The 226,857-nt window shown below is 61.0% G+C and carries 206 protein-coding genes, 2 tRNA genes and 3 pseudogenes (2 of these 211 running past the window's edge); 106 read left to right on the plus strand and 105 right to left on the minus strand.

What is annotated here, in order from left to right:
* The 11 genes from ACUXUR_RS00300 to ehuR form a co-directional block, all read right to left on the minus strand.
* Positions 1–871, minus strand: partial view of an aspartate aminotransferase family protein gene (locus ACUXUR_RS00300; protein WP_445500286.1) — the 5' portion only. It extends 521 nt beyond the left edge of the window; the window shows 871 of its 1,392 coding nt (coding positions 1–871); the start codon lies at positions 869–871; its stop codon lies beyond the left edge, outside the window.
* Positions 872–884: 13 nt separating this feature from the next.
* The gene (locus ACUXUR_RS00305; protein ID WP_445500287.1) at positions 885–2,396 is read right to left on the minus strand and encodes an NAD-dependent succinate-semialdehyde dehydrogenase; all 1,512 of its coding nucleotides are present in this window, start codon (positions 2,394–2,396) and stop codon (positions 885–887) included.
* Positions 2,397–2,494: 98 nt separating this feature from the next.
* Entirely contained in the window at positions 2,495–3,301 is an 807-nt protein-coding gene (ehuA, locus tag ACUXUR_RS00310) for an ectoine/hydroxyectoine ABC transporter ATP-binding protein EhuA (RefSeq protein WP_445500288.1), read from the minus strand.
* Entirely contained in the window at positions 3,298–3,990 is a 693-nt protein-coding gene (ehuD, locus tag ACUXUR_RS00315) for an ectoine/hydroxyectoine ABC transporter permease subunit EhuD (RefSeq protein ID WP_445500289.1), read from the minus strand. Before ehuD ends, ehuA begins: the two co-directional genes overlap by 4 nt.
* Positions 3,987–4,652: an ectoine/hydroxyectoine ABC transporter permease subunit EhuC gene (ehuC, locus tag ACUXUR_RS00320; protein WP_445500290.1), complete on the minus strand. Its 666-nt coding sequence runs from the start codon at positions 4,650–4,652 to the stop codon at positions 3,987–3,989. The genes ehuD and ehuC overlap by 4 nt, the downstream gene beginning before the upstream one ends.
* Positions 4,653–4,726: 74 nt before the next feature.
* Positions 4,727–5,569, minus strand: a complete 843-nt coding sequence (gene ehuB / locus ACUXUR_RS00325) for an ectoine/hydroxyectoine ABC transporter substrate-binding protein EhuB (protein ID WP_445500850.1) — start codon at positions 5,567–5,569, stop codon at positions 4,727–4,729.
* 161 nt (positions 5,570–5,730) lie between these two features.
* Positions 5,731–6,741 (minus strand): N(2)-acetyl-L-2,4-diaminobutanoate deacetylase DoeB, encoded by a 1,011-nt coding sequence (gene doeB, locus ACUXUR_RS00330; RefSeq protein ID WP_445500291.1) that lies wholly within the window; start codon positions 6,739–6,741, stop codon positions 5,731–5,733.
* A gap of 5 nt (positions 6,742–6,746) precedes the next feature.
* Positions 6,747–7,928 carry an ectoine hydrolase DoeA gene (doeA, locus tag ACUXUR_RS00335; RefSeq protein WP_445500292.1) on the minus strand — a complete coding sequence of 394 codons (1,182 nt, stop codon included), beginning with the start codon at positions 7,926–7,928 and terminating at the stop codon, positions 6,747–6,749.
* Positions 7,925–8,953 (minus strand): ectoine utilization protein EutC, encoded by a 1,029-nt coding sequence (gene eutC, locus ACUXUR_RS00340; RefSeq protein WP_445500294.1) that lies wholly within the window; start codon positions 8,951–8,953, stop codon positions 7,925–7,927. Before eutC ends, doeA begins: the two co-directional genes overlap by 4 nt.
* The gene (eutB, locus tag ACUXUR_RS00345; protein ID WP_445500295.1) at positions 8,950–9,951 is read right to left on the minus strand and encodes a hydroxyectoine utilization dehydratase EutB; all 1,002 of its coding nucleotides are present in this window, start codon (positions 9,949–9,951) and stop codon (positions 8,950–8,952) included. Before eutB ends, eutC begins: the two co-directional genes overlap by 4 nt.
* A 242-nt stretch (positions 9,952–10,193) precedes the next feature.
* Complete coding sequence (ehuR, locus tag ACUXUR_RS00350; RefSeq protein WP_445500297.1) at positions 10,194–11,654, minus strand: MocR-like ectoine utilization transcription factor EhuR; 1,461 nt, start codon at positions 11,652–11,654, stop codon at positions 10,194–10,196.
* A gap of 63 nt (positions 11,655–11,717) precedes the next feature.
* Here ehuR and ACUXUR_RS00355 point away from each other — a divergent pair, with 63 nt between their 5' ends.
* The 6 genes from ACUXUR_RS00355 (at position 11,718) to ACUXUR_RS00380 (ending at position 17,886) form a co-directional block, all read left to right on the plus strand.
* Positions 11,718–12,212: an Lrp/AsnC family transcriptional regulator gene (locus tag ACUXUR_RS00355; RefSeq protein ID WP_445500298.1), complete on the plus strand. Its 495-nt coding sequence runs from the start codon at positions 11,718–11,720 to the stop codon at positions 12,210–12,212.
* Between the two features lie 273 nt (positions 12,213–12,485).
* A complete protein-coding gene (locus ACUXUR_RS00360) occupies positions 12,486–13,754 on the plus strand; it encodes an ABC transporter substrate-binding protein (protein WP_445500299.1) in 1,269 nt (422 codons plus the stop codon).
* 60 nt (positions 13,755–13,814) lie between these two features.
* The gene (locus ACUXUR_RS00365) at positions 13,815–14,666 is read left to right on the plus strand and encodes a carbohydrate ABC transporter permease (protein WP_445500300.1); all 852 of its coding nucleotides are present in this window, start codon (positions 13,815–13,817) and stop codon (positions 14,664–14,666) included.
* Entirely contained in the window at positions 14,663–15,520 is an 858-nt protein-coding gene (locus ACUXUR_RS00370) for a carbohydrate ABC transporter permease (RefSeq protein WP_445500301.1), read from the plus strand. The genes ACUXUR_RS00365 and ACUXUR_RS00370 overlap by 4 nt, the downstream gene beginning before the upstream one ends.
* 11 nt (positions 15,521–15,531) lie before the next feature.
* The gene (locus ACUXUR_RS00375; RefSeq protein WP_445500302.1) at positions 15,532–16,581 is read left to right on the plus strand and encodes an ABC transporter ATP-binding protein; all 1,050 of its coding nucleotides are present in this window, start codon (positions 15,532–15,534) and stop codon (positions 16,579–16,581) included.
* 6 nt (positions 16,582–16,587) lie between these two features.
* Positions 16,588–17,886: an MGH1-like glycoside hydrolase domain-containing protein gene (locus ACUXUR_RS00380; protein WP_445500303.1), complete on the plus strand. Its 1,299-nt coding sequence runs from the start codon at positions 16,588–16,590 to the stop codon at positions 17,884–17,886.
* A 114-nt stretch (positions 17,887–18,000) separates the two neighbouring features.
* On the opposite strand, the gene ACUXUR_RS00385 is transcribed toward ACUXUR_RS00380, so the two are convergent.
* From ACUXUR_RS00385 to ACUXUR_RS00395, 3 genes and pseudogenes are all read right to left on the minus strand, one after another.
* A complete protein-coding gene (locus tag ACUXUR_RS00385) occupies positions 18,001–18,843 on the minus strand; it encodes a slipin family protein (RefSeq protein ID WP_445500304.1) in 843 nt (280 codons plus the stop codon).
* Positions 18,840–20,216, minus strand: coding sequence for an NfeD family protein (locus ACUXUR_RS00390; RefSeq protein WP_445500306.1), 1,377 nt, complete (start codon positions 20,214–20,216; stop codon positions 18,840–18,842). The genes ACUXUR_RS00385 and ACUXUR_RS00390 overlap by 4 nt, the downstream gene beginning before the upstream one ends.
* Positions 20,217–20,545: 329 nt before the next feature.
* Positions 20,546–20,977: pseudogene (locus ACUXUR_RS00395) on the minus strand (LysR substrate-binding domain-containing protein); the annotation flags it as partial.
* Between ACUXUR_RS00395 and ACUXUR_RS00400 the strand changes: the two are divergent.
* The 3 genes from ACUXUR_RS00400 to ACUXUR_RS00410 all read left to right on the plus strand — a co-directional run bounded on the left by ACUXUR_RS00400 (position 20,961) and on the right by ACUXUR_RS00410 (position 22,722).
* The gene (locus ACUXUR_RS00400) at positions 20,961–21,173 is read left to right on the plus strand and encodes a short-chain dehydrogenase/reductase family oxidoreductase (protein ID WP_445500307.1); all 213 of its coding nucleotides are present in this window, start codon (positions 20,961–20,963) and stop codon (positions 21,171–21,173) included. The pseudogene ACUXUR_RS00395 and the gene ACUXUR_RS00400 sit on opposite strands and share 17 nt — an antisense overlap.
* A gap of 80 nt (positions 21,174–21,253) precedes the next feature.
* Complete coding sequence (locus ACUXUR_RS00405) at positions 21,254–21,649, plus strand: (R)-mandelonitrile lyase (RefSeq protein ID WP_445500308.1); 396 nt, start codon at positions 21,254–21,256, stop codon at positions 21,647–21,649.
* Between the two features lie 413 nt (positions 21,650–22,062).
* On the plus strand, positions 22,063–22,722 hold the full coding sequence (locus ACUXUR_RS00410) for a hypothetical protein (protein ID WP_445500309.1): 660 nt from the start codon (positions 22,063–22,065) through the stop codon (positions 22,720–22,722).
* Between the two features lie 171 nt (positions 22,723–22,893).
* Here ACUXUR_RS00410 and ACUXUR_RS00415 read toward each other — a convergent pair whose 3' ends face one another.
* Positions 22,894–23,847 carry an aldo/keto reductase gene (locus tag ACUXUR_RS00415; RefSeq protein ID WP_445500310.1) on the minus strand — a complete coding sequence of 318 codons (954 nt, stop codon included), beginning with the start codon at positions 23,845–23,847 and terminating at the stop codon, positions 22,894–22,896.
* Between the two features lie 957 nt (positions 23,848–24,804).
* Entirely contained in the window at positions 24,805–24,993 is a 189-nt protein-coding gene (locus ACUXUR_RS00420; RefSeq protein ID WP_445500311.1) for an alpha/beta hydrolase family protein, read from the minus strand.
* Between the two features lie 514 nt (positions 24,994–25,507).
* Here ACUXUR_RS00420 and sfnG point away from each other — a divergent pair.
* The 3 genes from sfnG to ACUXUR_RS00435 are packed head-to-tail and all read left to right on the plus strand — an operon-like array spanning position 25,508 to position 27,734.
* A complete protein-coding gene (sfnG, locus tag ACUXUR_RS00425; RefSeq protein WP_445500312.1) occupies positions 25,508–26,617 on the plus strand; it encodes a dimethylsulfone monooxygenase SfnG in 1,110 nt (369 codons plus the stop codon).
* Positions 26,617–27,204, plus strand: a complete 588-nt coding sequence (locus ACUXUR_RS00430; protein ID WP_445500313.1) for an NAD(P)H-dependent oxidoreductase — start codon at positions 26,617–26,619, stop codon at positions 27,202–27,204. Before sfnG ends, ACUXUR_RS00430 begins: the two co-directional genes overlap by 1 nt.
* Positions 27,205–27,227: 23 nt before the next feature.
* Complete coding sequence (locus tag ACUXUR_RS00435; RefSeq protein ID WP_445500314.1) at positions 27,228–27,734, plus strand: flavin reductase; 507 nt, start codon at positions 27,228–27,230, stop codon at positions 27,732–27,734.
* Positions 27,735–27,962: 228 nt separating this feature from the next.
* Here ACUXUR_RS00435 and ACUXUR_RS00440 read toward each other — a convergent pair whose 3' ends face one another.
* Entirely contained in the window at positions 27,963–28,610 is a 648-nt protein-coding gene (locus ACUXUR_RS00440) for a GntR family transcriptional regulator (RefSeq protein ID WP_445500315.1), read from the minus strand.
* A 205-nt stretch (positions 28,611–28,815) separates the two neighbouring features.
* Here ACUXUR_RS00440 and ACUXUR_RS00445 point away from each other — a divergent pair, with 205 nt between their 5' ends.
* From ACUXUR_RS00445 to ACUXUR_RS00460, 4 genes are all read left to right on the plus strand, one after another.
* The gene (locus ACUXUR_RS00445; protein WP_445500317.1) at positions 28,816–30,279 is read left to right on the plus strand and encodes an SLC13 family permease; all 1,464 of its coding nucleotides are present in this window, start codon (positions 28,816–28,818) and stop codon (positions 30,277–30,279) included.
* A 52-nt stretch (positions 30,280–30,331) separates the two neighbouring features.
* Complete coding sequence (locus tag ACUXUR_RS00450; RefSeq protein WP_445500851.1) at positions 30,332–31,708, plus strand: malonyl-CoA decarboxylase; 1,377 nt, start codon at positions 30,332–30,334, stop codon at positions 31,706–31,708.
* A gap of 62 nt (positions 31,709–31,770) precedes the next feature.
* The gene (locus ACUXUR_RS00455; protein ID WP_445500852.1) at positions 31,771–33,300 is read left to right on the plus strand and encodes a malonate--CoA ligase; all 1,530 of its coding nucleotides are present in this window, start codon (positions 31,771–31,773) and stop codon (positions 33,298–33,300) included.
* Positions 33,301–33,566: 266 nt separating this feature from the next.
* Positions 33,567–33,803 (plus strand): hypothetical protein, encoded by a 237-nt coding sequence (locus ACUXUR_RS00460; protein WP_445500319.1) that lies wholly within the window; start codon positions 33,567–33,569, stop codon positions 33,801–33,803.
* Positions 33,804–33,978: 175 nt separating this feature from the next.
* On the opposite strand, the gene ACUXUR_RS00465 is transcribed toward ACUXUR_RS00460, so the two are convergent.
* Complete coding sequence (locus ACUXUR_RS00465) at positions 33,979–34,230, minus strand: dodecin family protein (RefSeq protein ID WP_445500320.1); 252 nt, start codon at positions 34,228–34,230, stop codon at positions 33,979–33,981.
* A gap of 257 nt (positions 34,231–34,487) precedes the next feature.
* Between ACUXUR_RS00465 and ACUXUR_RS00470 the strand changes: the two genes are divergently transcribed.
* The 10 genes from ACUXUR_RS00470 to ACUXUR_RS00515 all read left to right on the plus strand — a co-directional run bounded on the left by ACUXUR_RS00470 (position 34,488) and on the right by ACUXUR_RS00515 (position 42,986).
* Complete coding sequence (locus ACUXUR_RS00470; protein WP_445500321.1) at positions 34,488–34,706, plus strand: hypothetical protein; 219 nt, start codon at positions 34,488–34,490, stop codon at positions 34,704–34,706.
* 405 nt (positions 34,707–35,111) lie between these two features.
* The gene (gene gnd / locus ACUXUR_RS00475) at positions 35,112–36,101 is read left to right on the plus strand and encodes a phosphogluconate dehydrogenase (NAD(+)-dependent, decarboxylating) (RefSeq protein ID WP_445500322.1); all 990 of its coding nucleotides are present in this window, start codon (positions 35,112–35,114) and stop codon (positions 36,099–36,101) included.
* 115 nt (positions 36,102–36,216) lie between these two features.
* On the plus strand, positions 36,217–36,816 hold the full coding sequence (locus ACUXUR_RS00480) for a gluconokinase (protein ID WP_445500323.1): 600 nt from the start codon (positions 36,217–36,219) through the stop codon (positions 36,814–36,816).
* Positions 36,817–37,008: 192 nt separating this feature from the next.
* Complete coding sequence (locus ACUXUR_RS00485; protein ID WP_445500324.1) at positions 37,009–38,049, plus strand: LacI family DNA-binding transcriptional regulator; 1,041 nt, start codon at positions 37,009–37,011, stop codon at positions 38,047–38,049.
* Between the two features lie 41 nt (positions 38,050–38,090).
* Positions 38,091–38,852, plus strand: coding sequence for a 2-keto-4-pentenoate hydratase (locus ACUXUR_RS00490; protein WP_445500325.1), 762 nt, complete (start codon positions 38,091–38,093; stop codon positions 38,850–38,852).
* Positions 38,853–38,989: 137 nt separating this feature from the next.
* The gene (locus tag ACUXUR_RS00495) at positions 38,990–39,661 is read left to right on the plus strand and encodes an amino acid ABC transporter permease (protein WP_445500326.1); all 672 of its coding nucleotides are present in this window, start codon (positions 38,990–38,992) and stop codon (positions 39,659–39,661) included.
* Positions 39,662–39,671: 10 nt separating this feature from the next.
* Entirely contained in the window at positions 39,672–40,328 is a 657-nt protein-coding gene (locus tag ACUXUR_RS00500) for an amino acid ABC transporter permease (RefSeq protein WP_445500327.1), read from the plus strand.
* A 63-nt stretch (positions 40,329–40,391) separates the two neighbouring features.
* Complete coding sequence (locus tag ACUXUR_RS00505) at positions 40,392–41,201, plus strand: transporter substrate-binding domain-containing protein (protein WP_445500328.1); 810 nt, start codon at positions 40,392–40,394, stop codon at positions 41,199–41,201.
* Between the two features lie 14 nt (positions 41,202–41,215).
* Positions 41,216–41,986, plus strand: coding sequence for an amino acid ABC transporter ATP-binding protein (locus tag ACUXUR_RS00510; protein ID WP_445500853.1), 771 nt, complete (start codon positions 41,216–41,218; stop codon positions 41,984–41,986).
* A gap of 58 nt (positions 41,987–42,044) precedes the next feature.
* Positions 42,045–42,986 (plus strand): 2-hydroxyacid dehydrogenase, encoded by a 942-nt coding sequence (locus ACUXUR_RS00515; protein ID WP_445500329.1) that lies wholly within the window; start codon positions 42,045–42,047, stop codon positions 42,984–42,986.
* 80 nt (positions 42,987–43,066) lie between these two features.
* Here the strand turns inward: ACUXUR_RS00515 and ACUXUR_RS00520 are convergent, their stop codons facing one another.
* Genes ACUXUR_RS00520 through ACUXUR_RS00530 form a run of 3 tightly spaced genes read right to left on the minus strand, consistent with a single transcriptional unit; the run spans position 43,067 to position 46,689 of the window.
* Complete coding sequence (locus ACUXUR_RS00520) at positions 43,067–44,227, minus strand: M20 aminoacylase family protein (protein WP_445500330.1); 1,161 nt, start codon at positions 44,225–44,227, stop codon at positions 43,067–43,069.
* Between the two features lie 9 nt (positions 44,228–44,236).
* Positions 44,237–45,472, minus strand: coding sequence for a Zn-dependent hydrolase (locus tag ACUXUR_RS00525; RefSeq protein WP_445500332.1), 1,236 nt, complete (start codon positions 45,470–45,472; stop codon positions 44,237–44,239).
* The gene (locus ACUXUR_RS00530) at positions 45,469–46,689 is read right to left on the minus strand and encodes a diaminopropionate ammonia-lyase (protein WP_445500334.1); all 1,221 of its coding nucleotides are present in this window, start codon (positions 46,687–46,689) and stop codon (positions 45,469–45,471) included. The genes ACUXUR_RS00525 and ACUXUR_RS00530 overlap by 4 nt, the downstream gene beginning before the upstream one ends.
* Positions 46,690–46,794: 105 nt before the next feature.
* On the opposite strand from ACUXUR_RS00530, the gene ACUXUR_RS00535 reads away from it, so the two are divergent.
* Positions 46,795–47,280, plus strand: a complete 486-nt coding sequence (locus tag ACUXUR_RS00535) for an Lrp/AsnC family transcriptional regulator (protein ID WP_445500335.1) — start codon at positions 46,795–46,797, stop codon at positions 47,278–47,280.
* A 205-nt stretch (positions 47,281–47,485) separates the two neighbouring features.
* Here ACUXUR_RS00535 and ACUXUR_RS00540 read toward each other — a convergent pair whose 3' ends face one another.
* From ACUXUR_RS00540 to ACUXUR_RS00595, 12 genes and pseudogenes are all read right to left on the minus strand, one after another.
* On the minus strand, positions 47,486–48,040 hold the full coding sequence (locus ACUXUR_RS00540) for an SH3 domain-containing protein (protein WP_445500336.1): 555 nt from the start codon (positions 48,038–48,040) through the stop codon (positions 47,486–47,488).
* A gap of 4 nt (positions 48,041–48,044) precedes the next feature.
* Positions 48,045–48,488 carry an invasion associated locus B family protein gene (locus tag ACUXUR_RS00545; RefSeq protein ID WP_445500337.1) on the minus strand — a complete coding sequence of 148 codons (444 nt, stop codon included), beginning with the start codon at positions 48,486–48,488 and terminating at the stop codon, positions 48,045–48,047.
* Positions 48,489–48,807: 319 nt separating this feature from the next.
* Positions 48,808–50,718, minus strand: a complete 1,911-nt coding sequence (locus tag ACUXUR_RS00550) for a potassium transporter Kup (RefSeq protein WP_445500338.1) — start codon at positions 50,716–50,718, stop codon at positions 48,808–48,810.
* Between the two features lie 157 nt (positions 50,719–50,875).
* Positions 50,876–51,682 carry an alpha/beta hydrolase family protein gene (locus ACUXUR_RS00555; protein WP_445500340.1) on the minus strand — a complete coding sequence of 269 codons (807 nt, stop codon included), beginning with the start codon at positions 51,680–51,682 and terminating at the stop codon, positions 50,876–50,878.
* Positions 51,666–52,775, minus strand: a complete 1,110-nt coding sequence (locus ACUXUR_RS00560; RefSeq protein ID WP_445500341.1) for a DUF3182 family protein — start codon at positions 52,773–52,775, stop codon at positions 51,666–51,668. Before ACUXUR_RS00560 ends, ACUXUR_RS00555 begins: the two co-directional genes overlap by 17 nt.
* Positions 52,776–53,126: 351 nt before the next feature.
* Positions 53,127–54,115, minus strand: a pseudogene (locus tag ACUXUR_RS00565) (bile acid:sodium symporter family protein).
* 98 nt (positions 54,116–54,213) lie between these two features.
* Positions 54,214–55,611, minus strand: coding sequence for a M20 family metallopeptidase (locus ACUXUR_RS00570; RefSeq protein WP_445500343.1), 1,398 nt, complete (start codon positions 55,609–55,611; stop codon positions 54,214–54,216).
* Positions 55,612–56,643 carry an ABC transporter ATP-binding protein gene (locus tag ACUXUR_RS00575; RefSeq protein WP_445500344.1) on the minus strand — a complete coding sequence of 344 codons (1,032 nt, stop codon included), beginning with the start codon at positions 56,641–56,643 and terminating at the stop codon, positions 55,612–55,614.
* The gene (locus tag ACUXUR_RS00580) at positions 56,640–57,614 is read right to left on the minus strand and encodes an ABC transporter ATP-binding protein (RefSeq protein WP_445500345.1); all 975 of its coding nucleotides are present in this window, start codon (positions 57,612–57,614) and stop codon (positions 56,640–56,642) included. Before ACUXUR_RS00580 ends, ACUXUR_RS00575 begins: the two co-directional genes overlap by 4 nt.
* Before the next feature lie 3 nt (positions 57,615–57,617).
* Positions 57,618–58,514 (minus strand): ABC transporter permease, encoded by an 897-nt coding sequence (locus ACUXUR_RS00585; RefSeq protein WP_445500346.1) that lies wholly within the window; start codon positions 58,512–58,514, stop codon positions 57,618–57,620.
* Between the two features lies 1 nt (position 58,515).
* Positions 58,516–59,433: an ABC transporter permease gene (locus ACUXUR_RS00590; protein WP_445500348.1), complete on the minus strand. Its 918-nt coding sequence runs from the start codon at positions 59,431–59,433 to the stop codon at positions 58,516–58,518.
* Positions 59,434–59,625: 192 nt separating this feature from the next.
* A complete protein-coding gene (locus ACUXUR_RS00595; protein ID WP_445500349.1) occupies positions 59,626–61,158 on the minus strand; it encodes an ABC transporter substrate-binding protein in 1,533 nt (510 codons plus the stop codon).
* Positions 61,159–61,330: 172 nt separating this feature from the next.
* On the opposite strand from ACUXUR_RS00595, the gene ACUXUR_RS00600 reads away from it, so the two are divergent.
* Positions 61,331–62,293: a LysR family transcriptional regulator gene (locus tag ACUXUR_RS00600; RefSeq protein WP_445500350.1), complete on the plus strand. Its 963-nt coding sequence runs from the start codon at positions 61,331–61,333 to the stop codon at positions 62,291–62,293.
* 55 nt (positions 62,294–62,348) lie between these two features.
* Here the strand turns inward: ACUXUR_RS00600 and ACUXUR_RS00605 are convergent, their stop codons facing one another.
* The 3 genes from ACUXUR_RS00605 to ACUXUR_RS00615 all read right to left on the minus strand — a co-directional run bounded on the left by ACUXUR_RS00605 (position 62,349) and on the right by ACUXUR_RS00615 (position 67,562).
* Positions 62,349–62,705 carry a hypothetical protein gene (locus ACUXUR_RS00605; RefSeq protein ID WP_445500351.1) on the minus strand — a complete coding sequence of 119 codons (357 nt, stop codon included), beginning with the start codon at positions 62,703–62,705 and terminating at the stop codon, positions 62,349–62,351.
* 178 nt (positions 62,706–62,883) lie between these two features.
* A complete protein-coding gene (locus ACUXUR_RS00610; protein WP_445500352.1) occupies positions 62,884–65,394 on the minus strand; it encodes a hybrid sensor histidine kinase/response regulator in 2,511 nt (836 codons plus the stop codon).
* Positions 65,391–67,562, minus strand: coding sequence for a putative bifunctional diguanylate cyclase/phosphodiesterase (locus ACUXUR_RS00615; RefSeq protein ID WP_445500353.1), 2,172 nt, complete (start codon positions 67,560–67,562; stop codon positions 65,391–65,393). Before ACUXUR_RS00615 ends, ACUXUR_RS00610 begins: the two co-directional genes overlap by 4 nt.
* A 516-nt stretch (positions 67,563–68,078) precedes the next feature.
* On the opposite strand from ACUXUR_RS00615, the gene ACUXUR_RS00620 reads away from it, so the two are divergent.
* Entirely contained in the window at positions 68,079–69,050 is a 972-nt protein-coding gene (locus ACUXUR_RS00620) for a crotonase/enoyl-CoA hydratase family protein (RefSeq protein WP_445500354.1), read from the plus strand.
* Positions 69,051–69,203: 153 nt separating this feature from the next.
* On the opposite strand, the gene ACUXUR_RS00625 is transcribed toward ACUXUR_RS00620, so the two are convergent.
* The 6 genes from ACUXUR_RS00625 to ACUXUR_RS00650 all read right to left on the minus strand — a co-directional run bounded on the left by ACUXUR_RS00625 (position 69,204) and on the right by ACUXUR_RS00650 (position 75,257).
* Positions 69,204–70,196: a bile acid:sodium symporter family protein gene (locus ACUXUR_RS00625; protein WP_445500355.1), complete on the minus strand. Its 993-nt coding sequence runs from the start codon at positions 70,194–70,196 to the stop codon at positions 69,204–69,206.
* Between the two features lie 31 nt (positions 70,197–70,227).
* A complete protein-coding gene (locus ACUXUR_RS00630) occupies positions 70,228–71,616 on the minus strand; it encodes an NAD(P)H-dependent oxidoreductase (protein WP_445500356.1) in 1,389 nt (462 codons plus the stop codon).
* 88 nt (positions 71,617–71,704) lie between these two features.
* Positions 71,705–72,970, minus strand: coding sequence for a 3-oxo-tetronate kinase (otnK, locus tag ACUXUR_RS00635; RefSeq protein ID WP_445500357.1), 1,266 nt, complete (start codon positions 72,968–72,970; stop codon positions 71,705–71,707).
* Entirely contained in the window at positions 72,967–73,779 is an 813-nt protein-coding gene (locus tag ACUXUR_RS00640; RefSeq protein WP_445500359.1) for a hydroxypyruvate isomerase family protein, read from the minus strand. The genes otnK and ACUXUR_RS00640 overlap by 4 nt, the downstream gene beginning before the upstream one ends.
* A 3-nt stretch (positions 73,780–73,782) precedes the next feature.
* Entirely contained in the window at positions 73,783–74,496 is a 714-nt protein-coding gene (gene otnC / locus ACUXUR_RS00645) for a 3-oxo-tetronate 4-phosphate decarboxylase (RefSeq protein WP_445500360.1), read from the minus strand.
* A gap of 59 nt (positions 74,497–74,555) precedes the next feature.
* On the minus strand, positions 74,556–75,257 hold the full coding sequence (locus ACUXUR_RS00650) for a GntR family transcriptional regulator (RefSeq protein WP_445500361.1): 702 nt from the start codon (positions 75,255–75,257) through the stop codon (positions 74,556–74,558).
* 207 nt (positions 75,258–75,464) lie between these two features.
* On the opposite strand from ACUXUR_RS00650, the gene ACUXUR_RS00655 reads away from it, so the two are divergent.
* From ACUXUR_RS00655 to ACUXUR_RS00675, 5 genes are all read left to right on the plus strand, one after another.
* Positions 75,465–76,487: a 4-hydroxythreonine-4-phosphate dehydrogenase PdxA gene (locus tag ACUXUR_RS00655; protein WP_445500854.1), complete on the plus strand. Its 1,023-nt coding sequence runs from the start codon at positions 75,465–75,467 to the stop codon at positions 76,485–76,487.
* A 58-nt stretch (positions 76,488–76,545) separates the two neighbouring features.
* A complete protein-coding gene (locus ACUXUR_RS00660) occupies positions 76,546–77,541 on the plus strand; it encodes a Bug family tripartite tricarboxylate transporter substrate binding protein (protein ID WP_445500855.1) in 996 nt (331 codons plus the stop codon).
* Between the two features lie 76 nt (positions 77,542–77,617).
* The gene (locus ACUXUR_RS00665; protein ID WP_445500362.1) at positions 77,618–78,097 is read left to right on the plus strand and encodes a tripartite tricarboxylate transporter TctB family protein; all 480 of its coding nucleotides are present in this window, start codon (positions 77,618–77,620) and stop codon (positions 78,095–78,097) included.
* 25 nt (positions 78,098–78,122) lie between these two features.
* Positions 78,123–79,637: a tripartite tricarboxylate transporter permease gene (locus ACUXUR_RS00670; RefSeq protein WP_445500363.1), complete on the plus strand. Its 1,515-nt coding sequence runs from the start codon at positions 78,123–78,125 to the stop codon at positions 79,635–79,637.
* 21 nt (positions 79,638–79,658) lie between these two features.
* Positions 79,659–80,585 carry an NAD(P)-dependent oxidoreductase gene (locus ACUXUR_RS00675; RefSeq protein ID WP_445500364.1) on the plus strand — a complete coding sequence of 309 codons (927 nt, stop codon included), beginning with the start codon at positions 79,659–79,661 and terminating at the stop codon, positions 80,583–80,585.
* A gap of 70 nt (positions 80,586–80,655) precedes the next feature.
* On the opposite strand, the gene ACUXUR_RS00680 is transcribed toward ACUXUR_RS00675, so the two are convergent.
* The 3 genes from ACUXUR_RS00680 to ACUXUR_RS00690 all read right to left on the minus strand — a co-directional run bounded on the left by ACUXUR_RS00680 (position 80,656) and on the right by ACUXUR_RS00690 (position 84,238).
* Positions 80,656–80,889: a hypothetical protein gene (locus ACUXUR_RS00680; RefSeq protein ID WP_445500365.1), complete on the minus strand. Its 234-nt coding sequence runs from the start codon at positions 80,887–80,889 to the stop codon at positions 80,656–80,658.
* Positions 80,890–80,948: 59 nt separating this feature from the next.
* Complete coding sequence (locus ACUXUR_RS00685) at positions 80,949–83,033, minus strand: methyl-accepting chemotaxis protein (RefSeq protein ID WP_445500366.1); 2,085 nt, start codon at positions 83,031–83,033, stop codon at positions 80,949–80,951.
* Positions 83,034–83,344: 311 nt separating this feature from the next.
* Positions 83,345–84,238 carry a LysR family transcriptional regulator gene (locus ACUXUR_RS00690; RefSeq protein ID WP_445500367.1) on the minus strand — a complete coding sequence of 298 codons (894 nt, stop codon included), beginning with the start codon at positions 84,236–84,238 and terminating at the stop codon, positions 83,345–83,347.
* Between the two features lie 150 nt (positions 84,239–84,388).
* On the opposite strand from ACUXUR_RS00690, the gene ACUXUR_RS00695 reads away from it, so the two are divergent.
* Positions 84,389–85,858, plus strand: a complete 1,470-nt coding sequence (locus ACUXUR_RS00695; protein WP_445500856.1) for an MFS transporter — start codon at positions 84,389–84,391, stop codon at positions 85,856–85,858.
* A gap of 573 nt (positions 85,859–86,431) precedes the next feature.
* Positions 86,432–86,803 (plus strand): hypothetical protein, encoded by a 372-nt coding sequence (locus tag ACUXUR_RS00700; protein WP_445500369.1) that lies wholly within the window; start codon positions 86,432–86,434, stop codon positions 86,801–86,803.
* Between the two features lie 230 nt (positions 86,804–87,033).
* Here ACUXUR_RS00700 and ACUXUR_RS00705 read toward each other — a convergent pair whose 3' ends face one another.
* The 5 genes from ACUXUR_RS00705 to ACUXUR_RS00725 form a co-directional block, all read right to left on the minus strand.
* Positions 87,034–89,034: a CocE/NonD family hydrolase gene (locus ACUXUR_RS00705; RefSeq protein ID WP_445500371.1), complete on the minus strand. Its 2,001-nt coding sequence runs from the start codon at positions 89,032–89,034 to the stop codon at positions 87,034–87,036.
* 109 nt (positions 89,035–89,143) lie between these two features.
* Positions 89,144–90,772 carry an ABC transporter ATP-binding protein gene (locus tag ACUXUR_RS00710; protein WP_445500373.1) on the minus strand — a complete coding sequence of 543 codons (1,629 nt, stop codon included), beginning with the start codon at positions 90,770–90,772 and terminating at the stop codon, positions 89,144–89,146.
* A complete protein-coding gene (locus ACUXUR_RS00715) occupies positions 90,765–91,592 on the minus strand; it encodes an ABC transporter permease (protein WP_445500375.1) in 828 nt (275 codons plus the stop codon). Before ACUXUR_RS00715 ends, ACUXUR_RS00710 begins: the two co-directional genes overlap by 8 nt.
* The gene (locus ACUXUR_RS00720; RefSeq protein WP_445500857.1) at positions 91,589–92,593 is read right to left on the minus strand and encodes an ABC transporter permease; all 1,005 of its coding nucleotides are present in this window, start codon (positions 92,591–92,593) and stop codon (positions 91,589–91,591) included. The genes ACUXUR_RS00715 and ACUXUR_RS00720 overlap by 4 nt, the downstream gene beginning before the upstream one ends.
* Before the next feature lie 82 nt (positions 92,594–92,675).
* A complete protein-coding gene (locus ACUXUR_RS00725) occupies positions 92,676–94,268 on the minus strand; it encodes an ABC transporter substrate-binding protein (RefSeq protein WP_445500377.1) in 1,593 nt (530 codons plus the stop codon).
* 216 nt (positions 94,269–94,484) lie between these two features.
* On the opposite strand from ACUXUR_RS00725, the gene ACUXUR_RS00730 reads away from it, so the two are divergent.
* On the plus strand, positions 94,485–94,736 hold the full coding sequence (locus ACUXUR_RS00730) for a CBU_0592 family membrane protein (RefSeq protein ID WP_445500379.1): 252 nt from the start codon (positions 94,485–94,487) through the stop codon (positions 94,734–94,736).
* Between the two features lie 6 nt (positions 94,737–94,742).
* Here the strand turns inward: ACUXUR_RS00730 and ACUXUR_RS00735 are convergent, their stop codons facing one another.
* The gene (locus ACUXUR_RS00735) at positions 94,743–95,606 is read right to left on the minus strand and encodes a LysR substrate-binding domain-containing protein (RefSeq protein ID WP_445500381.1); all 864 of its coding nucleotides are present in this window, start codon (positions 95,604–95,606) and stop codon (positions 94,743–94,745) included.
* A 615-nt stretch (positions 95,607–96,221) separates the two neighbouring features.
* Between ACUXUR_RS00735 and ACUXUR_RS00740 the strand changes: the two genes are divergently transcribed.
* Positions 96,222–96,629 carry a DUF1236 domain-containing protein gene (locus ACUXUR_RS00740; protein ID WP_445500382.1) on the plus strand — a complete coding sequence of 136 codons (408 nt, stop codon included), beginning with the start codon at positions 96,222–96,224 and terminating at the stop codon, positions 96,627–96,629.
* A 403-nt stretch (positions 96,630–97,032) separates the two neighbouring features.
* Here ACUXUR_RS00740 and ACUXUR_RS00745 read toward each other — a convergent pair whose 3' ends face one another.
* The 4 genes from ACUXUR_RS00745 to ACUXUR_RS00760 all read right to left on the minus strand — a co-directional run bounded on the left by ACUXUR_RS00745 (position 97,033) and on the right by ACUXUR_RS00760 (position 99,576).
* Positions 97,033–97,764, minus strand: coding sequence for a LuxR C-terminal-related transcriptional regulator (locus tag ACUXUR_RS00745; protein ID WP_445500383.1), 732 nt, complete (start codon positions 97,762–97,764; stop codon positions 97,033–97,035).
* 55 nt (positions 97,765–97,819) lie between these two features.
* Positions 97,820–98,191, minus strand: coding sequence for a DUF1236 domain-containing protein (locus tag ACUXUR_RS00750; RefSeq protein WP_445500385.1), 372 nt, complete (start codon positions 98,189–98,191; stop codon positions 97,820–97,822).
* A gap of 100 nt (positions 98,192–98,291) precedes the next feature.
* Positions 98,292–99,059 carry an anti-sigma factor family protein gene (locus tag ACUXUR_RS00755; protein WP_445500386.1) on the minus strand — a complete coding sequence of 256 codons (768 nt, stop codon included), beginning with the start codon at positions 99,057–99,059 and terminating at the stop codon, positions 98,292–98,294.
* Between the two features lie 25 nt (positions 99,060–99,084).
* Positions 99,085–99,576: an RNA polymerase sigma factor gene (locus tag ACUXUR_RS00760; RefSeq protein WP_445500387.1), complete on the minus strand. Its 492-nt coding sequence runs from the start codon at positions 99,574–99,576 to the stop codon at positions 99,085–99,087.
* 1,081 nt (positions 99,577–100,657) lie between these two features.
* On the opposite strand from ACUXUR_RS00760, the gene ACUXUR_RS00765 reads away from it, so the two are divergent.
* Positions 100,658–101,782 (plus strand): S8 family serine peptidase, encoded by a 1,125-nt coding sequence (locus tag ACUXUR_RS00765; RefSeq protein ID WP_445500388.1) that lies wholly within the window; start codon positions 100,658–100,660, stop codon positions 101,780–101,782.
* 100 nt (positions 101,783–101,882) lie between these two features.
* Here the strand turns inward: ACUXUR_RS00765 and ACUXUR_RS00770 are convergent, their stop codons facing one another.
* Positions 101,883–104,327: an AI-2E family transporter gene (locus tag ACUXUR_RS00770; RefSeq protein ID WP_445500389.1), complete on the minus strand. Its 2,445-nt coding sequence runs from the start codon at positions 104,325–104,327 to the stop codon at positions 101,883–101,885.
* A gap of 426 nt (positions 104,328–104,753) precedes the next feature.
* Here ACUXUR_RS00770 and ACUXUR_RS00775 point away from each other — a divergent pair, with 426 nt between their 5' ends.
* From ACUXUR_RS00775 to ACUXUR_RS00785, 3 genes are all read left to right on the plus strand, one after another.
* Positions 104,754–105,905: an efflux RND transporter periplasmic adaptor subunit gene (locus ACUXUR_RS00775; protein ID WP_445500391.1), complete on the plus strand. Its 1,152-nt coding sequence runs from the start codon at positions 104,754–104,756 to the stop codon at positions 105,903–105,905.
* A gap of 21 nt (positions 105,906–105,926) precedes the next feature.
* The gene (locus tag ACUXUR_RS00780; protein ID WP_445500392.1) at positions 105,927–109,112 is read left to right on the plus strand and encodes an efflux RND transporter permease subunit; all 3,186 of its coding nucleotides are present in this window, start codon (positions 105,927–105,929) and stop codon (positions 109,110–109,112) included.
* Between the two features lie 93 nt (positions 109,113–109,205).
* Positions 109,206–110,435 (plus strand): adenylate/guanylate cyclase domain-containing protein, encoded by a 1,230-nt coding sequence (locus tag ACUXUR_RS00785; RefSeq protein ID WP_445500393.1) that lies wholly within the window; start codon positions 109,206–109,208, stop codon positions 110,433–110,435.
* Positions 110,436–110,512: 77 nt separating this feature from the next.
* On the opposite strand, the gene ACUXUR_RS00790 is transcribed toward ACUXUR_RS00785, so the two are convergent.
* The 9 genes from ACUXUR_RS00790 to ACUXUR_RS00830 all read right to left on the minus strand — a co-directional run bounded on the left by ACUXUR_RS00790 (position 110,513) and on the right by ACUXUR_RS00830 (position 119,195).
* On the minus strand, positions 110,513–111,532 hold the full coding sequence (locus ACUXUR_RS00790) for a S1C family serine protease (RefSeq protein WP_445500394.1): 1,020 nt from the start codon (positions 111,530–111,532) through the stop codon (positions 110,513–110,515).
* Between the two features lie 83 nt (positions 111,533–111,615).
* Positions 111,616–111,969 (minus strand): helix-turn-helix domain-containing protein, encoded by a 354-nt coding sequence (locus ACUXUR_RS00795; RefSeq protein WP_445500858.1) that lies wholly within the window; start codon positions 111,967–111,969, stop codon positions 111,616–111,618.
* Between the two features lie 214 nt (positions 111,970–112,183).
* Positions 112,184–113,107 carry a S1C family serine protease gene (locus ACUXUR_RS00800; protein ID WP_445500395.1) on the minus strand — a complete coding sequence of 308 codons (924 nt, stop codon included), beginning with the start codon at positions 113,105–113,107 and terminating at the stop codon, positions 112,184–112,186.
* Positions 113,108–113,274: 167 nt separating this feature from the next.
* Positions 113,275–114,876 carry an N-acyl-D-amino-acid deacylase family protein gene (locus tag ACUXUR_RS00805; RefSeq protein ID WP_445500397.1) on the minus strand — a complete coding sequence of 534 codons (1,602 nt, stop codon included), beginning with the start codon at positions 114,874–114,876 and terminating at the stop codon, positions 113,275–113,277.
* Between the two features lie 40 nt (positions 114,877–114,916).
* Complete coding sequence (locus tag ACUXUR_RS00810) at positions 114,917–115,348, minus strand: hypothetical protein (protein WP_445500859.1); 432 nt, start codon at positions 115,346–115,348, stop codon at positions 114,917–114,919.
* 104 nt (positions 115,349–115,452) lie between these two features.
* Positions 115,453–116,514, minus strand: coding sequence for a D-TA family PLP-dependent enzyme (locus ACUXUR_RS00815; protein ID WP_445500399.1), 1,062 nt, complete (start codon positions 116,512–116,514; stop codon positions 115,453–115,455).
* Positions 116,515–116,532: 18 nt separating this feature from the next.
* Entirely contained in the window at positions 116,533–117,414 is an 882-nt protein-coding gene (locus ACUXUR_RS00820; protein ID WP_445500401.1) for a MurR/RpiR family transcriptional regulator, read from the minus strand.
* Positions 117,411–118,490: an ABC transporter ATP-binding protein gene (locus tag ACUXUR_RS00825; protein WP_445500403.1), complete on the minus strand. Its 1,080-nt coding sequence runs from the start codon at positions 118,488–118,490 to the stop codon at positions 117,411–117,413. Before ACUXUR_RS00825 ends, ACUXUR_RS00820 begins: the two co-directional genes overlap by 4 nt.
* 12 nt (positions 118,491–118,502) lie before the next feature.
* Positions 118,503–119,195 (minus strand): SDR family oxidoreductase, encoded by a 693-nt coding sequence (locus ACUXUR_RS00830; protein ID WP_445500860.1) that lies wholly within the window; start codon positions 119,193–119,195, stop codon positions 118,503–118,505.
* A 244-nt stretch (positions 119,196–119,439) separates the two neighbouring features.
* Here ACUXUR_RS00830 and ACUXUR_RS00835 point away from each other — a divergent pair, with 244 nt between their 5' ends.
* The 3 genes from ACUXUR_RS00835 to ACUXUR_RS00845 all read left to right on the plus strand — a co-directional run bounded on the left by ACUXUR_RS00835 (position 119,440) and on the right by ACUXUR_RS00845 (position 122,468).
* Positions 119,440–120,696, plus strand: coding sequence for an ABC transporter substrate-binding protein (locus ACUXUR_RS00835; RefSeq protein WP_445500405.1), 1,257 nt, complete (start codon positions 119,440–119,442; stop codon positions 120,694–120,696).
* Positions 120,697–120,765: 69 nt separating this feature from the next.
* Complete coding sequence (locus tag ACUXUR_RS00840) at positions 120,766–121,644, plus strand: carbohydrate ABC transporter permease (RefSeq protein ID WP_445500407.1); 879 nt, start codon at positions 120,766–120,768, stop codon at positions 121,642–121,644.
* Entirely contained in the window at positions 121,641–122,468 is an 828-nt protein-coding gene (locus ACUXUR_RS00845) for a carbohydrate ABC transporter permease (protein ID WP_445500409.1), read from the plus strand. The genes ACUXUR_RS00840 and ACUXUR_RS00845 overlap by 4 nt, the downstream gene beginning before the upstream one ends.
* 194 nt (positions 122,469–122,662) lie before the next feature.
* On the opposite strand, the gene ACUXUR_RS00850 is transcribed toward ACUXUR_RS00845, so the two are convergent.
* From ACUXUR_RS00850 to ACUXUR_RS00890, 9 genes are all read right to left on the minus strand, one after another.
* Entirely contained in the window at positions 122,663–123,484 is an 822-nt protein-coding gene (locus ACUXUR_RS00850; RefSeq protein WP_445500410.1) for a lytic murein transglycosylase, read from the minus strand.
* 84 nt (positions 123,485–123,568) lie between these two features.
* On the minus strand, positions 123,569–124,432 hold the full coding sequence (locus tag ACUXUR_RS00855) for a hypothetical protein (protein ID WP_445500412.1): 864 nt from the start codon (positions 124,430–124,432) through the stop codon (positions 123,569–123,571).
* Positions 124,433–124,563: 131 nt separating this feature from the next.
* Positions 124,564–124,770 carry a hypothetical protein gene (locus ACUXUR_RS00860; RefSeq protein WP_445500414.1) on the minus strand — a complete coding sequence of 69 codons (207 nt, stop codon included), beginning with the start codon at positions 124,768–124,770 and terminating at the stop codon, positions 124,564–124,566.
* A 195-nt stretch (positions 124,771–124,965) separates the two neighbouring features.
* The gene (locus ACUXUR_RS00865; RefSeq protein ID WP_445500416.1) at positions 124,966–126,138 is read right to left on the minus strand and encodes an alpha/beta fold hydrolase; all 1,173 of its coding nucleotides are present in this window, start codon (positions 126,136–126,138) and stop codon (positions 124,966–124,968) included.
* A gap of 119 nt (positions 126,139–126,257) precedes the next feature.
* On the minus strand, positions 126,258–127,136 hold the full coding sequence (locus tag ACUXUR_RS00870) for a shikimate dehydrogenase (RefSeq protein WP_445500417.1): 879 nt from the start codon (positions 127,134–127,136) through the stop codon (positions 126,258–126,260).
* Positions 127,137–127,153: 17 nt separating this feature from the next.
* Positions 127,154–127,606, minus strand: coding sequence for a type II 3-dehydroquinate dehydratase (aroQ, locus tag ACUXUR_RS00875; RefSeq protein ID WP_445500419.1), 453 nt, complete (start codon positions 127,604–127,606; stop codon positions 127,154–127,156).
* A gap of 27 nt (positions 127,607–127,633) precedes the next feature.
* Positions 127,634–128,935 carry a TRAP transporter large permease gene (locus tag ACUXUR_RS00880; protein ID WP_445500421.1) on the minus strand — a complete coding sequence of 434 codons (1,302 nt, stop codon included), beginning with the start codon at positions 128,933–128,935 and terminating at the stop codon, positions 127,634–127,636.
* The gene (locus ACUXUR_RS00885) at positions 128,932–129,450 is read right to left on the minus strand and encodes a TRAP transporter small permease (RefSeq protein ID WP_445500423.1); all 519 of its coding nucleotides are present in this window, start codon (positions 129,448–129,450) and stop codon (positions 128,932–128,934) included. The genes ACUXUR_RS00880 and ACUXUR_RS00885 overlap by 4 nt, the downstream gene beginning before the upstream one ends.
* Before the next feature lie 124 nt (positions 129,451–129,574).
* Positions 129,575–130,567 carry a sialic acid TRAP transporter substrate-binding protein SiaP gene (locus ACUXUR_RS00890; RefSeq protein ID WP_445500425.1) on the minus strand — a complete coding sequence of 331 codons (993 nt, stop codon included), beginning with the start codon at positions 130,565–130,567 and terminating at the stop codon, positions 129,575–129,577.
* Between the two features lie 157 nt (positions 130,568–130,724).
* On the opposite strand from ACUXUR_RS00890, the gene ACUXUR_RS00895 reads away from it, so the two are divergent.
* From ACUXUR_RS00895 to ACUXUR_RS00905, 3 genes are all read left to right on the plus strand, one after another.
* Positions 130,725–131,393, plus strand: coding sequence for a GntR family transcriptional regulator (locus ACUXUR_RS00895; RefSeq protein WP_445500427.1), 669 nt, complete (start codon positions 130,725–130,727; stop codon positions 131,391–131,393).
* 5 nt (positions 131,394–131,398) lie between these two features.
* Positions 131,399–132,067: a GntR family transcriptional regulator gene (locus tag ACUXUR_RS00900; RefSeq protein ID WP_445500861.1), complete on the plus strand. Its 669-nt coding sequence runs from the start codon at positions 131,399–131,401 to the stop codon at positions 132,065–132,067.
* Between the two features lie 65 nt (positions 132,068–132,132).
* Positions 132,133–134,019 carry a bifunctional sugar phosphate isomerase/epimerase/4-hydroxyphenylpyruvate dioxygenase family protein gene (locus ACUXUR_RS00905; protein WP_445500429.1) on the plus strand — a complete coding sequence of 629 codons (1,887 nt, stop codon included), beginning with the start codon at positions 132,133–132,135 and terminating at the stop codon, positions 134,017–134,019.
* Positions 134,020–134,056: 37 nt separating this feature from the next.
* Here the strand turns inward: ACUXUR_RS00905 and pepT are convergent, their stop codons facing one another.
* From pepT to ACUXUR_RS00920, 3 genes are all read right to left on the minus strand, one after another.
* Positions 134,057–135,292 carry a peptidase T gene (gene pepT / locus ACUXUR_RS00910; protein WP_445500431.1) on the minus strand — a complete coding sequence of 412 codons (1,236 nt, stop codon included), beginning with the start codon at positions 135,290–135,292 and terminating at the stop codon, positions 134,057–134,059.
* Positions 135,293–135,531: 239 nt separating this feature from the next.
* Positions 135,532–136,002: an opioid growth factor receptor-related protein gene (locus ACUXUR_RS00915; RefSeq protein WP_445500433.1), complete on the minus strand. Its 471-nt coding sequence runs from the start codon at positions 136,000–136,002 to the stop codon at positions 135,532–135,534.
* Between the two features lie 2,106 nt (positions 136,003–138,108).
* Entirely contained in the window at positions 138,109–139,983 is a 1,875-nt protein-coding gene (locus ACUXUR_RS00920; protein ID WP_445500435.1) for a glycoside hydrolase family 2 protein, read from the minus strand.
* A 440-nt stretch (positions 139,984–140,423) separates the two neighbouring features.
* Here ACUXUR_RS00920 and ACUXUR_RS00925 point away from each other — a divergent pair, with 440 nt between their 5' ends.
* Together ACUXUR_RS00925 and ACUXUR_RS00930 are read left to right on the plus strand one after the other, a co-directional pair.
* Positions 140,424–141,737, plus strand: coding sequence for a family 1 glycosylhydrolase (locus ACUXUR_RS00925; RefSeq protein WP_445500437.1), 1,314 nt, complete (start codon positions 140,424–140,426; stop codon positions 141,735–141,737).
* 18 nt (positions 141,738–141,755) lie between these two features.
* The gene (locus ACUXUR_RS00930) at positions 141,756–142,958 is read left to right on the plus strand and encodes a glycoside hydrolase family 1 protein (protein ID WP_445500439.1); all 1,203 of its coding nucleotides are present in this window, start codon (positions 141,756–141,758) and stop codon (positions 142,956–142,958) included.
* Positions 142,959–143,215: 257 nt separating this feature from the next.
* Here ACUXUR_RS00930 and ACUXUR_RS00935 read toward each other — a convergent pair whose 3' ends face one another.
* Positions 143,216–145,492 carry a CDC48 family AAA ATPase gene (locus ACUXUR_RS00935; protein ID WP_445500440.1) on the minus strand — a complete coding sequence of 759 codons (2,277 nt, stop codon included), beginning with the start codon at positions 145,490–145,492 and terminating at the stop codon, positions 143,216–143,218.
* A 300-nt stretch (positions 145,493–145,792) separates the two neighbouring features.
* Between ACUXUR_RS00935 and ACUXUR_RS00940 the strand changes: the two genes are divergently transcribed.
* Both ACUXUR_RS00940 and ACUXUR_RS00945 read left to right on the plus strand, forming a co-directional pair.
* Positions 145,793–146,191: a response regulator gene (locus tag ACUXUR_RS00940; RefSeq protein WP_445500862.1), complete on the plus strand. Its 399-nt coding sequence runs from the start codon at positions 145,793–145,795 to the stop codon at positions 146,189–146,191.
* A gap of 65 nt (positions 146,192–146,256) precedes the next feature.
* Entirely contained in the window at positions 146,257–146,505 is a 249-nt protein-coding gene (locus ACUXUR_RS00945; RefSeq protein ID WP_445500442.1) for a hypothetical protein, read from the plus strand.
* On the opposite strand, the gene ACUXUR_RS00950 is transcribed toward ACUXUR_RS00945, so the two are convergent.
* Positions 146,502–146,975, minus strand: coding sequence for a YidB family protein (locus tag ACUXUR_RS00950; protein WP_445500444.1), 474 nt, complete (start codon positions 146,973–146,975; stop codon positions 146,502–146,504). The two genes, ACUXUR_RS00945 and ACUXUR_RS00950, sit on opposite strands and share 4 nt — an antisense overlap.
* Positions 146,976–147,145: 170 nt before the next feature.
* Here ACUXUR_RS00950 and ACUXUR_RS00955 point away from each other — a divergent pair, with 170 nt between their 5' ends.
* Positions 147,146–147,859: a sigma-70 family RNA polymerase sigma factor gene (locus ACUXUR_RS00955; protein WP_445500446.1), complete on the plus strand. Its 714-nt coding sequence runs from the start codon at positions 147,146–147,148 to the stop codon at positions 147,857–147,859.
* 190 nt (positions 147,860–148,049) lie between these two features.
* Entirely contained in the window at positions 148,050–148,472 is a 423-nt protein-coding gene (locus tag ACUXUR_RS00960) for a hypothetical protein (protein WP_445500448.1), read from the plus strand.
* A 21-nt stretch (positions 148,473–148,493) separates the two neighbouring features.
* Here the strand turns inward: ACUXUR_RS00960 and ACUXUR_RS00965 are convergent, their stop codons facing one another.
* Positions 148,494–149,657: an RtcB family protein gene (locus ACUXUR_RS00965; protein ID WP_445500450.1), complete on the minus strand. Its 1,164-nt coding sequence runs from the start codon at positions 149,655–149,657 to the stop codon at positions 148,494–148,496.
* 284 nt (positions 149,658–149,941) lie between these two features.
* Between ACUXUR_RS00965 and ACUXUR_RS00970 the strand changes: the two genes are divergently transcribed.
* From ACUXUR_RS00970 to ACUXUR_RS00985, 4 genes are all read left to right on the plus strand, one after another.
* Positions 149,942–151,321, plus strand: a complete 1,380-nt coding sequence (locus tag ACUXUR_RS00970) for a M10 family metallopeptidase (protein WP_445500452.1) — start codon at positions 149,942–149,944, stop codon at positions 151,319–151,321.
* Positions 151,322–151,739: 418 nt separating this feature from the next.
* Positions 151,740–153,458 carry an ArnT family glycosyltransferase gene (locus ACUXUR_RS00975; RefSeq protein WP_445500454.1) on the plus strand — a complete coding sequence of 573 codons (1,719 nt, stop codon included), beginning with the start codon at positions 151,740–151,742 and terminating at the stop codon, positions 153,456–153,458.
* Between the two features lie 40 nt (positions 153,459–153,498).
* Entirely contained in the window at positions 153,499–154,230 is a 732-nt protein-coding gene (locus ACUXUR_RS00980; protein WP_445500456.1) for a glycosyltransferase family 2 protein, read from the plus strand.
* The gene (locus ACUXUR_RS00985) at positions 154,230–154,574 is read left to right on the plus strand and encodes a lipid-A-disaccharide synthase N-terminal domain-containing protein (protein WP_445500458.1); all 345 of its coding nucleotides are present in this window, start codon (positions 154,230–154,232) and stop codon (positions 154,572–154,574) included. Before ACUXUR_RS00980 ends, ACUXUR_RS00985 begins: the two co-directional genes overlap by 1 nt.
* Here the strand turns inward: ACUXUR_RS00985 and metC are convergent.
* Positions 154,571–155,755 (minus strand): cystathionine beta-lyase, encoded by a 1,185-nt coding sequence (gene metC, locus ACUXUR_RS00990; protein ID WP_445500460.1) that lies wholly within the window; start codon positions 155,753–155,755, stop codon positions 154,571–154,573. The two genes, ACUXUR_RS00985 and metC, sit on opposite strands and share 4 nt — an antisense overlap.
* Before the next feature lie 227 nt (positions 155,756–155,982).
* Here metC and ACUXUR_RS00995 point away from each other — a divergent pair, with 227 nt between their 5' ends.
* The 4 genes from ACUXUR_RS00995 (at position 155,983) to ACUXUR_RS01010 (ending at position 160,469) form a co-directional block, all read left to right on the plus strand.
* The gene (locus tag ACUXUR_RS00995) at positions 155,983–157,002 is read left to right on the plus strand and encodes an amino acid ABC transporter substrate-binding protein (RefSeq protein ID WP_445500462.1); all 1,020 of its coding nucleotides are present in this window, start codon (positions 155,983–155,985) and stop codon (positions 157,000–157,002) included.
* A gap of 141 nt (positions 157,003–157,143) precedes the next feature.
* A complete protein-coding gene (locus tag ACUXUR_RS01000; protein ID WP_445500464.1) occupies positions 157,144–158,346 on the plus strand; it encodes an amino acid ABC transporter permease in 1,203 nt (400 codons plus the stop codon).
* Between the two features lie 9 nt (positions 158,347–158,355).
* On the plus strand, positions 158,356–159,675 hold the full coding sequence (locus tag ACUXUR_RS01005; RefSeq protein WP_445500466.1) for an amino acid ABC transporter permease: 1,320 nt from the start codon (positions 158,356–158,358) through the stop codon (positions 159,673–159,675).
* Positions 159,676–159,752: 77 nt separating this feature from the next.
* Complete coding sequence (locus ACUXUR_RS01010; protein WP_445500863.1) at positions 159,753–160,469, plus strand: amino acid ABC transporter ATP-binding protein; 717 nt, start codon at positions 159,753–159,755, stop codon at positions 160,467–160,469.
* Between the two features lie 201 nt (positions 160,470–160,670).
* Here the strand turns inward: ACUXUR_RS01010 and sseA are convergent, their stop codons facing one another.
* The 3 genes and pseudogenes from sseA to ACUXUR_RS01025 form a co-directional block, all read right to left on the minus strand.
* The gene (sseA, locus tag ACUXUR_RS01015) at positions 160,671–161,525 is read right to left on the minus strand and encodes a 3-mercaptopyruvate sulfurtransferase (RefSeq protein ID WP_445500468.1); all 855 of its coding nucleotides are present in this window, start codon (positions 161,523–161,525) and stop codon (positions 160,671–160,673) included.
* 42 nt (positions 161,526–161,567) lie between these two features.
* Positions 161,568–162,289: pseudogene (locus ACUXUR_RS01020) on the minus strand (alanyl-tRNA editing protein).
* A gap of 650 nt (positions 162,290–162,939) precedes the next feature.
* A tRNA-Asn gene (locus ACUXUR_RS01025) sits at positions 162,940–163,014 on the minus strand.
* A 200-nt stretch (positions 163,015–163,214) separates the two neighbouring features.
* On the opposite strand from ACUXUR_RS01025, the gene ACUXUR_RS01030 reads away from it, so the two are divergent.
* The 5 genes from ACUXUR_RS01030 to ACUXUR_RS01050 all read left to right on the plus strand — a co-directional run bounded on the left by ACUXUR_RS01030 (position 163,215) and on the right by ACUXUR_RS01050 (position 169,084).
* Positions 163,215–163,288, plus strand: a tRNA-Cys gene (locus ACUXUR_RS01030).
* A 24-nt stretch (positions 163,289–163,312) separates the two neighbouring features.
* Positions 163,313–163,975: a protein-L-isoaspartate O-methyltransferase family protein gene (locus tag ACUXUR_RS01035; protein WP_445500470.1), complete on the plus strand. Its 663-nt coding sequence runs from the start codon at positions 163,313–163,315 to the stop codon at positions 163,973–163,975.
* A 243-nt stretch (positions 163,976–164,218) separates the two neighbouring features.
* Complete coding sequence (locus ACUXUR_RS01040) at positions 164,219–165,583, plus strand: TolC family outer membrane protein (protein WP_445500472.1); 1,365 nt, start codon at positions 164,219–164,221, stop codon at positions 165,581–165,583.
* A gap of 156 nt (positions 165,584–165,739) precedes the next feature.
* Entirely contained in the window at positions 165,740–166,276 is a 537-nt protein-coding gene (locus ACUXUR_RS01045; RefSeq protein WP_445500474.1) for a PopZ family protein, read from the plus strand.
* Positions 166,277–166,375: 99 nt separating this feature from the next.
* A complete protein-coding gene (locus ACUXUR_RS01050) occupies positions 166,376–169,084 on the plus strand; it encodes a valine--tRNA ligase (protein WP_445500475.1) in 2,709 nt (902 codons plus the stop codon).
* A gap of 212 nt (positions 169,085–169,296) precedes the next feature.
* On the opposite strand, the gene ACUXUR_RS01055 is transcribed toward ACUXUR_RS01050, so the two are convergent.
* Positions 169,297–170,643 (minus strand): Nramp family divalent metal transporter, encoded by a 1,347-nt coding sequence (locus ACUXUR_RS01055; RefSeq protein WP_445500476.1) that lies wholly within the window; start codon positions 170,641–170,643, stop codon positions 169,297–169,299.
* Positions 170,644–170,922: 279 nt separating this feature from the next.
* Here ACUXUR_RS01055 and ACUXUR_RS01060 point away from each other — a divergent pair, with 279 nt between their 5' ends.
* From ACUXUR_RS01060 to ACUXUR_RS01080, 5 genes are all read left to right on the plus strand, one after another.
* Entirely contained in the window at positions 170,923–172,902 is a 1,980-nt protein-coding gene (locus ACUXUR_RS01060; RefSeq protein ID WP_445500477.1) for an acetyl/propionyl/methylcrotonyl-CoA carboxylase subunit alpha, read from the plus strand.
* A gap of 55 nt (positions 172,903–172,957) precedes the next feature.
* Positions 172,958–173,395 (plus strand): DUF1489 family protein, encoded by a 438-nt coding sequence (locus ACUXUR_RS01065; protein ID WP_445500478.1) that lies wholly within the window; start codon positions 172,958–172,960, stop codon positions 173,393–173,395.
* 23 nt (positions 173,396–173,418) lie between these two features.
* The gene (locus ACUXUR_RS01070; protein ID WP_445500479.1) at positions 173,419–173,670 is read left to right on the plus strand and encodes a hypothetical protein; all 252 of its coding nucleotides are present in this window, start codon (positions 173,419–173,421) and stop codon (positions 173,668–173,670) included.
* A gap of 80 nt (positions 173,671–173,750) precedes the next feature.
* Positions 173,751–174,107, plus strand: a complete 357-nt coding sequence (locus ACUXUR_RS01075) for a hypothetical protein (RefSeq protein WP_445500480.1) — start codon at positions 173,751–173,753, stop codon at positions 174,105–174,107.
* Between the two features lie 129 nt (positions 174,108–174,236).
* Positions 174,237–174,947, plus strand: a complete 711-nt coding sequence (locus ACUXUR_RS01080; RefSeq protein ID WP_445500481.1) for a DnaJ domain-containing protein — start codon at positions 174,237–174,239, stop codon at positions 174,945–174,947.
* Positions 174,948–175,036: 89 nt separating this feature from the next.
* On the opposite strand, the gene ACUXUR_RS01085 is transcribed toward ACUXUR_RS01080, so the two are convergent.
* On the minus strand, positions 175,037–176,635 hold the full coding sequence (locus ACUXUR_RS01085) for an SPOR domain-containing protein (RefSeq protein ID WP_445500482.1): 1,599 nt from the start codon (positions 176,633–176,635) through the stop codon (positions 175,037–175,039).
* 255 nt (positions 176,636–176,890) lie between these two features.
* On the opposite strand from ACUXUR_RS01085, the gene ACUXUR_RS01090 reads away from it, so the two are divergent.
* The 5 genes from ACUXUR_RS01090 to ACUXUR_RS01110 all read left to right on the plus strand — a co-directional run bounded on the left by ACUXUR_RS01090 (position 176,891) and on the right by ACUXUR_RS01110 (position 181,381).
* Positions 176,891–177,226, plus strand: coding sequence for a phasin family protein (locus ACUXUR_RS01090; protein WP_445500483.1), 336 nt, complete (start codon positions 176,891–176,893; stop codon positions 177,224–177,226).
* Positions 177,227–177,509: 283 nt separating this feature from the next.
* Complete coding sequence (gene clpS, locus ACUXUR_RS01095) at positions 177,510–177,902, plus strand: ATP-dependent Clp protease adapter ClpS (RefSeq protein WP_445500484.1); 393 nt, start codon at positions 177,510–177,512, stop codon at positions 177,900–177,902.
* Positions 177,903–177,933: 31 nt separating this feature from the next.
* Positions 177,934–180,396, plus strand: coding sequence for an ATP-dependent Clp protease ATP-binding subunit ClpA (clpA, locus tag ACUXUR_RS01100; RefSeq protein WP_445500485.1), 2,463 nt, complete (start codon positions 177,934–177,936; stop codon positions 180,394–180,396).
* The gene (locus tag ACUXUR_RS01105; protein WP_445500486.1) at positions 180,393–180,644 is read left to right on the plus strand and encodes a hypothetical protein; all 252 of its coding nucleotides are present in this window, start codon (positions 180,393–180,395) and stop codon (positions 180,642–180,644) included. The genes clpA and ACUXUR_RS01105 overlap by 4 nt, the downstream gene beginning before the upstream one ends.
* Before the next feature lie 161 nt (positions 180,645–180,805).
* Positions 180,806–181,381: an NADPH-dependent FMN reductase gene (locus ACUXUR_RS01110; RefSeq protein ID WP_445500487.1), complete on the plus strand. Its 576-nt coding sequence runs from the start codon at positions 180,806–180,808 to the stop codon at positions 181,379–181,381.
* On the opposite strand, the gene ACUXUR_RS01115 is transcribed toward ACUXUR_RS01110, so the two are convergent.
* From ACUXUR_RS01115 to ACUXUR_RS01125, 3 genes are all read right to left on the minus strand, one after another.
* Entirely contained in the window at positions 181,378–182,595 is a 1,218-nt protein-coding gene (locus ACUXUR_RS01115; protein ID WP_445500864.1) for a GNAT family N-acetyltransferase, read from the minus strand. The two genes, ACUXUR_RS01110 and ACUXUR_RS01115, sit on opposite strands and share 4 nt — an antisense overlap.
* A gap of 138 nt (positions 182,596–182,733) precedes the next feature.
* Positions 182,734–183,486, minus strand: coding sequence for a glycerophosphodiester phosphodiesterase family protein (locus ACUXUR_RS01120; protein WP_445500488.1), 753 nt, complete (start codon positions 183,484–183,486; stop codon positions 182,734–182,736).
* Positions 183,483–183,953: a RidA family protein gene (locus tag ACUXUR_RS01125; protein ID WP_445500489.1), complete on the minus strand. Its 471-nt coding sequence runs from the start codon at positions 183,951–183,953 to the stop codon at positions 183,483–183,485. Before ACUXUR_RS01125 ends, ACUXUR_RS01120 begins: the two co-directional genes overlap by 4 nt.
* 175 nt (positions 183,954–184,128) lie before the next feature.
* On the opposite strand from ACUXUR_RS01125, the gene ACUXUR_RS01130 reads away from it, so the two are divergent.
* Positions 184,129–184,965 (plus strand): cell envelope integrity EipB family protein, encoded by an 837-nt coding sequence (locus ACUXUR_RS01130; RefSeq protein WP_445500490.1) that lies wholly within the window; start codon positions 184,129–184,131, stop codon positions 184,963–184,965.
* Here ACUXUR_RS01130 and ACUXUR_RS01135 read toward each other — a convergent pair.
* Both ACUXUR_RS01135 and ACUXUR_RS01140 read right to left on the minus strand, forming a co-directional pair.
* Entirely contained in the window at positions 184,956–186,233 is a 1,278-nt protein-coding gene (locus ACUXUR_RS01135; protein WP_445500491.1) for a DNA polymerase IV, read from the minus strand. The two genes, ACUXUR_RS01130 and ACUXUR_RS01135, sit on opposite strands and share 10 nt — an antisense overlap.
* Before the next feature lie 13 nt (positions 186,234–186,246).
* On the minus strand, positions 186,247–186,516 hold the full coding sequence (locus ACUXUR_RS01140) for a DUF3572 domain-containing protein (protein WP_445500492.1): 270 nt from the start codon (positions 186,514–186,516) through the stop codon (positions 186,247–186,249).
* A gap of 121 nt (positions 186,517–186,637) precedes the next feature.
* On the opposite strand from ACUXUR_RS01140, the gene ACUXUR_RS01145 reads away from it, so the two are divergent.
* Entirely contained in the window at positions 186,638–187,015 is a 378-nt protein-coding gene (locus ACUXUR_RS01145; protein ID WP_445500493.1) for a response regulator, read from the plus strand.
* A 514-nt stretch (positions 187,016–187,529) separates the two neighbouring features.
* A complete protein-coding gene (locus ACUXUR_RS01150) occupies positions 187,530–189,371 on the plus strand; it encodes an adenine deaminase (RefSeq protein ID WP_445500494.1) in 1,842 nt (613 codons plus the stop codon).
* Between the two features lie 3 nt (positions 189,372–189,374).
* Here the strand turns inward: ACUXUR_RS01150 and ACUXUR_RS01155 are convergent, their stop codons facing one another.
* The 3 genes from ACUXUR_RS01155 to ACUXUR_RS01165 form a co-directional block, all read right to left on the minus strand.
* Positions 189,375–190,184: an alpha/beta hydrolase gene (locus ACUXUR_RS01155; protein WP_445500495.1), complete on the minus strand. Its 810-nt coding sequence runs from the start codon at positions 190,182–190,184 to the stop codon at positions 189,375–189,377.
* Positions 190,185–190,218: 34 nt separating this feature from the next.
* The gene (locus tag ACUXUR_RS01160; RefSeq protein ID WP_445500496.1) at positions 190,219–191,340 is read right to left on the minus strand and encodes an FUSC family protein; all 1,122 of its coding nucleotides are present in this window, start codon (positions 191,338–191,340) and stop codon (positions 190,219–190,221) included.
* A gap of 61 nt (positions 191,341–191,401) precedes the next feature.
* On the minus strand, positions 191,402–191,596 hold the full coding sequence (locus ACUXUR_RS01165; protein ID WP_445500497.1) for a hypothetical protein: 195 nt from the start codon (positions 191,594–191,596) through the stop codon (positions 191,402–191,404).
* A gap of 190 nt (positions 191,597–191,786) precedes the next feature.
* Between ACUXUR_RS01165 and ACUXUR_RS01170 the strand changes: the two genes are divergently transcribed.
* Positions 191,787–192,038: a hypothetical protein gene (locus ACUXUR_RS01170; protein WP_445500498.1), complete on the plus strand. Its 252-nt coding sequence runs from the start codon at positions 191,787–191,789 to the stop codon at positions 192,036–192,038.
* Positions 192,039–192,076: 38 nt separating this feature from the next.
* Here the strand turns inward: ACUXUR_RS01170 and ACUXUR_RS01175 are convergent, their stop codons facing one another.
* Positions 192,077–192,334 (minus strand): hypothetical protein, encoded by a 258-nt coding sequence (locus tag ACUXUR_RS01175; protein ID WP_445500499.1) that lies wholly within the window; start codon positions 192,332–192,334, stop codon positions 192,077–192,079.
* A gap of 327 nt (positions 192,335–192,661) precedes the next feature.
* Here ACUXUR_RS01175 and ACUXUR_RS01180 point away from each other — a divergent pair, with 327 nt between their 5' ends.
* From ACUXUR_RS01180 to ACUXUR_RS01285, 22 genes are all read left to right on the plus strand, one after another.
* Complete coding sequence (locus ACUXUR_RS01180) at positions 192,662–193,297, plus strand: SGNH/GDSL hydrolase family protein (RefSeq protein ID WP_445500500.1); 636 nt, start codon at positions 192,662–192,664, stop codon at positions 193,295–193,297.
* Positions 193,298–193,550: 253 nt separating this feature from the next.
* A complete protein-coding gene (locus ACUXUR_RS01185; RefSeq protein ID WP_445500501.1) occupies positions 193,551–194,177 on the plus strand; it encodes a hypothetical protein in 627 nt (208 codons plus the stop codon).
* A gap of 253 nt (positions 194,178–194,430) precedes the next feature.
* Complete coding sequence (locus ACUXUR_RS01190; RefSeq protein WP_445500502.1) at positions 194,431–195,165, plus strand: phage integrase central domain-containing protein; 735 nt, start codon at positions 194,431–194,433, stop codon at positions 195,163–195,165.
* 136 nt (positions 195,166–195,301) lie between these two features.
* Entirely contained in the window at positions 195,302–196,408 is a 1,107-nt protein-coding gene (locus ACUXUR_RS01195) for an AraC family transcriptional regulator (RefSeq protein WP_445500503.1), read from the plus strand.
* Between the two features lie 155 nt (positions 196,409–196,563).
* The gene (locus tag ACUXUR_RS01200; protein WP_445500504.1) at positions 196,564–197,370 is read left to right on the plus strand and encodes a DUF2092 domain-containing protein; all 807 of its coding nucleotides are present in this window, start codon (positions 196,564–196,566) and stop codon (positions 197,368–197,370) included.
* A complete protein-coding gene (locus tag ACUXUR_RS01205) occupies positions 197,367–197,669 on the plus strand; it encodes a hypothetical protein (protein ID WP_445500505.1) in 303 nt (100 codons plus the stop codon). The genes ACUXUR_RS01200 and ACUXUR_RS01205 overlap by 4 nt, the downstream gene beginning before the upstream one ends.
* A 22-nt stretch (positions 197,670–197,691) precedes the next feature.
* A complete protein-coding gene (locus tag ACUXUR_RS01210) occupies positions 197,692–199,866 on the plus strand; it encodes a mechanosensitive ion channel domain-containing protein (RefSeq protein WP_445500506.1) in 2,175 nt (724 codons plus the stop codon).
* A gap of 149 nt (positions 199,867–200,015) precedes the next feature.
* Positions 200,016–200,468 carry a helix-turn-helix domain-containing protein gene (locus ACUXUR_RS01215; protein ID WP_445500507.1) on the plus strand — a complete coding sequence of 151 codons (453 nt, stop codon included), beginning with the start codon at positions 200,016–200,018 and terminating at the stop codon, positions 200,466–200,468.
* A 267-nt stretch (positions 200,469–200,735) separates the two neighbouring features.
* Positions 200,736–201,716: a phosphate acetyltransferase gene (locus tag ACUXUR_RS01220; protein ID WP_445500508.1), complete on the plus strand. Its 981-nt coding sequence runs from the start codon at positions 200,736–200,738 to the stop codon at positions 201,714–201,716.
* A 3-nt stretch (positions 201,717–201,719) separates the two neighbouring features.
* Positions 201,720–202,928, plus strand: a complete 1,209-nt coding sequence (locus ACUXUR_RS01225; protein ID WP_445500509.1) for an acetate/propionate family kinase — start codon at positions 201,720–201,722, stop codon at positions 202,926–202,928.
* A 17-nt stretch (positions 202,929–202,945) separates the two neighbouring features.
* Positions 202,946–203,455, plus strand: a complete 510-nt coding sequence (locus ACUXUR_RS01230; RefSeq protein ID WP_445500510.1) for a hypothetical protein — start codon at positions 202,946–202,948, stop codon at positions 203,453–203,455.
* 55 nt (positions 203,456–203,510) lie between these two features.
* Positions 203,511–205,901, plus strand: a complete 2,391-nt coding sequence (locus ACUXUR_RS01235) for a DUF3141 domain-containing protein (RefSeq protein ID WP_445500511.1) — start codon at positions 203,511–203,513, stop codon at positions 205,899–205,901.
* A complete protein-coding gene (gene fabI, locus ACUXUR_RS01240; protein WP_445500512.1) occupies positions 205,898–206,704 on the plus strand; it encodes an enoyl-ACP reductase FabI in 807 nt (268 codons plus the stop codon). The genes ACUXUR_RS01235 and fabI overlap by 4 nt, the downstream gene beginning before the upstream one ends.
* 322 nt (positions 206,705–207,026) lie before the next feature.
* On the plus strand, positions 207,027–208,136 hold the full coding sequence (locus ACUXUR_RS01245; RefSeq protein WP_445500513.1) for an AI-2E family transporter: 1,110 nt from the start codon (positions 207,027–207,029) through the stop codon (positions 208,134–208,136).
* Between the two features lie 74 nt (positions 208,137–208,210).
* Positions 208,211–208,993 (plus strand): 3-hydroxybutyrate dehydrogenase, encoded by a 783-nt coding sequence (locus tag ACUXUR_RS01250; RefSeq protein ID WP_445500865.1) that lies wholly within the window; start codon positions 208,211–208,213, stop codon positions 208,991–208,993.
* Between the two features lie 10 nt (positions 208,994–209,003).
* The gene (locus ACUXUR_RS01255) at positions 209,004–209,651 is read left to right on the plus strand and encodes a CoA transferase subunit A (RefSeq protein WP_445500514.1); all 648 of its coding nucleotides are present in this window, start codon (positions 209,004–209,006) and stop codon (positions 209,649–209,651) included.
* A 4-nt stretch (positions 209,652–209,655) separates the two neighbouring features.
* Positions 209,656–210,357 carry a 3-oxoacid CoA-transferase subunit B gene (locus tag ACUXUR_RS01260; RefSeq protein WP_445500515.1) on the plus strand — a complete coding sequence of 234 codons (702 nt, stop codon included), beginning with the start codon at positions 209,656–209,658 and terminating at the stop codon, positions 210,355–210,357.
* Positions 210,354–210,836, plus strand: coding sequence for a hypothetical protein (locus ACUXUR_RS01265; protein ID WP_445500516.1), 483 nt, complete (start codon positions 210,354–210,356; stop codon positions 210,834–210,836). Before ACUXUR_RS01260 ends, ACUXUR_RS01265 begins: the two co-directional genes overlap by 4 nt.
* A complete protein-coding gene (locus ACUXUR_RS01270; RefSeq protein ID WP_445500517.1) occupies positions 210,829–212,064 on the plus strand; it encodes an HlyD family secretion protein in 1,236 nt (411 codons plus the stop codon). The genes ACUXUR_RS01265 and ACUXUR_RS01270 overlap by 8 nt, the downstream gene beginning before the upstream one ends.
* Before the next feature lie 99 nt (positions 212,065–212,163).
* Positions 212,164–212,505: a phasin family protein gene (locus ACUXUR_RS01275; protein WP_445500518.1), complete on the plus strand. Its 342-nt coding sequence runs from the start codon at positions 212,164–212,166 to the stop codon at positions 212,503–212,505.
* A gap of 206 nt (positions 212,506–212,711) precedes the next feature.
* On the plus strand, positions 212,712–213,155 hold the full coding sequence (locus ACUXUR_RS01280) for a lipid-binding SYLF domain-containing protein (protein WP_445500519.1): 444 nt from the start codon (positions 212,712–212,714) through the stop codon (positions 213,153–213,155).
* A gap of 392 nt (positions 213,156–213,547) precedes the next feature.
* Entirely contained in the window at positions 213,548–214,300 is a 753-nt protein-coding gene (locus ACUXUR_RS01285) for a hypothetical protein (protein WP_445500520.1), read from the plus strand.
* A gap of 86 nt (positions 214,301–214,386) precedes the next feature.
* Here the strand turns inward: ACUXUR_RS01285 and ACUXUR_RS01290 are convergent, their stop codons facing one another.
* The 4 genes from ACUXUR_RS01290 to ACUXUR_RS01305 form a co-directional block, all read right to left on the minus strand.
* Positions 214,387–215,694, minus strand: coding sequence for an MFS transporter (locus ACUXUR_RS01290; RefSeq protein ID WP_445500521.1), 1,308 nt, complete (start codon positions 215,692–215,694; stop codon positions 214,387–214,389).
* Between the two features lie 306 nt (positions 215,695–216,000).
* Positions 216,001–216,501, minus strand: coding sequence for a hypothetical protein (locus ACUXUR_RS01295; protein ID WP_445500522.1), 501 nt, complete (start codon positions 216,499–216,501; stop codon positions 216,001–216,003).
* Positions 216,502–216,687: 186 nt separating this feature from the next.
* Entirely contained in the window at positions 216,688–217,080 is a 393-nt protein-coding gene (locus ACUXUR_RS01300; RefSeq protein ID WP_445500523.1) for a hypothetical protein, read from the minus strand.
* Positions 217,081–217,223: 143 nt separating this feature from the next.
* Positions 217,224–217,646: a hypothetical protein gene (locus ACUXUR_RS01305; protein WP_445500524.1), complete on the minus strand. Its 423-nt coding sequence runs from the start codon at positions 217,644–217,646 to the stop codon at positions 217,224–217,226.
* 470 nt (positions 217,647–218,116) lie between these two features.
* Here ACUXUR_RS01305 and ACUXUR_RS01310 point away from each other — a divergent pair, with 470 nt between their 5' ends.
* Genes ACUXUR_RS01310 through ACUXUR_RS01320 form a run of 3 tightly spaced genes read left to right on the plus strand, consistent with a single transcriptional unit; the run spans position 218,117 to position 220,050 of the window.
* The gene (locus ACUXUR_RS01310; protein WP_445500525.1) at positions 218,117–218,407 is read left to right on the plus strand and encodes a hypothetical protein; all 291 of its coding nucleotides are present in this window, start codon (positions 218,117–218,119) and stop codon (positions 218,405–218,407) included.
* A 49-nt stretch (positions 218,408–218,456) separates the two neighbouring features.
* Positions 218,457–219,605: a calcium/proton exchanger gene (gene cax / locus ACUXUR_RS01315; RefSeq protein WP_445500526.1), complete on the plus strand. Its 1,149-nt coding sequence runs from the start codon at positions 218,457–218,459 to the stop codon at positions 219,603–219,605.
* A 10-nt stretch (positions 219,606–219,615) separates the two neighbouring features.
* Positions 219,616–220,050 carry a potassium channel family protein gene (locus ACUXUR_RS01320; RefSeq protein WP_445500527.1) on the plus strand — a complete coding sequence of 145 codons (435 nt, stop codon included), beginning with the start codon at positions 219,616–219,618 and terminating at the stop codon, positions 220,048–220,050.
* 486 nt (positions 220,051–220,536) lie between these two features.
* Here the strand turns inward: ACUXUR_RS01320 and rpmG are convergent, their stop codons facing one another.
* The 6 genes from rpmG to parE form a co-directional block, all read right to left on the minus strand.
* Entirely contained in the window at positions 220,537–220,704 is a 168-nt protein-coding gene (gene rpmG / locus ACUXUR_RS01325) for a 50S ribosomal protein L33 (RefSeq protein WP_114185399.1), read from the minus strand.
* Positions 220,705–221,001: 297 nt separating this feature from the next.
* Positions 221,002–221,727 carry an NUDIX hydrolase gene (locus ACUXUR_RS01330; protein ID WP_445500866.1) on the minus strand — a complete coding sequence of 242 codons (726 nt, stop codon included), beginning with the start codon at positions 221,725–221,727 and terminating at the stop codon, positions 221,002–221,004.
* On the minus strand, positions 221,699–222,190 hold the full coding sequence (locus tag ACUXUR_RS01335; protein ID WP_445500528.1) for a DUF983 domain-containing protein: 492 nt from the start codon (positions 222,188–222,190) through the stop codon (positions 221,699–221,701). The genes ACUXUR_RS01330 and ACUXUR_RS01335 overlap by 29 nt, the downstream gene beginning before the upstream one ends.
* Positions 222,191–222,202: 12 nt before the next feature.
* Positions 222,203–224,527: a ribonuclease R gene (gene rnr, locus ACUXUR_RS01340; protein WP_445500529.1), complete on the minus strand. Its 2,325-nt coding sequence runs from the start codon at positions 224,525–224,527 to the stop codon at positions 222,203–222,205.
* A 458-nt stretch (positions 224,528–224,985) separates the two neighbouring features.
* On the minus strand, positions 224,986–225,390 hold the full coding sequence (locus ACUXUR_RS01345) for a VOC family protein (protein WP_445500530.1): 405 nt from the start codon (positions 225,388–225,390) through the stop codon (positions 224,986–224,988).
* A gap of 110 nt (positions 225,391–225,500) precedes the next feature.
* Positions 225,501–226,857, minus strand: partial view of a DNA topoisomerase IV subunit B gene (gene parE / locus ACUXUR_RS01350; RefSeq protein WP_445500531.1) — the 3' portion only. It continues 707 nt past the right edge of the window; only the last 1,357 of its 2,064 coding nucleotides appear in the window; its start codon lies beyond the right edge, outside the window; the stop codon is at positions 225,501–225,503.

The raw sequence follows: 226,857 nt of genomic DNA on the forward strand, positions 1-226,857 counted from the left end.
TGGTGATGAGATCCGGCTTGATGCCGTAATGGTCGGAGCCGAACATGCTGCCGAGACGTCCGAAGCCCGTGATCACCTCGTCGGCGATGAGCAGGATGTCGTACTTCGCCAGCACCGCCTGGATCTTCTCCCAATAGCCTTTCGGCGGGGGCACAATGCCGCCCGTGCCGAGCACCGGCTCGCCGATGAAGGCCGCGATGGTGTCCGGGCCCTCGGTCAGGATCAGGTCTTCGAGCTTGTCGGCGCAGTATTGCGAGAACTGCTCCTCGCTCATGCTGCGGTCGGGACGGCGGAAGTAATAGGGCGCTTCCGTATGCAGGATCGGCGCGCGCGGCAGATCGAACAGGTTGTGGAAGGCCGCCAACCCGGTGAGGCTGCCGCTCATCAGGCCGGAGCCGTGATATCCGCGCCAGCGCGAGATGATCTTCTTCTTCTCGGGCCGCCCCAGCACGTTGTTCATGTACCAGACGAGCTTGATGTTGGTCTCATTGGCATCCGAGCCCGACAGGCCGAAGAAGACGCGGCTCATGCCCTCCGGGGCGCGGTCGATGATCATCTTCGCGAGGCGGATCGAGGGCTCGGAGCCGTGGCCCACATAGGCGTGGTAATAGGGCAGGGCGGCAGCCTGTTCCGCGATGGCGTCGGTGATCTTGGTGCGGCCGTAGCCCACGTTGACGCAATAGAGACCCGCGAAGGCATCGAGGCTGCGCTTGCCATTCCGGTCGACGATGTAGACGCCCTCGGCTCCGGTGATGATGCGGTTGGGCGTTTCTCCGCGCGCATGCTGGGCCATGTGGGTGGAGGGATGGAAGAAGTGATCCCGGTCCCAGGCGTCGAGTTCGTTGTCGATGATCTTTGTCTGGTTCAGCATGGCTGGCTCCGAATTAATGAATGTCGAGGCAAAGGTATTTGAGGTCGGTGAAGGCCTCTAGGCCGTGGCGCGAGCCTTCGCGGCCGAGGCCCGACTGCTTCACGCCGCCGAAGGGAATGGGGGCGCCGGTGATCTTCACGCGGTTGATGGCCACCATGCCGTATTCGAGGGCCCGGCCGAGCCTTAAGCCCCGCGCGCCGTTCTCGGTCACCACATAGGCGACGAGGCCGTATTCGGTGGCATTGGCCCGCGCCACCACTTCATCTTCCGTATCGAACGGCGTCACGGCGGCGATTGGCGCGAAGGTCTCCTCGTGCATGATCAGCGCATCGTCCGGCACGTCGGCGAGGAGCGTCGGCGTCACGAAAAGCGGACCGGCGGCCTCGCTGTCCTCGGTCACGCGGCGGGCTCCGCGGGCGAGAGCATCCGTGATCTGGGCCGTCGCTTTCGAGACGGCATTGGCGTGCATCAGCGGGCCGATCTCCGTGTCGTGGTCGAGCCCCGGTCCCACCTTCAGCCCGGAGATGCGCTCGCCGAAGGCCTTGCAGAAGGCGGGATAGATCGAGCGCTGGACATAGATGCGGTTGGCCGCGAGGCAGTCCTGGCCCGACGTGGCGAACTTCGCCGCCATGGCGATCTCGACCGCCTTGTCCAGATCGGCATCGTCGAACACGATCAGGGGTGCGTGGCCGCCCAGCTCCATCACGAGACGCTTCATGGTGAGGGCGCAGCGCGTCGCGACCTTGCGCCCGATCTCCGTCGAGCCGGTGAAACTGACGACGCGGACGCGCTTGTCGTCGCAGAAGCGATTGGCAATGGGCTCGGCATCGCCCGTCACGATGTTGAAAACGCCGCGCGACAATCCTGCGCGCTCGGCGAGTTCCGCCAGCGCGAGCGCGGAGAGCGGGGTGTAGGAGGAGGGATGCGCCACCACCGTGCAGCCGGCGGCGAGCGCCGCTGCGGCTTTGCGCGTCAGCATGGCCGAGGGAAAGTTCCAGGGCGTCAGCAGGGCTGCCACACCCAGGGCCTCGCGGCGCACCAGCATTTCCGCGCCGGGCAGATGGCTCGTCACGCTCTCGACGTTGAGACGCTTGGCTTCTTCCGCATACCATTCCACGAACGAGGCCGCATAGGCGATCTCGCCGAGCGACTCGGATAGGGGCTTGCCCTGCTCGAGCGTCATGATGAGTGCGAGATCCTCGCGCGCGTCCAAGATGAGGTCGTACCAGGCGCGCAGGCGCGCGGTCCGCTCCTGCGGCAGCAGGGCCTTCCAGGCGGGGAGCGCACGGGCGGCGGCATCGACGGCCTGGCCCGCCGCCTCCGCGCCGAGGCGCGACACGTGGGCGACATTCAGGCCCGTGGCCGGATCGTTGACCTCGAAGCGGGCATCGGCAGAAGCCGCCGTCCAGCGGCCGTCGATATAGGCCATTTCGCGGAGCAGGCGGGGATCCCGCAAGCGGCTCAGCGCCGGGTGGATATCCCCCTTGACGGGTATGGGAGCGGTGGTCTGTGTGATCGCGTTCATGCATCGCCCTCCTCGGAATACGATGGAAGGAAGGCTACCGCTTCCACGGCCGAGACAATTTCTGTTCTTCGACAGGCGGGCAGAGACTATCTCGGTTTTTACGGAGCGTAGCGGATAGTTTCTCGCGCCTGTTCCTGCTCGCCCAGGATGGAGCTCAGGAACTCCCGGGTTCGCGGCTGTTGCGGATTGGTGAAGAAACGCTCCGGCTCTCCCTGCTCCACGATGCGCCCCTTGTCGAAGAAGCAGACCCGGTCCGAGACCTCGCGGGCGAAGCGCATCTCGTGCGTGACGAGGAGCATGGTCAGGTCGTGCTCGTGCGCGAGATCGCGGATGACGCCGAGCACCTCGCCGACCAGCTGCGGGTCGAGCGCGGAGGTCGGCTCGTCGAACAGGAGGACGCGCGGACGCATGGCGAGCGCGCGGGCGATGGCGACGCGCTGCTGCTGGCCCCCGGAGAGCTGGCTCGGGAAATGATCCTTCTTGTCGTAGAGACCCACCATGCGCAGCAATTCGGTGGCGCGGCTCTCCGCCTCGTCCCGCTTCATCTTGAGAACCGCGACCGGCGCCTCGACGACGTTGCGCAGCACGGTCATGTGCGGAAACAGGTTGAAGCTCTGAAACACCATGCCGACATTGCCGCGGATCTTGTGAAGATGTTTCTCGCTCGCCTTGAACGGGCCGCGCCCGTTGGGCTCGTGATAGCTGATCCCGTCGATTTCCAGGTTGCCTTCCTGAAACGGCTCCAGCGTCATCAGGATGCGCAGCACGGTGGATTTGCCGGAGCCCGAAGGGCCGATCAGCGTCACCTTCTCGCCGCGTTGAACCTCGAAGTTGAAGTTGTCCAGAACGGTCAGCGCACCGAAGCGCTTGGTGACGTTCTCGAAGCGGATAATGGGTGATGTCATCTTAAGGGAATCCCACTTTTGGGCAGGGCTCTTTCGACCGCATAGATCAGAGCCGAGCTGATGAGGGTCATGGGGAGGAAGATCAGACCGACCAGGGAGAGCGGCACGAGATACTCGAAGGTCCGCTCGCCGATCATGTTGGCGAGGCCGAGCATGTCGAGCACCGTCACGACCGAAAGAACCGGCGTCTCCTTGAGCATCGAGACGAGGTAATTCCCGAGCGCCGGCACGATGCGCGGAATCATCTGCGGGATCACGATGTCGCGGTAGGTCTGCAGCCGGCTCAGGTTGAGGGCGGTCGCCGCCTCCCACTGGCCGCGCTGCACCGCGTCGATGCCGCCGCGATAGACTTCGGACGTATAGGCCGAATATTGCAGCCCGAGCGCGAGAGCTCCCGTCATGAAGGCGGGAAGGATGATTCCGAAATCGGGCAGGACATAATAGAGGAAGAAGAGCTGCACCAGGAGCGGCGTATCGCGGACGAACTCGGTGAAGCCCGCCACCGTCCAGGAGATGATCTTGATCTTGCTGCGGCGCAGGAGCGCCAGAACGAGACCGAGGACGAGCGCAATGGCATAGCCCACGGCCGCAGCCTGAAGGGTGACCAGCAATCCGATGCCGAGAATCGGCAGAATCGAAAGTGCGAAGGTCAGCGGCGTCGATGTGTCCCAGGCATAACCGTACATCATGAGTGGGCGCTCCTCGGAAAGGCCGGTCCGCGCCTCAGCTTCATCTCGATGAACCGCACGATCAACATCAGGCAGAGGGCAATGATGAAATAGCCGAGCAGAGTCAGGGTGTAGACCGTGGCGCTGTCCAGAGTGATGTTGCGCATGGATTGCGCCTGGAACGTCAGGTCCGCAATCGAGATCAGCGAGACCAGGGCCGTGTCCTTGAGATTCTGGATGGCGAGATTGCCGAAGGGCGGCATCATTTCGATGATGGCCTGGGGCATCGAGATATGCCAAAGGGTGTAGCTCTTGCTGAAATTCAGCGCCCGTGCGGCTTCAAGCTGCGTGTGAGGCACGGCGAGCAGGGCTCCACGCACCACCTCGGCTCCGAACGCGCCGGTGAGCAGCGACAATGTCATGATCCCGGTCGTGATCGGATCGAACGAGATGCCGATCAGCGGCAGCGCGTAATAGAACCAGAAGAGCTGGACGAGAAGCGGCGTGCCGCGAAACAGCACGATATAGACAAAGGCGATGCCCGACACGATCCGATTGCTCGACGTGCGCGCGATTCCGGCGACGAAAGCCAGGATCGCGCCGAGGGTGATCGATGCGAGCGAGATCATCACCGTCACCTGCGCCCCCTTCAACAGGGGCGCCAGATATTGAGTCCATGTCATCGTCGATTTCTCCTTACGGACGCTCCACCCGGCCTGGGCGGGCCCAGGCCGGGTGGTTCAAACGATGCAGCGGGTTACTTTCCGGCGCAGAGATCGGCGACGTTCTTGGCGGCAGCCGCCTTGATGCTCTCTTCGCTCAGACCGTAGGACGTGAGGATCTTCTTGTAGTCCTCCGTCTTGCGGAACTCGACCAGCGCCGTGTTGAAGGCGTCGCGAAGTTCCTTGTCCTCGAGGCGGAAAGCGAAGCCGCCGTAATTGCGCACCGGCTTGCCCTCGACGACGGGATCCGTGAAGGGCTTCACCTGCTCCACGCCTTGGCCGCCTTCCGCGAGCTTGGATACGGTGAGCTCGGTCGCCGCATAGGCGTCCACGCGGGACTGCACCGTCGAGGGGGCGTCCGCATTGGCCTGAATGATGACGATCTGGCTGTCCTTCACGCCGACGGCGCGCAGGAAGTCGATGTTATTGGCGCCGGAGACGACCGCCACCTTGAGGGACGGATCCTTGGCGATGTCCGCATAGGTGGTCAGCTTCTTCGGGTTGCCCTTCTTCACGAGCAGACCTTCGCCGTAGCTGGAATTCGGCTCGGTGAATGCCACCTGCTTGCAGCGTTCGGGCGAGATGTTCTGCTCCGCAGCCGCGAATGCGAAGCGGCGGGCCTTCAGGCCGGGAATGAGTGTGCCGAACGGCGTCACCGTCCAGTTCACTTCGTTGATCCCCATGCGCTTCAGCACGGCGATCGCGACATCCGGGCCGATGCCGGCGGCCGAGCCGTCTTCCTTCATATAGCCGTAGGGCACTTCGTTGGCCGTTGCGCCCTGGATATAGCCGGCGCTCTTCACCTCTTCGAGCGTGAGAGCCTGCGCGCCTCCGATGCCGGCGGCAAGAGCGAGAACGGCGACGCCGTAATGGATCATTGTTTTCATAGAGTCTTCTCCTCTGGTGTCTAACTTTTTGATTTGAGCATCTTTTCACGCAAAACCGGTTCCCACTTTTGCGTTCGATGCTCTGAGATCCGCGTGCCGGTTGATCCGGCTTGCAGCGTTGTCGCTGGCGGCGTCTGACTCAGTTCTCTGATTCAGTTATTCTCCTCCACAGTTGCGACCACCGCGAGGCAGTCGCCTGTCTTGATGAGCCCGGGGAAATGCCGGGCCGCGAGAACGCCGTCGAGGACCGCCCGATATTCGGTTGGCGCCTGTCCGGTCCGTCCGATGGGATGAATGCGCGCAATCACGTCGCCCGCGCGCACCGGGTCGCCGAGATCGACGCAGGGCTCGACGAGACCGTCATCCTCCGCGAAGCGGAAGCAATCGCTGGAGGGCATGTCCAGCCAGCGGGTCGGCCCGGTCTCCGGCGCGCCGGCAACGATGCCCGCATGCTTGAGAACATTCATGACGCCGCGCTTGGCGATGCCCACGGTTTTCGCCGAGGACGTGCCGCCGCCCGACAGTTCCGTGGTCACGAACACCTTGCCCATCGCTTCGGCGGCGGTGTCGTACATGCCGACGGCGTCGATCTCGATCATCCGCATCGAGTAGGGTGCCGCAAAGGCCGCGACGGCCTCGAAGCAGCGCTTCTCCTGCTCCTTGTCGGGCAGCTCATGAGCGGCCGCATAGGGCAGGAAGTCGAGGGTGCGCCCACCCGAGTGAAAATCGAGGACGATATCGGCGAGCGGCAGCAGCGTGCGCTGGAAGTAATCGGCGATCTTCTCCGTCACCGTGCCGTCCGGGCGTCCGGGGAAGCTGCGGTTGAGATTGCCCCGGTCAATGGGTGAGGTACGGGTTCCTGCACGAAAGGCCGGATAGTTCATGGCGGGCACGATGATGACGCGCCCTTGAACCTCATTGGCATTGAGCGTGCGGGCGAGATCGAAGAGGGCCACTGGGCCTTCGTATTCGTCACCGTGATTGCCGCCGGTGAGAAGCGCCGTCGGCCCGTCGCCGCGCTTGATGACCGTGATCGGGATCATCACCGAGCCCCAGGCCGAGTCGTCCCGGCTGTAGGGCAGGCGCAGGAAACCGTGCTGCACCCCGTCCGCATCGAAGTCGACGCTGGCGACGATGGGGGAGGGGCGCTGAAGAGGCGTCATGATGTTCATGGCTTCACGAAGAGCTGGCGTGGCACGTTGGAGAGGCATTCGACGCCGGTTTCGGTAATGAGAATGCTCTCGGTGATTTCAAGGCCCATATTCTCGAGCCACAGTCCCGTCATGAAATGGAACGTCATGCCGGACTTGAGTTCGGTCCGGTCGCCGGGGCGCAGGCTCATGGTGCGCTCGCCCCAATCCGGCGGATAGCTCAGGCCGATGGGATAGCCGGTGCGGTTGTCCTTCACGATGCCGTAGCGCTTGAGAACGGCGAAGAACGCATTGGCGATGTCCTCGCAGACATTACCGGGCTTGGCCGCCGCAAGGCCTTCCTCCATGCCTTCCAGCACGGCCTTCTCGGCATCGAGGAAGGCTTGCGTCGGCTTGCCGAGGAAGACGGTGCGCGAGAGCGGGCAATGATAGCGCTTGTAGCATCCGGCGATCTCGAAGAAGGTGCCTTCGCCGCTGCGCATCGGCCTGTCGTCCCAGGTCAGGTGCGGGGCGGACGCCTCCTCGCCCGACGGGAGAAGCGGGACGATGGCAGCATAGTCGCCGCCATAGCCGTCGACACCGCGCAGGCCCGCATCGTAGATCTCCGCCACGAGGTCGTTCTTGCGCATGCCGGGCTCGACCGTTTCGACAATGCGCCGGTGCATGGCCTCGACGATGCGGCCCGCCACTTTCATGTATTCGATTTCCGTCGGACTTTTGACGGCACGCTGCCAGTTCACGAGCGACAGGGCATCCTGGAACTTGGCGTTCGGCAGGTGCTTGACCAGTGACAGATAGGCGGCGGCGGAGAAATAGTAATTGTCCATCTCGACCGCGATGGTGCCCTTGTGCCAGCCCCTCTCCGCAATGATTCCGGACAGGAAATCCATGGGATGGCGCTCGGTCGACTGAACGTAGTGGTCGGGATAGCCGATGATGTTGTCGTGAGCGAGATAGGCGGTGCGCTTCGCGCCGTTGGCGTCCTGGCCGCGGCCGAACCAGATTGGCTCACCATCGGGCGGCACCAGCACGCATTGATGCACGTAGAACGACCAGCCGTCATAGCCTGTCAGCCAATGCATGTTGGACGGGTCGGTGACGATCAGGAGATCGATGCCCGCCTTCTCCATTGCCCTGCGGGTCTTTGCGAGACGCTCGGCATATTCTGCTCTGCTGAAATTGAGATTGGGCGCGCTCACGAAAGACCTCCAGTTGCTTCTTTTGCAGTTGCTTCTTTTGTGTTGATGGATCGGCCCGCTCCGGCGTCGCGGGCGCGGGCATGGGCGAGGGTGGCGATGGCAGTGTCCTGCACGCCGGTTCCGGTGAGGTCGCACAGGGTGATGGCGTCGGGGCCTTCACGGCCGGGGGCCTGCCCGGCGATAACCTGCCCGAGTTCGGGGAACGGGCGATCCGCTGCGATCAATCCGGTCCGGATGGCATGATGCAATTCGCCGAGGCGGCGCGTCTGCGCCACGCTGTCGGCAACGTAGCGGACACGGGTCAGGATTGCGGGATCGATCTCGTTCTTGTGCTCGGAATCGGAGCCCATGGCCGTGATATGCTGACCGGGCTGCAGCCATTCCGCTTTCAGGATGGGCTGTTCGGCAGGTGTCGTCGTGACGATGATGTCGGCGCCGTCGCAGGCGGCTTGCGGATTCCGCACGGCTTCGACCGCAATCCGGAGCGATGCTGCGAGATCCTGCGCTGCCGCTTCTGCCTTGGCGAAATCCCGCGCCCAGATCCGGGCACGCTTGATCGGCCGCACGAGTGTGAGCGCTTCGAGCTGAAGGCGGGCCTGAATACCGGCGCCGAAGATGGCGGCGCTTTGCGCATCGGAACGCGACAGGTGCTTCGCGGCAACCGCGCCGGCGGCAGCGGTGCGCACATCGGTGAGATAGCCGTTATCCAGCAGCAGAGCCTCGACGAGGCCGGTCTTCGCGCTGAACAGGATCATGAGGCCATTGAGACTGGGCAGGCCCAGCTTCGGATTGTCGAAGAAGCCCGGGCTCACCTTGATGGCGAAGCCGTCGAGGCCCGGCACGTAGGCGGTCTTCACGTCCACCTCGCCGCGATGCTCGACGATGTCGAGCCGGAGGATCGGCGGCATCACGACAGGCTTTGTGGCCAGGGCCGCGAAGGCATCTTCCACGCAGGCCACCGCGCTGGCGTCGAGCCGCACGACATGACGAAGATCGGGTTCAGTGAGAACGAGCATCTGGCTCATCGGTCTCGCACTCCTGCGGACAGGGCCGCCTTGTTGTCAGTGTTCACGATCCGCCGGTGCAGCGCCTCGTCGATGTTGCGGCCCGAGACCACAACGACGGTCGGGCCTCTGACATCGACCTTCTTCGCCAGAAGCGCCGCGATGCCGACCGCGCCTGCTCCTTCCACAATCTCACCTTCCGCCACGAAGGCATGGCGGATGCCCTCGGCAATCTCCTCTTCCGACAGAAGCACGACATCGTCGAGCAGATCGCGGCACATGGCGAAGGTGTAGCGGTTCTCCAGGCCGATGCCGCCGCCGAGGGAGTCGGCCAGAGTCTCCAGTTCCTCGACCACGACAGGCCTTCCGGCGCGCAGGCTCTCATACATGGCCGCGCCGCGCTCCATCGAGATGCCGATCACGCGCGCCCGCGGAAGCTTTCCTTTGATCGCAGCGGCGATGCCCGCGGCCAGTCCGCCGCCGGAGAGAGGCACGAGCACGAGTTCGGTGTCGGGGCGAGCTTCGGCGATTTCGAGACCGATCGTTCCTTGGCCCGCGATGACGTCGGCGTGATCGAAGGGCGGAATGGCCGTCAGTCCTTCCTCGCGCACCAAACGCTCGACCTCTTCCTGCGCATCGTCCTGCGAGCGGCCGACAATGCGCACCTCTGCTCCGAGAGCGCGTACGGCATCGACCTTGTTGGCGGGCACGAGAGCCGACATGCAGACAACGCTCCGCACGCCCTCGGCTTTCGCCGCATGGGCCAGCGCGCGACCGTGATTGCCTGTCGATGCCGTGACGAGGCCGCGTCGCCGCGCCTCATCGCTCAACGACAGAACGGCATTCGTGGCGCCGCGCAGCTTGAAGCTGCCGGTCGGCTGATGGCTTTCGAGCTTGAGATGGACGGGAACGCCGCAACGGGCGGAAAGACTGGAGGACAGGGTCAGGGGCGTGCGGCGAACGCGACCGGCGATACGATCCTGAGCCTGCACAATCCTGTCGAGCCCCACCGCAATCATGTGCGAGGGCCTGCCGGGACAGCGGCATCGGAGACAAACAGCACGATGCCGGCGTTTCCGCTCCATGCACCGAATTGAACTGCTCCGAAGCCGGAATTTCCTGGAGGCACTGCGTGCATTCCCCATCTCCCATCAGGACAAAGCGATGGTGAGATGCACTGATTTTCATGTCAATAAATATATTGTCATGAAACAATTATGGCAGCCTCTCAAGTGAAAGACCGTTTCAGATAAGTTCCGGTCTACGCGATGGAACTGGTATCGAAGACCGGCGGCAACTGCTCGAATGTTTCGGCAATCGTCCGAAGCGTCCGGCCCAGGGTCGCGTGGGACAGGCGGCCGCCGATGCAGATGCGGATGCCACCTGTAACGTCAGCTCCTGCCATGAAAGGATCGGACGGGGTCACGGCGATGTTCTTCTGAGCCAGCATCCGCACCAGGCCTTCCTCCGTCCACCGGGGCGGCACCTTCAGCCAGGCGCAGAGGGACAGGGGATTGGTCCGGGCGATGTGCTCCCCGAGGATCTCCGCCACCAGCGCCTGGCGCGCCCGGACTTCCCGGCGCTGCAGATCGACCAGGCTCCGGGCCGTGCCGTCTTCGACCCACAGGGTCGCGATCTCGGCAGGCAGGTTCGTGGCGCTCCAGCTCGTGACACGCATGATGCTGGCGACCCGGATCGTGTATTGCGGCGGCACCACGAGGTATCCGACACGCAGGCCGGTCAGGACCGACTTGGTGAAGCTCGTGACGAAGAAGCCGAGATCGGGCAGTAGGTCGGTGAAGGAGGGAAGCGGCGTCTCCAGCAGCGGCTTGTAGACTTCGTCCTCCACGACATAGACGCCGTAGCGGCGCGCGACCTCCGCGATGGCCCGCCGCCGCTCGGCTCCCATCACATGGCTGGTCGGATTCCCCAGAGAGGGGACGAGCACGAGGGCGGTCACCCCGCCGGCGGCGCAGGCCTCCTCGAAAGCCTCGACCAGAATGCCTTCCCGATCGGTCGGGAGGCCGCGCAGGGTAAAGCCCAGGACGTTGGCGAGGCCGATGATGCCGTGGTCCGTCAGGTTCTCGGTGAGAACGATCTCCCCCGGCCGGACGATGGCCGTGACGGCCAGAAACAGGCCATGGGCGGCGCCGTTCGTGATCAGGATGCGGTCCTTCGCCGCGTCGACGCCAAGGCCCCTTAGCCAGACCTGCGCCGCGGTGCGATGGTGCTCCAGTCCTGCAATCGGCCGGCACGGGCGCATGAAGGCGCTGTTGTCGCTCTGGGCGAGTTGCCTCATGACCGCGCGGGATGCGTCCTCGTGGGCCTGCGTGTAGATCGCCCGGATGATGGAGAGATCCACGGTCTCGCCGGGGTCGCGATCGAGCATAAAGCGGTCCGCCTTCTCCGTGACGCGGCTGCGGACGAAGGTGCCGCGGCCGACCTCGCCCCTGAGATAGCCGCGCCGCTCAGCTTCCTTGTAGCTCAGGCTCACGGTCTGCACGGACACCCCGAGCTGCCGTGCAAGGTCGCGGTGGGTGGGCATGCGCGCGTGTGCCGGCAGGATATCCGCATCGATGTCCGCGATGATCCGCTCGGTCAGGAGCTTGTGCTTCGTGACGCCCTTCCGTTTGGTCAGCGTGGGCTGCCAATCCGTGATGAGCACTTCATGGGAGTGGACATGGGCTTCCTGGTCGGCCAGGGGGCGAGGCAGCTCACGCATAGGATTGTCTCAAGCGATTGTGATGGGGTAATCATTACATTGTGCTGAGACTCCGGAATAGTCATGAAACTCGATAAAATCGACCTGAAAATCCTTGCCGCTCTCCAGAGCGACGGCCGAATGACCAAGCTTCGGCTCGCCGAAGCCGTTAATTTGTCTCCAACGGCATGTTGGGAGCGTCTCAGCCGTCTTGAGAAGAGCGGAGTGATCACCGGCTACACCGCCCGTATCAATATCGATAAGCTGGTGCGCCGGACCACGGTTCTCGTGGAAATCATGCTCAAGAGCCACCAGCAATCCGATTTCCAGCGCTTCGAGGACGCGGTCCTCAAGGAGCCGGCGATCATCTCCTGCGATGCAACCGGCGGCGGTGTGGATTACATCCTCAAGATCGTGTCCGAGGACATCGATGCCTATCAGCGACTGATCGACAAGCTTCTGAGGCTCGACCTCGGAATCGAGCGGTATTTCACGTATATCGTGACGAAGAACGTGAAGACCATCGACCCGCTCCAGAGCGTCATTGCCGACGGAGGTGTCGTCGAAGCGTTCGGATAGGGCAGATTGCGGCTTCGCGCGGCTCACTGTTCGGTCGATCATTCCGGCTCAAGCACCTTAAGCATATGGCGCCAGCCCGATGCCCACCAGGTAGATTCCGGTCCCGACTACCCTACCTTGACACTCGACCACCGGAGCTTGGATAAAATACACTGCAATAAAGTACCAAATGCTCCGCGCGGCATGGAGATGGGTTGTGCCGTCTGCTCTGTGGCCCGGGCAGGACGGCCGAGCAATATGGGCCTATGGAGGGAACGGGCTATGCAGAGCGCAATGTTGAGAGCAGTTGCCGTAGCGGCTGCGGTATTGGGGGGCATGACGGTCGCGAAGGCGCAGGACACGATTTTCTACTCGACCCAGCTCCGGCCTATCGAGGAGGCCACCAAAGTCCGAGAGGTTCTGCTGAAAGGTGTTCCCGGCAAAGTGACCTATGTGGTTGACGAGCCGCCCGCCTTCGCCGTGCGCCTGAAGGCAGAAACGCAGGCGGGAAAGCGCACGATCAGCCTTGTCGGCGCCCTCCATGGGGAGCTCCAGCCCCACGTTCCGGACGATCTCCAGCCCATTGACGATGTGGCGGCCAAGGTGAGCAATCTCGGCATCCCGGCCAACCTCATGCAGCTCGGCAAGCTCGGCACGGACAAGCAACAATATATTCCGTGGATGCAGGCAACCTATATCATGGTCGCCAACAAGCAGGCGCTTCAATATCTGCCGGCCGGTGCCGATATCAACGCGCTCACCTATGAGCAATTGCAGCAATGGGCCAAGGCCATTGCGGACCGTACGGGACAGCGCCGTCTCGGTTGGCCTGCCGGCCCAACGGGCCTGATGGCGCGCTTCTTCCAGGGCTACTTCTACCCGTCGTTCACGGGCGGCGTGGTAACGCCGTTCAAGTCCGCCGATGCCGAAGCAGGTTGGAACATGATGAAGCAGTTGTGGGCGGTGTCGAGCCCCAACTCCACCAGCTACAACTTCATGCAGGAGCCGCTTCTCGGGGGCGAGATCTGGATCGCGTGGGATCACGTGGCCCGCGTGAAGGAAGCGCTGGAGGCGCAGCCCGATCAGTTCGTGACCTTCCCGGCGCCCGCGGGCCCGAAGGGGCGCGGCTACATGCCGGTGATTGCAGGCCTTGCGATCCCGAGGGATGCGCCCAGTCGTGACGGCGCGGTGGCCGTGATCCAGCATCTGACCAAGCCCGAGACGCAAATCAAGACCGCGCAGGAGGTAGGCTTCTTCCCGGTCGTCAAGGCTGAGCTGCCTGCGAATCTGAGCCCAGGCGTGAAGCTGCTGTCAAGCGCCGTGAGCGCGACACAGAATGCCAAGGACGCAGTGGTTTCCCTGCTGCCGGTGGGACTCGGCGCTAAGGGCGGCGAATTCAACAAGGTCTATATGGACACGTTCCAACGCATCGTTCAGCGCAACGAGCCGGTGAAGACCGTTCTTGAGGACCAAGCAAAGGTGCTCGATGCCCTGATGAAGCAGACCGGTGCGCCTTGCTGGGCCCCTGACAAGCCAAGCCAGGGCGCCTGCACCGTCGATTGATGTTGCCTCAAGCCCGGCGGGTGACACCCGCCGGGGCCATCCCGCCCAATGGGAGCCGTCATGACCTCGCGCGCCTCCTGGATCCCATACGCACTCATTGCTCCGGCGGTGTTGTTCCTTGCCGCCTTTTTCATTGTGCCGCTGGTGCAGACGATCTGGCTCTCCTTCTCGTCGGAGGAGGGCGTAGGGCTCGCCAACTACGCCCGCATGGCGGGTGATCTCAACTTCTCGCTCGCGATCCGCAACACTTTCCTGCTCACCGCCATCGTCGTGCCGCTGCAGGTGGCGCTCGCACTCGCCATGGCCGTAATGCTCACCAAGATCGAGCGCGGACGCGATCTCGTCCTCTGGGTGCTCACCATTCCGCTCGGCATCTCGGATCTCGCGGCGGGCCTCGCCTGGCTCGCCATCCTGCAGAATACAGGCTATCTCAATTCCGCACTTTATGGGCTCGGCCTCATTCCGGGGCCCACGGGTTGGCTCACCCAGGAAACGCCGGTCGCGCTGTTCATCGGCATCGTGCTTGCCGAACTATGGCGGGCCACAGCCATCGTGCTCGTCATCGTGGTGGCGGGCATCCAGCTCATCCCGAAGGAATTTGCTGAAGCTGCCGAAATCTTCGGTGCGAGGCCCTGGACCCGTTTCAGGAAAATCACGCTTCCGCTGCTGAAGCCGAGCCTGCAGTCGGCTCTGATCCTGCGTACGGTGCTTGCCTTTGAAGTCTTTGCCGTCGTGTATGCCCTCGGCGGAACCAATTTCCCCGTGCTCGCCGGGGAAGCCTACACTTGGCAGAACCTCAACCAGAACTACGGAGTCGCAGCGGCTTACGCCGTTCTCATCATGGCGATCTCGCTCGCCGCCACCGCGCTTTACCTGAGTATCCTGCGCGTACGTCCGGAGCAGCAGCTATGACGGCCACTGGCATCACCACGCCTCGCCCTACCACCACCAGCGTCGCGGTGCCAAGTGCCCGTCGTTTCCTGCTTTGGACGGGGATCGTGGTTCTGCTCATCTGGGTCTTGCTGCCGATCTATTTCGTGGCGCTCGGCGCGTTCGGCGGACGGCTCGGCGTCTTTCGGTGGCCCAAATCCATCTGGCCCACTGACGTATCGGTTGCACCCATGATGCAGTTCCTCGGGATTGAGGGGGTGTTCAGCGCACTCATCAATTCACTGATCGCTGCGGGACTCACCGTGCTGTTCTCCGTCCTTCTCGGTGCGCCCGCAGGATACGCTCTCGCTCGCTATGCCTTTCGCGGACAGACGGCGTTTCGCCTGATGGTGCTGCTCACGCGGGCTTTTCCGCTCGCGATCCTGGCGCTGCCGCTGACCGTATCGTTCATCCGGTTCGGCCTGTACGACACTCCTTTCGGCGTTTCGCTGATCCACACGGTGCTGGCTCTGCCCTTCGCGGTTCTCGTCACGCAGAGCTTGTTCATGGGCATTCCGCGCGAATACGAGGAGGCCGCCTGGGTGTTCGGCTGTACCCGGCTTCAGGCCTTCATGAAGGTCGTGCTGCCGCTCGCTCTGCCGGGGCTGGCGGCGACCGCCATCTTCGCCTTCGTGATTTCGTGGAACGAGGTTTTCGCCGCTTCGATCCTGACTGTGCGTGAGCGGACGCTGACGGCCTATCTCCTGAAGGTTCTCTCCGAGAGCCCGCTGCATTACCGCTTCGCGGGCGGCTTTATCCTCATCATTCCATCCGTGCTCTTCATCTTCGCGGTCAGGCGGTACCTGTTCGCGGTCTGGGGCATCGCGAGCAAGTAGCGGAGATCACGATGGCTGACATTGTCATCGACAGGGTTGCCAAGAGCTTCGGAGACTTTCAAGCTCTCAAGGAAGTTTCGCTGACTGTAGGCGACGGCGAGTTCGTGGCGCTGCTGGGTCCCTCCGGCTGCGGTAAGACTACGCTTTTGCGCATCATTGCCGGGCTCGAAGCCCAGAGTTCCGGGCGCGTTGTGATCGGCGGGCGTGACGTGAGCGGGCTTGCGCCGCGTGAGCGCAGGCTCGCCATGGTGTTCCAGAACTATGCCGTCTTTCCGCATATGACTGTCTTCGAAAACATCGCCTTCGGTCTGCGGATGCAGAAGGTCGGGCAGGTGGAGGTGAAGCGGCAGGTGGGCCGAGCCGCGGCGCTCCTGCACATCGATCAGTATCTTGATCGTTACCCGGCCAAATTGTCAGGCGGCCAGCGCCAGCGCGTGGCGGTGGCCCGCGCCTTGGCGGTGCAGCCCGCCGTGCTTCTGATGGATGAGCCGTTGTCGAACCTCGATGCGCTGCTCCGGCTCGAAATGCGCACTGAACTGAAGGCGGTTCTGCAGGAGGCCGGCACCACCACGATCTATGTCACGCACGATCAGACCGAAGCGATGGGCTTGGCTGATCGCATCGCGGTCATGTATGGCGGGCGCATCGACCAGATCGGCACGCCGCTCGAGGTCTATGCCACGCCCGCGACACGTTTCGTCGGCGGCTTCATCGGCAACCCGCCGATGAATTTCATCAAGGTGAAAGCCTCTGGCGGGCAGATCCGTGTCGGCTCCGCCAGTCTGCCTGCTCCCGTGCGCGATGCGGAGATCGATCTGGGGCTTCGGGGCGAGGATGCCGCCCTGTCGGCCGATGGATCTGGCATTCCCTTCGATGTTCGCGTCGTGGAGCCCATGGGTTCGCACCTTCTGCTGACGGGAGCGATCGATGGGCAGCCTGCCCGGATCGTGACGCCTCCAACCGCCAGAGTTCAGGCCGGCGAGCGCGTCGGCTTGATCGTGGATCCCTCACGCTTGACGTGGATCGATGCCGCTACCGGGCGCGCCATTGCCCCAACCTGAGGACGCATGATGAGTGACGATATCAAACTCGACCGGCATGACGATGCGCGCGCGATCCTGGCCCGCAATGATCGGGGCGGCTACACGGTGCCCACGGATAGACTCTATCCCTTCCAGTGGAACTGGGACTCGGCTTTCGTGGCCATGGGCTTTGCCACTTTCGACATCAACCGTGCTTATCGCGAGTTGGAGCGACTGATCGAAGGTCAGTGGGACGACGGGATGATTCCTCACATCGTCTTCCATGCGCCGAGCGACACTTACTTTCCAGGTCCCGACGTCTGGGGCACTCATCACAGGATCCCGACCTCCGGCATCACCCAGCCGCCGGTCTTCGGCATGGCGCTCCGGTTCGTCCATGAGGCGGCTGTTGCGGCTGGATGGCAGGATGCGCTTGAGAGAACGCGCCCCTTGTTCGCGGCGGCGCTGTGCTCCCATCGCTGGTGGTTGAAGGCGCGCGATCCTGAGAGGATAGGCCTCGTCGCCATTCTTCACCCATGGGAGAGCGGCAGCGACAATTCTCCGGCCTGGGACAACGCGCTCGCCCGCGTGCCCACAACCACAACGACGCAGATCCGCCGCAAGGATACAGGCCATGTCGATGCGTCCATGCGGCCGAAAGACGTGGACTACCAGCGCTTCATTCATCTGGTCGACACATACCGCGACTGCGGCTGGAACCCGGAGAAGCAATGGGCGGCGGCTCCCTTCAAGGTTGCCGACGTGCAGATGACGGGAATCCTGGCGCGGGCGACGGCGGATCTCATCCAGCTTGCGTCCATGCTTGGGGCGCAGGATGAAATCGCCGAATTATCGGAGATGCATCGCCTCCTCACGGAAGGGCTGGTGCGTCGCTGGCGGGATTCTCTCCGGCGCTTTGTGTCGCTCGACCTTGTCTCAGGCGAGGATATCGAAGCGCCCACGCAAGCGGGCTTCATTCCCCTCGTGGCGGTTACCCTTGACGATCAGCAAAGACCCGCTGTGGCGGCGGAGATCGAGCGATGGTGTGACGGCATGGTGATAGGCCTGCCGTCCACGGCGCCCTTCTCCCCGGCTTTCGAGCCGAAGCGCTATTGGCGCGGTCCTGTCTGGGCAGTGATCAACTGGCTCATTGCCGATGGCCTTCGTGCCAACGCCATGAATGAACTCGCCAGTAGCCTTGAACGAGGGACCGTACGGGCTATCGAGCTGGCTGGGTTCTGCGAATATTTCGATCCGACCACGGGCGAGGGATTGGGGGGTGACACATTCTCCTGGACAGCTGCGGCCTACCTTGTCCTCAGCCGTCGTGTCGCGAATGGTTGAGATTTCTTGTAGTGTCTCGAAAAACAGATTTCGTGAATGAATGTCTGTTGATGGCACCTTCCGGAAGGAGACCGATGTCGGCTTAAATTCGACATGGATCAACTGCCAGGAGCATCAGGCGCGTTTTGCGCCAAGATTGGCTATTCCCGGCTCCCGAGTGCTGTCTTGCGAACCGGTTCCGTTCGAAGGACCGGCAATCTGGCTACCGAGGGCGTTCCCGAGCTGGGACAGAAGGTCCATGGGCAGGGGAAAGACAATGGTCGATGAGCGCTCGCTGGCAATGTCGTGCAGAGCCGCGAAATAACGAAGTTGCATGGCGCGCGGTTCGACTGCGAGCAAGCGCCCAGCCTCTACGAGCTTCTCCGCCGCTTGCTGTTCGCCTTCGGCGTTGATCACCTTAGCGCGCCGCAGACGCTCGGCTTCGGCCTGCTTGGCGATGGCTCGCACCATGCTCTCATTGAGGTCCACATGCTTGATCTCGACATTGGCGACCTTGATTCCCCACGCATCGGTCTGCTGGTCAAGGATCTGCTGAATGTCAGCGTTGAGCCGGTCGCGCTCCGCCAGCATCTCGTCGAGTTCGTGCTTGCCCAGCACCGAGCGCAGAGTGGTCTGCGCCAGCTGGCTCGTTGCGGCCATGTAGTTCTCGACCTTGAGGATCGCCCGCTCGGGATCAACGATCCGGAAGTAGATCACGGCATTGACCTTGACCGAGACATTGTCGCGCGAGATGACATCCTGGGGCGGCACGTCTTGTACAATGACCCGCAGATCGACTCTGACCATCTGCTGCACGAAGGGGACAAGGATGATGAGCCCGGGACCCTTCACGCCAGTGAAGCGGCCGAGAGTGAACACGACCCCGCGCTCGTATTCCCGGAGCACCCGGATCGCCGCAGCTAGGAAGCCGATGACGAGCAGGGCCAGGATTAAGTAGGCGACATAGTCGAAGATCATGGCTGTCCCTCCGAGCCCATTGTCACGTCGGGCATGCGGCGCACCTCAAGCATCAGGCCCTCAATTCCGGCGATCTGAACGTGTTCGCCTGGAACGAGAGGCTGGGAGGCCCGGGCCTCCCAGCGCTCTCCAAGGGTCAGAACATGGCCCGCGTTGCCTGACCAATCGAGCACCTCCGCAGATTGTCCAAGCATGGCAGGCGCGCCAGTGCGGACGGGCTGATGACGAGCCCGCCAGACATAGCCCAGCGTCAGAGACAGAAGGCCGATGCTGGCGACCAATGCTCCCCCGATGACCGTCCAGGAGAGCTGGAATTCGGGTGCATCGGTATCGATCAGCATCATGGCTCCGAGGAGGAAAGCGATAAGACCGCCCAGTCCAAGGACCACAGTCGGGTTGAAGGCTTCCGCAACCAAGAACGCAAGGCCAAGAAGCATCAGCGCAAGCCCGGTGTAATCCACGGGCAGCATGTTCAGGGCATAAAGTCCAAGGACGAGGCAGATCGCACCGATCACCCCAGGTGCAACCGTCCCGGGATTGCTGAATTCGAAGATGAGGCCGTACATGCCGACGATCATCAGGATGAAGGCGACATTCGGATCGGTGATCGTCGCGAGCAGGCGAATAAGCCAGCTTGGTTCCTCCGGTCGGATGGGCAGACCAACAGTGGCAAGACGCCGGCGCTCGCCCAGCACCTCTACCTCGCGTCCATTGACGCGTGTAAGGAGTTCCTCGGGCGTCTGGGCCACAAGGTCGATCACGCCCTTCTCCGATGCCGCCTGGGACGAGAGGCTGGCCGCCTCCCGCACAGCTGCTTCCGCCCAGTCTGCATTCCGGTGCCGAAGCTCGGCGAGGCTCCTGATGAAGGCGACCGCATCATTGGTCATCTTCGCGGTCATGGCATCCTTGGTCTCGGAGCCGGAGCGGGCATCAGCGTCCTTGTCCTTCGCCGGTTCCGAGGAGGGGAGTGTGGGTGGGCTGCCAATCTGTACAGGGGTTGCAGCCCCGAGGTTGGTGCCGGGCGCCATGGCGGCCACATGGGTGGCATAAAGAATGTACGTGCCCGCGCTGGCCGCATGGGCACCAGCGGGCGCAACGAAGCCGATGACCGGTACCGGAGAGGCCAGCACGTCCGCGATGATCTCACGCATGCTCGTCGCCAATCCTCCTGGCGTGTCGAGGCGCAGGATAATGGCCTCGACCTTTTGCGGGCTGGCGGCGAGAAGGGTGTCCCTCACGTATTTGGCAGTCGCGGGACCGATCGGTCCAGTGACCGCGATCGAGATCACGTAGCGGTCCGCATCCGTTTTGAGGGCAGGTTCAGAAGCGCTCACTGGGATCCATGCCGTCAGCACGATGACGGCTGCCAGCATTCGGATCAGACGCTCCAGGCACACGCACCGATCTCCCGGGTGGTGAGGCCCTTCCCTCGGGACGAATTGTAGCATCAAACAGTCAGGTGGACCATCAAGCCATGCAGAGTCACGTCTGCCGAGATTGCTTCCCTGTCGGGCTTAACTTGGCCTTGGACAATATTACGGCTGACGCAGACATGAAGGTCCGTTCCTGGCACACCTGAGGCCTAAGCCTGAGGGCAGCAATTCTCACCTAATCAGACATTCCGAAAAGCTGGCGAACGTCACTGCATGACCCGAGGGAGACTCTGCGGCTGTGGCTCAACCGCCAGGCGTGTTTTCTGCCATCAGCCGCGGAAGCGAAGCGCGTTCAGCACGACGGCAAAGGCAGGAGCGTGTTGGCGGCTGCTTGGGTAATAGAGGTGGTAGCCCGGATAGGGTTCGCACCAATCTTCCAGCACCCGCACGAGCTGTTTTTTCCTGATATGCGCTTCGACCAAGTCCTCCGGCAGGTAAGCCAGCCCGAGCCTGTCCAGGGCGGCGCTCCGTGCCAGATCCAGGCTGTTGACGGCGAGTTGGCCCTCGACCCGCACGTTGATTTCGCGGCCGCGCTTCTCGAACTCCCAAGGGAAGTATCCTCCGCGCGTGACACGCCGTAGGTTGATGCAGCGATGGCCGGTGAGGTCTTCGGGGCGCTTCGGCACTGGGTGTGTCTTGAAGTAGTCCGGCGTTCCAACTATCGCCTGCCGCATCTCCGGCCCGATGCGTACCGCGACGATCTACCCCGCTGCAATCAACACTGAGCTGCTGGGCACGATCCGCCATAAGGAATTGGCCGAGCAAATGCAGAACGTCTATGACGGGTATGGGATCTCACCGGATCGGATCGCCAGCGTTGTAGCTTTCGCTATCGACCAGCCCGAGGACACCACCATCAATGAGTTAACCGTCGGTCCGGCCAATCAGCCTTGGTAAGGGGTGGGACAACGGGGCCTCGTAACGGCAGTCAGCGAGTTGTCACGGGCTGCTGAACAGGAACTTCGAAAGGACAAACCATGGAAATCATGAGAGCGGGCTCGGCGGCCTCCGGGAAGGGGCCGGTCGATTGGTTCACCGGCACGGTACGTATCGATCCTCTGTTCAACCCATTTGCCCCGGAGCGCGTTCAAGGGGCCTCAGTCACCTTCGAGCCAGGCGCACGCACCGCCTGGCATACCCATCCTCTTGGTCAGACCCTGATCATCACCGCCGGCACCGGACGCGTGCAGCGTTGGGGCGGCCCGGTCGAGGAGATCCGTCCCGGGGACATCGTCTGGTTTCCGCCGGGCGAGAAACACTGGCATGGCGCGTCCCCCTCTACGGCCATGACGCACATTGCCTTGCAAGAGGTGCAGGACGGCAAGGTCGTCGACTGGATGGAGAAGGTCTCCGACGAGCAGTACGAAGGATAGCCTATCGCCGGGGAGCAATCTGAGCCAGGGCGGACTGCTCCCCGTTGACGCGGCGCCGATTCCAAAACAGCCCTCGGAATTCCACCAGGGGCCGCCAGGTGCTCCGCAATGACGGATCGCGTGAGGCCAGAATGCCTCGTAATGGCACAGAGCGGACCTTGCTCCTTCATCGTCTTACGTACGGTAAGCGTACATTGGTAAGCGTACATTCAAAAAGGCAGGGAGCTCCCTCTTATGCCCTGTTTCGGACCTTCCGCTATCAATTACAAGCCTGCCTAAAAAGTCCGAGAGCAGGATTCCTATTTTTGACTCCTTGTGCGTGCGAACCGAACGGGCACGTCTTCATTGTCCTCGTCGAGGACCACCGCTCCTCAGCATGGCCGATTGCGGCCTCAGCAGAAGAAGGAATGACAATGGCTACGAACAAGAAGGACGGTTCTTCACAACCCAGCAGGAGCCGGAAGCAGCCGCAGAAATCGGCATCGAAGTCCACCTCCCGATCTGCCGCTAAAAGAGGGAATGCCGCTCCTAAGCGTGCGCAGCCCAAGGCGATGACCGGCCCCCGATCCGCGACGAAGTCGCAGACTATTCCCACGAAATCCCGTTCCTCCGCAGGATCACGCACGGCGGCCCGCGCGACCTCCGGTGCGTCGCGGTCGCGGTCCACGGCGCCGGCTCGCTCCGCATCCCGTTCGCGGTCGCAGGCCAGCCTGATGAACCCGATGGCATGGCTCTCGACCCTCGAGACAACGCTCACTTCCCCGCAGGCACGTGCGGTGATGGCGGAGGCCCTCAGGGCGGTCGCGAGCGTGCTTGAGAAGCCTCAGAGAGGCGAGCAGGGGCAGAGCAGCGGATTGCGGCCGGGCAGGGACGCCGTGTCGGCCGCAGGAAGTCTCGGTGCCGAGATCGTCGCCGCTCCACTGGAGGTCGCTGCGGCGGCTATTGGAGCTGCAGGTGATGTCGTGACGAGCGCACTCGGCGGTTCGTCGGGCGAGGATCGCGGCACCAGCGAGGGCAAGAAGGGTAGCAGGCGGTCCTCCTCGCACAGGAGATCATCAGCGGCCGGCGATTAGCAGATCGGATGATCGGTCGGACGGGGAGCTTCTAGGCCTAGCCCCGTCCGGCCGTTGAAAGCGCGATCACAGCACTCATGTCCTATTTTTCGATGACTATGCTGTGCGTTCTGTAACCCTCGAGATACTTGAGGATCTCATCTTGATGGCAGCGTGAAGTCGAGCGAGGCCTTACTTCCAGGCGCTGGCCTGATCGAGTTGCTCGATATCCGCAGCGTCAAGGCGCAGTTGTGTTGACGCCACAAGATCCTTCATCTGCTCAAGGCTTGTGGCGCTGGCGATGGGAGCCGTCAGGCCGGGTCGTGCCATCAGCCAAGCCAGGGCGACCTGGGCCAGACTCGCGTTCTTTCGCGCGGCGACATCATCCAGGGCCGCAAGAATATGCATGCCGCGTTCATTCAAGTACGCACTCATTCTGCCGCCGCGCGGGCTTTTTCCAAAATCTGCTTCCGAGCGGTACTTGCCTGTCAGGAACCCGCTGGCAAGACCGTAGTAGGGAATGACACCGATCTCTTCTTTGCGGCAAAGAGGCTCAAGCTCGTTTTCGTACTCTGCGCGCTTGTAGAGATTGTATTCCGGCTGAAGACTTTCGTAGCGCGGCAATCCGAGTTCCGCACTCACCCTCAGAGCTTCCCTCAGTCGAGCCGCCGTGAAATTCGAGGCGCCGACTGCTCGAACTTTACCCTCTCGGATCAGCTCTTGGTACGCCTCGAGTGTTTCTTGCTGGGGTGTCTCCAGGTCGTCCCGGTGCGATTGGTAGAGGTCGATGTAGTCCGTCTGCAGCCGCTGAAGCGAGGCTTCGACAGCTGAGCGAATATAGGCTCTCGAAAGTCCCTTCTTGCCGGGCGCCATTTCGGAACCGACCTTGGTGGCGATGATCAGTTTGGCGCGATTGCCGCGAGCCTTCATCCAATTGCCGATGATGGTCTCCGACTCGCCGCCTGTATTGCCTGGAACCCAAGTGGAGTACACGTCCGCCGTGTCGATGAAGTTGAGTCCCTCCTCGGCATAGGTGTCGAGGAGCTTGAACGATGTTGTCTCGTCCACAGTCCAACCGAAGACGTTGCCGCCGAGGCAGAGAGGCGAAACCATGAGGTCTGAGCGACCGAGCCGACGCTTGTCCATTAGAAAATCCTGTTTCACTGTCGATGTGGATATGGGGATCGTATCTGGCGTTCAGTAAGAGATGCAACAAGCGGAGCTTCTGAATAGAGAGGCTGCACTAGGCAGGAGATGACCAGGTCGGGGGCCATTCCTCATCTCCGTCATCCGCTTCACGTCATGTTTAGATCCCGGTTTGATCGCTTGGTCACGACTGATCCTGTGTGGACGGAGCAGCAGTGATCTCCGCAGGTCGATGGCGACGGTCGCCCATCTTCCCGACGAGTTTATCTGCCGCCCTACAGGTGGACAGATTGCTGTCTGGCTTCAGATGCATATTGGCTTCGCGACCGAGTGCAGCTTGATCGTGGTCGACAGCCAGTTCAGCCGGGGGGCGGGACGGTTCTCCTGATCAGCCATAGTCAAACTCCGGTAAAACGAGAAAGCACCCAGAGAAAAGACGGGAGATTGGCGGTTCCGCGGCGAAGCTCAATAGCCGGCGTCAAGCGCCATCTTAATGCGCTGCAGCCCCTCTGAGGTCAGCGGGTCAACTCTTAGGATCGCGTGCCCTCCTGAAGAGTAGCGTTGGGAGAATACGAGACGGACATATCCACCATCATGGAGAGGCAGGAAGAAAATGCCGTCGGATTCTCCCTTTAGGAAGCAGCGTAAGCCTATATAGAAGCTCTCCTCATAACCCTCCACGGCTCGACGGATAGCGGGATGAAGGACAAGGGTGATGCTCTTGCTCTCGCAGACTTCTTCGACGGTTTTGAAACTCAACACTGCTGAACCTCTCTGCCAGGGCGCCCTGTCGCCGCTGTCTCGGGTCAACGCGGTTCATAAGACAACGGTTCTGGGGCCATCTCTCATAGGATGAGATTGCTTCAACCGGGATGCCGAGCCGAAGTCATTTTAGCAGTGTGATACACAGTGCACGCGACCGCTTCGTCGGCCAGAGCTCTAAGTCATACACTTCGTCTAGTCACGGTCGCCGAGATGCTCCCGGAAGAAGCCCGTCATCTTCGCGGCAGCCGGGGTGACGTACTCATCCTTGCCGTAAAGATCGACATGGCTGGCGCCCTCGATCCAGTACAGCTCCTTCTTCCGAGCCTTCTCAATCGCGTCGACGCTGAAGCGCGCCGTATCAGCTTCCGTAGCGGCTATCATCAGCAGGGGGCGGCGAGATCATGTGGATCAACGCATAGGGGTCGCACTGCGCGATCTGGTCAACGCTTCGTGCCACCCACTTGTTGGCCGAGCGCGGATGCCCGGCTCGGAGCGTGCGATAACAGCCGTAAGCTTCGCGATACATGCTCTTGAGCGGGAACGCATTGGCTTACCCCTCGGTGGCCGGCACAACTTGCGTCCAGCGGAGCGGCCCCCCACGCGCCTCATTGGTGCGGTGATCGGTTTGTGCGCGCCGATGACCCAGGTGCTCGCGAGCTGGTGTCAACCCTGGTCCGGCTATCACCTGACTATCCCCGCCGACGCCGATCCTCGCTGGCCTTTGCCTTACTGGTCGATGCGATGCGCTACCGAGCCAAGCCACAGGTCCGAAGCCTTCGGCAGCTCCACAGGAAAGAACGATTTGTTCTTTATACCGGAAAAAACTGTTGACCAGAACGACTCTGTCCGCTTTCCTACCGCTCCAACGACAACTCACCTGAACGGAGTGCAGGAAATGGGAGTGAAGTTCGCCTATTGGGTGCCGAACGTCAGTGGCGGGCTTGTGGTCAGCAAGCTGCCTCAACGCACCGACTGGACCTTCGAGTACAATAAGGAACTCGTTCAGACCGCCGAACGGGTCGGGTTCGACTATGCGCTTTCCCAGGCACGCTTCTTCGCCAGCTATGGCGCTGACAGCCAGCTCGAGGCCCTGACGCTGACCTCCGCCCTTGCTGCCGTCACCACGCGGATCAAGCTCATTTCCGCCATCCACCCTGGATTCTGGCATCCCGGCGTGATCGCCAAGGCCGTCGCCACGGTCGATCACATCAGCCAAGGCCGCGCGGCGGTGAACATCGTCAGCGGCTGGTTCAAGGGTGAGTTTGAGGGCTACGGCGAGCCCTGGCTCGAGCATGACGAGCGCTACCACCGCTCCGAGGAGTTCATCCGCGTCCTCAAAGGCATGTGGACCCAGGAGGAGTTCACCTTCAAGGGCAACTACTACACGATCAATCAGGCGCCGCTGAAGCCGAAGCCCGTGCAGAAGCCTCACCCGGAGATCTTCCAGGGAGGCAACTCAAAGGCTGCACGCCGGATGGCCGCCCGTGTGTCCGACTGGTACTTCATGAACGGCGGCAGCATCGAGGATGTGGCGGCGCAGATCCAAGAGATCCGTCAGCTCGCCGTCGAAGAAGGACGGGATCCGAACGAGATCAGATTCGGCCTGAATGGCTTCATCATTCTCCGTGACACGGAGGAGGAAGCGCACGCCACCCTGCGGTCGATTGTCGAGAACGCCGACAAGGAAGCGGTCGAAGGCTTCCGGCAGGCGGTCCAACAGGCCGGAGCCGCCTCACCCGAGAAGCAGGGCATGTGGGCAAATTCCAAGTTCGAGGATCTGATCCAGTACAACGACGGCTTCAAGACCCGTCTCATCGGCACCGAGGATCAGATTGTCGAGCGCATCGCGCAATACGAGGCCGTGGGCGTCGATCTGTTCCTCTGCGGCTTCCTGCACTTCACGGATGAGCTGCCCGTCTTTGGCGAGCGCATCATTCCCCGCGTGAAGGCGCTGCCGAGCCGGCGCAGCCAGACCGACGCGGACAGGGCCGTGAAGGTGGCTTGATGCGGTTGCTGGGCATCAGCGGGAGCCTCAGTCGAGGCTCCCGTACCAGCCGTCTTATCCAGGAGGTTCTGGATGTGGCGGCACAGGAACCCGGGGTTGAAACGGATCTTCTGGAGGTGTCGCACAGGGGGATTGTGTTCTGCGACGGCCGTCCGCCCGAGGTGTACGAGGGTGAAACGCGACGGGTGATCGACACAGTCGTAGCCGCCGATGCCTATGTGGTCGGCTCGCCCATGTACCGCGGCAGCTATACGGGTGCTTTCAAGAACCTGTTCGATCTGCTGCCGAACGACGCCTTGAGCGGCAAGGCCGTCGGGCTTGTCGCCACCGGTGGGAGCGATCACCACTTCCTGGCGCTAGAGCATCAGCTTCGTCCCCTGCTGTCATTCTTCAGGGCCTACACCGTTCCGGGAACTGTGTACGCGCAAAACGCCCATTTCATAGGGAGTGGCTTGGCGGATGACACACGCGTCGCATGCCGTCTTCTGGCCGGGGAGGTGGTCCGCCTCGCGCGGGCCGTGGAGTCAGGGCAGGCGGGACCAGCTTACCCGGTGATTGTTCGTAGGCCCGATCAGCAGAAGCCGTGACGAATGGCTGGCGCGAGGGAGCCATGACAACAGCAGACGATTTCAAGCGGGCCATGCGCCATCTGGCCGGAGGGGTCGCCATCATCGCGACGGAGCACGAGGGAAGCCGGGCGGGTCTTGCGGCGACAGCTGTCTGCTCCGTTTCGGCGGACCCGCCTACGCTTCTGGTGTGTATCAATTCTGGAGCCAGCGCCCACGAGCCCATTCGCGCGAGCGGTCGCTTTTCGGTCAACCTGCTGGCAAGCGGTCAGAACAGCATGGCTCGCTGCTTCTCGGGAGAAACGGGGCTCAAGGGCGAGGAGCGGTTTACGGTCGGCGAATGGTCACCGCTCGTGACCGGCGCTCCTGTCCTTGAAGGGGCTCTCGTGAGCTTCGACTGCCATGTGACTGAAGTGGTGAGGATGGCGACGCACAGCGTCTTCTTTGGAGCGGTGGCAGGCATTGCCTCACGGTCGACCACACGGCCCTTGATCTATGCCCATGGAACCTACGGCACCTTCTCACCGGAAGGGGCTGGTCTATGGTGGTGACACTCACAAGATCATCTGGCACGGAATTGGAAGACGCCGAAAGACTTCTGATGGGAGCGAGAATGTCGTTCAGTGGCACTTCCAGGAAATATGCCGAATATCAGCTTAAACAGGGAAGGCCGGACGTTCCTGAATGGCAGGAGACATCCTCTGCATCCTCGTCTGTTTTCTACGCATGCCCCCTGCAGCTGCTGGCTTCTCCAGAATGCTCCGCAATTGACCCGGCGGCTAAGCCGCCCGATCGAAAGTCGCGATGAAGTCGGCCAAGCGCTCTCCTTGGATCAGAATATGCTCCCGGAGGAGCCGTTCCGCCCGATCGCTGTCCCCGGCACGGATAGCATCCACGATGCCCTGGTGCTCTGCCAGTGAATTGGCTACTCGGCTGCGGGCCCGCAGCTGGAGCCGTCGGTACGGCTTGAGCCGGGCATGAAGGTTTTGGGCCTGCTCCGCCAGAAAAGTGTTCTGACAGGCCTTGTAGATCATGTGATGGAAGCGCTCGTTCGCATAGTAGTAGGCATCTGCATTCTCCTGCGACGCCTCCCGGACACAATCCTCGTGCGCCTCCTCGAGCTCCTTTTGCATGGGTTCCGTGATCCGGCGGGCCGCCAGGGCTCCACACATACCCTCGAGCGCGGCCATGACCTCAAACCGCTCAACGACGTCTTTGAAGCTGAGCGAGGCAACAAAGGCGCCCCGCCGTGCCTGCAACTCCACTAGGCCCGTAGAGGCAAGCTGCATCAGGGCCTCCCGGATCGGGGTCCGCGAAACCTCAAACCGAGCTGCCAGGCTCTGTTCATCCAGCCTGTCGCCGGGGCGGAACTTTCCTGTAATAATATCCTGTTCGAGGGCGTCTCGTAAGGCCTGAGCGCGTCTCATCGTACTCGTCCTGCTCGCCAGCATTCTAAATCAGAAGCATATAATCTCACAAGCAAATTGTTGTATACAAGAACATTGACACCTAATGCAGAACGACGCAATCTTCCATGCAAGGAAAATGAGGGACCCGCCTGCGCAGTCCCCGCGAGTTGGCCTGAGGCCGTTCGTCCGCCGACGCAGAGGAGGAAACAGAGGAGCGGGTGACATGACACCACAGCTGATCTCAATCTATGCCCTGGTCGCCATGTTCGTGGTGGCTACGGTTCTGCCAATCAACATGGGAGTGCTGGCATTCGTCGGTGCGTTCCTAGTCGGAACCTTGGTGGCCGGCCAAACCACCAGCGCCATCATCGCCGGCTTTCCAGGCGGTCTGTTCCTGACGCTGGTCGGGATTACCTTTCTCTTTGCCATTGCCCAGAATAACGGCACTATCGACTGGCTCGTCCGGCTTGCGGTCAGGGCTGTGCGAGGGCGTATCGTCGCGATCCCATGGATCATGTTCGGGATCTCCGCTGTCTTGACAGCCGTCGGGGCCGTCAGCCCTGGCGCGGTCGCGATCATTGCGCCGATCGCACTTGGATTTGCGCTCAAGTACAGCATCAATCCGCTGCTCATGGGTCTGATGGTCATCCATGGCGCTCAGGCCGGCGGCTTCTCGCCGATCAGCATCTATGGCGGCATCACAAACCGGATCGTGGCGAAAGCCGGACTGCCGCTCAACGAGATCGTGACCTTTCTGGCGAGCTTTGGCGTGAACCTTGCCGTCGCCGTTCTGCTCTTCTTCGCTCTCGGCGGGCGCAAACTCCTTCATGCCAGAGCTGATGTGTCGGCGAACCAAGTCAGCCGGAATGCTAAGGCTGCCGCGTTGGCACCGGTGTCCATGGCCCCTGCGGCAGTTCCGGCCGCGGCTGGAAATCTGGCCTTGGCCGTTCCGCACGTCGCCATCACGGTCCCGCAAGCCGGCCCTCAGGTTTACGGCGATGCCGAATCCGAGGCACTGACCGAAGAGAGGATGCTAAGCAACCGGCGCGACGATGCGCTGGCCAGTGGCGACGGCGCTGATAAATTAGCTGAAAGCCCGCACTGGTATCGAGTGCTCACCCTCGGTGGTCTCATCCTGTTGGCGGTCCTTACCCTTGCCTTTAATCTCGACATCGGCTTCGTCGCCATCACCATCGGCCTCGGTCTGTCACTGATTGCGCCGAACCTGCAGAAGCGTGCCATGGGACAGGTCTCGTGGCCGGAGATCATGCTGATTACCGGTGTGAGCACCTACGTGGTCGTGCTCGAGAAGATGGGGACCATTTCCTTTGTCGGTGACAGCGTGGCGGGTCTGGCGTCTCCAATGCTCGCCGCTCTGCTTCTGTGCTTCATCGGCGCCGTCGTCTCCGCTTTCGCGTCCTCGACCGCAGTCCTCGGATCTCTCATTCCGCTCGCCGTGCCATTCCTGCAGTCGGGCACAGGTGTTAGTCCGATTGGCTTCATTGCCGCCATGGCTGTGGCGTCGACTATTGTGGATGTGAGCCCATTCTCCACCAATGGTGCTCTTGTTCTGGCTAACGCCCAAGGCGTCGACCGCGAAGCGTTCTTCCGCAAGCTCATGGCCTACGGCGCCATTGTCACGCTGATTGCACCGATCGTCGTCTGGGCTCTGTTCGTCGTGCTTTGAAGCTTGTCGTCTGTCGTGGATGAAGGAGGTGAACGTGAAGCTCTCTCGATCAATGGCCGGGCTGGAGGCAGCGCCTGCCTTCCTTAGCGACCTGATTGATACACTGACCGAGCGGGGACGCTCCCTGCTCGGTCAGAAAGCGGGTCGGGAGATCGTCGCTAAGGACGCTCTCCCGACCGTGGGCGAGATGCTGCTGTCGCGAAGAGGCGAGGCGTCGGGAGTGGCACTCGCGCAAACTCTATTGGCGAGCTACAGTGCTGCGCAAAGCGCGGACCGTCTCGCGTTCCTCCAGGCGCTAGCGGATCGCTTCGGACCCGACCGCCGTCGGATCGATCTTGCGATCGAGGCCATCCGCCAGGACCAGGGAACGGATGCGCTCGAGAGTTTGCATGCCGCGGCGGAGCCCCGGCGACAGGAGTTGATCCGGCGTCTCAACCTCGCTCCTGGCGGCACTTCGGCACTGGTGCGGATGCGCGAGGAATTGCTCGAATATTTGCCCAAGCACCCGGAACTCAAGTGCGTCGACGCTGACTTCATTCATCTCTTCTCGTCCTGGTTCAATCGGGGGTTTCTGGTGCTGCGACCGATCGACTGGACCACGCCTGCCAACATCCTGGAGAAGATCATCCGCTACGAGGCGGTGCATGCAATCCAGAACTGGGACGATCTACGCAACCGTCTTCAGCCTGAGGACCGCCGCTGCTACGGCTTCTTCCATCCGCAACTCGTCGACGAGCCGCTGATCTTCGTCGAGGTGGCGCTGACCAAGGAGATTCCCGGTGCAATCGGTCCGCTTCTTGATCTGTCCCGCTCGCCGATTGCCGCGACCGAGGCAACGACCGCCGTGTTCTACTCGATCTCGAACACGCAGAAGGGACTCGGGGGTGTTTCCTTCGGCAACTTCCTGATCAAGCAGGTGGTGGAGAACCTCACGCGCGAACTGCCGAACCTGAAGACATTCGTGACGCTGTCACCGGTCCCTGGCTTCGCACGCTGGCTTGAGCGCGAGCGCAAGACAGAGGAGTCGGCCTGTCTCGATGTGGCATCAAAAGAGGTTCTCGGGATCCTCGATGAGCCAGCTTGGAGCAATGATCCGGAGCAGGTGGAGAAAATTCGCGATGTTCTTCTATCGGCTGCAGCCTATTACTTCCTGAGGGCCAAGGATTCCAAGGGCCGTTCCATCGATCCGGTGGCCCGATTCCATCTCGGTAATGGAGCACGGCTCGAACGTCTGAACTTCCTCGGCGACGTCTCCGCCAAAGGCCTGAAGCAGTCGCATGGCTTGATGGTAAACTATCTCTATGCCCTCGATGAGATCGAGAAGAATCACGAGGCCTTTGCTGAGAAGGGCGTGATTGCTGCCTCTCCCACGGTCCGCAAAGCCTTGCGGGCCGATCTGCCCTCCCATGATCTGATGCCAGCCCCATGATGACAACAACCCCCAATGCCTTGACCGAGACCATCGTTGACGCCCGCTTCGGAGCTCATGCCATGAATGCGAACCTGTTCGACCGCTTCGAACGCTCAATTCTCGATCCTGCAAAGGCTGCCATCACAACACCTGCTGGCGAGACGGTTAGCTATGCCGATCTGATCGCACTATCGGGCCGGTTGGCCACCGTACTCGCCGCCCGCGGGGTCAAGCCCGGCGACCGTGTCGCCGTCCAGGTCGAGAAGTCGGTTCCGGCGCTGGTGCTGTATCTTGCGACCGTCCGGGCTGGTGCGGTCTATCTCCCGCTCAACACCGCCTATACCCTGGCGGAGTTGGATTACTTCATCGGCGATGCCGAGCCGTCCCTGGTGGTCTGTGATCCGGCCAAGCGCGAAGGGATCGAGCAACTCGCCGCGAAGGTGGGAGCCGCAGTCGAAACGCTCGACGCGAAAGGGCAGGGCTCTCTCATGAAGGCTGCAGACGATGCCTCTGAGGCTTTCGCGACGGTGCAGCGAGCCGGCGATGACCTGGCGGCGATCCTCTACACCTCGGGCACGACCGGCCGCTCCAAGGGCGCCATGCTGACCCATGACAATCTCGTGTCCAATGCCCTGACCCTGAAGGAGGTATGGCGCTTCACGGCGGACGACGTGCTGATCCACGCCCTGCCGATCTATCACACCCATGGGCTGTTCGTGGCAAGCAACGTGACCCTCTTCTCCGGCGCGTCGATGATCTTTCTGCCGAAGTTCGACGCCGACGAGATCCTCGGGCTGATGTCCCGGGCCACGGCACTGATGGGCGTGCCCACCTTCTACGTCCGCCTGCTGCAGCATACGGGTCTGACGCGGGAGGCGACGTCCGGCATGCGCCTGTTCGTATCGGGCTCCGCGCCTCTGCTTGCTGAGACCCATCGTGAGTGGAGCGCGCGCACGGGCCATGCCATCCTGGAGCGCTATGGCATGACCGAGACTAACATGAACACTTCCAACCCGTATGACGGGGATAGGGTGCCGGGCGCCGTCGGCCTGCCCCTGCCGGGCGTGTCTGTGCGCATCACCAACCCCGAAAATGGAAAGGAGCTGGGGCACAATGAGATCGGCATGATCGAGGTGAAGGGGCCTAACGTGTTCAAGGGGTACTGGCGCATGCCCGAGAAGACGGCTGCCGAGTTCCGCCCAGACGGCTTCTTCATCACCGGGGATCTCGGCAAGATCGACGAGCGCGGCTACGTGCACATTCTCGGGCGCGGCAAGGATCTGGTGATCACCGGGGGCTTTAATGTCTATCCAAAGGAGATCGAGGACGAAATCGACGCCATCCCGGGAGTGTTCGAGAGTGCCGTGATCGGCGTGCCGCACAAGGACTTCGGCGAGGGCGTCACGGCCGTCGTGGTCCGCTCGAAGGAGGTAACGGTGGACGAGCGGACGATCCTGGCCGCACTCGATGGCCGTCTGGCGAAGTTCAAGCTGCCCAAGCGGGTCGTCTTCGTTGATGAGCTGCCGCGCAACACCATGGGCAAGGTGCAGAAGAACGTGCTGCGTGAGCAGTTCGCAGGCCTCTACACGGCACCGGCAAAGGCCTCATAACTCCCGATCCAAGGCATTCGTGAGCTCAGGGGATCGTAGCTCAGGCCTATGGTCCCCGGCTTGTTTGTCTCCGGGGTGAAGAGTGATCTATGGCCGTGCGACACGGCAGACGTGGGAATGGGAAGAGCGGCTAAAAGTTCGTGTCTCCATGTACTGGCTGCATGACGAACATGCAGCTTCAGTTGTTTTGAACTGCCAGGAAAATGGCCATATAAGACAGGGGAAACGCTCAAGGATCTCTAGAATTCCAGTACGGAGTCCGTTCCTTGACGATTATCGCTCTACTTCGCCATTCACTGGCCAATCTTCGACGCAAGTCCGCTAAACTCGAAGGGCAAAAGGCTCTTTCCTTTAGCGAGCGAAGCTGCGGCTTTTTAACAACCTTGATTGCGGCACGTCGGCAGGAAGCCGAACTCCTCGTCAGCGGATATATCCAGCGTGCGGACAATACGGCTGCTGAGGGTCTCGATCGCCAACTCAAAGGCTGGACGTTCCATCGCTGATGGATACGCCATTGCCTGAGCATGGTGACCAATCACTGCTCAACACTTCTCGATGAATTCGCCCGGCCTTTTACTCTCAGTCTCTGGCCCGGGGCCCGGCAGATAAGATAACGCCCGCCGGGCCCAGCCCTCGCAGAATTGCCGGTCTCAAGACCCGAGAGGCAGACCAAGGGCATCATTCCAAGCCCAGGATCTCCTCGCTTCCCATACTCCTCGCGCTCTCGTCTTCCTCGAGCTGGAATGCAATCTTCAGGATGACCCTGAACTGCGTGACCTGCTCGTTCTCCACAACGGCCTCGAACTCCTTAACCCAGACTGAGCGAATATTGCGCAGCGTGCGCGCGGCCCGCTCTACCGCCTGACGCGTGGCCTCCTCCCAACTGTCCGGCGATTGGGATGACAACTCCACCATTTTCACGATCGACATTTGTGCCTCCTTCGCTCCGGCGCCTGAGCAGACGCCTAGAGGAAAGCCCCAGGAGATGGGTGCCGTTCCTCGCCAGCGAAGCTCTTGCGCGGTTCCAGTTCCTTTCGCCGAGCTATCGGCACTATGCTGGTACTCGGTAGGCCATTCTCTGCTTTGGTGCTTGATGTTCTCGCGCAATCCGCGGATGGGATCGATCTTCTGAAGGCAACCGTGATATTCTGGCGCGCCTTAACCTGTGTTCGAAGCGGATTGGTCCCATGACGCACCGTTACGTTCAGCAGCTTCAGAAAGCACGTGAGCGGCTGGTCGCGCACCGACGCGAGATGGCTGAGATCATCATCAACACAGCTGCATTTATTCCCGAGAGAGCTGTCGAGTTCACCGAGATCCAAGATGCTATCAAGTCGATTGACGAAGCGATCGAGGATGAAGCCAAGCTGGCTGGCACGGTCTCTCGTGACGAAGATAGCGTTTAGTTGTCTTAATGACTTAATAATAGAGCCTTAAAGAATTCGGTTTGCCCAATTGTGGGGACGGCATCACGCTCGGGCCCTTTTCCGGTATCGCCAGACGCCGGACAGGGATTGCCTGCCCATTCCGTGCGCAAAATCATGCATTATTATTGCGGTGGCTAAGAGGGTCATCAGAGTGATCATCGGCGGATCGCATTCGTTGGCTCGAACGTTATCAGTCACTTTGCCTGCGGCGCATTTCGGCACTGGAACTCTGGTCGAGGAGCGGCTTGCTCCTCACGCAGATTGGTTTGCTCTTTGGATTGCACTTCCCTAAAGGGTTGGGCGTTTACGCAGCTTTTCAGGCTTGCTGCCGGGCAAGGCAGTCGACATGCGTCAGCCTTGTACCGATAGAGTGGGAGAACATAGATGCAGATCGGAATGGTCGGGCTTGGCCGAATGGGGAGCAATATTGTTCGCCGTTTGATGCGCACAGGACACAGTGCAGTGGCCTATGACCAGAACAGCGCAGCGGTTCAGGTGTTGGTATCCGAAGGAGCCGCTGGTGCATCGAGCCTCGAGGAACTGGTGAAGCAGCTTGAAGCACCTCGTACGGTCTGGGTCATGCTGCCCGCCGGCGAGGTGACCGAGCAAACGATTGAGAAGCTCTCTGGTTTGCTCGATACCGGCGATACCATCATCGACGGAGGCAACACCTTCTGGAAGGATGATATCCGGCGCGCCAAGGTTCTGCGCGAGCATGGTCTGCACTACCTTGATGTCGGCACGAGCGGCGGTGTCTGGGGCTTGGAGCGGGGCTATTGTCTCATGATCGGAGGCGAGGCGGCGGTCGTGGAGCGTCTTGAGCCCGTCTTTGCTGCACTCGCACCGGGAGTCGGCGAGATCCCCCGCACGGCAGGCCGGGAAGGAACTCCATCGCGGGCCGAGACGGGCTACGTCCATGCCGGCCCCCATGGCGCCGGGCATTTCGTCAAGATGATCCACAATGGTATCGAATACGGCATGATGCAGGCCATGGCCGAAGGCTTTGATATCATGCGCCATGCCGCTTCGCCCGCGCTACCGGCCGAGGAGCGCCTGGATCTGGATCTCGCCCAGGTTGCCGAGGTATGGCGGCGCGGTAGCGTCATCACCTCCTGGCTTCTCGATCTCACGGCGGCGGCGCTGGCGGAAGATCCCGCTCTTGAAGCCTATTCGGGCTACGTTGAGGACTCGGGGGAAGGGCGCTGGACGATCCAGGCCGCGATTGCGGAAGCCGTGCCGGCTGAGGTTCTCACTGCTGCTCTCTACGCCCGGTTCCGCTCGCGTCAGGAGCACACCTTTGCCGAAAAGGTGCTCTCGGCGATGCGCAAGGGTTTCGGCGGCCATGTCGAACCCGGAAAGGCAGGCCAGAAATGATCATATCGGCCGGGCATGCCCGGTATCTGCGGCTCTCTGCTTCTTCGTGGTGTTCAGCATCATTGGCGATGCCACCCCATGTGCTGCTGCGTGCGGCCACACCGGGAGCCCTCTCATGAAAGAACAGGGTGAGGTCGCTCAGGAGCCGTCGGCCAATCTGCCGGCCGTGGTCATCGTGATGGGTGTGGCCGGTTCGGGCAAGACGACGATCGGGTCCATGCTCGCGCAGCAACTGCATTGGGAGTTCCAGGATGCAGACTGGTTCCATCCGGCTGCCAACGTCGAGAAGATGCGCGCTGGTGTCCCCCTCACAGACGAGGACCGACGGCCCTGGCTCTCCGCCATTGCGGCTTGGATCGACGAGACACGCGGCGCGGGCCGGCATGGCGTGGTGGCATGCTCGGCGCTGAGACGCGTCTATCGGGACATTCTGATGGCTTGCCGAAGTGACGTGCAGCTCGTCTACCTCAGGGGCGAACGCGATCTGATTGCGCGGCGCATGGCGGCACGCAAAGATCACTTCATGCCGACAGCCTTGCTTGACAGTCAGTTCGCGACCCTCGAAGAGCCTGGGGTCGATGAGCATCCGATCATCGTATCCATCGATGCCACCCCGCAGGTCACCGTCGACATCATTGCGGGCGAACTCGCAACAGCGGTTTCTGGTAGCTCGCATCGCAGAATGCTTCCAAATCCCAGCGACGCTGCTCTCTAAGGCATAGTGGCCTAGCACGAACCAGGCTAATTCCACGCGAGCCGCAGGTTGTTGGAACATTGCGGCTTGCGAGGAGGAAGGGGCGAAAGCGGTCCGTAGACAATCTCCCGTCCCAGCGAGAAGAAGACCTTGAGTTGACATGTCACTCATCCGGACTTTAGATCGATCTAAATTCCTGGGGAGGAACTTGCTATGCGGGAGAAGTCGGCGGACCGGCCTGACCGCTTGACGCTTGCGGACGTGGCGGAGCAGGCGGGCGTTTCTCGCGCGACCGTATCTCTTGTTCTGCGGGGCAGCCCTCTCGTCGCGGAGAGCACGCGTGTCAAGGTACGGGGCGTCCTGGACGAGCTCGGCTATGTCTACAACAGGAGCGCCGCCAGCATGCGCGCGGCTCGGAGCAGGACCGTCGGTCTGCTGATCCCGGGGCTCAGTAATCCTTTCTTTGCCGAGATGGCGGCTGGCGTCGACCAGATCCTGGACGAGGCGGGCCTGGCTTTGTTTCTCGCCGACAGTAACGAATCCGTCGCCAAGCAGGAGCGCGTCATCCTGCGCATGCGGGAGCACGGAGCTGACGGTATCCTCATCTGTCCGGCTGTCGGTACGCCCAAGGACCTCATATCTCGCCTCAACGCCTGGAAATTCCCCGTCGTCCAGACTCTGCGGCATGTATCGCCGCAGGGCGATTACGCGAGCGCGGATTATGAAATCGGAATGGATCGGGCGACCGAGCATCTCATCAGACTCGGGCATCGGCGCATTGCTTTCGTCGGCGGCGAGCACATGCATTCCGCCTACCGCGAGCGGCGGGACGGCTTCGTCGCTTGCATGCGCCGCCATGGCCTCTCGCCCGAGCTCATCATCAAGACACCGCTGACACGCCAGGCCGGCATTGATGTCCTCTCTCTGCTCCTGGAGCAGGACGAACCTGCGACGGCCGCAATCTGCTTCAACGACGTGGTCGCGTTCGGCCTGCTTCTCGGCCTGGCGGATCGTGGCCTGCAGGCCGGTGTCGATCTCGCCGTGGTCGGGTTCGACGATCTCGTGGAGGCGAGCCTCAGCCGCCCTCCGCTCACCACAGTCGCAACAATGCCAAACCAGATTGGGCAGGATGCTGCGCGGCTGCTCCTGCGGCGGATCGCCAATCCCCATGGGCCACCGGAGCGGGTGATCCTGCCAACGCGCCTGGTGGTGCGGGAGTCCTGTGGGATGCTGCGTTGCAGAGGGAGCGCCTGAGCGAACTCATCCTTTTTCGGACCCTGATTTAGTTGGAGAACATGATGTCCCACGCTCACATGAGGTCTGCCCTCGAGAGCCTGATCGCAGCCCGCCAAGGCGGAAAGCGGCCGGCAGGCCTCAAGCCCGAGGTTGCTCCAAAAACCCTCGCTGAGGCCTACGGATGGCAGGATGCGCTGCTGGCTCAACTCGGGCCGGTGGCCGGTTGGAAAGTGGGAGCAGACAGCCCGACATCCGAGCCCTTTCGTGCCGGCTTGACGGCCTCGACGCTCCAACTTTCCCCGGCTCGGCTGGACAGAGGACGCTTCAATGTGATCGGCGTCGAAGCTGAAATCGTCTATACGCTCGCACATTCCCTGCCGGTCCGGGCGGAGCCCTATACCCGCGTCGAAGTGCTTGCGGCCATCGGCTCGGTCCATGCCGGGATCGAGATCGTGGATACGCGTTTTGCTGCCTGGGGGATTGCTGACCGACCCAGCCAGACCGTTGACCAATACAATCATGGAGCGCTGATCGTCGGGGATGGGCGGGCGCACAGGTTCGAGATCGATCCGCAAGGACAAATGGTTCAGCTGGACCTGAACGGAGAGACCGTCGTGCGCAAGGCGGGCGGAAACTCGGCCGGCGATGCCATCAATCTTCTGATCTGGCTCGCCAATGGTGGGGCGGCGAGCCAAGGTGGGTTGGCTGCTGGTACGGCGATCACGACCGGATCCTGGACAGGCACCCTGTTCGTTGGACCTGGTACACATGTACGTGCTTCGTTCGACGGGATCGGCGAGGCTGTCTTGGAAATCGTTTGACCCGTCTGTCATTAGGTCTTGCATCGTTTAGATCGATCTAATAGCGTGTCCGCACGAGCGATAACGAACATCGCCAGCGACGACTCCGGTCACGAAGCAGACCCTCAAGTCTGGTCTTTGCTCTCGGGGAGGAAACCTTGACGTATACTTTCCGGTTCAGCCCGGTGCTGGAGGCCTATCGCGATCTCCTGGCCGGTGCCTGGCTCACGATCCAGCTTTCGGCCGGGGCTATGTTGCTCGGGCTCATCGTTGCAATCATCTGCGCTTGGATCAAAACTTCCGGTCCCAAACCCCTTCGGATGGTCGTCAATGGCTATATCGAAATCATCCGGAACACGCCTTTCCTGGTGCAGATCTTCTTCATATTCTTCGGACTGCCTGCGCTCGGGCTGAGATTGTCTCCGAACGCGGCTGCGCTCCTTGCTCTGGTGGTCAATGTCGGCGCCTACGCGACAGAGATCATCCGCGCGGGCATCGAGTCGATCCACAAGGGGCAGGTGGAGGCAGGTCTCGCGCTCGGGCTCAAGCCCCTGCAGGTGTTTCGCTACATTATCCTGAAGCCGGCGCTCCGGACCGTCTATCCCGCTCTGACAAGCCAATTCATTCTGCTGATGCTGACGTCGAGCGTCGTGTCCGCCATCTCGGCCGACGATCTGACCTCCAAGGCAAACAACATCCAATCGCTGACCTTCACGAGCTTCGAGGTCTACCTCGTCGTGACGGTCATGTATCTCGCCATGTCCTTGGCGTTCTCGGGCCTGTTCTCCACGATCTACCGCATGGCCTTCTCCTATCCTGATCGGCGTTGAGGAGAGACAGATGCTTCGCCAGTTCGGCACAAACGAATTCCTGTTCATCCTGACGGCGGCACGGTGGACCGTGCTGTTGTCCCTGATCGCGTTCGCCGGTGGGGCGATTGGCGGCCTGGCAGTTGCGCTCCTGCGGGTCTCACCTCTGAAAATCCTGTCCGCTACTGCGGGTGGCTTCATCCAGGTGTTCCAGGGTACGCCCCTGCTGATGCAGTTGTTCCTGGTGTTCTTCGGTTTGAATACCCTGGGACTCGACATCAATCCCTGGATCGCTGCCGCTGTTGCCCTGACATTGAACGCCAGCGCGTTCCTGGGCGAGATCTGGCGCGGGTGCATCCAGGCGATTCCCAGAGGCCAGTGGGAAGCTGCCAATGCGCTTGGCCTGCATTATCCGACAATGATGCGCTACATCATCCTGCCCCAGGCCTTCAAAATAGCGCTGCCGCCGACGGTCGGATTCCTCGTGCAACTCATCAAGGCCACGTCGCTCGCCGCCATCATCGGCTTTACAGAGCTTACGCGAGCCGGGCAGATCATCAACAACGCGACTTTCAAGCCGTTTCTCGTCTTCGGCACCGTGGCAGCCATCTACTTTGCCCTGTGCTGGCCGTTGTCGCACATCAGCATGCGACTCGAACGCCGCTTCGCAGCAGCCCATGCAAGGTAACGAAGCGACGAAGGGGCGCAGATGTCCCCGATCCAACAAACACATCAGCACAGGGAGTGTCTCATGAACTGGTCATCCAATCTCAAGAAATTCCGCAGGGTCCTCGCCCTCGGTGCCATCCTCACCGCATCTATGGGAGCGACGCTTCCGGCGAAGGCGCAGACTGTCGAGGACATCAAGAAGAAGGGCCAGCTCACCGTCGGCATGCTGGTGGATTTCCCGCCCTTCGGCATCACGAACCTCGAAGGCCAGCCGGACGGATTCGATGCCGACATCGCCAAGGCGCTTGCCAAGCACTTTGGCGTCAAGGCCAACATCGTGCCGGTCACGGGTCCGAACCGTATTCCCTTCCTTCTCACCGGCAAGGTCGACATGCTCGTCGCCTCTCTGGCCATCACGCCTGAACGGGCCAAGCAGGTTGCGTTCTCCGATCCCTATGCCGGCATCCGCATCGTCGTCTACGGCAAGAAGAATGCGGCTGTTAAGGAGCCGGCCGATCTGAAGAACGTGTCGGTCGGCGTGGCGCGCGCCAGCACGCAGGATGTGTCGCTCACGGCCATTGCACCTGAGGGAACCCAGATCCGCCGCTTCGATGACGACGCTTCCGCCGTTCAGGCCCTGCTGTCCGGTCAGGTCGATGTGATCGGCGCGGCTACTCCCGTTGTCGGTGAGATCGAGAAGGTGGCGCCCGGCCAGTTCGACACCAAGCTGACGCTCCGCGAGCAGGTGCACGGCATTGCCCTGCGCCCCGGCCAAGATGAACTCCTCAAGGCCGTCAACGACTTCGTTGCCGAGCAGCAGAAAAGCGGTGCCTTGGCTGCGACCTACAAGAAGTGGGTCGGGGCAGATCTGCCTGAACTAAAGAAGCCCTGAGCGGGAGACCCATGATGTCGACGGTGAGCGAAGCTTCACGCCTCCAGGATGAAACCATCATCCGAATGGAAGACGTGCAGAAGTGGTATGGTGACTTTCAGGTCCTGAAGAACATCAATCTGACGGTCCGAACCGGAGAACGCATCGTGATCTGCGGCCCGTCGGGTTCGGGCAAGTCGACGTTGATCCGCTGCATCAACCGGCTTGAACATGCCCAGAAGGGACGCATCATCGTCGACAACATCGACGTCGCGGCCAGCAGCCGCGACCTCGACGCCGTCCGCCGCGAGGTCGGCATGGTGTTCCAGCAATTCAATCTCTTCCCGCATATGACCGTGCTGGAGAATTGCATGCTGGCACCCATGAAGGTGCGAGGCACGTCAAAGGCCGAGGCCGAGGCGATGGCGCGGAAATACCTCGAGCGCGTGCGCATTCCGGATCAGGCCGAGAAGTATCCTGCGCAGCTCTCGGGTGGTCAGCAGCAGCGCGTGGCGATTGCCCGCGCGCTCTGCATGAACCCGAAGATCATGCTGTTCGACGAGCCCACATCGGCTCTCGACCCCGAAATGGTCAAGGAGGTGCTCGACACGATGGTGAACCTCGCAGAAGAAGGCATGACCATGCTCTGCGTAACGCACGAGATGGGCTTCGCCCGCCAAGTCGCCGACCGGATCATCTTCATGGATCGGGGTGAGATCGTGGAGGAGGGGACACCGGATACCTTCTTCACCAATCCGCAGCACGAACGCACCCGCAACTTCCTGGGTCAGATTCTTCCTCACTAGAACGTTTTCGGACGAAGTGGCTCAGGTCCGCAGACAATCAAAGCGGCAGGATACCGACATGAAACCAGACATCATCCTGGTCGAGCCCATGATGGCTCCCATTGAAGCGGCTCTCGATGCCAATTGCCAGGTTCATCGCCTGTCTCAGGCAGAGGATCGGGCCGCTTTTCTCGCTGAGGTCGGCCCCAAGGTTCGCGCGGTGGTGACAGGGGGTGGGACGGGCGTAAGTCCGGCTCTGTTCGATGCCCTGCCGCAACTCGGCCTCATCGCCATCAATGGCATCGGTACGGATGCGGTGGATCTCGAACGGGCACGTCGTCAGGGAGTGCGGGTGACGACCACGCCCGGCGTCCTGACAGATGATGTCGCCGACATCGCCATTGCACTCATGCTGGCCAGCTGCCGCCGCATTGCAGAAGGCGATCGCCTCGTCAGAGCGGGTGCCTGGTCGCAGGGCAAGCGGCTGACGCTCGGCCGCAGCATCAGCGGAAAACGCATCGGGATCTTCGGATTAGGGCAAATTGGCCGGGCAATCGCTAAGAGAGCCGAGGCTTTTTCCGCACAGGTCCTTTACTTCAATCGCTCCGACGTACCGGGCGCGCCATGGCCGCGGGCTGAATCGCTGGAGGCTCTGGCCCGTGACAGCGATATCCTCGTCATTAGCGTTGCAGGTGGCGCTCAGACACGAGGATTGGTCAATCGGGCCGTGTTGGACGCACTCGGGCCCGAGGGTATCCTGATCAATGTCGCCCGAGGAAGCGTCGTCGACGAGCCGGAACTCGTGAGCGCCTTGAAAGGCGGACGGATCTGGGGCGCAGGCCTCGATGTCTTTGCCCATGAACCGCACGTGCCCGAGGAGCTTTTCGGACTTGATAATGTCGTGCTGATGCCCCACCAGGGCAGCGCCACGATCGAGACGCGCCTTGCAATGGGCGAACTCGTCCTCAGGAATGTCGCGGCTTATTTCGCAGGCCAGGAGCTGCCCTCTGCCGTTGTCTGAGCGCCGCGTCGCTGGATTCGCGTAGCATTTTCAAGCGAAGCCCGTCATCGTCTACTGCGACCATCTGCTCGGTGTAACAATCAGACCGAGGGCAGCCGCTGTCGGATGATGGCGGCATGAAAGCGTGCGCCGTAGAGCAGCCCCTCATCGTTGAAGTCATAGGCCGGGTTGTGCAGGGGCGCGGAATCCCTGCCATTCCCGACGAACACGAAGCAGCCGGGCACGTGCTCCAGAAAGCGGGCAAAGTCTTCCGAGCCCGTCATCGGCTCGCGGGCGGTCGACACGTGGTCTGGCTCAAACACTGTCCGGGCAGCTGCAAAGGCCTCTTCCACCATGGCAGCATCATTCAGGAGCGGCACGAACTCGCGCGTGTAGGTCACTTCAGTGGCGACGTTGTAGGTCAGAGCCGTGCCCTCAGCGATGATGCGCATCTGCTTCTCGATCGCGGCGCTGATCTCGGGCCGGAAGCTGCGGACATCGCCAAGAATACGCGCATGCCCGGGCAACGCGTTGCGGGTACCGTCGGTGATCAGCTCCGTCACCGATACAACACCGATCTCGGTCGGGCTCAGGCGACGCGAGACGATGGTCTGGAGGTTCATGACAGTGGCACAGGCAGCGACCAGCACCTCGTTGCCCCAATGCGGGCGAGCGGCATGTCCACCAACGCCTTTCAGGACAATCTCGAAATTGTCCTCAGCCGACATGATCGGCCCTACGCGGGTCTGGAAGTGCCCGACTGGACGACCCGGCATGTTGTGCAAGCCGTAGATCTCCTCGAAGGGGAAGCGCTCCATCAGCCCATCGGCCAGCATGGCGAGCGCACCTTTGCCCCATTCCTCGGCAGGCTGGAAGACGAAGCGCACGGTGCCATCGAACCCGCCTTCCTCCGCGAGTAGCTTTGCGGCCCCGAGCAGCATGGCAGTGTGGCCGTCGTGCCCGCAGGCATGCATCGTGCCCGAGTTTTGCGAGCGGTAGTCCTGCGTGCCCTGTTCGGTGATGCGCAGGGCGTCCATGTCGGCACGGAGCGCAATGGCTCGGTTGCTGCTGCCGCGTTTAAGGGACCCAACCACGCCGGTCCCGCCCACACCCTCAACGACCTCGTCGAGACCGAACTCGCGCAACTTGGCGGCGACGAAGGTGCTCGTGCGCTTCTCCTCGAAGCCGAACTCCGGATGAGCGTGCAGGTCACGCCGCCAGGTGGTCATGTCCCGTTCGAGGGCGTCCAGTTCCATGGCCATGGGGGCTCCTTATTGTGCTGTGAGGCAGGTTACGACATCGAGAAGGATGTTGGCGCCCGCGACGAGGTCAGCATCCGGCGTGTGCTCGCGAGGATTGTGGCTGACGCCGCCGAGGCTCGGCACAAAGATCATTGCCGAGGGCGCGATCCGGGCGATCATCTGGGCATCGTGGCCCGCGCCCGAGGTCATGCGCTTTGAGGCCAACCCGCGCTTCCGGGCGGCGGCCTCCACCAGCTCCACAATCTTTCTGTCGAAGGTCACTGGTTCGAACCGTGCTAGCCGCTCGACTGAGATCGTGACCTCTTCGGCAATCGCCAGCTCCTTCAGGTAGGCGGCAAGGGCCGCTTCTGCCGCCTGGAGGCGCTGCTCATCCGGATCGCGAAGGTCGACCGTGAAGGTGGCGCGGGAGGGAATGACGTTGATGGCGTTCGGCTCGAAGCTCATGCAGCCCACCGTCGCAACGGTCGGCGTGTTCGAAGCTCGGGCGCAGTCGCGTAGGAAGGTGACCACGCAGGCTGCGGCATGGCCGGCATCGCGGCGCATCGACATCGGTGTCGTGCCGGCGTGGTTGGCATCGCCGTCGACGGTCACACGTTGCCACGAGATGCCCTGGAGGTTCTCCACCGCACCGATGGATACGCCTTCGCGCTCCAGAACCGGTCCCTGTTCGATGTGCAGCTCAACATAAGCATGCGGCTTGAGGAAGCTCGGCTCCTCGGGGCCGGCATAGCCGATCCGCTCCAGCTCCGCCCCGAGCACGGTGCCGTCGGTACCGACCGTCGCCAGCGCTGCTTCGACCGAGAGCCCGCCGGCAAAGACGAGCGAGCCCATCATGTCGGGCGCGTAGCGCACACCTTCCTCGTTGGTAAAGGCAGCGACCGCGATTGGCCGGGCAGGGGTATAGCCAGCAGCCTTCAGGGTCTCGATCACCTCAAGTCCCGAGAGCACTCCGTAGCAGCCGTCATAGATTCCGGCATTGATGACGGTATCGATGTGTGAGCCAAGCAGGATCGGCGCCCGACCCGCATTCGCGCCATCCTTCCAGATCCCGAAGATGTTGCCGATGCGGTCGACGGCGACCTCCAGGCCCGCGTCGCCGATCCAGGCAACAAAGGCGTCGCGTCCGGCCTTGTCAGCATCGGATGCGGCGAGCCGGACCAGTCTGGCGTCTTCATCGCGGCCAATCTGCCCAAGTTCCCGAATACGACCGAGCAGGCGCTCCGCATTGATCGAGAGCGCGGTCATGCGTGCACTCCTTTAGTCCGATTTGCGGCGTTGGTCAGGACGGTGTCAGGTCGCATTCCGACCAGCTCCGCGTAGCGGTCCGGATCCGTGGCGCCCTCGGTATTGATGACGAACACGCGGGATGCTTCATTGAGCTGAATCGCTGCCCTGATCTCTGGATCCGCCACCGAACGGATGAGGCCGGCGAGGCCTGCGCCGCCACTCTCGCCCGCTACGATGGCCGGGTCGTTGCCGCTAGGGCAGGCGAGGCGGTTCATCACCGCGACCGCATCCTCTTCGTCGATGGTCATGAAGGCATCGGCAACGCGGGCCAGCATCCGCCAGGCGACCAGCGACGGCTCGTAGCATTCGAGCATGGCCATGACCGTCGGCTCGCCGTGCTCGATCTTGACTGGATACCCCGCCCGCGCGGTTTCGAAGAGGCAGGCCGCCCGTGCTGGCTCGACCACGATGAGGACGGGCCGCCTGTCGCCGAGCACGAGTGCGAGATGCCCCGCGACGGCGGCTGCGACGCCACCGACACCGGCCTGCACGAACACGTGGGTCGGCGGTTCGGGAAGCTGGCGCAGGGCTTCGCGCACCATCACGGTGTAGCCCTGCATGACCAGCCCGGGAATGCGCTCGTAGCCTGGCCAGGAAGTATCGGAGACGACGGTCCAGCCTTTCTCGGTTGCGACACGTGCGGCCTCGGCGACCGAGTCGTCATAGGTGCCCTCAACGCGGATCATCTGTGCGCCGAAGCGGGCAATCGCCGCCACGCGCTCGTCACTGACGCCGGAGTGAACGAAGATGGCAGCCTTGGCGCCGACGAGTTGTGCGCCTTGCGCCACCGAGCGGCCGTGATTGCCGTCGGTGGCGCAAGCGACCGTCATGCTGGAGGCGATGGAACGAACGTCAGGGGAATGCAGCTCGGCGACGTCGACCGGCCGTCCGAGCTGGCGACTGGCTTCCTCCAGCACGAGGCGAATGACCGCGTAGGAGCCACCCAAGGCCTTGAAGCTGCCGAGGCCCAGCCGGAAGCCCTCATCCTTGATATGGATCGCGCCCACGCCGAGTTCGGCGGCCAGAGCCGGAAGAGCATGGAGAGGGGTAGGGGTATGGTTGTCGCGATAGGTGAGATACCGCTCGACGTCCGCGGCAGCCTTCATGCCTAGGATCTCGACATCGACCAGATCGAGAGGTTTGCGGTAAGCGGGGTGCCGGTTTGGGAGAAACATCGCCGTCCTTCTTGGCTGAGATGGCGAGAAGATATTGCATCCTACACGAGAATGGCGCTCTATTTAGGCCCTCTAAATGCAAGAATTGTTCATGTAAGAGGGTAATTGGTGTCCAAGTCTTCGTCCTCGATCGCCCTCGACAGCTTTGATCTTGCGATCCTGAACATCCTCCAACGGGACAACTCGACTCCACAGCGGGTGATCGGCGAGACCGTCAATCTGTCGGCCCCGGCCGTGCAGCGCCGCATCCGGCGGATGGAGGATGCCGGCGTCATCCAGGCCAATGTCGCGGTCATCGATCCGGACCAGGTCGGGCACCCGATCACCATCTTCGTCGAGGTCGAGGTGATCAGTGAGACGGCGGAGCTGATCGATGCTGCCAAACGGGAGTTCGCCTCGGTTCCGGAGGTGCAGCAGTGCTACTACGTCACCGGGGAGGCGGACTTCGTTCTGGTGATCGTGGTGCCGACCATGACCGCTTACGAGGCACTTACGCGCCGCCTGTTTTTCGGGAATAACAATGTGAAGAGGTTCCGCACCTTTGTGGCCATGGACCGCGTCAAGGTCGGATTGGCGGTCCCTCTGCCGTAGTTTTCAACCAAGGAAATCCTCCGTCGTGAGCGGGCGACGGCAAGGCTCCGATTATGCAGCACAAACTATCGACTGACGATGAGACGCTGGGCTCAAGACACGAGCACGGCCAAACGCGGGCTTCCGTCAATGATGTAGAAACTCTCGATCACGAGACTGATCAAAGCCTTGGGCAATTTTTCAGAAGGCAGTATTGGCGTGGGCTTTACAGCAGCTTTCTAAGACTGTTCCACATGGAGCGCTCTTCCAGAACCTCGTCAGGATAAACACCCCACAAATCTGCTTGATGCACATAGCCGTGGTAGTCTCGCCCCGAGACACTGACGGAGCACCAAGTCCGGTCACACCACTGAATGCGGACGATAACCCTTGGCTGCAACTTGGCAACCAGTGTAGCACGTCCGCTAGGACGGGATCTGAGGTCGACGTTCTGCTTGCCCCAGGGACGGATCAGGGCGGTTCGATTGGGCGACAGAAGCACAGCATTAATCCAGCCATCAGAGCCATCGCTCCCTCTGATGCGCCGCCAGTTTCCATATTCCGCGATGATCTCCACCGGCAGAGAGCGTTTCTTATAGATCCAACGGATCGGGTATTCGAGGCCCGGTCCGGCCCGGACATTGATTTGCGGGTTTTTCAACGATGCAAACCGTGGAAGAGGCGGCGAAACCCCACGATTGGGGGCCGCCTGAGCATGATGGGCATAGGCTGCGCCCAGCATCAGGGGCAGCAGCATGATTCGAAGACGTTTGATCACCATCTGACTACCGGCAGCCCTGGCGCATTTTGCGCATTGCGGCAGTGAAGCCTTTCAGCGAAAACTCATACTTCGTCTTGTTCCCCCGTCTCGACATCGCCTCAGCCACCATCAACCGGCCTCGCGAGAGAGCACGGACGAACTCCTCCTCGCGCTCTGCCCGGCGTAGCCAAGCACTTTTGCCGCGTGGAATCATGATGAAGCTCTTTCCGTCGGCCGTGACACGGATGGCATTTGGCCCAAACGTGTAGCCTGTTTGCAGGCTGGCTTCTGTTCGAGTCTTGCCGCTTTTGAGCCGTCGAACGAAGAAGCTGACTCTGCCATGATCAAGGTGACTGGGCTGCTTCACTAGGGCATCGGAAAAAATGTAGCAGACCTCTGATTTGTTCTCCGTAAATCTCCAGGCGCTCCAGCCTTCATAACTCCCGAGCAGTCGCGGTGTCTGCGCCATGGCGCTGGTGCTTGAAAGGATAAATGCGAGAGCAATGCTTGTGGATCTCATCAACAAATGACTCATCTTGTGTGCGGAGGCGACAAGCTTTCAAGATGAGATTGCCCAAGCGTTAATGGATCCGCCCACGCATTCCAGCAGAGCAGCTGGATTCCGGATTGTTGAAGAAATACAGAGGCCTCTCCGGCATTCAACAAATCGTGATCCCGATTCAGCCTGCCAGATTCACCTGGTGCATTTGTAGTCTGTGCCCATGATCTGGAGGAGACATTCGAGTATGGTGCATTTCTCTTTACCAGTCGCCAGGTACGCAATGGCCTCAGATTTCCACTGAGCTGCCGATCTCGACGACCTGAGGAGCCGGAATACAAAAGTAGTCGGCGGTCAGTTCCGCATTGCGATTCAGCATGGCAAAGATGATCTCCCGCCATAGAGCCATGCCGGTATGAGTCTTCGTGGCGACCACGGTCTGACGGCCGACATAGTACGTCACACCATCCGGATCGAAGTCCGGGATCTGATGCTGCGCCATGGCAAGATGCAAACCGGCCGGGACATTCGGTTCCTCGGTAAAACCCAGCCGCAGGATCAAGCGCTCGATGCCGGCACCTATCGGCACCAGATGGACACGGTCCTCGTCTGCAACCTTCGGAGCATCGAGAACCACCACGGACACGAGAAACACCTTCTCGTGCAGCACTCGATTGTGTTTGAGATGGTGCAGCACGGTTCCCGGAATGCTGCTCGTTGACGCTGACATGACCACTGCAACGCCTGGGATGCGGATCGGTGGATCGGCCTCCAGCTGTCGTAGAAACTCTTTGGGGGCCATGCGCAGATGCGCTCGTGCCTTCTGTACAAGCTGCTGGCCCTTGCGCCAGGTCAGCATCAGGAACGCTCCCATGACTGCAATGAGCAGGGGGAACCAGCCACCCTCGAACAGCTTCGTCGTGTTGGCGGCCAGGAACACCAGATCGACCAGGAGCAGGGATCCATTCAACAGGTACACAAGCATCGGCCTGTGGCCCCAATGGAGAGCAACAAAGGCCGCCAGAACCGTTGTGATCACCATGTCGATCGACACGGCGAGCCCATAGGCTCCCGCAAGCCGGCTCGATGTTCCAAACCCGATTACTGCGCCGAGCGTCAGCATGGCGAGGGCCCAATTGATAAAGGGAACATAGATCTGGCCGCGCTCGTGACTTGAGGTATGGACAACCCGCAGGCGCGGCAGCAAGCCGAGTTGAATCGCCTGCTGCGTCAAGGAAAACGAGCCGGTGATCACCGCCTGCGAGGCGATCACGGTGGCCAGGGTCGCCAAGGCTACAAGCGGGTAATGCGCCCAATCAGGGGCCAGATGATAGAAGGGGTTCTCTGCAGCTCCCGGATTGACCAGGTGCAGGGCGCCCTGCCCAAAATAGTTCAGCATCAGTCCTGGCATGACGATCAGGAACCATGCGGCCTGGATCGGTGAGCGGCCGAAATGACCCATGTCGGCATACAACGCCTCACCCCCCGTGACGGCCAGGAACACGGCTGCCAGGACGGCCAGCGTCGTGATCACATCCGTGTTCTGGATGTAGCCGATCGCATAAATGGGGCTGGCCGCGGCCAGCACCTCGGGAGCCGCCAGGATGCCGTGGACGCCAAGAAGGCCTAACACGGCAAACCAGACCAGCATGTACGGGCCGAAGATTCCGCCGATCCAGCCGGAACCCATTCGCTGTACGGAAAACAAGATGGCCAGGATCGCAACGGTAATCGGAACCACGTAGGGGCCGAACTGCGGCGCATCGATCGTCAGACCCTCGACGGCGCTCAGAACCGAGATGGCGGGCGTGATGGTGCCGTCGGCGTAGAGGAGTGCCGTGCCAATGAGGCCCAGCACGGTCAGATACATGCGCCAAGACCCAGGCTGGACACGCCGGACCCCTAAGAGGGCCAGCAATGCGATGATCCCACCCTCGCCACGATTGTCGGCGCGTAGGATGAAGATGCAGTACTTGATCGAGATAACGACAATCAAAGACCACAGGATGAGGGACAGCACCCCAAGCACCACGTCAGGGGACGCTCCGCCTCGGCTGGCGGCATGGGAAGCCTCCTTCAGGGCGTAGAGTGGGCTCGTTCCAATATCGCCGAACACAACACCGAGGGCTGAGAGAACCAGCGCCCGAAAGGCAGAACCGGGTCCCGTCTCGCGCACAGGAGCTTCAACCGTCGCGGCCATAGCACCTCGCAGGCTCGGCGTCAGTCCGATCTGCCGAGCCAAAGAACAACCAGCACCGCACGGCCAAGTTCCGGATGTGGTGGCCGTATGCCTGACGTGAGTACGCCTCTGTGGCCTCGATGCCGACCCTATCCGCACTTAAGGAGCGCGTTTGTCATCATGCCGCCGTTGGAGGCTGTCTGCGGGGAGCTGGCTGGAGATGCGTGTGCACTCCAGGGGCACTGCCATCTTCTCTGGCCCCCAGCACCATCTCGGTCGCCCAGTTGACGAGCAGGGATGTGTAGGCCTGCTGCCACTCCCCTTCAGATAGGGCATGATCAGCCCCCTCGATCACACGGTAGGTGAGCGAGTGGGCCCCCTTGAGCGCGGCAAGATAGTTCTCGATCACCGGGTGCGGGATGATGTCGTCATGCTCCGACTCCACGACCAGCACGTCGCCCCTGAACGCCGCGCAGGCGGCCAAGGCCCGGTTTTGGTCGGGGGTGACACGTCCACGTCGGTAGTCGGCAAGGCCGTATTTCTTCAGCTGCTGTTTTGGCAGCGGCCAGTCCTCGTCGCGGTAGAGTGCAGGCACGCGCAGGGCAAGCCAGCGCACAGGACGCAGTGAGCTGAGGATCGCAGCCAGATAGCCGCCATAGCTGCTTCCCACCACCGCGATGGCCTCTTTGTCGACAGCTTGGTGGCTGACCAAAGTGTCGTAGGCTGCAAGCGCGTCACGCAAGTTGTCTTCGCGTGTGACAGTCTCTTTCTGCTCCTCGGTTCCCCCGTGGCCCCGGAGATCAATCGTCAGGCAGACACAGCCCAAGGCCGCGATCTCACGGGCTCGGGTCAAGTACTGCTCCTGACTCCCACCCCAGCCGTGGAGAAACAACACGCCTGGGATGACCGTAGCGGGAGTGACTACAGTGCCGCAAATTCGCTGATTGTCGACGGGGATGTCGATCCGGTCATCTCGTGTCGCCATGAGCTCTCACCAGCGCGTATTTGGTCAAAAATCCGACTTGCTCATCTATCCCATGAAAATACACCGTCGCGTGTGGAGGCGGAGCCTGGCACTCGCCATAAATTTCGAAGGTGGCTGCGTGTACCACCTGTAGGCCGGGATCATTCCGGAAAGCTTCGAGGGCGGCGATCTCAGCACCCGTCGCGCCGCCAATACGCCAGGATTGCTCCAAAACGCCCGAGCGCCACTGGCCGCGAGCGTTCATTCCCTGAGCCACGTCGTAGTTGCGGCGCGAAGCAAACATTCCGGGAAAGACGCTTGTGGCGGCATCGTAGGCACGGGCCTGCTCTACAGCGATTTGAACGCTCTCAGGAAGAGGCAGCTGGACCAGTGTATCAAAATCGCCACGCACCACTACAAGGTCAGATCCGCCATAGACCTCTTTTCCGGTACTGTCGGGGGTCAGCCGCTGGCTGCCGTAGTACGTTGCAGTGAGGTCCGCCACGCGCACCTGACCGATGCTGTAGGTGGTCACAGCTGTGAGGTTCTCCTCCAGAACGAGCCCAGCGCCTGCCAACTCGGTTGGATCGATGGCAGAGAGGGCTTCCGCGAGCTCGGGCAGGCTCTGGACTACTCTCTGCCCGCGGCCGGCAGTGGCGTTGACCGGCTTGAGGCGCACAGGCCCCTTCTCCAAAAGACGCTGTCCGGCTGCCAGGGCCTGTTCTGCTGTAAAGACCGAGTACCCTTCAAGCACAGCACTTTGCACCTTGCGAGGGAATGTGTCGGACCAGCCCTCGGGTGCGAAGGCGTCAGGCTGGATCCGCGGGTGAGTGATGGCTTTGGTGGAAACGAACGGACGTGGCACCACACCGCCGAAGAGATCTCGCTCTCCCGTGATGCCAAGCTCGGCCGCCAGCTCGAGGCCGACCACAGTGGTGCTCGGGACGAAATAGACCCTGCCGGGGTAAAAGACGGAGCGGTCGTATGTGCCCGCATAATCAAATCCCATCAGTGCAGCCAGCCGTTTGGCGACCGCTGCCCGCGTGATCCGCTCATGAGCATCGGCGAACCCGCCGCCTTGAGGCGAGTACTCGACTACCACATCGTGTGCCAAGCTAAGTCCTCGTGTGCAAGCATCTCTGACCTGCCAAAGACAAGCAGCACCATTGCTGCGGAAACCAAGCCTTCGGGAGGTCAGGAGTTCCAGCTTGCGACTAGCTCGTGCCGTCTTAGGTCTCGCTCCGGCACGAAGCTGAATTAGCCCAATGTCAGCCTCTGACGTTCACAAAGGGCAGGGGGAACGTCAGAGCTGGTCCAGAGCAGACACTGTACCGCGATGGAGTGATACGGAGCGGATGATCGTTTCAAAGCCACAGCTCCAGGCCTTGATCCGCTCACAGATGTGCTTGGAAATCAGAAGAAGGCTACAGATTCCGGGTGAGTTAAGCCGATCTCTGAGAAGGCATTATCCAGCTTTCACCAAGTCACTGTCTATCTCTCGATTGCTGCTGGCGAAGCGACGGGCCAGGACTGCGCATGCCATGAGCTGGATCTGGTGGAAGAGCATCAGCGGAAGAACGATCAGGCTGATATTCTGTCCGGCAAAGATCACGCTCGCCATCGGCGCGCCGGAGGCGAGGCTCTTCTTCGAACCGCAGAACGTGATGGCAATCCGGTCCTCGCGGTTGAACTTGAGCCAGCCGCTGGCGAAGTACGTGAAGCTCAACACGGCTGCGAGAAGCACGATATCGATTGCTACAATGGCGGTGATATCGCCAATGGACAGGCGGTGCCACAGGCCGCTGGTCGTGGCTTCGCTGAAGGCTCCATAAACGACCATGAGGATGGAGCCTCGATCTACGATCTGCGTCAGTGCCTTGTGCCGCCCGAGCCATCGGCCAATCAAGGGCTGAACCATCTGCCCCAGGACGAAGGGAGCAAGCAGCTGCAGGACGATGCTCTCAACGGCATCGAGCGAGATGCCGCTGCTTCCCTGTGTATGGAACAACAATCCGACCAGGAGCGGGGTCAGGAACATGCCGAGGATGTTCGAAGCTGAGGCCGAGCAGATCGCCGCCGGGACATTGCCGCCTGCAATGGATGTGAAGGCGATCGAAGACTGAACGGTGGAAGGCAGGACGCACAGGAACAGGATGCCCGTGCCGATGGCTGAGGTCGCGAAGCTCGGCAGGGCGACAACGATCAGGCCGAGGATCGGGAAGACCACGAATGTGGTGGCGAGCACGAAGAGATGCAGCCGCCAATGGATCATGCCGGCCAACACCACGTCACGAGACAAATGGGCGCTGTGCAGAAAAACAGGAGCGCGACGGCAGCTTGGGTGCCCACGGAGAAAGCACGGACAGGCTCGCCGCTGATCGGCAGGAATGATGCCCGCACAACCATTCCGGGGATGGCGATCGTATACCATTCCCGCTTGACGAATGGGGTCATGAATAACCTTCGCGATCGATGCCTCGAGACCCTGATCACGATGTGCCTTCTTGCTGAAACGGCGGATGCCGAGGCTCCGGCATCCGCCTTCGTCATTTTTAAGCCCTGGCGACCGGCGGGATATCTCCGGTGCCGAGATCCCAATAGAGCCCGGCCATCATGGCGAGGGCTTCACGGGCGATGGCAACCGGCAGATGCTCATTGGGAGCATGTTGGGAGCAACCGGGATAGGAGTGAGGCACCCAGATCGTCCGCAACTCCAGGACCTCCGAAAAGATATCGTTGGGCAAGGAGCCGCCGAGATTGGGCAGAATGGCCGGCTTCTTGTCGGTCGTCTTGGCCAGCGAGTTCACGGCCCAGTGCACCCAGGGGTCCTCCGGATCGAGCCGGGTGGCATGGAAGATCTCGTCACGGCTCTTGGCAATCTCGACCATGGTGAAGCCGTGCCGGTCGAGATGGCGGCGCAGGGCCGGAAGAACCTCATTCGGGTCCACGCCCACGACGAAACGCAACTGACAGCGAGCCCAGGCGCTCGGCGGAACGGCGTTCACGGGCGTTTCCGGGTTGCCGGACTTCATGGCCAGCACGTCGAACGAGCACCAGCCGAAAACCTGCTCGGCGGGTGTCAGGCCGGGCTCGCCCCATTCCGGATCGATGGTCGGGCCATTGGGTCCACCATCGACCTCGCAATCGGCCAGCACCCGGCGGACCGATGCAGGAACCTCCTTGGGCACCCACTCATGAATGCGAATCTGGCCGGTCGGGGAGGCAATCGTCGCAATCGCATGAGCGAGCTGAATCGCGGGATCCGACAGCAGACCGCCCCAGTTGCCGGAATGATGGCCGCCGTCACGGGCGTTGATTGACATGTCGAAGGTCACGCCGCCGCGCGAGCCGAGAAAGATCGTCGGACGCTCTGCATTGAGGCGAGGACCATCGGAGCCGATGAGCACATCCGCCTTGAAAAGCTCCTTCTGCTCCTCGCACAGCTCGCGCAGGCCCGGGGAGCCCATCTCCTCGCCCATCTCGATGAGATACTTGGCGTTGAATCCAAGCTTACCACGGGTCTGCAGCACTGCCTTCAGGCCCGCGATGTTGATGACGTGCTGTCCCTTGTTGTCCACGACACCTCGGCCATACCAGCGGTCGCCGACTTCCGTGAGGGTCCAGGGGGAGAGCCCTTCGCTCCAATCCTTATCGAGACCGCGAATGACATCGCCGTGTCCATAGCCGAAAACGGTCGGCAGAGCCGGGTCCTCGATCCGCTCCGCGAAAAGGAACGGCCCCTTGGCCTTGGGGTGGTGCAAGGTCTTGCATGTAAAGCCAAGGCCTTCCAGGAGCGGGCGCATCTCGCTCTCGATATAAGCCGTGAGCACCTCGGCGCGATCCGGGTTCTGACTCTCGGTCGGCATGGCGATCAGGCGCGCAAGATCGGCCTTGAGTGCCCCGGACTCGAAATAGGCTTCAGCCTTTGCAATGGCCGCTTCGCGAGACATTTACGAATTTTCCCTTTGTTGGAGGAGAGCGGAATGGGCCTGGAGCGGCACCACGTTCTGCGGAACGGGGGCGCCCAGTTCAGGATCGTGAAGATGACAGGCCACGGCGTCGCGGCCGTGCTGCGTGAACCGGGGCGCGGTCGTGCTGCACTGAGCCAGCCGCTCGGGACAGCGCGGATGGAACGGACATCCGGGCGGCGGATTGAGAGGATCCGGGAAGGCGAGCCCAAGTCCCGTCTCCGGAATGCCGGCGCCGGGTTCGGGGGTCAGGACCGAAGCCAGCAGAGCCTTGGTGTACGGATGGCGCGGCGCCTTGAAGAGGGCTTCCGTCTCGGCCAGTTCCACCACGCGGCCAAGATACATGACGGCCACGCGCGTTGCGATGTGCTCGACCACAGCAAGGTTGTGGCTGATGAACACATAGGTGAGACCGAGTTCGCGCCGCAGGTCCATCAGCAGATTCAAAATCTGCGACTGAACCGAGACGTCGAGGGCGGATGTCGGCTCGTCGCAGACCACGATTTCCGGATTCATGACAAGCGCGCGGGCAATCGCCACGCGCTGCCGCTGACCGCCCGACAATTCACGGGGGTAACGGTCGGCGAAACGCTGGGGCAGGCCCACCTTGTCGAGAATGTCGAGGGTCCGCTTACGCCGCTCCGCTGCACTGCCGATGCCATGAACCTCGAGCGGCAGGGACACGATGGACGCGATGGTGCGACGGGGATTGAGCGACGAATAGGGATCCTGGAAAACAGGCTGCACGCGCCTCGCCATGCCCTTGCGGCCCAGCGAGACGATGTCCTGGCCATCGAGGGTGATCCTGCCTGCCGTCGGCGGCAGAAGGCCGAGCAGCATGCGGGCGAGGGTGGATTTTCCGCAGCCCGACTCTCCGACGATGCCGAGCACTTCACCCTTGCGGATATCCAGGCTGATGCCATTGACGGCATGCAAGGTGCGCCGTGCCTTGAACATGCCCTGACTGACGCCGAAGGAGCGGGTGAGGTCTTGAGCTTCAAGAAGCGCCGTCATGCCGCGTCCTCCAGAATGCAGCGCCACCGATGGCTGTCCTCGGTTTCATGGACTGGTGGAGCTTGGGTACAGATGGGCTGGCTTCGGCTGCAGCGGTCTCGGAAGCTGCAGCCCTGAATGTCGCCGACAAGCGAAGGCACCACGCCGGGAATGACACCGAGCCGCCCGCCCGGCACCGTGCGTCCCGGCACCGGAATGCAGTCGATCAGTCCCTGCGTGTACGGATGCTGTGGGTTCTGAAACAGCGATGCCGTCGGCCCTTCCTCGACGATCTGACCCGCATACATGACGGCAACGCGGTCCGCGATCCGGGCCACGATGCCGAGATCATGGGTGATCAAGAGCATTGCGATGCCGAGTTCGCGCTGCAGATCCGCCAGAAGGCGCAGGATCTGCGCCTGGATCGTCACGTCGAGGGCGGTCGTGGGCTCGTCGGCGATCAGGAGTTCCGGTCCGCACATCAGTGCCATGGCGATCATGACGCGCTGGCGCAGGCCGCCCGAGAGCTGGTGCGGATATTGACCAAGGCGCTCGGCCGCCGATGCGATGCCGACCTTGCTGAGCAGGAAGATCGCACGCTCGCGGGCCTCCGCCTCGCTCGCATTCTTGTGCTGACGATATGCCTCCACGAGTTGATTGCCGATGGTGTAGGCGGGGTTAAGGGCAGTCATCGGCTCCTGGAAGATCATGGCCATGCGATTGCCACGCAGAGCATTGATCTGCCGCTTGGATGCCTTGGAAAGATCCTCTCCTGCAAAGGCAAGGCGGCGCGCATGACGCTTCGCGGCCTTTGGCAGAAGGTCCATGATCGCTAAGGACGTCATGGACTTCCCGCAGCCGGATTCACCAACGAGACAGAGCGTCTCGCCGCGCTTGACGGAGAAGGAGATATCCCGGACCGCATGCAAGGTGCCGCGCTGCGTGGCGATGTCGACGTTGAGGCCATCGACCTCAAGGATCGTATCGGTCATGGCTCAGGCCCTCCCTTCCGGTGAGATCACATCGCGCAGGCCATCGCCCGCGAGATTGATGGCAAAGATCAGCAGCGCAAGCGCCGATCCGGGAATGGCGATGAGCCAGAACGAGAAGAACATGTAGGCTTTCGCTTCGGAGATCATGAGACCCCACGAGGGCAGGGGAGGCTGGACTCCGAGACCCAGGAAGGAGAGCGCTGCTTCGAGCAGAATGGCGCTTGCGGCTTCCAAGGTTGCGACGACGATCAGGTGCGGGACGATGTTGGGCAGCACCTCCCGCAGGATGATGCGGGTGGTCGAGGCCCCAGCGGCTTCCGCTGCCGCCACATAGTCGAGGGAACGAACCTGTTGCGTCGCGCTTCGCATCACGACGGCGAAGCGGTCCCATTTGAGAAGGCCAAGCACGAGAATGACGACCCACAACGAGCCGCCGACCATGGCCACGACGGCGAGCGCCACCAGAATGACCGGCATGGACAGTCGGGTAGTGACCAGGAAAGTCACCGCTAGATCGACCTTGCCGCCGAAATAGCCCGCGAGAAGGCCCATGGTCGTGCCGATGATGCCGGAGATAAGCACGACGCTCACGCCGATGAGAAGCGAGATGCGGGCGCCGTAGAGAACGCGGGACAGATAATCGCGGCCCAATTGATCGGTGCCGAGCGGATGCAGCCAGGATCCCTTCTGGTACCAGAAGGGCGGCGCATTTCGCAGGGCGAGGTTCTGCGTGTAAGGGTCGTGAGGTGCCAGCAGCGGAGCCAGGAGCGCCAGCGCAACGATCACCACAAGGATGCCCGCGCCAATGACGAAAGCCTTCTGGCCCAGAAAGCGGCGAACGAGCCGCATGGCGGGAGATGGCTCCGGAACGTTGGGAATGGAGAGAGCGATATCGGTCATGTCAGGCCACCCGGATGCGCGGATCGAGCCACGCGTTGGCAATGTCGGAGGCAAGCGTCAGAAGCACGTAGACCACCGACAGGAGCAGAACGATGATCTGCATCACCGGGAAGTCCTTGTAAGTGATGCTCTGGTAGGCGAGATAGCCGAGGCCATCGAGGGCGAAGATGGTCTCGATCACGACGGAACCGCCGAGGAGGAAACCAAGCTGCACGGCGGTCAGCGCCACTACAGGAACCACGGCATTGCGAAGAGCGTGCTTGAAAACGACCTTTCCTGCAGGCAGCCCCTTCGCGCGTGCGGTGCGGATGTAGTCGGCGGACAGCACTTCGATCATGCCGGCCCGGATCAGACGCATGAAGGCGGGAGCCACGTAATATCCAAGGGCAATGGTCGGCATGATGAAATGCAGCCATGTGGCCGAACCGGAAACCGGAAGCCACCGCAGGGTAATCGAGAATATCATCACCAGGATCAGGGCGAAGAAGAAGTTCGGCAGCGCCTGCCCAACTACGGCGATGGCAAGGGCCAGGCGATCGATCCAGGTGTTCGTATAGACCGCCGCCAGCACACCCAGAGGGATTGAGATCAGCAGCGCGAAGCCGAGCGCCAGGAAACCGAGAAGAATCGTTGTCGGCAGCTTGTCGAGGACGAGCTTGCTGACCTCGGTCTTGAAATAAATGGATGTGCCGAAATTGCCCTTGAGCGTCTGCCAGAGCCAGTCCGCATATTGGACCAATAGAGGCCGGTCGAGGCCATAGGTTTTACGGATAATGGCAAGGTCTTCCTCCCGCGCACCCTCGCCGGCGATGGCCATTGCGATATCGCCCGAAAGACGCAGGAGGAAGAAGGCGATCGCCGAAACCGCAAGCGCTACGAGAAGCGCAAGGCCCAAACGTTTGACAATATAGCCGATCACGGCATTGCTCCGTGTTGCTCTCATGATAGGCCGCCCGCTTATCCAAACTGCTCAGCGGCAGTCGGAACTTCGGAGCGGATTCGCGCAGGCGCGCATTGCGCGTTTCGACGCGGCAGGGACACTCGCCTGGAGGCAGAAAAGATGTTCCGTATGAAACGGCCCATGGCGGGCCGTTTCATGAGAGTCGGTCGCTTACTTCCAGGACATTTCCCAGAAACGCGGCATCTCGTCGGGGTAGGCCTTGAACGACAGATCCGAGGAGGCGACGTAATAGACCGGCAGCGAGTACAGAGGCACCGCGTAAGCCTTGTCGGCAATGAGCTTCAGGGCTTCCCGGTAGGAGGTCTTGCGGACCTGCGGGTCGACCGAAGTGTCTCCTTTGGTCAGCAGATCGCGCACCTGCGGATCCTTCGTGATATCCTCTGAGCGGAACCCGAAATAGTTCGATGTTGCGGCAGAGACGTCGTTCACGGAGAATGAGCCCCAGGTCTGGTGCGTCAGCATGGCCTTGCCACCGGCGATGATCTCACGCATCGCTGCATATTGCAGGAACCGGAGATTGGTCTTGATTCCGACAGCCTGGAGATAACCGATCAGCGCTTCCGTCTGGTTGCGCTCGCGATAGGCCACGATGTCGAGTTCAAGTCCGTTGGGATAGCCTGCTTCGGCGAGAAGCTGCTTGGCCTTGGCTGGGTCATAGGCATAGCGCGGGGCCCCCTCATCGGTGCATCCGAACTGTGACGGGAAGCAGATGGTGTTGAGAACACGCGAGCCCGCGCCGACGATGGACTTCACCATGCCTTCACGGTCGATGGCATGGATGATGGCCTTGCGCACCCGCTCGTCCTTGAGAGCCGGAGCCGGCGTCCCTTCGAGGGTGTTCATCTGCATGAACACGATGCGCATGGTCTCGCCGGAGACCACCTGGAGGGTCGGAACAGCCTCAAGCTGCTCGGCCTGGTCCTTCGGCACATGCATAATGAAATCGACGCCACCGGAGATGGCCTCTGCCATCTGCGTCTGGCGATCCGGAATGAAACGGATGTCGATCTTCGCAATCTTCGGCTGCGGCTTCGGCGAATCCTTAAAGTAGTCGTTATTCTTCTCGAGCGTGATCGACTTGCCCGGTACATAGTTCGTCACTTTGTAAGGGCCTGAACCAACCGGCTTATCATTCTGCCCCTTCGGGCCGACCTTCTCGTAGTACTCGTTCGGATGAATCACTACCGGTCCAGCGAGATATTCGATGGCAGCCGGGAAGACCTGCTTGGTCGTGATGCGAACCTTATACTTGTCCAGCTTCTCGGCCTTCTCGATCCAGCTGACGTTAGCCTGAGTGACAACCTTGTTCTCGGGCTTGGAAATGAAGTTCATCGTGTAGACGACATCGTCCGCATCGAACTCCTCGCCATTGTGGAACTTGACGCCCTGGCGCAGATCGAACTCGATCGTGCGATCATCAATCTGGCGCCAAGCCGTCGCGAGTTGGCCCTTGTATTCGTTGGTGTTGGGATCCCGGTACACGAGCGTATCCCAAACGTGCTGACCGATGATGACACCAATGCGCACGTTGTTGAAGAATGGGTCGACGCTCTCCGGGGCCTGATCATAGGCGAACCGGATGGTGTTGTCGGACTTGCCTGCGAAGGCAACGCTCCCGAACACGCTGGTCAACAGCGCCGTAGAGGCAAGGCATAAAGTGGCAGCCTTTCGAAGAAGGATCATTGTCGGTCCTCTGGTGCTACGATTGTTGTTTTGTTTCAAATTCGTCCGAGCAGAATTCCGAATTGAGCGATCTCTGCGCTGGAAGCATTCCAAATCTGCCAACACTTTCCCCTTGCTTCCATAAGAATGATTCGAAAGGATCATTGCCGGTACGGCAATGGAGGGTGTCCGGATGAACCAATCGGCCTTGCGCTACTTTCTGGAAGTGGCGCGAACGGGCTCAGTGAACGCGGCGGCAGATCGGTTGCGGGTCGCGGCTTCAGCCGTCAGCCGGCAAGTCGCGAAGCTTGAGGATGAGCTGGGGACTTCCCTGTTCGAGCGGCATTCGCGTGGAATGCTCCTCACCCAAGCTGGGCGGCTGCTGGCATCCTATGCCCAACGAACTGCTCTTGAGAGCGACCAGATCGTCAATGAAATCCGGGAGCTCAGCAGCGCAGGCCGTGGTTTGATCCGGCTCGGGATTACCGAGGGGCTCGCTGTCAGCTTCATTCCGGAGATGATCCATGCCTTCCGGCTCGACAGGCCGCACCTCCTTTTCAATATCAAGGTTTTCCCGCCCGCTGGCGTGGTCAAGGCCGTTCAGGAGGGAGAGGTGGATGTCGGTGTTACATTTTCCGTGAAACCGGAAGGAGGAGTGAAGATTCAGTGGCAGCAGGCGATGCCGTCCTATGCCATTGCAAGCACGAGCCATCCTCTGATCGGGCGGGGGAGGGTGGAGATATCCGAACTGCTCAAATATCCGGTCGCCATTCTCGATGATGCAGCGACGATCAGACAGGTGCTCGACATGTATTGCGCCAGCAAAGGTGTTTCGCTCGAGCCCATTGCGACCTCAACGAACATCGCAAGTCTTCTGACCCTCTGCCGGCTCGGTGCAGCCGTGACCTTTTCAGCCTACATCTCCGTCCGAATGGCGGTGAGAGACGGACACGTCGCCATTGTTCCCTTCAACGAGGCCAGATTCCTTGAACGAAATCTTCAAATCCAAACCATGCTCGATCGAACCCTGACCCAAACAATCACCGATTTCATCAACTTCCTTGTGACCGAACTCGAGAAGCCTGAGGCGATCTATTCAATCACGCCCGAAGGAGCGGGCGATGCACAAAACTCTAGCGAGCCGTCAGGCGCTTAGAATATTTCAGACAATGTCAGGATACGTGCGGATACCGGCGAAAACCGTCGATGAATCAGGTGCGTCTCAAGAACTCCAGTTCGGGCGGAAGCTCGAATTCCTGTCGAGCGGGTCTCATTGCCTTGATATAGGGTTTCTGCTTCCGTGGTGTCTCATTCGCGATCCAGGCGAGTTCACCAGCAAGTGTTTCAAGCGTGCATCCAGCTTCGATATGAAGCATCGCCTCATCCAGCCATTGGGCATGCTGGGCAGCAGAGAACTGCGATAGGTAGCGCAGATCCCTTTCATGAAAGGCGACCTCCAGGTGCCCGCCGCCCCGGTCGCTGATCTGGATCATAATTCCATCGAGCAGCCGTTCTTCGATGACGTATCCATCCATTTGGGCGGCGGTTACAGCACCGGTTCCTGTCATCAACCTCTTCATGCCACAACCTTTCTGACAAGCAGATGATCAATCGTGCGGGACGTCTAAGGCTCAGATGACTATAGGCGCACCGCTCACGGGCGGCACGGAGGTTTTTAGAACATCGTTAACCGTGAGAACACGAGGCAGATCTTGCGGGAGGTGACATTGGGGAACCGCGCCAAGCTCAGCGCGCCCTCACACCGAACCTGTCATTCGCAGATGTGGCAAAGCCGGCATGCTTTGTTTCTTGTTCCGCAGCCGTGAGCTGCTCTTTCAGCAGCCCCCGGGTGAGTGCGAGTGCTCGCGTCAGACGCTCGAGTTGCTCTACTCCGTTCTTTGCAAGCTCCTCGTTGGTGATCTTTCTCCAGCTGACGCAAATGTCATGCACGATCCTCGCTCCGACATTCGCGGACGCGCTCTGCAGACCGTGAGCCTCAAGGCGGAACCTGTGCGAGTCGCCCGCCGCCGCGGCATTCCGCAACTCGTCAACGAGATGATCCGCGTCTGAAAAGAACTCCTCCACGAGGCTGAGAACGAAATCCCTTCCGCCCAAATGCTCCAGCTCCACGAGCAGGGTTTCATCTATCACGGAGGAGGGGGCGTTCAGTGAGGCGACAGAGGCTGGTCTGGTTTCGGCAGGCGCTTGAGCGGGACGGGAGGCAACGTGCTCCTCGATCGCCTTGAGAAGCGTCGCGGGTTGCACGGGCTTGGTCAGGCAGGCATCCATCCCTGCCGCGAGCGTCTGAGCAACGACGTCCGGCGTCACGTCGGCCGTCAGGGCGATGATGGGAGTGCGGGTGCCCTGCGGTTCCATAAACCTGAACAGCTCCGCAGCCTCTATGCCGGTCATCACGGGCATGTTGATGTCCAGGATCACCAGGTCGAACGACTCCACCTCCAGCGCGTTGAGAGCCTCCTCTCCGTTCGCGACACATCGGGTGGTATGTCCGCCGCGCTCCAGAATCTTCGATATCACTAGCCGGTTCGTCGAATTATCGTCGGCCACAAGGATCGAGAGAGGACGCGATGCGATAGGAAGCTCGATCCTGCTCGGCTCGCTCCACATCGCCTGAGCCCAGGAAGCTTGCGCGGCCGCTGCAACCGAGGCGGTTCTTGCCTCATCCTGCGTGAAATCAATCGGCAGCACGCTGCTCGACACGCGCATCAGCTCCGATGTCGCAAAGCTCCGGGACGTATCCGGTCGAATCAGAACCGGAGCGACAGGAAGGTCGGCTCTCTCGATCTCTGCGACCAGGAGGTCCTCCGGCAGATCGATGTAGTAAAAGGGAATGACCTGTGCATTGCCGGTCTGCCGGCCCCATTCTTTCGCGTCGGACAAGGTTCGCGCGACAGGAAGATCGCCACGATCGCTGAGGCGAGGCGCGATAACCTTCGCGAGGCTTGAATCGGAACAAATCAGAAGCGGCTCGAACAGATGGGGCTGCAGTCGGTCGGTTCCCTCCTGATCCGAGGCTTCCATCGGGAGGGTGAACCAGAAGGAACTGCCGTGACCCTCTCGGCTATCGACCCCGATCCTGCCGCCCATGGCTTCTATCAGCTGTCGGCAGATCGAGAGGCCCAGCCCGGTTCCTCCAAAACGATTGATGATGGTTTCATCGGCCTGAGTGAAGCTCTCGAAGATCTTGCCTATGGCATGAGGGGCAATGCCGATCCCCGTATCGGATACGATGAAGCGAACGATGGTTTGATTGTTCTCGATCACGGGATGGGCTGCGAGCGTGACGTATCCCTTCTCCGTGAACTTGACGGCGTTACCGAGAAGGTTGAGCAGAATCTCCTCGAGGTGGTGCTTCGGCCCATGAATCTGCAGGGGCACCTGCGGAGCGATATGGATCGTCAGCCGAAGCCCTTTTTGTTGAGCCTGCGCCAGGACCAAAGCGCGAGTGGTAGACAGGACTTCCGGCAGGTCGAAATCGATCAGATCGATCGGCATCTTTCCCGATTCGATGCGGGACAAATTCAAGATGCCATTGATCTGCCTGAGCAGAGTTTCTCCGGCAGATCCAATCGTCCGAATGATGCCGCGCTGCTCGGCGTCGAGGTTCGTTTCCGTCATGAGGCCAGAGAGACCGATGATCGCGTTCAGCGGAGTTCTTAACTCGTGACTGACGCTGGCAAGAAACAATGTCTTTGCCCGGTTGGCCGCCTCCGCCTGGGCCTTGGCATTGGAGAGCTTGCGGATCAGCGTGCTGGCATAGAGGGGAAGGACGACAAGGCTCAGAAACAGGCTTGCTGAACGATAGATATCATTGTGCCACGTTGGTGTCGTGTAGATCACCATTGCGAAGCATATGACCGAGACGACCATCGCTACATACAGAAAGCGAACGCCGAAGCGGAATCCGTTTCCGAACGTGATCCATAGATAGAGCAGGAAAAGAACGGACGATGTTTCGCCAACGTAGTGAAGTTGAATGGAGGCGGTGACGAGATCGCTAACGATGGCGATGATTCGTCGAATCGTAGACTGCTGAGGTCTGAGGAAAATGTGGACGACGATTCCAACCGAAATGAATGCGAAGATGGTTGCGCTGATCAGCGCCTCGCGCGGGACGGAAGGGTTGATCCAGAACGTATAGGCCGCGATCAGACTCAAAAAGATGAGCCTGTTGAGGCTCATCTCGTGCTCACGATCAGGACTGTTCTTCAGGCGCGATAGAATATGAGCTATCACGAGCTCTGGACCTTCTTGGGCGCAATGTTCTGCTTCGGCACCAGATATCGAGGACTTTCCTTGAGCAGGATCTCGAAGGAATGGGACGGTAGCGGACGACTGAACAGATAGCCCTGGGCCTCGTCGCAAGAATGATTGAGCAGGCATGCGAGTTGGGAATTGGATTCGACGCCCTCAGCGACGACTTTCAGCTCAAGGCTTTTGGCCAGGGAGATGATCGTCTGAACAATGGCTTCATCGCGGCTTCCAGCCAGGAGGCTCGACACGAATGACCGATCGATCTTCAAGGTGTCGACAGCGAAGTTCTTCAGATAGCTGAGGGAGGAGAAGCCCACTCCGAAATCGTCGATCGCGACTCTCACACCGAGCCTCTTGAGGTTCTGGAGGATCTGCCTGGTTCGTTCGACGTCCTTGAGAAGGCTGCCCTCGGTGAGTTCAAGTTCGAGGTACTCGGGATTCATCCCGGTTGCCTCAAGAGCATCGTCGACAAGCTGGACGATATCCTGGCGCAGAAACTGCACCGGGGACAGGTTGACCGAGATCCGGAGCGGGCCATATCCAAGGTTCTGCCATGCCGCCGCCTGTGCACAGGCCTTCTTGAGAACCCAGGCGCCGATCTCGTTGATCAGTCCCGTTTCTTCCGCAATATCGATGAAGACATTGGGAGAGGTGAGGCCGAATTCAGGCCTGATCCATCGCAGGAGCGCCTCTGCCCCTGCAATCGATCCCGTCTCCAAATCGATCTGGGGCTGGTAATGAAGTTCAAACTGTTCTTGCGTAATCGCCTTGCGGAGGTCGGCTTCCAGGCTGATGTTGTTCCTTGAGATGCTGTCCATATCGGGCGAGTAGAAGCGCAACGTATTCCTTCCCTCGGCCTTTGCCTGATACATTGCCAGATCCGCGTATCGGAGGAGTTTCTCGACGCTCTGGCTGTCGCGCGGCGCCACCGTGATTCCGATTGTGCAACCTATTCTGATCTCGCTCTCTTCGAGGAGGAATGGCGCAGAAAAGGAGTCGATGATCTTCCGTGCCAGATCTTCCGCATCGTCGGGAGATTTGATGGACGCCTGAACGACGACGAACTCGTCGCCCGACATTCTCGCGACGAGGTCGGTGCTTGAAACAGTTCCAAGGAGCCGACTTGTCACTAGCTGAAGCATACGGTCACCCCCAGCGTGGCCGAGGGTATCATTGACTGCCTTGAACCGGTCGAGGTCGATCAGAAGGATCGCAAACCGAGCATGTTCGCTGGAGAGCTTCTGCTGAATCCAATTGTAAAGCATTCTCCTGTTGGGAAGATCGGTCAACGTGTCGTGCAGCGCAATATGCCGCAAGGTGCTTTCGGCCTGCTTTCGCTCGGTTATGTCGATCGATGTCGTCAGGACGCTTGTCTCGGCCCCTGCAAACGCGCGCATTGACGTCTTGGTCGTCAGGAATGCCCGCTCAGTTCCGGATATGTCGGTGATGCTCTCCTCGAAGCTCACGTGCGTACGCTGTCCGTTGACAATGGATTCGTGAACCTGATGGCCGAATTCCGGCTTGTTGGTCTGCAGGATGTCGGTCAGCTGTTTTCCCGTGAGAGCTTCCGGTGTGGAGTTGACGAAGTCGGCAAAGTGGGCGTTCACGAAGACGATGCGACAGTCCTTGTCGGTTGCGCTGACCATCGCCGGCACCGTGTCAATCACTTGGGCTAGCGCCTCCCGGCTGCTGCGGACCAGTTCCTCCTGAGAACGTTCACTGATGCGGAGCTGCTGTTCGAGAGCCTGAGCGCGACCTTTGATCTGCTGCTGCTGGCGCTGGAGCTTGAGGAGATTGCGTGCGCGGGTGACGAACTCATAATGATCAACGGGGGAGCGAAGGAAATCTGTGGCTCCCGCCTCCAAGGCACTAAGCCGGAAGGCTCTGTCGTCATAGGCAGTTATGACGATGATCGGCACATCGATCCCATTGGCGTTGCCCCTGACATGCCTGGTGAATTCCGCCCCGTCCATGCCCGGCATTCGGAAGTCGGTAATGATCAGATCAGGGCATTGGCCTTCGAGCCATCCGAGAGCCTCCACGGGCGAGGCAAAGGCATGCACGACTGCATTGTCTTCGATCGTCTGAGCCAGACGGGAATAGATGTTGCGGTTCGTGCTCTTGTCATCGAGGATCAGAATAACTGCCATTTATTAACCCCCCAGCATCCTCCGCATATCGGCTTGATCGGTCCTTTGGAGACATTGAGCTTGCTCAATGATCAACTTAAGCGTTTGACCGATTGCGTCACTGTCGTTCCGCGAGTCGTACGGTATCTTGTCTGTTCGCTGGCTAGCGCCGCTGATTTGAGTTACTCAATTTCAATAAAGCCATATGACGTTCACATTGAACACCTAATTCATACCGCAATGACGTAGGTGCTGGATGCTGTGTCGTTTCGGATTTTTGCGAAATTGGTTAACTCAATATTTTGTTTAATTACAGTGAAACTTGTATCCAGTAGCTCATTACGGCGCTTATGGTTGTCGACACTGGTAAGATCCGGAAGTCGTTAACCAATTCCTACGACAAATCTCCCGAAGTACTACCCACGACGCCTTTAAAGGATCATTATCCTTAAGGAAGGGTTGCTCCGGTCGGGGCGAGCCGCTTGGCCGCGAGATGAAACTCGTTGTGCTGATGAATTCTCTATGATGGAGAGCAGAATGATATCCCCGTTGGTCAAAGCCATTGACCGTCCCTATTCTGACGTTCAATCCGCCGACAATCGGGAGATATCAACTCCAGCCGCTCCGCCGCCAAAATCAGCCCCCGAGCCGGCACAGCCCGGTTCGACCAACCTTCTGCTGCCGTACATCGACGTCAAGCTCGACTTTGATCAGAAGATCTATTGGGCGGCCATGCGCCCGAGCCAGCATCCCATGATCACAATGGAACTCCTGCGTGACATGATGTGCGTGCAGGAATCCGTGCGTGCGATCATGGAGGAGGGCAACCGCGAGCAACGTCAGCATCTGGAATACTTCGTCGCCGCATCCCAGACCCCAGGCGTCTACAATTTCGGTGGAAACTTAGCTTACTTTGCTGATTGCATCCGGCGCAGGGATCATGAGGGGCTAAGGGAGTACGCCTATGCCTGCATCGACGTGGTTTATGGTAACTCCATGGCGTTTCATACGCCTCTGATCACGATTTCACTGGTGCAAGGTGACGCGCTGGGCGGCGGGTTCGAATGCGCGCTCTCTTTCGACGTTCTGGTCGCAGAGAAGAGTGCGAAGATGGGTCTGCCGGAGGTACTATTCAATCTGTTCCCTGGAATGGGAGCATACAGCTTCCTGTCCCGAAAGATCGGTATGGCGGCTGCCGAGAAGCTCATCATGAGCGGCACGGTCTATACCGCTGAGGAGCTGCATAGCCTCGGCGTTGTCGACGTCCTTGCTGAGGACGGCCAGGGGGAGAATGCGGTCAGGGACTATATTGCCCGCAACAGGCGCAGGCATAACGCGCACAGGGCTATCTACCGCTCGAAGAGGCGAATTGATCCCGTGAAGTATGAAGAGCTGCGGGATATCGTCGATATCTGGCTTGATGCAGCCATGAATTTGGGCGAGCAAGACCTGCGCAAGATGATGCGGCTTGTCGCAGCGCAAGAGCGCCGATTGGATGGCCGGGAATAGTGATAGCTTCGTGGCGCTGTTCAGATGTTCTTAGTCCCGTTCATAGGGGACAGCCAATTCAGCTGATGGCATGTCTCGGAAGCAGCGTGCTGGTCTGCTTGTCGGGCAGAAGCAGATGCTCAGGAAGAGCAGGGGGGACGTCCGAGTCCGACCCTAAGCGGACGTGTTGGGCCAGTGGGAGACAGGATTAACACGTCCTGCATACCAGCGCGCCAGAATGGCACAGACGATCAGTTGTATCTGATGGAATAGCATAACCGGCAGAATGATCGCGCCGACCATTGCGGCCGGAAAGAGAATGCTCGCGATAGGAACACCGCTGCCGAGACTTTTCTTGGATCCGCAGAACACGATGGCGATTTCGTCTCGACGGGAAAAACCTAGCAGTCGGCTTGCACCTGTCATGATTGCAAGAACGAGGGCGAGAAGGACACAGCTGAGAAGCAAAAGAACAATCAGATCTCGCGGGCTCAGCTGGTGCCATAACCCGTTCACGGCGGCCGCGCCAAAGGCATAATACACGACGAGCAAGATGGCTCCGCGATCCACGAGGCCGGTGAGTTTCCATTGCCGTTCGACCCATTCTCCGATCCAGGGGCGCGCAAGGTGCCCTGCAACGAATGGAACGAGGATCTGAACGACGACCGAGACAATGGAACTCAATGGGATGGAGCCCTCCGTATGCATGAAAAGGCTCATGAGCAGAGGCGTCAGGAACACTCCCAGCATGTTCGATGCAGAGGCGCTGCATATGGCAGCCGCGACGTTGCCATTGGCAAGTGACGTGAACGTGATCGAGGATTGGATCGTGGACGGCAGGAGGCACAGATAGAGAACACCCAAAGCGATTCCGGGTGCCAAGGCCAATTCCAGGCCTCGGCTCAATACCAGGCCGAGAATAGGGAACAGAATGAAGGTGGCGGCGAACACTGTCAGATGGAGGCGCCAGTGAACGGCACCTTCAATGATCGTATTCCGCGAAAGGCGGGCTCCCTGCAAGAAAAACAAAATCGCGATCGAGAATGAGATGATGATCTTGAGGAGTGGGATCGCTGCCCCGGCCGCAGGAAGAGCCGTCCCTGCAGCCGCGGTGGCAAGCAGTGCGATGGTGAAATGATCGGGGCGCAGGTTGGAGAGAAATCGCATCAAACTTGTGCTCTGATACTATTGGCCGGAATCAGCTTCCAAAGAAGCGTTCATCCTGGTTGCGGCGCAGCGAGAGGAGGGGCGAGTCACCAAGCCGCTCCAACTGTCCCATGCGGATCTCGTCTCCTTTGCGAATGGAGGTCACAAGTCGACAATCCGCAGCGAGATAGAAGGGGGCGGGTGCTTCGTCGGTCAGCGGCCCGGCGGGCCTGAATTCGGCAGTGACGCCGGGGATCGTGTGGTGGTGTCCCCCCATGGTCAGCAGTGTTCCCGCAGGAAGGTCTTCCGTTGCAACGGCGATCAGGTCGTAGCGCGGCTGGTAGTCGCCGCCGTAACCGGAGACGCGATGAACGGCGGCGTCGAGAATGCTGGTCGCGGCCTCAAGACCCAGGAGATGACGGGGCAGATACGCCATCGCGGTTTCTCCGGTCCGGCTGACGATATGCCCCTTCTGGGCAAGCATGTCCCAGCTCCTGGCATCGTTGCAGCGGATCACCACGAAGACGCCGCCTGCGAAGCTGACCTCATCGGGCTTGCGCAGGCAGTGGAACACATCGAGACGCCGCGCGCCTGCGAGAATTCCGCCTGATTGCCGCTCCGAAAAAATCGTCGGCACTTCGTTGATTCTGGCGAGCGGGGCATGAAGATCCAGGCGGTCAGGCTGCAGGCCGGTGGCGTTCGCGACGACCAGGAGTTCGCACAGGTCCGGAACGGCTCGCTGCGGAAAATCTGCAATGGCAGCATGCCGGGCGCTCAGGATGTCGCTGACGGCGTGCCTCTCCAGATCCCAATACGGGGTGAGATTGATGTCTCCCGCGACACGCCCGTTGCTGCTCACCTGTCGCAGGGAGGGGTCGAACACGAAGTCATACTCGCTCGATTTTCCTGCGGCGACGATATCGAAACCCATCACCTCGGCCCAAGTGGCAAGACCGATGAGCAGGCTCGGCTGGTCGCCGTCTACGGTCGTGACGATTTTGCCCTGGTCCGCCGCAAGCGCCTTGAGCCCCGGTCCAACCACGCTATCGAGCTCCTTCGTCACGAGCGCAAGATGCTTTCCGGTCTCAATGGCGATGAGGGCGTGACGGGCAGCGGCGATGGGCTGTCCGGTTGCCTCGACGACAATATCGACAGGAAGCTCGGCCACCACAGCGAGATCGCTCGCTGCAATGTAGCCTCCCCGGTCCCAGGCGGCCTTTGCCTCGCTTGGCGACGTGCAGACTTGGATGTTGCGTGGCTCGACACCTGCTGCTCTCAGACCCGATGCGGCGCTCTCAGCCGTCAGATCGACAGCGATCCGTGCGTTCATCAGCGGAACGTGCTGGGCCTGAGCAAGGAAACTCTGTCCGAACCCGCCGGTGCCGACGACGCAGGTCTCCACGGGCCGGTCGGCCTTCGAATAGTAGGTATGATAATTCATGGCGTGTCCCCTATGCCCGAGGCGCACAGTGCCATCGGTGTTGTTCTATCGGGTGTGGCAGCTTGAAAAGGCTTCTCGACGGAAGGCTTCAGCGAAGCATCGACCAAGCCTTCAGGAAGAAGTCAGGAGCTCCGAAATTGCCGGACTTGAGCGCCAGCGCGAGGTCGGCGCCCGCAAGAGAGCGCGTCCACGGAACGCCCGGATCGATCTCGGGACCGATCGTGAGCGCGTCGACGGAGAGAGCCTTGACGACGGCCCCCGATGTCTCGCCGCCAGCGACAATCAGGCGTGTGAAACCGAGCCCTGGAAGAGCGGAAGCGATCTGCGCAAGAGTCGTCTCGACGATCTCACCCGCGTTCATGCGACCAAGTTTGCGTTGGACGTCCTGCACATCGTCCGGCGAGGCCGTGGAGTAGATCAGGACGGGTCCGTTGGTAGGCTGGGCGGCCAGCCATGCGAGAGCCGTTTGCGACGTGACCTCGCCCGATGCGAGGGCCATCGGATCGAGACGCAGGGCCGGTATTCCGCGCTCGATGGCAATCTCGACCTGTCGTCTCGTCGCGCTCGAGCACGAACCCGCCAGGATGATTTCACGCCCGGCAGGAGCATCGAAGCCGTCGGAGTGTTGTGAGGAAGCAGGAGCGTTCTTCCCCCGATACGCTGCGGGAAGGCCCATGGCGACGCCCGAACCACCGGTGATAAGAGGCAGGTCTGCTGCTGCGAGGCCGATCGCTCGCAGGTGGCCGTCGGTCAGTGCGTCGACGATGACGATCTGATGTCCCGCGGCTTTCTCCCGCTCGAAGGCCGAGCGGATGGCATCCGGACCAGCCTCGACGTCCTCGAAGGCCACGAGACCGACCGAAAGCTTGGTCTGCCGTTGAAGAACCCGCACGAGATTGGAGTCCCGCATCGGCGTCAGCGGATGGTCCTTCATGCTGCTCTCGTGCAGCGGCACGCCGTTGACGAACAGGTGACCCTTGTAGACCGTGCGGCCGTTGGCCGGGAAAGCAGGGCAGGCGAGGGTGAAGTCGCTCTCTGTAAAGGCGAGAAGAGCCTCGGCCACCGGCCCGATATTACCCTCATCCGTAGAGTCGAAGGTGGAGCAGTATTTGAAGAACAGATTGCGTGCGCCGGCTTTCCCCAGGGCTTCGGCTGCTGCCTGGGACTGCTCGATCGCTTCCTGCGCAGCAATGGTCCTGGACTTGAGGGCCACGACGACGGCATCCGCCTGCGACAGATCGAGGTCGGGGCCGGGAACGCCAATCGTCTGGACCGTCCGGAGACCCTCACGGGCCAGCATGAGGGCAAGATCCGTTGCCCCGGTCAGATCATCCGCAATACATCCGAGCTTCATGGCTTTGTTCCAATCCGATTGAAGGTGGCGTGATCATCCGACCAGGCTGCAAGCCAGCCCAAACCATCCTCTGTTCTCCCTCGCGGCTTGTACTCCGCACCGATCCAACCCGCGTATCCGAGGTTGTCGAGCGTTCGGCATATGTCGGGGTAGTTGATTTCGCCTTCGTCCGGTTCTGCGCGGCTCGGCACCGCTGCGATCTGCACGTGTCCGATGAGTTCGAGATATGTCCTCAGCCGCTGCGTCAGATCGCCCTGCATGATCTGCGTGTGATAGCAGTCGAACATGATTCTGACATTGCCGCGGCCGACCTGCTCGATGATCGATGCGGCCTGCTCGACGTGGTGAAGGAAATAACCCGGCTTATCCCGATGATTGATAGGCTCGATCAGGATGTCCACTCCAGCTTGTGCCGCCTTGTCGGCTGCGGCACGCAGATTGCCGATAAAGGTGCGCTCGGCAGCGGCGAACTCGTCTGCGGGGGCAATTCCGGCCATACAGTGAACGGCGGAGGCGCCGATCGCGGATCCGTAAGAAAGCGCCTGATCTACAGCGTGTTGAAATTCGATTTCTCGACCCGGCAGGGCTCCCAGACCGAAATCGCCTGCGGCGGCATTCCCGACGGGCGTGTTCAATCCCAGCATCGTTACCTGGCCTCGTGCGAGAGCTGCGCGCATTTCCGAGGCCGGCACCTGATAAGGCCAATGCATCTCCACGGCTTTAAAGCCCGCGGCGGCGGCGGCAGCAATTCGCTCTGTCTCAGGGAGGTTGGAAAACAGAAAGCCGAGATTGGCCGAGAAACGAGGCATTGGTCATTCACCCGTGTGAGAGCAGTCATGGGGATCGGAACAGGAGGCGTGATCGTGAGCGTCCTCGGCAATGGCCTCATCCAGCTTGAAATGCGTGACGAGATCCCTGATCTGCGCGCGCGTCAGCAGACGAGGGTTCAAGCCGTGCAGAAGAAGGCGGAGCTTCGCGGTTTCCTCCAACTCTTCCGTTGCATAGACGGCGGCTTCCAGATCCTTGCCGGCCACGACTGGGCCGTGATTGGCGAGAAGGACAGCGCTGTAGCGTCCTGCAAGCCCGCGAATAGCATCCGCAACGGCGGGATCACCCGGGCGGTAGTAGGGCACGAGCGCGGTTCGCCCGACACGCATCACATAATAGGCGGTCATCGGCGGAAGGGCATTGGCGGGATCCACGTCCGGGAGCATCGAGACCGCAACCGAGTGGGTCGAGTGCAGATGGACGATCGCTCCGGCATCCCGACGGGTCGAATAGAGAGCCGTATGCAGCGGCAGTTCCTTGGTGGGCGTATCTCCCGAAACGAGACGGCCATTCACATCCAGGCGACTCAGCCGGGCGGGATCGAGAAAACCGAGGGAGCTGTTGGTTGGCGTCGTCAGCCAGCCTCCGTCACTCAGTCGAACCGAGATGTTGCCGGATGATCCTGCCGTGAGGCCGCGCTCGAACAGGGAACGACCAAATCGGCAAATCGACTCACGAAGGTGGCTCTCATCACTCACGGCGGGACCTTTGGAGATACTTGGAGAAGTGCGGATCGATCAGCGGAGCGCCGTCGCTCTCAGATGGCGTGTCGCACGCGCTCCCAGGTTCTTTCCATGTGGATGGTCAGTGCCTTGGACAGGCGGTCAGCATCCCGCGCCTCCAGGGCGCTGATGATCTCTTCGTGGTCGGCCACGGCAGCCGCCCATTTTTCCGGACCCTCGTTGCCGATGTATCGGATTCGTCTCAGGCGAGCCTGCAGAATGCCGTGTACATAGGCCAGCACCTCGTTCTTGGAGAGGCGGAGGATGGCCGAGTGAATGCTCTGGTTGAGCTTGAAGTAGGGCAGGCGATCCCGCTTCTCGTACAAGTCGACCATGCGGTCGTGCAACGCGCGCACTTCCCGGATCTCGTCGTTCGATGCGTGCTCGCAGGCAAGGCGCCCCGCCAATCCCTCAAGGTCGGCGAGAACGACGAGGCTGTCGTGAACGTCCTTGGCGGTGAACTGCCGGACTACCGCCCCTCGGCCCGGAGACAGCTCAACCAATCCCTCACTGGCGAGAAACTTAAGGGCCTCTCGCAGAGGCGTTCGTGACACGCCAAGCGTCTTGCCAAGATTGCCCTCATGAATCCGGCTCCCGGCGGGAAGTTCGCCTTCGATGATCATGTCGCGCACACGTGTCACGATGGCGTCATGCAGACTCGGGCGGGCGATAGGGCCGCGCCCGTCGAGTTCCTCGACCAGCTGGCCTGATGTTCCGATTGTCGCTGTCTCATCCATTTTGAGCTGTCCATTCGCCCGGAGGTCCAACTCCCTACCCACATCTCTATAGACTTAGTACTGATTGTTCGCAAACAAAATTCTGTATGCAGCATGCTTGCGTGCTGAATTATGCGCTGTTACTGTCCTTGCGTAATCAAGGAAGAGGTTGCCGTGAGCGCTTATTCGTCCCCGACAGAGACAGTCAGACCAACGATTGCCTTCGCCATGGGAGATCCGGCAGGGATCAGCCCGGAACTGACTGCCAAGCTCGTTGCAGCTGATGAATTCCGCCACGGCGCGAACCTAGTGCTCTTCGGGGATCTCCGAATCCTGGAGCGGGGCGCCAAGATCGGGGGCGTCGGTATCGATGTGGATGTGGTGTCCTCAGAAGGGGAGATTCCGGAGAATCCCTCAAAGCCTGTTTTCATCGATTTGAAGAATCTCAGCCTGGATCAGGTCACTCCTGCCACTGCGACCCTCGAAGGCGGTCTGTTCGCGACCGAGAATTTCAGGCGGGCGCTGCTGCTGGCCCGGTCTGGACGTGCCGATGCCGTGTTCTTCACGCCCTTCAACAAGAAGGCCATGCGCCTCGCATACGAAGGTTATGACGACGAGATCCGCTTCGTGCGTGACGTGCTCAAGACATCCATGGCGGCAAGCGAGTTCAATGTGCTGGGCAAGCTATGGAATGCCCGCGTCACGTCGCATATTCCTCTGTCGCAAGTGGCCTCGGCCATCTCCGAGCAGTCGATTCTGAGATCGCTGACGCTGGCGGATCAATGCATGCGCGCGGCCGGCTTCAATCCGCCGCGCATTGCCGTGGCAGGTCTCAACCCGCATGCGGGCGATGGTGGCAACTTCGGCCGTGAGGAAATCGAGGTGATCGAGCCGGCGGTCCGCAAGGCGATTGCTCAAGGTTTCGCCGTAGATGGTCCATTCCCGTCGGATACGGTTTTCCTGCGGGCCAAGAACGGTGATTTCGATGCGGTTCTGACCATGTATCACGACCAGGGGCAGATCGCCATGAAGCTGATGGGCTTCGATCGCGGCGTCACGCTCATTGGCGGTTTCCCATTCCCCATCTGCACTCCCGCTCACGGAACAGCATACGAAATCGCTGGGCGGGGCATCGCAAATCTTGGTGCAAGCAACGCTGCGCTCTCCCTGGCGATCCAAATGGGCGCCGAAGTGCGTGCGCGCCGAGCCAATGAGGCCGATACAGGATACGCGAAGGCCGTGAATTCCTGACAAATCCAGTTCCAAAGCCGACGCCATCGGTTGGAAAAACCCATAGGGAGGAAGAATGATGATCAAGAAGACGTCATGGTTGATTGCAAGTGCCATCGCAGTCACATTCGGCGGAATGGCCCATGCTGATTGGAAGCCGACAAAGCCAGTGGAGTTCGTCGTCACGTCGGGCCCCGGAGGCGGCACGGACAACTTCGCTCGTGTCGTGCAATCGATCATCTCGAAGCACAACTTGATGGATCAGTCGATCGTCGTCACCAACAAAGGCGGCGGCAGCGGGGCAGAAGGATATATCTATGCGAAGGTTGCTGCTGGTGACCCTCACAAGCTCACCTTCGGCACCAATAATGAATACCTCCTGCCGTATGTCGCGAAGCTCGCATACAAGCCGGATGAGCTGACCCCGATTGCGGCCATGGCCCTTGACGAGTTCCTGCTCTGGGTCAATGCGAACGCCCCATACCAGGATGCCAAGAGCTATATCGAAGCTGTGAAGGCGAAGCCCGAGAGCTTCAAGATGGGCGGCAGCCAGTCAAAAGACACGGATCAAACGCTCACCAGCCTGATCCAGTCTGCGACCGGTGCAAAATTCATCTATGTGCCGTTCCAAGGCGGCGGTGCTGCGGGCGTGCAGCTGGCGGGTGGGCACATCGATTCGAACACCAACAACCCGAATGAAAATGCCGGACAGTGGAAGGCCGGAGCGGTGAAGCCGCTCTGTGTGTTCAGCCCGACGCGCCTGCAGGAGGGCCCCAAGGTCACCGCGACTATGGGCTGGGCCGATATTCCGACGTGTAAGGAGGCCGGCATTCCGATCGACCAGTTCCAGATGCCGCGCACCGTGTGGCTGCCGGCCGGCGTTCCCTCGGAGGCTGTTGCGTATTACGCGGACGTGCTCAAGAAAGTGAGCGAGACGCCGGAGTGGAAAGAGTACATCGAGCGCACCTCTCAGACCAACCGTTTCCTAGCAGGAGAAGAACTGAAGAAGTTCATTGCTTCGGACGACGCCAAGAACCGCAAGGTATTCGAGCAGGAAGGCTGGGTCGTTCGCTGACGGCGGTTATTCCATGGGCCGGTGCAGGTGAGCCTGCATCGGCCAACCTCATGCTGCAGTCATCGGAGCGAACGCCATGATCAATCGTTTTTCGGCTGAAATTGCAACTGCAACACTCACTGCGGGCCTGGGACTTACCGCGGTGATCGGCGCTCTCGAATTCGGCATCGGCTGGGGGGATGCAGGACCCGAGCCGGGCGCATTTCCTTTCTACATCGGCCTCCTCGTCGTCGCAGCAAGTGCCGGTAATTTCATTCAGGCCATCGCCCTTCGACACGGACTGCAATCGGTCTTCCTCGATCGCGAGCAAGCGGTGCGTGTTGCGTCATTCTTCATTCCAATGATTGTTTTCGTGGTGATTGCACGTCTGCTTGGTCTCTATGTGGCCGCGGCTCTCTATCTTACCTTCGTCATGCGTCTGCAGGGGAAGTATCGTCTCATCACGTCGGCCGCTTCGGGTATCGGTGCCGCCGTGCTCTTTTATCTCGTGCTCGAAGTCGGATTCCAGGTGCCCCTGCTGAAGGGACCTCTCGAAGCCGCTCTAGGCCTTTATTAGCCTTCCATCCCGACGGAGACAGGCCGTGGAAAATTTCGCATCACTCCTTCATGGTTTCGGCGTCGCGCTGACGACCTATCATGTCATGCTGATGATGATCGGCGTTCTGCTCGGCATCCTCGTCGGCGTTCTTCCGGGACTCGGAGCGCCGAACGGCGTTTCGCTCCTGCTGCCGCTGACCTTCACGATGGATCCGGTTGCGGCCATCATTCTTCTGACCAGCATGTACTGGGGTGCGCTATTCGGAGGATCGACCACCTCGATCCTCTTCAACATTCCGGGTGAGCCTTCGTCGGTCGCCACGACATTCGATGGTTACCCGATGGCAAGGCAGGGGCAGGCGGCCCAGGCGCTGACTCTCGCATTCCTCTCCGCTGGGTTCGGCGCTCTTGTCGGCGTGATCCTGATCACCGTTCTGTCGAGCTGGGTAGCCAAGTTTGCTCTCCGATTCAGTTCCCCGGAATATTTCGCCGTCTACTTCCTGGCCTTTGCCAGCTTCGTCGGACTTGGGGCTGCGTCCCCCTTTAAGACTGTCGTGTCCATGGGATTGGGCTTTGCCTTCGCCGCAGTGGGCATGGATACGGTATCAGGAGGCTTGCGACTGACTTTCGGATTCAACGAACTTCTGTCGGGCATCAGCTTCCTCATTGCCGTCATTGGCCTCTTCGGTATCGGCGAGCTTATGCTCACTATGGAAGAAGGACTTCAATTCGACGGCATCAAAGCCCGTGTCAGGGCCCGTGATGTCATCAAGACCATTGCCACCTTGCCGCGTTATTGGGTGACCCTTCTGCGGAGCAGCGCCATCGGGTGCTGGATGGGCATCACCCCGGGAGGGCCGACGGCTGCCTCGTTCATGAGCTATGGTCTGGCCAAGCGTCTGTCGCGTCGCCGGGATGCCTTCGGGCAGGGGGAACCCGAGGGCGTCGTGGCTCCGGAAACGGCGGATCATGCGGCGGGCAGCAGCGCCATCCTGCCGATGCTGGCTCTCGGCGTTCCTGGCTCCGCGACGGCCGCCGTGATGATGGGCGGCCTGATGATCTGGGGGCTCAATCCAGGGCCGATGCTGTTCATCGAGCGTCCTGATTTCGTGTGGGGCCTCATCGCCAGCATGTATCTCGGCAACATCGTCGCCGTGCTCATGGTGCTTGCGACAATTCCGCTCTTTGCATCGATCCTGCGGATTCCGTTTGCGATCATCGGCCCGATCATCGTGATCGTGTGCTTCATCGGTGCCTATACCGTCGCGGGACGTCCATTCGATCTGTGGTTGGCGCTGGCCTTCGGTGTGGCGGGCTATCTGTTCAAGAAACTGGATTATCCGATCGCTCCGCTCGTGCTGGCAATGGTGCTTGGCGACAAGGCTGAGGATGCCTTCCGGCAGTCCATGATCATGTCGAAGGGGTCTCTTTCGATCTTCTGGTCGAACGGTCTTGTGGCCACTCTCATGGTCATCGGCCTGGCACTCGCCTTTGGCCCTGCTCTGAGCGCCCTGATCAGCAGGTTGCCACGGCCGAAGACGTCATCGGTGGCGGCGTGAGCGCAATGTTCTGGGGCTCACTTGCCCGTCGGGCGCGCCAGATGGAAGGAGTGTTTGATGACGCCATCTAGTTCTGCTGCCGTGGCCTTCCTCGGCATTGGCCTTATGGGATCGCGCCAGGCCCGGCGGCTGCTCGATGCCGGTTATGACTTGACCGTCTGGAACCGTTCGCGGGAAAAAGCCGAAGCGCTTACCCCTTTAGGTGCCCGCGTCGTGGATACTGCGTCTCAGGCGGTCCAAGATGCCGAGATCGTTGTTCTCATGCTGGAGAATGGCGGCATCGTAACCGACGTGCTGTTCAATCAGGGCGTCACGGAGGCCCTGCGGCCGGGCACCATCCTGGTCGACATGAGCTCTATCAAGCCTGCGGAAGCACAGGATCATGCAAGGCTTCTCGCCGAACGTGGCGTCCACCACATTGATGCGCCGGTTTCCGGTGGTACCGTCGGAGCGGAGCAGGGCACTCTCGCGATCATGGCCGGCGGGGACGCGAAGGCCTTCTCCCGCGTAAAGCCGGTCCTAGAGGTCATGGGTCGTCCTGTTCATGTCGGACCGCACGGGGCGGGCCAGCTGGCGAAGCTCGCCAATCAGATCATCGTTGGTGTCACCATCGGAGCTGTTGCCGAGGCGCTCCTGCTGGCTGAGCGTGGGGGAGCTGATCCGGCCCGAGTTCGCGAAGCTCTCCGGGGTGGCTTCGCCGAGAGCCGTATCTTGGAGCTTCACGGTCAGCGGATGGTCGAGCGTGATTTCGTCACTAAGGGACGCTCAGTTACTCACCTGAAGGATCTCGATAACGCACTCGACGCAGCGGAGCGGCTTTCTCTTCAGGAGGTGCCTTATACGGCGCTCACTGCAGATCTGTTTCGGGGACTCATCGAAAATGCGGGCGATCTCGACCACAGCGGCCTGCTTGTCGAACTTGAGCGCAGGAATGGCAGTCCTGTGTGATAGCAATACAAGCGAAAAGCCGCGTTCTCCCTCCAAATTTGCGATGGATCCGGTTTATACTCAGGTGCACTCAAGATAAGGATCGCTCAACCGTCGCGGCAGTCCACTGAAGCTCCCGGACGGCGTTGAGGATCCCCTGACTTGCCGCAAGCTTCTCGCGGGTATCCAGGTTGGATCCGGCAATGCGCCCTTGGATCTGTCTCAGGTCCTTACTGACCTGCACGAGGCTCTCCAGGATACCCGTTCTGGCATCTTTCTCGTGACAATCGTCGGACGCGAGAACTGGAAGATGGATGTCTGCCATGAAAATCCTTTTGCCCATGTGCGCCGGATTCCATCCAAACGTATGAGACGGAAATAGGCTCAAATCGCCCTGATGTTCGACAGGAAGACCGCCACCTCTTGGCTCAACCCTTCCGAGCTGCGCGCAAGCTCCCGGGCCGCGACGAGAACCTGAGACGCTGCGGCTCCGGTTTCCCCCGCGCCCCGACGGACCTCTGTGATACTCTCCGTGACCTGTTCGGTGCCGCGGGCGGCCTCCTGCACGTTGCGGGCGATCTCGCCCGTCGCGGCACCCTGCTCCTCCATGGCAGAGGCGATGGCGAGCGAGATCTGCGACATTTGTCCGATCGTCCTCACAACCTCCTGGATAGCCGACACAGCCTGCTGCGTTTCCTGTTGCACAGAACTGATTTGGGTCGCGATCTGGTCAGTCGCCCGCGTGGTCTGACCCGCAAGTTCCTTGACTTCGGCGGCGACGACGGTGAATCCGCGCCCGAACTCCCCGGCTCTCGCCGCCTCGATGGTTGCATTGAGGGCGAGCAGGTTCGTTTGTCCGGCGATTTCGTTGATCATCGAGACTACGTTGCCGATCCGATCCGTAGTTTCGGACAATGTCCGTATGATGGTGTTGCTCCGCTCGGCATCCGAGGCGGCCTGCTCGGCAATCCGCGACGACTGGCTGATCTGCACAGCGATTTCGCGGATCGAGATCGACATCTCCTCCGCGGCAGCGGCCACCGTCTGCACGTTGGCCGATGTCTCTTCGGCGGAAGAGGCAACGTGGACGGATTGCCCGGTGGTTTGGTCTGCGATCTGCGTCATGGATTGAGCCGAAGCCTCCATCTCAGTCGCGGCGGACGACAGGGACTGGACCAGCACGCCGACCTTGCTCTCAAATGCCTGTGCGAGCTCGGCCATCCATTGCTTCTTCTCGGCCTCTGCTCTGTGTTTCTGCTCTGCGGTTTCCTGCTCGAGGCGCTCCCGCTCGATGGCGTTCCGTTTGAAAACCTCAACTGCCCGGGCCATGGCCCCAATCTCGTCACCTCGGTCTGTGCCTTCGATCCGAACATCGAGATGGCCGGAGGCGAGATGCCCCATGACATCCGTCAGTGAGGCGACAGGGGTGGCGATCCTGCGGATGATGACCCAGAGCCCGAACGCGGCCACCGCCAGACTAAGGACGAGAACGGCGGCCGCCCATGCAATTTCCCATGTGGCGGCGTCAAAGCTTTCGTTCGCTGCATGATTGGCGGCGGCTCCAAGTTCCGTTGTGAGAGCGCGCACCGTGTTGATGGCAGCCGTTGCCTGGCTGACCCACTCATCCGCCGTCATCGGATACGTGCCAATTTCAGCAGCCTTCAGGATGCTTTCTCGAGTCTTCTGAAAGGAGACGATATAGGTCTCGCCAGCCATCCTGATGGCATTGGCCAAGGCAGGCGAGAGGTCATCACGCTGGGAGAGAGGCTGGATCCCTGCCCAGTCGGCTTCAACACGCCCTCGTTGGCGCGCCACGACCCGCAGAGCCTCCCCATTGACCGGCCCGCCTGTTCCGATCCACCCAGCCAAGGCAGCGCGATCACGGCCGGCATACTCCGCCATGTCGCTTGCAAGCGCCCTGATCTGAACGAGCTTCTCGACTGTTGTATCAGATGGTGGGGATAGGGTTTCGAGCGATGTCCCCACGGCCCGCACGCTATCAATGAGACCCGTGATCGATGGCACGAAGTCCCGTGCGGGTTCCTTGGGGCGGCCCAACATCCTCTGTGCTAGTGCCCCGTCCAGGATTTTCCTAAATGACTTGAACGCTTCGTATTGCCGCTCGGCCAGCGCCAGCATTTCTTGGGTTGCGACGGCGACAGGCAATTCGGCCAAGCCCTTGACGGCGTCCGCGTAAGCATCATCCGCTTTGGCTCTCTGGGTATTGATGGCCTGCTGCTGTGTGGGACTGATCGGCTGGAGCGAGCCCAGCGCGTTGACGGTTAGACCTCTCTCGAGAGCGAGATCTCCGGCGGCATCCAACAGACGCTCCTCAACGTGGTTGACCAGAAGAAAAGTCGCCGCGTCCTGCCGCTTTTGCCAGGCCCCATAAGTCCTCATTCCAGCCGTGGTCAAAGCAAGCGCCGCCACCGACACCAGGATCGTTGGCAGCAAGGTTTTGATTTTCAAGGAGAGCCCCCATCTCTGTCCATTCGTTACGGCAACGCTTGCTCATCCAGCGCTCCTCATCGTTGTCTGGGCGCAAACTCCAGATCGATCATGCCTCTCATTGAGCTTGCCGTTGCTCCTGATTGTTGCAGAACGCAGTGACCCGGCGGATCATCCGCATCGCCTCGAAGCCTCTGCGGGCGAGACGGGTCTTATCCTCTGAAGGGCCGCCTGCTGGCCGGGCAGGCGCCTGGCACACCGTGATCGACCTCTATGACGTTGTTCAGGTATTTCGAGTGGACGACTCAAAACTCGGTCCGCTGGCTGCAGAATTACGGCGTGCCGCAAACGTCCCTGACGCATCGACGCAGCCATCGATGCGCTGGATCGGCATCCAGCCGCGGGTGCCACAGCAGTGAAATCGTGATTTCTGGCGTGGGTACGGGAAGGGGAAAACTATGCATTCCGGCGCGGAGGTTTCCGGTGTGCCGTGCAGGAACGGTGGCGATCAGGTCGGAGGTCCGAGCAAGAGCCAGCGCGGTCGAAAAGCCGCCGACAATCGTGGCGATCTCTCGCGCCAGCCCGAACTGTTCCAAAGCATGATCAACCGGTCCCCTGTCGAGACCCCGCCTTGAGACGCTGATATGCCTGCCGGTGGCATAACGAGAAGGGGTGATCTCGCCTTGACTGAGTGGGTGACGCATACGCACAACGCCGATGAAATAGTCTCGAAACAAGGCCTGAGCACGCACCTCAGGACCCGTTGTATCCCCCACAACGCCTGTTTCCAGATCGACGAGCCCATCACGAAGGGATCTGCTGTCTTTGTCTGGCTTCGACATGAAACGAAGCCGCACGCCCGGAGCGTCCTCGCCTACGCGAGCAATGAGATCGGGTCCGAAGTTCTCCACGAAGCCTTCGCTGGTCCTCAAGGTGAATGTACGCACGAGCTGCTTGAGGTTCAGGTTCTGGGCGGGGCGCAGAGCTGCCTCTGCGGCCTGCACGAGCTGGCTGACCTGCTCCCGGAGCTCGATGGCCCGGGGCGTGGGAACGAGGCCGCGTCCGGCTCTGACGAGCAAAGGATCGCCGGTTGTCTCGCGCAAGCGCGCCAGCGCCCGGCTCATTGCCGAAGGGCTGAGCCGCAACCTTTCGGCTGCGCGCGCAACGCTGCCTTCCGCGAGCAGCACATCAAGCGTGACGAGGAGGTTGAGGTCGGGGGACGACATGCTTTCACCATAGCACAACTTCGCTCAGATATGGCGTCATATGCACGAATAAAGTGCAAATGATGCATGTTCCGCCGTGTCGCTGAGCTGACTAAGGTTCAGAAGGCTCCAGTCCGGAGTCGCCAAGACGTGGAGTCCAAAGTGAAGCCGATGGTTGCGGAACAAGGCAGGGCAGGGCCTGGACATGCGAAACAGGAACCTTCGGTCCGGTGGGCGCTCGCCAGTCTGTCCCTCTCTATGCTGCTGCCGGCGCTCGGCACGAGCATCGCCAATGTCGGTCTGCCGGCTCTGGCCCAGGCGTTCCTTGCCTCTTTTCCACAAGTCCAGTGGATCGTTCTCGCATACCTCCTTACTATCACGATCCTGATCGTCAGCCTCGGACGGCTGGGCGATGTCATCGGCCGCCGAAGGCTGCTGCTCGTCGGGATCGCTCTATTCACGGCAGCCTCAACCCTGTGCGGCGTCGCCTCCATGCTGTGGCTGCTGATCGCCGGAAGAATCGTGCAGGGAGTGGGCGCGGCCATCATGATGACCCTAGCTATGGCCTTGGTCGGCGAAACGGTTCCCAGAACAAAGACCGGTAGCGTCATGGGACTCCTCGGAACCATGTCTGCGATAGGCACAGCCCTCGGTCCCTCGCTCGGGGGCGTTCTGATCTCCGGCCTTGGCTGGCGGGCGATCTTTCTCGTCAGCGTGCCTCTTGGCGCACTCACTCTTCTTCTCGCGTATCATACCCTGCCAGCCGATGACCAACGAATGAAGTCGGGTCGACATGGCTTCGATCCAATGGGCACGCTGCTGCTTGGATTGATGCTTGCGGCTTATGCCCTCGCCATGACGGTCGGGCGCGGGCATTTCGGCCTGCTCAACGTCTCCCTGCTGGCAGCGTCTGTCGTCGGAGCCGTCCTCTTCGTGCGCACCGAGGCAAGAGCGACATCACCCCTGATCCATCTGACAATGCTCCGGGATCCGGTGCTGAGCGCAGGTCTTGCCATGAGCATGCTCGTTTCGACGGTGATGATGACGACGCTGGTGGTCGGACCGTTCTATCTCACTGTCGCGCTCGGGCTCGACGCTGCCTTCACTGGACTGGTCATGTCGGTCGGTCCGCTCGTCGCGGCGCTCACTGGCGTGCCCGCCGGCCGCATGGTCGACAGGATGGGTGCGGACCGCATGACCATCGCTGGACTCGCAGGAATGGCGGCTGGCTCGTTCATTCTGTCAATAATGCCGGTGGGGATTGGCATCACCGGTTACATCGTTCCCATAGCTGTCGTCACCGCCGGCTATTCGCTGTTCCAAGCGGCCAACAATACCGCCGTGATGAAGGACCTCCAGTCGGACCAGCGGGGCGTGATCTCCGGCATGCTCAATCTTGCGCGTCACCTCGGCCTCGTCACCGGCGCATCCGTCATGGGGGCGGTATTTGCCCTATCCCTGGCGACGACCGACGCTGCGACGGCGCATCCTGATACCGTTGCCGCGGGTTTCAGGATGACGTTCGCAGTCGCCACAATCCTGATCATCCTGGCACTTGCAATTGCAGTCGGAAGCAGTGTTCTTGCGACACGCCTTTCCATTCTCCGGAAAATTGCAGGCTCCTTGCGTCTCATCAGATAAATCTTTCCTGACGAGGCCTATCATATTTAGCAGGCACGACGAGAGACGCACGCTGATTAAGGAGGCTGTTGTATGCCGCAAGCCTCACGAGCTGCCGCTCTTTGGTTCTGCCGAGGTGTTCGCATCGTCAGAGTCGGATGCTTTCGAGCCAGTATCTTGTTGCCGATCATTGGGGGCGGTCGACTGGCCGACGCGCTTCCCATCCGACCACTTATAGACTAGCCAGCCCAGCCCTGAGACAACCGCCGCGAGCACGACCAAACCTGTGCTGGGGTAATCACGGAAACTGATACGCTTCCCTGACTGCAGCTCATCGTCCAAATCGGATTTCGGTTCGTCATCCCTGCTGGGCATTAAGGCACCTCATCCTGCAAGCTCCTTATATAGGCGCTCCGCCGTATTTTTGCGAAAGGCGACGAGTGGCCGCTCCGTCCGCTTTTCTCCTCATGCAGGCCTTTGCAAAAGAAGTGGGCTTCCAGTCTTCGTCCGAAACCGTCGGTTAACCCTGGACTGGCATCCTTCCCTTGCGTGATTCAGGGACTGGGCGGGCCCCTCATCCGGAGATGATTGCTCATGACGGACAAGACCCTCGATGAAGCTATCACAGAGAAGCTAAACCTCATCGCTCCGACCCTGAAGGCGATACAAGCCGGGGGAGAGCAATCCTATCTGGGCGATCTCCAGACGCTTCTGAGAAAGAACTTGGCGAGCCTGCTCGCCCTGTTCGAGCGCGATCCCGGTCTCGATGCCGCGACAGCCGATCTTTACGCTGCTGCCGCCGCTATCGTGAAAGACGCCACGGCAGCCTCTCAGCCATATGTTCGCAAGCGTCGACTGCTTAAGGAAGCGCAAATGCGCTTCGAGGAGCGGATTGCACTGGCAAGGCCCAGAGAGCAAAGGTCGCCCGCCTCATGGCGCCGAAACGAGCTCTTTTTCGCGGCCTGATCGTTTTTGGATTCAGCTGGTCATCGCCTACGGCTGGAAACAAGCCGTGGCCGATCGGCAGTGCAAACAGCTCCGATGTTGCCTTAGTTCTTTGGTCAAAAAATACGGCATACTCAAGAAGAGAGCCGGTTCCACTCGGGTAGAGCCAGCTCTCTTCATTCAATCGACATCTCCAACGGAGTTCTCGAGCCACCGCAGCCACTCAGCATTCAGTGGAGGCGGGGCGAGGACTACGTGAAATCCCGTGGAATTGCCTTTTCGAAGGTCTTTTCGAAAACCTGGAGATCCCCCTCATAGGCGATCAATTCGCCTTTGAGCAGCCATTCCTTGGCCGTGCAGCGCATTCTCAACGTGGCCTCCGTGCGAACGGACCAGCCGGACCTTTGCAGTTCGCAGGTCCAGACGGAAGTGCCGTTCATCGACAGCGGGTCGTTCGGGGAAATCGACCAGAGCTCGTCCCGCACGCTCCGGGTCGCCAAGCCTGTCTCCGGATGCTCGGTCAGACCGGTATCCTCCAAAATGCGGTAGTCGGTGCGATTGGCCGAGAGATCGCGCGTGACCGTGCGCTCCGTCCGACCGGCCTTGCGGGAAATGTATTTGGGCAGAGGATCGGGATTCTCCGGCTCCTTCACCGTGACCACCTCGTGGGCGCCGAGCCTCGGCAAGCCGAAGCCGAGACTCGTCAGATCGATCGTCACTCCAGGGTCGACCGGCGGCGGCAGGATCATCGGCCAGTAAGAGGTGGAAATCGACAGGCGGATGCGATGCCCCTTGTTGAACCGGTAGCCGCAGGCATCGAGCACGATGCGGATCGTCGTGGGCCGACCCTTCTCCATGGCTCTCGGTTCGGCATTGCCGTCCCTGTGGGCGAGGTTGATGACACCAAAGGACACGCGCGTCGCCGTGCCGTCCGGGTGCACATCGACCAAGCGGGCGCAGAGATTGGCCCAGTCCTCGTCACAGGAGACTTTCAGCGTCAGAACCGGGCGGCCGAGAAGATCGAGCGTCTCCTCGAGAGGCGCAGTTTCCACCACGAGCGAGCCGGCATCATCGACGCGCTGGTCGCCAGGGAGCTCCGCATCCGGCTTCAGAGTAAAGTACTCACCGGAGGCCGTGCCCGTATCAAGCGGGGACTTGATGTAGACTGGATTTGCCGGGGCATGCGCCAATGGTACCCCCGGCTTCAACGCGCCGGCGGCATCTACGGAGAAGGAAATGACTTCAGGCTCTTCCCAGCGATCCTTGGCGACCCAGAAGCCAGGTTCTTTGCTGCGGTTTGGCTGCGGCTTCACACCGTCGAGGATATAGGCGCGCACCTGAGGAAGCTGATCGGCACCGGATTTTTCATCGCGAAGCCACCGGTTCCACCAGGCGATGGCCTCGCCTAGGAAATCCTGGCGTGGCTTGGGCCAGGCGAAATGCGGATATTTGTGAACCCACGGACCGATCAGCGCTTTGGCATTCTCCGGCATGCCTTCGACAGCGGCGAGCGGCGTATTGCGGTAGCCGTCGGCCCAACCTGCGATGACGAGGGCAGGGACTTTCACCGCAGAAAAATTCTCGCAGATCGAGCCATGTTTCCAGAATTCGTCGCGACGCTGGTGCGACAGCCATTCCGCCATGAGGAATGGCTCGTTTTCAAGCCGGTGCAGCCACATTTCCTTCCAGCGCTCTCCGACGAGTGCAGGATCCGGCGGGCGCGACTGGTACCCGAACATGGTGCCTGCCCAGGAGAGCTGGGCATAGAGATGACAGCCATTCTTGTAGTGGATGTCATCGTTGTAACGGTCGACGGTGGATGCAATCGAGATCACGGCCTTGAGAGCCGGCGGCTGAAGAGCGGCTACTTGAAGGCAGTTGAAACCGCCCCAGGAAATGCCCATCATGCCGACCGAGCCGTTCGACCAGGGCTGTGCGGCGATCCACGCGATGACTTCGCAGGCATCCGACAACTCGCGCGGCGTATACTCTCCGTCGATCACGCCATCCGACTCACCACAGCCGCGAATGTCCACGCGTATGCCTGCAATTCCTGCTTCGGCAAACGCGGGATAGGTCGCCTCATCCCGCACGGAAGTTCCATCCCGCTTGCGGTAGGGAAGATATTCGAGCACCGCCGGTACGGGGGAGATGTCGGCCCCGTCGGGCATCCAGATGCGCGCGGCCAGACGTGTGCCGTCCGCGAGCGTAATCCATTCGTTCTCGATGACGGTGAATGTTCGGTTCGTCATGGGATCACTCTAGTCATTGTTGTGAATCAGTGGCGTTCTTCGACAGGCAGTCACGGTGAGAGGACGAGGAGCTCGTCCTCCTGCGGGCTGAACGCGGGACGCAGAATCTTCAGTTTCCGGCGCTCTCCATCCGCCGCGCTTCCAGCACGCGCTCGAGCCAGCCGACCTCCATCTCGGGCACGGATTTCAGAAGAAGATCGGTATAGTCGTCGAAGGGAGGCGAAAGGACTTTCGACCTTGGGCCGAAACGAACCAGGCGCCCCCGGTGCATGACTGCGACGGAGTCGGCGATGGCGCGGACGATGGCGATATCATGGGTGATGAAGAGGTAGGAGACAGCTGTCTCTTTCTGAAGTCTCATCAGGAGTTCAAGAATGCCCTGCGCCACCAGCGGATCGAGCGCCGAGGTGGGCTCGTCGCAGAGGATGAGTTCAGGTTGAGCAGCAAGAGCCCTGGCAATGGCCACGCGCTGCTTTTGGCCGCCTGAAAGCTCAGCCGGATAGCGATCGATGAAGCCGTTGCCCATTTCGATCTGATCGAGCAACTCCTTGACACGGGCGGTCTTCGCAGCACCCCGCAGGCCATAATAAAAGGCCAGGGGCCGGCCGATGATATCGCGCACCGTCTGACGCGGATTCATGGCGGTATCGGCCATCTGATAGATGAGCTGAATTCTGCGCAGATCGTCTTTCGAACGATCCTTAAGCGCCGGCGTCAGTTCCTTCTGATCGAACGAAATGCGGCCCTCGCTTGGCGGCAGAAGGCCGGTGATGACGCGCGCCAATGTCGACTTTCCGGATCCGGACTCGCCCACGATCGCCAGGGTCTGGCCTTTCGGCAGATGCAAGGATACCTCGTGCAGAACCTTGAACCCGTTGGGATACTGAGCACTGACCTTCTCCACCTTCAGGAGAGAATCCGACTGATCGACGGTCTCCTTGCGGACTGCCTGTCGTACGTTCACCAGCGCGCAGGTGTATTCCTCCCGCGGCGCTTCGATGATTTGCCGGACGGGGCCGTATTCCACGGTCTTGCCCTGACGCAGGACCATGATGTCGTCGGAGATCTGTGCGACGACTGCAAGGTCGTGAGTGATGTAGAGGGCTGCGGTGCGGGTCTCTTCAATCGCATGCTTGATGGCTGCCAGGACATCGATTTGCGTCGTCACGTCCAGAGCCGTGGTGGGTTCGTCGAAAACGATTAGTTCCGGATTAGGGCAGAGGGCCATGGCCGTCATGGCGCGCTGAAGCTGTCCGCCCGACACCTGGTGCGGAAAGCGACGCCCGAAGGTCTCCGGCTCAGGCAGCCCAAGAACGCGGAACAGATAGATAGCCCGCTTCTCCGCTTCCGCCCGGCTCATGATACCGTGGCGAAGCGATGCTTCTATCACCTGCTCACCGAGGCGGTGGGCTGGATTGAAGGCCGCCGCCGATTGCGCGACATAGCATACCTTGGAGCCTCGAATACCGCGGACCTCCTTAGGTCCCAGTTTGAGAATATCCTGGTCATTGAGGCGGATCTCTCCCCCGGCGATACGGGCGCCGCCGCGTCCATAGGCAAGAGCCGCAAGCCCGATGGTGGATTTGCCCGCTCCGGACTCGCCAATGAGGCCAAGGACCTTGCCTTTGGTGAGATCGAAGGAAACGTTCTCGACGAGCGTGACGGTCCTGGGCGGCTCACCCGGCGGATAGGCGGTCGCCTCGATCTTCAGGTTACGTACAGACAGAAGATCAGGCATCGGCGCGCCCTCCCTTGAGTGAGGATGTCCGTTTCGTCAGCCAGTCGACGACGAGATTGATGCAGACGGCCAGAAGGGCGATAGCGGCGCCGGGAATGAGTGACGCGGATACTCCGAAGATGATGCCGTCCTTATTGTCCTTCACCATGCCGCCCCAATCGGCTGTTGGAGGCTGAATGCCGAGGCCGAGGAAGGAGAGGGTAGACAGAAACAGGATGGCAAAAGCAAAGCGCAGTCCGAATTCGGCCAGGAGAGGCGATAGAGTATTGGGCAGGATCTCCCGGAAGATGATCCACACTTTTCCTTCCCCGCGCAGCCGCGCAGCCTCGACGAACTCCATCACCGCGACGTCCAGAGCCACCGCCCGGCCGATGCGGAAGACGCGGGTGGAGTCGAGGATCGCCATGACCAGGACGAGGATCCATGTCTCCTGCGGTAGGACGGCCAGCACGACGAGCGCAAAAATCAGAGTGGGAATAGCCATCATCAGATCGTTGAAGCGCGAGAACGCCTGATCCACGATGCCGCCCCTGACGACGGCCATGAAGCTGAGGAACATGCCGATGGCGAAGGAGAGAACGGTTGCTGTCAGCGACACGAGAATCGTGGTGCGGGCACCATAGATCAGGCGCGACAGGAGGTCGCGGCCGAGATTGTCCGTGCCGAGCACAAAATCACCTCCCATGGGAGCCCAAATGTCACCGACGACATCGCCTTCTCCATGGGGTGCGATCCAAGGGGCGAATGCCGCGCAGACCAGGGCAACGGCAAGGCCTGCCATGCCCATCCACGCACTCAAGGGAATAGCTCTCAGATTCATCGCGGATGCCTCAGGCGTGGATTCGCAATGATCGCGAGAATGTCGGCGATCATGTTGAGGAAGATGTAGAAGGCTGCAAAGATGAAGCCGCAGGCTTGGACAACCGGCATGTCGCGCACCGAAACAGCATCGACCATGTATTGACCTATACCCGGGTAGACAAAGACCACCTCGACGACCACTACGCCAACGACGAGATAGGCAAGGTTGAGGGCGACGACATTGATGACCGGGGCCAATGCATTGGGAGCGGCATGTTTAGCAATAATGCGCAGCCCGCCAAGGCCTTTAAGTTCCGCCGTTTCCACGTAGGCGGAGGACATGACGTTGATGATCGCAGCGCGGGTCATGCGCATCATATGAGCGATCACGACGAGGACCAGCGTGGCGGTCGGTAATGCGATTGCCGACAATCGGTCGAGAAGGGGCATGCCGTCGTAGACGGTCGCTGGAAAGGTGGCGATTCCAGTGTTTACCACAAACCATACGATCAGCAGGTAACCGACGAAGAACTCCGGAAGGGAGATGGCGGCCAAGGATGCGATATTGATGAGCCGGTCCGGGAGACGGTTGCGGAACAACACGGCTAGCATGCCAAGGCCGACCGCGAGCGGTACGGAGATAATGGCAGCGAAAAAGGCGAGGAACAGTGAGTTTCCGAGCCTGAGGCTGATCTGCTCGCTTACTGAATTATGATTGGCCCAGGATGTGCCGAAGTCCCCGGTGAGCGCGCCGCCGAGCCACTCGGCATACCGGGTGACGACCGGTTTGTTGAGGCCCAGCTCCGTACGGATGTTGGCGACAGCCTGCGGCGTAGCCGATTGGCCCAGATATGTGGTGGCAAAATCGCCGGGTAGGGCCTCGATCCCGCCGAAGAGGACGATTGAAACAGCAAACAGCAGGATAACGCTGAGAAGCAGCCGCTGAATGATCATGGACAGCAGCGGAAAACGCTGTCGCAGCGTCCGGCCGGATATGAAGCCGGCCTTGGATGAATGCATCATGGAGACGTCCAAAGGCGATACATATCAGGACCACGAGAGTGTCGTGGCCCTGATAGATTAAGCAGAGCGTTGCGAAAGATCAGGCGTCTATCCAGACACGGCTGGCGACATAGCCATTGGAGCTGTCGTTGCCGATGTCATGCACGAAACCCTTTAGCGAGTTGGTTGAGGCACCCAGATAGTCATTGAAGACCGGCAGGATCAGGCCTCCCTCATCGCGCACGACGACGGCAATCTGCCTGTAGAGTTCCTTGCGCTTGGCTTCGTCCAGCTCGGAGCGGGCTTGAAGCACCAGCTTGTCGAAATCCGGCCGCTTGAACCTCGTGTCGTTCCATTCGGCGTTCGAGACATACGATGTCGCATAGCGCAGATCCTGTGTCGCCCGGCCGCCCCAATAGGAGGCACAGAAGGGCTGCACATTCCAGACATTCGACCAGTAGCCGTTATCAGGTTCCCGCTTCACGTCGATCTGGATGCCGGCTTTCTTCGCGCTCTGCTGGAAGAGGACGGCGGCGTCAACCGCGCCAGAAAACGCCGTGTCGGCCGTGCGTAGCACCAGTGGACCGGTATGGCCTGACTTCTTGTAATGGAAGGCAGCCTTGTCGGGATCATACATACGCTGCTCGATGCCTTCCGGAGCCAGCGCGTAGCTCGCATTGACCGGATAGTCGTTGCCGATCCTGCCGTATCCACCGATGACTTGCTTCAGCATGGCTTCGCGGTCGATTGCGTATTTCAGCGCCAGTCTCAGGTCGTTGTTGTCGAAGGGCGCTGTATCGCAATGCATCAGGAAGCTGTAGAAGCCTTTGCCGGGAGAGTTGAGGATTTCCACATTCCGGGCGCGCTTCAGCAATCCGACGGTCTTGGCATCAACGGAGTTGATATAGTGAACCTGACCTGAGGATAGGGCTGCGACGCGCGCCGTCGCATCGTTCATGACGATGATTTCAACGGTATCTGCGTGACCACGGTCGGAGCGCCAGTCGTCCCGGTTCTTCTCGAAGGTGATGCGGACGCCCGGTTGGAAGTTCGTCAGCTTGTAGGGGCCAGTGCCGATCGGGGCGGAAGGATTGTCGAGACCGCCATTCGGCTGAACGAGGAGATGATAGTCACTGAGGGTCAGCGGCAGGTCTGCGTTGCCTTCGCTCAGGGTGATGACGAGATCGCCGCCCTTGCTCTCGATGCTCTTGATCGAGCGCAGGAGGCCGAGAGCTCCGGATTTCGACGTTTCATTCGAGTGACGTTTCAGTGTTGCGATGGCGTCTTCGACCTTCATTGTTCGGCCGTCGTGAAACTTCACGTCCTTACGAAGTTTGAAGGTCCACACCGTCGCGTCCGGCGAGGCCTCCCACGACTCGGCCAGACCGGGCATCGGTGCGCCGGTGGTCGGATGTGTCTCCACCAGCGTGTCGCCCCAGCAGCGGCCCGTGATGAACATAACGGACGTGCTGTAGGCCGCCGGATCGAGGGAGTCGGTCGAAGCGCCACCCTTGAGACCGAGTTTCAGGTGGCCGCCTTTCTTGGGCTGTTGCTGGGCATTGGCGGAGGAGGCGAGCAGCGAGTTGGCTGTAGCCAAGGTCATCCCGGCAGCCATGGCGCGGCCGAGGAACTCGCGCCGGCTCATTCCGCCGAGCAGCATCCGCGCTCCGAATTCCTTTTTATCGTCAGTCATTTCTCTCTCGTTCCCTGTGCTTAGTCGATTTTGAGATATTCTTTTTGACCTTCTCACAGTCCGGTTGATGACTGCGGGGCCTCCGAGACGGAGGTTAAGGCAAGGGTTTCCGACCATTGTCATGAATTTGTCGCATATCCCTATGCGGCATTTTCGTTCCTGCAATGGGCTTAACTGCTCATAGACACTCTGCTTCACACCGAGTGGAGAGCATCCATGAGCACTGCAGATTTCGTCGGATTGATAGGGGTTGTGGCCTATCTACTAGCCTATGGGCTTCTGCAGTTGGGTGTGCTGAAAATTGAAGATGTCCGCTATGCCGCGTTGAATGGAGTCGGAGGACTGGCGATCATTTACTCACTGCTGTTCAACTTCAATTTGTCGTCCTTCATCACGCAGGTGCTTTGGCTCATCTTCACGATCATCGGGTATGCACGCTCACGGAGCCGGCGGACGCAGCCGAATTGAGTCCTCTCAAGACACGTCTCCTTCATTGCTGGCGATCAGCCAATCGGCGACTTCGCGGGCAATACGGCGCTGGTGCCGATCTGCGGGTCTGAGAAGATAGAAGCGCCCTTCCGAGGCGAGGGTGTAGTCGTGGGCGGGAATGAGCTTTCCGCTGTCCAAATACTCACGGATCAGCCAGGTCCATCCCAGCGTAATCCCGAGTCCTCCGACAGCCGCCTCAACAGCCAGTTGATAGCCTCCCAATTTCCAGAACCGTGTGGCGGCCGGAAGGTTGGTTTGAGCGGCCGTTATCCAGTCGGGCCAATCGAGCCACTCTCGGAGAGGGTCTTCAATGGACAGAAGAATCGGATCCGAGGTGTCTCCGAGCCTTGGCGTCCCAGGACTGGCAACGGGTATGATCTCCTCGCGCCCCAGGATCGTAGCGGCAACGCCAACCGGTCTCTCCCGCCGATAGAATACAGCTAGATCGAACTCATCCAGCCGAAGGTGCAGAACATCGTCAGTGACGCGCAGGCGCAACTCAAGACCTGGAATAGCGGCCGCCATGCGGCCCAGTCGCGGCATGATCCAAAGATCCGCAATCGCCCGGGAGCAGGCGATCGTGACTTGGCGTGGCCCAGTCCAGGCCCGGACACCATCCGTCACTCCCAGGATGTCGTTGAGGATCCGTCCGACCTCTGCAAAATAGGTTTGCCCCGTGGGTGTCAGGAGCACGCCGGAAGTTGTGCGCGTGAATAGCTTGGAGCCGAGAAAGGCCTCGAGCTTGTTGATCTGCCGGCTTATGGCACTCTGCGTCAGTCCAAGTTCAAGACCTGCCCGGGAAAAGTTCCCCAAACGGGCAGCCGCCTCGAAGATGACGAGTGCATCCAACGGTGGAAGCTCTCTCCCTCGCAACATTGTTTAGGTGTCTCCTGGCATGCCCCAGCTTTCACCCAATAGTGCGATAATGGTTGCGCTAGCAACGCTTACCAGGAATGTCGCCTATGACTTTTGCAACTTATTCCGATTGCTCCTCACCGAGATTCTCGAGCTTCGCGTCTATCGGTATGTGATGGTCGGCGTGGGATCGCGTTGGTCGAGCCTGAAGGTAGCCGCGTGATCGAGGTCATCGAATATGTCCGCTCCGGGAGGGAGGCCATAAGATCCTCCCTATTCGATCCCTCGTGCGGCAGTATTTTCTACGGGCACTTCGCCAATCGCTATCGGAGATGCTCCAGGAGGATGATGTGACAGACTCGTGGTGCGCTTCCAGAGTAAGGTCGGCTGGAGAGGCAGCGCCATGGAGTAGCAGAATCGCAAGTATCATCACCTGGATCCGTATATGTCATTAATATTCAATAAACAACTTGTTAATCAAATATTCATATTTGACGCTTCCGCTTAAACAAGAATGTGAATTGTATATTCGGCTTGAAACTACTTGGCGAGAGCTGGGTTGAATGAGCAGTGGGCGAAGAGCCCGACTCTACAATTCAGGAGTTACCCATGTCGAAGAAGATCCTTCTCGCCGGTGCCGTCCTCGCGTCGCTGGCCCCTGCGGCTGCTTTCGCTCAGTCCGGCGGCGCTGCTGTTGGCGGTGCGACCGGAGCGGCTGCCGGTGCGATCGTCGGCGGCCCTGTGGGCGCTGCCGTGGGTGGTGTTACCGGCGCGATCGCTGGTGGCATTGCAGACCAGCAGAAGCCTGAATTCCGCCAGTATGTGACAACCCGGAAAGTTCCGTCCTACACCTACAAGGAAGAGGTTCGTGTGGGCGCGGTCCTGCCGGAATCCGGTGTGACCTATTATGAGGTGCCGGCCGAGTACAAGGTGAAGGGCTATAAGTACACGGTGGTGAACAACACTCCGGTTCTGGTTGAGCCGAGCACTCACAAAATCGTGCAGGTTATCCGCTAAACGATATTCCGGAAACAGAGGGGGCGGTCGTGCGACCGCCCCCGTGCAGGGAGCCGGCATGCTGGTCGAAAGAGAGATCGACCATCATCGCTAATCGACGGTTTGTGGCCTTCGCTGGAATACGAAGAAGTTGTTGTCCGTCGTGGATCTGCTTGCGGTGGGGTCGAAATCGGACAATGTCTTAATGTCCAGCGAGCTCGCATATTCCCACCCGTCCGCTGTCAGGAATGTCGGTACCGGCCTGTCCTCTGGAACGGCACAATACAGGTCCAATTCATCCTTATGTTTGAACAGGTTGTAAGTCAGCATGGCCCTTTAAGTCCGTCGTGTTGTCTATATCGTTTTATGCACGCGATACGACTGAGTGGTGTGAAGCAGCTGATCGCCTGATTATCATCACTGCTCATTCATTCACATCGAGCGGCAGGTGATAGGCTGCCCAAATAGCCGCTTGGGACCTATTGTGGACCCCAATCTTCCTGAGAATTGCCTTAACATGCACCTTCACGGTCGTTTCGGCCACATCGAGCTTGCGAGCGATGACCTTGTTGGGCGCACCTTCTTTCAGCAAGCTCAATACTTCTGTTTCTCGGCTGGACAAGGGAATCCGCGGAGCGATGCCAATAAGTTTCTCAGGGTTGAGTCCGAGCGAACAGTCTGTGCTGGGTACGCTGCCTTCGATGATTGCGAGAACCAGTTCTGACGGAACCACAATCTCTCCTAGCATAACCAGTTCAATCGAACGGACTAGGACATCGCGACTGCTGGTTATGAGACAGAACCCGTCTGCTCCGGCATGCCGCGCGGAGACGACAGCGTTGATATCAAATTGATCGGCGAGAACGATCACTCGTGCCGCCGCATTCTGGGCTTTTAATTCTGCGATCAGATCGAGGATTCCACGGGGACGGTAATTCTCATCCACGATGAAAAGCTCTGCTGCGGTATCATCAGCGGCCGAGCTCTGTGAGTCGCTCTGAAATACAGAATCTGCCACAACGAAGCGGGTGCCATCCAGGATCTGCTCTACTCCCGTACGAAAGAGGGGAGTGGCATAAACATGCACTCTTGTCACGCAAGGGCCTGCAGCATTCATGACAAGTTTTTGTTCCTGATAAGCGCGATCAAATAACATGAGTATCGTTCCGTTCTCAGGATGGAGATGTCTTATGCGTCCTCCGGTGCCGTCATCACTGGATGACGTAAACAATCTGGCGCGAAGCCGCGTCGACGATCACCCGGCGTCCTTCAACAATTGTGTATCGGTAGGATTCGTGCCTCGGAACCACGTAGAGCACGGCTTCCTCAGGAATCACGTCGCCAATCTGAAGACGTGCTGTGTCCTGGCTGCTTGCTGAAGGTTCCGACCATGTCTGTGTTCTCCCATCGGCCGAAAGGTGTGCCTTGGCTTTTCGAACAAAAGAGACGGCCCCGGTGAGGGTTCCAGCCTCTGCATAGGCCAACTTGGAACCGGAGTTGTCTGGAGGCTTTCTGGCTCCTTCGAAGGTCGCCATAGCACCCAGCGAGAACACGCCAAAGATCAGGATGAGTACTATCCGCATCGTGGACCTCCTTCGCCTGCCTGAATGCAGAACGTATGGCGGTCCGACTTATTCCAAAAAGCTCTGGTAATTTTCGTATTTGCGGACGGCTTGCCGCGCCTCACCTCTGGCGACGGGCCTCGCTCAATGCCTTCATTTCAGCTGAACCAAGAAGCGGTTCGCCAGCACCGGCGTTCTGAAGGTAGCTTGCCATAAGATCCGCTCCGCCACTTGGAACATAGAGCTCGTTCGTTGCGGCCGATGCGATTGCGAAGGTGATCACCCATTCGCGACCGCGACAGGCAACCGCATGAGAAGTGCCATGGGGCATTTGGAGTTTGAACTCCCGGCATACGGATCCATTTGCCATGCGAAATGTCGAGATCACCCGCATTCGGCCGAAGGGCAAATCCTTGTCCTGTCCTGAGGGGCTTTCGCTGAGGGTGCGGCTGACATCAGGAGCCGCGAGGTTCGCAATGGGGTCGGAGGATGAAGGCAGAAGTCCTTGTCGCCCAGCCAGATAGCCGCCTGTCGCGATTGCGAACGCCGCAAGGCTGGCAGCCAGAGCCATCCCAAGGTGCTGCCTCCCTGCGGAAGGAGCGCTCTGCGGGGCCTCTCTCTCCCCGGGCGAAGTCTGCTGAGTGGCGTGTCTCTCAAAGCGATCGATCTGGGCCTGCACTGCGGCCTGCAGTTCAGGAGGAACGTCCGATGCGGTCTCGCTGGGAAATGCCGACCGGATGAGATGTCGACTGCGCAGGAATTCGGCAACCCGCTTCGCGACGGCCAAGTCGCTGGCCATGGCTTGTTCGACCATGGCCGCGACCTGCTCATCGAGTTCCCCATCCGCGAAGGCCATGAGGATCTCATCGCTAAAGTGAAGTTGCGCCATCAGCATCTCTCTACAATCGCTTCCATCAGGCGGCAGCCGTCATTTCGACGAGCCTCTTGCGGGCTCGTGCAAGTCGGCTCATCACTGTTCCGATCGGAACTCCCAAAACCTCGGCCGCTTCCCGGTAGGCGAGATCCTCGACGCAAACCAGTAGCAGCACCTCCCGCTGCTCCGGTGGCATCGCATCAATGATCCGCTGGACTTCGGCCAATAGCAGCTTGTTCAAAATCGGCTCTTCACCGGCATCTCCGACGATTTCAGTCTGCGTTGCGACATCCTCTTTCATGCCCTCGGTCCTTGATCGTCTCAGGTGATCAATCCAATTGTTGCGCAGGATGCGGAATACCCATGCATCAAACCGCGTCCCCGGTGTCCAACTGTCCGCATTGGCCAGCGCACGCTCGCAAGCGCTTTGCACAAGATCATCTGCTAGGGAAGGCGAACGGCAGAGCACCAAGGCAAAGCGCCTCAGCCGCGGTAGAAGCGCCACGAGTTCCTGTCCAATGGCTGCCGGCATCTCTGCTCCGCTTTGCCCTTGCTTCTGAAAACGGATTTCGGCCCGCTTTATTCCCTCCACAATCTGTATGGATTATGGACGGGTCTATTTGACCGGGAACTCCACCGGATAAAAAGCCGGACTTTATCGTTAGCTCTGTGCCGGCTTAACTTCGCCAGGGATGCTCCGCTCCGATTTCGGAGCGGGACGCTTTGGATATCTGCCGGGTATTGCGTAACAGAGTACCGCATGCTGTCCGGTTCATACGGGTTCTTCAGGCCCCCGCGCACCGGAAGAGAGTCGTGAGGAACCAATAATGGCACGTTGGTGGCGATATCTCGTGATGGTGGCCGGAAGCGTAGCTGTTGCAGCACCCGTTCAACTCCGCGTCGACCACGGTTCACCTGCCGACCTCCAACTTACCCCATCGCTAGCCTTCGCTAAGTCAGGTGGTGGACATGGAAACGGCAACTCCGGAAAGGGGAATGCTGGAGGCGGAAACGGGACTAGCGGCAATTCTGGGAAAGGGAACTCCGGTAAAGGCAGTCCAGGAGGCGGCGGAACTGGCGATAAGGGCAGCGCGGGTAACGGGAGAGAAACCGCATCGGGCGGCAACAGCGCCGGGCAGGGCAGCAAGAGCGGAAATCAGGGGGGCGGCAGCGGTCCGATAGGGGAGGCGCCGGGGCACTTTTCCAATGCATCAAACCCACCGGCCAGGAAAGCGGCCAAATTTGCTAAAGAGCTGAAACCTTGGAATGGCGTCAAGATGAGAAAGACTTATCTTGCAGCGCCAAGTGCCAAGCCTTTGACACCAGGCAGGCGCGTCGCAGCTCGCAAGAAGAACAAGGGGTCCAACGAGACCGAGCGCGGACAAACCGCGAAAGGCCGTGTAACTCGCGATAATGGAAAGATAGCCTCTGACCCGGTCGCTCGAGGTACGTCGGAGCCGGCCAAGGGCTCTGCAGTTCGATCCGCTCAGCCATCTGCAGCCGAACGTGCCGCCTCCGCAAGTGCGAATGATCGCTTGGAGTTGATTGGTTCGCCGTCAAAGCCCCGGCAGGCCCCGAACTCGATTGTCGTCTCCGGCCTATCTGAGCAGGAATTGGCTAAGCTGGCGGGATCAGGACTGCAAGTCGCGTCCCGAACGCGTGGCCTCATCGCTCCGCGTGTCGTTCGGCTGAGCGTTCCTGCAGGCATGTCCATTGTCGAGGCTGAGCGCGCCGTACAGAGGATCAACTCCAAGGCATCTGCCGATGCGGACTCCTACTATTATACAGATGGAGGAGAGAATACGGCGGGAGGAGAGGCGGGATGCGCCGCCCCCGGTTGTGAAGCCTCCACGCTCGTGGGCTGGGAGCCGGTCGCGGTTGACACCTGTGAGGCGCTGCCGCTCATCGGTCTTGTCGATACCGGCATTGATCTTGAACATGAGGCCCTCAAAGGCCAGCCGATCGAATTGTTGAATATCTCCGAAGAGCCTGGGAACAGCTCCTCTCTTGATCATGGCACCGCTATTGCCGCGCTTCTCGTTGGCCGGCCGGGGAGCATTACGCCCGGGCTGATTCCGCAGGCGAGCCTCATCGCCGTCGATGCCTTTTCCAAGGGAGACGGTACGGCCGACAGATCCGACGTCGTGTCCCTCGTCAGCGCCTTGGAGGCTCTTGCTGATCGTGGCGTGAAGGTGGTCAACCTCAGCCTTTCAGGACCTCCGAACAAGGTTCTCGAGGCTGCGATAGAAGCCGCTCGTGCACAAGGAATCGTTCTTGTGGCGGCAGTCGGAAACAACGGAGCCGGAGCCGAGCCGTCCTATCCGGCGGCCTATCCGGGCGTTATTGGCGTGACAGCAGTGGATCGTCAGCTCAACATCTATCGGCGTGCAACTCGTGGCCCCTATGTTGCCTTCGCAGCCCCGGGTGTCGAGATCCGGATGGCTCAATCCAAGGGAGGAAGCGCGGTAAGGAGCGGAACGTCCTATGCCGTACCCTTCGTGTCAGCCGCCATGGCGATGATGCTAGCCAATAACCCAGAGACAGACGTTGAGAAGCTAGAGAAATACTTGCAAGACACCACTCGGGATCTCGGTATGCCTGGAAAGGACACCACGTTCGGGTATGGTCTCGTGCAGATGGCCAACTTGTGCTCTGCGCCGAAAGCAACGCCCATTCCCGTGGCTGGAGCTGTTTCCTCAGTTGCACCTCTCCAACACAAAGGACAGCACGCACCATGACGGAGGCAGATTCCGGGTCGCCGCCCAGAAGACGCTTATCTCTTCGCTAAACAGGGATTATGCAAAAGGGGACTTTGCGTGAGATGCTCTCCGAGGTGCTTCACTGAAACTCGTCGACTTTTGGCTCTGTCGATGAATTACCCTTCTGGACGACGTCCGCAGTGTGGGATTGATCTTCGGTGGTCCGGCGCTCAATCTGCGCCATCAGGTCATCGGCCATCTCCTGAAGGCGTCGACGGTTCTGCTCCGGGAACTCCCGCGGCTGGGTGTCGATCACGCATAGAGAACCGATGACGACCCCGGCAGAAGTCCGCAGCGGGGCGCCGGCATAAAAGCGAATTCCCTTCTCAAGCACGAGCGGATCATCAGCGAAGCGAGCATCCTTGGTTACATCTTCGGAGACCAGGACCTCGTTCGCGGCAACCACGTATGCGTCGAGCGCCTCCTCATGAGAAGTCTGCTGGACCGCCTGAGTATCCTGGGATGAATCCGGTGTGCTCGAGCGGGGCTGATGCACCTCGTCAATGAGGGATACCAGAGCAATCGGTGCGTCAAATGCCTGCGCGACTTTCCTGGAAACTTCATCGAATTGCCGGCCCCTGGCGGAGGCTAGGCCGAGGTCGTGCAGCGCCGCAATCTGCGCCTGCTCGGTGTCGGGAAGCACCGGGGGCGTGCCGCTGGGCGACGTCGGGCGGCAGACCCATGCATCCACTTGGTCGACACAGGTCTCCAGCGAGGCGAAGACAGCATCGGATGCCATCTGCTTCTTGAGGTCCTCCGTCTGTCCGGCTCCAGGCGCCAGGTTCCAGCAGCACACGACGAGCTTCACATGAGGTGCCCGGCGTCGGAGGCGACGGCAGATATAGCGGGCGTATACTTGTGGCTGTGGGTGAAGGTAGGACAGGCACACCACGTCCACACCTTGCAGGTCGAGCTGTCCCAGGGCCCCCTGGCTGACGGCGATCGGTGGCAGGACCCGAGCGCCAATGCCACGCTCATCAAGCACCTGCGCCATCATCTCGGCGGCTGCGCGGTCGAGTTCGGTGCGCCCGGCTAGACAGAGGACGGAGGACGGCCGCTCCGCTTTGGCAGGCGGCAGCCGACCTTCACCCGTGTCTTCGTTTGCTTCGTCACCGGTAGCAGCCTTTTCCCGGACGTGATCCTCGACCTCGCGCACGACGCAGATCGCGGTGTCGGCGACGAGCCGCCGGTAGTTAGTGTCGGTGGTGCTGCGCTGGCGGTCGTTCTCGGCCAGACGGAGGGCAGGGATGGCCACCTTGTCATAGAACTCGCGCGACGAACATTCGTCGACGTAGTCCTCGGCGATTTCCACGGCCTCCTCCAGGTTGCCCGCCAGCAGGCGCTGATAGAGACGCTCCTCTGGCGCGAGCACCGGATCGCTGCCGAGGAGGACACCAAGAAACTCGAGCTGTGGCACATAGCGGCCGATGACGACGAGGCACACCGTCAGGGGCGTCGCCAGAAACAGGCCAACCGGGCCCCATAATGTCGTCCAGAAGATTGCCGCCATGATGATGGCGAGCGACGACAGACCCGTGCTGGAGCCGTAAAGCCACGGCTCGATGACGTTGTTGCTGATCAGCTCCGCCACGAGGAACAGTCCCACGACCCAGAGCAGCATGGTCCAGCCGGGATCGACCGCGATCGCCAGGGCGATGGGAAAGAGGGCGGCCAGGAAAGGGCCGAGATAAGGAATGAAGCGGAGGACCGCCGCCAGCAATCCCCAGAGTACGGCGTTGGGCACGCCGATGAAGTAGAGCGCGATGCCGATCGGGATGCCATAGGTCAGGTTGACGACGAGCTGCATCAGCAGATAGCGGCTGACCCGGGCGGCGGCGTCGTTGATGGCCTGCGTGCTCTTCTGGAGATCGCCTGCTCCGGCAAGCTTGATGAAGCGGTCGCGGAGGTCCTCTCGCTCGAGCAGCACGAAGATCACGAAAATGACGACGAGGCCGGCCGTGGCGAGCGGCGCGAGCAGGGGACCGACGACGGTCCGGATCATCTCGAGCGGTTGGGCCTTCGGAGCTTCGAGTCGCACGGTGACAGGCTCGCGCGAAGATTCTGCTCCGAGGCGAGGCTGCGGTGTCTCGGGCTTCTTCTCATCGCCTGAGAGTTCCTTGCCGAGATCCTCGATAGTGGTTGTGACCTTCTCGACGACGCTGCCTCCAGGCGCAGATTGCTGCAAGGAGCGGATCTTCTGCGTGATGGTGGTCTGATAAGCCGGAAGGTTGTTCGCGAGTTGGACGAGTTGGCGCCCGACGACAAAGGTGATGCCGCCTATGAGGATGAAAGCGAGAGTTACAGCAACGAGTACCGCGGCGATCCGGGGCAGCCTGAGGCGTCGAAGCCAGTTCACCAGGGGGGTAAGCGCGAAGCTCAGAAGAATGGCAAGAGCAAAGGGAATGAATATGTCCCGACCGAAATAGAGGCCTCCGATTGCCAGGACGATGCCGCCCGCAGTCAGAAGCGGAGAGCTAACGGACGTCGCGACCGGCGGAGGCGGGAGCGGAGCCGGGTCGGCCATGATGTGACACCTTCCGGTTAAATTGACCGAAGGACAACTCGGCATAAACCCGTTAGATCCGGTTGCGCCGGTCGAGTATCGACTCGCATCGACACTTGCCAGCAAGGCGGATTGCTGGGGCAAAAGCCCTATGGCTGGCGGTTGACCGAGATCCTGCTGAAAACCTAGCCAATTGGGCAGGTGACTGGCATCAGGCAGGCCCCTATCAATAAGATGGTTTCGGGGTTCTCCTGCTCAGCTTCCTGGCGCAAGATAACCGTTTGATCGCGCCAGAGATGCGCATGATTGTTGCATTGCCTTTCCGCCGTCACGAAAATGCATAGTATGCCAGTGCAAGCTGAGCGAAGCTTGTCTTCTCGCCGTTGCGATGAGCCGCAGAAGAATGCGGATGTATAATGCCGCATCGATGCCGATCAGGAGGTTCGCATGCGTTGTCTCCGGTCTGTCGTTGTTCTTGGTACCGTCACTGGATGGCTGGGCGTCTGCAGTCCGGTGCTTGCCCAGGGGAGCCCGGCGCAAGCACCGCCCGTGACCGTCGCGAAGCCGGTGGTTAGGAACATTGTCGAGCAGACTGATTTCATCGGACGCTTCGAGGCCATCGATCAGGTCGATATTCGAGCGCGTGTCTCGGGCTATCTCGACAAGGTGCATTTCCAGGACGGGACCTTTGTCAAGGCGGGAGATCTCCTCTTCACCATCGATCCGCGGCCTTACCGGAACGCTCTTGAGCAGGCTCGGGCTGCGGTTACATCCTCCCAGGTCCGCATGGAATTCGCGCAGAGCGATCTCGACCGGGCCGAGCAGCTGCGCCGCACCGGCAACATCACCGACCAGCTCTATGATCAGCGGCGGCAGTCATTCCTGACTGCAAAGGCCGAGCTCGATCGAGCGCAGGCAGCTTTGCGACAGGCCCAGCTCGATCTGGAATTCACGGAGATAAAATCTCCTTTGTCGGGGAGGATCTCCCGCAAGCTCGTCTCCGAGGGCAATCTCGTCAATGCTAACGAAACAGTCCTGACGAATGTCCTCTCGCTCGACCCGATCCACTTCTATTTCGATGTCGACGAACGTTCGTTTCTGGCCTTTTCGCGCCAGACCCATGGAGGAACGAAGACCACCGCCAATGGAGAGACCAACGAGGTTCTGCTCACCTTGACGGATGAACGCCTTGAACGACGCAAGGGGCAGCTCGACTTCTTCGACAATCGGCTGGATGCCGCCAGCGGTACCATTCGTGCCCGCGCACTCTTCGAGAACAAAGATCTTTTTCTGACCCCTGGCCTGTTCGGTCGAGTCACGGTCGGCGCCTCAGATCCCTACAGGGGCATACTCCTGCCCGACGAGGCCATCGGCAGCGATCAAGACCGGCGCGTGGTCTATGTCGTAGGCGAGAACAACGTCGTCAACCTCAAGCCGGTCCGCGTCGGTCCGAGGATCGATGGCTACAGGGTTATCCGGGACGGTCTGACCGGCAATGAGACGCTGGTCGTGAACGGACTTGTCCGGGTGCGGCCCGGAGCGCCGATCACGCCGCAGATGACGACGCTTCCTCCGACACGAGAGCGAAACGGCACCTGACCTCGCGACGGGGAGGCCCCCATGCGCTTTGCACATTTTTTCGTCGACCGGCCCATCTTCGCTACCGTCCTGTCGGTTATCTTCCTGATCGTCGGTGGAATCGCCTACACCACGCTGCCGGTCGCCCAGTATCCCGAGATCACGCCGCCGACGGTGGTGGTCAGGGCCAGCTATCCGGGGGCCGATGCCCAGACCGTAGCCTCCACCGTTGCAACCCCGCTGGAACAGCAGATCAACGGCGTGGAGGACATGCTGTACATGTCCTCCTATTCGACAGGCGACGGCTCCATGGCCTTGACGATCACGTTCAAGCTGGGGACCGATCTCGATGAGGCCCAGGTGCTCGTCCAGAACCGGGTCGCCATTGCGACGCCACGCCTGCCCGAAGAGGTGCGGCGTCTCGGAGTTACGACGCTGAAGAGTTCTCCGGATCTCATGATGGTCGTGCACATGCTCTCACCGGACAACTCGTATGAGCAGCTCTACATCTCGAATTATGCCCGCAACTACGTGCGCGACATTCTCCTGCGCCTCGACGGGGTGGGCGATATCATCATCTTCGGCGAACGCCAGTACTCTCTGCGGATCTGGCTCGATCCCGAGAAGATTGCAGCTTACGGCCTGACATCCAGCGACGTGGTTCGCGCGGTCCAGGAGCAGAACGTCCAAGTCTCAGGCGGTGCCCTTGGGCAGGAGCCGACACCAACCGATGCAGCCTTTCAGCTGACCGTCACGACACAGGGGCGCTTTGAAGATCCGCGCCAGTTTCGGCAGATCATCGTGCAGGCCACGCCGGACGGGCGCCTGGTCCGTCTGCAGGATGTGGCCCGGATCGAACTTGGCGCCCAGGATTATGTGACGAATTCCTATCTCAACGGAAAGTCTGCCGTTGCTCTCGGGATCTTTCAGCGGCCCGGCACCAATGCGTTGGCTGCGTCGGATCAGATCATCCGGACCATGGAGCAGCTTAAAGCCAAATTCCCGCCGGGCATTGCGTATCAGATCGTCTATAACCCCACCGAGTTCATCGCTGAGAGCGTGAATGAGGTCTACAAGACGCTGTTCGAGGCGACCGCTCTTGTCGTGCTTGTGGTGATCGTGTTTCTGCAGAGCTGGCGCTCGGCCATCATTCCCATCGTGGCGATTCCCGTCTCGCTGATCGGCACCTTCGCCATGATGGCAGCCTTAGGCTTCTCGCTGAACACGCTCACCCTGTTCGGCATGGTGCTCGCGATAGGCATTGTGGTGGATGATGCGATCGTGGTGGTCGAGAACGTCGAGCGCAATATCGCCACCGGCCTGTCACCGCGGGATGCCGCTCACGTGACGATGGATGAAGTCGGGGCTGCTCTCGTGGCCATTGCGCTAGTCCTGGTCGCAGTCTTCGTGCCGACAGCCTTCATCCCCGGTATTTCCGGTCAATTCTATAGGCAGTTCGCTCTGACCATCGCCGTCTCGACGGTGATCTCGGCATTCAACTCCCTGACCTTGTCCCCGGCTCTTGCCGCGTGGCTCCTGAAGCCTCACACTCATGAAACTCCGCGCAATCCGCTTCTGCGAGGAGGAAGAGCCCTGGCGAGCGGCTTCAACCGGGGCTTCGATGCGACCTCCCGCGGCTATGCCCGGGCTGTCGGATCGGTCGTGCGGCACAAGCTGATCGTGTTGCCGATTTATGTCGGCCTCATGGCTGGAACGGTGTGGATTGCCAACCACGTGCCGCGTGGGTTCATTCCAACCCTCGACCAGGGCTATGCCATCGTGGTGGTTCAGCTGCCGGATGGGTCTGCCTTGTCCCGTACCGATGCGGTCGTGCAGCGGGCTTCAAAGATCATCCAGGAAACGCCCGGCGTTGAAGATGCCGTCGCCTTTGCGGGCTTCTCCGGCGCAACCTTCACCAATGCGACCAATGCGGCGGCCATCTTCGCCAGATTCAAACCTTTCGACGAAAGGATCGAGGCCGGAGATTCAGCAACCAAGATCATTGGCGATCTCTTTGCCCGTATGCAGCAGATCGAAGAGGCTTTCATCATTGCCATTCCGCCGCCGCCTGTCCGAGGCCTCGGCAACTCGGGGGGCTTCAAGATCCAGCTTCAGAACCGGATTGGCGACGATGTGCGCGGAATTCTCGCTGTCGCCTACCAGTTGATGGGACAGGCCCGGCAAAATCCGAATCTCGCCGGCGTATTCACGACCTTCTCCGCCAATTCTCCCCAGGTCTATCTGGAAATAGACCGCCAGAAGGCCAGCATTCTGAATGTGCCGATTCCGAACATCTTCGAAACACTTCGGATCAATCTCGGCACGGCATATGTGAACGACTTCAACGCGTTTGGCCGCGTCTACCAAGTGAGGGCCCAGGCAGATCAACGTTTTCGGGTCGATCAGGAAGACATCAACCGCTTGCGCGTCCGCTCCTCTACGGGGGCTCTTGTTCCATTGGGCACACTCGTCGAGATGCGCGAGGTGTCCGGGCCGGACCTGATCCAGCGTTACAACATGTTCACCTCGGTCGCTCTGCAGGGCAATGCGGCCCCGGGTGTTTCCTCCGGAGATGCGCTGAACATCATGGAGGATATGGTTCGACAGAGCCTCTCACCGGGGATGGGGTTCGAGTGGACGGAACTCGCCTTCCAGGAACGGCAGACCGGCAACATGGCGGTGTTCATCTTCGCCCTGTCCGTGCTTTTCGTGTTCCTTGTTCTTGCGGCGCAATATGAAAGCTGGTCCCTGCCGCTTGCCATCATCCTCATTGTTCCGATGAGTGTTCTCTCCGCACTTCTCGGCGTGATGCTGCGAGGGCAGGACAATAACATCCTGACTCAGATCGGCCTTGTGGTTCTCGTCGGATTGGCTGCGAAGAACGCCATCCTTATCGTCGAGTTCGCCAAACAGGCGGAGCTTGAAGGGAAGACACCCGTGGAAGCGGTCGTGGAGGCGTGCCGGTTGAGGCTGCGCCCCATCCTGATGACGGCCTTTGCCTTCATTCTCGGCGTGCTTCCGCTCGTGATCGCAACCGGGCCAGGAGCGGAGATGCGACAGGCGCTGGGGACAGCGGTGTTTTTCGGGATGATCGGCGTGACGCTGTTCGGGCTATTCCTGACTCCCGTGTTCTATGTCACCCTGCGGCTCTTGGTGCTGCGCGTGTTCAGGCGCTCCATTCCAGAACGATCCCGCACGGTGGAAGTCCAGCCGTCCGCAGCCGAATAGGAGAGCCAAACGTCCGAGCCTTGGAGACATTGCGAATGGAACGAGTGCGCTTGTGCCGATGCTGGGGCGATCAAGTCATATCGGAGGTTTTTCGTGGATGCAGCGCGAATAGCAGGCCTGACGAGATGGGTCATGGAGGCCGGGCTGAACGGCATGATGGAGCCGGAGATCCTTCATGGCTTCTGCAACCGCTTGGTTGAGGCAGGCCTGCCGGTCAGTCGGGTGAACATGATCATCGACACGCTGCATCCCGTCTACGAGGGGCGCGCCTTCCGCTGGCGCAAGAACCAAGCGGATATCGAGCCTGTTGTCGAGTATGGCCGCACTCATGAAGGCGAGGCCGCCGAAAACTGGCGCCGCAGCACCTATTATCACCTCTTTCACACAGGGGACGACATGCTCCGGCGCAGGATAGGCCCGGAGCATCCAGCCGATTTCGTCGTTCTGGACGAACTGCGTGGGGAAGGGCAGACGGATTATCTGGCTCTCGCACATCGTTTCGCGGCCGAGGGCTCCATTGGCGAAATGGATTGCGTCTACTCGTCCTGGACGACGGATGTAGCCGCCGGCTTTTCGGAAGATCAGGTCTCACTTCTGCGGGATCTGGCGCTGCCACTGGCTCTTGCCGTGAAATGTGCGTCGCTCGCGCGCATCACCGAAACTCTCGTGACGACCTATCTCGGCCGGGATGCTGGTCGCCGGGTCTTGAGCGGCCGGATTGCGCGCGGCGTTACGGACAGGATCCAGGCCATCCTGTGGTTCAGTGACCTGCGTGGCTTCACGCATGTGACTGAGGCCGCCGAGCCCGAGCAGATCATTCCTTTCCTGAACGACTATGCAGAGGCGATCGTCTCATCGATCCACGATGCCGGCGGCGACGTGCTGAAGCTTATCGGGGATGGAATCCTTGCAATCTTTACCGCAGAGGACCCGGCGCAAGCCTGCCGATGCGCTCTCGACGCTGAAAGGAGAATGCGGGCCCGTATCGGCACGCTCAACAAAGAGCGCGCATCCAACAATCTACCGGTTACCAATGCTTATCTCGCTCTCCACATCGGCGAGGTCTTCTATGGGAATATCGGCAGTCAGGATCGTCTGGATTTTACCGTCGTGGGTCCTGCGGTGAATGAGGTCAGCCGGATTGCCGCCCTTTGCCGTTCGGTCGAGAGAGACGTTCTGACTTCCTCGGCTTTCTTTTCGACTGCGTCGGAGAGTGACAGGGCGGCTCTCTTGTCGGTTGGCCGGTATGCCTTGAGAGGCGTCGTGCGTCCCCAGGAACTCTTTACCCTTGACCTTGGATCGATGGACAACGACAGGACTTGAAGAGACCCTTTGGCGGCTCAAGCCCTGTCGTGGACGATGTCGGGAATGCGATCTGGGATGGTCGTACCTCTCTCCCTCTACCTCGGTCGGGCAAACGCTGTCTTGCGTTCTACCGGAGTAACCGCCACGGCGTGCATTTCGCCACGCCGGAGAACCACGGCTTCCATGGTCCGCCCGATGCAGTCGCCGTTCAGAAGCCGTACGAGATCGTCGATGCCCCCAACGGGTGCGCCATTGAGCGAGAGGATCACGTCGCCCGGTTCGAGATGCGCTTCTGCTGCGGGGCTGTCGGCCTCGACAGCCGCAATGACGACCCCAGAGTTGAAGGGCAATCCTGCTGCGTAGGCGACGCGCCGCGGAAGTGGCACCGTCTGACCCGCCACACCGATCGAGGCCCGCCGGACACGCCCATGACGGATCAGCTCCGTGACGACAAAGCTTGCCGTATTGCTGGCCACTGCAAAGCAGATGCCTTGAGCGCCCATGATCACAGCCGTATTGATGCCGATGACTTCGCCGGATGTTGCGACGAGTGGTCCGCCGGAATTGCCGGGGTTCAGGGCCGCATCGGTCTGAATTACGTCGTCAATAAGCCGCCCCGATTTCGCGCGCAGGCTTCGCCCGAGGGCAGAAACCACCCCGGCTGTGACCGTGGATTCGAACCCGAGCGGGTTGCCGATTGCGATGGCGATTTGGCCCCGTCTCAGACGCTTGGAGTCGCCAAGGGCTGCGAATGGCAGCCTGTCGCCATCGGCCCGTAACAGGGCAAGATCCGTATCAGGATCATCGCCGATCACCCGAGCTTGAACCGGACGCCCATCGTGGCCGATCAATGTGGCCTCTCGGGATCCCTGCATGACATGGCTGTTGGTGAGCAGGAGACCATCCGGAGAGATGAATACGCCCGAGCCCATGCCGGCTGTGCGGCCCGAAATCTGTGGCTCGACCCGGACCACAGCAGCACCGACACGGTCGACGACGCTGGTCACCGCCTGCGAATAGGCATCGAGCAGAACTTCATCGTGAGGAGAGGGCGGCTGCTGCCCTGAGGATGGATTATCTTTATCGAGAAGAAATTTTGGTGTGCGATCGAGCATGGAGGGCTCCGACAAGTATATCGTTTCTCCTTATGTGGTGATGGCCAAGTCCCGATCCAAGAATGGGGAACCTCCGCCGATATTCACAACAGAATGAGCCCGAGGCGCACGGCCTGTGCGACCGCATCCGTACGGCCTGTGGCGTCGAGCTTCGCGGCGATCGAGGCAACATGGAACTTGGCGGTGTGGAACGATATCCCGAGTCTTCGGGCAATCACTTTGTTTGAGGCCCCCTCGGCGAGCAGTCGCAGGACTTCGAGTTCCCGCACGGTGAGTGCATAACCGCGCTGCACATCATTCGGATTGTCCGAAAGGCGGTTCAATGTGCCGTCCGGCAGTTCCGGATTAGGGACATGGCGCGGGAGGATCGCGAAGCCGCGGGCTGCCGCGTCAATGGCCAGCAGCAGATCCGCGATAGTCACATGGCGAGGCAGCACTCCGCTTGCTCCAGCATTGAGGACCGCAAGCGCATTCACGGATTCTTCGAGAATGATCGTGGGTGCCTCTTCGCGAATGGGCAGATGGTCGGCGATCACCACGTCGGGTTCCCGAGAATCCAGAGAAACCCTGTTCGGCTCGCCGGCCAACATCGTGCCGATGCGTTCGAGCAGGTCTTGATCTTCGATATGAAGCGCCACGCGTTGCAATGCTTCACTCGTGAGGATTGGAGCGTTCCGCAATCTCTACGGTAAGTGATGTCTGTTTCCCGGATCGCAACATTCCAAGCACAACCGATTGGCCAACGCTCTCAGGTCCAAGGAGCGCATAAACGCGACGGACCGAATACAAGGGATCGGCATTCCACCGGATCAGGACATCGCCTTGCTTGATCCCGGCTCTCTGGCCGGGGCCGCTGGAATCCACGCTGATGACGATCAGACCTCTCGGTTCGGTGAGCCCCGCCGCATCGGCAATGGTCTGATCGATCGATACAGGCTGGAGGCCGAGCCCCAGATAGCCGCGGGCGATCCTTCCGTGGTCCAGCAATTGCTGGGCCACCCGTTCGATGGTCTCCGATGGAATGACCAGAACGCGCCCTCGGGGCCCAAGCACCGTCATTCCGATGATCTCTCCACTGACATCGAGAGCGGCCCCGCCCTCGGATCGGGCATCGAGCCTGAGGTCCAGATGGAGTCTGCGATCGATATGGCCGCCGCGCAGGCTCCTCCATGGGCCACCTGCAAGAGCCACGATGCCGAGGGCGGCGCTCAGACCGTCGGCCTGACGGCCGGCAGCAAGGACAAGATGTCCGGTCCGGAGACGGGATGTCTCTCTAAAGGGGATGTCGGCAACGGGTTGTTCCTCGGTGCGCAGGAGGGCGATGTCCGTGCTCGGATCGCGGCCGACGAGAACTGCGGGTGCTCGACTCCCGTCCGGGCGAGTGATCAGGATGTCCTCGTCCGTCTCCAACGCTTCTTCCGCGGTAACGACAAGGCCGGGACGCCAGAAGATGCCGGTCGAGGACCTGCGTCTGGCACCATGGATCGCTACGAGCCTTGGTGCGATACGATCAAGAAGATCGGCAATCTGGTTCGAAATGGCATCGAGGGAGAGGTCGGATAACGGAGTGGACATGACATACTCTCCTTTGCACGTCATGGCCTATCCTGCCGGCAAATGCCGTTTTCGGGTACTGACCGGGTGGCTAGGTGCTGCCTTAGCCAATAGATCCGGGACGCTGTTCAGTTGGGTCTGTCGGAGAGCGGCGATCGTATTCCCAAGATGGGCTCTGTCTCCGGTTCTTACACCGAGTCTGGAAGCATCCGGCCCGGTCGGGCTCCTGTCGGCGCACCGTCGCGTACAATGGCCTCTCCGTTGACCCAGACATGGGTAATGCCGGACGGCAGAAGGGTCGATGCGTCGAAGGTGGCCCGGTCTGTCACGCCTTCTTCGAACAGCACCAGATCGGCCATCATGTCGGGCCGCACCAAACCGCGATCTTGCAGGGAGAAGCGCTGTGCCGCAATCGATGTCATGCGCCGAACGGCATCCTCGATGGAGAACCAGTCTTTGTCCCGGCGCAAGGGGCCGATGATGCGCGGAAATGTGCCATAGGCGCGCGGATGAGGCTTCGTGCCGGGGCGTGGCAGGCCGTCCGATCCCACCATGTGCAGCCGGTGGCAGCACGCAGCATGCAGGTCGTTCTCATCGAGCTGGAAGAGAATGACGCCGGTCTGGCCTTCGTCCTCCTCGACCAAGCGGATGAGCAGATCGTAAGGTTCGGTTTTCTCGTGCTCGGCAGCCTGCCGCATGTTCAGGCCTTCCAGAGGCTTGAGTGCCGGATTATTGACGCCGGAAATGCGCACATTCTCCCAGCCGATCAGGGACAGCTTGCTCTGGCCGTGGAAAGCCGGGCCGCCGTTCTCCACCCATCGGCGCAGCACGGGGCCGATTTCGGGATCGTGCAGTCTCTGCTTCAGTTGGTCGAGCCCTCCTTCGAGAGCAGCGGGCGGCAGCAGTTGCAGGAGATAGGTGCTGCCTGCCGGATAGGGATACATGTCGAAGCTGATGTCGATGCCCTCCCGTCGCGCGGCTTCCAGGGTCTCCAGGGCGCGGGGAATCCGGCCCCAGTTCGGGCGCCCCGCCGATTGAAGGTGCGAGAGCAGCCCCGCCGCGCCCGATTGCCGGAGGATCTCGATGAATTCCTCGATGGCTTGGATGAGCTGATCCTCATAGCTGCGCACATGCGCGGTCATCAGGCGTCCATGGGCCTTCACGACCTTCGCCAGTGCCACCATCTCGTCGAGAGCGGCGAAGGCACTCGGGGGATAGACCAGCCCGAGAGACAGGCCGATTGCCCCCTGTTCGAGCTGCCGGTCGAGGAGAACTTCCATGGCGGCGATCTCCTCCGGTGTCGCAGCGCGGCGCTCATAGCCCATCACCGCGAGACGCAGCGCCGCATGGCCCACCAGCGAGACGACATTGATGGCAACGCCCTGATGAAGGCGCTCGCGGTAATCCGCGAAATCGTCGAAGATCTCCTCGGGCGCCGTCTGGCCGAGCAAGCCGGAAAAATGTTTGCGTAGATCCTCGCGGGATTGTCCGCGTGCCGGATAGAGCGAGAAGCTGCAATTGCCGACAATGACGGTGGTCACGCCCTGCAGCGCTTTTTCTGGCCGATCCGGGTCGCGAAGGCAAATCAGGTCGTCATGGCAATGGGCATCGATGAAGCCAGGTGCGAGATAGCAGTCCTGGGCATCGACACTGGTTGCGCCGGGCCCTGCCTTCAGGTTCGCGCCAACGCCGGCAATTCGCCCGCCGACCACATGCACATCGCCGCGGAACCAGGGGGCTCCAGTGCCGTCAATGATCCGGGCATTTCGGATCAGCCAGTTTTGCGTCATCGTCTTCTCAGCCGGAAGTTCAAGAAAATGGCGGCGCGGTTCAGCCGCGGGGTCTGCCCATCGGGAATGGCATGTAGCCGACGAAACCCGTGATCTTCCAACGTCCGCCAAGGCGGGCGCAGAAATACAGGGTCTGCCAGTTCAGCACCTCGACGCCGTCCTTCAGCGCGATGGTCCCATCGAACTTCTTGTGACAGACAGCCGTGTCCCCCTTCAGGTCGATGTCGCGCATGTTCGTGGCGCGAAATAGGGCGTCGCGAACAGGTTCGGCATATTCGACCGCCTGAGAGGCTTTTGCCTGGCGCAGCCACTCGTCGCGATAGGTTTCCAGATCAGGAAAATCGAGACGCCAGCTGTCGGGCAGCTCCGATTTGTGCGCGTGCAGGCCCAAAAACCCTTCCCTGCGGAAATCGGAATCCACTATCGACCAATCGGCTGCGAGAAAGGCGTCGATGTCGCGCTCGACCAGCATGGTCCAGATCTCGCAGCGATCCGGATCGGTTTCGGAGAAGGGATTTTGCGTGTGAGATATCACGACGGAACCTCCAGGATTGGGGCAGGAGAGGGGGAGCGGTTTTAGGTAACCTTGCCGCGAGCCGCGACCGGAACCGTGTCGATCACGTCGTCACCGCGCACGAATGCGACTTCGTCGAAGAGGTTCGATACGGGGCAGACATGGTTGGGAATGATGCGGACCATCTCGCCCACCTGCGGCTTTGCCTGAGAATGCCTGAGATCGACGATACCGTGCTCCTCACTTAACGAGACGATAGCAGCATCCGGATATTCGACGATGCGGCCGAAGCCCTGAAGGCCCAAAGTGTCGCTGGTGAGCGCCTTCGAGCCGGTATCGAGGATCGCGCGGGTGTCGGTGGGACGCGAGACGACAGTTGCGAGTACCGTGAGGGCGCAATCGTCAAAGCTGCCGACGCCTTCCTGAACCTGAAAGCGGTCGAGATAGATATACGTGCCGGGGCGGTATTCCGTGGCCGCGCGATTTTCGTCGCTGTGCCAGATGTCCGGCGTTCCTCCAGTGGAGACGATCTCGGGCGGGAGGCCTGCTTCCCTTAGCAAGGCGGTCGCGCGCTCCAACCAGGCGTTCGCCTGCGCGACCATGCCTTTCGCGGGGTACGTCATCAGACCGGCAAAACGCAGCCCCTCCGAACCGGCGATGCGCTTGGCTAGAGTAAGCGCCTCCTCGGGTGTCTGGACGCCGACGCGCCCGCCGCCCGTGTCGCATTCCACGAGAACGGGCAGGGTGAGGCCGGAGCCTGCAAATGTCCTGGAATAACCGTCGATAGTGGTGGTGCTGTCGGCCGTGACCTTGATGGATGTACGCTTGGCGAGCGCCAGAAGGCGCTTCAGCTTGGGCTCGCCGAGAATGTTGTAGGGAAGGAGGATGTCCGTGATCCCGGCATCCGCCATCACTTCGGCCTCGCCGATTTTCTGGCAAGTGATGCCGATGGCGCCGAGCTCCATCTGCCGCTTGGCGAATTGCGGCAGCTTGTGGGTCTTGATGTGGGGGCGCAGCTTCACTCCATGGGTGTCGGCATAGTCCTGCGCGCGCCCGAGATTGGCTTCGACGCGGTCCAGGTCGATTAGCACGACGGGAGTGTCCAGCTCATGAATCTTGGTCATTGCAAAGTCCGATTATTTCTAGTCACCAAGGGGCAACCGGGGATCGTTGACGTTCACCGCAGCGAGGCTGTGCTTGATGCGGCGAAGCCCTTCGAGAACGGGAGGGCCGATGGCTTCGGCCGTGGTCATTGCGATCAGATCAACGATGGCCATCATCGCATACCGGGCGGAGTTGGGTTTGTAGAGATTGCTGTCTTCCGGCACAGAGAACGGCAGAAGGATTTCCGCTTCCCGGGCCAAGGCCGATCCCGGTGCGGTCACGGCAATTGTTTTGGCTCCGTAATGACGGGAGATGCGCACGGAGTCGACCACGGAAGGCGAGTAGCCGGAGATCGAGAAGGCGACCACCACCATTTCCGGTGTCGCCACCGAAGCCGTCATTCTCTGCATCTGACCGTCGCTGTGAGAGATGACGGACAGTCCGAGACGGAAGAGCCGATTATGGAGCTCCATCGCCATGATGGAGGAGTTGCCGCCGGAGCCATATGACAATACCGAGCGCGCCGTGGAGATATGATCGGCGATCAAGCCGATGGTCTCCATGTCGACGCTGGAGCGCAGGCGCTCGATCGCCGTCACGGCGCTACCGCATACGGCTGCAAGAACCCGTTCCTCGCGCTCCTCGCGTTGCAGGGGGACGGGATTGAGATAATTGCCACCCACGGCCAGAGCCTGAGCGAGATGATATTTGAAGTCGCGGATGCCATCGCAGCCGAGCGCTCGTGCAAAGCGGGTGACGGTGGGCTCACTCACGCCCGCGCGGCTTGCAATGTCGGCAATCGGCGCCTTGGACACATAGGCGAGATCGCTCAGGATCATCGACGCAAGCCTGCGCTCCGCCTTGGACCCGTCCTTGGCCCATCGGCGAATGCGGGTGATGATGTCCTGTGTCGCCCTCACACTCGGACTCCCGGTAGGCGCATGCCGGTGTCGGCATCGAACAGGTGGACCTTCTCCGGTTCAACGGACAGGTTCAGCGTCTCGCCAGGACTGACGGAAATTCTCTCCCGGAAGACCGCGCGCACTTCCGAAGGGCCGACATGCCCGTAGACGTGACTTTCCGAACCAGTGGGCTCGATAACGTCCACCACAAGCCGGATGGGACCTGCGGAATCGAGCCGGTAATGTTCCGGTCGAATGCCAAGGATCACGCTGGCGCCGTCGGGTGCAGATGCGGCCGCAACCGGCACCAGGGCGCCGTCCGAGAAGCGAATGGACGTGCCCTGATTGGACCTCAATACCGTTCCATCGATGAAGCTCATGGCTGGGGAGCCGAGGAAGCCTGCAACAAATCGGTTCGCCGGATGATCGTAGAGCTCGAGAGGGGTGCCGACCTGTTCGACGCGCCCGCCATTCATGACGACGATGCGGTCGGCCATGGTCATGGCCTCGATTTGGTCGTGCGTCACGTAGATGATGGTGCTCTCGAATTTGTGGTGCAGCGCCTTGATCTCGGTCCGCATCTGCATCCTGAGCTGCGCATCCAGATTGGAGAGAGGCTCATCGAACAGGAAGAGATCGGGATTGCGGACGATGGAGCGCCCCATGGCCACGCGCTGGCGCTGGCCGCCGGAGAGCTGGCCGGGGCGCCGGTCGAGGTAGGCGCCGAGATTCAGCATGGCAGCCGCGCGATTCAGCTTTTCCTCCGTTGCCTGTGCATTCTCACGGCGGATGCGGGGGCCGAAGGTGATGTTGTCCCTCACCGTCATGTGAGGGAAGAGCGCGTAGGACTGGAACACCATCGAGATGTTGCGTTTCTGCGGCGGTACCTCATTGGCGCGCCGGCCACCGATGCGGATCTCGCCGTCGGAGACCGTTTCCAATCCGGCGATCATGCGCAGCAGGGTGGACTTTCCACATCCCGACGGGCCGACGAGCACGACGAATTCGCCATCTTCAACGGCAAGATTGATCCCATGGAGAATTTCGAGGGCGCCATAGCGCTTCTTGATGTTGTCGAGGTGGAGATCGGCCATCGGAATCTCCTCTCACCGGATCGCATCGATAAAGGGCAGGTTGCCTGCCGTCAGGCCGCCATCCACGGGAAGAGCGACGCCCGTGATTCCTGCCGAGAGAGGCGAGGCGAGAAAGACCGCCGCATTCGCCACGTCTACGGGAGAGACCATATGGCCGAGGGGATAGAGGCGCGAGACCTTCTCGAGAATGTGAGGATCTTTTGCGATCCGGTGGTCCCAGGCACGCGTGCGCACGGAACCTGGACAGATCGCATTCGACCGGATGCCATGGACCCCGCATTCCGTCGCGATAGCCCGGGCATAGGCCACCAGACCGGCTTTGGCCGCCGCATAGGCAGGATTGCCGAAATGGGCGAGGGCGTTCACGGACGAGATGAAGACGAACACGCCGGAGCCTCTCGCCTTCATGGGTTCAAGAAAGGGAGCCGTAAAATTGCGAGCCCCGTTGAGATTCACGTCGAGCTCGAAATTCCAAACCCGCTCGTCAACCTGCTCGAGGGTTTCCGCGCGTGTATAGCCTGCGTTGCTGACGACAATGTCCGGCACGCCGACCTGCGACTGAATGCGTTCGCAGGCTTTTCTGCATGCATCGGCATTGCCAAGGTCGAAGACTTCCTTGTGAGCCACATCCAACGATCCGAGGGCCTCCTCCGAGACGTCGCAGGCGACGACCCTTGCTCCGGCCTCCTGAAAGCGCTGGACCATCGTGACACCAATGCCACCGCCTGCACCCGTGATCACGGCGAGCCGGTCTTCCAAGCTGTTTGCCAACGACTTGCTCCGAACTGCTTCTAACCTTTGATTTCCCAAGGCTGGAGCGATTTATGAAATTTAGCAACATAAAAGCCAGGAATATACGCAAAAATTCCCTTGCTTAAGTAATTTTCTTTCACAACAATGCTTGTTGCCGGGCTGCTTTTCTAAGGTGTGCGGCCCTAGCAGAGGGAACATGCACGTGAAAACACTCAGCAAGAACACCTTCTTCAATCTCAAGGGACTCATGCTCGCAGGCATTGGCGCCATCGCCCTGTCCGCGAGCGCCAATGCGGGCACCGTCCGTGTCACCGTTGCGGAATATTCGGCCAAGACCGGCCCTTATTTCGAGCAGGTGGCCAAGGACTTCGAAGCGGCCAATCCGGGGATCAAGATCCAGTTCGAAGTGGTGCCATGGGATAACCTGCTCCAGAAGCTGACCACCGACATTTCGGCCAATGCCAATGCCGATCTGTCGATCATCGGCACGCGCTGGCTTGTGGACTTCGTCCAGCAGGGTATCGCGGAGCCGCTCGACAGCTACATGAGCCCTGAGATCAAGGGGCGCTTCATCGAGACGTTCCTGACGCCCTCGGTGATGAACGGTAAGACATATGGACTGCCCATCGCGGCCTCTGCGCGTGCGATGTACTACAACAAGGACCTGCTAGAGAAGGCCGGCCTTTCCGAGCCACCCAAGACCTGGGCGGAACTGGAGAATGATGCCAAGAAGATCACCGCATTGGGCAACGGCGTCTATGGCTTCGGTCTTCAGGGCAAGGAAGTCGAGACCGATGTCTACTTCTATTATGCCATGTGGTCCTTCGGAGGCGACATCGTGAAGGACGGCAAGTCGGGTCTCGACTCGAAGGCCGCCATCGATGCTGCGTCTCTTTACAAGCGCCTCATCGATCAGGGCGCTACGCAGCCGGGCGTGACCTCCTATGCCCGTGAGGATGTGCAGAACCTGTTCAAGCAGGGCAAGATCGGCATGATGATGACGGCGCCATTCCTTGCCAATCAGATCCGCGCCGAGGCGCCCAACCTCAAATACGGTGTGGCACCGATCCCGAAAGGACCGGGCGGCGATCAGGGTACCTATGGCGTGACCGACTCCGTCATCATGTTCCAGAACTCCAAGAACAAGGCCGAGGCGTTCAAGTTCCTCGACTTTCTGTTCCAGCCGAAACAGCGCATCAAGTTCACGATCGATGAAGGCTTCCTGCCAGTGACAAAGGCCGAGGCGGAGGACAAGTACTTCGTGGAGAATGCCGATCTCAAGGTCTTCACGAGCCTTCTGCCGACCGCTCGCTTCGCGCCTGTGATCGCGGGCTGGGAGGAGATTGCCGATGTCACCACATCGGCGCTGCAGAAAATCTATCTCGGCCAGGGCCAGATCGAGCCGACGCTGAAGGAGGCCGCAGCCAAGGCCAATGCGGTCCTGAAAAAGTAACCTCGACAGAGGGGCCGGACCTTCGGGGCAGGCCCCTCGCATACTGTTTGCTCAGTCAACGGAACGTCTATGACTGCAAAACGGGTGGTTGCACCCTACGTTCTCATTCTTCCCAGTTTCGTGCTGGCAGCCCTCATCGTCATCTGGCCTGTCAACGAGCTGGCGCAGATTGCAAGCCACAGCGTGAACCGCTTCGGCCAGCTGCGCGACTTCGTCGGCATGGCGAATTTCAGGGCGCTGCTCGATGATCCGAACTTCATCGCCTCGCTCTGGCGCACCGGAATCTGGACAATCGGCGTGGTCGGCGGCGCCATCATCTGCTCCGTTCCCGTTGCTCTCGTCTTGAACGAGGACTTTTATGGCCGCGATCTCGCGCGTGTGATCGTCATGCTGCCATGGGCGGTTTCACTGACCATGACCGCCATCGTCTGGCGCTGGGCGTTGTCGGGGGAAAGCGGCATGCTGAACTCGGCTCTCATCGAATTCGGCATCATCGATCAGAATGTTCAATGGCTTGCCGAGGCGAGCACTGCCTTTCCGATGCAGATTCTCATCGGCATCCTCGTCACCATTCCTTTCACGGTCACGATCATTCTGGGCGGTCTCTCGTCCATTCCCGAGGATCTTTATGAGGCGGCGGCCCTGGAAGGGGCAGGGCGGTGGGAGCAGTTCCGGCATATTACGCTGCCGCTCATTACCCCGTTCCTGAACATCGCGCTCGTGCTGAACACGATCTACGTCTTCAACTCCTTCCCGATCATTTGGGCCATGACGCAGGGCGGGCCCGCGAACTCCACCGACATCCTCGTCACCTACCTCTACAAGGTCGGTTTCAGGCTTGGAAAGCTCGGAGAGGCCTCCGCCGTCTCGCTGGTGATGTTCGGCATTCTCCTGATTTTCACATTGATCTATGTGCGGCTCACGACCTATCGGGGGGCGAAGGCATGAATTCTTCCAAGCTCCGCCGCTCCATCATCTGCTGGCTCGTGCTCTCGCCCGTTGTCGTCGTCACGATCTTTCCCTTTGCCGTGATGTTGATTTCGGCTCTCAAGCCCAATACCGAGGTGCTGACGCCGACCTGGTGGCCCTCCCGGATCACCTGGGAAAACTTCCAGACCATGTGGGTTGCCACCAATTTCGGAAATGCCCTGAAGAACTCGCTCTATGTCTCCGTGCTGGCGACACTGGGCTCGCTGATCGTCTCTATCCCCGCGGCCTATGCCCTGACGCGCTTCGATTTCATGGGGCGTGAGTTTTATCGCCAGTTCCTGTTGGTCACGCAGATGCTGTCGCCCATTGTCCTCGTGGTCGGCTTGTTCCGTCTCATGGTGTCGCTCGGTTTGATCGACAGCATCAATGCGGTGACGGTCGTCTATGCAGCCTTCAACATCGCCTTCTCGGTCTGGATGCTGCAGAGCTATTTCGCAACCATTCCGCTCGATCTGGAGGAAGCTGCCTGGATGGAAGGGGCGGGGCGCGCCGAGACCCTGGTGAAAGTGTTTCTGCCGCTTGCGGTGCCGGCAATCGTCGTGACGGCGATCTTCACCTTCATCAATGCTTGGAACGAGTTCGTCATCGCATTGACCCTGCTGCGCTCGCAGGACAGCTACACGCTCCCCATCCAGATCTTCTCGTTGGTGTCAGGACGTTACACCGTCGAATGGCATCATGTGATGGCAGCCACGTTCGCAGCGACCATTCCCGTTGCCATCGCATTCGCATGGCTTCAGCGCTACCTCGTGCGGGGCCTTGCGCTCGGCGCAGTGAAGTAGCGCTTCTCAAGAACCGAAGTAAAACGTCATGTCGAAGCAGACGTTCTGATCACCCTACATCCCTCTGTCGCCGGCAGTTCCTCATGGTCGATATCAAAATCGAGGCGATGGCCTATAAACCCATAAGGCCGATGCCGTAACGGCAGGGCAGGGATCATCGCTATGAGCTTAGCGCCATTCCGAGCATCGGCCCGTCAACGCCTTGCCGAAGCAGCATCTCCCTCGTCAATCTGCTGGCCGATCAGTGCGATAGCCCGCTGATAGACGGGAGCCGCGTTCCACGCTTGGATCGCTTGGAAATTAGCTTGGCCCGGCTGATAGCCTTCTCCCGCGCGCCAGCCATGGGCTGCAAGAAAATTGGCCGTCGATGTCAGCGCATCCGCTGCGTTATCGAGATTGCCGCCATTACCATAGGTCAGGATGCTCTTGGGCAAGAACTGGGTCTGGCCGATTTCACCATGCATGGAGCCGCGCGTGTCGGCCGAAAGAATGCCGCGATCAATCAGGCTTAAAGCGGCGTAGAGTTGCTCGGTGAAGTAGGCCGATCGGCGGCAGTCATAGGCGAGCGTTGCGACAGCCGACAGCGTGTTCTGGTTTCCGCGTTGTCGCCCAAAGGCTGTTTCCATCCCCCAGATGGCTAAGAGCGGTCCCGGTGGGACGCCGAAGCGTTGTTCAATCGATGTGAACAAGCCTGCATAGGACTGCTTGAGCGCGCGCCCGCGCGCGATAATGACAGAGCCGCCTCGCTTGGCGAGAAACTGATCGAGCGAGAGACGGAAGCTTTTCTGACCACGGTCAGCCGCGATGGTCGCCGTTGCATAATTGGCTTCCATGAGAGCTGTGATGGTCGGCGCACTGATGCCTTTTGCTCTCGCTTCGCCGGCAAATTGCTGCTTCCATGCCTCGAAACCGGCCGCCGTAGTGCCGCACTGCGCAGCATTGGCTGGGTTCACTGTTCCTGCGTGCAGAGCCAAGGATATGATGGCACAGATCTTTATCCGGTCGCCTGTGATCATTTCGAGATCCTTTCGCATCCTTTGCATCGGGTCGATGCTGTCGTGTCACGCGGGCGTATGGGCCGTGAATTGTTAGGATAACCTTCATCGGAGGCTAATGGCTCCCAGTCCGAAGCCAGTTTTATCGCGGGTGATCCAGACCTCTCCCTCTCCGAGCATCATTCCTTTGTCCCGAACAAAGACCGTCTCGAAGGTGGATTTTGCCACAATATCCCGAATGCGCGGGTCCAGGACCGTGTCCTTCGCTGCGCGAAGCTGCTCGCGGGTGCGAATGGTGCGCCTGGCCTTTCCTGCCACTGTCAGAGGATAGTGGGTGACCAGAGCGAGAAGTTCGATATCGCCGGAGCGGAAGGCTGCCTTGACGCGCCTGAAGCCGTAATAGGCCTCCAAGGGATCGAAGTTGAGAGCGCGGTAGCTGTCCTCAATCTCGGGCGACAGCTTCGGCCGGGAGAACCCCGCTGCGGGCGTCCTGACCGGTAGGTCCATGGATCGCCTCAGTTCCCGCGCAAGGAGGATCAGGGCTCGACGCTGGTCGAAGACCTTCTGCAATTCGGATGAACGGCCCGATGTCGCTCCCGTCGCGAGGGATTCCGTGAGCTCCTGATCGACAGCCTTCGGGGCAGGTCCGGCATTTCGCCGCTCAGAGGAGGTGGTTTCCTTCCCCAATGCGCGATCGAGCCGGTTTTGCGCGATCCAGAGCCTTTCCTCGACCTCGGCCAGAACCTGTTCGTGCGATGGCCTGAAGCCAGGGCCTTTCCCGAGATCGGAGGGCAGGGCTTTCATCGCCTCCTCGGGCTTCGGGCCCTTTTCGTCCGACGGATACCGAGGGTCGATCTTGTAGGTCCTGCCGTAGACCCGCACGAAGAAAGGGTCTGCATGGACCGGAAGGCTGAGGAGAGCCAGCAGACTAAAGATGACCCCAAAATCTCTGGCGGGAAAGCCAGCCATGACCGCTCCATTCCAAAGGAGATCGGAGGGCCAGTGTACACGTCAGCTTCCGAGACGGAAATGGCGAGGGAAGAGCTAAAAGACGGATGGCATCAAATGGCGAAGGGCGATATGTCCCTCGCCAATGTCGCCTAATGAGACCGGCGCTCTGAAATCGCCTCTTTGACGTGAACCAGCTTATCGAGCTTGTGCTGATCCACGCCGAGCTGTCCTGCCCATTCGTGTAAGGCGGAGCTATAGAGTTGGGCGAGGAAGCGTGACGGGTTCTCCGCCCCACCTTTGAGTCTGACGAGTTCGTTCAGGGCCTGTCTCAGCAGCGTACGATCAACGGGCATCATCACATCTCGCTCTAGAAAGGGGTCAATGTGCGTTTTAGAGACCATGCGGTCAAAGGATCAAAAGGCTTACCGTCTGGAGCGGAGCGGGTCCGCAATTTTATTCCTACCGCGAGCGGGCTTGCCGTCTGCGCGCCGGACTTCGGAATGGGGAGCGCCCCGGCTTTGTAGGCGCGACCCAGCCATAGCGCGAGGGCCTCAACGCGGACCAGGTTTGCGCCGGGGTCTCGATGGGGAGCGGAGGCGATAGCGCTGAGTGTCAGTACGGTCCCGATTTGCGATCCTGTCCTGCCGCTCACCCGTCAGAACGGCGACTATGTCGTCGCGCACCGCCGGAAAAATCCGATAATACTGATGACTCTGGAAATCCTGCTTCGGGCTGATGGCGTCACTGACGTCGACCGCCGCGACCTTGTCGCTGATCATCGCCATGTTTTCCGGCCCATTCACCCCAAGGCGCGGACCGTTGAACTTGGTGACCGAGCTTAATGTCGAGAGAATCCAGTCCTCCTGGGTGTGGTAGACCGTCACACGATTGCGGAGACGAGGCAGGTAACGCAACTCTCTGATGTCTTCAAATGCATCCTCGTCTTCGTCTGCGGCGGCGAGGACGATCTGGTCGAAGGTCCGGCGCAGGCGATTGGGATCCGGGGCCTCTGTCGGCATAGCGACGAGTGCGGGAAAGGGGCGATCCTCTGCATCCGCGGCAGGTGCATCCGCTGTCTGGATGTACTCCCGTGGCTCGCCCTGGGGCACCTGCATCAGGGCCTGTACCGCATACCGGAAGGCATAGTTGCCCATACTATGGCAAATGAGATGCAGCGGCTGCCGGCAGACGTCCCGGCGCGGAAGATGATCGATGAAGTCGTAGAGAATGCGCATCGTGCGGGCGATGGCCACGCCGGATGCACGCGCGGTGCCGCGGTCATGAAAGTAGTCCGTGTAGGGCAGGGGTGTGGGAAGCGGCGTGCCGATGGACGGCCATGTGAATGAGAACACGTTCGCATCGAGGCCGTAGAAGTTGATGATCGTGGCGGCCCGCTCGATAGCGTCCTTGAACGTGTTTGAAAAACCGTGGATCACGACCAGTGTCGGTCGTCCTCCCTCCTGCATGTCCTGTCGGAGCTTTTCGAAGATATCTCGGCTGCCGCGCCAGATCGAAGGGCCGTAGAGTTGTTCCGAGGCAACGTAAAGCGAGCCTGGGATGAAATTGGAACTCGTTGCGGTGACCTTTGCCTGGGCGCTACCGAAGCGAACGGCGGTGCCGTCGATGGGGCCAAGCTCGGAGCCGAAGTCGATGATGGTGCCGCCGCTCGCGTCGGTGAGCGGCATGCGATTGGTCGCGAAATAGACCGTCACAACTTGCGCCATGGTCCGTTTCTCCGTGCGGAGCCAGTGTCTCACGTCCACAGCTAAGTGTCAGCAGGCGGAAAATGGCAGGGCCTGTTCCGTTCCCAATCAATATCTAGCCACGACCTCATTTCAGAGCACTACATCTCGTTGAAGTGCTGAAGCATGCGCGCAGGATCCGGTTCCCGATCCGTGAACAGGCGGAAGGCCCCGACAGCTTGGAAGACGGCCATGCCGCCGCCGGACATGGTGCGGCAGCCACGCGCTCGGGCCTGACGCAACAGTTCCGTCTCCAGCGGGAAGTAGACGATATCGGCGACCCAGAGATCGGATCGCAGCAATTCCGCAGGCATTGCCATGCCGGGATACTTCGCCATGCCGAGCGGGGTCGTGTTCACCATGCCATCGGCATTGGCCATTGCCGCCTCAACATCGGATTTTGCGGAGGCGCATCCCGCACCGAAACGCTCGCTCAAAGCTGCCGCAAGATCGCGGGCGCGCTCCTCATATGTGTCGATGAGAGTGATCTCGCCGACTCCGAGCGTCAGCAAGGCATGCGCAACGGCTGCTCCGGCACCGCCAGCACCGAACTGAACCACGCGACCTTTCCGGACATCAGGCAGTTCGCGCTTGAAGCTCTCGGCAAATCCCCACCAATCCGTGTTGTGGCCTATACGCCTGCCATCTTTCAGAACGACGGTATTGACGGCTCCGAGCACGGCTGCATCGGGTGAGAGTTCATCGAGAAGCGGGATTACGGCTTGCTTGCAGGGATATGTAATATTGAGGCCGGCAAAACCGAAACGCTGTGCGGACGTCAAAATATCCGGAAGCGCACTCGCGTCGAGGTCTAGTTCTTCTAGATCGATGAGCTTGTAGACGTAGCGCAGACCCAGTTCGGCGCCCTCGCGCTCATGGAGGCGTGGGGTGCGTGAGGCCTGGATACCAGCCCCCACCAACCCGACGAGAACGGAGGGCCATCTCCATGAGCTTTCCGCTTCGCGTTTTCTGTCGGCCACCGACGGTAGCTCATTTGTCATGGGTGTCGGGCGTTCGCTTTGGAAATCATGGTGAGCATTGCTTTGACCGCAAACGGATAGCCCTTGGTGCCAAGGCCCGCGATGACGGCGGTCGCAATCGGTGAGACATAGGACTTGTGGTAGATCGGCTCACGCCGATGGATGTTCGAGATGTGCAGCTCGATAATAGGACCAGGAAACATCTTCAGGGCATCCATAATGGCCATGGAGGTGAAGGTGAAGGCTGCCGGATTGATGATGATTCCGCTGCCCCGGTCGATAGCTTCATGGATCCAATCGATAATTTCGTATTCGCGATTCGATTGCCGGAAAATGATTTCTTGTTCGGGGGCAGCTGCGCGGCACATGGCCTCGACTTCGGCTAAAGTCGTTCGACCGTAGATCTCAGGCTCGCGGGTTCCAAGGCGGTTTAGGTTCGGTCCATTGAGAATGTAGATTGGTTTGCTCATCAATAGCTTCTCTCAAATTGAGTCCGTTCAGCCCTGATACCCGAACATCCTCGGCAACCAGAGCACGGTTTCCGGCACGAAGGTGAGGATGGCGAGGGCCACGATCATCGCAAAAAGGAACGGCAGCGTGTCGCGGACGATGTCGCGCAACGGCTCCCCTGAAATGTTCGCCATGATGAACAGAAGCAGGCCGTAGGGAGGCGTGATCAGGCCGATCATGATGTTGACGACGACCACCACGCCAAAATGCACAAGGTCGATACCAAGTGCCTGAGCCGTTGGGATGAAGACCGGCACAACGATAAGAAGAATCGCCGTTCCTTCAAGCACGCACCCTAAGAGCAGAAGCAGGACATTGACGAGGATCAGGAAGCCGGTGGGTGAGAGTTCCCATGCCGAGAGAATGGCCTTCACACCTTCGGGAATGTTCTCGACCGTGACGACGTAGTTGAACACCAGCGATCCCGCGATCAGCATGCCGATGGATATCGATGTTCGAGCACTGACAGCGAGCGAATTGTAGAAGTCGCGCCAGCTCACGCTGCGATAAAGCCCGGCCGAAATGATCAGTGCGTATGCGGCTGCGATGGCGGCTGCTTCGGTCGGCGTCATGATGCCGGTGTAGATGCCGCCGAGCAACACGACCGGCATCATGAGGGACGGAAAGGCCTCCCAGGTAATCCTCGGGAGCTTGCGGAGGGGAACCGGTTTCTCGACCGGGAAATTCCTGCGCCGGGCTGTGACGGCCACGATGATCATCTGACTGATCGCCATCAGCAATCCTGGAATGACTCCTCCGAGGAAGAGAAAGCCGATGGAGGCATCGGAGATGAGTGCATAGAGCACCATCGGGATAGATGGCGGGATGATGGGACCGATGACCGAGGAAACAGCGGTGACGGCGGCTGCATAGCTTGCGGTATACCGGCCGTCGCGAGTCATCATGACCTGCATCATGCGCCCAGTGCCGGCCGCATCCGCAATCGCAGAACCCGACATGCCGGCGAAGATGATGCTCTGCAGGATATTGACATGCGCAAGGCCGCCCCTGAAGCGGCCGACAAGAGCGTTGCAGAACGTCATGAGCCTATCGGTCATGCTGCCGATGTTCATGAATTCGGCGGCGAGAATGAACAACGGAACCGAGAGGATCACGTAGTTGGAGTACATGCCGTTCAGGATCTGCTCTGCGGCTGTCCCCATATCCAGGCCGGAGAGCAGAAGGTAAAGGATCGATCCAGCGATCATCGAATGGCCGATAGGCAGGCCAAGAAAGGCAAGGATCGTGATCGCGACCAGTGCGAGCGAGAAGGGGCTTGCCAGGTTCATACGCCGGAACTCGCCTTGGTGGGATCGAACTCGTCAGGCGCGACGCCACGCATGGCCTGCCAGGCCAGACAGATGTAGCGGATAATGGTTGCGACGACGAAGACGAGGTAGATCGAAAACAGCCAGTCGAAACGGATTTTGAGATAGCTGGTCTTTTCCACCTTCATGAAGGTGACATAGTCGAAGACGGCCGGCAGCGCGGTGCCATAGAGAGCGATCAGGATCATGGCAGTGATGATGCACATGATCCTGCGCGGACCGGGGCCAACGGCTCCGTAGATGATGTCGAAGCGGATCTCCTCCCGCTCACGGATAACGAATGAGGCGCCCCACAGAACGAGCCAGATCCAAAGAATGACACTTACTTCGTGTGTCCAGCCGATCGGGAGGTTCAAGGCATATCTGAAGGCGATCTGCAGGAGAAAGGCCAGGAACATCAAGGCCAACATGAGCGCTGCGACGTTCTCGGCGCGTCGCGCCAACCAGGGGCCCATGTGTCGTACCCACGCGATCATGAAAAGGATTTCCTTCCTTAAGAAGGCGCCGATCAATACGAATGAAGCGGCTTTCCGCTAGAGAACCGATGCTGTTCGAGGAGCTGCCGAACAATGGTGGCACGACAGCTCCTCAGATTGAGCTTCACATGGCGTTGATTTTTTCCAGCATACCCGGCTCCCAGCTCTTGGCGAGGTCGGAGGCCAGATACTTCTTCTGTGCATAATCGCGGAAGGCCTTCAGGTCCGGCGTGTAGACGTTGAGGCCTTTTTCTTTGAAGAAGGTCGCAAGCTCGGCTTCCTTCTTCAGGTGCTCCTGCGTGCTCCACTCAATCGCCTTGTCGGCCGCGGCCTGGAAGGCCGCCTGCTTCTCCGGTGGCATCGCGTTCCAAACTTTGTTGGACACGGCCAGGAGATCGAAACCGACGAGATGTGATGTGAGCGCGACTTGCGACATCACCTCGTAGAACTTCATATTCTGAACGTTCGGCAGCGGATTGTCCTGCCCGTCGATGGCTCCAGTCTGCAGGCCGGTATAGACCTCGGCATAGGCCATTGGCGTGGGATTCGCGCCGAGCGACTGGCCGAGGAATTGCCATGCATCGCCACCCGGCATGCGCAGCTTGATGCCGGCCAGATCCTCCGGCGTGTTGATCTTCTTGTTCGGCTTCAACCCCACATGACGGACGCCGAAATAGGTGGGACCCAGGATGTGGATACCGAGCTGGTCGGATGCCATCTTCTTGAGCTTCTGACCCACATCGCTCGCAAAGACCTTTTTCAGGTGATCCGCATCACGGAAGACATAGGCGGCCGTCACGATGGACCAGGCGGGAATCTGGTTGGAGATATCCTGCGGCGCGATGTTGCCCATCTCCAGGTTGCCGCGCTGCATCGCCACGAGCTCGGTGCCCTGCTTGAACAGGGTGCCGCCGTAATAGGGCTGGAGGGTGAAGCCCTGAGCCTTAATGTCCTCGGCAAAGCGCTTCATCATTTCGGCGCGGATGTCCTGATCCGAGAAAACGGCCGAGAAGCGTAAGGTGGACGGCGCCTGTGCGGCGGCTGGCCCGCCCATGTTCCACGCCAGAAAGGCCGCGCCTGCGGCCATCAATATACGACGGTTGATGCTGAGTGGCATGTGTTCCTCTCCTGAATGTCAGCGCGCATTTTTCTGCGTCTTGGGCGAGACTATCTGCTCAGATAATTGCAAAATCAATAGGCGTTCTTAAAATCATCTGATATTTTAAGTTAAACCAGATGACGTTGGGGAGCCGTTTGCTCGCAAGCGTGGCCGGATGAGTATTGAGCTTTTAGCGACATCGATTGCCGATCGGGCCTATGACCGAATTCGGGCTGACATCGTCTTCGGGCGACTTGCGCCTGGCGGCAGGCTGCGGCTCGACCGTTTGGCAAAGGATTACGGCGCGAGCGTCAGCACGGTTCGAGAAATCCTCAGCCGCCTCTCTTCGGAAGGATTGGTGATCGCGGAAGGGCAGCGCGGCTTTCAGGTCACTCCTGTTTCGCCTGAGGGGCTTCAGGACGTCGCGTCGATGCGGTTGCTCCTGGAATCCTACGCGCTCCCCTTGTCCTTTGCAGCCGGCGACCTGGAGTGGGAAGGCCGTGTCGTCGCCGCTCATTACAAGCTAGCCGTCATGGAGCGCCGCATGATGGTGGACGAGACCGCGGGCATGGAGCTCTGGAAGCGGTATGACCGCGAATTCCATCAAACGCTCATCGAGGCCTGTGGCTCGCAGACCGTTCTCGATCTTTATGGCGGGGTCTTCGACCAGTACCTCCGCTATCAGATGGTGGCGGTCGTCTTTCGCGGGGAGATAGCCGCCGAGGAGCACAGGCTCCTCCTCGATTGCGCTCTGACCCGCAACGCGGAGCGGGCCTGCGAAGTTCTCGGCCGACATGTGAACGGGTGCGTGGACTACACCTTAAACAGCGGTGCCCTGCGATGAACGACATGGCCACGAACCCGCAGCTTCAGGGCATAGGCGAAAGCGCCTATCACAGGATCCGGACCGACATCGTCTTCGGCCGCCTTTCTCCGGGAAGAAAACTGAAACTGGAACAGCTGAAAGCCGACTACGGAGCAAGCGTCAGCACGCTCCGCGAGATCCTGAACCGGCTCTCATCCGAACGCCTCGTCGTCGCGGAAGGTCAGAAAGGGTTTGAGGTCGCGCCTGTCTCCATCGCGAACTTGAGGGAAATTGCAGCCCTCCGGCAGTTGCTGGAATGCCGTGCCTTGGAGCAGTCCTTCCGGGCCGGCGACATGGAATGGGAGGGGCGTGTCGTCGCCGCGCACCACCGGCTGGCGCGCATGGAAGAGCGGATGGCTGAAGGGGATCGGAGCAGGACCGAGGAGTGGAAGCAGTATGACTGGCAGTTTCATCAGGCGCTGATTTCCGCCTGCGGATCGAAGATGCTGATCGACACTCATGCAGCGGTCTTCGACAAATATCTCCGCTATCAGATGATTGCCCTGAGCTATCGCGGAGAGATCGCTGCCGAGGAGCATCGGCTCCTGCTGGAATGTGCTCTGGAGAGAGACGCGGCACGAGCCTGCGAGGTGTTGACGCGCCACGTCGCCGGCGGCGTCGAGCATGCGCTCGCGACCGGAACGATCAAATGACCGAGAAAGAGTGAGCCGGACGGCAACGCTCTCCTGAAAACCATGAGGGAACTGGATCCAAGAGCATGCGCACCGCCATCGCCACAGTTTGTTTAAGCGGCACTCTTACCGAAAAAATTGAGGCCATTGCGGCCGCCCAATTCAAGGGTGTGGAGATCTTCGAGAACGATCTTCTCTCCTTCAACGGCACGCCGGTCGATGCGCGGCGCATGATCGAAGGCCTGGGCCTCAAGACCATCACCCTCCAGCCCTTCCGTGATTTCGAGGGCATGCCGGAGCCGCAGCGTTCCAAGGTCTTTGCCAGGGCTGAACGCAAGTTCGACGTCATGCAGGAACTCGGCTGCGACCTCCTCATGGTGTGCAGCAATGTCTCGCCCGACTCCCTCGGCGGAATCGAGCGGACAGCCGCAGACTTCCATGAACTTGGGGAGCGTGCCGCCAGACGCGGCATGCGCGTGGCGTTCGAGGCTCTCTCCTGGGGGCGTCACATCCACGATTATCGTGACTCGTGGGAGGTCGTGCGACGGGCGAACCACCCTGCAGTGGGGTTGGTGCTCGACTCCTTCCACATTCTCGCCCGTGGCACGGACCTGTCGGCGATCCGCTCTATTCCTCCGGAGAAGATCTTCCTGGTGCAGATGGCCGACGCACCGAAGCTCGACATGGATTATCTCTCCTGGAGCCGGCATTACCGCTGCTTCCCGGGGCAGGGCGATCTACCGATCGACGACTTCATGCTGGCCCTGCATGCAACTGGCTTTGACGGACTCTTATCATTGGAAATCTTCAATGACCGCTTTCGGGCAGGCTCTGCGCGCAATGTCGCCATCGATGGACAGCGCTCGCTCATCGTCATGCTTGATGAACTCCGAAGGCGGACGGGATCGACGATCCCCGATCTGCCTGAGCTCCCGCCGAAAGCTGAGTGCTCCGGCGTCGAATTCGTTGAGTTCGCAGTCGATGAGCGGAGCGCAGTCGGATTCGAGCAGATCTTGACGGGCCTCGGATTCCGCAAGGCCGGGATTCACCGCTCCAAGGCCGTGACGCGTTGGCGGCAGGGCGACGTCAACATCGTCGTGAATTCAGACAAAGAAGGATTCGCTCATTCCTTCAATATTACGCATGGAACATCCGTGTGCGCCTTGGCGCTTCGCGTCAATGATGCGCCCGGAACCGTGAACCGGGCCGTCACTCTTCTGGACCAGCCATTCCAGCAGCCGGTCGGGCCGGGGGAGACGAATATCCCGGCAGTCCGCGGACTTGGCGGAAGCCTGCTGTATTTCGTCGACCGGAAGAGTGGGCTCGATAGGCTTTGGGATGTGGATTTCGAACCGGTCGATGCCGAAGACTTCAAGGGAGCCGGACTGACCTCTGTCGATCACGTATCGCAGTCCATGCATTACGAAGAGATGCTGACGTGGCTTCTGTTCTATACATCGCTCCTCGATGTGCAGAAGACGCCGGTTCAAACCGTGATCGATCCAGGCGGCGTCGTGCAGAGTCAGGCCGTCGAGACCGGTGACGGTTCTCTCCGTCTGATCCTCAATGCCTCGCAGAGCCAGCGGACCCTGTCATCTCGATTCCTGACTGAGCTGTTCGGATCGGGAGTGCAGCACATTGCTCTGAGGACAGACGACATTTTCGCAACGATCGCTTGCCTGAAGGAGAACGGGGTAGACCTCCTGCCCATTCCGGAGAATTACTACGACGATCTCGAGGTCAGAACCGACCTCTCCGCCGATGATGTCGAACGGATGCGCTCGGCCAACATCCTGTACGACCGTGAGGGACCTGCCGAATACTTCCAGGTTTACACCAGGACTTTGGAAGGAGGCTTCTTCTTTGAGATCGTGGAGCGGCGTGCGTATCGAGGATATGGGGCCGTCAATGCGCCGATCCGCCTTGCCTCGCAGACACGCCTTGCATCCGAAACGGTGCCCGCCGGCCTTTGACGAGCAGTCCCTCAGCCGATCAAGACGAGGAGACGCGTTACGCGCGCTCCTCCCAGAGCTTGGCGAGTTCGACGATGGTCTTCACCGCCTTTTCCATATCCTGGCTGCTGACGAATTCCAGCGGGGAATGGAACGCATGGCCGCCGGCGAAGATGTTGGGGCAGGGCAGTCCCATGAAGGAGAGCCGTGAACCGTCCGTGCCGCCCCGAATGCTGCCGCGTATAGGATCCATGCCAGCGCGCCTGATCGCTTCTATCGCATATTCCACGATCTCCGGATGCCGGTCGAGCACAACCTTCATGTTGCGGTACTGTTCCTTGACGGTGAAGGTGTAGCCGGAGCCCGGATAGTTTTTCATCACCTCCTTGGTGATGTTTTCCAGCAGCGCCTCCTTGTGCTTCAGACCATTCTCCGTGAAGTCGCGAATGATGAAGCTCAAGTTTGCCTTTTCCATCACGCCAGACACGCCGGTGGGATGAATGAAGCCTTCGCGGCCTCTCGTCGTCTCAGGCGCCATGTCCTTCGGGAGGCGATCAATGATGGCACCGGCAATCCTGATGGCGTTTTCCATCTTGCCATAGGCGAAACCCGGATGGATGGCCACGCCCTTGATGGCGATCTCAACCGCATCGGCGGAGAAGGTCTCGTCCTCGATCGTGCCGGCCATCTCGCCGTCCATCGTGTAGCCGAAAGCGGCGCCGAGCTTTTTCAGGTCGACTTTGTCGACGCCGCGGCCGATCTCCTCGTCAGTGGTGAAGAGGATGCGGATCGTGCCGTGCTTGATATCCGGGTTCTTGATCAGGAACTCGGCCGCCGCCATGATTTCGGCAATGCCGGCCTTGTCGTCCGCTCCCAAGAGCGTCGTGCCGTCCGAGGTAACGATGTCGTGACCGATCAGATCATTCAGCACGGGATGATCGGCGATCCGGATGATTTGGTGGGGATCGCCTGGAAGCCGGATGTCGCCGCCCTGATAGTTCCTGACAATCTGCGGCTTGACGTTGGTGCCGGAAAAATCCGGTGCCGTATCCATGTGGGCGCAGAAGCAGATGACAGGAACGTTGTTCTTGGGGGTGTTCGCCGGAATGGTCGCATAGACATAACCATGCTCGTCGAGATGCGCGTCTGAGACGCCGATCTCCAGGAGTTCCTCAACCAGCCTTCGACCGAGGTTCTTTTGCTTCTCGGTCGAAGGCTGGGACGCAGATGCGGCGTCGGACTGGGTATCGATGACGACATAACGGAGAAAACGATCAGTAACGCTGGCGGCCATGGCGCAAGATCCAAAATCGCGAAGGAAACAGAGGACTTGTAGCGGGACAAGGCCGTCTCGGGAATGGGCGATCCGTAAATCCATCTATTCGACTGCTTTTATGGCTCACTCGGCGGTGAGCCACTCAGGCCTCCGGGTGGCTGTCGCTCATATGGGGCAGGGACCGCCTCTGGATCTGCTGCCCCACTTTTGGCAGCTAAGGGGCGGCTCGCGGTGGAGCCATGCACACGCTCTCAGGGCTAATTCTCCGCCGCCTCGGCCCAGTAGCGAAGGCTTTGGTGATTGACAGGGGCTCCGGCCGAATCATGCAGGGCCAGAATAGCCTCGTAAAACCGGCACGCCGCGTCTGGTCCGGCGAGCAGGCGGAGGCTGTTGATGATCCGCGTGATCCGCAGATGGTTATGGTCCTGCCACCTGAGCCAATCGTTCGTCTCGCGGTAGAAGCGGAGCATCCGCTCCATTGCTTTCATGAGAGTGTCGGACGCGCGATGATCTGCCCGGATGGCTTCGATTTCCGCACTTGTCAGAACGGGAGCGCCGGGCTGGGCGGCGCTGCGGGTCGGAAGAGGAAAGAGCCACTGAATGTAGTCATGCACGGCTTCGAGCTGCTCGTTGGAGAAGGCGAGCACATCGGTTGCATAACGCCCTCGATGGTCGCATCCAGTGCCAGCGAGAAAAGCGTGAAGGGGGCCAGACGAAGGTTCAGACATTCGTCGTTTCCAATGCCGGTGCCATGAGACTGTAGGCGAAGTCTAACACGGGAGCGGAGGCTCTGCACGGCTCTGGGCGGATGGCATAATTGCCGTAAGGCCCTCAGGTGGACGAAGCGGTTTGCGTGTCCAGAGGCTCAAGGCTTTCCAGAGAGACCCATCCGACAGGACGGTGAGGAACAGGGACGAGATAGGCCCTGCCATTCTCTATCTTCTCGATTCTACAGGAGAGGGCTCTTTGATCTCCCGGAGGGCGATACACGACGATCGTGCCAACCTGGAACTGATCCTCCGAGGCAGAATTCTCGCTGACGCTTTCCTGTTTAGGAAGGGTGTTCTCCGGCGGTATTGTAGCATTCCTTGCGGCTCTGAAACGATCGAGGGCGGCGATGGCCACTCGGGCTCTGTCCTTATACCGCTTGTGAACAGCTCTTAGAATGGGGCCGCTGGAGCGCCCTGGGTACCAGGAAGAACCGCCCACTTTTGCGAGCTCGTGGGCAACGGCTTCAATCTCTTCGTCTGTCACCTAGCACCGTCCGCAGTCATACGACCTATGAGAATGATTACATAGGGCAGGTAGAGAAGGAGTTAACAGGACCCGGATGTCGATCAGTGAAAAAGAAGCCAGCTGATCAACGTCAGAGGGGCGACTACTCCTAGTGCAAACGGCGCAATATGGCGAGCCATGGTGATCATCCTCAGATGATCTATTATTACCTAAGGTAATGTGGCTGTCTGTGACTTGTCGCACATGGGCGTGAATAAGAGCTGTTCCAGATCGGGTTTGTGGGACTCCACAAGAATGCTGCCTGTCGCCTCAGCCAAACCGCTCCGGCTCAGATCAAGGCTGATGAAGCGTTGGCAAGCCTCCCGCAAGCCTGCGGCTCCAATCTCTCGTGCATGTGGGCGGATTCGCTCGATCGAGAATGCGGAGGGGCTCCCATGGCGACGGTGTTGATTTGTGCGGTGTTTGTCTCGCTGACAGGCCTCATCGCGCCACCTGCCTTGAAGATCATCAGGCTTGGTCGCGAAGGGAGGATGGAGCTGAGGCCGGTTCGACCTGCCTTTGCTCCTGACTAGAGCTGTTTCCCTTGACATGGAATCAGCTCTCTTCGTGCTGAGCTGCATTTTTGATGGTGAGCCGGATCCACTTCACCGAAGAATGCCCTGGGGCAGGAGAGCGCTCGTCAAACGAGCACTGAGGGAGCGAGTTCGCCGTCCAGACTGATGAGATCCCTGGTCCAGTTCCAGGCGGTATAGAGAAATCCATCGCTATCAAGAACATAGACGTTCTGGCGAGCGGACGCCCCAGCGCGGTGCGCAGAAGTCACGGCAAATTTGAGCGCATTGGTTCGAAAATAAAAGGCTCCCAGGTCCCGGCCCTGGTGAAGAACAGACCATCGCCTATCGCGATACGCAACACAGTACGCTTCGTGGGGCATTGAGGCACCTCCGAAGTTGTTGGGTGATCAAATCAGACGGGGCCTTGCTAACCTCTGCTGGCAGTCCAGGCAACCCATAAAAACCGACGGTTTGCATAGCCCGAGAAGGTTAAGAATCGGTGATAGAAGGTTGGTCCGCTGACAGGTAAAATTTGCCTTGGAATAGAAAAGCCTCCTGACCCGCCTTTCCAATTACAGGCGGATCAAGAGGATCTGATGTTGCGGATTGGGACTGGCTTTCGTGATGCTTACTTCGAAAGCGGTGTCGGCACTACTTTACTGGTTGTCGTCCTGCACGGTTGTGTCGCGGCGAGAGGAGCGACGTCTCTCGCGCCTGATGCGCTTCATGAGAGCAATCGATGCCACAAGCGTCCGCTCGAGTTGATGCAATGAAGGAGGCGTATCGGGCGATGGTGCCAAATGCTGAATATCTCGCATGCTCTACAGTCTCAGCCTTTCCTGCGCGATTTGTATCAACAGTTCAGGGATGAACCCTGGCTTGGCAGTACGGCCAGAATGTGGCTGCTATTGAGAGGGTAAGGCTTAGATCAACTGGCTCCGATCGGAGCCTTGTGAACGGCGAAACAGTGACATTCGAGAAAAAGTTGATGCAAGGTAACAATCTTACTCTTCGTCGTTATGCTCTTCATTGACTCAAGTTGCCTTATTCCTGTCCGCGCTCATGCCGTCGTCGCTCCACCTCCTGCTTGATCAACACATCCAGAATCTCGCTCGGTACAGCCTTCGAGGGACGATTGTTGATCGCGCGCAGCCGTTCGATATCGAATTTCGGTTCGCGGTTGACGGTGAAAAGACCATTGGTTTCCTGGGCGGTATCGGTCAGTTGGGTGTAGCAGAAGCCTGCGAGAGCCGTGGAGGAGAGCAGGGCATCGACAAGCTCCTCGTAGCGCGCAAGAAGATCGTCGGCGCTGGCGAACTGGCCATAGCCGAACCAGTCCTCGGTTGCCTGCGGCACGAAGCCAAGTCCACCGAACTCGCTGATGACGATCGGCTCGTCTTCGATCTCGACTCCCTCGCCGAGCAGCGGATGGTGGTGCGGTCGCACCTCACGGAACGTGCGGGCGATGGTCTCACGGTCTGCGTAGCGTTCCCGCAGCATCTCGCCGCTTGGTGCATAATCATGAACGCCGAAGACATCGCCAACCGCGTGCTGCCAGCCGTCATTGCCGATCACGGGGCGGGTAGGATCGATTGCCTTCGTGAGATGATAGAGAGCCCGCACGAAATCGCGCTGCTGGGCCGATCGGTCGAGATCGGGTACGCCCCAGCTCTCGTTCAGCGGCACCCAGGTGATGATGGAGGGATGATTGTAGTCGCGGCGGATGGCCTCCAGCCAATCGCGGGTCAACATCTCTGCGGCACGATCGGAATAGACATAGGCATTGGCCGCCTCGCTCCAGACGAGCATCCCGAGCCGGTCGCACCAGTACAGAAAACGGGGATCCTCGATTTTCTGGTGAACGCGAACACCGTTGAAGCCGAGCGATTGGGCCAGTTCCACCTCCCGCTTGAGGGCATCCGCGTCAGGAGCAGTGAGGAGGGAATCCGGCCAGTAGTTCTGCGCCAGCACAAGGCGCAGGAAGATCGGAATGCCGTTGATGATGAAGCGTCCATCGCGGGCTTCGATTCGGCGCAGCCCGAAATAGCTTTCGACACGATCGACGACGGTACCACTTTCGTTGATCAGTTCAATTGTGGCATCGATGAGATTGGGATGCTCCGGGGCCCAGAGCAGGGTGCGGCGACGCCGGATCGCCGCATCGTTGATGTCGAGGAGAAGATCCCGGCGGATTTCGCGGCCTGAGAGCAGGCAGGTGTCATCCACGAGGCAATGTGTCGGGCGGTCGCCTCTCAGCTGCACGCGCATGCGCCAGCCGTCGGGAGGTTTACGATCCAGCCTGACGATCAGCCCGACACCGAAGCGGTCGACGTTGGGAGTCCAGCGCAGTTCTGCAATCGCAACCTGCGGAACCGGCTCGAGCCATACCGGCTGCCAGATTCCCGTGGAGCGGTGATACCAGATATAGCCGGGATGCTCCTCCCAATATTGCTTGCCGCGCGGCTGCTGCAAATCTCTCGGCTCGTCCTCCGCGCGCACGACGATCACCTGTGTCTCACCGGGAATGAGCAACGGAGTGATGTCTGCGAAGAACGGCGTCTGTCCGCCGACATGCTCGACCGCCATGCGGCCGTTGACCCAGACGGAAGCCTTATAGTCGACGGCACCGAAATGGAGCAGAAGACGATCCCGACAGTCGGCTTCGTCGACACGAATCTCACGGCGATACCAAACGACAGGGTGAAAGCCGGTCTCGTGGACGCCGGACCGCGCGCTCTCGGGCGGGAAGGGCACCATGATCTCACGGTCGAAGGGCTCTGCCTTGTCAAACCAGCCCTCTGCAAAGCCACGATTGTCGTCGTCGAATGCAAAACCCCAGCTTCCGCATAGGTCGGTCCAGCGCTCCCGACGCAATTGGGGGCGCGGGTGGAGGTGGGCCGGGGAGATCGTCTCAGTCATTGTGTTATCCACTCAGTAGCGTCCGCTCTTGAGCCGGTGATCGGCCGGTGGGGTGACGAGTTTCAAGCTCTCGTCGCAGGGTTGTTCCTGCTGGGGGAACTGATGGCGATGATCGGTAGGCTGATGCGGGGACGTCGTTTCTCCATGACCGGTCGGCCTGTTGCTTATTCTCTCAACAGGTTTGAACTTGGGACCGGCCTGCCGCGGATGGTGGGCTCGGTGTCTCGGGACTGGCATGGCTGACCTCCCCACGCAGGAAGCCCGATCGTTCTTGGCCGGTTAACGCACGAGGCCAATCTCTGTTCTTGGGAGACAGGATTTGATGAAACTTTCCTGCATGTGAGCCGTTTCCTAGCCTGGATCTCGTGCGGCCGAGGTTCGTCCGCGGCCTAACCGCTGTGCTGCAGTGGAAGCACTGACGCTCAAGGGACGGCCCCGGCATGACCCCAGCACTTCCGACCCGATCTCAGCTTCACCGTTTGACTGCGCCTGATGCATTCTGGTGGTCCACTGGCATCGAGGACACCTTCATCACGGCCCCGCATCCGGTGACCGGAAGGACTCTGGACGAATACGAACTGACGGGCCATTACGACCGTTGGCGCGAGGATCTCGGGCTAATCGCCGAACTCGGTGTACCTTGTGCGCGCTATGGCGTGCCGTGGCATCACATCCAACCCGAGGCGAACACCTGGGACTGGACATTTCCAGATGAGACACTGGAGCGGCTGCTGGATCTAGGTGTCGATCCGCAGGTCGATCTCGTCCATTATGGATTGCCGGCATGGATTGAAGGAGCTTTCCTTCACCCGGATTATCCAAAGCTCGTTGCCGAGTATGCCGGGCGCCTTGCCGAGCGCTTCAAGGGACGCATCACGTGGTATACGCCTCTCAACGAGCCGCGCATCACAGGATGGTATTGCGGGCGCCTCGGCTGGTGGCCGCCGTTCCGGCGGAGTTGGCCTGGTTTCGTCGCACTGATGCTGGCTATCGCCAAGGGCATGGTCGAGACCGTCAAGGCGCTGGAAAGCGTCGATCCCGAAATCGTGCCCTACTTCGTCGATGCCACCGATCTCTTCGACACGGACGATCCCGCCTTCGAGACCGAGGCACGGCGCCGCCAGGAGATCGTCTTCCTCGCGCTCGATCTCGTCGCAGGGCGGATCAACGAGCGTCATCTGCTGTGGCCATGGTTGCTGAAGAACGGCGCCCGAGACGCCGATCTCGCTTACTTTCTCGACAATGCGGTCGGAGTACCGGTCATCGGCATGAACCTTTACCCGATGTTTACGCAGAAAAAGCTCCTGCGGGACGCCGGGGGCCGCTTTCGCATCCGCATGCCCTATGCGGGCGCCGATCTTATCACTCGCCTCGGCCGGCTTTATTACGCGCGCTATGGCGCGCCGTTGATGATCTCCGAGACGGCGTCCATCGGGTCTCTGCGCCGCCGGCTGGATTGGCTCGACCAATCGATCACAGCCACACGGCAATTGCGCACCGAGGGCATTCCGCTCGTCGGATACACGTGGTGGCCGATGTTTTCTCTCGTCACCTGGGCCTATCGCCAGGGCCGCCGTCCCGTGACGGAACACCTGGCGGCCATGGGATTGTGGGACATTGTCCCTGACGAGGCGGATCCGTTGCGCCGGGTAAGGACACCCGCGGTGGATTCCTACCAACAGCTTGCAAGAGGCGGAGCAGAGGCTGTCGGCCCGCTGACGGGAGCCGCGGCTCCTGTGGCTGCAATGCGTTGATGCGAAGGAGAAAGCCGAATGTTCCGAAGCTTTTTTCTGGCCGGGTTCGAAGGATCCACCGGGTACAACCGGCATGGTCAATGGTTCGACCAGATTGTCGCGACGGGCCATGACAAAACCGTCGATGAGGATTACCGGCAACTTGCAGGCCTTGGCCTCCACGCAGCCCGCGAGACCATCCGTTGGCCGCTCGTGGACCTTGGGCGAGGGCGGTATGACTTCTCGACTGTCGAGCCTTTCGTGGAGGCTGCGCGCCGCCATGAGGTGGAGGTGATCTGGGATCTCTTCCACTACGGCTACCCGCGAGAGATCGATCTCTGGAGCGAGGAGTTCCCGAAGCGGTTTGCCGATTATTGCTATGCCGTCGGCCGCTACATCGCTGCACGGACTGACGGCACCTGCGCCTTCACGCCTGTGAATGAGCCTTCCTTCATGGCCTATGCGGGCGGCGAGAGGGGCCTGTTCGCCCCTCACGTGACAGGGCGCGGCTGGGATCTCAAGGTGACGCTCACGCGAGCGGCTATCGAAGGCATCAATGCTCTGTGGACCGCCTGTCCTGGCGCGCGCATGATCAATGTCGATCCCTTGTGCCGGGTCGCTTCTCCCGTTGATCGCCCGGATCTGGCAGAGGAGGCGCGTGACTTCAACGAGCGTCTCGTCTTCCAGAGCTGGGACATGCTGTGCGGGCGCCTTCTGCCCGAGCTCGGCGGCAGCCGCGAGCATCTCGACGTGGTGGGGATCAACTATTACTGGACGAACCAGTGGGAATGGGGTGGAGCCCCGCGAGGCGATGGAGTGGTCCCGCCGCTCAGTGATGACGATCCGCGTCGATGGTCCTTGAGCAATCTCGTCCGCTCGGTCTGGGAGCGCTACGGTGGCGAAGTAATGATCACCGAGACGAGCCATATCGGCGATCACCGCAGCCGTTGGCTGCATGAAGTCGCGCAGGAGTCGGAAGTTCTCCTGCGCGAAGGTATTCCGCTGCGAGGTGTATGCCTCTATCCGATCCTCGGCATGCCCGAATGGCACGACCCCGACATTTGGACGCCGATGGGATTGTGGGATCCCGTCTGCCATCGCGACCCTTGTGGAGAGCGGCTGATCTGCGAGCCTATGCTCGAGGCTTTACGATCCGTGCGGCATGTGGACGAACTCCACCATGCCCTGCTCGCCGCCTCGAACAGAGCAAACCCGATCAGCCAGCAGATGGCAGCCGAGTAAACCGCATGGACCTCAGCGACTTCCCCGGTGAGGATCCTTTCCCGAGGCCTGGCTGCTCTTTCCGGATTGATTGGCTGAGTCCCTCATATGTTCGCCTGCACGATTGCCGCCATGCTTGGCTTTCTGCGAGTCCTCAGGGCCGCGGCCCTGTTTTGCCATGTCTGATCGTTTCATCGCTCGGCCTCCATTGGCTCCGCTCATCGAGCATTGATCGACAGCAAGCCAACGGAACGCATGATAGGATGTTCCGCAGGTACTTACTCGGCCGCCTGTCTCAACGGCAGGAAGCCGATCGCCTGTCGTTGCGGTCCTTCCTGCTTCAGGGTGCGGACCATGTCTTCGTATTCCCGCTCCATTTCCGGCGTCACCGAGGGACGCGTTTCCCGGAGAGCCTGCTCGAAGTGGGCCATGGTCACATTCTGCGCTTCCAGAGACTCGCGCAGGGCAAGCAAACCGGCCCTGCGGGTAAGGTCTTCGAGATCGGCACCTGTGAAGCGGCTGGTTCGTTCAGCGATCACGTCGAGATCCACATCGGGGCCCAGCGGCATCGATTTCGTGTGGATCCCGAGGATGTGTCGTCGGCCCTGTGCATCGGGCACCGGCACGTAGATCAATTCATCGAAGCGGCCCGGACGGAGGAGGGCGGGGTCGATCAGGTTGGGCCGGTTCGTGGCGGCCATCACGACGACGCCTTGCAACTCCTCGAGCCCATCCATTTCGGCCAGGATCGTGTTGACCACGCGCTCTGTGACGGCGGGCTCACCCAATCCGCCGCCGCGCACCGGTGCCAGCGAGTCGACTTCGTCGATGAAGATGACGGTGGGGGCAACCTGCCTGGCGCGTGCGAAGAGCCGGGAAACCTGCTGCTCCGACTCTCCGTACCATTTTGAGAGAAGGTCCGATGACTTCGTGGCGACGAAGTTCGCCTGCGCCTCGCGGGCGACCGCTTTCGCGAGAAGGGTCTTGCCGGTCCCGGGGGGGCCGAAGAGCAGGAAGCCTTTGGCAGGGCGTATTCCCAAACGGCGGAAGGATTCCGGGCTTTTGAGCGGAAGCTCCACGCCTTCGCGCAGGCGGGTTCGTGCTTCCTCGACGCCTCCGATATCGTCCCAGGTCACGTTGGGCACCTGGATCATGATCTCGCGCAGCGCGGAGGGTTGAATGCGCTTCAGAGCATTCTGGAAATCCTGTCCGGTGACTCGCAGATTCTCCAGCACGTCACTGGGGATGCCGTCCTTAAGATTGATGTTCGGCAGGATGCGTCGCAGCGAATCCATCGCCGCCTCGCGGGCAAGGGCGGAAAGATCCGCGCCGACGAAGCCATATGTCGTTCGCGCGATTTCATCGAGGTTCACGTCTTCGCCAAGCGGCATGCCGCGCGTGTGGATCGTCAGAACCTCGCGGCGACCCGCTTCGTCCGGAACGCCGATTACGATCTCGCGGTCGAAGCGCCCAGGTCTGCGCAGCGCTTCGTCGATGGCTTCACGACGGTTCGTTGCGCCGATGACGACAATGTTCTGGCGTGGTTCCAGGCCGTCCATGAGAGTCAGCAGCTGCGCCACGATGCGCCGCTCCACCTCGCCAGTCACCTGTTCACGCTTTGGCGCGATGCTGTCGATCTCGTCGATGAAGATGATGGCAGGGGCGTTCTGCTGCGCTTCCTGGAAAACCTGTCTCAAGCGCTGTTCGGACTCGCCATAGTGACTGCCCATGATCTCCGGGCCAGCAATATGGAAGAACTGCGCCTCGGTCTCGTTGGCGACGGCGCGCGCGAGCAAGGTCTTGCCGGTGCCCGGAGGGCCATAGAGCAGGACGCCCTTTGGCGGGTCGATGCCGAGGCGCTGGAAGAGCTCGGGATGGCGGAGAGGAAGCTCCACCATTTCACGCACTTGGTCGACGGTGTTTCCAAGACCGCCGATGTCGTCATAGGTCACGTCCGCACGGCGCGCTTCTTTCGGCTCCTCGAATTGAGGACGAAGATCGACCTCGGTTTCAGCTGTTACCTGAACGATACCGCGGGGCTGCGTTGAGACGACGACGAGGCGGATCTCCTGTAACCCGTAGGCCGGGATGTTCAGGAGGCCGCGCAACTCCTCGGGAAACCTCGGGTCGGCCGCATTGGGTGAGTAGACGGAAGTCGAGATGACATCTCCCGCTGTGAGCGGACGCTGATAGAAGGTCCGCCTCAAGGCGTCGCCGGAGCCCTGCAGGCGCAGTCCCTTCTGAGCCGGAGCCAGGACGATGCGCGTCGCAGGACGAACTTCGGCCTTCTTGACCTCCACATAATCACCCCTTCCGACACCGGCATTGACGCGTTGCAAACCGTCGAGGCGGATGATGTTCAGGCCTTCGTCCTCGGCGTAGGGCGTAACGGCGATTGCGGTCGTATGCCTCTTGCCGACGATCTCGATGGCTTGGCCTTCCTGCAGGCCAATCTCCGCAAGTGCCTGGCGACTCATGCGGGCAATGCCGCGGCCAGCATCGCCCGGGCGGGCATTCGCGACTTGAAGGCGTACGATCTGCCCGTCGTCTGTCATAGCTTCGTTCCTGTTATCCAAGTGGTCGATCAAGCGGGAATATGTGCAACTAAATTGCGTGAAGCATCGGATCTCGGTCGCCGCGAGTTCAGAAGATTCCAGAGTGGCTTTGCCGATGAATCCGCTGGTCAAACGCTACATCGCTGGATTTGTTGCGGGCATTGCTGCCAGGGGCGTAGCTCGTTCTGAGGTAAGATGAGCGTGAGGAAAAATAATTGCGCGAGGCAGGGCTTGATTCTGGACGCACATCATCGTGAGCCCGCGGCGGGAACCAGGAAATGCGTCGTCCGTTTCCAGCCTATGAAGCCGCGCCGCGAGATCCTGAACAGGCCTGTCGTCCTCCTGGTGGAGGACGAGCTTCTCGTGCGCCTGACGCAGGTGGAAATCCTGCGCGACGCCGAGTTCTGGGTCGTCGAGGCGCAGGATGCGGACGAGGCCTTCGATCTCCTCAAAAAACGCCCGGACATCAATGTCGTGCTTACCGATGTGAACATGCCGGGATCCATAGACGGGTTTGAGTTCGCCCGGCTCGTCCGGCAGGGATGGCCGGACGTGGGTATTCTTGTGATTTCCGGCAAAGTGGCGCCAAAGTCCGGGGATCTGCCGGAGGGCGCACATTTCCTGCAAAAACCGATCCGCCCCGAGGCCCTCGTCGAGGCCTTGAAGGAAGCCATGGTCCCGAGGACCTTGGAAGCGTGAAAAGTTCGACTTGATCAACTAATTTTGATCTTTCCTGCTGGCTTCACGAGAGAGGAGAGTCGTGCATGACTAAGCCGCGGGTTGCTTTCGCGGGGCGTCATGTTCCCCTGCCGCGATCAAAGCCGCTCAGGATCAGCCTGGGCGTTGCGCTGGTGTTGGGAGGGATGATCGGATTTTTGCCCGTGCTCGGCTTCTGGATGGTCCCACTCGGAATCATCGTCCTATCCGTCGACCTTCCGGTTGCACGCAGGCTGCGCCGCCGCTCCGTTGTCTGGTGGGAGCGCCGCCAGCGTGCAAGACAGGAAAGGCTTTAGGTTGCCGGGATGCGTCCTTCCGGCGTGTACTGATCGACTGCCTGGGGTAGCTCGCGCGATAGGCGCGCCAGAATCTCTTCACGTGAAAGTCCGGTCTGCTGCGTGAGCGTCGCCAGAACATCAGGTCCGATGGCCTGCTCAAGTTGTTGCGGTGCAATCTCCTTGTTCGGGCCTGTGCTGACCCATGAATCGGCTACATCGCCCTGACCGTTCTGACGGAACCGGTCGACGAGTTCGCCGAGACCGCCATTCAGCAGGCCACCTGCGCCGGCACCTCCGAGGCCACCCAGCAGCCCGCCGAGGCCTCCAAGGCCACCTGCTTGCTGACCAGGCAGTTGACCCGGCTGCCCAGGTGCGCCGGGCCGCTGCCCGCCACGCATCATCTCCGCAATTTTGTCTCGGTTCTGGTAACCGGCGATGGCAAGAAGGCCCAGAAGGGCTGTCATGGAAGGAAAGCCACGGCTGCTCATGTTGTTGCTCCTGATGATCGAACATGAACCGCGCGAACAGGAAAAGGGTTCCGGCCGAGATTGCTCCACGGATTCATGACAGGTTCGAACTCAGTCGGGACGCAAAAATTCATCGGTCGAATTGTCGCTCGGATATTTAAATACGCCGAGGCCGCCCCAGATAATCGGGCATGCCCGATAAGATCAAAACTCTTCCTCAGAACACCCCTTCGGTTGCCTCCGGTGCGGCCTTGAGCGCGGCTGTGCGGCTTCATCTCGGCAAGCAGCTTCGTGCGCTTTACGGCGACCCGGCCGAGGACAAGTTGCCGCGCGACCTGGCCAAGCTTGCCGAGCGCGTCGCGCAGGTCATCCGCGCGCATACGGAGCCTGTGGATCAGGCCTTCGTCGACGGCGTCATGGAAGCCCTGCCAAATCTGCGCGCCTTCGCGTTGTCGCTCACCGGCAAGCTCGATCAGGCCGAGGATCTGGTGCAGGACACCGTGCTCAAGGCCCTGACGAAGCAGGAGACATTCGAGGCCGGCACGAACCTTCAGGCTTGGCTTTTCACCATTCTGCGCAACGGCTTCTACTCGACTCATCGCAAGACCAGCCGCGAGGTCGAAGATGGAGACGGCGCACATGCCGCGAGCATGATTGCGATTCCGGATCAGGAGGATAAGCTCGCATTGCAGGATCTGTCGACCGCTCTTGAAAAGCTGCCGCAGGAGCAGCGGGAAGCGATCATCCTGATCGGTGCGGAAGGCATGTCCTACGAGGATGCGGCGGAAGCTCTCGGCGTGAAGGTCGGCACCATCAAGAGCCGCGTGAACCGCGCTCGCAACCGCTTGGCTGAGCTGATGGGAGTCGCGGGGGATCGGCTTCATAGCCACACCGCCGACGCTTAATCTTGACAGTTTCAAAGATGCTCCGCGCAGGTATGAGAGATTTTACCCTGCCGCTACGCGGAGCATCTGTTACGGTTGCCTAAAATATCAGCGGCAAGAACGGTCGGGCTCCTGAACTTTTCCTAAGGTTTCATGGTTGAGCTGACAGCTGGTGGGTGCTCGTAAACGCTTCTCTGCCAAGGAGGGGAGCATGGAACACAGACCTCTGTCTGAACTCGGTCACGTTGCCGATCTGAAGCCTTCGGAAGTTCCTGTTCTGTCGAAACGAGAACGCCTCGATCGCTGGGCGGAGCTCCTCGAACGGGAGCCCGACCGCCTTCTCGGAACCCTCGACGAGATCGAGTGGAAGCCGAAGGCGGTGCGCCTTGCCATGCGTGCCGACAATTCCGCTCTGACGGTCGCCTTTAACGATCCGGTGCTGCGGACGGCTGGCCTGCTGAGCGATCGGTTCGGCGATGCGGTGAACTTCTTCCAGATCTCCGAACATGATGCGCATATCGTGCTCTGTTCGTGCCATGGCGGTCAGTTCATGCGAGCCGAAGAGGCAGCGCGTCGGGTGCGCGGCATCCGCTCTCCGAGCCTGTGGTCACTCTACTTCGGCTGGCTTCGATAAGGGCAAGGCCTCGGCGCGATTTCAATCCTTGTAAGGATCGAACTCGCCGGGGCCTGCCATGGCCACGGCGAAGGGGCGCAAGGTGTGCTCGATTTCGATCGTGTCGCCGTGATAGGTGAGCACGTCTTCAAGACGCCGGTAGACCATGGGACTTTCGTCCACGTCGCCGCCGCGCAGCAGCACGCCTTTCTCTCGCAGCCACGTATCCATCTCCTCGCGGGTGAAACGGGGAGGGCGGACCCATTCGCCTTTTTTGTTCTTCTTGCCCTTCGCCTCCATGCGCCCAAAGAGACGGCCCGCACCGTGCACGGTGGAATAAAGGCTGTCGGCGCTCTGCTCGCTTTCCACGCCGTGCAGGATCACCGCATTGTCGGCCATGGAGCCGCCGACGAATCCGCGTTGTCCGGGAAAGGCGGGTGTCGCGCCCTTGCGCACGACCCAGTAATTATGCCCGCCGTGGTTCTCCCGCCAGACGAAGTTGTGGTGGTTGTGGACCGAATCCGTGACCGTGCCGCCGATGATCTGGCGCACGCGCTCGACCACCCATTCACGTCCAGCATAGGCGTAGAGGCCGCCAAGCCTCACACCGGCGAGATAGCTGCGCCCGATCTCGCTGTCCTGGTGGACGAGAGCTGGCTCGACCTCCATGCCATCCTTCGCACCGACAAGCGCCAGGTGCTTGGTGGTGATCTTGTGCCCAAGGCCCCTGGAGCCGAAATGCACGCCAATCCAGACGAAGCCCTCCTCATCCTCGAACAGATCGACATAATGGTTGCCCGAGCCGACCGTGCCCAATTGCTGGGACGCCGTCTTCTTCAGGTCGCGGACACCCGCCTCATCCCAAAGGGGAGAATCGAACAATTCGTGATCGTCCGCGACAGCATTCTTCTGCCCAATGCCGAAGCTGATGGTCTTTCCGATATCGCTCAGGATGCTGCCAGCCTGTTTAGCGATGTCCTCGTATCGGGTGTCGAGGCGCACGGCCATATTGCCGCAAGCAATGTCAAAGCCGACGCCGCTGATAGAGATGTGCTCCTCATAGGCCACCACCCCGCCGATAGGATGTGCATAGCCCAGATGACCATCTGCACAGAGCACGCCCTTGGCTGCGCTACCAGCTCGCATGCAGCGGTTCAGCTGCTGGATCGTCTTCTCGTCATGCTCGCCATAGATGCGGGTATTCATGTGAACTCTCAGGTGCGCCTCTGCTGTCAAACTGAATAGCGCAAGACACGTTCCTGCGAGAATTCGATCTCTGATTCTCGAGCAAGATGAAGCATTAGCTTAGCATTAGGGTGGCATGTCGAGAGCAGCAAATTTCACAACATAAGCTATTAAGCTAAGGTGCCGCACAAATTTGCTTAGCAACCTGAATTTAATTCTAGCAAAAATGCGCCTCTACCACTTATGAGGTATCAATCTGAATTCCAAGCCATGCTCTAAAAACAACGATTTCTTTGAGGATGAGCATGGCAGCTACAATTTCAGTCGCGCGGACAGGCAATCAGGATATCGATGGCGTTCTTTGGAGTTCGCGCTGGAGTGATTCGAAACTCACCTACAGCTTCCCGACCAAGGCATCATATTACGGTGAGGATTACGGGTTCGGGGAACCACGGAATAATTTTGCCGCTTTGAGTGAGGACCAGCGTGATGCGGCACGCCAAGTTTTCGCGATGATCGCCGCGACTACTAAACTGACCTTCACCGAGATCGCAGAAACATCGACAACTCACGCAACCTTACGGCTTGCCAGATCGGATGCGCCGTCGACGGGTTGGTCGTATATGCCGGAAGCAGCCGACAAAGGCGGAGATACCTGGTTAGGGCGCTCCAATGGTTTGTTCGATGATCCGGTGCCGGGAAGCTATGATTATTATGGCTTCATTCATGAAATCCTTCACTCCGTCGGCCTGAAACACGGAAACGAGACCGATGTCTTCGGGGCGATGACGTCTGCCCATGACTCCATGGAATTCTCAGTGATGACCTACAGGTCATACATTGGTGCAGCCGGAGACTATGTGGAGAACGAACTCTTCGGCTATGCCCAGTCGCCCATGATGTACGATATCGCCGCCCTTCAACACCTATACGGGGCGGACTTCACCAGCAATGCCGGCAATACGGTCTATCGCTGGAGCCCGACAACTGGGCAGGAATTCATCAATGGCATCGGACAGGAGGCGCCAGGGGACAACCGCATCTTCATGACACTTTGGGATGGCGGCGGAAACGACACCTACGATTTTTCGAATTACGCCACGAACCTCAAAGTGGATCTGCGTCCCGGCCAGTGGTCCCGTCTCTCGCCGGAGCAAATTGCCCAGCTGGGCGAGGGGCATGATGCACGCGGCAACATCGCGAATGCCCTGACTTATCAAGGTGATCCCCGCTCGTTGATCGAAAATGCCTACGGTGGCATGGGCAATGATGTGATCACGGGAAACGCCGCAGCCAACAGGCTCAGAGGCGGGAATGGCGCAGACCGTCTTTATGGGCGCGAGGGGAACGACATCCTCTGGGGTGGTGCGGGGAAGGATATGTTCTTCTTCAATACCAAGCCGAGCGGCGCTAACCGGGATCGCCTTGTCGATTTTTCCGTCGCAGATGATACGATCTATCTGGAAAACGCGGTGTTCACGAAGTTGGGGAGTGCCGGAAAGCTGTCGGCCGCTGCCTTCTGGAAGGGAGCCGGGGCGCACGATTCAACCGACCGCATCGTCTATGATGCCGCTCAAGGCGGGCTCTATTACGATGCTGATGGGACAGGGAAAACAGCCTCCATCCAGTTCGCCCAGCTATCGAAGGGCCTGAAGATGACCTCTGCCGATTTTGTGGTCGTGTAGGGCGTAAACCTTGTTGCCAATGGGCTGCGTTATCCAGCCGATCTGCGTTCTTTGATCGAGAATGCGGATCGGCGGCTCAGGAAGCGACATTGCCATCCGCCATATGGTCACGATCGGTCTCGAAACTGGAGGCGGTGCCGACCGTTTGTCCGGCCTCAAAGGCAACGAAACATTGGTCGGCCGTACGGTCCGCGATATCTGGCGACGGCCCAGGTCCTGACCGGGCGGCTCTCCGGGGCTCAAAAACCATGGCCAGCGACCTCCGAATTGTCTGGAGAGAGGCCCCCAAGCACCTTCCCCTTGCCGCTACCATCCGTCAATTTGACTTCCCGCCGGGTTTGGGGGACATCAGCGCCTTCGTGGGATAATCCCGCCCGGTTTCCTGTCGGCAAAGGCTTGTCCGCCTCCGGAGTTATTGATGGACGGTTCCGTCGCCCAGCAGAATCTATCCTTGCGCCGTTTCTCGGTGGAGCAACTTACGAGCTTCATGGAGCGCAGCCATGCCAGGCTTTGTGCCGTGCTCGTGCTGCTGTCGCTAGCCTGCTTTCTGCCAGGCTTCACCACCCTCCAGCCCATGGACCGGGACGAGCCGCGCTACGCCCAGGCTTCCAAGCAGATGCTGGAATCCCACGACTTTGTCGATGTCCGCTTCCAGGACGAGGCCCGATACAAGAAGCCGGTTGGCATCTATTGGATGCAGAGCGCCAGCGTCGCAATCGGCGATGCGCTGGGAGTTTCCGAGGCTCACACCACGATTGCCCTCTACCGGATACCATCCCTGCTCGGCGCCATCGCGACGGTTCTCCTGACCTATTGGGCGGCTCTGGCCTTCTTCGGGAGGCGAGGGGCCTTCCTGACAGCGGCACTGATGGCCACCTGCGTCATCCTCATGGTCGAGGCGCGGCTCGCCAAGACGGATGCTATGCTGACCGCCTGCTCCGTGGCGGTCATGGGCGGGCTGGCGCGGGCCTATTTGAGCAGGGGCGCCGGGGTACTGCCCCGCCGTGCCCTGTTGATCTTCTGGATGGGCTTCGCCCTCGGGATTCTGATCAAAGGGCCTCTGGTCCTGATGTTCGCCGGCCTCACCGGCGCAGTCCTCTCCTACAAGGAGCGCTCGACCCGCTGGCTGTTCACCCTGCGTCCTTGGCTGGGCCTAGCCTTCACGCTGGCGGTCGTCCTCCCCTGGTTCATCGCCATTGCCATCAAGAGCGGCGGCGCCTTCTATTCGGAGGCGGTGGGCCATGACATGCTGGGCAAGGTCGGCACAGCTCAGAAATACCACTGGGCTCCACCCGGGTTCTATCTGCTGGCTTTCTTCGCCACCTTCTGGCCCGGCGCGATCCTCGCCGCCATCGCGGTGCCCTTCGCCTGGATCCACCGCAAGGAGGAGCCTGTCGCCTTCGCGCTCGCCTGGATCGTTCCCTCCTGGCTCGTCTTCGAGGCAGTTCCGACGAAGCTGCCGCATTACACTCTGCCGCTGCTCCCGGCGGTGGCAATCGTGACCGTCATGGCGATCTCCCGCCATTTCGTGGGGCCGCATCGGCCGTTGGCGAAGGTGTCCACGGTCCTTGTTCCTTTCATTCCGGTGGGGCTGGCCATCGGCCTGTCGGCGGCGAACTGGTCCTTCGACGGCACGCTGCCTTATCGGGGCCTGCCGTTCATGATGATCGCCTCGCTGATCGCGCTTTATGCATGGTGGCTCTTTATCAAGAACCGCATGCTGAGCTGTCTCTGGGCCGGTTTTCTCGCGGCGGTCTTTCTGTCCATCGGCGTGTTCGGCTTCACCCAGCTCGACCTACGGTCGCTGAAGATCTCGCCGAAGCTCGCAGAGACGGTGCACAATTTGCCTGCAGGCAAAGTTCGGGTCGCCGCGCTCGGCTATCATGAACCGAGCCTCGTGTTCCTGGTCGGGACCAATCTCGATCTTATCGACACGGGCGCAGAGGCTTCCGCTTTCCTGAAGAACAACAGCTGCGCCATTGCCTTCGTGGACAAGCGCTTCGAGGGTGATTTCCGGGCCGAGAACGAGCGGAACGGCCTCGTGCCTGCACTCTCGACCCGCGTCTCGGGTTTCAATATCAACAGTGGAAAGCGTGTCGATATCGGCGTCTATTCCGTCGATTCCGGCTGTCCATGATTTCTTCTCTCAAGAGGGGGCCCTAAGGGGCCCTTGATCGATGAACGACTTAAATACGGATCCGCGCCTGAGCGTCGTGGTGCCCGTCAAGAACGAAGCCTTGAACATCCTGCCCCTCGTGGAGGAGATCGAACGCGCCTGCGCGCCCCTTTCTCCCTTCGAGGTAATCTACGTGGATGACGGCTCGACTGATGACACCGCCAGTCAGGTGCTGGCGGCTCGTGCCACGCGGCCCTGGCTGCGCCTCGTTCGCCACGAGGTCAGTTGCGGGCAGAGCGCCGCGGTACGCACCGGTGTCCATGCGGCGCGTGCGCCGATCATCGCGACGCTCGATGGGGACGGTCAGAACGATCCAGCCTTCATTCCCCAGATGACCTCCGTTCTTGAGGACACGACCGTCGGTCTCGTCGCCGGTCAGCGCGTCGGGCGCAAAGGCGCCGCCAAGCGCTGGCAGTCGCGAATTGCCAACAATGTGCGCGGTCGGGTTCTGAAGGATGGGACCCGTGATACCGGCTGCGGACTCAAGGTCTTTCGCCGGGACGTCTATCTGCGCCTGCCTTATTTCGATGCCCTCCACCGCTTCATGCCCGCGCTGGTAAAGCGGGAGGGCTTTTCTGTCGCCCATGTGGATGTGGTTGATCGGCCCCGTCATGCGGGCCAGTCCAATTATGGCCTCTTTGACCGCTTGTGGGTCGGTATCCTCGATCTCGTCGGCGTGTGGTGGCTGATCCGGCGCCGCCGCCGCGTGCCCGTTGCCCAGGAAATCCTCTGATGCTGATGCGCCTGTCTCACGATATCGGATTGTACTTCTACGATATCGTCATAGCCCGTTTCGACCTCTGGGCCGCCTTCGGCGTGCTCGCGCAGTTCGTCTTCGGCGCCCGGTTCATCGTGCAGTGGATCGCGAGCGAGAAGGCGGAAAAGAGCGTCATCCCGATGGGCTTCTGGTTTCTGTCCATCGCGGGCGGGTTGATGACGATGGTCTATGGATTCGCTCGGCGCGACATCGTCATCATCCTCCCTCAGACCCTGTCGATCTTCATCTACGTCCGTAACCTGATGCTGATCGCGAAAGACGCCCGGAAAAGGGCGGGTGAGGTCGAGCTGCCGACCTAATCCGTCTCCCGCAATCGGGCGAAGCCCGCATCGAGATCGCGCTTGAGATCCTCGAGATCCTCGAGGCCGATATGGAAACGCAGAGCATGGCCGCCCGGCTCCCATTTCGTCGCCGTGCGGTAGCTGGCGCAGTTGAATGGGATCACGAGGCTCTCGAATCCGCCCCAGGAATAGCCCATGCCGAAGAGGGCAAGCCCGTCGAGCATCGCCGCCAGCGCCTTGTCCGAGCGGGGCTTGAGGATGACGGAGAAGAGGCCGGACGAGCCCTTGAAATCTCGCTTCCAGATCTCATGACCCTGGTAGGTTTCGAGCGCCGGGTGCAGGACCTGTGCCACCTCGGGGCGTGCGGCGAGCCAATGGGCCATCTCGAGAGCTTGGCGTTCATGCTCGCGCAGACGAAGCGCCATCGTGCGAAGGCCGCGAAGCCCCAGGAACACATCCTCCGGCCCCGGGCACATGGCGAAGGCGTCGTAGGCCGCCCGCAGGTCCTTGAAGCAGCGTTCATTGGCCGAGACCATGCCGAGCAGAAGGTCCGAGCCGCCGCTGAGATACTTCGTGCCCGCCTCGATGGCGATATCGACGCCACGCTCATGGGGCGGGAAGAGCAGGGGAGTCGCCCAGGTATTGTCCATGAGAACGACAGCTCCGTGACGGTGCGCCACCTCGGCGATAGCGGGGATGTCCTGCATCTCGAAAGACTGGGAGCCGGGTGCTTCCGTAAAGACAGCTGCCGTGTTCGGGCGCATCAGGGCCTCGATTCCGGCTCCGATTGACGGATCGTAATAGGTGGTTTCCACACCAAATTTTTTGAGCATCCCGTTACAGAACTGCCGTGTCGGCAGATAGACGGAATCGGTGATCAGCAAGTGATCGCCGGCCTTGAGGCACGACATGAGGGCTACCGTAACGGCAGCAAGCCCCGATGGGGCGAGCACCGTGCCGGCCGCACCGGTAATCTCCGTCCAGGCCTTTTCGAGCGCCTCGGTGGTCGGAGTCCCCTTCGTTCCATAGGAATAGCGGCCCCGCCGATGCAACAGATCGTCGGTCGTAGGGTAGAGAACCGTGGAACCGCGGTAGATCGGCGTGTTAACGAAACCGTGCTGCTCAAAGGGCTCTCGGCCCGCATAAACGAGGCGGGTGCGTTCTGCGAGGTCGGCAGGCTTGGAAGGAAGTTTGGACATCGGCTCAAGGGCTTGCTGAAGGGGGCTTGATCTGAGGCCGAGCCCGGCTCGGCGTCAACCCTCTGAAGAAAAAGCGTTCCATCAAGACTTGACCAGTGATCAATCATGGAATGTGATGGATCCGATGCCGCCTCGATCGATGCGGCGTGGAACGGTCTGACCGTGGCTCGGCTGGGGGAACCAAAGAACAGGCGAGCCGAATGGAACTATTGGGAGAATATACCAGCATGAAAAAGGCTCTCATCTCGATTGCCTTCGGCCTGACGGCGAGCCTGCTCGCGACGGGTGCTTCCGCACAGGCAACCCTGAACAGCGTAAAGCAGAAGGGCTTCCTGACCTGCGGCTCGAACACCGGTCTCGCCGGCTTCGGCCTGCCGGATGCCCAGGGCAACTGGACGGGTCTCGACGTGGACCTCTGCCGCGCTATCGCCGCAGCGATCTTCGACGATCCGAGCAAGGTGCGCTACATCCCGCTCGCCGCTAAGGACCGCTTCACCGCGCTCCAATCGGGTGAAGTGGACGTGCTGTCCCGCAACTCGACCATGACGATGTCGCGCGATACTCAGCTCGGCCTCGACTTCCCGGCCATCAACTATTTCGACGGCCAGGGCTTCATGGTCCGAAAGAAGCTCGGCGTCTCCTCCGCCAAGGAGCTGAACGGCGCTTCGATCTGCACCCAGCAGGGTACCACCACCGAGCTTAACCTCGCCGACTACTTCCGAGCCAATAACATGAAGTACGAGGTTGTGGCTTTTGCGACCTCGGACGAGACCTTCAAGGCCTATGATGCCGGTCGCTGCGACGCGTTCACCACGGACGCTTCGGGCCTCTACGCCGAGCGTCTGCGCGCTTCGGCTCCGGACGATCATATTGTTCTGCCCGAGATCATCTCGAAGGAGCCTCTCGGCCCGGCAGTTCGTCACGGTGACAACCAGTGGGGCGATATCGTCCGCTGGACGCACAACGCCATGCTGAACGCTGAAGAACTCGGCGTGACCAAGGCGAACGTCGACCAGATGAAGGGCTCCGACAACCCGGAGATCAAGCGCCTCCTCGGCACCGAGGGCAAGTTCGGCGAGGCCGTCGGCCTGACCAACGACTGGGCCTACCGGATCATCAAGCACGTGGGCAACTACGGCGAAATCTTCGAGAAGAACGTCGGCGAAGGCTCCAAGCTGAAGATCAAGCGCGGTCAGAATGCGCTCTGGACGAAGGGCGGCCTGCAGTACGGCATGCCGATCCGCTAACCGGATCTTCTTGAGAGCGGGAGCGCCCGGAATCCGGACGCTCCCTAATAATAAGAAACTGCCGCTCGTTCATGGCAGCGATAATTGCATGAACACGGGGGAGGACGGCCAATTAAGCTTGCCGTCAGAGGATAGAGTTCAGTGCAGACCGTTGTCAGCCAGACATCGCCACCCAAGAAATCGTTTCTCTACGATCCGAAGGTCCGTGGCGTTTTTTATCAGGTCCTTCTCGTCGTCGTGGTCGGCTATCTATTCTGGATAGCGGCCACCAATGCCATCGAGAACCTGCAGCGGGCCAAGATCGCCTCCGGGTTCGGCTTCCTCAACAACACCGCCGGTTTCGATATCAGCCAGACGCTGGTCCAATTCAGCGCGGCCGGATCGACTTATGGCGACGCCTTCGTCGTCGGCCTGCTCAACACGCTGATCGTGTCAGCCATCGGCATTTTCTTCACCACGATTCTCGGCTTCCTGATCGGCATTGCTCGCCTGTCCCGGAACTGGATGGTGGCGAAGGTCGCCATGGTTTACGTGGAGACACTGCGCAACATCCCGCTGCTGGTGCAGCTGCTGTTCTGGTACATCGCGGTTCTCGGACCGCTGCCGCAGCCGCGCAATTCCATCGAGATGGGAGCCGGCTTCTTTCTGAACTCGCGCGGCCTGTTCATGGCGCGTCCGGTCTATACGGCGGATGTGTGGGTCATTCCGGCGGCGCTGGTGATCGGTCTCGTCGGCAGCTTCATTTATCGCCGTTGGGCCAAGGCACAGCAGGAGAGGACCGGGCATCAATCCCCCGTCGGTCTCGTGACCCTGGGGCTTGTCCTCGGCCTGCCGATCCTCGCCTGGATCGTGCTCGCGATCGCAGGCGTCAACCCGATCAGCTTCGAACTACCAAGGAAGGGGACCTTCAACCTGACGGGCGGCATGCAGATCCTGCCGGAATTCGTGGCGCTGCTGCTCGGCCTCACCACCTATACGGCGGCCTTTATCGCCGAGGTGGTGCGCGCCGGCATCCTAGCCGTCTCGAAGGGACAGACGGAGGCTGCGGGCTCGCTCGGCCTGAAGCCCGGACAGACACTGCGTCTGGTGGTCATCCCGCAGGCAATGCGCGTCATCATTCCGCCGCTGACGAGCCAATATCTCAATCTGACGAAGAACTCGTCGCTGGCGGTTGCAATCGGTTATCCCGATCTCGTCCAGGTGTTCATGGGCACCGTGCTCAACCAGACGGGGCAGGCTATCGAAGTCGTCGTCATCACCATGGCCGTGTATCTCACGATCAGCCTCGTGACCTCGGCTCTGATGAACATCTACAACCGCCGTGTGGCGATCGTCGAACGGTAAGGACATCCGATGAGCACGACCGTCGATATCCCTCGTTTCGTCCGCGCCAAGCAGGTGGAGGCACTGCCTCCGCCTAACCTCGCACGCGGTCCCATCGCCTGGGTCCGGGAGAACCTGTTCTCTGGCCCCTTCAATACCATCCTGACATTGGTGGTGTTCTACCTCCTCTATGTCAGCGTTCCGCCGCTGATGAAGTTCCTCTTCATCGATGCGGTCTGGAGCGGCGCCGACCGCGCTGCCTGCCGTGCCGACATGGGCGGCAGCGAGACAGGAGCCTGCTGGGCCTTCATTCGCGACAAGCTGAGTTACTTCACCTATGGCTCTTACACGGTGTCGGAGCGCTGGAGGGTCGACGTCTTCTTCGCACTGCTGGCCATCGGCGTAGGCTGGCTTCTGTGGCTGAAGGCTCCGCGGCGTGATCTAGGCGCAGTCTACTTCTTCTGGCTGTTCCCGGTTCTCTCCTACATCCTTCTGACCGGCGGCAATGCGGATTTCAGCGGCCGGTTCTGGATAGGCTTCCTGATCTTCGGAGCTCTGCTGATTGCACTCTTTGCCTTCGTGGCAGTGATCCTCAAGACGTCGCTCCGGCCTGCGCTCATTATCGCAGGCAGCATCGTCGGCGTGATCGGCATCACGCTTGCGCTGATGGATTTCGATTTCGGCCTGCGTCCCGTGCCGACAGCTCTTTGGGGCGGCATTCTCGTGACACTGCTGGTGGCGACCGTGGGCATCGTTTTCTCGCTGCCTTTCGGCATCCTGCTGGCGCTTGGACGCCGCTCGAAGCTGCCCATCGTGCGCATGGCTTCGGTGATCTTCATCGAGTTCGTGCGTGGCGTGCCGCTGATCACCGTGCTCATCATGGCCAACACCATGCTGCCGCTCTTCCTGCCGGGCGACATGACGGTGGACCGTCTGCTGCGTCCCCTTATCGGTACAGCGCTCTTCGCCTCCGCCTACATGGCCGAGGTGGTCCGCGGCGGCCTTCAGGCCATGCCGAAGGGCCAGTATGAGGGTGCAATGTCTTTGGGCCTCAACTATCCGCAGATGATGATCCTCATCATCCTGCCGCAGGCCCTGCGCATCGTGATCCCGGGCATCGTGAACACCTTCATCGGCCTGTTCAAGGACACGTCCCTTGTGGCGATCGTCGGCATCTTCGACGTGGTCAAGACGATCGAAGCCTCGCGCATCGATCCGAACTGGGCCGCGCCCACCATTGGTCTCACGGGCTACGCCTTTGCAGCTCTGTTCTATTTCATCTTCTGCTTCGGCATGTCGCGTTACTCGCTCGGTGTCGAGCGGCGCCTCGCAGCAGGTCAGAAACGGTAAATTTCATGGCAACGACAATGACATCCCAAACAGTTCAGACCTCCGCAATCGACCCGAAGGCCGAGGCCGCCGTGCAGATGATCGACGTGCACAAGTGGTACGGCGAGTTCCACGTGTTGCGTGACATCAACCTCAGTGTGCGCCGTAGTGAGCGCATCGTGATCTGCGGGCCTTCGGGCTCGGGCAAGTCCACGATGATCCGCTGCATCAATCGTCTGGAAGAGCACCAGAAGGGCCGTATCATTGTCGATGGCACCGAGCTGACGAACGACCTCAAGCGCATCGACGAGGTGCGCCGCGACGTCGGCATGGTGTTCCAGCACTTCAACCTCTTCCCGCACCTCACGATCCTCGAGAACTGCACGCTCGCGCCGATCTGGGTGAAGCAGATGCCCAAAAAGGACGCGGAAGAGATCGCCATGCACTACCTGAAGCGGGTGAAGATCCCCGAGCAGGCGAACAAGTATCCGGGCCAGCTCTCGGGCGGCCAGCAGCAACGTGTGGCGATTGCCCGCTCGCTCTGCATGAGCCCCAAGATCATGCTGTTCGATGAGCCCACCTCCGCGCTCGATCCCGAGATGGTGAAGGAGGTGCTCGACACCATGGTGGGCCTCGCGGAAGAGGGCATGACCATGCTCTGCGTCACCCATGAAATGGGCTTCGCCCGCCAGGTGGCCGACCGGGTGATCTTCATGGATTACGGGCAGATCGTCGAAATGAACACGCCCGATGAGTTCTTCAAGAACCCACAGCACGAGCGCACCAAGCTCTTCCTGTCCCAGATTCTGCACTAGGGCATCGGACCCGAAATTGGATTCCACTTTTGGGATCAATCCGATGCTTTCTTCTTTGATGAGCGCATCGGTGATAGCAGAAATTGGGTCCACTTTTCGCTGACGCGGCCCTCCGGGTCCGCACGATGCGCTAAGCGGATCCGTGAAAAGCAACGGGCCCCGGAATTTTCCGGGGCCCGTTGCTTTTGTTGTGCTCGGATATCAGTCTTTCCTCGCAGGTCCGGTTGCTAGCGGCAAATCCTCCCGCGCTCCCCATTCGGCCCAGGCGCCGTCATAGATCGCCTTTATCGGATGGCCTGCCGCCTCGATGGCGACGCCCACAATAGCCGCCGAGACGCCGGAGCCGCAGGTGGCGATCACCGGCTTTTCGGGATCGATGCCGGCCTCTTTCAAGGCCTGCTCGATTCCTGCCTTGCTCTTCAGCCTGCCGTTCTCGACGATTTGGCCGAAGGGCAGGTTAAGGCTACCCGGAATATGGCCTGAGCGAAGGCCCGGGCGGGGCTCGGGTGCTTCGCCGCGGAAACGGTCGGCCGGGCGTGCATCGACCACTTGCGCAGCGTGGGTCCGGAGAGCCTCCTGAACGGCAGAGGCATCCGCCACGGCAGCGGTGTTGAAGGAGGGCTTGAAGATCTTCGGTTCGCGTTTCCTCTCAGGCCCGGTCTCGATGGGGCGGCCTTCCGCCTTCCAGGCCGGGAAGCCGCCCTCGAGAATCGAGACATTGCGGGCGCCGAAGACCTGGAAGGTCCAGCGGACGCGCGGAGCGGAGAAAAGACCGGCGCCATCATAGACGACAATGGTCGTGTTCTCGTCGATGCCCATATCTCCGACTGTTTTCGCAAACATCTCCGGCGACGGCAACATGTGGGGCAGCGAGGACGAGGTGTCCTTGACCTTATCGATGTCGAACCGCAATGCGCCTGGGATGTGGCCCGCCAGGAACTCGGCGTCCGGGTCGCGGTTCTGCGTCGGCAGATACCAGGAGCCGTCGATGATCACGACATTCGGATCGTCCAGATGCTCCTGCAACCGTGCGGGTGAAACGAAGAGCTGGGACATGGTGATGCTCCTGATGATCAGCTTTTTGAAGAGATAGGGCCTTCAATCGACGAGGGACAGGCGAACGCGGCGGTTCTGCTTGCCCTTCTTTTCGATGTCGGTGATCACGGCTTGGCCGATCTCGCCGGTATGGCCCACATGGGTGCCGCCGCAGGGCTGAAGGTCTATGCCTTCGATCTCCACCAGGCGAACCCGGCCCGATCCGCGCGGCGGTTTCACCGACATGGTTTTCACAGCCCCGGATTGGCATCGAGTTCCTCATCGGTGATCCAGCGGTCGGTGACGGGTGCATCGCGTGCGATCAGCGCATTCAGCTTGTCGGTCAGGTCTGCCTTGTCGAGCCCAGCATCGGGAATGTCGAAATCGAGCCGTCCATCGCCATCGCCCACCGCGCCGCCGGTAACCGGGTAGGGCAGGACGACGCTCAGGAGATGAAGCGCGGTGTGGACGCGCATGCGCTTGAAGCGGCGCTCCCAGTCGAGCTGCAGCTCGATATTCTCGCCCGGAGCGAATCGGGCGGCTGCTTCCGGGCCGACAAGATGCACGATCTGCGAGCGGTCGGAGCCGTAAACCGTGTTCGCGACATCGACCTTCTCGCCATTTGGGCGCACGATCACACCGATATCGCCCGGCTGGCCGCCGCCTTGGGCGTAGAACACGGTGCGGTCGAGAATGACGCCGCCTTCGGGCGTCACACCGAGCACGGTCGCCGTACAGGAGCGGGCATAGGCATCATCGCGAAACAGAAGAGCAGTGGCTGTCATGGTCATTCCGAAGGAGGAGGGTGCAGGAGCATTCCTGCACGAGGAACTCTGATGCTGACGGCAACCGGCACAACGGGTCAAGCGGCCTCCCAGGATACGTCGATTATCGTCATGCCGGCTGAGAAGCAGGTGCGGGCGCAGTCTCTGAGGACGTGCCTGGACAATTGAGACCTCTAATCGCCTCGGCAGATGTGGATAAGTGTGCAGAAACTGGCGGCTGAATCCGCACGTGATCATTCGGTCAAAACTTCTCCACCCATCATGCGCGTGCTCAGGGCGCTTTGGGACAAGATGTCAGGCTGCATGCCAGGCCTGACACTCTCATCGAATTCGCGGCCCGGCCTGGAATCGGGCTCGTCCTCCCGGTTAGGCACGATTCGGAAAGAACTGCCGGTAGCTCTTGGCGGCCACCGACGGTGAGCGGGGTCTGAAGGATGCTGTCCCAGTTGATTCTCAGGCAATGCTTAGGCCCGGAGGCGCTTCTCCCGTGTCTCAGGAGGCGGAAAGAAGAAAAAATACGAGGGCACCCAAATCCGCATCTACTCGTCAGGGGCGCACAGGAGCAGGCTGTTGCCGCGCTTCAGAGCTGCGCTGAATGAAGCAGCTCTACAAGGGAAAAGAGGCCTGGATTTCAGGGAATTTGGGAAAGTTGGCTCCGGCGGTAGGATTCGAACCTACGACCAACGGATTAACAGTCCGCTGCGCTACCGCTGCGCCACGCCGGAATAAGCCATACCTTCAGGAGACTTTCGCCTCTTCTCGCCGGGGCTGCCGGAGCAGCTCTCGTCGGCGACGGTGCGTGGCATATAACACGAGTTTGGCGGGGTGCAAGCCCCTTTCGTGAGCTATCTCACAAAACGGGCTGTTGCTCTTTGGAAGGACGCTTGCTATGAGGCTCCCGCCGCGTTCGCGGTACGCCCCGGATGGCCTCGTGGCGGAGTGGTTACGCAGAGGACTGCAAATCCTTGCACCCCGGTTCGATTCCGGGCGAGGCCTCCAAATCGAATTTCTGAGGCAATCTCCATGGTGGATTTCACGCAAGCGCGCCGGATGATGGTTGATAGCCAGCTGCGCACTTTCGACGTGAACGAGATTCCATTGCTCGATGCCATGGGCAACGTTCCGCGCGAGAAGTTCGTGCTCCCTGGTCGTGAGGAGCTTGCCTATATCGATCAGGACATTCTGGTCAGCGACAGCGCCACCCGGCGCTACATGCTCTCTCCCATGAACCTTGGCCGTATGATCCAGGCTCTTGGCGTCGAGGCGGGCGAGAAGGCGCTCGATGTGGCCTGCGGTCGTGGCTATGCCGCCGCCGTGTTTGACAAGCTCGGCGCTCAGGTGACGGCTCTGGAATCGGACGAGACTCTCGCCGATGCGGCCAGGAAGAGTCTTGCGGCGGCCGGAGCGGGCGGGGTCGAGGTTGTGATTGGCCCGCTCGACCGGGGCTATGTCAAGAATGCTCCCTACGATCTCATTCTCATCAACGGCGCCGTCGATCTGCGTCCCGAAGCGCTTCTCCAGCAGCTGGCCGAGGGTGGCCGGCTGGTCTGCGTGAAGGGTCGCGGCCGCGCGGCCCGTGCAACCCTCTATGTCCGTTCGGGCGATGCTTTCGGCGAGCGCTCCCTCTTCGACGCTGCGGCTCCCGTTCTGGCGCCCTTCGTCCAAGAACCCGGCTTCACGTTCTAAATCCTTGCTAAACTCCTAATTCTGCTCGCGAATAGTGTCGCTTTTTTGCGCCACCCCCACACTAAAATTCATCACGGTGAAGGGGGGCTGTTGCCGACTCAAACCGCATAGTTATTGTTGCGCTTTGAATGATCCGAGTTTTGTGAATCGGTTTCGACCCCGATTGAGCGTAGTGAAATCGTTAGGCAGGTGGGCGTGAACGGGAAGCAATCCAGCAACAAGTTTCGTATGCTCCTTGGAGTCATGGCCTCCGCATTCGTGCTGGTGGGGGTGAACGGTGTTTCGGCCGAGACGCTGGAAAGCGCCTTGGCCAAGGCCTATGGCAACAACCCGAACCTGAACGCCCAGCGCGCCGGCGTTCGTGCTTCTGACGAAGACGTTGCTCAGGCCAAGTCCGGGTATCGTCCGCGGATCAATGCCAATGCGGAGATCTCGCGCACCTACTCGCAATATGACTCAAGGACGCCGCGCACGATCTTTGGCGGCGGTGAGCAAACTGAGTGGCTGACGCCCCGAGGATACGGAGTTGAACTCACCCAGCCGATCTTCGACGGTTTTCAGACCGACAACAGGGTTCGGCAGGCGGAATCAGGCGTTCTCCGCTCGCGAGAGGACCTGACCAACGTCGAGCAGAACATGCTGTTCAGTAGCGCTAGCGCCTACATGAACGTGCTTCGCGACACTGCCATTCTCGACCTCCAGCGGAACAACGTCGAGGTGATCGACGAGCAGCTGCGTCAGACTCGGGACCGCTTCAACGTCGGTGAAGTCACTCGTACGGACGTGGCCCAGGCCGAGTCCCGTCTGGCCGCCGCGCGATCCCAGGCAAGCGCGGCCGAGGCCAATTTGCGGACCAGCATCGCGCAGTATCGCCAGTTTATCGGTGTCGAGCCGCAGCAGCTGGCGCCTGGACGTCCGCTCGACAAGCTGACGCCCCGTACTGTGGATGCGGCTCTCAAAATCGCACTTGGAGAGCATCCAGCCATCAAAGCTGCCCAGCATGCCGTCGATGCCGCCGAGCTTGCCGTGAAGGTTGCTCAAGGTGCACTCGCTCCGCAACTTGGGGTTACGGCTTCCGTCAACCAATCCTATGACGTACAAACGTCTGGCGACGAGAGACTGGCCGCCGCCGTTGGGGCGAGGCTGACCGTTCCGATCTATGAAGGTGGGCAGGTCTACGCCGAGGTCCGGCAGGCGAAGGAGCAGGCCGGTCAGGCTCAGCTCCAGGCGGATTGGGTTCGCGATCAGGTGCGCGCCGCAGTCTTGTCGTCCTGGGGTGATCTTGAGGCTGCTCGCGCACAGATCCAGGCTGCCCAGGCCCAGATCGATGCGGCCGAAACGGCACTCAGCGGTGTGCGCGAGGAGGCCCGAGTCGGCCAGCGCACCACGCTCGACGTGCTGAACGCTCAGCAGGAACTCCTCACGGCCCGCGTGAATCTGATTCAGGCGCAGCGTGATCGGGTGGTGGCCTCCTACCAGCTGGTTCAGTCGATGGGGCGCCTCACCTCCCGCGCTCTGGGGCTCGCCGTGAATCACTACAGCCCCAAGATTCACTACGACCAAGTCAAAGATCTTTGGATCGGCACGACCACGCCTGATGGTCGTTGATAAGTATCGGGGCCGGGGCTATTTAGTTCTGGCCCCGCTTGTTTTCTGCAAGCTTGCGTAAAATACTTAAAAACATTCTCAAGAATGAGATTCTAAAACTCTATTTTATTGGGTGGGGCTATGGGTTCGATGAACCTGAAGGTCAATGAACCATCGATGGAAGATATTTTAGCTTCCATCCGTCGCATTATTTCAGACGATCATGAGCCGGCGCCTGAGCCGACCTTCCGGGAACCGGAAACGACTCCCCTGAAGACCGTCCTCGATATCACCGAGCAGCATGTGACTCCTGGGCTTTATCCTCAGCCTCTGCCTTCTACCGCCGAGGAGCGGCCTTTCATCCAGGACGGTTCGTTCCAGGAGGTGCGCCCCATCGCCCGTCTCGTGGAGAACGACGAGGCGGAAAGGCCGGTTCATCCGGCGGCTGTGGCAGTGGCGCAGGCTCCTCAGGCTCTCGTGCCGCCCTGCGAGCGGAACCCCGGCGAAGCCCTCCTGTCCCAGATGACGGAAGCCTCCGTTTCCGAGGCCTTCGGGCGGCTGAGTGCGGTTCGTGCGCAGAGCCAGCCTCAGACGGTCGAGGGCCTGATGAAGGAGATGCTGCGGCCTATGCTCAAGGCATGGCTCGACGAGAATCTCCCCACCCTCGTGGAGCGGCTGGTGAAGGCCGAAATCGAGCGCGTGACTCGCGGATAAACCCCAAGTTTCCCGTCCATCGGTTGACTTCGTCCCATCCGTCCGGTTTGTAGCCGTCTTGCTCGCGCGTTTGGCGCGCCAACTGGCCGGTATCGCATCATGATGGACAAGACGTTCGACCCTGCTTCCGTCGAAGCACGCATCGCCACCCGCTGGGAGGAGGCCGAGGCCTTCAAGGCTGGACGGCCCGATCGTAAGGGCGCGGACCCCTATACCATCGTCATTCCGCCGCCCAACGTGACGGGCTCGCTCCATATGGGGCATGCTCTCAACAACACGATTCAGGATATTCTCTGCCGTTTCGAGCGCATGCGCGGCAAGGACGTGCTCTGGCAGCCGGGCACCGACCATGCGGGCATCGCCACCCAGATGGTGGTCGAGCGCAAGCTGATGGAGAAGCAGATTCATCGGCGCGAGCTCGGCCGTGAGGAATTTGTCAAACGCGTGTGGGAGTGGAAGGAGGAGTCCGGCGGTACTATCGTGCGTCAGCTCAAGCGCCTCGGCGCCTCCTGCGACTGGTCGCGCGAGCGCTTCACCATGGACGAGGGCCTGTCCAAGGCCGTGCTAAAGGTTTTCGTGGACCTTTATCGGCAGGGCTTGATCTACAAGGACAAGCGCCTCGTGAATTGGGACCCCAAGTTCCAGACCGCGATCTCCGATCTCGAGGTGGTCCAGGTCGAGGTGAAGGGCAATCTCTGGCACATCCGTTACGCCATTGAGGGCATGCCCGACCGTTCCATCACGGTTGCAACGACCCGTCCCGAGACGATGCTGGGCGACGTGGCGGTTGCCGTGCATCCAGATGACGAGCGCTACAAGGATCTCGTCGGCAAGTTCGCGATCCTGCCGCTGGTGGGCCGCCGCATACCGATCGTCGCCGACGAATATTCCGACCCTGAGAAGGGCACGGGCGCGGTGAAGATTACGCCTGCGCACGACTTCAACGATTTCGAAGTCGGCAAGCGCCACAAGCTGCCGCTCATCAACATCTTCGGCACGGAAGCGCAGCTGGCGCTCTCCGGCAATGAGGGCTTCCTAGAAGGCCTTCAGCAGACCGACGGCCTCAAGGCCGTGATGGCGCTCGACGGTCTCGACCGCTTTGAGGCGAGAAAGCGCATCGTCGCGATGCTCGAGGAGCGCGAGGTTCTCGTCCAGATTGAGCCGAATACCCATGTGGTTCCGCATGGCGACCGTTCGAACGTGGTCATTGAGCCTTATCTCACCGATCAGTGGTACGTGAACGTGAAACCGCTGGCGGATCGTGCGCTCGATGCCGTGCGCAAGGGCCAGACCAAATTCGTGCCGGAAAACTGGGAAAAGACCTACTTCCAATGGCTCGAAAACATCGAACCATGGTGCATCTCGCGCCAGCTCTGGTGGGGTCATCAGATCCCGGCCTGGTACGACGATCAGGGCAACGTGTTCGTCGCGCATTCTGAGGAGGATGCGAAGGCCGAAGCGCGCGCCAAACATGGCAAGGACGTGGCGTTGAAGCGCGACGAAGACGTGCTCGACACCTGGTTCTCCTCCGCGCTCTGGCCGTTCTCCACGCTGGGCTGGCCGGACGAGACGCCAGAACTCAAGCGCTATTATCCGACCAATACGCTGGTCACGGGCTTCGACATCATCTTCTTCTGGGTCGCCCGCATGATGATGATGGGCCTGCACTTCATGGACGAAGTGCCTTTCGATACCGTCTACATCCACGCCCTCGTCCGCGATGAGAAGGGCGCGAAGATGTCGAAGTCGAAAGGCAACGTCATCGATCCGCTCGACGTGATCGAGCAATATGGAGCTGATGCGCTGCGCATGACGCTCACCTCGATGGCCGCGCAGGGGCGCGACATCAAGCTGTCGGTTCAGCGCGTCGAGAACTACCGCAACTTCGCGACGAAGATCTGGAACGCGGCTCGCTTCGCCGAGATGAACGAATGCAAGCGCGTCGCAGGCTTCGATCCGAAGTTGGTGACAGAGACGCTCAACAAGTGGGCGCTCAGCGAGTGCGCTAAAGCTATCAACGAAGTTGCGGCCGGGATCCAGGCCTACAAGTTCAATGAGGCGGCAGGTGCGGCCTATCGCTTCGTGTGGAACGTGTTCTGCGACTGGACGCTGGAGCTCGCCAAGCCCGTGCTGCAGGGTGTGGATTCGCCTGCGAAGGACGAGACCCGGGCCACCATCGCGTTCATCCTCGATGAGATCTGCAAGCTCCTGCATCCGATCATGCCTTTCCTCACGGAAGAGCTGTGGGAGGTGAAGGGGCAGGAGGGTCCGAAGCGCGAGGCGATCCTGGCGCTGGCGCCCTGGTCCAACCTCGATCACCTCATCGACCCGCAGGCCGAGGCCGAGATCGGCTGGGTGGTGGACCTCGTCACCGAGATCCGCTCCGCCCGTTCCGAGACGAACGTGCCTGCCGGGGCGCAGATCCCGCTCGTGCTCGTCGCGTCCTCCGCTGACGTAAAGGCTCGTGCGGATCGCTGGGGAGATATCGTGAAGCGCCTCGCGCGCATCTCCGAGATCTCCTTCGCCGATGCTGCGCCGAAGAGCTCGATCCAGCTTCTCATCCGCGGTGAAGTGGCGGCCCTGCCGCTCGAAGGCGTGATCGATCTCGATGCCGAGCGCGCACGTCTCGCCAAGGAAATCCAGAAGCTCGACGTGGAAATCGGCAAGATCGATGCCAAGCTCGGGAACGCGGATTTCATCAAGCGCGCACCGGAAGAGGTCGTCGAGGAGCAGCGCGAGCGCCGCGAGGAGGCTCTCGCCCGCAAGACGAAGATGGGAGAGGCGCTCTCCCGCCTCAAGGATGCGTAAAACGTCTCTCGTCGTCATGGCCGGGCTTGTCCCGGCCATTTTCATTTTAGGAAACGCAAAACTCATCCTGAGGAGCTGCCGTTAGGCTGCGTCTCGAAGGATGTTTCAGTGCACTCTGGAATCTCCTTGGAGACGCCGCTTGCAGCGGCTTCTCAGGATGGGGGCGGAGTAAGGCGTGAATGCCTGGAACGAACCCGGGATGACGTTTCGGTTTAACCCGCCACAAAGTCGATCAGCAGCTTCACGTTCAACGTCACGATCACCGCCGCAATGACACCGGCGATCGCGGTGAGCCAGCGGGGCGTGACGAGTTCGCCCATCTTCCGCTTGGAGGCCGTCATCGTCACGAGCGGGACGACCGCAAAGGGCAGCTGAAGGCTCAAGATCACTTGGCTGAGGATCAGCAGTTTGGCAGTGCCGCTCTCGCCGTACGCGATGGTGACGGCGGCTGCCGGAATAATGGCGATTCCACGGGTGATCAGGCGGCGCATCCAGGGGGCCATCTTGAAGGCGATGAAGCCTTCCATGACGATTTGTCCTGCCATGGTGGCGGTCACCGTGGAATTGAGGCCGCAGCAGAGCAGCGACAGGCCGAACAGCATCGGCGCGATCGCGCTGCCTAAGATCGGCTGCAGCAGGGTATGCGCCTCGCCGAGTTCGGCAATCTCCGAGCGTCCCGTGCTGTAGAAGGCTGCCGCTGCGAGGATCAGCAGGGACGCATTGATGGTGAGCGCGAACATCAGTGCGATGGTGGAGTCGAGCGTCGCGAAGCGCATCGCCTCGCGTTTCTCCGGCAGGGTCTCGCCATAGGCGCGTGTCTGCACGATGCCGGAATGCAGATAAAGGTTATGGGGCATCACCGTCGCGCCGAGGATGCCGAGCGCGAGATAGAGCATGTCCGGATTGGTGACGATCTCGGTGGTGGGCGCAAAGCCGGTGATCACTGCACCCCAGTTCGGATCGGCCATCGCGATCTGAATGCCGAAGCAGAGGGCGATCACCCCCAGCAGGGTAATGATGAAGGCCTCGACCCAGCGGAAGCCGAGATTCTGCAGATAGAGGATCAGGAACACATCCAGCGCAGTGATGATTACGCCGATCTCCAGCGGAATGCCGAAGAGAAGATTGAGACCGATCGCCGTGCCGATCACCTCGGCAAGATCTGTGGCACAGATGGCGAGTTCTGCCAGAAGCCATAAGCCCCAGGCGACGGGCCTTGGGTAGGCGTCCCGGCAGGCCTGTGCGAGGTCGCGGCCGGTGGCCACGGCGAGACGGGCGCAGAGCGATTGCAGGATGATCGCCATGATGTTCGAGATCAGGGCTACCGAGAGCAAGGTGTAGCCGTATTTCGAGCCGCCCGCGATGGAGGTCGCCCAGTTGCCCGGGTCCATATAGCCCACGGCCACGAGATAGCCTGGCCCCATGAAGGCAGCCGCTCGCCGCCAAGCGGAGCCGGGGCGCACCTTGATCGAGCGGTTCACCTCCGGGAGGGAGGGCAGGCTCACGTCCTGACGCCAGGCCGCTTTGCGCACGAGGGAAACAGGGGCTGACTGATCCATGGGTTCTTTCTGCAGTTGCAAATCATTTGCAAGAAAAAGGTAGCGTGAGTTTCTCTGGTAGGCAAGGGGCTGGCTCCGGAGGGATCTTGCAAAGGGATTTGCTGGGGCCTTGGCCGATTGCTGGACGAAAGTCAGAACCGGAGTCCGGGCAGCTCGTGGCTCTCCGTCTCGCCTGTTAGGGACAGTTCGGAATAAGCTGTTCTCACGTGACAAGCGGACTAGGTTTTGCTCTAGCTTCTGGCAAAACCGAGCCAGAATTCGGACTTACAAGGGATGGCTATGCTCGAAAGTGTCCTCATCGCCAATCGCGGCGAGATTGCCTGCCGGATCATCCGCACCGCCAAGCGGTTAGGCATGCGTACCATCGCCGTCTATTCGGAGGCGGATGCGAATGCGCTCTTCGTGCAGATGGCGGACGAGGCGCACCCGATCGGTCCCGCGCCTGCCCGCGAAAGCTATCTGAGGATCGACAAGGTCATCGAGGTCGCTAAGCGCACGAAGGCTGCCTCCATCCATCCCGGCTACGGTTTTCTCTCCGAGCGTGCCGAATTCGCCGAGGCCTGTGCCGCCAACGGCATCGTTTTCGTCGGCCCGCCGGCTTCCGCCATCAAGGCCATGGGCCTGAAGGATGCGGCAAAAGCACTCGTGCAGCAGGCGAATGTTCCTGTGGTGCCGGGCTATCATGGCTCGAAGCAGGATCCGGATTTCCTGCGCCAGAAGGCTTACGAGATCGGTTATCCCGTGCTCATCAAGGCTGTGGCGGGCGGCGGCGGCAAGGGCATGAAGCGTGTGGAGAAGGCAGCTGATTTCGATGCGGCCTTGGAAAGCGCCCAGCGCGAGGCTGCGAGCGCTTTCGGCGATCCGCGCGTGCTGGTGGAGAAATACATTCTCTCGCCGCGCCATATCGAAATTCAGGTGTTCGCCGATGCGCACGGCAACGTGGTGCATCTCTTCGAGCGCGATTGCTCGCTCCAGCGCCGTCATCAGAAGGTGATCGAGGAGGCTCCTGCACCGGGCATGACGCCGGACATGCGCAAGGTCATGGGCCAAGCGGCTGTCGAAGCTGCTCGCGCTGTCGGTTATGTCGGCGCAGGCACCGTGGAGTTCATCGCCGATGGACGCGAGGGGCTTCGTCCCGACCGATTCTATTTTATGGAAATGAACACGCGCCTGCAGGTGGAGCATCCCGTGACGGAAGCAATCACGGGGCTCGATCTCGTGGAACTGCAGTTCCACGCGGCTTCCGGCGAAAAGCTGCCGTTCACTCAAGGTGATCTCTCCATCAACGGCCATGCGGTCGAGGCGCGCCTTTATGCGGAAGACCCGGAAAAGGAGTTCCTGCCGTCGACAGGAACGCTCTGGGCGCTCGATTTTCCGGAGGGTGAAGGCATTCGCATCGACACCGGTGTCGAGGCCGGAGCCGAGGTGACGCCATACTATGATCCCATGATCGCGAAGGTGATCGCGCATGGCCAAACGCGCGAAGAGGCCTTGTCGATGCTTGCGGAAGCACTCGGTCAGACGATTGTCGCGGGTCCGAAGACCAATGTCGCGTTCCTGAAAAAGCTGTGCGAAGCGCACGAGTTCAGGGCAGGGCGGTTCGATACCGGATTCATTGATCGCAATCTGGACAGCCTCGGCGTTGCACCGCAGCCGCTGGATGAGGTTGCCGTCTCCTTCGGTGCTTCAGCCTTGGTCTCACGAGAGATCGACCGGCTACGCATGACCGAGCATCTGAGAAATGACGAGCCCTCATCTCCCTGGTCGGAGCCGGATGGTTTTCAGCTGCTCGGAACGCGCAGTGTCGGCATGCTGGTGCGTGTCGATGGTGAACGCGTCGAGGCGCGTGAGATCTTCAGTTCTGAACATCCTGGTGTCAGTACCATTGCGGTAGGCGAGAGCGATCCATGGGCCGATGAGCAAGTCGACCGTGAGGTTGATGCACCGCATGGAATCTACATCTTCAGGAATGGTCGTCAGACGCTCGTGCAGCCTTATGATCCTTTTGACGTTGACTTGGAGCACATGGACGAGGGTGGATCGGTCAAGGCGCCCATGCATGGCAAGCTGGTTGCCATGTTCGTGCAGCCGGGCGATACGGTTGAGAAGGGGCAAAGGCTCGCCATCGTCGAGGCGATGAAGATGGAGCACGTGCTCGTCGCGCCCTCGGACGGCGAGGTGGTGGAGATTGCCGCCGAGCCTGGTGCGCAGGTGGCGGAAGGCGCGCGTCTCATTGTGCTGAAGGCTCAAGAGAAATAGAAGTGCGGCGCATCGCCGGATTTGCGATCCGCCGCGCGTATGGTTCAACGCTGACATGGTCCTTCATCTGATCAAACTCTGTGTAGGCTGCGAGTCCATTACCGATCTCGAGGAATGGATCGAGGAGAACCGCGCGCATCATCAGCGACTCGGTCGTGACTACGAGCAGACGCACACCACCCGCATGGTGCCCAAGCGCGTCGAAGAGCTCTTGGATGGCGGCTCCCTCTATTGGGTGATTAAGGGCCAGGTCGCTGCGCGCCAGAAACTTCTGGATGTGCGCCCCTTCACGGATGCAGACGGCATCGGGCGTTGCCGGCTTGTGCTGGAGCCAAAGGTAATCCCCGTGGAGCCGCGCCCCTACAGGCCCTTCCAGGGCTGGCGCTATCTCGTCTCGAAGGATGCGCCGCGCGATATCGACGGGAAAGCAGGCGATCTTGCCAAGATGCCCGAGGACATGCGACGAGAACTGGCCGAACTCGGCTTGCTTTAACTTATGTGAATCCGGAGCGGGTAATGACGCGCCTGACCATTCTCGCAGCTTCCCTGTTCGTGCTGGCGGGGCCAGCCCTTGCGAAAGACTGCCGCATCCCCGATCCGAAGCCGGGCCAAGCGATCGAGGTGCCGGAGGCATGCAAGGACGTCGTTCGCGCAAAAAGTCAGCAGGCGGATGCTATCAAAGGCGATAAGGGTGCCATCGATCTGGGTCACGGCACGACGCTGCGCATCGGCGGGCGCATGCGGGCTGAAACGACCTGGAGACATTAGACTTTTTAGCTGGGGAACATCTTGGAACCCCACTGCCTGGATTCGCATTGGCCTTGCAGTTCAGTAGAGTGGAGGTTCCGATGCTCCTGTCTGCATCCGAAGGCCGGCACTGGCGCTATGAAGTCTGTGAGCACGAGGACGGATATCTCGTCCAGATGCGCGATATGATGACGGGAGAGTTGGACGACGATTTCTCCACCATCTTTCGCACTCTGCCGGTTGCTTTCGCCTATGCCGAGATGTCGGCCGCTTACGAACGTTACGCCGCTTGCGAACTCGAACAAATTGAAGACAAGCAGATTGAGATCGATGTGGAGGCGACCGAGCGGCACTTCATCGATTTGAGCGACCGCCTGCACGATTCGGGTATCAATGGCGTCGTCATTCAGGCTTGGGAGCGGGAAAGCCAGCGCGGCGCGGCGCGCCTCCTCCATTAGGCCGCCCACCACGAATTTTTGGCGCTAGGAAGCCGGTCCTTCGAAAGAGGGCCGGCTTTTGCACGAAAAGGACCCAGGGCAATTTACAAGCGCCTTCTCCCGGCCCACATCTTGGGGTGGGATGAACACATGATGCTGCTTTATGGAATTGCGGCTGCTGCTCTTGGCTGGTGGCTGCTGAAAGTCTTTTCCCGATCCGACACTGCGGCTGTGGCCAAGGCTGTGAAGATTGTCGGCGGGATCGCCGCCCTCGGTGCGGCGGCGGTGCTGGGTGCCAAGGGACAGATTGCCACAGCCCTTTTTGTGGGTGGCCTGGGCGCTTGGCTCTTGGGCTGGGGTGGGCTTCCGCTTCCTGGCTCCTGGGGGCGTTTTCAGAAAGTATCAGGCCGCTTTTCCCGAATCCGCTCAGCCATGATCGAGATGGAAATCGACCATGCCACAGGGGGAGTGGAAGGCAGTGTCCTGGCAGGTGCCTTTGCGGGCCGTCGTCTGTCGAGTCTTAATCCAGAGAATCTGCGCCGCCTTTACGATGAGTGCAGCGCTCTCGATCCAGAGGGCGTACCTCTTCTAGAGGCTTATCTTGATCGCCGGTTTTCCGGCTGGCGTGAAGACGCTCAGGGCGATCGAGACACGCGGACGCGCACTCATGCGCAGTCGGGCGTAATGACGAAAGATGAAGCCTATCAGGTCCTGGGGCTTAAGCCTGACGCGAGCCTCGACGAGATCAGACATGCGCATCGCACGCTGATCAAGAAACTCCATCCCGACCAGGGAGGGACGGCGTACCTCGCTGCTCGCGTCAATGAGGCGAGAGAAGTCCTGCTGGGCCGACATCGCTGATACTCCACGCGCGATCCCGTTTTGAATTGCGACGGTACAAACACACCGTACCGTCGCTGACAGTAAAACTACGAGAGATTAAAACTTCGTCAGCCGCGAGAGGCGAAGCAGTTCATGCCACCCTTCTTCAGCTGCTTGCAGGCCTTCTCGGCATCGCCGGATTCCCGAAAGCCGGAGAAGCGGGCACGATAGAGAGTGTCGCCGTTGGAGGTCACCTTCTCGGTGAAGGGAGAGGCCTTGCCGAGCACCTTGCTAAAGCGGCTGCGGGCGGAGTCCAGAATGTCCTTCGCCTTCTCCTCGTCGTCTGTCGCGCCGAGCTGGATGACCCAGCCAGTGATGGCCTTCTTGACCTCAGGAGTCTGAGCCTTGGAGGCTTCCATCTTGAGAGACGCAACCTTCGTCGGCTCGGTCTGGGCCGGAGTGGACGCCTTGGCCTCGATCTTCGCCTGCAGGGCAGCCTTTTGGGTGTCGCTGATCTGCGCCGGAGCCGCTTGAGGCTGAAGGGCGGCATAGGCCTGGGCATTCAGCGGCAGCGGTTCCTGGCCCTTCTGCCAGCGAATGGAGGAGGTCGAGGACGGGGTCGTCGTAGAGCTGGCGCCGGCTGCGGAAGCTACGACGGGGCGCAGGGTGTTCAGGTCAAGCGGCTTGCGCTCAGGTGCAGGGATTGGCGCAGGAGCCGGTGTAACCGCTGCCTGAGCCACAGGAGCCTGCGGTGTGGCGGACGCCATCTTCACAGGAGTTGGAACAGGAGCCGGTTCGGGGGCCTCGGCGACCTGCGTCGTCTGAGCGCCACGCTCAACGACCGGCGGAGCAATGCGAGCGCCCGCATAGGCACGCGGCAGGTGAGCATCGATCAGGCTGGCCATTTTCTGGTCACGGGATGCGCCGGAGCGGCCGCCGAGCACCACGGCCACGAGGCTGCGGGTATCCGTATTGACCGAGGTCAGCAGGTTGAAGCCGGAGAGGCGGGTATAGCCGGTCTTGATGCCGTCCACGCCGGGTACCTTGCCGAGAAGCCGGTTGTGCCCGCGGATGGTGCGCGTGCCATACTGAAAGGAGCGGGTGTCGAAATAGGCGAAATATTTCGGAAAACGGTCCTGGATCGCACGGCCCAGAATCGAGAGGTCGCGCGCCGTAGTGATGTTCGGGGGGGAATGCGGCAGGCCGTGGGGATTGTGGAACTCCGAGGAGTTCATGCCGAGTTCCCGGGCCTTGCGCGTCATCATGCGCGCGAACGCATCCTCGGAGCCTGCGATGTTCTCGGCCACCACGACGGAGACGTCGTTGGCGGAGAGCGTCACCATGGCCTTGATGGCGTCTTCGACCTCGATGGTCGAGCCGGGGCGCAGGCCCAGCTTCGTCGGCGGCTGACTCGAGGCGTATTCCGAGACGGTGAGCGGGGTGTTCAGGGTCATACGCCCGCGATCAAGCTGTTCGAACAGCAGGTAGAGGCTCATCACCTTGGTGATGGAGGCTGGAATGCGGGGCTCGTCGATGTTCTCGCCCTGCAGGATCTTGCCGGTCTTGGCGTCCACGACGATGGAGGCCGCGGGAGGGCTGTATCCGCCGCCCCTGGAGCTCACCTTGCGGCGTGCCGCTTCAGCGGGAGCGGAAAACGCAATGGCGGCAGAAGTGACAATACCAATAAAAGTCCAAGCAGTTCGGCGTCCAACCCAAACCGAAGTCATGCTGAAAAATCCCTGTTGAGTTTGGTCTCAGGCCTCCGCGACCGGTCCTCCAAACGGAGATTGTTGCCGGCGCAACACATCTCTTGACCGTAAGAGGATGCGGTTACGGGGGCGTTAACAGGGGGCGACTCAACTGCATGTCCTATTGTGCGGCGCACAATAACTCTTGACAACTTTTGTGCGGTGCACATAATGGGTTCCGTCACTATTTCCCGGCACTTGGTGCCATTAAACGCCTTATTGTCGAGGTTCACAATGCTTCAGCCGTTCGCAAGCCTGCAAAAGCTTGGCCAGGAAAATCTGGAAGCTGCCATCAAGTCCGTGGGTGCCTTCTCCACCAATGCCCAGGCTATCGCCCATGAATCAGCCGAGTTCGCCCGTAAGTCTTTCGAGCACAACTCAGCCACCATCGAGAAGCTGATCGGCGCCCAGAGCCTCGATAAGGCGATCGAGGTGCAGACCTCCTACGCCAAGGGTGCTTATGAGAGCCTCGTCGCTCAGTCGAGCAAGATGGGCGCGCTCTACACGGCGCTCGCCACCGACACCTTCAAGCCTTTCGAGGGCCTTCTGTCCAAGACCATGAAGGCCTAAACCCAGGCCTGACTGTCTTTTTCGGTTTGAATGGAACGCCCGGTCGTCATGCCGGGCGTTTTGCATTTGAGGGGCGCGCGAGGCTTGGCCTTTCACTCTCCCGTGAGGTCGACCTCACGGGAGAGTGAGAAGATGTCGCGCTTCTCAATGCCGATATGAGCACCCATCTGGTTGATCTAGCGAACCGAATGGAGCGACTATACATTTGACTCATGTGCTGGGGCCTGAGCGGAAAGGCGGGCTGCAGGGCAGGGGCCAATAAGAAGGGGTCGGTCGAGATATCATGCTGCGGTTAGCTCAGGACACTTTGATCCGGACGAAGCGGTTTCCACTCTCCGCTGCCGGCGGGTCACAGACCCCTGGCGGCGACGATGATGGCCGCTCGAACACTGCCATCATCACGAAAGTCAAACCGCGCACGAAACGGCCGAACCTTTACCGCGTTCTTCTTTTGAACGACGATTATACCCCGATGGAGTTCGTGGTGCATGTGCTGGAGCGTTTCTTCAATAAGAACCGTGAGGATGCGACCCGGATCATGCTTCATGTGCACCAGAACGGCGTCGGGGAGTGTGGAGTTTTTACCTACGAGGTTGCGGAGACAAAGGTGACGCAGGTGATGGATTTTGCCCGTAAGCACCAGCATCCTCTGCAATGCGTGATGGAAAAGAATTAGCCGAGAGACCCGTCTCAAAAAGGACAAGCCGTTGCCGAGCTTTTCTCGCAGTCTTGAACAAGCCCTTCACCGAGCCCTCGCTCTCGCGGGTGAGCGCCGCCACGAATATGCAACCCTCGAACACCTCCTCCTCGCGCTGATCGACGACCAAGATGCGGCCGCCGTGATGCGGGCCTGCAATGTCGATCTTGATGTCCTTCGCCGGAACCTGGTCGATTATGTTGACAGCGAACTCGCCAACCTTGTTGCCGATGGACGCCAGGATTCCAAGCCGACAGCCGGTTTCCAGCGCGTGATCCAGCGCGCTGTGATCCATGTCCAGTCCTCGGGCCGCGACGAGGTGACCGGCGCCAACGTACTCGTTGCGATCTTCGCAGAGCGCGAGAGCCATGCCGCCTATTTCCTGCAAGAGCAGGACATGACCCGTTACGACGCCGTGAACTACATCAGCCACGGTATTGCCAAGCGCCCGGGTCTCACCGAGAGCCGCTCTCCGCGTGGTGCGGAGGAGGAATCCTCCAACGAGCGTCCGACCCAGGACGAGTCCGATGCGCGCGGCAAGAAGAAGGGCGACGCCCTTGAGGCCTACTGCGTCAACCTGAACAAGAAGGCCAAGGAAGGTAAGATCGATCCGCTGATCGGCCGCGAGGCCGAGGTGCAGCGCACGATCCAGGTTCTCTGCCGCCGTCAGAAGAACAACCCGCTCCTCGTCGGCGATCCCGGCGTCGGCAAGACCGCCATCGCGGAGGGCCTTGCCCGCAAGATCGTGCAGGGCGAGGTGCCGGAGGTTCTCCAGGGCGCCACGGTCTTCGCCCTCGACATGGGTACGCTGCTCGCCGGCACGCGCTATCGCGGTGATTTCGAAGAACGCCTGAAGCAGGTGATGAAGGAGATCGAACAGCACCCGAACGCAATCATGTTCATCGACGAGATCCACACGGTCATCGGGGCCGGTGCGACCTCCGGCGGAGCGATGGATGCCTCGAACCTGCTCAAGCCCGCGCTCGCTCAGGGTACGCTGCGCTGCATCGGCTCCACGACCTACAAGGAATACCGCCAGTATTTCGAGAAGGATCGCGCTCTCGTCCGTCGCTTCCAGAAGATCGACGTGAACGAGCCGTCGCTGCCGGATGCCATCGAGATCGTGAAGGGACTGAAGCCGTACTTCGAGAACTTCCACAAGCTCAAGTACACCAACGACGCCATCAAGGCGGCGGTGGAGCTGTCCGCTCGATACATCAATGACCGCAAGCTGCCGGACAAAGCGATCGACGTGATCGATGAGACCGGCGCGTCGCAGATGCTCCTGCCCGAAGGCCGCCGCAAGAAGACCATCGGCATCAAGGAGATCGAGGCCACCATCGCCACCATGGCGCGTATCCCGCCCAAGACTGTGTCGAAGGACGATGCGGAGGTGCTCGAGCACCTGCAGGAGACGCTCAAGCGTGTGGTCTATGGTCAGGACAAGGCCATCGAAGCCCTGTCCTCCGCCATCAAGCTGGCCCGTGCAGGCCTGCGCGATGCGGAAAAGCCCATTGGTTCCTACCTCTTCGCGGGTCCCACCGGCGTCGGCAAGACGGAGGTGGCCAAGCAGCTCGCGGCTTCGCTCGGTGTCGAGCTCCTGCGCTTCGACATGTCGGAGTACATGGAGCGGCACACGGTCAGCCGCCTGATCGGCGCGCCTCCCGGCTATGTGGGCTTCGACCAGGGCGGTCTCCTGACCGACGGCGTCGACCAGCATCCGCATTGCGTGCTCCTCCTCGACGAGATCGAGAAGGCGCATCCGGATCTGTTCAACATCCTGCTCCAGGTCATGGATCACGGAAAGCTGACGGATCACAACGGCAAGCAGGTCGATTTCCGCAACGTGATCATCATCATGACCACGAATGCGGGCGCCGCCGATATGGCTCGTCCGGCCTACGGCTTCACCCGCACCAAGCGGGAAGGGGACGATACCGAGGCGGTCAACAAGCTGTTTACGCCGGAATTCCGCAATCGTCTCGACGCCATCATCTCCTTCGGTCATCTGCCGAAAGAGGTGGTCCAGAAGGTGGTGGACAAGTTCGTCATGCAGCTCGACGCACAGCTCGCCGACCGCAACGTGTCCATCGAGCTCACCGACGAGGCCCGCGACTGGCTGGTCGAGCACGGATACGACGAGGCCATGGGTGCCCGCCCGATGGGCCGTCTGATCCAGTCCACCATCAAGACGCCGCTGGCGGATGAGGTGCTGTTCGGACGCCTGAAGAACGGCGGCGCGGTCAAGGTCGTGGTCAAGACGGACGAGCTCGGCCTGCAGAGCCTCGGCTTCGAGTACGTTGAAGGTCCGGTCAAGCCGAAGCCTGAGAAGGTCGTGATGACCGCCAAGAAGAAGCCGCGGGCGAAGTCGGCTTCCTCCAAGGCGAAAAAGTCCGTGAAACCGAAGGGATCAGGTGGTAATGGGGGCGGAGGTATCCGTACTGTTCCCAAGGTTCCATTGGTTAGAGCATGACGACTGAGTTACATGAGGTCCCGATCGAGGCCACCCGGATCATTGAGCCTCCGCCGAAGCTGTCCTGGCGCGAAAAGCGCGAGCAGCGTCGGCGCCGGCGGGTGTGGTTCGAAGAGATCCTTGGCTGGATCCTCGTGCCCGCCATCATTTTTGGCTGCTATTGGCTGCTGAATGTGGGGCTCAACGCGCTCGGAACCTCTCCGGCGGCTCTGATGGATGGTCTCAAGACCATTACCGATGCTCTCTAAGGAGGGCAGCTCACTGGACCTGACTTTCCAAAAGCCGCATCAGCCAAGAAGCTGATGCGGCTTTTGCCTTTTTGAGCGCCACATCCTGCTCAGGAAACCGAGTCCATTTTCCCGCAGGGTGCGCTAACCTTTGGTAAGCCCTGATGGAAAATGAGGTCAACGTGACGAAGCTAATCGGCCTTTCTGGAAGCCTGCGCCAAGCCTCGTACAACTCGGCATTGCTGCGGAGCGCAGCGGGGCTGATGCCGGAGGATTCTGAACTCGTCGTCGAGACCATCCGCGGCATTCCGCTGTACGATGGAGACGTGGAGGCTGCGGAAGGGGTACCGGAGCAGGTTGCTGCCCTGAAGGAGGTCATTGCGGCTGCAGACGGGCTCCTTCTGGTGACACCGGAATACAACAACTCGATCCCTGGCGTGTTCAAGAACGCCATCGATTGGCTCTCCCGCCCACCGGCAGATATCCCCCGCGTTTTCGGCGGCAAGCCCGTTGCGGTGATCGGCGCTTCTCCCGGCGGATTCGGAACCATTCTGTCCCAGAATGCCTGGCTCCCGGTCCTGCGCACCTTGGGCGCGGAACTCTGGTCCGGAGGGCGCCTGATGGTGTCCCGGGCCCAAACTGTCTTCAATCAGGACGGCACGCTTGCCGACCAGAAGATCGAGGAGCAGCTGCGGACCTATCTGAAGGGCTTCGTCGCTTTTGCCCGTTCGACGCAGCAAAAGACGACAGCTTCTTAATCTTGGTCGTCGTTCCGGTGCTTGAAGGGCGTGGCTTCCGCCAATTCTTCGGCGGCCGCGGACACGTAGGCGCGCTCCTGCTTGAGATAGGCCTGCACCGCCCGGCGAAGTGACGGGTCGGCGATGTCATGGGCCGATGAGGTGATAACCGGTTGATAGCCCCGCGCGAGCTTATGCTCGCCCTGGGCTCCTGCTTCCACCCGGTCGAGCCCGCGTGCGATGGCAAACTCGATCGCCTGGTAATAGCAGACTTCGAAATGCAGGAAGGGGTGATCCTCGATGCAACCCCAGTTGCGCCCATAAAGCCGCGTATCGCCGATGAAATTGATGGCTCCTGCGATATGGCGCTCCCCACGCTTGGCCATGACAAGCAGCACCCGATCGGCCATGCGCTCGCCGATGAGCGAAAAGAAGCGGCGGTTGAGATAAGGCCGTCCCCACTTGCGCGAACCCGTATCCATGTAGAAGGCGAAGAACGCATCCCAATGGGCTTCGGTGATCTCAGATCCCGTCACCCATTCGATGGAGATGCCGTTCGCGAGCGCATCCCGCCGCTCGCGCTTGATGGCCTTGCGCTTGCGGGAGGCGAGCGCTGAGAGGAAATCATCGAAGCTACTGTAGCCTTCGTTGAACCAGTGAAACTGCTGATCGTCACGCCGCAGGAAGTCGTGATCCGTGAACGCCTCGAGATCATCCTGCTGGAGGAAGGTGGCGTGGATCGAGGAGGCTCCGATCTGATCCCGTAAGGCGCGCAGGCCTGCGATCAGATGAGCCCGCACATTCCTCGCCTCAGGGCCGTTCGGCGCGAGAAGGCGAGGGCCGGTAACGGGCGTGAAGGGCACAGAAACCTGGAGCTTGGGGTAATAGCGACCGCCGGCACGCTCATAGGCATCCGCCCAGGAATGATCGAACACATATTCGCCCTGGGAATGGGACTTCACGTAGCAGGGCGCTGCGCCGAGCAGTGTTCCGTTCTCGTTCTCGACCAGCACATGCACGGGCGCCCAGCCGGTCTTGGGCCCGACGCACCCCGAATCCTCCAGCGCGGACAGGAAGGCATAGGAAACAAACGGATTGAACGGATCGTCATCGCCCGAGCCTGTTTTCAGGGCACAGGCATCCCAGGCAGCGGCAGAGACCGCCTTCAGGCCTTGGGCGATTTTGACTTGGAATGTCACCGAGTGGAAGGATCCCGCCGTTTGAGCCGAGCGCATCGTGCGGAAAAGTGGACCCGGTTTTCCGCTCAAACGATGCGCTCACTAAGTGAGATAGCATCGGATGGATCCCAAAAGTGCAAGTCCACTTTTGGGTCCGATGCTCTAGCTAATCACTCGGCGGGATCCTTGCAACGGTTAGGGCAGGAATCCCTCGAATACCATCTGGTCCGCATGCTTCTCGGCGCGGGCGCGATCTTCCGGATTGCGCACGGTCCAGGTCATGACGGGCAGGTGGCCCAGAAGCCTGCTAAGATAGGTCGAGGCGCAGGGCAGGTCCTTCACGCGCCAAGACAGGAAGTGCGGCTGCGTCTCTTCGAAATGCAGCAGGTTCGCCATCCGGTGCTTCTGCTCAGGGCTGAGGAAGCTGTCGGACTTCGAAGCGTACTCCAGCTCGCCAATGAAGCCGCGGGTAATGTTCGGCGCATGCTGGCGCAAGTAGGCCACGATGTCCGGATCGAAGGACTTCACCACGAAGGGGCCGCTATAGTCGTTCAGGATCTCGATCACGCGTTTGGTCAGACGCATATCGCCGTTGAACTTGCTCTTGATCTCGATGACCAGCGGCGTGCGCCCGGCAATCCTGGCAAGATAGTCCTTGAAGGCGGGGATCTTATCCCCACCCATGGTTCCGGAAATGCCGATCCCCGCGAGAGCGGAGAGGTTGCGCTCGACGACGAGGCCGGTCTCGCCGGTCAGGCGATCCAGCTCGAAATCATGGAATACGATGGCTTCATTATCGGCCGTCAGCTGAACATCGAGCTCGATGGGGAAGCCGCGCGCAATGGCGGCCTCCGCAGCCGAGAGGGTGTTCTCGATGATGCCGTTTGCCTTGTTATGAAGGCCGCGATGGGCGATCGGCTTCGCGACGAGCCAGCTGGGCGTGCTCATTTGACTTCGAACATTCCTTCAACTTCGACACAGGCATCGAGCGGCAGCTCCGCAGCGCCGATGGTGGAGCGGGCGTGGCGGCCCGCATCGCCGAGCACCTCGACCATGAGGTCCGACGCACCGTTCATGACGGGCGCGAGTGCGGCGAAGGTGGGCACGGCATTGATGAAGCCGCCGAGGCGCACGCAACGCGTGACGTTGTCGAGATCGCCAACAGCCGCTTTGAGCTGGGCGAGCAGGTTGATGGCGCAAAGACGCGCAGCCTGCTGACCGGCTTCCGGAGAGATGTCTCCACCGAGCTTGCCCTTGTGGGCATCGGCGAGCTTGCCATCCTGACCGAGGCAGAGCTGACCTGAGATGATGACCAGGTTGCCTGTGCGCACGAACGGGACGTAATTGGCGACGGGGGCTGCCGGTGTCGGCAGGGTGATGCCCAGCTCCTGAAGTTTCTTGTCGACTGCGCTCATGGGTTACCTCTGCTTGTAACAGTGTGGGGGATTAGTGGCGGATGGCGCGTTAGGACGCAAGGTGGAACATTGCCCTGTCCTCAAGGTGCTCCTATTTTCGCTTGGCGCATCGTGAGAAAAAGCGGACCCGGTTTTCCGCAAAAAGCGATGCTCAAAGGCGAAACCTGGAGATGTCATGCGTTCCCTCATCGTGGCCACCGGCCTGACCTTCGCCATGCTCAGCCCCGCTTGGGCGGAAGCCGTCAAGACGCCTGTTGTCCTTGTGCCGCACAGGGCTGTGTATGACCTGTCGCTCCTGCGTTCGGGCGGCACCAAGGGCGTCGAATCGGCAAGAGGGCGCATCGCCATGGAATTCGCCGGTGATGCCTGCGACGGCTATACACTGAACTACCGCCAAGTCACCGTGCTCGACGGCGGCGAATCTGGCTCGCGCACCCTCGATACGCAGACCACCACCTTCGAGTCGGGCGATGGCCTGTCGATGCGCTTCAAGAGTTCATCGACCACACAGGGGCTTGTGCGGGATGGCGTCGACGGCGATGCGCAGTTGCGACCCGATGGCTCGCTCGATGTCCGCTTCAAGCAGCCCCGCAATGAGACCTTCGCAGCCGCTGGGCAGCCGATTTTTCCGACCGAGCACATGAAGCGTCTGATCGAATTGGCCCGGAAGGGCGAAACCACCTATTCGGTGCGGGTCTATGACGGTTCGGACGATGGCAAGAAGATTTATGAGACCCTGAGCCTGATCGGTCGCAAGATCGAGCCGGGAGCAGGGGGCAATCTGGAGGAGCCTGTGCGTCAGGAAGCCCTGGCGAAGACGCCGCGCTGGCCCGTGACCATCAGCTATTATGAAGAGGGCAGCGCCGATCGGGAGCCGGTCTATAAGATTTCACTGGAACTCTACGAGAATGGCATTGCCCGGGCTCTGAAGATCGATTACGGCGACTTCGCCTTGAAGGGCGAACTCAAGAGCCTGGAGGTTCCCGCCGTCACGAGCCCCTGTCAGCGCTGAGGCTTGTTGCGCAGGAGGATACCCTTCTGAAGGGCCGCGGCTCCGAACTTGTCCCGAATCTTGTCGATGGCGGATTCCATCTGAGCTTGCTTGATCACGCTCTGATCCGCCAGATCGCCTTTATCCGCCTCGGCGGAATCGCACAGATCCGCAGCGCCGATGCCGATCAGGCGATAGGCCGTGCCGTCGCATGAAGCTTTCAGGAGTTGCCTTGCAGGCTCGAATAGACGCGCGGCAAGCTGCGTTGGAGCGAGGCCCGAACGGGTACGGGTGAGAAGCCGGAAATCCTTGTCCTTCAGCTTCAAGGTTACGCTCCGCCCGGCAAGTCCCGCCACTTTCAGACGTCGCGAGACCTTTTCCGAGAGCCGCCAGAGGATCGGCTCCAGATCGTCGAAGGATTTCAGATCCACGTCGAAAGTGGTCTCCGCCGAGATGCTCTTGGTCTCCCGCTCCGGTGTCACGCGCCGTGTGTCCTCACCCCAGGCAAGGCGTGAAAGCCGCTGGGCGTCCCTGCCCAAGGCTTCGAACAAGATCTTCAAGGAGACGTCGCGCAGATGCGCGATCTGCGTCACGCCCACCTTCGCGAGCCGTGCCTGTGCGGAGGCTCCGATGCCGGGAATGATGCCGACGGGCTTGTCCGCCAGGAAGGCGGGGGCCTCCTCCCGTCCGATGATCGAGAACCCGCGCGGCTTCTGGAAATCCGAGGCGATCTTGGCGAGGAACTTGTTATAGGAGAGCCCAACCGAGATCGTGATCCCGATCTCCTTCTCCACCTTGTGGGCGAAGCGAGCGAGCGTCAAAGCGGGGCTGCCGTGATGGAGCCGCTCGGTTCCCGTGAGATCGAGAAAAGCCTCATCGATGGAAACCGGCTCCACGAGAGGCGTCAGCTCCAGCATCAGCTCGCGCACCTCGTGCCCCGCCTTGCGGTATTTCTCGCCATTCGGCGGGATCACCACCGCATGGGGGCACAGCTTCAAAGCCTGGAACATGGGCATGGCTGAACGCACGCCGTAGGTTCGGGCCACGTAGCAGCAGGTGGATACCACCCCGCGCTTGCCACCGCCGATGATCACCGGCTTGTCGGCGAGGCTCGGATCGTCCCGCTTCTCCACCGCTGCAAAGAAGGCATCGCAATCCACATGGGCGATGGAGAGAGTATCGCGCTCCTTGTGTCGCAGCAGGCGCGGCGACCCGCAGGCGCCGCACCGTTCCGCCAGGGGCGAAGCTGCGAGGTTGAGGCAATCGCGGCAGAAGGGAGCGCTGCTCATGGCGTGAGGGCGGTTACTCGAACTCGGAGGGCGAGAGGGTCCAATGAGCCGCCATGATGTGCTCCGGCTTGGTGTTCATGTCCTTCGCCAGGGCGATCAGAAGTGGCTCATCGGCGGCGACGTAATCGAGAATTCCGGCAAAAAAGCCGGGTTCCGAGGCCGCCGACCGGATTGTATCGGGCCTTAGCCCCGAAACCGCCAGAAAGCGGCCCATACGTTCCTCATCGCTCGTGATGAACGCGAAGGCGCTCAGAGCGATGGTCTCGGCTTCGTCTCGATTCATCCTTTTTAAGGGAGTGTTCATGCTTTCGGTTTGCACTTCATCAACAGGTTATGCCCTAACTATATCATCAGAAGACAAAATGGGCCGGTAAAATACTGACTTTGGCCCCAGGACAGCGCCAATGAAGAAGACTGTGCTCATCGTTGAGGACAACGAACTCAACATGAAGCTCTTCAACGATCTCCTTGAGGCCCATGGCTATGCCACGCTGAAAACCAGCCACGGCATCGAGGCCATGGAGCTGGCGCGCGCCCATAAGCCGGATCTGATCCTCATGGACATCCAGCTGCCCGAGGTCTCGGGTCTGGAGGTGACCCGCTGGCTTAAGGCGGACGAGGAGCTGAAGTCGATTCCCGTGATCGCCATCACGGCCTTCGCCATGAAAGGCGATGAGGAGCGAATCCGCGAGGGCGGTTGTGAAGCCTATATGTCCAAACCGATTTCCGTAGCCAAGTTCATTGCTACTGTGAAAACATACCTAGAGGCGGATCGAGCTTAACCTTAGCTGTCAAGTTCCGTTAGGGCAGTTCTTCGTAGAAAAAAGCCGTCTCATTAACTTTTCTGGGAAAATGCAGCTTTTCAGGCACATGGGCGCTTGCATCCGCCCATGTTTCCAATATGTTCAAGCCAACATTCCGCAGCCGCGGAAGAAATGCCCTACGGATGCTCAGGTCCGCCGCATCTCCTGGGACTTCGTGGGCTCGGCCAAGCTGGGGGCGGACCGTTGCCTCCTCAACACCGCTCCCAGCTGGCCACCTCCAATTGCCGAAAGCAGCGCCGCAAGGCGCTTTTTTATTGCCCGATCGCCCGGCACCGGCCCTGTCGCAAACCTCTCAAGGCTCTAGCTCCTTCTCCATCTCTCTTCGCGCCCGAGCATATCGCCGGTGCTCGAATCGAGAATGGTCACAGTGCTTTCTTGCAGCACAAGCTTGACCGTGACTATTAATCCAGATGGTCGGCGCCGTTGGGGAACTCCTCACAGAGCATCGGCCACGGGAAAAGGGGACCGAACCATGGATCAACGCACGCCTTCACTGCCTCCGAAATCGGCCCTGACGCGATTTTCCGTGGCGCCTCTCTCCACCATGACTCGGCGGCTGGCGGACGTTGCCTCGGGCCGCGCACCGGCAAACCTGGTGATCACCGGCGCGCGGGTGCTTTCTACCTATAGCGAGCGCGTCGCGCCCGAGCGGGAGGTGTGGATCGCGGGTGGGCGTATTGCCGCCGTGAAGCCGGCCGGTGCCTATAGGCAGGTGAGCGGCACGCCGGGGCGTGTCTATGACGCCAAGGGCGGCATCATCGCGCCGGGCCTTGTCGATCCGCACATCCATATCGAGAGCAGCATGGTCACGGCCTGCGCCTATGCGGAGGCGGCGCTTCTCAACGGCACAACCACGATCTTCTGCGACAGCCACGAGATCGGCAACGTGATGGATGCAGCCGGTATCGAGATGATGCTGGAGGATGCGCGCCATGCGCCTCTCTCAATCTTCCTCACCGTGCCGAGCACCGTACCCGCGACATCTCCCGACCTCGAAACAGCTGGTGGTGATCTCACGCCTGAAAAGATCGCGGCGCTCTTCGACCGTTGGCCCGAGGCGGCAGCCCTCGGCGAGAAGATGGATTTCGTGCCCGTCACCATGGGCGACGAGCGGAGCCACGCGATCCTCGCCGCAGCTCTCGAACGCGGCAAGCCCGTTTCGGGCCATATTTACGGGCGCGAATTCGTAGCAGCTTATGCGGCGAGCGGCGTCACGGATACGCATGAAGCCATCGACCGCGACATCGCCGACGATCTTCTCGATGCAGGTGTGTGGATCTTCCTACGCGGCGGTCCGCCCACGACCCCGTGGCATTCGTTGCCGGAAGCAATCAAGACCATCACGGAGCTCGGCTCCTCGCACAAGCGCATCTGCGTCTGCACGGATGATCGCGATGCTGACGATCTCATGATGTTCGGTATGGATTGGGTCACGCGTGAAGCGCGCCGCGCGGGCATGAGCCGCGAGCAGGCCTGGAGCATGGGCTCGCTTCATCCCGCGACGCGCTTCTGTATGGAAGGCGAGATCGGGGGCTTGGGCGGCGGACGCCGTGCCGATGTGGTGCTGCTCGATGATGACCTGAAGGTGCAGAACACCTGGTATGGCGGCGAACTCGTCGTCGAGAACGCAAGGATCACGCCCGTGCTCGATCAGGCGCTCTCCAACCGCTACCGCTATCCGGATGAAGCCTATCGCACGGTGCATATCCCGAGCATTCCGAAGCTGATCCCGGAGCTTCCGCAGGAAACCTGTACTGCCAATGTGATCCGCGTGGCGCTGCCCGGCATCGTGCTGTTCCACGACAAGGTGAAGTTGGAGAAGGAGGAGAGCTGGGACGCACTTCTTGCCAAGAACGATCTCACATTTGTGACCGTCATCGAACGTCACGGGCGCACCGGCGGCCAAGGCGTGGCGCATGGATTGCTCAAGGATTTCGGCCTCAAGAGCGGCGCAGTGGCGAGCAGCGTGGGTCATGACTCCCACAATCTCATCGTCGCGGGCACCAACGAGGCCGACATGCGTGTGGCGCTCGATGCTCTCATCCAATCCCAAGGCGGGGTCTGCGTGGTGGATCAAGGCAAGATCATCGCCATGGTGCCGTTGCCGATTGCGGGGCTTCTCTCCGACAAGCGCGTGACGGAGGTGGCGGAAGAAACGCGGACGCTGAAGGCCGCGTGGGAGAAGGCAGGTTGCAAGATCCCCTATATGGGATTCAATCTGATCCCGCTCTCCGTGATCCCGGAAATTCGCATCACCGACAAAGGCCTTGTGCTCGTGCCCGAGATGGAACTCGTGCCGCTGTACGAAGCATAAGACCTATCGAGGCGCAGCATCCTCGATCAGCGCCATAGCCTCCCGCATGGCAGCCGCGAAAGCCGGGTGATTGTAGAGATCGTTATGCCCGGCTTCCGCAATAGTGCGGTCCAGAACGAGATTGGGAATCGCGCCTCGCAACGGCTCGCTGCGCCGTGCCGGAATGATCATATCCCGTCCGGCAGCGATCAGGGCGGTGGGTGTTGGCTGATTGCGCACAAGGTCTATGGTCGGGATGTGATGGCAGAGGAGCAGACCGGTAGGAGCCCATGCGAAATGCTCGCGGGCCAGAGCCTTCAGTGAATCGAAGGGTGTGACCAGGATCAATCCGGCAAGAGTGCGATGATGCGCGAGATAAGCCGCCATGCCGCTGCCGATGCTGAACCCGACTGCCACGATTTTGCGTGAACGGGCCTGTTGCCAATGATCGAAGATCGTCAGGGAATCTCTGAGCAGGGCGTCTGCACTGGGCTCGCCGGTGCTTGGTGGATAACCCCGGTAGTGAAAGGCGATCACTTCATGCTCGGGGAAAAGGCCGTGCAGATAGAGCGCCATGGCGTCCGCATTCCATGCATTGCCGCCAAAGCCCAGAAGCAGAGGCTTTCCATCGGATTGAGGGCCGAGCTGCACGCCGATCAGCGTCTCGCCATCCGCTGTCGTCAGTTCAAGCCGCTCAGCGGAGTGGGGTAGGGCAGGCCTGTTGGCTGCCGCCATCTGAGCCGGAAACAGCAGTTTCGTCTGGAACAGCGCCGCAACGAATACCAGGCCGGCATAAAGAAGCGCGATGCCAAGGATGAGATAGAGCAGCCACATGCGGTGGGACCTGGGATGACCAAGAGTGCTCAAATCAACTCCGGGCCGTCTCGCTGGGGCGATGCGTCGCCAACTCCTCGGCGCGGGCCATGAGATCTTCCAGGTCTTTCCGGAACTGCTCGAAGGCGAAGCCGAGGGCGAAGACCTGACCGAAGCTGCCATAGGGCAGATCGTGGGAGAGCGCATGGGAGCGCAACACTTCCGTCTCGCTCACGAAGGTATGGAGAGCCTCCTGAAAGCTCGCCGCATCCGGTGGTGGCCTGCGGGTTCTCAATGCCCCGGCTAGCCCGTGAAGCAGCGTGCCGGTTTCATCGCGCAACCTCAGAAGAGAAGGTCCGAGCCTGTCGAGCACGCGTTCCGGCAAGGGATTGGCGGCGGCGCGGCCGATCATCACGAGGTCATGACGCACACGGTAGAGCGTGCGGATGAGCGGTTCCGGATCGACGGCTTCGGTGAGATGACTTTTGCGCTCACGCACCGCTTCATCCGCCGCCGCTTCCGCTTTCTTGAGCGCTGCGCGGATCTGCGGATGAAGCGTTTGAAGAGCGCTTCTTCCTTTCGGGTCTGCGGTGAGTTCGCTGACGAGAACCTCGATCAGATTGGCATTGAGAGACACGACCTTGGCAGCGGCTTCTACCATCAATGTATGCGCGCGTGCCGGCAGCACGAACAGGGATACGATGACACCGACGATGTTGCCGAGGGTGATCTCCGTCACCCGATCGATGGCGGCGGCGAGGGGACCGATGGCTTGGCCTGTCGGCGGCAAGAGCATGATGAGCGACGTGACGGGTGCAACCCGAAAGCTCGGCTTGACCGCGGCCAGAAGCGCCAGAGGAAACAGGGCGGCGGCAATGGCACCGGCAAGGCTCAAGGGAGAGCCGTGCGGTACGATAGCGGCAACCGCTCCGCCATAGATCGCGCCTGCGAGCGTTCCCATGAAGCGCTCGACGGCTGCCTTCAGCGAACCGCCGACACTGGCCTGCATGATCACGACAGCGGTGATTGCCGCCCAGTAGCCTTGCGGGAGATTGAAGACTTTCGTGATGGCAAAGGCGAGTGTGCCGGCAATGGTCACGCGCAGGGCGAGCTTCATTTCTGCCTGCCGCGCTCCGAGCCTGCCGGTTACCTGTTCGAGCCACCCTGACGATGCCATGCGATTCTCCGAACGCACAGCATAGAAGGTGGTTCGCAATCGATGCTACGCGTATTCCGCCTTAAGCGGATAGCGCATTGCTATCCAGCACCTGCAGGCGGGAGCCGCAATCGGCGCAGGTACCAAGTTCCGGCGAGGCGATCATCTGCATCGTGCGGCATCTCGGGCAGCCTTTCATCGCCATCCGGAGTGTACCCTGCATCTGGCTTGCACCTTGGCGGTGTGCCTCGCTGACCTGAACGGCTTGTTCGAACATGGTCGCCTCCCTTGAGGGAAAGCGATGCTGCTCTCAACTGAACGCCCCGGCAAGAGCGAATTGGGGGGAGTTATGCCGGCTTGCGATGGCCAGTCGCAACCGCATGGTTGGGTCTCTCACCAAGTTCCTTGCATCCAAGGTGGTGACCCGTGGCCTGTTTCACGAGCGGGTCTGCACTAGATCGCATAAGATGAGCAGAATTCAGTGGCAGCAGGACAAGGTGGCCGGCGTGCCGCTCAATCGTCACTTAGGCTTCGTTGGCCCTGTCGAGGTGGGCCATGTGGCCTATGACGGCAGCAACAGGTTCTGGATCTGGTCGACACCCCTTCAGGAAGATGCCTGGGGCTACGGGCCCACGGAACAGGCCGCCAAGGCAGCGCTTGAACACTGGCTTGTCGCTTGGCTGGAGAATTTCCGACCTTTCTTTCAAGCTGACGCGTGAGCGCCAGCTTGATGGGAGCATAAGCGTAGATTGTCAGGCTAGACCCGGGTGCTGCGATTGCGGCCCAGGAAGTAGAAGAGCAACCCCGCAACCACCACAACGGCGATCACGATCCAAAGCCAGTTGGTCCCGTCATCACCAACGGCGCCTGCCGCTCCGGGGGATGTCGTTGCCGGAGGGGATGTGCCGGTTCCCGGCGTGCCAGAGGTCCCACTAGGTGATGTTTGCGCCATGGCAATGGCGCTCCATGCCGTCAGCATCAACGTCAGCAGCGATACTTTGATAATCCCCATCATTCCCTTGTCCTCCCAGATGATGAGCTTCCCCGCGGATCAACGTTGCCTGCGACAACCTGTTCCTGGGTGCGAGCCAGACATTTCGGAAGAGGGGAACAACGCGCTCTTGTTTTCAGTCGCCGCATCAGGGTTTTGTCTTTGCTATGGAACAGCTGAGACCCTAATCGACCAGGGAGCGAGCCGCTGGAAGAGGCGTTTCGACCAAGAGCTGGAATCCTGGCTTTCCTGCAAACACGGCCGGCATATCTCGGGGCGATACTTTGTTGCTATGGCCATCTCCATACGTCATGCTGCTGTATCCTTGATGTGGCGGATGGGAGCGGCCTGATGAACCACGTAGTTCTGCTTGGTGACAGCGTCTTCGATAACGGAGCCTATTTGAGGCCGGGAGAGCCGGATGTGCTGGCTCTGGTTCAGGCCAAACTCCCAAACGGGTGGCACGTCACGATGCGTGCTGTGGATGGAGCCGTCACTACAGGTATCGAGCATCAGCTCGCCCGCCTGCCGCAGGATGCAAGCCACCTTGTCCTGAGCGTCGGTGGGAACGATGCGCTGGGCAATAGCGGCATTTTGCGCGAGAGCGCCCGTTCCGTCGCCGAAGTGATGACCCGGATTGCCGACATGCGCGATTCTTTTGCCCGGAGCTACCGCAAGATGCTCGACTTGGTGGTGGCACATCATTTGCCGACCGCGCTCTGCACGATCTACGATGCGCGCTTTCCTGACCCTCAGGAGCAGCGCCAAGCGGTCGCCGCTCTGTGCGTCTTCAATGATGTGATTACCCGCGAAGCCTTCTCCCGTCGGCTGGACCTTATCGACCTGCGCCTGCTCTGTAACGAGCACGACGACTATGCCAACCCTATCGAGCCCTCGGCCAAGGGAGGAGACAAGATTGCGGGCGCAATCGCACAGGTAGTCGCCGGGAACACGATCTTCCCACGCTCGCAGGTTTATGCGGAGTGAGAGGAATGTTGCTTCCAGCTGCATCGGCTGCACATTTGAAATTGTCAAAGATCGGCGAATACTAGTCGAGAGAAGAAAGCCTTCATTTTTGCAAGCAGACTACAGAGCGAGTCTTGTGTTATGTTGATGCATTATGAACAGAAGATAAATATTCGTATAAATTAAGTCTTGGTATCAGCCTAGCTTGAACCTTTTTTCATTTTAGAAATTGGTTTTGCACGAATGGCGTGCGCCTTTTCGAAAGAGGTTGGTTATGAAAAAGGTGATCCTGCTCTCAAGTGCCGCTCTGCTAACCTTTGGCAGCATCGGCTCGGCTCATGCTCAAAGATATTATCGCGGTGATGGTTGGCGTGGCGGCTACTATCATCATGACCGAGGCTGGAGCCGAGGCGGCGCCTTGGCCGCAGGCTTGGTCGGTGGTGCCGTCCTGGGTGGCCTCATCAGCGCAGCTGCTACTCCGGCCTATGGCTATCCTGGCTACGGGTATCCCGCTTACGGATATCCAGCTTATGGCTACCGCTACAGTTACAGCTACCCGGCCTACAGCTATCCAGCTTACAACTATCCAGCCTACGGCTACCGTTACGGCTACAACTACCCCGCCTATGGCTACGGTTACGGGCCTTACGACTACGGCTATGCGGCGCCTGTAACCACGCGGGTGGTCTACGCACCTGCTCCGGCGTACCGAACCCGCGTCGTTTACCGTCAGCCCGCTTATCGCACCCGTGTCGTGTATCGCGAACCTCGCTATCGTATGCGGACCGTCTATCGCCGTGATGGCGAGCGCGCCCGCGTGGTCCGCGCCGTGCGCCGCGGTGATGTAGTCACGACCGGCTCCATCCGCGAGCGCCGCATTATCAGGAGAATGGCTTACTAAAGCCGAAGTACTGTTCTCCAAACGAAAAAACCGCCCCGATGCGGAGGCGGTTTTTTCAATTCTTAAGCTGCCTAGTTCAGAAGCCTTACTTGATCTCGGCACCCGTGAAGTCGCGTTTCAGGCGGGTGCACCATCCTTTATTTCCAGGGGCTTACCGGTTCATGCTGTCGCGCATTTATTCACACAGGGCCATTTTTCTGTGACCCCGGTGTGACCCGGGTTTACGTTTTGACTTCACGAATGCCCTGGATCGATGCCTGCCCGCGCGCTCACCGATGTCGAAATCCGCTCTCTCCGCGCCGCCCCCGGCGAGCGGCTGCTCGTCTACGACGCCAAGGCCCACCGAGACGCCCTGACTGTCGTTGGCTTGGTCGAGCGGTTCATCGAGCGCTACGCCAAGCCGAGACTGCGGTCTTGGAAGGACTATGAGGCATTGCTCCGGCGCGATCTGATCCCAGCACTCGGCGGCCGGCGCGCTGAGGCGGTACACCGGACCGACATCGCCGCCCTACTGGACAAGGTGGCCGCCCGGGCGCCAGTGCTGGCCAACCGGTTGCAGAATGCCATTTCGTCGGTGTTTTCCCGGGCGCGGTCCGAAGGGCTAGTTACCGCCAATCCCGTGAAGGGCCCGTGCAAGCGCACCAAGCAGGTCGCGAAGGAGCGGGTGCTCTCGGACGAGGAGATCCGCATCTTCCGGAAGGTGACGGCGGGTGCGGCTCCCGCGTTCCGGTACACGCTCCGCCTGATCCTCCTGACCGGTCAGCGGCCGGGGAATGCGCCGAAGAGATCGACTTGGCGACAGGCAATGGACAATTCCGGCCCGCGCGGAAAATTTGACCCACCGTCCGGTCGCTGTCCTCCGAGGCGAAATCATCCTTGGGCTGATCGGTCCGACGGCTTGACGCTTTGGGACAGGCTCTTGACCGGATCGGACATTGAGGAGGCAAGCTTCGTAAAATGGCCCCAATCGTCGGCTAAGCCGAATTAGCTTTAGGCAGACCAAGGCGCTGGTTTTGGCTCTGGTTTTCGACGACGCGTTCGATTACGCCGACCGTGCAATTTCGCACCGTGCAGTTTCGCGATACCCATTAGAGTTTGGCTTTTTAGAATTTGGCGAGGCGGCCATGACGATGATCAAAAGCATCGTGCCTCCGTCCACGAGTATTGGCCGAGAGAATTCCACACCAACCCTGCCAACGGTTTTGGCGGGACCCAGGCGGACGCTTCCACCCGGCTACATTCATTTAGGCGTCGCCAAGGAGATCGCCCCGACCCTGCGCGATTTCGGCATCGATCCCGATCCGGTCATTCGTGAGGCGGGGCTCGATCCGAGCCTCTTCGACGATGGAACAAATATCATCCCGCACGCTGCTCTGGGCCGATTGCTCACCCTGAGCGTGGCCCGCACAAACTGTCCCCATTTCGGGCTCCTCGCTGGCAAGCGCGCCACGATCCTGTCGCTCGGCATAGTCGGGCGTCTTATGCAGCATTCGGAGACGGTGGGCGACGCCATGCGCGCCCTCGTCTCCAACCTGAGCATCCAGAACCGGGGCGCCGTCCCATCGCTCACGATCAGCGGCGACACGGCCCTGTTCACCTTCTCGGTTTACCAGCCCGAGGCCGAGAGTGCGGACCAGATTTCGGATGGATCACTCGCCGTTGCGGTCAACGCCCTACGCGCCCTATGCGGATCCGAATGGAGCCCGACCGAGGTGCTCCTGCCTCGCGCCGCCCCAGCGGACCAGGAGCCGTACAGGCGCCATTTCCGGGCCCCGGTGAGGTTCAATCAGGAAAGCGCTTCCATCGTCTTTCCGGCCCAAGGCTTGAATTTGCACGTCGCCGGATCTGATCCCATGGTGCGGGCCCTACTGGAGGAACGGATCCAGCAACTGAAGGGCGCCCAGGGCTCCGAATTCTCGGACGACATCCGGCGGTTGTTGCGCACGCGGCTGACCAGCAACCACTGTTCGGCAGACGACATTGCGCAATTGCTGGCGATGCACCGCCGCACCCTGAGCCGCCGCCTGAAGGATGGTGGCATGGGTTACCGGGCTATTGCCAACGAGATCCGGTTCGAGATTGCCCGGCAACTGCTGACGGACACCCAGGTGCCGCTCGCTCAGATCGCGGCCGCCCTTGGCTATTCGGAGGCCAGCGCCTTCACCCGAGCCTTCCGGCGCTGGTCGGGCCAGACGCCGACAACCTGGAGGGAGGAGGGCCATCGTGGGTGATGCGCCCGGGGCCTAAAATGTCAAGAGATTGTCCCTGTCGGTCAAGCACGGTGCCCCGGCGGGCCTAAAGTGATCCCACGCGCTGTTGATCCAAGAGGGCGAAGCACGGCTGTCTCTGCCGGTTCTCGCCCGAGGATGTCCAGGAGGATCACACAATGAGACGAGGGATCTGTTCGCCACCGGGCGCTGCGCTCACAAAGTCCACGCTGGGCCTTCTCGCCGCCATGGCCATCACGGGTGCGCCCGCGGCATGGGCGGCGGAGGGGGAGGCGCAGACCATTCTGAAGGCCATGGCCGACTACGTCAGCCGCCAGGAAAACCTGTCGCTGAAGTACGATGCTGATGTTGAGGTGGTGACCCCGGCCGTCGAGAAGATCCAGTTCAGTGCGTCGGGCGAGGTCACCTTGAGCCGCCCGAACAAGTTCCGGGTCAGCCGAGCCGGCGGCTACGCCGATGTCGAGCTCATCTCAGATGGTTCCAACGTGACGATCCATGACCGCGGCGGCAACCGGTTCGCCCAGGTTCCGGCCGCCGGCTCCTTCGACGAGGTCGTCGACCGGCTCCGGGCCGAGGCCCCGGTCGAGCTTCCGGGCACCGATCTCCTGCTGTCGAAGCCCTACGAGGAACTGATGGCAGGGGTGCTGGAGGCCAAGCACATCGGCCGCGGTGTCGTTGAGGGCGTCGAGTGCGAGCATCTCGCTTTCCGCAATCTCGACACTGACTGGCAGATCTGGGTCGAGGTCGGCGAGCGGCCGGTACCGCGCAAATACGTCATCACGAGCAAGGCGGTTGGCGCCGCGCCCCAGTACACGTTGCGGCTCAGGGACTGGAAAACCGGCGTCAATCCGGCGCCGGACGCATTCGCCTTCAAGCCGCCGGAAGGCTCCAGCGGCGTCGCGATCACTGTGCTCAAGGACATCGATGAAATTCCAGCGGGTGTCGTCCCCGGAGGTGCCAAATGACCACCCCCAAGCCAATACGTCTCGCGGCGGTCGCGCTGTTGGCCGGCGGCTCTGCTCTGCTCTGCAGCGGTGGCGGATCCCTGCTATCCGGCTCGTTCATCAGCCAGGCGGAGGCGAGAGTCGGACGGCCGGCAACGCCCCTGAGCTACGCCGGCGTAGCTCGGCGCACCACCCGTAGAAGTGTCGCCTACGGGGCGGCCGCCGGAGCCGCGGTAGCCGCTGGGACGTACTATTATGCCGCTCCAGGTTGCCAGCAGGTTGTGAACTCCTACGGCCAGATCGTCTACCGCTGTCCCTAGCCGACTCTGATTGGAGCGGACCGTGAGTGCGAGATGTCCCCAGGCGTTGGCCGGTGCCCTGTGCGGGCTGGTGCTCCTGTTCTCTGTTCAGGTCAGGGGAGGTCCAGCCTGGGCCCAGACGACTCCGGCTCCGACCGCTCCCCCGCCCCAGATTCAAGAGCTTTTGCGGCTCCTGAACGATCCCGCCACCCGGACATGGATTGACCAGCAGAGGCAGACGGCGGCGCCCCCAAACGATGCCACGCCACAACAGCCGCAGGCCATGACCTCCGAGGTGCTGGCGGCGCGTATCGTGGCCTTTCGAGCGCATGTGGCTGCGCTGGCGGCGGCGCTGCCTCGTCTGCCGCATGAGTTCCAGCGGGCCGGCGCTCTACTGTCGCAGGAGCTTCAGAGCCGATCCCTCTTTGGCGTCGTTCTCCTCGTGTTCGGCTTCCTCGGCCTAGGCGCTGGGGCCGAGTGGATCTTCAGGAGGGCTACGGCATCCGTGCGCGGGCAGATCATTTCCCGCCCGGTTGAGACAGCGATCGAGCGCGTGCGGATGACTGGCATGCGCTTGGCGTTTGGCCTGGCTCATGTGGCAATCTTCGGGCTGGGGAGCATCGGGGCGTTTCTCGTCTTTGACTGGCCGCCCTTGCTCAGGCGGATTGTGCTCGCCTATCTGTTCGCAGCGCTCCTGCTACGGTTCGCCCTTTTGGGTGGCCGGATTCTGCTCTCGCCGCAGCCGGTGGGCCGCCACGATCCTGAAGCCATCCGCGTCATTCCCATGACCAATGAGGCAGCGCGGTTCTGGTACCGCCGCATGGTGCTGTTCGTCGGCTGGCTCGCGTTCGGTTGGGCGACCGTAGAATTCGTGCATACTCTTGGGTTCTCGCCCGAGGGCCGCGAGGTGATCGCATCCATCCTTGGGATCGGCCTGCTGGCGCTGGCAGTCGAGGCTGTCTGGAGATGGCCCACTTCAGCCGTGCTTGCGCCGGAGGCATCGGAACGTCCTCGTCACCATATCCTCGGAGCTTGGCTGCTGTCGCTCTACCTCGTCCTGCTGTGGGGATTGTGGGTCGCGGGCCTGATGGGGCTGTTCTGGCTACTGGTCGTGGCCGTCGTGTTGCCTCAGGCCGTGACGATCACCCGGCAGGCCGCCCGTCATCTGCTGCGGCCTCCGCATGAGGCGCGGGCGCCGTCCGATCACGATCTAGCCGCCGTTTACCTGGATCGGGGCGTGCGGGTCCTTCTGATGATCGGCGCTGCCCTGTTCCTCGCCTGGGTTTGGGGTATCGACCTAGTTGAGCTGACAAGTCGAGACACGGTCATGACCCGGCTGGTGCGGGGCGCGCTGAGCAGCATTGTCATCCTGCTCGTTGCGGACCTCATCTGGCAGGTGGTGAAGACGCATATCGACCGGCGGCTCTCGCGAATGCAGGCCGAGGCTCCTCCGGGCAGCGAGGCCGCTCTGAGCCAAGCGCGCCTCCGGACCTTGCTGCCGATGTTCCGGATGGCCGCGTTCATCGCGGTGGCCTCGGTGGCCGTCCTGATGGCCCTCTCGTCGCTGGGGGTGGAGATTGGTCCTCTGATCGCGGGCGCGGGTATTTTTGGTGTCGCCATCGGGTTCGGGTCGCAGACCCTAGTGAGAGACATCATCAGCGGGATCTTCTACCTGCTCGATGATGCGTTCCGCGTAGGCGAGTACATCCAGAGCGGCTCCTACAAGGGCACCGTCGAGTCGCTTGGTTTCCGCTCCGTGAAGCTGCGGCACCATCGCGGCCCCATCTTCACGATCCCGTACGGGCAGCTCGGGGCGGTCGAGAACATGAGCCGCGACTGGGTCATCGACAAGATGACCATCAACGTCATCTACGACACCGATCTCGACCAGGCGAAGAAGGTCATCAAGCAGGTGGGCAAAGAACTGGCGGCGGATCCTGAGTTCGCGCCCAACATCATCGAGCCGCTCAAGATGCAGGGCGTGGAGCAGTTCGGCGACTTCGCCATCCAGCTGCGCATGAAGATGATGACGCGTCCGGGCGAGCAATTTGTGATCCGGCGCAAGGCCTACGCCATGCTCAAGAAGGCCTTTGACGAGAACGGCATCAGGTTCGCATTTCCCACCGTGCAGGTGGCGGGCCGCGATGAGGCCGAGCCGGCCGCCGCCCGACAGGTCCTCACCCTCGTCAAAGGCAAGCCACCCGAGGAGGGCGGCTAAGCCGGCAACCCGCTTGGGTTCCCAAGTCTTGGGTTCCTAAGTGTCAAGAGGAAGTCTCAAGCGGGTCAAGCAGGCGGATGGAGAGGGGCTAGAATGAGGCCGGTCCGGCAGCGGTCAGGGCTGCCAGAAAGGGGAGCGGAGCAATGGAGATGCCATCCACCCGTAGGGCCGACGAGCCGCGGTCAAGCCATGATTTCGGACCCCTTACCGAGGATCTCCGCCGGGTGCTTCGGACCGAGCTGCTCAGGGAAACCTGCTCCGCCGCCGCGATTGCCCGCCTCTTCTCGATGCACCGCCGCACCTTGAACCGGCACCTGCGCACGGAGGGCCTCGCGTTTCGGCAGCTGACCAACGAGATCCGCTTCGAGATCGCATGCGAGCTGCTGGAAAATACCGACATGGCGCTGAGCCAGGTCGCGGCGGCCCTGAAGTACTCCGAGCCGAGTGCCTTCACCCGTGCCTTCCGGCGCTGGTCTGGACGGACCCCGTCGGAGTGGCGCAGTGCTCACCCCCATACCAGGAAGTCGCGGCGGCCCCGCAAACCGCGTCGCCTCCGTGCGGAGCCCGGTGGCCGCTCAGGTCGGTCGAATAAACCTTCCTGACCTGGTCATCCTGCGGGCAGCAGGAAGTAGGCCGTGACGCTCCTCCAGGAGCCGGGACCTGATCCCGCCCATTTCCCGCCAGGTAGTCCAAAACTGTCAATGCGATGGCCCAAGGGGTCAAGCAGCCGGATTGGACGGGGCCATACTCGCCTCTACAGACAAGCCGGGCGGCTGTGGATCGAGGCTCGAGCCTCGCTTCTGCAGATCTCCTCTGGCACCCGGCAGCCAATGGCGACAGCCCATCGCGTGCACAGTGGGGAGGCAATCATGACGATTGCGGTTACAGCCCAGGACGCGTCTCAGAAGGATCAGCGGCGGCACGACAAGTACGACCGGCTCGTGACCGCCGCGCAGTCCGTCCCGAAACTGAAGGTTGCCGTGGCGCACCCGTGCGATCCTGCCTCGTTAAGCGCGGTGTTCGAGGCGGCCGGGCTCGACCTGATCGAGCCGATCCTGGTCGGGCCGAAGGCCAAGATTACGGCCGCCGCGGAGGCGCTCGGCAAGAATGTCTCTCAGATGCGCATCGTCGAGACCCCGCACAGCCACGCGGCAGCCGAAAAGGCCGTGGAACTCGTCAAAGCCGGCGAAGCCGAGGCGCTGATGAAGGGGAGCCTACACACGGACGAGCTCATGGGCGCCGTGGTCCGCCGCGAGGGTGGGCTGCGAACAGCCCGCCGGATCAGCCACTGCTTCGTCATGGACGTTCCCGGCCACGACACCGCGCTCATCATCACCGATGCCGCCGTCAACATCGCGCCGACGCTGGAGGACAAGATCCACATCGTCCAGAACGCCATCGACCTTGCCCGGGCGATGCGGGTCGATCCGGTACGGGTGGCCATCCTCTCGGCGATGGAGACCGTCAACCCGAAGGTGCCCTCGACCATCGAGGCCGCGGCTTTGTGCAAGATGGCCGACCGCGGCCAGATCACGGGCGGCATCCTCGACGGTCCGCTGGCCCTCGACAATGCCATCGATCTCGGTGCCGCGAGGATCAAGAAGATCCAGTCTCCGGTGGCCGGACAGGCGAACGTGCTCGTGGTCCCGGATCTGGAGGCCGGCAACATGCTGGCAAAGAGCCTGACCTTCCTGGCCGACGCGGATGCTGCCGGCATCGTGCTCGGGGCTCGCGTGCCGATTGTCCTCACGAGCCGCGCCGACTCGACAATCACCCGGCTGGCGTCCTGCGCCGTGGCCTCGCTCGTCGCCGACGCGCAGCGCAAGCAGCTTTCCATCCCGGAGGTCTGAGCCATGACCCCGGTCCTCATCGTCCTCAATGCAGGATCATCGAGCCTCAAGTTCCAGGTTTTCGACATGCTGGACGGCGCGGAGCCGAGACTCGTCTGGAAAGGTCTCTACGAAGGGCTGGGGGGATCAGCGCATTTCCTCGTCAAGGACACGGGCGGCGCAATTCTCGAAGAAATGACGTGGGGCTCCGGCGACCGGTTCGGGCACGAGGAGGCGTTAATGCACCTCGTTTCGTGGTTGAGCCAGTTTCGGGAGGAGCGGAAGCCCGTGGCCATCGGGCATCGGGTCGTCCATGGCGGCGAGGGCTTTTCCGGCCCTGTGCTGATCGACGAAGCCGTCATTCAGAGACTTGAGGCGCTGGTGCCGCTCGCGCCGTTGCACCAGCCCCACAACCTGGAGCCGATCCGGATTGTCCGCCGCCGCCTTTCGGGGATGCCGCAGGTCGCCTGCTTCGACACCGCCTTCCACCAGACACAATCAGACCTTGCGAGCCTGTTCGCCCTGCCGCGCGAGATGCGCGAGCGTGGCGTGCGGCGCTACGGCTTCCATGGCCTCTCCTACGATTACGTCTCGTCCGTGCTCAAGGACTACGATCCACGCCTTGCCGAGGGCAGGGTGGTCGTCGCCCATCTTGGTAACGGCGCGAGCCTGTGTGCCCTAAAAGGCGGCGTCAGCGTTGCGACGACCATGGGCTTCTCCGCCCTCGATGGCCTCCCGATGGGAACGCGCTGCGGCGCCATCGATGCCGGCGTCGTCTTCTTCATGCTCCGGGAAATGAAGCTCACGCCGGATGAGGCCGAGCGCGTGCTCTACACCAAGTCCGGACTGCTTGGAGTTTCCGGCATCTCGAATGACATGCGGGTGCTGCGGTCGAAGGCAGCGACCAATGCTGACGCCAAGCGCGCCATCGACCTGTTCGTCTACCGCATCACGCGTGAAATCGGGTCGCTCGTCGCGGCGCTGGGAGGCATCGACGGGCTCGTCTTCACGGCCGGCATCGGTGAGAACGATGTGGCGACCCGCGCTGAGGTGATGGCCGGCCTCGCCTGGGCAGGACTCACGCTTGATGAGGTGGCCAACCGCACCGGCGGCCCGCGTATCTCTTCCGGATCGGGGCTCACGGCGTGGGTCATTCCCACCAACGAGGAACTCGTGATCGCCCGGCAGACGCGCAGCATGCTCGGCGCGATGCAGGCCAAACTCGCATCCTGAACAGGGAGGTTGTTGTCATGGAAACGCTGAAGACCAGGCCGGACGAGAAGTCCCAGCAGGAGCTTGCGGACGAGACGTTCATGTCGGCCGCCGATCTGCGGACCTACATGACCGAGATGCAGATGGCGAAAGCCAGCAAATCGGTCGAGGGCATGGATCGGGCCGAGAAGGCACGCCAGGATCTGATCAAACGGATGGCCGAGCCCATCGATCTGACTCCTGAGCGCCTGAAGGAGATCTTGCAGCCGCTGAAGTCGAAGCTGCGGGCTGCGGCGGAGCGCGGACAAACCGAGTTGATGGTCATGCGCTTCCCCAACGCACTGTGCACCGACCATGGCCGCGCGATCAACAATTCGGATCCCGCCTGGCCCGACACTCTCACCGGGCGCCCGCGTCAGGCCTACGAGTTATGGCGTGACCAGCTGAAGAATGCTGGCTTCAAGCTGAGTGCGATGATCATCGAGTGGCCGGGCGGATTGCCGGGCGACGTCGGCTTCTTCCTCAAGTGGGGCGACACCAAGCAGTAATCCCAACCTTTCATGGGGCATGACTCCGATGCCACGAAACGAACCGACGACCGCAATGAACCAGCACAGCCTGGATACGAGGCTGACCGAACTCGGCCGCGTGCAGACGAAGGTCACGGAGGTCTACCAGGAGCGGTGCACCAAGGCCGTGCAGCGCTACCTCGATGCCGTGAAGGCCGCAAGTGAGCCAATGCGGAATGGACATTCCCGTTCGGCGTCGCCTCTCGACCTCTGGCGCGATGCCAGTTCCTATTGGCTCGATTTCACGCAGCGCTCGATCCTGTTCTGGGACACGCTGCGCCAGCGCGGCAACAACTGGGTCGAACACGAGAAGGCCGGCAAGCCGCCGCTGTTGGCCTTTGATTGGGAGCTGATCGCGGACGCCCGCACGTTCGAGCGGCCCGTGAACTATACCCTCGTCCAGATCACACCACCGGATGGCATCAAGACCGACCCGGCGCATCGCCCCTTCGTCGTCATCGACCCGCGCGCTGGCCACGGCCCCGGCATCGGCGGATTCAAGCAGGACTCGCAGGTCGGGGTGGCGCTCAAGGCGGGGCACCCGGTCTATTTCGTTATCTTCTTTCCGGAGCCGATGCCCGGACAAACGCTGGCGGACGTCTCGCGCGCCGAGGCCGAGTTCCTCCGCATCGTCGGCGAGCGCCATCCGAAGACGCGCAAGCCCGTCCTGTTCGGCAACTGCCAGGGCGGCTGGGCCTCCATGCTGGTCGGCGCCGTCGAACCGGATCTCGTCGGTCCTATCGTCATTAACGGAGCGCCGATGTCGTATTGGGCCGGCAACGACGGCGAGAACCCGATGCGCTATGCCGGCGGCATTCTCGGCGGCACCTGGCCCGCGCTCTTTGCAAGTGATCTTGGGGCGGGCAAGTTCGACGGGGCCTATCTCGTCGAGAACTTCGAGTACCTCAATCCCGCCAACACCTATTTCGACAAGTACTACACGCTCTTCTCGAAGATCGACACCGAGCCGGAGCGCTTTCTGGAGTTCGAGCGCTGGTGGGGAGGGTTCTTCCTGATGAACCGGGAGGAAATCAGGTGGATCGTCGAGAACCTGTTCGTTGGCAATAATCTGGCCGACGGCGACGCCGAGTGGTCCGCGGGCCGCGCCTTCGACCTGCGGGCGATCAAATCCCCGATCATCCTGTTCGCATCGCTTGGCGACAACATCACGCCGCCGCAGCAGGCCTTCAACTGGGTGGCCGACCTTTATCCGACTACCGAAGCCCTGAAGGCGAACGGGCAGGTGATCGTCGGCCTGATGCACAAGAGCGTCGGTCATCTCGGCATCTTCGTCTCAGGTGCTGTCGCCAAGCGTGAGTACACCCAGATCGTCGACCTGATCGACTACATCGAGCATCTACCGCCGGGGCTCTACGGCATGCAGGTCGAAGAGCAGAAGGCGAATGGCAGCGTTCGCTATGACGTGCTGTTGACCGAGCGACGGATCGAGGACCTGCAGGTTCTGCAGAAATACGGCCGCAAGGATGAGATGCCGTTCAGGACGGTCGAGAAGACCTCGGAGGCTCTTGCTTCCGCCTACGAGACCTTCGTGCATCCCTTCGTAGCGCCGATGGTCACCCCGGCCGCAGCAGGACTCGCCAGGGCATTCAATCCCCAGCGGGCTCAGCGCTGGGCGGTGTCGGACCTCAACCCCTTCCTCTGGCCGCTCAAGGGCATGGCCGACTTGGCGAGGGCGAACCGGGTGCCGCGCGACAGCGACGGCCCGATGGCAATGATGGAGCGCTGGACCGCCGCTGTGACCTCCGCCTCGTGGGACCTCTATCGCGACCTGCGCGATGCGACGATAGAGAACACGTTCTTCCGCACCTACGGTCAGGCTGGCATCGGCATGGCCGCGGAGGAAAGGGAGGCCGTTACGGAGGAGCCCATCGATATGCGGCATGCTCCGCTGGTCAAGGAGGCGCTGGCGCATATCGAGGAGGGCGACCGGACAAAGGCCATCGTCCGGGCGGCGCTCCTGCTGATGAAGGCCGGCACAGGCCGGCGCAGGCTCTCGACCATAAAGCGGGCGCGCGAGCTCGTCGGACAGGAGATCGGCCTACTCGAAATGCCGACGGAGGCCGCCCGGGAGATCATCCGCGAGCAGTCCTACATCGTCGACTTCGAACCGGTGAAGGCGCTCACCGCGCTTCCGAAGCTCCTGCGAACTTCCGCGGACCGGCGCAGGCTGCTCGATCTGCTCGACCGTGTAGAGGGCGGGATCGAGGCCAACGAAAAGCAGATGATTCTATTGGGCGAGATCCGGCGCCTCCTCGAGGAAGAGGACAAAGGCGGCAAGGCGAAAGCCGAACCGATTACCGTGACGCTGGCGGAGAACCCGGACGACCTCCGTCCTGAACAGGTGGCCAAGCAGGGATCCGCCCGTCACGCACGCGACAACCGACGCACGAGGGCAGGCTCATGAACGATCAACCGACCGAACTGACCAAAATCGCCCTCCAATCGAAGATCCTGCACGGCAAGCGCGCCTTGGTCATCGGCATCGCCAACGAGCATTCGATTGCCTATGGCTGCGCCCGGGTCTTCCGCGATCTCGGAGCCGACTTGGCGGTCACCTACCTGAACGAGAAGGCTCGGCCTTACGTCGAGCCGCTCGCCAAAGAGCTCGGGGCCTCGATCTTCGTGCCCTGCGACGTGGCTCAGGGCGGCCAGCTTGAGGCTGTCTTCGAACAGATCCGCGGGACCTGGGGCAGCCTCGACATCGCGCTCCATTCCATCGCATTCGCGCCGAAGGAGGACCTGCAGGGGCGGCTCGTCGACAGTTCCGGCGAGGGTTTCAAGGTGGCGATGGACATCTCCTGCCATTCGTTTATTCGCATGGCGCGACTCGCCGAGCCCTTGATGCTCGAGGGCGGGACGCTCCTGGCGATGAGCTATCACGGCGCCAACAAGGTGGTCCCGAACTACAACCTGATGGGGCCGGTGAAGGCAGCGCTGGAGAGCGCCGTTCGGTATCTCGCCTACGAGCTGGGCGACAAACACATCCGGGTGCATGCCGTCTCGCCCGGTCCCCTGAAAACCCGGGCGGCTTCCGGCCTGAAGGACTTCGACATCCTTCTCACCGAGGCCATCGAGCGGGCGCCCATCGGCGAGTTGGTCGACATCGACGATGTCGGCCTCACGGCCGCCTACCTGACGACGCCCTTCGCCCGGCGGCTCACCGGGACGACCACCTATGTCGACGGTGGGCTCAGCATCATGGCATGACGCTTGAACATGCGAACAAGAGAAGGTCCAGATGACTTCCATTCCCCTGTCGTTGAGCAGACTCACCGCTCTTGCGGTTCCAGCACTCCTTTGGGTCGGAACCGCCGTGGCCCAAGCGCCGAAACAGCAGTCTTCGCCTGATAGGGTCAAGCTCCGGCAGCCGACCCAGTCGTCCGTTCAGCAGCGGGAAGGCCTGCAGGCGGGTGCGGACAAAAGCAGGTCGGAGGCCGACAGAAAGGTCCGCGAGATGGACCGCCGCCTGAACCGTACCCTGCGCAGCGTCTGCAGCGGGTGTTAGCGGCAGACCGACCAGGAGGAAACCGTGCGTCCTGTGGATCCACGTGATGGCATGCACACCTGGGAGCAATCCGCGTCCCAGGAGGCGTCCTACGTCGAGAAGACGCTCGGTCTCGTCCTGCTCCTGGTTCTGGCCGTCGGTTGCATCCTTGTTCTCAAGCCGTTTCTGACGGCCATCCTCCTCGCCGTCATCCTCTGCGTGTCGACATGGCGAATGTTCCGGCGGGTCGAATACCTGCTCGGCGGGCGGCAGACGCCCGCGGCCATGCTCATGACCCTAATGACCGTCGGCCTGCTCGTGCTCCCGCTTCTGGCGCTGGGCGCGAACTTGGCAGACGATGTCGCCAGGCTCGCCGCGGCTGTCCGCACCGCCATCGATCAGGGCCTGCCGCCGCCCGGCTGGCTCGAACGCGTGCCCCTGATCGGGCAGGAGGCGGAACGGGTGTGGATCCAGGTATCGCAGCAGGGCGCCGAACTCGGGCCGACGCTCGCGCCCTACGTGCGGCCGCTGCGCGAGTGGGCGTTGCAGCAGGGAACCTCGCTTCTCTCGGGCACGCTCCAGGTCGTTTTCGGCATCGTCCTGGCCTTCTTTCTCTACCGCGACGGCGCTTATGTCGAGACCCGTCTTGAATGGGCAATGTCCCGGCTGGGTGGCTGGCGGGCGCAGCGCGTGCTGCGGACTGCCGGAATGACCATTGTCAGCGTGGTCAACGGGGTTCTCGGCACGGCCCTCATCCAGGGCATTCTTCTGGGCGTCAGCTTCTGGCTGGCCGGTGTTCCGGGTGCCATCGTGCTCGGCGCCGTAGGCGTCGTCCTCGCCCTGCTGCCGATGGGTCTCCTGCTGCTGTGGCTGCCGGCGGGCCTCTGGCTGATGTCCGATGACCGCACGGGATGGGCCATCTTCTTGATGATCTGGAATGGCCTCTTCGTCGGCAGCCTCGACAACGTCCTGCGTCCGTACCTGATCAGCCGCGGCGTCAGGATGCCGATGATACTGATCTTTCTGGGCGTGCTCGGCGGCCTCGTGGCGTTCGGGATAGTCGGGATCTTCCTCGGCCCGGTCCTGCTCGCGGTCGCTCACACTCTGTTCCAGGATTGGGGGCGAACCAGCGAGGCCGCGCCCGGACCCGCCTAACAACCACAAAGGGGAGGGAACCCATGGACGTTTCCCTTTCGAAGAAGCCAGGTATTCTGCCCTTCGCCTCCGGCATGCTCAGGGGCAGGGCCGCCGTGGTGACCGGCTCGACCAGCGGCATCGGCCTCGGGATCGCGGTGGCCCTCGCGGCCCAGGGTGCCGACGTGCTGTTGAACGGATTCGGCAAAGCCGAGGAGATCGAGGACGTCCGTAGCTCGCTTGCCAGGGCGCATGGTGTGCGTGTGTCCCACAGTGCCGCCGACATGTCGAAGCCGGACGAGATCGACGGGATGATCGCGCAGGCAACACGCGATCTCGGCGGCGTGGACATCCTTGTTAACAACGCCGGCATCCAGCACACGGCGCCTGTCCGTGAGTTCCCGATTGAGCGCTGGATCGCGATCATCGCGATCAACCTCACGGCCGCCTTCTGCGCCACGCGGGCGGCGCTCCCTCATATGGAAAGCCGCGGCTGGGGCCGGATCATCAACATCGCCTCGGCGCACGGGCTCGTCGCGTCGATCCACAAGGCTGCCTATGTCGCGGCCAAGCATGGGGTACTCGGGCTTACCAAGGTGGTCGCGCTCGAAACGGCGACGACGGGCGTGACCTGCAACGCTATCTGCCCGGGCTGGGTCCTGACGCCGCTGGTGCAGAGGCAGATCGACGAAATGGCCGCGCGGGAAGGGCTCAGTGGCGATGAAGCACGGGCGAGATTGCTCGGTGAGAAACAGCCCTCGCTCGAATTCGCCACCCCGGAGCAGATCGGAGCGGTCTCCGCATTCCTCTGCTCCGACGCCGCAGCGCAGATCCGCGGCGCCGCCCTGCCGGTCGACGGCGGCTGGACCGCCCAGTGAGGAGGCCGCGATGAAGACGATCACACTCCAGGACGCCGCCGCGATGGTTCCAGCCGGAGCCACCCTAATGATCGGCGGGTTCATGGGCGTCGGGACGCCGGAGCCGCTGGTTGACGAACTCGTGAGGCAGAAGACGGGCGACCTGACGGTTATCGCCAACGACACCGCGGCGCCCGGCATCGGCATCGGCAAGCTGGTCGACGCCGGGCTGCTTCGCCGGGCCGTCGTGAGCCACATCGGCCTCAATCCGGAAACCCAGAGGCAGATGCTCGCCGGAAGCCTGCAGGTGGACCTCGTTCCGCAGGGCACGCTCGCCGAGCGCATTCGCGCCGGTGGCTTCGGGCTCGGCGGCATCCTGACCGCGACCGGCATCGGCACCATCGCCGAGGAGGGCAAGCAGAGGATCGCGGTGGACGGCCGCGACTACCTGCTGGAGCCCGCGCTGCGGGCCGACTTCGCGCTCGTGCACGCCTTCATCGCCGACTACCTAGGCAATCTCTCCTACGTCCTCACGGCGCGCAACTTCAACCCTTTGATGGCGATGGCGGCGGACACGGTCGTCGTTCAGGCGGAAAACATCGTGCCGGTGGGCGTCGTGTCACCGGACCACGTCATGACGCCTGCTCCGGTCGTCGACTACCTCATTGCGAGAGGCTGAAGCCATGGACGCACAATCCCTTATTGCGAAACGCATCGCGCAGGAGCTGCGCGACGGGATGCTTGTCAATCTCGGCATCGGCATTCCGACCCTCGTGGCGAATTTCGTCCCCAAGGGGATTCATGTCTTCTTCCAGTCGGAGAACGGCCTCATCGGCACCGGTCCGGTGCCCGAGCCGGGCATGGCGCTTCCATGGCTGACCGACGCGGGCGGAAAACCTGTGACCGCCCTGCCAGGTGCGTCCACATTCGACAGCGCCATGTCCTTCGGACTGATCCGCGGTGGGCATCTCGATCTCACGGTCCTCGGCGGTCTTCAGGTCGACCAGCACGGATGCCTCGCGAACTGGATGGTGCCGGGCAAGATGGTGCCGGGCATGGGCGGCGCCATGGACCTGGTGGCCGGAGCCAAGCGCGTTATCGTCGCCATGCAGCACACTGCCAAGGGTCGCCCGAAGATCGTCCGGGAGTGCTCGTTGCCGCTCACGTCGGGCCGGCCTGTTGATCTCGTCGTCACCGAACTCGCGGTGATCGGCTTCCCGAACGGCCGCGCGACGCTGCTGGAGACGGCGGAAGGCGTCACGGCCGAGGAGGTCATCACTGCAACCGAGGTGGACCTTGCACTGGCTCCTGAGCTGGCTGAACCGGGTGGGGCGAAGCCTCTCCCGGAGAGTGTCCCGACCTCCGCAATGGGAGAAAGAGTATGACCGTGTCACTTAACCCGGCAGCCCCCCATCACCTGCCGGCGTTCATCACCGCGCCTGGCGAGACCGATGTCCTGATGGTGGTCGTGGCGGTGTTTCTGGTGCTCGCCGTGCTGGCGGTCGGATTGCTGTTCCTGCGGCTGCACACCTTGCCCGAGCGGATCGCCCATAGAGGCCACAAGCTGCAGTTCGAGATCGTCGCGATTCTGGGCCTGCTGGCACTGTTCACCCACGTGCATCTGTTCTGGGTGGCCGGCCTTCTGCTCGCCCTGATCGACATTCCCGACTTTGGCAACCCGCTGCGCAGGATCGCCGGATCGCTTGAGAAGATCGCCGGCCTGAAGCCCGGCGAGGGCGCGGGCGAGGCCCCGGATGAGATCGGCGCCGAAGTCACGTCGGCCGAAGCGTCAGGTGAGGGCGCAGTCGAAGTGCCGAAGACCATCGCTCCCGCTCGAATCTCCAAGGAGAAGATCCATGCTTGAGCTTCTTCTCTGCTCCCTGCTGACGATCCTGCCGGACTATCTCTATCGCCGCTATGCCCAGGGCAAGCGGCTTGGCAAGGAGATTACGCTCTATTCGGTGTGGTTCGAGCTGAGATGGGGCATCGTCTCGTGCCTGATGCTCACGGTGGGGTTGATCACGGTGATCTTCTACAATCACCCGTCGACGACGAATGCCACAGCGTTTTTCCGCACCATCCCGATCCTTCCCGAGACCAATGGGCGGGTCGCCGAGATCTTTGTCGATGGCGTGAGCGGTTCGGTCAAGCAGGGCGCGCCGATCTTCCGGCTCGACAGCTCCAAACAGGAGGCGGCTGCGCAGACCGCCCGCCGCAAGATCGCCGAGGTCGAGGCCGAACTGGTGGCAGCGCGGACCGATGTCGCAGCGGCCGAAGGCAAGATCCAGGAGGCCAGGAGCGCCTATCAGCAGACGGTGGACGAGCTAGAGACCAAGCAGGAGATCTATCGCCGCAACCCGGGCGCCGTTGCGACGAGGGACATCGAAAAGCTCCAGGTCGCCGTGGAGGGGCGCCAAGGCACCATCGATGCCGCCATCGCCGCCAAGGAGCAGGCCGAGACGCGGATCTCGACTCTGCTGCCAGCCGAAAAGGCCAGCGCCGAAGCCGAGCTGGTTCAGGCGCAAGTGGAGTTGGATAAGACAACCGTTAGGGCGGGCGTGGATGGGCGGGTGGAGCAGTTCACGCTGCGAGTGGGCGACATCGTCAACCCGCTCATGCGCCCGGCCGGGATCCTGATTCCCGAGGGTGCCGGGCGGGGACGCCTGCAGGCCGGTTTTGGGCAGGTCGAGGCACAGGTCATAAAGGTCGGCATGGCGGCCGAGGTCACCTGCGCTTCAAAACCCTGGACGGTGATCCCGATGGTGGTAACCGGGGTTCAGGACTTCATCGCCGCTGGCCAACTCCGCAGTGGGGAGCAATTAATCGACCCGCAGCAGGTGACGCGGCCGGGGACCATTCTGGCCTTTCTTGAACCCCTCTACGAGGGCGGGCTCGACGGCGTCACGCCGGGCAGCAGCTGCATCGCCAATGCCTACACCAGCAACCACGACCTGATCGCCTCGGGCCAGGTCGGCACCATGAAGGGACTTGCCCTTCATGGTGTGGATGCCGTCGGGCTCGTGCACGCCATGATCCTGCGCATCCAGGCGCTGCTATATCCGATCCAGACCCTCGTGCTCGGCGGGCATTGACATGAAGACTGGCGGCGGACTTTGCCCTCCGCCGTCTGGAGCACGCGAGGGGGCGCATCTCTCAGGCTGAAGAAGGATTCTGTTCAAGGAGGACGATCCATGGCCACAATGCCGAAGAGTTCAGGAACATCGGACACACTGCGCGGCGGTGCCGGATATGCTCTGTCAGGCGACAGCGGTCGCGCCTTGGTGAACGCCACGGAAACGTGGTTTGCCGCGGCCACCGAATGGCAGCGCGAGATGATGAGCTTCGTGTCCATGCGTCTTGAGAAGGACGCCGAGACCGCCCGCGAGATGATGGGCTGCAGGAACGTCGCGGACGTGACGGCCATTCAATCCCGCTGGATGGAGGAAACCCTCCGTGACTACAATTCCGAGATGGGCAAACTGATGACCATCTGCACCAAATCCGTGGACGGTGGGGGCCGGACCAGAGGGTGACGGTTTCCCGTTGGAACGCTCGGCGTCAGTGTTTGCCCTATTCAGTACTGGCTGTAACCCGAGCGGCCACGCGATACGGGAGATCAAACGGCTTGCTCCGCAATTAGCCTCAACAGCGGATGGCAAGCGCCCATGTCGGGACCATCATGGCCTTGTGTTTGACAGGTCCTGGCTTCGTCTCTGCCCGTGAGAAGAGGGAGAGGTCCATGCTCACATTCCACCATGCTCTTCGTTCTGGTCTGGTCGCTCTTGCGGTGACGTGCGCGTCGGTGCTGGCGGCGCCAGGATGGGCCGCAACGGGCACGGTCCACGTCGAGATTGCCAAGGCGGGGTTCATCGTCGGCGTTGGCGGCGGCAGAGGCACGCTCGTCTTTCAAGGGCGGCGTTATCCGCTGAGTGTTGGCGGCTTGAGCTTCGGTGCGACGATCGGGGCCTCGAAGGCCGACCTGGTCGGGCGCGCCTACAACCTGCGGCGAGCCTCCGACATCGCCGGCACCTATACGGCCGTTGGTGTGGGAGCCGCCGTCGGCGGTGGCGTATCGACCATTCGTCTGCAGAATGCGAGGGGCGTCGTTCTCGACCTGCGTGGCCGCAACGTTGGACTGGAACTGAACGCCAACGTGAGCGGCGTGGAGATCGGCCTGCGCTGAGACCAGAAATTGTCTCAGGCGTTGGGCCGTGTGGCTAGAGCATCGTGCGGACCCGAAGGGCCGCGTCAGCGAAAAGCGACCCTGTCTTCCGCATCAACGATGCGCTAGAGTGGCCAATCTGCAGAGCAGGAGCCCGCACCTTCAAAGGATCAAAAGGCTTACAGACCGGCAACCGATCCGCGACAATCCGGCCTTTCCAACGTAACCTATCGTCCATCTTCTCCTATGGGAGGAAATCGTGGGTGGTGAAGGTTTTCGCGTCGACCTCGGTCGCAAAATGCCAAGCGCATGGCTCAAATGATCAAGCAGGTTCTGCCAAAGGGCTCACAATGGGCTCCACTCACAACAGCCTGCCCTGTGCTGTGCGCCGGGCGGCGAAAGGGAGGATGGCAATGAACAGGACTCTCTTGGCTCTTTTCGCTCTCACAGCGGGCGCCCTTCTGATCCCGGAGGTGGCCGATGCCCAGCGTGGCGGTCGCGGCGGTGGCTTTGGTGGCGGAGGCGCCCGCATGAGTGGCGGCTTCGGTGGTGGTGGCGCCCGCATGGGCGGCGGCAGCATTGGAGGCCCGAGGATGTACATCCCTCGGGGTGGCATGAGTGGCCCCCGGTTCGGAGCAGGCGGCGGCCTCACCACTGGTTCGATTGCCGCCCGGCCCGGTGGCATGCCGGGCCGCATGGCCGGGATTACGCCGGGAGCCGGGGGCTTCCGTCGGGTCGCGATCAACAATCCGGGCGGCCGTTTCGACAACCGCTTCGGCAATCGAGGTGACTGGCGCTACGGCTATGGCGCGACCGGTGGGCGCTATCGGTATTACAGTGGGCGCTATCCGTATTATGGTGGGCGGTATCCTTACTACGGCCGCTATTACAGCCGCTATCACGGACGCTATCCGTATTACGGCTGGGGGCTGGCCACGGGGGCGCTGATCGGGGCGGCGGCCACGTATCCGTATTACAACGATTCGTACTACGGCTATCCCTATTACAGCTATCCGTACTCCACGTATCAGACGCCAATCGCATCGGCGTCCGGCGGATATTGCGTGACCCCGGTTCGGACCTGCGCCTTGACCAGTTCGGCTCCGATTGGAACCGGATGCTCCTGCAGCACTCCAGGTGGCAGAGCACGCGGTACCGTTCAGTGATCCTCTCGCGTCGATGACTAGGCATCGGCCGGGAGGGTTCAGAGCGTCTCAAGCTCCACGTGGGACGCGGATGCCCACGTGAGCCGTTACGCTGGTTGGGTTTCACCCTGGGGATCAGGCGGATTGCGGGCATGATCCGCCTCCGGATCAATCAGGACAAATCCCGCAAACGCCCCCAGGATGGCCAAGCCTCCCGCGATCAGGAGAGCTATGCGGACCCCGTCCGCCGGGTGGGCGCCGACATCAACCACCACCCCCGTGACCGCCGGGGCGAGAGGGCCCGCCAGCGTCGTGATCGCGTTGGTGACGCCGAGGACCGCCCCGCGCCGCTCGACCGGAGTGACCTCGGCGATCAGAACAGGTCCAAGCACGAACATCACGTTGCAGAGGGAGAAGGCGATCACGGTGCACACAATGATGGGCAGCGCCCCCTCGGATCGCGCCAACAGAATGATGATCAGACCTGCGGCGAGTGTGCTGGCGCACGCAACCGATCCGCACGCCAGCCGACTCGGAACGCCGCGCCGCTTCAGTTCGTCGGACAGAGTCGAGACGCCGGGCAGGAGCACGATCTGACTGAGCGACACCAGCATCATAATCCAGGCAGTCTGGACCGGCGTGTAGCCGAAGGCCTGGATCAGGAACGCTGGCAGCCAGACGACCGCCAGCGTCAGAAGCCAGTAGGCACAGAAGCCGACAACCTGAATGCCGATGACCGTTCGACAGCTGAACAGCCGGCGGTACGACAGGCGCATCGTGGGCTCGCCGGAGCGCAGGCCGTCCGGGGCGAGGGGTCCCTCGCGGGCAATCGCCAGCCATGCGATGCACCAGATGAGGCCAACTGCACCGAGAAGCCCGAATGCAGCGTGCCAGGACCATGCGGCGACGATGGCGATGACCACGGGCGCCGCGATCCCGTTGCCCGCCAAGGCGCCGATGGCGATAAGGCTCGTCGGAACGGCACGGCGCTCGTTCGGAAACCACTTGTAGGCGGCATGCAGCGCGACCGGGTAGGCAGGTCCCTCGCCGAAGCCGAGGGTAACCCGGTTCACAACCAAGGCGGCTACCGAGACCGACAGCATCATGGGCAACTGGCACAGGGACCAAATCAACGCGAGGGCCGCCAGCACCCACTTGCTGGCGACGCGGTTCACCAGAAAACCGCCGATCACGCCTCCCACTGAGAAGAGGGTGAAGAAGCTCGTCGCGATCAGGCCGAACTGGCTGTGGGTCAGCCCAAGGTCCTGCATGATCGGAACGGCTGCGAGGCCGAGCACTGCCCGGTCGGAAAAGTTGATCAGCATGAATAGAAACAGCAGGCCCGCCATGATCCAGGCGTGAACCGGATCCGTCGCTTGGGCCGTGGATGCGGTCTGCGGCCGCGCGTCTGCCATCGCCTCGCCCCCTTCCGTCTAAGGATGAAACTGTGCCGCAGCAATGCAAACGTCTTGTGCCGATGATCTCCTGGCGTTCCTGGCTGCCAAGCGCCGTCATCACGTCAGGCCTGATCCCCGGCGAGGATGTCCCGGCATTGGGCCTTTTCAATGTCCTGATCTGTCAAGGCGTCGTTCTCATCGGTCAAGTCCGGCACGGCCGTCGAACCAGAGCGACCTCAAAGGCTGGGAAATCCCTCAGGCCGGGTTAAAGACGGCGCAGTATGCCATCCCCTGAAAGTCCCGGCGGCTCCTCGTGACGCGACCTCAATAATACCGGCGGTAGGCCACCCTGGGTCCAAAGTAGCGCGGGCCGTAGTAGCCCCGATACGCGCCATAATAGCGGGGGCCGTAGTAACGAGGACCATAATAGACGCGGCGTGGATAGTAACGCGGACCGTAATAGACCGGGCGCGGGTAGTAGTAGCGAGGGGCATAGTAGAATGGCCGCGGATAGTAGTAGGCGGAGCGTGGGTAATAATAGCCCGGCCAAGGGCCGTAATAGCCGTAAGCGGGATACCCATATCCATAACCATAGGCGGGATATCCGTACCCGTAACCATAGGCAGGGGCAGTGGCGGCTGCGGTGATCAGACTTCCAAGGATCGCCCCGCCGATCAATCCTGCGGCTACGGCGCCGCCGCCATGATGGTGATGATACCCGCCGTGGTAGCCCCAGCCGCGGCCATGCCAGTACTGCGCATCCGCCGTTTCAACACTGCCTATCGTGATCAAGGCGGCAGCGGCAAGAGTTGCGAGTTTCTTCATGACAACCTCCAAAGGTTTCGTGCCACCCCCTCTGTCTATTCGAAGCTCCTCTTGATCGTGCAGACCCGTTCACCGGAAATGCACGGTAATGAGCTCAGCCATGCGGGCCGGACGCTCGCGGTTCCTAACCCCAATTATAGCACCATTGGTGACCCTCAGGCTGCATTGTGCATCGTGATCATCAGGCTACCGTCTCAGGCGTGATTTCTGCACCGCGCCCCCGTTGCCACCGCCTTCTCCGGGAACGGTGTTGAGACACAGCCTGACCCGATTGTCCTCGGCATCGCGCATGGTCAGGCAGACCTCGGCCTCCTCCAGGCAATCGCCCGGGCTGCCGTAGCGGGCGCAGAGTTCCTCACTTTGGGCCCGGATCTGATTGATGATCCCGTAGACGAAATTGCCGGACCGATCAGGCTGCTTCCTCGTCGGCTTTCGTGCCAGCGCCTTGGTGGATCCGAACCGTTCGGATGAGATCTCTGCCGATCTCGCCCCGACCTCCTGCACCGGCCCGGGAGCAGGGTTGTCCGCCAGAGCTGAATTGGCCGCAAGGGACAGGCCGAGCAAGTTCGCGGCCGCCACGGAAAGAACCTGTCGCTTTGTCGATGCTATCAAAGAAGTCACCATCGCACTCCTTTGCTGTTATTCGGCTGATAGCTCGTCTGAGCGCGCCTTTCTCAACAGAAACCGGGAGAGGCCTGCGAAAGCCGCCGTTCCCATGGGTCTCATCGTGAGCACTGCTTGTATTCGGTGCCGGTCGTGTCCTGGGCATTGAAGTAGCGCTTGAGCGAGCCGTCCGGTTGCGGCGCCATGAGAACCCGCACCTCGTTGCCCGCCACGGCATTGGCGCAAGCGAGGACCAAGAGCTGACGGTCGCCACTCGGCCGGACCGATTTGATGCGACACGAGGCTTGGGGGGTCCTCAGGCGGGGGCCGGAGACGATGAAGGCGGGCGCAAAGATGTCGACCGGCTTCTTGAACGCGGTTCCCTTCCCTGCGGATGCGTAAACCTCCGCGCAATCCATGCTCCCGGACAGCCAGGCACCCTGATAGGCCGCTAGGCCTCCCTGCGCCATCGCGCCCGAGACCCACGGCGACGCAAGGCCAAGACTAAGCCCGACAGCACTCATTAGTCCCGCAATTCGCATCGTGCCCTCCTCCAAAAAGGCATCCGTCCAAGACCGTCCTAGAGGGACCAAAGGGTCGAGGTTTGGTCTGGCGTGGCGGGATACGATCTGATGCCGGGGCTCACATTGCCGGTCCACGCCCCTGGACAGGTCTCCACGGGACGTGGGCAAGCTGGCGATCCAAGTGCCAGGACACTCCGCCACGGGAGAGACCGAGGATTGCCTGCGAGATCACTGTAGGTCGGCCAAGGCAGCCTGCTTGACAGAAAGGGACAACGTCTTGGCATTTTAAGTCAGCAATGCCAGTCCAGTGGTGAAGACGCCTATGCAGCGCAGCCCAGCGGCTAGCCCTGGAGAGTGATCCCCGGTCCGTTCGGGCCGCATGCCGCTCGTCGTCGCGGAACCGGCGACCCAAACTGTCAAGGGATTGTCTCCCTCGGTCAAGCACGGGCTTGCGGGCGGACTAGGGTGAATCAAAAGGGCAGGAAGCCATGAGACCCATCCTGGCGTCCATCGCCATCGCTGGTTTCACCACAGGTGCCATCGCGCAGCCGGGGCCGACGACCCTTGCCATGACCTGTGCGCAGGCCAGGGGGATCGTGGTGTCGCAGGGCGCAGCCGTGCTGCGCACCGGGCCAACGACCTATGACCGCTATGTGCGGGACGCGAGCTTCTGCGCTCTCCAGGAAACGGCACGCCCGGCCTGGGTGAAGACGGCTGACGCCGCCTATTGCCCAATCGGAGGGGTTTGCCGCTCCGTCGAGATTGACAATGGGCGATGAACGGATGCGGTCAGGTCTGCACGGTGGGTTAAGCAAGAGGGACGAGGCCATGACAGACAAGCCGTATCCCGACACTCACCCAGTGGCCGGAGCATCACCGCTCAGGTCATCCCTGTTCCGGCCCTCGCTCCTGTGGCTCATGGTCCTCGCGCCAATTGCCGCCGGTCTCGACCGCGCCGGCGTCCTTCCGGCTGGCGTGGTCTTCTTCTGCGCGGCATTGGCCATCGTGCCGTTCGCCAAGCTCATCGTCCAGGGAACCGAGCAGGTCGCCGCCCACACGGGCGCCACCGTCGGAGGCCTCCTCAACGCCACCTTCGGCAACTTGCCGGAGTTGATCATCGCCATGGTGGCCCTGCGGGCCGGCCTCCTGGAGATGGTGCGCGCCTCCATCGTCGGGGCGCTTCTCGCCAATCTGTTGGTGGCTCTCGGCTTCTCCTTTCTGCTCGGCGGTCTGCGCCACCACAGCCAGAAATACAACCCGGAGGCGGTGCGGACCTACTCGTCGACCATGGTGTTGGCCTGGATCAGCCTGGCGCTGCCGAGCGCGTTCCACCGCGCCCTCGAAGCAGAACCCCACCTTGGCGTGCATGCCACCCTAGACCTCATCGTGGCCGTCGTCCTGCTGGGCCTCTACGGACTCTTCCTGCTCTACTCCCTGAGAACCCACCCGGAGACCTTCGCCGAATTGAATGCCCCTTCTTCCGGCGAGGAAACTCACGATCATTCCAGCCTCGCGCGGGGTGTCGCAACTTTGCTGCTCGCGTCCCTCGGCGCGGCGTGGATGAGCGAGCTCCTCGTCGGGGCCGCAGAACAGGCCGGGCATTCGCTGGGCATGTCGCAGATGTTCATGGGCCTGATCGTGCTGGCGCTTGTCGGCGGCGCGGCCGAGTCCGGGTCGGCCATTGCCATGGGACGGGCCAACCGGCCCGATCTCAGCATCGGGATCGCCCTGGGTAGCTGTGTGCAGATCGCGTTGTTCGTGGCTCCTCTCCTGGTGTTGGTCGCACCGGTTATGGGACAGCCGCAGTTCCGGTTGGTGTTCTCGCAGGCCGAGATGTGGATGCTGTTCGGGGCGGTGCTGCTCGGGGCAACGGTTGCGACGGCGGGTCAATCCAACTGGTTCAAGGGAGCCCAATTGCTGGCTCTCTATCTCATCATCGCGGCTATTCTTTACCTGATCCCGGCCACCACTCCGTAGAAGGTGAGCCATGCTGCGACAGCTTCTCCTCGGGGGTGCCGTCAGCTTGGCCAACATCGCCATCCATGCCGCCGTGATGGCAGCGGTCGTGGGCACCGCCCGCCGCGCCCTGAAGTGGGAGCACCGCCGGCCCCAGGTCTGGCTCGCCGCCGCCATGGTCGCGACCGTCGGGATCCTGATGATCGCGCATGTCACAGAGGTAGGGGTGTGGGCGCTCGCCTATGTGCTCCTGGGTGTCGCCCCTCCCGGAGCCGATGTCCTGTACTTCGCATTCGTCAACTACACGACGCTCGGCTACGGCGATGTCGTGCCGGTGGAGCGCTGGCGCCTGCTCGGCCCGATGGCGGCCATGAATGGCGTGCTGCTGTTTGGCTGGTCGACGGCGGTTATCTTCGAGGTGATGAGGCAGGCCATGCGCCACCGCGATCAGACGGGTGGTCCGTGAGCCGTTCCGGATCCCACGCTCAAAGGCGTGACAGGGTAGAAGTTCAGCACCGATCAGCTCTAGGGTGATCGCGATCAGTGTAGGCGACTGTTTCGCAATGTTCCATGCATGTTGCATGGAGCCGACTGTCGTCGGCTGTAACCTATTGAAAAATCGGGGGATGTACTGCGGGCCGTTGCAACACGAAACTATATAGGTCCGGACACTAAAAAGCCCGCGAAGTCCTTGACTTAACGGGCCAAAATCGTTGGCTTGGGGACCTGGATTCGAACCAAGACTAACGGAGTCAGGGTCCGCTCGTCCAATTTCTATGCACGGCTTTGGCAGTATTTCCATTGCCTTTGCAGTGGCCCATTCGAAGCAGGCCAGTAGCTATCGCCCCCGTACAGGGAAATGGCTGAGTTACCCGATTGTTACCCGAAAAGAAAAAACCGCCCCATCATGAGGCGGTCTTCTAAATATTTTCAAAGATTTATCGGGAGGCCGTTACTTGATCTTGGCTTCCTTGAACTCGACGTGCTTCTTCGCGACCGGGTCGTACTTCTTGAGTGCGAGCTTGTCGGTCATCGTGCGGGAGTTCTTCTTGGTGACGTAGAAATAGCCCGTGTCGGCGGTGGAGACGAGCTTCACTTTGATCGTTGCGGCTTTGGCCATAGGTTAAGACCTCTTGTTCGGTTTGAACGCGCTCGGTTGGCCCTATGGCGTGGCCGAAACGCAAAGGCCGGGCGAGCCCGGCCGGAAAATCGTGACGTTCCCATGCCCCATTAAGCCGGTTTCGTCAAGAGTTTCCGGACGCTCTAAAGCATCGGACCCAAAAGTGGGATCCACCTTTGGGATAAATCCGATGCTCCCTTTGTTAAACAGCGCATCGTTCGGCGCGGAAAACCGGGTCCACTTTTCGCACGATGCGCTAGGCGAGGGAACGTGGGTAAAGGCGCTTAAGCTCAAGGCCTAAAGTAGCTCCCGCACGAAATGGCCCCGCTTCTGATAAAAGAAGGGCACCGGAAGCATAGGGCTGAAACCAGCCGCGATCCTAGCTTCCAGCTCGCCCAGGAGCACTCCCGTAATGGGCGGCAGGTCCAGCTTCCTGGCCTCGGCGACTGTGACCCAGGCGAGCTCCACGAGCTCGGAATCAGGACCCACGACGCCTTCGATCTCATGGGTGATGGCAGTGCGATCGACAGCAAAGAATCGGGTATCGAAGCGCTTCACGCGCTTCGGGGGCGTAATCGCCCGACCGATGAAATGCAGAATCTCCAAGTCGGGGAACACGCCATGCTCCCGAAAGGCTTCCCAGGGAGTGCCGGCGGGCACCGAATCCGGACTGCCGTAATTCTTGGTGCCGAGCATCAGACCCGTTTCCTCGAAAGTCTCGCGGATGGCGGCTAGGGCCAATGCGCGGCTGCGCTGGACAGAGGGGCGGGTGACCCGGGTCATGAGGGCCTGTTCCGCGCGCGGATGCAGGGCACCGGCGACACTCATCGAACGGTCGCCTGCCTCGATCCGACCACCGGGAAACACGAACTTGCCGGGCATGAATTTGTGGCCCTCATGGCGCTTGCCCATGAGAACCTTCGGATGCTTCCCTTTGCGGTCGATGATGATGAGGGTTGAAGCGTCGACGGGGCGAAGGGCGGGAGCGCTCGCCTTACGCTCCTTGGCGACCAGTATATCCATCCCGGCCAGTGTTTGAGCGTCCGTCACCCGCGTTCTCCGTCTTCTCTGCTTTTCTCTTCGCCCGGGCTGCGCCGAAGCCGTGCATTCCTAGCGCGTATTGAAGCCCCACGACAGCGCCTTTGACCGGTTGGAGCAAGGCCAGAGATAGCACGAGGGTCAGGAGAGGCCAGATCGCCAGATGCACCCAGAGCGGCATCTCCATCTTGGTCTCGGTCATGAGGATGCCGTAGCCGATCAAATGGCCGACGATGAAAATCACGAGATAGGGCGGAAGGTCGTCGGCCCGGTGATGATGGAGTTCCGTGCCGCAGGCCTCGCAGCGATCCACGACCTTGAGGTATCGCCCGAAGAGGCGGCCCTTGTCGCAAGCCGGGCAATGACCGACGAAGCCGCGCTTCATGGCGCGCAGAGTGGTCACTTCCTCCGCTTTTGCCGGAGAGGCCGTTTGCATCGTCAGGGGCATTTTCGTTTCCTATCAGCCGCGACCGCGGCGTTTCACTTTCACACGCGTGGGAGCCCGACGGTCCGACGTCGCCTTGGCGGCCTTATTGGTGCCGCGCGGCGGACGCTTCGCACTCTTCTTTCCGCCACCAGCCTTGCCGGTAAAGCGGCCCTTGGTGAGCAGCTCGAACCGCAACGCACCTGCGACGGGAGCGGCTTCGACCAGCTTCACCTCGACCTTGTCGCCGAGGCGGTAGGTTTCGCCGGTGTAGTCGCCGCGCATCGAATGGGTCCTCTCATCGAAGCGATAGAAATCGTCCCCGATGGTCGCCGCCGGAACGAAACCATCCGCGCCGGTCTCGCTCAGCTTGATGAAGAGGCCTGCCTTCGTCACTCCCGAAATCTGTCCATCGAATGTGGCCCCGATCCGGTCGGCAAGGAAGTGTGCGATCAGGCGGTCGATTGTCTCACGTTCCGCCGCCATGGCGCGCCGCTCGGCGGCCGAGATCTTGGCGCTGATCTCGATCAGCTCCGCGCGGGTCGCATCGGGCGACAGCCCATCCTTGCCGAGCTTGAGGGCGGTGATCAGCGCACGATGGACGATGAGGTCCGCGTAGCGGCGGATGGGAGAGGTGAAGTGGGCATAACGCTTCAGGTTCAGGCCGAAATGTCCGTAATTCTCCGCCGAGTATTCCGCCTGCGACTGCGAGCGGAGCACCACCTCGTTGATGAAGAGCTGATGCTCGGTGCCATCGACACTGCGAAGGATCCGATTGAACAGTTCCGGCTTCAGCGCTCCTTGCGTCGGCAGCTTCAGGCCGATGGAGGCGAGGACTTCGCTCAAAGCGCGCATCTTCTCGAGCGAGGGCTCGTCGTGGACGCGATAGATCAGGTCGGATTGCGCTTTCTCCAGCGCTTCCGCCGCCGCCACATTGGCGAGGATCATGAACTCCTCGATGAGCTTATGCGCCTCAAGCCGCTCGGGTACGAATACACGGTCCACGGTGCCGTCGGGCTTCAGCACGATCTTGCGCTCGGGAAGATCGAGATAGAGCGGCTCGCGGATATCTCGCGCCTTCTTCACGCAGGCATAGGCCGCCCACAGGGGCTTCAGGATCGTGTCGAGGATCGGGTCGGTCACATCGTCGGTGCGGCCGTCGATGGCAGCCTGGGCTTGGCTGTAGGAGAGCTTCGCCGCCGAGCGCATCATGATTCGGTGGAAGGAGTGGCTCTTCTTTCGGCCGTCAGGGCCGATCACCATCCGAACGGCGAGGGCAGGGCGCGGCACATGCGGGCGCAGCGAGCAGAGATCGTTCGAGATCCTTTCCGGCAGCATGGGCACGACGCGGTCGGGGAAATAGACCGAGTTGCCGCGCTCCTGCGCCTCGCGGTCCATGGCGGAGCCGGGGCGCACATAGGCCGCCACATCCGCGATCGCCACGCTGATGATGAAGCCGCCTTCATTGCCGGGATTCTCGTCCCGCACCGCATGGACGGCATCGTCGTGATCCTTGGCGTCCGGCGGGTCGATGGTGACGAGAGGCACCTCGCGCCAATCCTCTCGGCCTGCCATGGAGGCATGTTCCGCCCGCTCGGCCTCGTCAATGACGGGTTTGGGGAATTCGTTCGGGATGTTGTGGGCGTGGATCGCGATCAGGCTCACGGCCTTCTCGGATTTGACGGAGCCCAGCCGCTCCTTGACCTTTGCATGAGGAAGACCGAAACGCCCATGCTTGACGATGGATGCTGCGATCAGGTCGCCATCCTGAGCGCCGGCATCGTCACCGGGATTGATCTGGAGCTCCTGGTCGCGGGCCTTCTTGTCGACGGGGATCAGGCGCCCGCCGCCGTCGGGCAGGGCGCGGAAGATGCCGAGCACCTGGGCCTGTTTCTTGGCGAGGATCTTCGTGACGCGGCCCGCATAGCGGTGGATATCACCAGCCTTGAGCGGATCGACCCGCAGCAGCGCCCGGTCGCCGACGCCCGCAACCGGCATGCCGGAGCGTGGTTTGCGGGCGGGCAGGATGATGATAGTGGGAATCGCCCCGTGCTCTTCCTCGTCCCACTCGGTGGGGACGGCGATCAGCTCGCCGTCGCGGTCGCGCTTGATGATGTCGGCCATCACCATTGGCGGCAGCTGACCCGCCTTGTGGACGCGCTTGCCGCGGCGGCCGACGACACCCTCGATCTCCAGATCTTTCAGCATCTGCTTGAGCCAGATGCGGTCACCGCCCCTGATGTTGAAGGCCTGCGCGATCTCGCGCTTGCCCACCTTGCCGGGGGACTTGCTGATGAAGGCGACGAGATCCTCCCGGGACGGGAGGGCCGAGGAGGTCTGAGCTTTGGAACGTTTGGCCAAGGGGAAAACTCGTTGAGTTCGTCAGGTCTTGTCGCATGCAAGCTTAGCCACGGCTAGAGCATCAGACCCAAAAGTGGATTCCACTTTTGGGATTCATTCCGATGCTTCCTTTCTAGAGCAGCGCATCGTTCGGAGCGGAAAACCGAGTCCACTTTTCGCTGACGCGGCCCTTCGGGTCCACACGATGCGCTAGTCCGGCCGTGCACCCTGGGGATGACGCACGAGCCGCGGGCTTGGATCCATAGACAGCTTAAAGGGGCTGTGAGGCAAAAAAAAAGGCTCCATGGCGGAGCCTTTTAAGGGACCGGCCCGTGGGGGCAGAATGGGCCGGTGATGCCTATCAACGGATGGGTTCAACAATGGTTCCCAATTTTTTGAAAAATTTTCGAAAAAGTTTCTCATTGAGCCTAAGGCTTTGAAGTGTCTTGTAAAACTGCAGGTGCCTTTTCTGCGGCATGTTAATCACGACCGCCTGTGAATTGCTCGAGATCCCACAAATTGCCGTACAGATCTTCAAATACGGCCACGGTGCCATAAGGAGCCTGTTTCGGCTCGCGAACGAACTTGATGCCAGCCTCGACCATGGCGGCATGATCCCGCTGAAAATCGTCAGTCCGCAGAAACAGGAAGACACGGCCGCCAGCCTGGTTGCCGATGAATGTCTCCTGATGGAGATTAGACGCACGCGCCAGAAGCAATGACGTCGCTCCATCTCCCGGAGGGCGGACAACAACCCAACGCTTATCCTGCTCCGGCTGATACGTGTCCTCAACCAGCTCGAACCGCAGCTTGTTGACGTAAAAGGCAATTGCTTCGTCGTAGTCGCGGACCACAAGAGCAATATGCGCGATGCTCTGTCTCAATCTGGGCCTCCTATTAAGACACGTAGCAGGCACCAGCTGATGACAACAAAACCCAGCGCATCTCCATGCCTTTCACGAAGGGTTGCGCTGGGACTTTATTGCTGCAGACTTCAGATATCCAGGTCCGCCTCGTCGGCGAAGACGGCACGTTCCTGGATAAAGGCGAAGCGGGCTTCGGGCTTGTTGCCCATCAGGCGTTCCACGGCATCGTTTGCCTCAGGTCTATCGTCAGCTTCCACGACCACCTTCAGAAGCAGACGCTTCTTGGGGTCCATGGTGGTTTCCTTGAGCTGGCCCGGCAGCATCTCGCCGAGGCCTTTGAAGCGGCTGATTTCGACCTTGCCGCTGCCCTTGAACACCGTCTTCAGCAGCCGGTCGCGATCCGCTTCATCGCGGGCATAGGCCGACTTCGCGCCCTGGGACAGGCGGTAGAGCGGCGGCACGGCGAGATAGAGGTGCCCACCGTCGATGAGCTTCGGCATCTGCCGGTAGAAGAAGGTGATGAGGAGCGTCGCGATGTGGGCGCCGTCCACGTCCGCATCGGTCATGATGATGATCTTCTCATAGCGAAGATCGGCATCGCGATATTGCGAACCCGTACCGCAGCCGAGCGCCTGGACCAGATCGGAGATCTGCTGGTTCTGGTGCAGCTTGTCGCGACCGGCAGAGGCCACGTTCAGGATTTTTCCGCGCAATGGAAGCACGGCCTGCGTGGCGCGATCACGCGCCTGCTTCGCCGAGCCCCCCGCCGAGTCACCCTCAACGAGGAAGAGCTCGGAGCCCTTGGCGCCGGCATTCGAGCAATCCGCCAGCTTGCCGGGCAGGCGCAGCTTGCGGGTCGCCGTCTTGCGGGCGACTTCCTTTTCCTGGCGGCGGCGCAGGCGCTCCTCGGCGCGGTCGATCACCCAGTCGAGCAGCTTGTTGGCCTGCTGCGGAGAGGCGGCGAGCCAATGATCGAAGGTATCGCGGATGCCGTTTTCGACGATGCGGCCAGCCTCGACGGTGGCGAGCTTGTCCTTGGTCTGGCCCTGGAATTCCGGCTCGCGGATGAAGACCGAGAGCATGGAGGCGCAGGTCGCCATCACGTCGTCGGTGGTCACCGCCGACATGCGCTTCGACTGGCCGACGCGCTCGGCGTGATCACGCAGGCCGCGCAGCAGGGCGATGCGCAGGCCGTTCTCGTGGGTGCCGCCTTCAGGGGTGGGCACCGTGTTGCAGTAGGAGGTCGAGAACCCGTCCTCGTTCGCCATCCAGGCGACCGCCCATTCCAGCGAGCCGTGGCTGCCGGGCTTGGTGATCTTGCCGGAGAAGATCTGGTCCGTGATCAGTTCCTTCCCCTCAATGTCGTGGAGCAGGTAGTCCTTCAGGCCGTTCGGGAACTTGAAGGTCGCCTCAGCCGGAACGTTGTCCACACCCTCAATCAGCGATGGGGCACACTTCCAGCGGATCTCGACGCCACCGAACAGA

This window comes from Microvirga medicaginis (assembly GCF_052658925.1).

What these genes read in the sequence shown, in the direction of transcription:
- ACUXUR_RS01160 (WP_445500496.1), bottom strand. Translation starts at nt 191,340, where the DNA reads ATGGCATCGTCAGGGTGGCTCGAACAGGTAACCGGCAGGCTCGGAGCG.
- ACUXUR_RS00710 (WP_445500373.1), bottom strand. Translation starts at nt 90,772, where the DNA reads ATGCCTGATCTTCTGTCTGTACGTAACCTGAAGATCGAGGCGACCGCC.
- ehuD (WP_445500289.1), bottom strand. Translation starts at nt 3,990, where the DNA reads ATGATGTACGGTTATGCCTGGGACACATCGACGCCGCTGACCTTCGCA.
- ACUXUR_RS00720 (WP_445500857.1), bottom strand. Translation starts at nt 92,593, where the DNA reads ATGCATTCATCCAAGGCCGGCTTCATATCCGGCCGGACGCTGCGACAG.
- ACUXUR_RS00965 (WP_445500450.1), bottom strand. Translation starts at nt 149,657, where the DNA reads ATGAATACCCGCATCTATGGCGAGCATGACGAGAAGACGATCCAGCAG.
- ACUXUR_RS01065 (WP_445500478.1), top strand. Translation starts at nt 172,958, where the DNA reads ATGGTCCTTCATCTGATCAAACTCTGTGTAGGCTGCGAGTCCATTACC.
- gnd (WP_445500322.1), top strand. Translation starts at nt 35,112, where the DNA reads ATGCAGATCGGAATGGTCGGGCTTGGCCGAATGGGGAGCAATATTGTT.
- ACUXUR_RS00575 (WP_445500344.1), bottom strand. Translation starts at nt 56,643, where the DNA reads ATGACGGCGCTTCTTGAAGCTCAAGACCTCACCCGCTCCTTCGGCGTC.
- ACUXUR_RS00805 (WP_445500397.1), bottom strand. Translation starts at nt 114,876, where the DNA reads ATGACGCAAAACTGGCTGATCCGAAATGCCCGGATCATTGACGGCACT.
- ACUXUR_RS00465 (WP_445500320.1), bottom strand. Translation starts at nt 34,230, where the DNA reads ATGTCGATCGTGAAAATGGTGGAGTTGTCATCCCAATCGCCGGACAGT.
- ACUXUR_RS01275 (WP_445500518.1), top strand. Translation starts at nt 212,164, where the DNA reads ATGGCCACAATGCCGAAGAGTTCAGGAACATCGGACACACTGCGCGGC.
- ACUXUR_RS01225 (WP_445500509.1), top strand. Translation starts at nt 201,720, where the DNA reads ATGACCCCGGTCCTCATCGTCCTCAATGCAGGATCATCGAGCCTCAAG.
- ACUXUR_RS00580 (WP_445500345.1), bottom strand. Translation starts at nt 57,614, where the DNA reads ATGACCGATACGATCCTTGAGGTCGATGGCCTCAACGTCGACATCGCC.
- ACUXUR_RS00780 (WP_445500392.1), top strand. Translation starts at nt 105,927, where the DNA reads ATGCGCTTTGCACATTTTTTCGTCGACCGGCCCATCTTCGCTACCGTC.
- ACUXUR_RS00725 (WP_445500377.1), bottom strand. Translation starts at nt 94,268, where the DNA reads ATGACTGACGATAAAAAGGAATTCGGAGCGCGGATGCTGCTCGGCGGA.
- ACUXUR_RS00815 (WP_445500399.1), bottom strand. Translation starts at nt 116,514, where the DNA reads ATGACCAAGATTCATGAGCTGGACACTCCCGTCGTGCTAATCGACCTG.
- ACUXUR_RS01120 (WP_445500488.1), bottom strand. Translation starts at nt 183,486, where the DNA reads ATGAGCACGCCCAGCTGGCTCGTCGCGAAGCCGATCGCCCATCGCGGC.
- ACUXUR_RS00500 (WP_445500327.1), top strand. Translation starts at nt 39,672, where the DNA reads ATGCTTCGCCAGTTCGGCACAAACGAATTCCTGTTCATCCTGACGGCG.
- ACUXUR_RS00600 (WP_445500350.1), top strand. Translation starts at nt 61,331, where the DNA reads ATGAACCAATCGGCCTTGCGCTACTTTCTGGAAGTGGCGCGAACGGGC.
- ACUXUR_RS00890 (WP_445500425.1), bottom strand. Translation starts at nt 130,567, where the DNA reads ATGCCACTCAGCATCAACCGTCGTATATTGATGGCCGCAGGCGCGGCC.
- ACUXUR_RS00945 (WP_445500442.1), top strand. Translation starts at nt 146,257, where the DNA reads ATGACTAAGCCGCGGGTTGCTTTCGCGGGGCGTCATGTTCCCCTGCCG.
- ACUXUR_RS01170 (WP_445500498.1), top strand. Translation starts at nt 191,787, where the DNA reads ATGAGCAGAATTCAGTGGCAGCAGGACAAGGTGGCCGGCGTGCCGCTC.
- ACUXUR_RS00595 (WP_445500349.1), bottom strand. Translation starts at nt 61,158, where the DNA reads ATGATCCTTCTTCGAAAGGCTGCCACTTTATGCCTTGCCTCTACGGCG.
- ACUXUR_RS00490 (WP_445500325.1), top strand. Translation starts at nt 38,091, where the DNA reads ATGATGTCCCACGCTCACATGAGGTCTGCCCTCGAGAGCCTGATCGCA.
- ACUXUR_RS01155 (WP_445500495.1), bottom strand. Translation starts at nt 190,184, where the DNA reads ATGTGGCTGCTCTATCTCATCCTTGGCATCGCGCTTCTTTATGCCGGC.
- ACUXUR_RS01040 (WP_445500472.1), top strand. Translation starts at nt 164,219, where the DNA reads ATGGCCTCCGCATTCGTGCTGGTGGGGGTGAACGGTGTTTCGGCCGAG.
- ACUXUR_RS00700 (WP_445500369.1), top strand. Translation starts at nt 86,432, where the DNA reads ATGACGGACAAGACCCTCGATGAAGCTATCACAGAGAAGCTAAACCTC.
- ACUXUR_RS00915 (WP_445500433.1), bottom strand. Translation starts at nt 136,002, where the DNA reads ATGTCTGAACCTTCGTCTGGCCCCCTTCACGCTTTTCTCGCTGGCACT.
- ACUXUR_RS00420 (WP_445500311.1), bottom strand. Translation starts at nt 24,993, where the DNA reads ATGATAGCCGCTACGGAAGCTGATACGGCGCGCTTCAGCGTCGACGCG.
- ACUXUR_RS00920 (WP_445500435.1), bottom strand. Translation starts at nt 139,983, where the DNA reads ATGACTGAGACGATCTCCCCGGCCCACCTCCACCCGCGCCCCCAATTG.
- ACUXUR_RS01205 (WP_445500505.1), top strand. Translation starts at nt 197,367, where the DNA reads ATGACCACCCCCAAGCCAATACGTCTCGCGGCGGTCGCGCTGTTGGCC.
- ACUXUR_RS00570 (WP_445500343.1), bottom strand. Translation starts at nt 55,611, where the DNA reads ATGTCTCGCGAAGCGGCCATTGCAAAGGCTGAAGCCTATTTCGAGTCC.
- ACUXUR_RS00510 (WP_445500853.1), top strand. Translation starts at nt 41,216, where the DNA reads ATGTCGACGGTGAGCGAAGCTTCACGCCTCCAGGATGAAACCATCATC.
- ACUXUR_RS00525 (WP_445500332.1), bottom strand. Translation starts at nt 45,472, where the DNA reads ATGACCGCGCTCTCGATCAATGCGGAGCGCCTGCTCGGTCGTATTCGG.
- clpS (WP_445500484.1), top strand. Translation starts at nt 177,510, where the DNA reads ATGCTGCGGTTAGCTCAGGACACTTTGATCCGGACGAAGCGGTTTCCA.
- ACUXUR_RS00950 (WP_445500444.1), bottom strand. Translation starts at nt 146,975, where the DNA reads ATGAGCAGCCGTGGCTTTCCTTCCATGACAGCCCTTCTGGGCCTTCTT.
- ACUXUR_RS00650 (WP_445500361.1), bottom strand. Translation starts at nt 75,257, where the DNA reads ATGGATGAGACAGCGACAATCGGAACATCAGGCCAGCTGGTCGAGGAA.
- ACUXUR_RS01260 (WP_445500515.1), top strand. Translation starts at nt 209,656, where the DNA reads ATGGACGCACAATCCCTTATTGCGAAACGCATCGCGCAGGAGCTGCGC.
- ACUXUR_RS01250 (WP_445500865.1), top strand. Translation starts at nt 208,211, where the DNA reads ATGCTCAGGGGCAGGGCCGCCGTGGTGACCGGCTCGACCAGCGGCATC.
- ACUXUR_RS00855 (WP_445500412.1), bottom strand. Translation starts at nt 124,432, where the DNA reads ATGGCTGGCTTTCCCGCCAGAGATTTTGGGGTCATCTTTAGTCTGCTG.
- ACUXUR_RS00470 (WP_445500321.1), top strand. Translation starts at nt 34,488, where the DNA reads ATGACGCACCGTTACGTTCAGCAGCTTCAGAAAGCACGTGAGCGGCTG.
- ACUXUR_RS00865 (WP_445500416.1), bottom strand. Translation starts at nt 126,138, where the DNA reads ATGGCGCAAGTTGTGACGGTCTATTTCGCGACCAATCGCATGCCGCTC.
- ACUXUR_RS00380 (WP_445500303.1), top strand. Translation starts at nt 16,588, where the DNA reads ATGATGAGTGACGATATCAAACTCGACCGGCATGACGATGCGCGCGCG.
- ACUXUR_RS00655 (WP_445500854.1), top strand. Translation starts at nt 75,465, where the DNA reads ATGGGAGATCCGGCAGGGATCAGCCCGGAACTGACTGCCAAGCTCGTT.
- ACUXUR_RS01115 (WP_445500864.1), bottom strand. Translation starts at nt 182,595, where the DNA reads ATGCGCTCGGCTCAAACGGCGGGATCCTTCCACTCGGTGACATTCCAA.
- ACUXUR_RS01190 (WP_445500502.1), top strand. Translation starts at nt 194,431, where the DNA reads ATGCCTGCCCGCGCGCTCACCGATGTCGAAATCCGCTCTCTCCGCGCC.
- ACUXUR_RS01295 (WP_445500522.1), bottom strand. Translation starts at nt 216,501, where the DNA reads ATGAAGAAACTCGCAACTCTTGCCGCTGCCGCCTTGATCACGATAGGC.
- ACUXUR_RS00680 (WP_445500365.1), bottom strand. Translation starts at nt 80,889, where the DNA reads ATGGCAGACATCCATCTTCCAGTTCTCGCGTCCGACGATTGTCACGAG.
- ACUXUR_RS01080 (WP_445500481.1), top strand. Translation starts at nt 174,237, where the DNA reads ATGATGCTGCTTTATGGAATTGCGGCTGCTGCTCTTGGCTGGTGGCTG.
- ACUXUR_RS00845 (WP_445500409.1), top strand. Translation starts at nt 121,641, where the DNA reads ATGAATTCTTCCAAGCTCCGCCGCTCCATCATCTGCTGGCTCGTGCTC.
- ACUXUR_RS01105 (WP_445500486.1), top strand. Translation starts at nt 180,393, where the DNA reads ATGACGACTGAGTTACATGAGGTCCCGATCGAGGCCACCCGGATCATT.
- ACUXUR_RS00415 (WP_445500310.1), bottom strand. Translation starts at nt 23,847, where the DNA reads ATGGACAAGCGTCGGCTCGGTCGCTCAGACCTCATGGTTTCGCCTCTC.
- ACUXUR_RS01320 (WP_445500527.1), top strand. Translation starts at nt 219,616, where the DNA reads ATGCTGCGACAGCTTCTCCTCGGGGGTGCCGTCAGCTTGGCCAACATC.
- ACUXUR_RS00790 (WP_445500394.1), bottom strand. Translation starts at nt 111,532, where the DNA reads ATGCTCGATCGCACACCAAAATTTCTTCTCGATAAAGATAATCCATCC.
- doeB (WP_445500291.1), bottom strand. Translation starts at nt 6,741, where the DNA reads ATGACGCCTCTTCAGCGCCCCTCCCCCATCGTCGCCAGCGTCGACTTC.
- ACUXUR_RS00895 (WP_445500427.1), top strand. Translation starts at nt 130,725, where the DNA reads ATGAGTATTGAGCTTTTAGCGACATCGATTGCCGATCGGGCCTATGAC.
- ACUXUR_RS00760 (WP_445500387.1), bottom strand. Translation starts at nt 99,576, where the DNA reads ATGCCGGCAGCCATTGGACAGGAACTCGTGGCGCTTCTACCGCGGCTG.
- ACUXUR_RS01185 (WP_445500501.1), top strand. Translation starts at nt 193,551, where the DNA reads ATGAAAAAGGTGATCCTGCTCTCAAGTGCCGCTCTGCTAACCTTTGGC.
- ACUXUR_RS00885 (WP_445500423.1), bottom strand. Translation starts at nt 129,450, where the DNA reads ATGATCGCGTGGGTACGACACATGGGCCCCTGGTTGGCGCGACGCGCC.
- ACUXUR_RS00480 (WP_445500323.1), top strand. Translation starts at nt 36,217, where the DNA reads ATGAAAGAACAGGGTGAGGTCGCTCAGGAGCCGTCGGCCAATCTGCCG.
- ACUXUR_RS01175 (WP_445500499.1), bottom strand. Translation starts at nt 192,334, where the DNA reads ATGATGGGGATTATCAAAGTATCGCTGCTGACGTTGATGCTGACGGCA.
- ACUXUR_RS01075 (WP_445500480.1), top strand. Translation starts at nt 173,751, where the DNA reads ATGCTCCTGTCTGCATCCGAAGGCCGGCACTGGCGCTATGAAGTCTGT.
- ACUXUR_RS00485 (WP_445500324.1), top strand. Translation starts at nt 37,009, where the DNA reads ATGCGGGAGAAGTCGGCGGACCGGCCTGACCGCTTGACGCTTGCGGAC.
- ACUXUR_RS00445 (WP_445500317.1), top strand. Translation starts at nt 28,816, where the DNA reads ATGACACCACAGCTGATCTCAATCTATGCCCTGGTCGCCATGTTCGTG.
- ACUXUR_RS00450 (WP_445500851.1), top strand. Translation starts at nt 30,332, where the DNA reads ATGGCCGGGCTGGAGGCAGCGCCTGCCTTCCTTAGCGACCTGATTGAT.
- ACUXUR_RS01230 (WP_445500510.1), top strand. Translation starts at nt 202,946, where the DNA reads ATGGAAACGCTGAAGACCAGGCCGGACGAGAAGTCCCAGCAGGAGCTT.
- eutB (WP_445500295.1), bottom strand. Translation starts at nt 9,951, where the DNA reads ATGATTGCGGTGGGGCTCGACAGGATTGTGCAGGCTCAGGATCGTATC.
- ACUXUR_RS00625 (WP_445500355.1), bottom strand. Translation starts at nt 70,196, where the DNA reads ATGCGATTTCTCTCCAACCTGCGCCCCGATCATTTCACCATCGCACTG.
- ACUXUR_RS00860 (WP_445500414.1), bottom strand. Translation starts at nt 124,770, where the DNA reads ATGATGCCCGTTGATCGTACGCTGCTGAGACAGGCCCTGAACGAACTC.
- otnK (WP_445500357.1), bottom strand. Translation starts at nt 72,970, where the DNA reads ATGAAGCTCGGATGTATTGCGGATGATCTGACCGGGGCAACGGATCTT.
- ACUXUR_RS01270 (WP_445500517.1), top strand. Translation starts at nt 210,829, where the DNA reads ATGCTTGAGCTTCTTCTCTGCTCCCTGCTGACGATCCTGCCGGACTAT.
- ACUXUR_RS00520 (WP_445500330.1), bottom strand. Translation starts at nt 44,227, where the DNA reads ATGGCCATGGAACTGGACGCCCTCGAACGGGACATGACCACCTGGCGG.
- ehuA (WP_445500288.1), bottom strand. Translation starts at nt 3,301, where the DNA reads ATGACATCACCCATTATCCGCTTCGAGAACGTCACCAAGCGCTTCGGT.
- ACUXUR_RS01180 (WP_445500500.1), top strand. Translation starts at nt 192,662, where the DNA reads ATGAACCACGTAGTTCTGCTTGGTGACAGCGTCTTCGATAACGGAGCC.
- ACUXUR_RS01310 (WP_445500525.1), top strand. Translation starts at nt 218,117, where the DNA reads ATGAGACCCATCCTGGCGTCCATCGCCATCGCTGGTTTCACCACAGGT.
- ACUXUR_RS00530 (WP_445500334.1), bottom strand. Translation starts at nt 46,689, where the DNA reads ATGTTTCTCCCAAACCGGCACCCCGCTTACCGCAAACCTCTCGATCTG.
- ACUXUR_RS00305 (WP_445500287.1), bottom strand. Translation starts at nt 2,396, where the DNA reads ATGAACGCGATCACACAGACCACCGCTCCCATACCCGTCAAGGGGGAT.
- ACUXUR_RS01220 (WP_445500508.1), top strand. Translation starts at nt 200,736, where the DNA reads ATGACGATTGCGGTTACAGCCCAGGACGCGTCTCAGAAGGATCAGCGG.
- ACUXUR_RS00365 (WP_445500300.1), top strand. Translation starts at nt 13,815, where the DNA reads ATGACCTCGCGCGCCTCCTGGATCCCATACGCACTCATTGCTCCGGCG.
- ACUXUR_RS00980 (WP_445500456.1), top strand. Translation starts at nt 153,499, where the DNA reads ATGAACGACTTAAATACGGATCCGCGCCTGAGCGTCGTGGTGCCCGTC.
- ACUXUR_RS01335 (WP_445500528.1), bottom strand. Translation starts at nt 222,190, where the DNA reads ATGCCCCTGACGATGCAAACGGCCTCTCCGGCAAAAGCGGAGGAAGTG.
- ACUXUR_RS00640 (WP_445500359.1), bottom strand. Translation starts at nt 73,779, where the DNA reads ATGCCTCGTTTCTCGGCCAATCTCGGCTTTCTGTTTTCCAACCTCCCT.
- ACUXUR_RS00935 (WP_445500440.1), bottom strand. Translation starts at nt 145,492, where the DNA reads ATGACAGACGACGGGCAGATCGTACGCCTTCAAGTCGCGAATGCCCGC.
- eutC (WP_445500294.1), bottom strand. Translation starts at nt 8,953, where the DNA reads ATGAGCCAGATGCTCGTTCTCACTGAACCCGATCTTCGTCATGTCGTG.
- ACUXUR_RS01060 (WP_445500477.1), top strand. Translation starts at nt 170,923, where the DNA reads ATGCTCGAAAGTGTCCTCATCGCCAATCGCGGCGAGATTGCCTGCCGG.
- ACUXUR_RS00705 (WP_445500371.1), bottom strand. Translation starts at nt 89,034, where the DNA reads ATGACGAACCGAACATTCACCGTCATCGAGAACGAATGGATTACGCTC.
- ACUXUR_RS00730 (WP_445500379.1), top strand. Translation starts at nt 94,485, where the DNA reads ATGAGCACTGCAGATTTCGTCGGATTGATAGGGGTTGTGGCCTATCTA.
- ACUXUR_RS00690 (WP_445500367.1), bottom strand. Translation starts at nt 84,238, where the DNA reads ATGTCGTCCCCCGACCTCAACCTCCTCGTCACGCTTGATGTGCTGCTC.
- ACUXUR_RS00615 (WP_445500353.1), bottom strand. Translation starts at nt 67,562, where the DNA reads ATGGCAGTTATTCTGATCCTCGATGACAAGAGCACGAACCGCAACATC.
- ACUXUR_RS00505 (WP_445500328.1), top strand. Translation starts at nt 40,392, where the DNA reads ATGAACTGGTCATCCAATCTCAAGAAATTCCGCAGGGTCCTCGCCCTC.
- ACUXUR_RS01265 (WP_445500516.1), top strand. Translation starts at nt 210,354, where the DNA reads ATGACCGTGTCACTTAACCCGGCAGCCCCCCATCACCTGCCGGCGTTC.
- ACUXUR_RS00360 (WP_445500299.1), top strand. Translation starts at nt 12,486, where the DNA reads ATGTTGAGAGCAGTTGCCGTAGCGGCTGCGGTATTGGGGGGCATGACG.
- ACUXUR_RS01045 (WP_445500474.1), top strand. Translation starts at nt 165,740, where the DNA reads ATGGAAGATATTTTAGCTTCCATCCGTCGCATTATTTCAGACGATCAT.
- ACUXUR_RS00715 (WP_445500375.1), bottom strand. Translation starts at nt 91,592, where the DNA reads ATGAATCTGAGAGCTATTCCCTTGAGTGCGTGGATGGGCATGGCAGGC.
- ACUXUR_RS00850 (WP_445500410.1), bottom strand. Translation starts at nt 123,484, where the DNA reads ATGATCACAGGCGACCGGATAAAGATCTGTGCCATCATATCCTTGGCT.
- ACUXUR_RS01135 (WP_445500491.1), bottom strand. Translation starts at nt 186,233, where the DNA reads ATGAGCAGCGCTCCCTTCTGCCGCGATTGCCTCAACCTCGCAGCTTCG.
- ACUXUR_RS00840 (WP_445500407.1), top strand. Translation starts at nt 120,766, where the DNA reads ATGACTGCAAAACGGGTGGTTGCACCCTACGTTCTCATTCTTCCCAGT.
- ACUXUR_RS00385 (WP_445500304.1), bottom strand. Translation starts at nt 18,843, where the DNA reads ATGATCTTCGACTATGTCGCCTACTTAATCCTGGCCCTGCTCGTCATC.
- ACUXUR_RS00410 (WP_445500309.1), top strand. Translation starts at nt 22,063, where the DNA reads ATGGCTACGAACAAGAAGGACGGTTCTTCACAACCCAGCAGGAGCCGG.
- ACUXUR_RS01195 (WP_445500503.1), top strand. Translation starts at nt 195,302, where the DNA reads ATGACGATGATCAAAAGCATCGTGCCTCCGTCCACGAGTATTGGCCGA.
- fabI (WP_445500512.1), top strand. Translation starts at nt 205,898, where the DNA reads ATGAACGATCAACCGACCGAACTGACCAAAATCGCCCTCCAATCGAAG.
- ACUXUR_RS00430 (WP_445500313.1), top strand. Translation starts at nt 26,617, where the DNA reads ATGCGGTTGCTGGGCATCAGCGGGAGCCTCAGTCGAGGCTCCCGTACC.
- ACUXUR_RS00930 (WP_445500439.1), top strand. Translation starts at nt 141,756, where the DNA reads ATGTTCCGAAGCTTTTTTCTGGCCGGGTTCGAAGGATCCACCGGGTAC.
- ACUXUR_RS01090 (WP_445500483.1), top strand. Translation starts at nt 176,891, where the DNA reads ATGCTTCAGCCGTTCGCAAGCCTGCAAAAGCTTGGCCAGGAAAATCTG.
- ACUXUR_RS01290 (WP_445500521.1), bottom strand. Translation starts at nt 215,694, where the DNA reads ATGGCAGACGCGCGGCCGCAGACCGCATCCACGGCCCAAGCGACGGAT.
- ACUXUR_RS01070 (WP_445500479.1), top strand. Translation starts at nt 173,419, where the DNA reads ATGACGCGCCTGACCATTCTCGCAGCTTCCCTGTTCGTGCTGGCGGGG.
- ACUXUR_RS01145 (WP_445500493.1), top strand. Translation starts at nt 186,638, where the DNA reads ATGAAGAAGACTGTGCTCATCGTTGAGGACAACGAACTCAACATGAAG.
- ehuC (WP_445500290.1), bottom strand. Translation starts at nt 4,652, where the DNA reads ATGACATGGACTCAATATCTGGCGCCCCTGTTGAAGGGGGCGCAGGTG.
- ACUXUR_RS00740 (WP_445500382.1), top strand. Translation starts at nt 96,222, where the DNA reads ATGTCGAAGAAGATCCTTCTCGCCGGTGCCGTCCTCGCGTCGCTGGCC.
- pepT (WP_445500431.1), bottom strand. Translation starts at nt 135,292, where the DNA reads ATGGCCGCCAGCGTTACTGATCGTTTTCTCCGTTATGTCGTCATCGAT.
- ACUXUR_RS01125 (WP_445500489.1), bottom strand. Translation starts at nt 183,953, where the DNA reads ATGAGCGCAGTCGACAAGAAACTTCAGGAGCTGGGCATCACCCTGCCG.
- ACUXUR_RS00540 (WP_445500336.1), bottom strand. Translation starts at nt 48,040, where the DNA reads ATGGTGATCAAACGTCTTCGAATCATGCTGCTGCCCCTGATGCTGGGC.
- ACUXUR_RS01130 (WP_445500490.1), top strand. Translation starts at nt 184,129, where the DNA reads ATGCGTTCCCTCATCGTGGCCACCGGCCTGACCTTCGCCATGCTCAGC.
- ACUXUR_RS00810 (WP_445500859.1), bottom strand. Translation starts at nt 115,348, where the DNA reads ATGCTGGTCGAGCGCGACATCGACGCCTTTCTCGCAGCCGATTGGTCG.
- ACUXUR_RS00695 (WP_445500856.1), top strand. Translation starts at nt 84,389, where the DNA reads ATGGTTGCGGAACAAGGCAGGGCAGGGCCTGGACATGCGAAACAGGAA.
- ehuR (WP_445500297.1), bottom strand. Translation starts at nt 11,654, where the DNA reads ATGCGTGAGCTGCCTCGCCCCCTGGCCGACCAGGAAGCCCATGTCCAC.
- ehuB (WP_445500850.1), bottom strand. Translation starts at nt 5,569, where the DNA reads ATGATCCATTACGGCGTCGCCGTTCTCGCTCTTGCCGCCGGCATCGGA.
- ACUXUR_RS00880 (WP_445500421.1), bottom strand. Translation starts at nt 128,935, where the DNA reads ATGAACCTGGCAAGCCCCTTCTCGCTCGCACTGGTCGCGATCACGATC.
- ACUXUR_RS00775 (WP_445500391.1), top strand. Translation starts at nt 104,754, where the DNA reads ATGCGTTGTCTCCGGTCTGTCGTTGTTCTTGGTACCGTCACTGGATGG.
- ACUXUR_RS01150 (WP_445500494.1), top strand. Translation starts at nt 187,530, where the DNA reads ATGGATCAACGCACGCCTTCACTGCCTCCGAAATCGGCCCTGACGCGA.
- ACUXUR_RS01305 (WP_445500524.1), bottom strand. Translation starts at nt 217,646, where the DNA reads ATGCGAATTGCGGGACTAATGAGTGCTGTCGGGCTTAGTCTTGGCCTT.
- ACUXUR_RS00440 (WP_445500315.1), bottom strand. Translation starts at nt 28,610, where the DNA reads ATGAGACGCGCTCAGGCCTTACGAGACGCCCTCGAACAGGATATTATT.
- ACUXUR_RS00665 (WP_445500362.1), top strand. Translation starts at nt 77,618, where the DNA reads ATGATCAATCGTTTTTCGGCTGAAATTGCAACTGCAACACTCACTGCG.
- ACUXUR_RS01255 (WP_445500514.1), top strand. Translation starts at nt 209,004, where the DNA reads ATGAAGACGATCACACTCCAGGACGCCGCCGCGATGGTTCCAGCCGGA.
- ACUXUR_RS00605 (WP_445500351.1), bottom strand. Translation starts at nt 62,705, where the DNA reads ATGACAGGAACCGGTGCTGTAACCGCCGCCCAAATGGATGGATACGTC.
- ACUXUR_RS00825 (WP_445500403.1), bottom strand. Translation starts at nt 118,490, where the DNA reads ATGGCCGATCTCCACCTCGACAACATCAAGAAGCGCTATGGCGCCCTC.
- ACUXUR_RS01165 (WP_445500497.1), bottom strand. Translation starts at nt 191,596, where the DNA reads ATGTTCGAACAAGCCGTTCAGGTCAGCGAGGCACACCGCCAAGGTGCA.
- ACUXUR_RS00955 (WP_445500446.1), top strand. Translation starts at nt 147,146, where the DNA reads ATGCCCGATAAGATCAAAACTCTTCCTCAGAACACCCCTTCGGTTGCC.
- ACUXUR_RS00545 (WP_445500337.1), bottom strand. Translation starts at nt 48,488, where the DNA reads ATGGCGCAGACACCGCGACTGCTCGGGAGTTATGAAGGCTGGAGCGCC.
- ACUXUR_RS01215 (WP_445500507.1), top strand. Translation starts at nt 200,016, where the DNA reads ATGCCATCCACCCGTAGGGCCGACGAGCCGCGGTCAAGCCATGATTTC.
- rpmG (WP_114185399.1), bottom strand. Translation starts at nt 220,704, where the DNA reads ATGGCCAAAGCCGCAACGATCAAAGTGAAGCTCGTCTCCACCGCCGAC.
- ACUXUR_RS00660 (WP_445500855.1), top strand. Translation starts at nt 76,546, where the DNA reads ATGATCAAGAAGACGTCATGGTTGATTGCAAGTGCCATCGCAGTCACA.
- sseA (WP_445500468.1), bottom strand. Translation starts at nt 161,525, where the DNA reads ATGTCCCAGCTCTTCGTTTCACCCGCACGGTTGCAGGAGCATCTGGAC.
- ACUXUR_RS00770 (WP_445500389.1), bottom strand. Translation starts at nt 104,327, where the DNA reads ATGGCCGACCCGGCTCCGCTCCCGCCTCCGCCGGTCGCGACGTCCGTT.
- ACUXUR_RS00455 (WP_445500852.1), top strand. Translation starts at nt 31,771, where the DNA reads ATGAATGCGAACCTGTTCGACCGCTTCGAACGCTCAATTCTCGATCCT.
- ACUXUR_RS00550 (WP_445500338.1), bottom strand. Translation starts at nt 50,718, where the DNA reads ATGGCCGCGACGGTTGAAGCTCCTGTGCGCGAGACGGGACCCGGTTCT.
- ACUXUR_RS00435 (WP_445500314.1), top strand. Translation starts at nt 27,228, where the DNA reads ATGACAACAGCAGACGATTTCAAGCGGGCCATGCGCCATCTGGCCGGA.
- ACUXUR_RS00970 (WP_445500452.1), top strand. Translation starts at nt 149,942, where the DNA reads ATGGCAGCTACAATTTCAGTCGCGCGGACAGGCAATCAGGATATCGAT.
- ACUXUR_RS00355 (WP_445500298.1), top strand. Translation starts at nt 11,718, where the DNA reads ATGAAACTCGATAAAATCGACCTGAAAATCCTTGCCGCTCTCCAGAGC.
- ACUXUR_RS00390 (WP_445500306.1), bottom strand. Translation starts at nt 20,216, where the DNA reads ATGCTGGCAGCCGTCATCGTGCTGACGGCATGGATCCCAGTGAGCGCT.
- ACUXUR_RS00370 (WP_445500301.1), top strand. Translation starts at nt 14,663, where the DNA reads ATGACGGCCACTGGCATCACCACGCCTCGCCCTACCACCACCAGCGTC.
- ACUXUR_RS01330 (WP_445500866.1), bottom strand. Translation starts at nt 221,727, where the DNA reads ATGGATATACTGGTCGCCAAGGAGCGTAAGGCGAGCGCTCCCGCCCTT.
- ACUXUR_RS01010 (WP_445500863.1), top strand. Translation starts at nt 159,753, where the DNA reads ATGATCGACGTGCACAAGTGGTACGGCGAGTTCCACGTGTTGCGTGAC.
- ACUXUR_RS01055 (WP_445500476.1), bottom strand. Translation starts at nt 170,643, where the DNA reads ATGGATCAGTCAGCCCCTGTTTCCCTCGTGCGCAAAGCGGCCTGGCGT.
- ACUXUR_RS01235 (WP_445500511.1), top strand. Translation starts at nt 203,511, where the DNA reads ATGAACCAGCACAGCCTGGATACGAGGCTGACCGAACTCGGCCGCGTG.
- ACUXUR_RS01085 (WP_445500482.1), bottom strand. Translation starts at nt 176,635, where the DNA reads ATGACTTCGGTTTGGGTTGGACGCCGAACTGCTTGGACTTTTATTGGT.
- cax (WP_445500526.1), top strand. Translation starts at nt 218,457, where the DNA reads ATGACAGACAAGCCGTATCCCGACACTCACCCAGTGGCCGGAGCATCA.
- ACUXUR_RS00515 (WP_445500329.1), top strand. Translation starts at nt 42,045, where the DNA reads ATGAAACCAGACATCATCCTGGTCGAGCCCATGATGGCTCCCATTGAA.
- ACUXUR_RS00940 (WP_445500862.1), top strand. Translation starts at nt 145,793, where the DNA reads ATGAAGCCGCGCCGCGAGATCCTGAACAGGCCTGTCGTCCTCCTGGTG.
- ACUXUR_RS00400 (WP_445500307.1), top strand. Translation starts at nt 20,961, where the DNA reads ATGCGTACCGCGACGATCTACCCCGCTGCAATCAACACTGAGCTGCTG.
- ACUXUR_RS00620 (WP_445500354.1), top strand. Translation starts at nt 68,079, where the DNA reads ATGATATCCCCGTTGGTCAAAGCCATTGACCGTCCCTATTCTGACGTT.
- ACUXUR_RS00585 (WP_445500346.1), bottom strand. Translation starts at nt 58,514, where the DNA reads ATGACCGATATCGCTCTCTCCATTCCCAACGTTCCGGAGCCATCTCCC.
- ACUXUR_RS01005 (WP_445500466.1), top strand. Translation starts at nt 158,356, where the DNA reads ATGAGCACGACCGTCGATATCCCTCGTTTCGTCCGCGCCAAGCAGGTG.
- ACUXUR_RS00975 (WP_445500454.1), top strand. Translation starts at nt 151,740, where the DNA reads ATGGACGGTTCCGTCGCCCAGCAGAATCTATCCTTGCGCCGTTTCTCG.
- sfnG (WP_445500312.1), top strand. Translation starts at nt 25,508, where the DNA reads ATGGGAGTGAAGTTCGCCTATTGGGTGCCGAACGTCAGTGGCGGGCTT.
- aroQ (WP_445500419.1), bottom strand. Translation starts at nt 127,606, where the DNA reads ATGAGCAAACCAATCTACATTCTCAATGGACCGAACCTAAACCGCCTT.
- ACUXUR_RS00800 (WP_445500395.1), bottom strand. Translation starts at nt 113,107, where the DNA reads ATGTCCACTCCGTTATCCGACCTCTCCCTCGATGCCATTTCGAACCAG.
- ACUXUR_RS00755 (WP_445500386.1), bottom strand. Translation starts at nt 99,059, where the DNA reads ATGGCGCAACTTCACTTTAGCGATGAGATCCTCATGGCCTTCGCGGAT.
- metC (WP_445500460.1), bottom strand. Translation starts at nt 155,755, where the DNA reads ATGTCCAAACTTCCTTCCAAGCCTGCCGACCTCGCAGAACGCACCCGC.
- ACUXUR_RS00745 (WP_445500383.1), bottom strand. Translation starts at nt 97,764, where the DNA reads ATGTTATTTGATCGCGCTTATCAGGAACAAAAACTTGTCATGAATGCT.
- ACUXUR_RS01285 (WP_445500520.1), top strand. Translation starts at nt 213,548, where the DNA reads ATGAACAGGACTCTCTTGGCTCTTTTCGCTCTCACAGCGGGCGCCCTT.
- ACUXUR_RS01140 (WP_445500492.1), bottom strand. Translation starts at nt 186,516, where the DNA reads ATGAATCGAGACGAAGCCGAGACCATCGCTCTGAGCGCCTTCGCGTTC.
- ACUXUR_RS00960 (WP_445500448.1), top strand. Translation starts at nt 148,050, where the DNA reads ATGGAACACAGACCTCTGTCTGAACTCGGTCACGTTGCCGATCTGAAG.
- ACUXUR_RS01050 (WP_445500475.1), top strand. Translation starts at nt 166,376, where the DNA reads ATGATGGACAAGACGTTCGACCCTGCTTCCGTCGAAGCACGCATCGCC.
- ACUXUR_RS00830 (WP_445500860.1), bottom strand. Translation starts at nt 119,195, where the DNA reads ATGGTCCAGCGCTTTCAGGAGGCCGGAGCAAGGGTCGTCGCCTGCGAC.
- ACUXUR_RS00985 (WP_445500458.1), top strand. Translation starts at nt 154,230, where the DNA reads ATGCTGATGCGCCTGTCTCACGATATCGGATTGTACTTCTACGATATC.
- ACUXUR_RS01280 (WP_445500519.1), top strand. Translation starts at nt 212,712, where the DNA reads ATGCTCACATTCCACCATGCTCTTCGTTCTGGTCTGGTCGCTCTTGCG.
- ACUXUR_RS00405 (WP_445500308.1), top strand. Translation starts at nt 21,254, where the DNA reads ATGGAAATCATGAGAGCGGGCTCGGCGGCCTCCGGGAAGGGGCCGGTC.
- ACUXUR_RS00995 (WP_445500462.1), top strand. Translation starts at nt 155,983, where the DNA reads ATGAAAAAGGCTCTCATCTCGATTGCCTTCGGCCTGACGGCGAGCCTG.
- ACUXUR_RS00905 (WP_445500429.1), top strand. Translation starts at nt 132,133, where the DNA reads ATGCGCACCGCCATCGCCACAGTTTGTTTAAGCGGCACTCTTACCGAA.
- ACUXUR_RS00375 (WP_445500302.1), top strand. Translation starts at nt 15,532, where the DNA reads ATGGCTGACATTGTCATCGACAGGGTTGCCAAGAGCTTCGGAGACTTT.
- ACUXUR_RS01200 (WP_445500504.1), top strand. Translation starts at nt 196,564, where the DNA reads ATGAGACGAGGGATCTGTTCGCCACCGGGCGCTGCGCTCACAAAGTCC.
- ACUXUR_RS00835 (WP_445500405.1), top strand. Translation starts at nt 119,440, where the DNA reads ATGCACGTGAAAACACTCAGCAAGAACACCTTCTTCAATCTCAAGGGA.
- ACUXUR_RS00900 (WP_445500861.1), top strand. Translation starts at nt 131,399, where the DNA reads ATGGCCACGAACCCGCAGCTTCAGGGCATAGGCGAAAGCGCCTATCAC.
- ACUXUR_RS00630 (WP_445500356.1), bottom strand. Translation starts at nt 71,616, where the DNA reads ATGAATTATCATACCTACTATTCGAAGGCCGACCGGCCCGTGGAGACC.
- ACUXUR_RS01035 (WP_445500470.1), top strand. Translation starts at nt 163,313, where the DNA reads ATGGTGGATTTCACGCAAGCGCGCCGGATGATGGTTGATAGCCAGCTG.
- ACUXUR_RS00555 (WP_445500340.1), bottom strand. Translation starts at nt 51,682, where the DNA reads ATGGCGACACGAGATGACCGGATCGACATCCCCGTCGACAATCAGCGA.
- ACUXUR_RS00925 (WP_445500437.1), top strand. Translation starts at nt 140,424, where the DNA reads ATGACCCCAGCACTTCCGACCCGATCTCAGCTTCACCGTTTGACTGCG.
- ACUXUR_RS00750 (WP_445500385.1), bottom strand. Translation starts at nt 98,191, where the DNA reads ATGCGGATAGTACTCATCCTGATCTTTGGCGTGTTCTCGCTGGGTGCT.